General features: G+C 58.6%; 217 protein-coding genes, 3 tRNA genes, 1 pseudogene and 3 CRISPR repeat arrays (2 of these 224 only partly in view). Of the genes and pseudogenes, 97 read left to right on the top strand and 124 right to left on the bottom strand.

Annotated features, from left to right (window positions below):
* The 4 genes in view from D781_RS02825 to D781_RS02810 are tightly spaced (at most 51 nt apart) and all read right to left on the bottom strand, a layout consistent with a single transcriptional unit that may run on beyond the window.
* Positions 1 to 228, bottom strand: partial view of an amidohydrolase family protein gene (locus D781_RS02825; RefSeq protein WP_015670798.1) — the beginning only. It extends 624 nt beyond the left edge of the window; 228 of the gene's 852 nt are visible here — the first part of the coding sequence; the start codon lies at positions 226 to 228; the stop codon falls past the left edge of the window.
* 11 nt (positions 229 to 239) lie between these two features.
* On the bottom strand, positions 240 to 1,517 hold the full coding sequence (locus tag D781_RS02820) for an L-fuconate dehydratase (RefSeq protein ID WP_015670797.1): 1,278 nt from the start codon (positions 1,515 to 1,517) through the stop codon (positions 240 to 242).
* A gap of 12 nt (positions 1,518 to 1,529) precedes the next feature.
* Positions 1,530 to 2,375: a fumarylacetoacetate hydrolase family protein gene (locus tag D781_RS02815; protein WP_015670796.1), complete on the bottom strand. Its 846-nt coding sequence runs from the start codon at positions 2,373 to 2,375 to the stop codon at positions 1,530 to 1,532.
* A gap of 51 nt (positions 2,376 to 2,426) precedes the next feature.
* Positions 2,427 to 3,167: an SDR family oxidoreductase gene (locus D781_RS02810; RefSeq protein WP_015670795.1), complete on the bottom strand. Its 741-nt coding sequence runs from the start codon at positions 3,165 to 3,167 to the stop codon at positions 2,427 to 2,429.
* A gap of 235 nt (positions 3,168 to 3,402) precedes the next feature.
* Here D781_RS02810 and D781_RS02805 point away from each other — a divergent pair, with 235 nt between their 5' ends.
* Positions 3,403 to 4,158: a FadR/GntR family transcriptional regulator gene (locus tag D781_RS02805; RefSeq protein WP_015670794.1), complete on the top strand. Its 756-nt coding sequence runs from the start codon at positions 3,403 to 3,405 to the stop codon at positions 4,156 to 4,158.
* Between the two features lie 150 nt (positions 4,159 to 4,308).
* On the top strand, positions 4,309 to 5,448 hold the full coding sequence (gene ampH / locus D781_RS02800; RefSeq protein ID WP_015670793.1) for a D-alanyl-D-alanine-carboxypeptidase/endopeptidase AmpH: 1,140 nt from the start codon (positions 4,309 to 4,311) through the stop codon (positions 5,446 to 5,448).
* Positions 5,449 to 5,541: 93 nt separating this feature from the next.
* Here the strand turns inward: ampH and D781_RS02795 are convergent, their stop codons facing one another.
* From D781_RS02795 to D781_RS02735, 13 genes are all read right to left on the bottom strand, one after another.
* On the bottom strand, positions 5,542 to 5,982 hold the full coding sequence (locus tag D781_RS02795) for a helix-turn-helix domain-containing protein (RefSeq protein WP_015670792.1): 441 nt from the start codon (positions 5,980 to 5,982) through the stop codon (positions 5,542 to 5,544).
* Between the two features lie 13 nt (positions 5,983 to 5,995).
* Complete coding sequence (locus tag D781_RS02790) at positions 5,996 to 6,337, bottom strand: DUF4258 domain-containing protein (RefSeq protein WP_015670791.1); 342 nt, start codon at positions 6,335 to 6,337, stop codon at positions 5,996 to 5,998.
* Positions 6,338 to 6,476: 139 nt separating this feature from the next.
* A complete protein-coding gene (hpaC, locus tag D781_RS02785) occupies positions 6,477 to 6,992 on the bottom strand; it encodes a 4-hydroxyphenylacetate 3-monooxygenase, reductase component (protein ID WP_015670790.1) in 516 nt (171 codons plus the stop codon).
* Between the two features lie 19 nt (positions 6,993 to 7,011).
* Positions 7,012 to 8,574 (bottom strand): 4-hydroxyphenylacetate 3-monooxygenase, oxygenase component, encoded by a 1,563-nt coding sequence (gene hpaB, locus D781_RS02780; protein WP_015670789.1) that lies wholly within the window; start codon positions 8,572 to 8,574, stop codon positions 7,012 to 7,014.
* Positions 8,575 to 8,764: 190 nt separating this feature from the next.
* Positions 8,765 to 9,661, bottom strand: a complete 897-nt coding sequence (hpaA, locus tag D781_RS02775; RefSeq protein WP_015670788.1) for a 4-hydroxyphenylacetate catabolism regulatory protein HpaA — start codon at positions 9,659 to 9,661, stop codon at positions 8,765 to 8,767.
* A gap of 17 nt (positions 9,662 to 9,678) precedes the next feature.
* Entirely contained in the window at positions 9,679 to 11,040 is a 1,362-nt protein-coding gene (gene hpaX / locus D781_RS02770; protein ID WP_015670787.1) for a 4-hydroxyphenylacetate permease, read from the bottom strand.
* Between the two features lie 11 nt (positions 11,041 to 11,051).
* Positions 11,052 to 11,846: a 4-hydroxy-2-oxoheptanedioate aldolase gene (gene hpaI, locus D781_RS02765; RefSeq protein ID WP_015670786.1), complete on the bottom strand. Its 795-nt coding sequence runs from the start codon at positions 11,844 to 11,846 to the stop codon at positions 11,052 to 11,054.
* A 21-nt stretch (positions 11,847 to 11,867) separates the two neighbouring features.
* A complete protein-coding gene (hpaH, locus tag D781_RS02760) occupies positions 11,868 to 12,671 on the bottom strand; it encodes a 2-oxo-hept-4-ene-1,7-dioate hydratase (protein ID WP_015670785.1) in 804 nt (267 codons plus the stop codon).
* Between the two features lie 10 nt (positions 12,672 to 12,681).
* Positions 12,682 to 13,068 carry a 5-carboxymethyl-2-hydroxymuconate Delta-isomerase gene (locus tag D781_RS02755; RefSeq protein ID WP_015670784.1) on the bottom strand — a complete coding sequence of 129 codons (387 nt, stop codon included), beginning with the start codon at positions 13,066 to 13,068 and terminating at the stop codon, positions 12,682 to 12,684.
* Between the two features lie 9 nt (positions 13,069 to 13,077).
* Positions 13,078 to 13,935, bottom strand: coding sequence for a 3,4-dihydroxyphenylacetate 2,3-dioxygenase (gene hpaD / locus D781_RS02750; protein WP_015670783.1), 858 nt, complete (start codon positions 13,933 to 13,935; stop codon positions 13,078 to 13,080).
* A gap of 77 nt (positions 13,936 to 14,012) precedes the next feature.
* On the bottom strand, positions 14,013 to 15,467 hold the full coding sequence (hpaE, locus tag D781_RS02745; protein WP_015670782.1) for a 5-carboxymethyl-2-hydroxymuconate semialdehyde dehydrogenase: 1,455 nt from the start codon (positions 15,465 to 15,467) through the stop codon (positions 14,013 to 14,015).
* Positions 15,464 to 16,228 (bottom strand): fumarylacetoacetate hydrolase family protein, encoded by a 765-nt coding sequence (locus D781_RS02740; protein ID WP_015670781.1) that lies wholly within the window; start codon positions 16,226 to 16,228, stop codon positions 15,464 to 15,466. The genes hpaE and D781_RS02740 overlap by 4 nt, the downstream gene beginning before the upstream one ends.
* Entirely contained in the window at positions 16,225 to 16,857 is a 633-nt protein-coding gene (locus D781_RS02735) for a fumarylacetoacetate hydrolase family protein (RefSeq protein ID WP_015670780.1), read from the bottom strand. Before D781_RS02735 ends, D781_RS02740 begins: the two co-directional genes overlap by 4 nt.
* A gap of 314 nt (positions 16,858 to 17,171) precedes the next feature.
* Between D781_RS02735 and hpaR the strand changes: the two genes are divergently transcribed.
* Entirely contained in the window at positions 17,172 to 17,624 is a 453-nt protein-coding gene (gene hpaR, locus D781_RS02730; RefSeq protein ID WP_015670779.1) for a homoprotocatechuate degradation operon regulator HpaR, read from the top strand.
* Between the two features lie 5 nt (positions 17,625 to 17,629).
* Here the strand turns inward: hpaR and D781_RS02725 are convergent, their stop codons facing one another.
* The 7 genes from D781_RS02725 to D781_RS02695 form a co-directional block, all read right to left on the bottom strand.
* Positions 17,630 to 18,415: an SDR family oxidoreductase gene (locus D781_RS02725; protein ID WP_015670778.1), complete on the bottom strand. Its 786-nt coding sequence runs from the start codon at positions 18,413 to 18,415 to the stop codon at positions 17,630 to 17,632.
* Positions 18,412 to 19,212 (bottom strand): molybdenum cofactor biosynthesis F family protein, encoded by an 801-nt coding sequence (locus tag D781_RS02720; RefSeq protein WP_015670777.1) that lies wholly within the window; start codon positions 19,210 to 19,212, stop codon positions 18,412 to 18,414. Before D781_RS02720 ends, D781_RS02725 begins: the two co-directional genes overlap by 4 nt.
* Positions 19,213 to 19,222: 10 nt before the next feature.
* Positions 19,223 to 20,005 carry an SDR family oxidoreductase gene (locus D781_RS02715; RefSeq protein WP_015670776.1) on the bottom strand — a complete coding sequence of 261 codons (783 nt, stop codon included), beginning with the start codon at positions 20,003 to 20,005 and terminating at the stop codon, positions 19,223 to 19,225.
* Complete coding sequence (locus D781_RS02710) at positions 19,998 to 20,585, bottom strand: DUF3156 family protein (RefSeq protein ID WP_015670775.1); 588 nt, start codon at positions 20,583 to 20,585, stop codon at positions 19,998 to 20,000. The genes D781_RS02715 and D781_RS02710 overlap by 8 nt, the downstream gene beginning before the upstream one ends.
* Positions 20,560 to 22,053, bottom strand: coding sequence for an APC family permease (locus tag D781_RS02705; RefSeq protein WP_015670774.1), 1,494 nt, complete (start codon positions 22,051 to 22,053; stop codon positions 20,560 to 20,562). Before D781_RS02705 ends, D781_RS02710 begins: the two co-directional genes overlap by 26 nt.
* Before the next feature lie 66 nt (positions 22,054 to 22,119).
* Positions 22,120 to 23,304, bottom strand: coding sequence for an anaerobic sulfatase maturase (locus tag D781_RS02700; protein ID WP_015670773.1), 1,185 nt, complete (start codon positions 23,302 to 23,304; stop codon positions 22,120 to 22,122).
* Entirely contained in the window at positions 23,301 to 25,007 is a 1,707-nt protein-coding gene (locus D781_RS02695) for an arylsulfatase (protein WP_015670772.1), read from the bottom strand. The genes D781_RS02700 and D781_RS02695 overlap by 4 nt, the downstream gene beginning before the upstream one ends.
* A gap of 493 nt (positions 25,008 to 25,500) precedes the next feature.
* On the opposite strand from D781_RS02695, the gene D781_RS02690 reads away from it, so the two are divergent.
* The 4 genes from D781_RS02690 (at position 25,501) to D781_RS02675 (ending at position 29,383) form a co-directional block, all read left to right on the top strand.
* Positions 25,501 to 26,160 carry a LuxR family transcriptional regulator gene (locus D781_RS02690; RefSeq protein WP_015670771.1) on the top strand — a complete coding sequence of 220 codons (660 nt, stop codon included), beginning with the start codon at positions 25,501 to 25,503 and terminating at the stop codon, positions 26,158 to 26,160.
* Between the two features lie 85 nt (positions 26,161 to 26,245).
* Positions 26,246 to 27,439, top strand: coding sequence for an MFS transporter (locus D781_RS02685; RefSeq protein ID WP_015670770.1), 1,194 nt, complete (start codon positions 26,246 to 26,248; stop codon positions 27,437 to 27,439).
* A complete protein-coding gene (locus tag D781_RS02680; RefSeq protein WP_015670769.1) occupies positions 27,436 to 28,548 on the top strand; it encodes a class II histone deacetylase in 1,113 nt (370 codons plus the stop codon). The genes D781_RS02685 and D781_RS02680 overlap by 4 nt, the downstream gene beginning before the upstream one ends.
* Before the next feature lie 28 nt (positions 28,549 to 28,576).
* Positions 28,577 to 29,383: an alpha/beta hydrolase gene (locus D781_RS02675; protein WP_015670768.1), complete on the top strand. Its 807-nt coding sequence runs from the start codon at positions 28,577 to 28,579 to the stop codon at positions 29,381 to 29,383.
* A gap of 32 nt (positions 29,384 to 29,415) precedes the next feature.
* Here D781_RS02675 and D781_RS02670 read toward each other — a convergent pair whose 3' ends face one another.
* From D781_RS02670 to D781_RS02660, 3 genes are all read right to left on the bottom strand, one after another.
* Positions 29,416 to 29,781, bottom strand: a complete 366-nt coding sequence (locus D781_RS02670; RefSeq protein ID WP_015670767.1) for a cupin domain-containing protein — start codon at positions 29,779 to 29,781, stop codon at positions 29,416 to 29,418.
* 27 nt (positions 29,782 to 29,808) lie between these two features.
* Positions 29,809 to 31,110, bottom strand: a complete 1,302-nt coding sequence (locus tag D781_RS02665) for an FAD-binding oxidoreductase (protein ID WP_015670766.1) — start codon at positions 31,108 to 31,110, stop codon at positions 29,809 to 29,811.
* A 98-nt stretch (positions 31,111 to 31,208) separates the two neighbouring features.
* A complete protein-coding gene (locus D781_RS02660) occupies positions 31,209 to 31,970 on the bottom strand; it encodes a LuxR family transcriptional regulator (protein WP_015670765.1) in 762 nt (253 codons plus the stop codon).
* Between the two features lie 347 nt (positions 31,971 to 32,317).
* Between D781_RS02660 and D781_RS02655 the strand changes: the two genes are divergently transcribed.
* A complete protein-coding gene (locus tag D781_RS02655; protein ID WP_015670764.1) occupies positions 32,318 to 33,445 on the top strand; it encodes an iron-containing alcohol dehydrogenase in 1,128 nt (375 codons plus the stop codon).
* 177 nt (positions 33,446 to 33,622) lie between these two features.
* Here D781_RS02655 and D781_RS02650 read toward each other — a convergent pair whose 3' ends face one another.
* Both D781_RS02650 and D781_RS02645 read right to left on the bottom strand, forming a co-directional pair.
* A complete protein-coding gene (locus tag D781_RS02650; protein WP_015670762.1) occupies positions 33,623 to 34,795 on the bottom strand; it encodes a phospholipase D-like domain-containing protein in 1,173 nt (390 codons plus the stop codon).
* 173 nt (positions 34,796 to 34,968) lie between these two features.
* On the bottom strand, positions 34,969 to 35,889 hold the full coding sequence (locus D781_RS02645) for a L,D-transpeptidase family protein (RefSeq protein WP_041411980.1): 921 nt from the start codon (positions 35,887 to 35,889) through the stop codon (positions 34,969 to 34,971).
* A gap of 328 nt (positions 35,890 to 36,217) precedes the next feature.
* Between D781_RS02645 and D781_RS02640 the strand changes: the two genes are divergently transcribed.
* Entirely contained in the window at positions 36,218 to 37,759 is a 1,542-nt protein-coding gene (locus D781_RS02640; RefSeq protein WP_158497475.1) for a glycosyl hydrolase family 28-related protein, read from the top strand.
* A gap of 70 nt (positions 37,760 to 37,829) precedes the next feature.
* Here D781_RS02640 and D781_RS02635 read toward each other — a convergent pair whose 3' ends face one another.
* Entirely contained in the window at positions 37,830 to 38,699 is an 870-nt protein-coding gene (locus D781_RS02635; protein ID WP_015670759.1) for a helix-turn-helix domain-containing protein, read from the bottom strand.
* A 122-nt stretch (positions 38,700 to 38,821) separates the two neighbouring features.
* Between D781_RS02635 and D781_RS02630 the strand changes: the two genes are divergently transcribed.
* On the top strand, positions 38,822 to 39,643 hold the full coding sequence (locus D781_RS02630) for a helix-turn-helix domain-containing protein (protein WP_015670758.1): 822 nt from the start codon (positions 38,822 to 38,824) through the stop codon (positions 39,641 to 39,643).
* Positions 39,644 to 39,647: 4 nt separating this feature from the next.
* Here D781_RS02630 and D781_RS02625 read toward each other — a convergent pair whose 3' ends face one another.
* Together D781_RS02625 and D781_RS24080 are read right to left on the bottom strand one after the other, a co-directional pair.
* Positions 39,648 to 40,784 (bottom strand): porin, encoded by a 1,137-nt coding sequence (locus D781_RS02625; RefSeq protein WP_015670757.1) that lies wholly within the window; start codon positions 40,782 to 40,784, stop codon positions 39,648 to 39,650.
* A gap of 464 nt (positions 40,785 to 41,248) precedes the next feature.
* Positions 41,249 to 41,488: pseudogene (locus D781_RS24080) on the bottom strand (3-hydroxyacyl-CoA dehydrogenase family protein); the annotation flags it as partial.
* A gap of 253 nt (positions 41,489 to 41,741) precedes the next feature.
* On the opposite strand from D781_RS24080, the gene D781_RS22445 reads away from it, so the two are divergent.
* From D781_RS22445 to D781_RS02565, 11 genes are all read left to right on the top strand, one after another.
* A complete protein-coding gene (locus tag D781_RS22445; protein WP_233494114.1) occupies positions 41,742 to 42,167 on the top strand; it encodes a hypothetical protein in 426 nt (141 codons plus the stop codon).
* Between the two features lie 52 nt (positions 42,168 to 42,219).
* A complete protein-coding gene (locus D781_RS24075; RefSeq protein ID WP_233494113.1) occupies positions 42,220 to 42,387 on the top strand; it encodes a hypothetical protein in 168 nt (55 codons plus the stop codon).
* Between the two features lie 443 nt (positions 42,388 to 42,830).
* Positions 42,831 to 43,214 carry a hypothetical protein gene (locus tag D781_RS02605; RefSeq protein ID WP_015670755.1) on the top strand — a complete coding sequence of 128 codons (384 nt, stop codon included), beginning with the start codon at positions 42,831 to 42,833 and terminating at the stop codon, positions 43,212 to 43,214.
* A 17-nt stretch (positions 43,215 to 43,231) separates the two neighbouring features.
* Entirely contained in the window at positions 43,232 to 43,648 is a 417-nt protein-coding gene (locus tag D781_RS02600) for a putative T6SS immunity periplasmic lipoprotein (protein ID WP_124014426.1), read from the top strand.
* A 191-nt stretch (positions 43,649 to 43,839) separates the two neighbouring features.
* Positions 43,840 to 44,916 (top strand): YncE family protein, encoded by a 1,077-nt coding sequence (locus tag D781_RS02595; RefSeq protein ID WP_015670753.1) that lies wholly within the window; start codon positions 43,840 to 43,842, stop codon positions 44,914 to 44,916.
* 269 nt (positions 44,917 to 45,185) lie between these two features.
* Positions 45,186 to 46,568, top strand: coding sequence for a glutamine synthetase family protein (locus D781_RS02590; RefSeq protein WP_015670752.1), 1,383 nt, complete (start codon positions 45,186 to 45,188; stop codon positions 46,566 to 46,568).
* A 34-nt stretch (positions 46,569 to 46,602) separates the two neighbouring features.
* A complete protein-coding gene (locus D781_RS02585; RefSeq protein ID WP_015670751.1) occupies positions 46,603 to 47,313 on the top strand; it encodes a trehalose-6-phosphate synthase in 711 nt (236 codons plus the stop codon).
* A 245-nt stretch (positions 47,314 to 47,558) separates the two neighbouring features.
* Positions 47,559 to 49,730, top strand: a complete 2,172-nt coding sequence (locus D781_RS02580; RefSeq protein WP_015670750.1) for a carbon starvation CstA family protein — start codon at positions 47,559 to 47,561, stop codon at positions 49,728 to 49,730.
* An 80-nt stretch (positions 49,731 to 49,810) separates the two neighbouring features.
* Positions 49,811 to 50,014, top strand: a complete 204-nt coding sequence (locus D781_RS02575) for a YbdD/YjiX family protein (RefSeq protein ID WP_015670749.1) — start codon at positions 49,811 to 49,813, stop codon at positions 50,012 to 50,014.
* 23 nt (positions 50,015 to 50,037) lie between these two features.
* Positions 50,038 to 50,994 (top strand): GTPase, encoded by a 957-nt coding sequence (yjiA, locus tag D781_RS02570; RefSeq protein WP_015670748.1) that lies wholly within the window; start codon positions 50,038 to 50,040, stop codon positions 50,992 to 50,994.
* A gap of 140 nt (positions 50,995 to 51,134) precedes the next feature.
* On the top strand, positions 51,135 to 52,733 hold the full coding sequence (locus tag D781_RS02565; protein ID WP_015670747.1) for an ABC transporter substrate-binding protein: 1,599 nt from the start codon (positions 51,135 to 51,137) through the stop codon (positions 52,731 to 52,733).
* Here D781_RS02565 and D781_RS02560 read toward each other — a convergent pair.
* On the bottom strand, positions 52,730 to 53,902 hold the full coding sequence (locus D781_RS02560) for an MFS transporter (RefSeq protein WP_015670746.1): 1,173 nt from the start codon (positions 53,900 to 53,902) through the stop codon (positions 52,730 to 52,732). The genes D781_RS02565 and D781_RS02560 overlap by 4 nt on opposite strands.
* 101 nt (positions 53,903 to 54,003) lie before the next feature.
* Between D781_RS02560 and D781_RS02555 the strand changes: the two genes are divergently transcribed.
* Entirely contained in the window at positions 54,004 to 54,771 is a 768-nt protein-coding gene (locus D781_RS02555) for a helix-turn-helix transcriptional regulator (RefSeq protein ID WP_015670745.1), read from the top strand.
* A gap of 463 nt (positions 54,772 to 55,234) precedes the next feature.
* The gene (locus D781_RS02550; RefSeq protein WP_015670744.1) at positions 55,235 to 56,203 is read left to right on the top strand and encodes a LysR family transcriptional regulator; all 969 of its coding nucleotides are present in this window, start codon (positions 55,235 to 55,237) and stop codon (positions 56,201 to 56,203) included.
* Here the strand turns inward: D781_RS02550 and argE are convergent.
* From argE to D781_RS02530, 4 genes are read right to left on the bottom strand one after another with little or no spacing between them, the layout of a single operon-like run.
* Complete coding sequence (gene argE, locus D781_RS02545; RefSeq protein ID WP_015670743.1) at positions 56,175 to 57,320, bottom strand: acetylornithine deacetylase; 1,146 nt, start codon at positions 57,318 to 57,320, stop codon at positions 56,175 to 56,177. The two genes, D781_RS02550 and argE, sit on opposite strands and share 29 nt — an antisense overlap.
* Positions 57,313 to 57,987, bottom strand: a complete 675-nt coding sequence (locus D781_RS02540; protein WP_015670742.1) for a DUF1028 domain-containing protein — start codon at positions 57,985 to 57,987, stop codon at positions 57,313 to 57,315. The genes argE and D781_RS02540 overlap by 8 nt, the downstream gene beginning before the upstream one ends.
* A complete protein-coding gene (locus D781_RS02535; RefSeq protein WP_015670741.1) occupies positions 57,984 to 58,424 on the bottom strand; it encodes a RidA family protein in 441 nt (146 codons plus the stop codon). The genes D781_RS02540 and D781_RS02535 overlap by 4 nt, the downstream gene beginning before the upstream one ends.
* A gap of 54 nt (positions 58,425 to 58,478) precedes the next feature.
* A complete protein-coding gene (locus tag D781_RS02530; RefSeq protein WP_015670740.1) occupies positions 58,479 to 59,888 on the bottom strand; it encodes a cytosine permease in 1,410 nt (469 codons plus the stop codon).
* 414 nt (positions 59,889 to 60,302) lie between these two features.
* On the opposite strand from D781_RS02530, the gene D781_RS02525 reads away from it, so the two are divergent.
* Entirely contained in the window at positions 60,303 to 61,571 is a 1,269-nt protein-coding gene (locus tag D781_RS02525) for an NAD(P)/FAD-dependent oxidoreductase (RefSeq protein ID WP_015670739.1), read from the top strand.
* Positions 61,572 to 61,598: 27 nt separating this feature from the next.
* Here D781_RS02525 and D781_RS02520 read toward each other — a convergent pair whose 3' ends face one another.
* The 8 genes from D781_RS02520 to D781_RS02505 all read right to left on the bottom strand — a co-directional run bounded on the left by D781_RS02520 (position 61,599) and on the right by D781_RS02505 (position 69,041).
* On the bottom strand, positions 61,599 to 61,862 hold the full coding sequence (locus tag D781_RS02520) for a hypothetical protein (RefSeq protein ID WP_124014425.1): 264 nt from the start codon (positions 61,860 to 61,862) through the stop codon (positions 61,599 to 61,601).
* 125 nt (positions 61,863 to 61,987) lie between these two features.
* On the bottom strand, positions 61,988 to 62,239 hold the full coding sequence (locus tag D781_RS23530; protein ID WP_071823812.1) for a hypothetical protein: 252 nt from the start codon (positions 62,237 to 62,239) through the stop codon (positions 61,988 to 61,990).
* A gap of 481 nt (positions 62,240 to 62,720) precedes the next feature.
* Positions 62,721 to 63,092, bottom strand: coding sequence for a hypothetical protein (locus tag D781_RS22430; RefSeq protein ID WP_071823811.1), 372 nt, complete (start codon positions 63,090 to 63,092; stop codon positions 62,721 to 62,723).
* 10 nt (positions 63,093 to 63,102) lie between these two features.
* A complete protein-coding gene (locus D781_RS23335; protein WP_233494112.1) occupies positions 63,103 to 63,501 on the bottom strand; it encodes a hypothetical protein in 399 nt (132 codons plus the stop codon).
* Between the two features lie 72 nt (positions 63,502 to 63,573).
* Positions 63,574 to 63,717, bottom strand: a complete 144-nt coding sequence (locus D781_RS24070; protein WP_233494111.1) for an RHS repeat-associated core domain-containing protein — start codon at positions 63,715 to 63,717, stop codon at positions 63,574 to 63,576.
* Between the two features lie 89 nt (positions 63,718 to 63,806).
* Positions 63,807 to 64,250 carry a DUF6386 family protein gene (locus tag D781_RS02515; protein WP_015670738.1) on the bottom strand — a complete coding sequence of 148 codons (444 nt, stop codon included), beginning with the start codon at positions 64,248 to 64,250 and terminating at the stop codon, positions 63,807 to 63,809.
* A 9-nt stretch (positions 64,251 to 64,259) separates the two neighbouring features.
* Positions 64,260 to 68,573, bottom strand: a complete 4,314-nt coding sequence (locus D781_RS02510; RefSeq protein WP_015670737.1) for an RHS repeat-associated core domain-containing protein — start codon at positions 68,571 to 68,573, stop codon at positions 64,260 to 64,262.
* Between the two features lie 15 nt (positions 68,574 to 68,588).
* Positions 68,589 to 69,041: a DUF1795 domain-containing protein gene (locus D781_RS02505; RefSeq protein WP_015670736.1), complete on the bottom strand. Its 453-nt coding sequence runs from the start codon at positions 69,039 to 69,041 to the stop codon at positions 68,589 to 68,591.
* A gap of 461 nt (positions 69,042 to 69,502) precedes the next feature.
* Here D781_RS02505 and D781_RS02500 point away from each other — a divergent pair, with 461 nt between their 5' ends.
* Complete coding sequence (locus D781_RS02500; RefSeq protein WP_015670735.1) at positions 69,503 to 70,267, top strand: HNH endonuclease; 765 nt, start codon at positions 69,503 to 69,505, stop codon at positions 70,265 to 70,267.
* 80 nt (positions 70,268 to 70,347) lie between these two features.
* Complete coding sequence (locus tag D781_RS02495; RefSeq protein WP_015670734.1) at positions 70,348 to 71,142, top strand: APH(3') family aminoglycoside O-phosphotransferase; 795 nt, start codon at positions 70,348 to 70,350, stop codon at positions 71,140 to 71,142.
* Between the two features lie 84 nt (positions 71,143 to 71,226).
* Here the strand turns inward: D781_RS02495 and bglG are convergent, their stop codons facing one another.
* From bglG to D781_RS02480, 3 genes are all read right to left on the bottom strand, one after another.
* Positions 71,227 to 72,075 (bottom strand): transcriptional antiterminator BglG, encoded by an 849-nt coding sequence (gene bglG / locus D781_RS02490; RefSeq protein WP_015670733.1) that lies wholly within the window; start codon positions 72,073 to 72,075, stop codon positions 71,227 to 71,229.
* Between the two features lie 210 nt (positions 72,076 to 72,285).
* A complete protein-coding gene (locus D781_RS02485; RefSeq protein WP_015670732.1) occupies positions 72,286 to 73,629 on the bottom strand; it encodes an OprD family outer membrane porin in 1,344 nt (447 codons plus the stop codon).
* Between the two features lie 91 nt (positions 73,630 to 73,720).
* Positions 73,721 to 74,512, bottom strand: coding sequence for a histidine phosphatase family protein (locus tag D781_RS02480; protein WP_015670731.1), 792 nt, complete (start codon positions 74,510 to 74,512; stop codon positions 73,721 to 73,723).
* 578 nt (positions 74,513 to 75,090) lie between these two features.
* On the opposite strand from D781_RS02480, the gene surE reads away from it, so the two are divergent.
* The 3 genes from surE (at position 75,091) to D781_RS02465 (ending at position 79,373) form a co-directional block, all read left to right on the top strand.
* Entirely contained in the window at positions 75,091 to 75,966 is an 876-nt protein-coding gene (surE, locus tag D781_RS02475) for a 5'/3'-nucleotidase SurE (RefSeq protein WP_015670730.1), read from the top strand.
* 133 nt (positions 75,967 to 76,099) lie between these two features.
* A complete protein-coding gene (gene bglF / locus D781_RS02470) occupies positions 76,100 to 77,983 on the top strand; it encodes a PTS beta-glucoside transporter subunit IIABC (protein ID WP_015670729.1) in 1,884 nt (627 codons plus the stop codon).
* The gene (locus tag D781_RS02465; protein WP_015670728.1) at positions 77,976 to 79,373 is read left to right on the top strand and encodes a family 1 glycosylhydrolase; all 1,398 of its coding nucleotides are present in this window, start codon (positions 77,976 to 77,978) and stop codon (positions 79,371 to 79,373) included. Before bglF ends, D781_RS02465 begins: the two co-directional genes overlap by 8 nt.
* A gap of 55 nt (positions 79,374 to 79,428) precedes the next feature.
* Here D781_RS02465 and D781_RS02460 read toward each other — a convergent pair whose 3' ends face one another.
* From D781_RS02460 to D781_RS02420, 10 genes are all read right to left on the bottom strand, one after another.
* Entirely contained in the window at positions 79,429 to 80,451 is a 1,023-nt protein-coding gene (locus tag D781_RS02460; protein ID WP_015670727.1) for a hypothetical protein, read from the bottom strand.
* Positions 80,452 to 80,496: 45 nt separating this feature from the next.
* Positions 80,497 to 80,907: a putative T6SS immunity periplasmic lipoprotein gene (locus D781_RS02455; protein ID WP_080062373.1), complete on the bottom strand. Its 411-nt coding sequence runs from the start codon at positions 80,905 to 80,907 to the stop codon at positions 80,497 to 80,499.
* A gap of 89 nt (positions 80,908 to 80,996) precedes the next feature.
* Positions 80,997 to 81,389: a putative T6SS immunity periplasmic lipoprotein gene (locus D781_RS02450; RefSeq protein ID WP_015670725.1), complete on the bottom strand. Its 393-nt coding sequence runs from the start codon at positions 81,387 to 81,389 to the stop codon at positions 80,997 to 80,999.
* Between the two features lie 185 nt (positions 81,390 to 81,574).
* Positions 81,575 to 81,988 carry a putative T6SS immunity periplasmic lipoprotein gene (locus D781_RS02445; protein WP_041411705.1) on the bottom strand — a complete coding sequence of 138 codons (414 nt, stop codon included), beginning with the start codon at positions 81,986 to 81,988 and terminating at the stop codon, positions 81,575 to 81,577.
* A gap of 66 nt (positions 81,989 to 82,054) precedes the next feature.
* Positions 82,055 to 82,444, bottom strand: a complete 390-nt coding sequence (locus D781_RS02440) for a putative T6SS immunity periplasmic lipoprotein (RefSeq protein WP_015670723.1) — start codon at positions 82,442 to 82,444, stop codon at positions 82,055 to 82,057.
* 70 nt (positions 82,445 to 82,514) lie between these two features.
* Entirely contained in the window at positions 82,515 to 82,922 is a 408-nt protein-coding gene (locus D781_RS02435; protein WP_015670722.1) for a putative T6SS immunity periplasmic lipoprotein, read from the bottom strand.
* Positions 82,923 to 83,011: 89 nt separating this feature from the next.
* On the bottom strand, positions 83,012 to 83,401 hold the full coding sequence (locus D781_RS02430) for a putative T6SS immunity periplasmic lipoprotein (RefSeq protein WP_015670721.1): 390 nt from the start codon (positions 83,399 to 83,401) through the stop codon (positions 83,012 to 83,014).
* The gene (locus tag D781_RS22420) at positions 83,398 to 83,931 is read right to left on the bottom strand and encodes a hypothetical protein (RefSeq protein WP_015670720.1); all 534 of its coding nucleotides are present in this window, start codon (positions 83,929 to 83,931) and stop codon (positions 83,398 to 83,400) included. Before D781_RS22420 ends, D781_RS02430 begins: the two co-directional genes overlap by 4 nt.
* A 253-nt stretch (positions 83,932 to 84,184) precedes the next feature.
* Complete coding sequence (locus tag D781_RS02425) at positions 84,185 to 85,234, bottom strand: AraC family transcriptional regulator (protein ID WP_199557149.1); 1,050 nt, start codon at positions 85,232 to 85,234, stop codon at positions 84,185 to 84,187.
* 151 nt (positions 85,235 to 85,385) lie between these two features.
* Positions 85,386 to 86,390, bottom strand: coding sequence for a phosphotransferase (locus D781_RS02420; RefSeq protein WP_015670718.1), 1,005 nt, complete (start codon positions 86,388 to 86,390; stop codon positions 85,386 to 85,388).
* 243 nt (positions 86,391 to 86,633) lie between these two features.
* On the opposite strand from D781_RS02420, the gene eat reads away from it, so the two are divergent.
* Together eat and D781_RS02410 are read left to right on the top strand one after the other, a co-directional pair.
* The gene (eat, locus tag D781_RS02415; RefSeq protein ID WP_015670717.1) at positions 86,634 to 87,998 is read left to right on the top strand and encodes an ethanolamine permease; all 1,365 of its coding nucleotides are present in this window, start codon (positions 86,634 to 86,636) and stop codon (positions 87,996 to 87,998) included.
* 32 nt (positions 87,999 to 88,030) lie between these two features.
* Entirely contained in the window at positions 88,031 to 89,371 is a 1,341-nt protein-coding gene (locus D781_RS02410; protein ID WP_015670716.1) for an aspartate aminotransferase family protein, read from the top strand.
* A 125-nt stretch (positions 89,372 to 89,496) separates the two neighbouring features.
* Here the strand turns inward: D781_RS02410 and D781_RS02405 are convergent, their stop codons facing one another.
* Positions 89,497 to 89,898, bottom strand: a complete 402-nt coding sequence (locus tag D781_RS02405; RefSeq protein WP_015670715.1) for a putative T6SS immunity periplasmic lipoprotein — start codon at positions 89,896 to 89,898, stop codon at positions 89,497 to 89,499.
* A gap of 434 nt (positions 89,899 to 90,332) precedes the next feature.
* Here D781_RS02405 and dndB point away from each other — a divergent pair, with 434 nt between their 5' ends.
* From dndB to dndE, 4 genes are read left to right on the top strand one after another with little or no spacing between them, the layout of a single operon-like run.
* The gene (gene dndB, locus D781_RS02400; protein ID WP_015670714.1) at positions 90,333 to 91,418 is read left to right on the top strand and encodes a DNA sulfur modification protein DndB; all 1,086 of its coding nucleotides are present in this window, start codon (positions 90,333 to 90,335) and stop codon (positions 91,416 to 91,418) included.
* Positions 91,415 to 93,037 carry a DNA phosphorothioation system sulfurtransferase DndC gene (dndC, locus tag D781_RS02395; RefSeq protein WP_015670713.1) on the top strand — a complete coding sequence of 541 codons (1,623 nt, stop codon included), beginning with the start codon at positions 91,415 to 91,417 and terminating at the stop codon, positions 93,035 to 93,037. Before dndB ends, dndC begins: the two co-directional genes overlap by 4 nt.
* Position 93,038: 1 nt before the next feature.
* Positions 93,039 to 95,039, top strand: coding sequence for a DNA sulfur modification protein DndD (gene dndD / locus D781_RS02390; RefSeq protein WP_015670712.1), 2,001 nt, complete (start codon positions 93,039 to 93,041; stop codon positions 95,037 to 95,039).
* Positions 95,039 to 95,392, top strand: a complete 354-nt coding sequence (gene dndE, locus D781_RS02385; RefSeq protein ID WP_015670711.1) for a DNA sulfur modification protein DndE — start codon at positions 95,039 to 95,041, stop codon at positions 95,390 to 95,392. The genes dndD and dndE overlap by 1 nt, the downstream gene beginning before the upstream one ends.
* A 52-nt stretch (positions 95,393 to 95,444) precedes the next feature.
* On the opposite strand, the gene D781_RS22415 is transcribed toward dndE, so the two are convergent.
* From D781_RS22415 to D781_RS02350, 8 genes are all read right to left on the bottom strand, one after another.
* On the bottom strand, positions 95,445 to 97,235 hold the full coding sequence (locus tag D781_RS22415; RefSeq protein ID WP_015670710.1) for a DUF262 domain-containing protein: 1,791 nt from the start codon (positions 97,233 to 97,235) through the stop codon (positions 95,445 to 95,447).
* 18 nt (positions 97,236 to 97,253) lie between these two features.
* Positions 97,254 to 102,335, bottom strand: coding sequence for a DNA phosphorothioation-dependent restriction protein DptH (dptH, locus tag D781_RS02380; protein WP_015670709.1), 5,082 nt, complete (start codon positions 102,333 to 102,335; stop codon positions 97,254 to 97,256).
* Positions 102,316 to 103,638, bottom strand: coding sequence for a DNA phosphorothioation-dependent restriction protein DptG (gene dptG / locus D781_RS02375; RefSeq protein ID WP_015670708.1), 1,323 nt, complete (start codon positions 103,636 to 103,638; stop codon positions 102,316 to 102,318). Before dptG ends, dptH begins: the two co-directional genes overlap by 20 nt.
* A gap of 4 nt (positions 103,639 to 103,642) precedes the next feature.
* Positions 103,643 to 105,292: a DNA phosphorothioation-dependent restriction protein DptF gene (dptF, locus tag D781_RS02370; protein ID WP_015670707.1), complete on the bottom strand. Its 1,650-nt coding sequence runs from the start codon at positions 105,290 to 105,292 to the stop codon at positions 103,643 to 103,645.
* A 291-nt stretch (positions 105,293 to 105,583) separates the two neighbouring features.
* On the bottom strand, positions 105,584 to 106,009 hold the full coding sequence (locus D781_RS02365; RefSeq protein WP_015670706.1) for a hypothetical protein: 426 nt from the start codon (positions 106,007 to 106,009) through the stop codon (positions 105,584 to 105,586).
* A gap of 113 nt (positions 106,010 to 106,122) precedes the next feature.
* Positions 106,123 to 106,473, bottom strand: coding sequence for a DUF1493 family protein (locus tag D781_RS02360; protein WP_015670705.1), 351 nt, complete (start codon positions 106,471 to 106,473; stop codon positions 106,123 to 106,125).
* Positions 106,467 to 106,910: an STM2901 family protein gene (locus tag D781_RS02355; RefSeq protein WP_015670704.1), complete on the bottom strand. Its 444-nt coding sequence runs from the start codon at positions 106,908 to 106,910 to the stop codon at positions 106,467 to 106,469. The genes D781_RS02360 and D781_RS02355 overlap by 7 nt, the downstream gene beginning before the upstream one ends.
* A 238-nt stretch (positions 106,911 to 107,148) precedes the next feature.
* Positions 107,149 to 107,233: transfer RNA gene (locus tag D781_RS02350), tRNA-Leu, on the bottom strand.
* A 399-nt stretch (positions 107,234 to 107,632) separates the two neighbouring features.
* Here D781_RS02350 and D781_RS02345 point away from each other — a divergent pair.
* From D781_RS02345 to D781_RS02260, 18 genes are all read left to right on the top strand, one after another.
* Positions 107,633 to 108,400, top strand: coding sequence for a DeoR/GlpR family DNA-binding transcription regulator (locus tag D781_RS02345; RefSeq protein ID WP_015670703.1), 768 nt, complete (start codon positions 107,633 to 107,635; stop codon positions 108,398 to 108,400).
* A gap of 56 nt (positions 108,401 to 108,456) precedes the next feature.
* Positions 108,457 to 109,413: a D-erythronate dehydrogenase gene (gene denD, locus D781_RS02340; RefSeq protein ID WP_015670702.1), complete on the top strand. Its 957-nt coding sequence runs from the start codon at positions 108,457 to 108,459 to the stop codon at positions 109,411 to 109,413.
* A gap of 2 nt (positions 109,414 to 109,415) precedes the next feature.
* On the top strand, positions 109,416 to 110,801 hold the full coding sequence (locus tag D781_RS02335; RefSeq protein ID WP_015670701.1) for a gluconate:H+ symporter: 1,386 nt from the start codon (positions 109,416 to 109,418) through the stop codon (positions 110,799 to 110,801).
* 288 nt (positions 110,802 to 111,089) lie between these two features.
* On the top strand, positions 111,090 to 111,887 hold the full coding sequence (locus D781_RS02330) for a winged helix-turn-helix domain-containing protein (protein WP_015670700.1): 798 nt from the start codon (positions 111,090 to 111,092) through the stop codon (positions 111,885 to 111,887).
* The gene (locus tag D781_RS02325; RefSeq protein WP_015670699.1) at positions 111,884 to 112,402 is read left to right on the top strand and encodes a FidL-like protein; all 519 of its coding nucleotides are present in this window, start codon (positions 111,884 to 111,886) and stop codon (positions 112,400 to 112,402) included. The genes D781_RS02330 and D781_RS02325 overlap by 4 nt, the downstream gene beginning before the upstream one ends.
* Positions 112,403 to 112,903: 501 nt before the next feature.
* On the top strand, positions 112,904 to 113,182 hold the full coding sequence (locus D781_RS02320) for a BMC domain-containing protein (RefSeq protein ID WP_015670698.1): 279 nt from the start codon (positions 112,904 to 112,906) through the stop codon (positions 113,180 to 113,182).
* Between the two features lie 23 nt (positions 113,183 to 113,205).
* Complete coding sequence (locus tag D781_RS02315; RefSeq protein ID WP_015670697.1) at positions 113,206 to 113,490, top strand: BMC domain-containing protein; 285 nt, start codon at positions 113,206 to 113,208, stop codon at positions 113,488 to 113,490.
* A gap of 13 nt (positions 113,491 to 113,503) precedes the next feature.
* Positions 113,504 to 113,782, top strand: coding sequence for a BMC domain-containing protein (locus D781_RS02310; RefSeq protein ID WP_015670696.1), 279 nt, complete (start codon positions 113,504 to 113,506; stop codon positions 113,780 to 113,782).
* Between the two features lie 89 nt (positions 113,783 to 113,871).
* A complete protein-coding gene (locus tag D781_RS02305) occupies positions 113,872 to 115,464 on the top strand; it encodes an acetaldehyde dehydrogenase (acetylating) (protein ID WP_015670695.1) in 1,593 nt (530 codons plus the stop codon).
* Positions 115,465 to 115,487: 23 nt separating this feature from the next.
* Entirely contained in the window at positions 115,488 to 115,745 is a 258-nt protein-coding gene (locus D781_RS02300) for a EutN/CcmL family microcompartment protein (protein ID WP_015670694.1), read from the top strand.
* A gap of 12 nt (positions 115,746 to 115,757) precedes the next feature.
* Positions 115,758 to 116,966 carry a 1-propanol dehydrogenase PduQ gene (locus D781_RS02295; RefSeq protein ID WP_015670693.1) on the top strand — a complete coding sequence of 403 codons (1,209 nt, stop codon included), beginning with the start codon at positions 115,758 to 115,760 and terminating at the stop codon, positions 116,964 to 116,966.
* Between the two features lie 2 nt (positions 116,967 to 116,968).
* Complete coding sequence (cutC, locus tag D781_RS02290; protein WP_015670692.1) at positions 116,969 to 120,373, top strand: choline trimethylamine-lyase; 3,405 nt, start codon at positions 116,969 to 116,971, stop codon at positions 120,371 to 120,373.
* 74 nt (positions 120,374 to 120,447) lie between these two features.
* Positions 120,448 to 121,386, top strand: coding sequence for a choline TMA-lyase-activating enzyme (cutD, locus tag D781_RS02285; protein WP_233494110.1), 939 nt, complete (start codon positions 120,448 to 120,450; stop codon positions 121,384 to 121,386).
* Positions 121,387 to 121,396: 10 nt separating this feature from the next.
* Positions 121,397 to 121,825 carry a BMC domain-containing protein gene (locus tag D781_RS02280; protein ID WP_015670690.1) on the top strand — a complete coding sequence of 143 codons (429 nt, stop codon included), beginning with the start codon at positions 121,397 to 121,399 and terminating at the stop codon, positions 121,823 to 121,825.
* A 102-nt stretch (positions 121,826 to 121,927) separates the two neighbouring features.
* Complete coding sequence (locus tag D781_RS02275; RefSeq protein WP_233494125.1) at positions 121,928 to 122,494, top strand: phosphate propanoyltransferase; 567 nt, start codon at positions 121,928 to 121,930, stop codon at positions 122,492 to 122,494.
* A gap of 9 nt (positions 122,495 to 122,503) precedes the next feature.
* A complete protein-coding gene (locus D781_RS02270; RefSeq protein WP_015670688.1) occupies positions 122,504 to 123,178 on the top strand; it encodes a hypothetical protein in 675 nt (224 codons plus the stop codon).
* Between the two features lie 57 nt (positions 123,179 to 123,235).
* Complete coding sequence (locus D781_RS02265; RefSeq protein ID WP_015670687.1) at positions 123,236 to 123,598, top strand: multidrug efflux SMR transporter; 363 nt, start codon at positions 123,236 to 123,238, stop codon at positions 123,596 to 123,598.
* An 11-nt stretch (positions 123,599 to 123,609) separates the two neighbouring features.
* Positions 123,610 to 123,939: a multidrug efflux SMR transporter gene (locus D781_RS02260; protein ID WP_015670686.1), complete on the top strand. Its 330-nt coding sequence runs from the start codon at positions 123,610 to 123,612 to the stop codon at positions 123,937 to 123,939.
* An 80-nt stretch (positions 123,940 to 124,019) separates the two neighbouring features.
* Here D781_RS02260 and lptG read toward each other — a convergent pair whose 3' ends face one another.
* Positions 124,020 to 125,090, bottom strand: a complete 1,071-nt coding sequence (lptG, locus tag D781_RS02255; protein ID WP_015670685.1) for an LPS export ABC transporter permease LptG — start codon at positions 125,088 to 125,090, stop codon at positions 124,020 to 124,022.
* Positions 125,090 to 126,184: an LPS export ABC transporter permease LptF gene (gene lptF / locus D781_RS02250; protein WP_015670684.1), complete on the bottom strand. Its 1,095-nt coding sequence runs from the start codon at positions 126,182 to 126,184 to the stop codon at positions 125,090 to 125,092. Before lptF ends, lptG begins: the two co-directional genes overlap by 1 nt.
* A gap of 282 nt (positions 126,185 to 126,466) precedes the next feature.
* On the opposite strand from lptF, the gene pepA reads away from it, so the two are divergent.
* From pepA to D781_RS02225, 5 genes are all read left to right on the top strand, one after another.
* A complete protein-coding gene (gene pepA / locus D781_RS02245) occupies positions 126,467 to 127,978 on the top strand; it encodes a leucyl aminopeptidase (protein WP_015670683.1) in 1,512 nt (503 codons plus the stop codon).
* A 164-nt stretch (positions 127,979 to 128,142) separates the two neighbouring features.
* Positions 128,143 to 128,592: a DNA polymerase III subunit chi gene (locus D781_RS02240; protein WP_015670682.1), complete on the top strand. Its 450-nt coding sequence runs from the start codon at positions 128,143 to 128,145 to the stop codon at positions 128,590 to 128,592.
* Positions 128,593 to 128,605: 13 nt separating this feature from the next.
* Entirely contained in the window at positions 128,606 to 131,482 is a 2,877-nt protein-coding gene (locus D781_RS02235) for a valine--tRNA ligase (protein WP_015670681.1), read from the top strand.
* 319 nt (positions 131,483 to 131,801) lie between these two features.
* Complete coding sequence (locus tag D781_RS02230) at positions 131,802 to 132,305, top strand: GNAT family N-acetyltransferase (protein WP_015670680.1); 504 nt, start codon at positions 131,802 to 131,804, stop codon at positions 132,303 to 132,305.
* 231 nt (positions 132,306 to 132,536) lie between these two features.
* The gene (locus D781_RS02225) at positions 132,537 to 134,144 is read left to right on the top strand and encodes a GMC family oxidoreductase N-terminal domain-containing protein (protein WP_015670679.1); all 1,608 of its coding nucleotides are present in this window, start codon (positions 132,537 to 132,539) and stop codon (positions 134,142 to 134,144) included.
* Here the strand turns inward: D781_RS02225 and miaE are convergent.
* On the bottom strand, positions 134,141 to 134,902 hold the full coding sequence (miaE, locus tag D781_RS02220) for a tRNA isopentenyl-2-thiomethyl-A-37 hydroxylase MiaE (RefSeq protein ID WP_015670678.1): 762 nt from the start codon (positions 134,900 to 134,902) through the stop codon (positions 134,141 to 134,143). The two genes, D781_RS02225 and miaE, sit on opposite strands and share 4 nt — an antisense overlap.
* Before the next feature lie 56 nt (positions 134,903 to 134,958).
* The gene (gene rraB / locus D781_RS02215) at positions 134,959 to 135,381 is read right to left on the bottom strand and encodes a ribonuclease E inhibitor RraB (protein ID WP_015670677.1); all 423 of its coding nucleotides are present in this window, start codon (positions 135,379 to 135,381) and stop codon (positions 134,959 to 134,961) included.
* A gap of 163 nt (positions 135,382 to 135,544) precedes the next feature.
* Here rraB and argF point away from each other — a divergent pair, with 163 nt between their 5' ends.
* From argF to D781_RS02190, 5 genes are all read left to right on the top strand, one after another.
* Positions 135,545 to 136,564 carry an ornithine carbamoyltransferase gene (gene argF / locus D781_RS02210; protein ID WP_015670676.1) on the top strand — a complete coding sequence of 340 codons (1,020 nt, stop codon included), beginning with the start codon at positions 135,545 to 135,547 and terminating at the stop codon, positions 136,562 to 136,564.
* 398 nt (positions 136,565 to 136,962) lie between these two features.
* Positions 136,963 to 137,898 carry an aspartate carbamoyltransferase gene (gene pyrB / locus D781_RS02205; RefSeq protein ID WP_015670675.1) on the top strand — a complete coding sequence of 312 codons (936 nt, stop codon included), beginning with the start codon at positions 136,963 to 136,965 and terminating at the stop codon, positions 137,896 to 137,898.
* Between the two features lie 11 nt (positions 137,899 to 137,909).
* Complete coding sequence (gene pyrI, locus D781_RS02200) at positions 137,910 to 138,374, top strand: aspartate carbamoyltransferase regulatory subunit (protein ID WP_015670674.1); 465 nt, start codon at positions 137,910 to 137,912, stop codon at positions 138,372 to 138,374.
* Between the two features lie 133 nt (positions 138,375 to 138,507).
* Positions 138,508 to 138,894 (top strand): 2-iminobutanoate/2-iminopropanoate deaminase, encoded by a 387-nt coding sequence (ridA, locus tag D781_RS02195; protein WP_015670673.1) that lies wholly within the window; start codon positions 138,508 to 138,510, stop codon positions 138,892 to 138,894.
* 211 nt (positions 138,895 to 139,105) lie between these two features.
* The gene (locus D781_RS02190) at positions 139,106 to 142,093 is read left to right on the top strand and encodes an amino acid adenylation domain-containing protein (RefSeq protein WP_015670672.1); all 2,988 of its coding nucleotides are present in this window, start codon (positions 139,106 to 139,108) and stop codon (positions 142,091 to 142,093) included.
* Between the two features lie 35 nt (positions 142,094 to 142,128).
* Here D781_RS02190 and D781_RS02185 read toward each other — a convergent pair whose 3' ends face one another.
* The 7 genes from D781_RS02185 to D781_RS02155 all read right to left on the bottom strand — a co-directional run bounded on the left by D781_RS02185 (position 142,129) and on the right by D781_RS02155 (position 150,565).
* Positions 142,129 to 144,519, bottom strand: coding sequence for a family 20 glycosylhydrolase (locus D781_RS02185; RefSeq protein WP_015670671.1), 2,391 nt, complete (start codon positions 144,517 to 144,519; stop codon positions 142,129 to 142,131).
* Between the two features lie 157 nt (positions 144,520 to 144,676).
* A complete protein-coding gene (locus D781_RS02180; protein WP_015670670.1) occupies positions 144,677 to 145,354 on the bottom strand; it encodes an SDR family oxidoreductase in 678 nt (225 codons plus the stop codon).
* The gene (locus D781_RS02175; RefSeq protein WP_015670669.1) at positions 145,351 to 145,815 is read right to left on the bottom strand and encodes a YhcH/YjgK/YiaL family protein; all 465 of its coding nucleotides are present in this window, start codon (positions 145,813 to 145,815) and stop codon (positions 145,351 to 145,353) included. Before D781_RS02175 ends, D781_RS02180 begins: the two co-directional genes overlap by 4 nt.
* Entirely contained in the window at positions 145,815 to 147,011 is a 1,197-nt protein-coding gene (locus D781_RS02170) for an exo-alpha-sialidase (protein ID WP_015670668.1), read from the bottom strand. The genes D781_RS02175 and D781_RS02170 overlap by 1 nt, the downstream gene beginning before the upstream one ends.
* 1 nt (position 147,012) lies before the next feature.
* On the bottom strand, positions 147,013 to 148,428 hold the full coding sequence (locus tag D781_RS02165) for a sodium:solute symporter family protein (RefSeq protein WP_015670667.1): 1,416 nt from the start codon (positions 148,426 to 148,428) through the stop codon (positions 147,013 to 147,015).
* An 86-nt stretch (positions 148,429 to 148,514) separates the two neighbouring features.
* Entirely contained in the window at positions 148,515 to 149,399 is an 885-nt protein-coding gene (locus tag D781_RS02160; protein WP_015670666.1) for a dihydrodipicolinate synthase family protein, read from the bottom strand.
* Between the two features lie 14 nt (positions 149,400 to 149,413).
* Positions 149,414 to 150,565 carry an iron-containing alcohol dehydrogenase gene (locus D781_RS02155; RefSeq protein WP_015670665.1) on the bottom strand — a complete coding sequence of 384 codons (1,152 nt, stop codon included), beginning with the start codon at positions 150,563 to 150,565 and terminating at the stop codon, positions 149,414 to 149,416.
* Positions 150,566 to 150,928: 363 nt separating this feature from the next.
* On the opposite strand from D781_RS02155, the gene D781_RS02150 reads away from it, so the two are divergent.
* The 6 genes from D781_RS02150 to nrdG all read left to right on the top strand — a co-directional run bounded on the left by D781_RS02150 (position 150,929) and on the right by nrdG (position 159,039).
* The gene (locus D781_RS02150; protein ID WP_015670664.1) at positions 150,929 to 151,717 is read left to right on the top strand and encodes a DeoR/GlpR family DNA-binding transcription regulator; all 789 of its coding nucleotides are present in this window, start codon (positions 150,929 to 150,931) and stop codon (positions 151,715 to 151,717) included.
* Positions 151,718 to 151,800: 83 nt separating this feature from the next.
* Positions 151,801 to 152,748 carry a trehalose operon repressor TreR gene (gene treR, locus D781_RS02145; RefSeq protein ID WP_041411965.1) on the top strand — a complete coding sequence of 316 codons (948 nt, stop codon included), beginning with the start codon at positions 151,801 to 151,803 and terminating at the stop codon, positions 152,746 to 152,748.
* Between the two features lie 224 nt (positions 152,749 to 152,972).
* Positions 152,973 to 154,388, top strand: a complete 1,416-nt coding sequence (treB, locus tag D781_RS02140) for a PTS trehalose transporter subunit IIBC (RefSeq protein ID WP_015670662.1) — start codon at positions 152,973 to 152,975, stop codon at positions 154,386 to 154,388.
* Positions 154,389 to 154,457: 69 nt separating this feature from the next.
* Positions 154,458 to 156,122: an alpha,alpha-phosphotrehalase gene (gene treC / locus D781_RS02135; protein ID WP_015670661.1), complete on the top strand. Its 1,665-nt coding sequence runs from the start codon at positions 154,458 to 154,460 to the stop codon at positions 156,120 to 156,122.
* Positions 156,123 to 156,411: 289 nt separating this feature from the next.
* Positions 156,412 to 158,550 carry an anaerobic ribonucleoside-triphosphate reductase gene (gene nrdD, locus D781_RS02130; protein ID WP_015670660.1) on the top strand — a complete coding sequence of 713 codons (2,139 nt, stop codon included), beginning with the start codon at positions 156,412 to 156,414 and terminating at the stop codon, positions 158,548 to 158,550.
* Between the two features lie 24 nt (positions 158,551 to 158,574).
* Positions 158,575 to 159,039 (top strand): anaerobic ribonucleoside-triphosphate reductase-activating protein, encoded by a 465-nt coding sequence (gene nrdG / locus D781_RS02125; protein ID WP_015670659.1) that lies wholly within the window; start codon positions 158,575 to 158,577, stop codon positions 159,037 to 159,039.
* Between the two features lie 5 nt (positions 159,040 to 159,044).
* Here the strand turns inward: nrdG and D781_RS02120 are convergent, their stop codons facing one another.
* The 3 genes from D781_RS02120 to D781_RS02110 form a co-directional block, all read right to left on the bottom strand.
* Positions 159,045 to 159,320 carry a type II toxin-antitoxin system RelE/ParE family toxin gene (locus D781_RS02120; RefSeq protein WP_015670658.1) on the bottom strand — a complete coding sequence of 92 codons (276 nt, stop codon included), beginning with the start codon at positions 159,318 to 159,320 and terminating at the stop codon, positions 159,045 to 159,047.
* Between the two features lie 12 nt (positions 159,321 to 159,332).
* A complete protein-coding gene (locus D781_RS02115; protein WP_015670657.1) occupies positions 159,333 to 159,548 on the bottom strand; it encodes a hypothetical protein in 216 nt (71 codons plus the stop codon).
* A gap of 104 nt (positions 159,549 to 159,652) precedes the next feature.
* Positions 159,653 to 160,714: a permease gene (locus D781_RS02110; protein ID WP_015670656.1), complete on the bottom strand. Its 1,062-nt coding sequence runs from the start codon at positions 160,712 to 160,714 to the stop codon at positions 159,653 to 159,655.
* Positions 160,715 to 160,922: 208 nt separating this feature from the next.
* Here D781_RS02110 and phnF point away from each other — a divergent pair, with 208 nt between their 5' ends.
* The 10 genes from phnF to phnP are packed head-to-tail and all read left to right on the top strand — an operon-like array spanning position 160,923 to position 168,630.
* Positions 160,923 to 161,651, top strand: a complete 729-nt coding sequence (gene phnF / locus D781_RS02105; protein WP_015670655.1) for a phosphonate metabolism transcriptional regulator PhnF — start codon at positions 160,923 to 160,925, stop codon at positions 161,649 to 161,651.
* Positions 161,652 to 162,095 (top strand): phosphonate C-P lyase system protein PhnG, encoded by a 444-nt coding sequence (phnG, locus tag D781_RS02100; RefSeq protein ID WP_015670654.1) that lies wholly within the window; start codon positions 161,652 to 161,654, stop codon positions 162,093 to 162,095. It abuts the gene before it with no gap.
* A 2-nt stretch (positions 162,096 to 162,097) separates the two neighbouring features.
* Positions 162,098 to 162,679 carry a phosphonate C-P lyase system protein PhnH gene (phnH, locus tag D781_RS02095; RefSeq protein ID WP_015670653.1) on the top strand — a complete coding sequence of 194 codons (582 nt, stop codon included), beginning with the start codon at positions 162,098 to 162,100 and terminating at the stop codon, positions 162,677 to 162,679.
* Positions 162,679 to 163,770 carry a carbon-phosphorus lyase complex subunit PhnI gene (locus tag D781_RS02090; RefSeq protein WP_015670652.1) on the top strand — a complete coding sequence of 364 codons (1,092 nt, stop codon included), beginning with the start codon at positions 162,679 to 162,681 and terminating at the stop codon, positions 163,768 to 163,770. The genes phnH and D781_RS02090 overlap by 1 nt, the downstream gene beginning before the upstream one ends.
* Positions 163,763 to 164,623, top strand: coding sequence for an alpha-D-ribose 1-methylphosphonate 5-phosphate C-P-lyase PhnJ (locus tag D781_RS02085; protein ID WP_015670651.1), 861 nt, complete (start codon positions 163,763 to 163,765; stop codon positions 164,621 to 164,623). The genes D781_RS02090 and D781_RS02085 overlap by 8 nt, the downstream gene beginning before the upstream one ends.
* Entirely contained in the window at positions 164,620 to 165,408 is a 789-nt protein-coding gene (gene phnK, locus D781_RS02080) for a phosphonate C-P lyase system protein PhnK (protein ID WP_015670650.1), read from the top strand. The genes D781_RS02085 and phnK overlap by 4 nt, the downstream gene beginning before the upstream one ends.
* Positions 165,409 to 165,423: 15 nt before the next feature.
* A complete protein-coding gene (gene phnL / locus D781_RS02075) occupies positions 165,424 to 166,128 on the top strand; it encodes a phosphonate C-P lyase system protein PhnL (protein WP_015670649.1) in 705 nt (234 codons plus the stop codon).
* Positions 166,128 to 167,264 carry an alpha-D-ribose 1-methylphosphonate 5-triphosphate diphosphatase gene (gene phnM, locus D781_RS02070; RefSeq protein WP_015670648.1) on the top strand — a complete coding sequence of 379 codons (1,137 nt, stop codon included), beginning with the start codon at positions 166,128 to 166,130 and terminating at the stop codon, positions 167,262 to 167,264. Before phnL ends, phnM begins: the two co-directional genes overlap by 1 nt.
* Positions 167,264 to 167,824: a ribose 1,5-bisphosphokinase gene (phnN, locus tag D781_RS02065; RefSeq protein WP_015670647.1), complete on the top strand. Its 561-nt coding sequence runs from the start codon at positions 167,264 to 167,266 to the stop codon at positions 167,822 to 167,824. The genes phnM and phnN overlap by 1 nt, the downstream gene beginning before the upstream one ends.
* Positions 167,815 to 168,630, top strand: a complete 816-nt coding sequence (gene phnP, locus D781_RS02060; RefSeq protein ID WP_015670646.1) for a phosphonate metabolism protein PhnP — start codon at positions 167,815 to 167,817, stop codon at positions 168,628 to 168,630. The genes phnN and phnP overlap by 10 nt, the downstream gene beginning before the upstream one ends.
* Here the strand turns inward: phnP and D781_RS02055 are convergent.
* The 4 genes from D781_RS02055 to D781_RS02040 all read right to left on the bottom strand — a co-directional run bounded on the left by D781_RS02055 (position 168,560) and on the right by D781_RS02040 (position 172,033).
* Positions 168,560 to 169,201 (bottom strand): NAD(P)H-binding protein, encoded by a 642-nt coding sequence (locus D781_RS02055; protein ID WP_015670645.1) that lies wholly within the window; start codon positions 169,199 to 169,201, stop codon positions 168,560 to 168,562. The genes phnP and D781_RS02055 overlap by 71 nt on opposite strands.
* A gap of 79 nt (positions 169,202 to 169,280) precedes the next feature.
* On the bottom strand, positions 169,281 to 169,715 hold the full coding sequence (locus D781_RS02050; protein ID WP_015670644.1) for a YhbP family protein: 435 nt from the start codon (positions 169,713 to 169,715) through the stop codon (positions 169,281 to 169,283).
* 114 nt (positions 169,716 to 169,829) lie between these two features.
* Entirely contained in the window at positions 169,830 to 170,045 is a 216-nt protein-coding gene (locus tag D781_RS02045; protein WP_015670643.1) for a hypothetical protein, read from the bottom strand.
* A 238-nt stretch (positions 170,046 to 170,283) separates the two neighbouring features.
* Positions 170,284 to 171,211: direct repeats of the CRISPR family, unit length 28 nt; unit sequence TTTCTAAGCTGCCTGTACGGCAGTGAAC.
* 195 nt (positions 171,212 to 171,406) lie between these two features.
* Positions 171,407 to 172,033 (bottom strand): LysE family translocator, encoded by a 627-nt coding sequence (locus tag D781_RS02040; RefSeq protein ID WP_015670642.1) that lies wholly within the window; start codon positions 172,031 to 172,033, stop codon positions 171,407 to 171,409.
* Between the two features lie 516 nt (positions 172,034 to 172,549).
* On the opposite strand from D781_RS02040, the gene D781_RS02035 reads away from it, so the two are divergent.
* From D781_RS02035 to D781_RS02025, 3 genes are all read left to right on the top strand, one after another.
* On the top strand, positions 172,550 to 173,038 hold the full coding sequence (locus D781_RS02035; protein ID WP_015670641.1) for an Lrp/AsnC family transcriptional regulator: 489 nt from the start codon (positions 172,550 to 172,552) through the stop codon (positions 173,036 to 173,038).
* Positions 173,039 to 173,786: 748 nt separating this feature from the next.
* Positions 173,787 to 174,215: a hypothetical protein gene (locus D781_RS02030; protein WP_015670640.1), complete on the top strand. Its 429-nt coding sequence runs from the start codon at positions 173,787 to 173,789 to the stop codon at positions 174,213 to 174,215.
* Between the two features lie 18 nt (positions 174,216 to 174,233).
* The gene (locus D781_RS02025) at positions 174,234 to 174,938 is read left to right on the top strand and encodes a DUF4056 domain-containing protein (protein ID WP_015670639.1); all 705 of its coding nucleotides are present in this window, start codon (positions 174,234 to 174,236) and stop codon (positions 174,936 to 174,938) included.
* Between the two features lie 66 nt (positions 174,939 to 175,004).
* Positions 175,005 to 175,991: direct repeats of the CRISPR family, unit length 28 nt; unit sequence TTTCTAAGCTGCCTGTACGGCAGTGAAC.
* 129 nt (positions 175,992 to 176,120) lie between these two features.
* On the opposite strand, the gene cas6f is transcribed toward D781_RS02025, so the two are convergent.
* From cas6f to cas1f, 6 genes are all read right to left on the bottom strand, one after another.
* Positions 176,121 to 176,675: a type I-F CRISPR-associated endoribonuclease Cas6/Csy4 gene (gene cas6f / locus D781_RS02020; protein ID WP_015670638.1), complete on the bottom strand. Its 555-nt coding sequence runs from the start codon at positions 176,673 to 176,675 to the stop codon at positions 176,121 to 176,123.
* A 9-nt stretch (positions 176,676 to 176,684) separates the two neighbouring features.
* Positions 176,685 to 177,686, bottom strand: a complete 1,002-nt coding sequence (gene csy3, locus D781_RS02015) for a type I-F CRISPR-associated protein Csy3 (protein ID WP_015670637.1) — start codon at positions 177,684 to 177,686, stop codon at positions 176,685 to 176,687.
* Between the two features lie 17 nt (positions 177,687 to 177,703).
* The gene (csy2, locus tag D781_RS02010; protein ID WP_015670636.1) at positions 177,704 to 178,633 is read right to left on the bottom strand and encodes a type I-F CRISPR-associated protein Csy2; all 930 of its coding nucleotides are present in this window, start codon (positions 178,631 to 178,633) and stop codon (positions 177,704 to 177,706) included.
* Positions 178,630 to 179,967: a type I-F CRISPR-associated protein Csy1 gene (gene csy1 / locus D781_RS02005; RefSeq protein ID WP_015670635.1), complete on the bottom strand. Its 1,338-nt coding sequence runs from the start codon at positions 179,965 to 179,967 to the stop codon at positions 178,630 to 178,632. Before csy1 ends, csy2 begins: the two co-directional genes overlap by 4 nt.
* A 426-nt stretch (positions 179,968 to 180,393) precedes the next feature.
* Positions 180,394 to 183,639 carry a type I-F CRISPR-associated helicase Cas3f gene (gene cas3f, locus D781_RS02000; protein WP_015670634.1) on the bottom strand — a complete coding sequence of 1,082 codons (3,246 nt, stop codon included), beginning with the start codon at positions 183,637 to 183,639 and terminating at the stop codon, positions 180,394 to 180,396.
* Positions 183,636 to 184,616, bottom strand: coding sequence for a type I-F CRISPR-associated endonuclease Cas1f (gene cas1f / locus D781_RS01995; RefSeq protein ID WP_015670633.1), 981 nt, complete (start codon positions 184,614 to 184,616; stop codon positions 183,636 to 183,638). The genes cas3f and cas1f overlap by 4 nt, the downstream gene beginning before the upstream one ends.
* Before the next feature lie 314 nt (positions 184,617 to 184,930).
* Between cas1f and D781_RS01990 the strand changes: the two genes are divergently transcribed.
* Positions 184,931 to 185,224 carry a GIY-YIG nuclease family protein gene (locus tag D781_RS01990; protein ID WP_015670632.1) on the top strand — a complete coding sequence of 98 codons (294 nt, stop codon included), beginning with the start codon at positions 184,931 to 184,933 and terminating at the stop codon, positions 185,222 to 185,224.
* Here the strand turns inward: D781_RS01990 and D781_RS01985 are convergent.
* On the bottom strand, positions 185,211 to 185,714 hold the full coding sequence (locus tag D781_RS01985) for an N-acetyltransferase (RefSeq protein WP_015670631.1): 504 nt from the start codon (positions 185,712 to 185,714) through the stop codon (positions 185,211 to 185,213). The two genes, D781_RS01990 and D781_RS01985, sit on opposite strands and share 14 nt — an antisense overlap.
* Positions 185,708 to 186,235 carry an SCP2 domain-containing protein gene (locus tag D781_RS01980; RefSeq protein WP_015670630.1) on the bottom strand — a complete coding sequence of 176 codons (528 nt, stop codon included), beginning with the start codon at positions 186,233 to 186,235 and terminating at the stop codon, positions 185,708 to 185,710. Before D781_RS01980 ends, D781_RS01985 begins: the two co-directional genes overlap by 7 nt.
* A 246-nt stretch (positions 186,236 to 186,481) precedes the next feature.
* Here D781_RS01980 and D781_RS01975 point away from each other — a divergent pair, with 246 nt between their 5' ends.
* Positions 186,482 to 187,477, top strand: coding sequence for a peptidase U32 family protein (locus tag D781_RS01975; RefSeq protein ID WP_015670629.1), 996 nt, complete (start codon positions 186,482 to 186,484; stop codon positions 187,475 to 187,477).
* An 11-nt stretch (positions 187,478 to 187,488) separates the two neighbouring features.
* Positions 187,489 to 188,367 (top strand): U32 family peptidase, encoded by an 879-nt coding sequence (locus tag D781_RS01970; RefSeq protein ID WP_015670628.1) that lies wholly within the window; start codon positions 187,489 to 187,491, stop codon positions 188,365 to 188,367.
* Positions 188,368 to 188,371: 4 nt separating this feature from the next.
* Positions 188,372 to 188,949: direct repeats of the CRISPR family, unit length 29 nt; unit sequence CGGTTTATCCCCGCTCGCGCGGGGAACAC.
* Positions 188,950 to 189,144: 195 nt separating this feature from the next.
* Here D781_RS01970 and D781_RS01965 read toward each other — a convergent pair.
* From D781_RS01965 to D781_RS01955, 3 genes are read right to left on the bottom strand one after another with little or no spacing between them, the layout of a single operon-like run.
* Positions 189,145 to 190,284 carry an ABC transporter permease gene (locus tag D781_RS01965; protein ID WP_015670627.1) on the bottom strand — a complete coding sequence of 380 codons (1,140 nt, stop codon included), beginning with the start codon at positions 190,282 to 190,284 and terminating at the stop codon, positions 189,145 to 189,147.
* The gene (locus D781_RS01960) at positions 190,281 to 191,435 is read right to left on the bottom strand and encodes an ABC transporter permease (protein WP_015670626.1); all 1,155 of its coding nucleotides are present in this window, start codon (positions 191,433 to 191,435) and stop codon (positions 190,281 to 190,283) included. Before D781_RS01960 ends, D781_RS01965 begins: the two co-directional genes overlap by 4 nt.
* The gene (locus D781_RS01955) at positions 191,417 to 192,388 is read right to left on the bottom strand and encodes an efflux RND transporter periplasmic adaptor subunit (protein WP_015670625.1); all 972 of its coding nucleotides are present in this window, start codon (positions 192,386 to 192,388) and stop codon (positions 191,417 to 191,419) included. Before D781_RS01955 ends, D781_RS01960 begins: the two co-directional genes overlap by 19 nt.
* Positions 192,389 to 192,617: 229 nt before the next feature.
* On the opposite strand from D781_RS01955, the gene D781_RS01950 reads away from it, so the two are divergent.
* Positions 192,618 to 193,631, top strand: coding sequence for a luciferase-like monooxygenase (locus D781_RS01950; protein WP_015670624.1), 1,014 nt, complete (start codon positions 192,618 to 192,620; stop codon positions 193,629 to 193,631).
* Between the two features lie 43 nt (positions 193,632 to 193,674).
* Here the strand turns inward: D781_RS01950 and D781_RS01945 are convergent, their stop codons facing one another.
* Positions 193,675 to 195,117, bottom strand: coding sequence for an MFS transporter (locus D781_RS01945; RefSeq protein WP_015670623.1), 1,443 nt, complete (start codon positions 195,115 to 195,117; stop codon positions 193,675 to 193,677).
* A 121-nt stretch (positions 195,118 to 195,238) separates the two neighbouring features.
* Here D781_RS01945 and D781_RS01940 point away from each other — a divergent pair, with 121 nt between their 5' ends.
* On the top strand, positions 195,239 to 196,105 hold the full coding sequence (locus D781_RS01940) for a helix-turn-helix transcriptional regulator (RefSeq protein WP_015670622.1): 867 nt from the start codon (positions 195,239 to 195,241) through the stop codon (positions 196,103 to 196,105).
* Positions 196,106 to 196,127: 22 nt separating this feature from the next.
* Here the strand turns inward: D781_RS01940 and yedF are convergent, their stop codons facing one another.
* From yedF to rlmE, 18 genes are all read right to left on the bottom strand, one after another.
* Positions 196,128 to 196,367: a sulfurtransferase-like selenium metabolism protein YedF gene (gene yedF, locus D781_RS01935; protein WP_015670621.1), complete on the bottom strand. Its 240-nt coding sequence runs from the start codon at positions 196,365 to 196,367 to the stop codon at positions 196,128 to 196,130.
* Positions 196,367 to 197,578, bottom strand: a complete 1,212-nt coding sequence (gene yedE, locus D781_RS01930) for a selenium metabolism membrane protein YedE/FdhT (protein WP_015670620.1) — start codon at positions 197,576 to 197,578, stop codon at positions 196,367 to 196,369. Before yedE ends, yedF begins: the two co-directional genes overlap by 1 nt.
* 131 nt (positions 197,579 to 197,709) lie before the next feature.
* Complete coding sequence (locus D781_RS01925) at positions 197,710 to 199,566, bottom strand: DEAD/DEAH family ATP-dependent RNA helicase (protein ID WP_015670619.1); 1,857 nt, start codon at positions 199,564 to 199,566, stop codon at positions 197,710 to 197,712.
* Between the two features lie 188 nt (positions 199,567 to 199,754).
* Entirely contained in the window at positions 199,755 to 200,639 is an 885-nt protein-coding gene (gene nlpI / locus D781_RS01920; RefSeq protein WP_015670618.1) for a lipoprotein NlpI, read from the bottom strand.
* Between the two features lie 127 nt (positions 200,640 to 200,766).
* Positions 200,767 to 202,887: a polyribonucleotide nucleotidyltransferase gene (gene pnp / locus D781_RS01915; RefSeq protein WP_015670617.1), complete on the bottom strand. Its 2,121-nt coding sequence runs from the start codon at positions 202,885 to 202,887 to the stop codon at positions 200,767 to 200,769.
* Between the two features lie 242 nt (positions 202,888 to 203,129).
* The gene (gene rpsO, locus D781_RS01910; RefSeq protein ID WP_010279698.1) at positions 203,130 to 203,399 is read right to left on the bottom strand and encodes a 30S ribosomal protein S15; all 270 of its coding nucleotides are present in this window, start codon (positions 203,397 to 203,399) and stop codon (positions 203,130 to 203,132) included.
* A 156-nt stretch (positions 203,400 to 203,555) separates the two neighbouring features.
* Positions 203,556 to 204,500: a tRNA pseudouridine(55) synthase TruB gene (truB, locus tag D781_RS01905; protein WP_015670616.1), complete on the bottom strand. Its 945-nt coding sequence runs from the start codon at positions 204,498 to 204,500 to the stop codon at positions 203,556 to 203,558.
* Positions 204,500 to 204,910: a 30S ribosome-binding factor RbfA gene (gene rbfA, locus D781_RS01900; protein WP_015670615.1), complete on the bottom strand. Its 411-nt coding sequence runs from the start codon at positions 204,908 to 204,910 to the stop codon at positions 204,500 to 204,502. The genes truB and rbfA overlap by 1 nt, the downstream gene beginning before the upstream one ends.
* 68 nt (positions 204,911 to 204,978) lie before the next feature.
* Positions 204,979 to 207,666 carry a translation initiation factor IF-2 gene (gene infB, locus D781_RS01895; RefSeq protein ID WP_015670614.1) on the bottom strand — a complete coding sequence of 896 codons (2,688 nt, stop codon included), beginning with the start codon at positions 207,664 to 207,666 and terminating at the stop codon, positions 204,979 to 204,981.
* Between the two features lie 23 nt (positions 207,667 to 207,689).
* The gene (nusA, locus tag D781_RS01890; RefSeq protein WP_015670613.1) at positions 207,690 to 209,195 is read right to left on the bottom strand and encodes a transcription termination factor NusA; all 1,506 of its coding nucleotides are present in this window, start codon (positions 209,193 to 209,195) and stop codon (positions 207,690 to 207,692) included.
* A gap of 21 nt (positions 209,196 to 209,216) precedes the next feature.
* Complete coding sequence (gene rimP / locus D781_RS01885; RefSeq protein WP_071823866.1) at positions 209,217 to 209,669, bottom strand: ribosome maturation factor RimP; 453 nt, start codon at positions 209,667 to 209,669, stop codon at positions 209,217 to 209,219.
* 218 nt (positions 209,670 to 209,887) lie between these two features.
* Positions 209,888 to 209,964, bottom strand: a tRNA-Met gene (locus tag D781_RS01880).
* A gap of 60 nt (positions 209,965 to 210,024) precedes the next feature.
* Positions 210,025 to 210,111, bottom strand: a tRNA-Leu gene (locus D781_RS01875).
* Positions 210,112 to 210,178: 67 nt separating this feature from the next.
* Positions 210,179 to 210,514, bottom strand: a complete 336-nt coding sequence (secG, locus tag D781_RS01870) for a preprotein translocase subunit SecG (protein WP_015670611.1) — start codon at positions 210,512 to 210,514, stop codon at positions 210,179 to 210,181.
* A 237-nt stretch (positions 210,515 to 210,751) separates the two neighbouring features.
* Positions 210,752 to 212,089 (bottom strand): phosphoglucosamine mutase, encoded by a 1,338-nt coding sequence (gene glmM, locus D781_RS01865; RefSeq protein WP_015670610.1) that lies wholly within the window; start codon positions 212,087 to 212,089, stop codon positions 210,752 to 210,754.
* Between the two features lie 4 nt (positions 212,090 to 212,093).
* Entirely contained in the window at positions 212,094 to 212,930 is an 837-nt protein-coding gene (gene folP, locus D781_RS01860) for a dihydropteroate synthase (RefSeq protein ID WP_015670609.1), read from the bottom strand.
* A 166-nt stretch (positions 212,931 to 213,096) separates the two neighbouring features.
* Positions 213,097 to 215,028, bottom strand: a complete 1,932-nt coding sequence (gene ftsH / locus D781_RS01855; protein ID WP_015670608.1) for an ATP-dependent zinc metalloprotease FtsH — start codon at positions 215,026 to 215,028, stop codon at positions 213,097 to 213,099.
* A gap of 56 nt (positions 215,029 to 215,084) precedes the next feature.
* A complete protein-coding gene (rlmE, locus tag D781_RS01850) occupies positions 215,085 to 215,714 on the bottom strand; it encodes a 23S rRNA (uridine(2552)-2'-O)-methyltransferase RlmE (RefSeq protein WP_015670607.1) in 630 nt (209 codons plus the stop codon).
* A gap of 141 nt (positions 215,715 to 215,855) precedes the next feature.
* On the opposite strand from rlmE, the gene yhbY reads away from it, so the two are divergent.
* On the top strand, positions 215,856 to 216,149 hold the full coding sequence (gene yhbY, locus D781_RS01845) for a ribosome assembly RNA-binding protein YhbY (RefSeq protein WP_015670606.1): 294 nt from the start codon (positions 215,856 to 215,858) through the stop codon (positions 216,147 to 216,149).
* Positions 216,150 to 216,263: 114 nt separating this feature from the next.
* Here the strand turns inward: yhbY and greA are convergent, their stop codons facing one another.
* Positions 216,264 to 216,740, bottom strand: coding sequence for a transcription elongation factor GreA (greA, locus tag D781_RS01840; protein ID WP_015670605.1), 477 nt, complete (start codon positions 216,738 to 216,740; stop codon positions 216,264 to 216,266).
* A 256-nt stretch (positions 216,741 to 216,996) separates the two neighbouring features.
* Between greA and dacB the strand changes: the two genes are divergently transcribed.
* Genes dacB through pmrB form a run of 3 tightly spaced genes read left to right on the top strand, consistent with a single transcriptional unit; the run spans position 216,997 to position 220,179 of the window.
* Positions 216,997 to 218,430 (top strand): serine-type D-Ala-D-Ala carboxypeptidase, encoded by a 1,434-nt coding sequence (gene dacB, locus D781_RS01835; RefSeq protein WP_015670604.1) that lies wholly within the window; start codon positions 216,997 to 216,999, stop codon positions 218,428 to 218,430.
* 25 nt (positions 218,431 to 218,455) lie between these two features.
* Positions 218,456 to 219,118, top strand: coding sequence for a two-component system response regulator PmrA (gene pmrA / locus D781_RS01830; protein ID WP_015670603.1), 663 nt, complete (start codon positions 218,456 to 218,458; stop codon positions 219,116 to 219,118).
* Positions 219,115 to 220,179, top strand: coding sequence for a two-component system sensor histidine kinase PmrB (pmrB, locus tag D781_RS01825; RefSeq protein WP_015670602.1), 1,065 nt, complete (start codon positions 219,115 to 219,117; stop codon positions 220,177 to 220,179). The genes pmrA and pmrB overlap by 4 nt, the downstream gene beginning before the upstream one ends.
* Before the next feature lie 49 nt (positions 220,180 to 220,228).
* On the opposite strand, the gene cgtA is transcribed toward pmrB, so the two are convergent.
* The 4 genes from cgtA to rplU all read right to left on the bottom strand — a co-directional run bounded on the left by cgtA (position 220,229) and on the right by rplU (position 223,095).
* Complete coding sequence (gene cgtA, locus D781_RS01820; protein WP_015670601.1) at positions 220,229 to 221,401, bottom strand: Obg family GTPase CgtA; 1,173 nt, start codon at positions 221,399 to 221,401, stop codon at positions 220,229 to 220,231.
* A 16-nt stretch (positions 221,402 to 221,417) separates the two neighbouring features.
* Positions 221,418 to 222,389, bottom strand: coding sequence for a DMT family transporter (locus tag D781_RS01815; protein ID WP_015670600.1), 972 nt, complete (start codon positions 222,387 to 222,389; stop codon positions 221,418 to 221,420).
* Between the two features lie 119 nt (positions 222,390 to 222,508).
* A complete protein-coding gene (gene rpmA, locus D781_RS01810; protein WP_004933559.1) occupies positions 222,509 to 222,766 on the bottom strand; it encodes a 50S ribosomal protein L27 in 258 nt (85 codons plus the stop codon).
* 17 nt (positions 222,767 to 222,783) lie between these two features.
* A complete protein-coding gene (gene rplU, locus D781_RS01805) occupies positions 222,784 to 223,095 on the bottom strand; it encodes a 50S ribosomal protein L21 (RefSeq protein WP_004933561.1) in 312 nt (103 codons plus the stop codon).
* Positions 223,096 to 223,363: 268 nt separating this feature from the next.
* Here rplU and ispB point away from each other — a divergent pair, with 268 nt between their 5' ends.
* Positions 223,364 to 224,335 (top strand): octaprenyl diphosphate synthase, encoded by a 972-nt coding sequence (gene ispB, locus D781_RS01800; RefSeq protein WP_041411703.1) that lies wholly within the window; start codon positions 223,364 to 223,366, stop codon positions 224,333 to 224,335.
* A 40-nt stretch (positions 224,336 to 224,375) separates the two neighbouring features.
* On the opposite strand, the gene D781_RS01795 is transcribed toward ispB, so the two are convergent.
* Entirely contained in the window at positions 224,376 to 224,732 is a 357-nt protein-coding gene (locus D781_RS01795; protein ID WP_015670598.1) for a DNA-binding protein, read from the bottom strand.
* A 243-nt stretch (positions 224,733 to 224,975) separates the two neighbouring features.
* On the bottom strand, positions 224,976 to 225,332 hold the full coding sequence (locus D781_RS01790; protein ID WP_015670597.1) for a DNA-binding protein: 357 nt from the start codon (positions 225,330 to 225,332) through the stop codon (positions 224,976 to 224,978).
* 176 nt (positions 225,333 to 225,508) lie between these two features.
* Between D781_RS01790 and D781_RS22405 the strand changes: the two genes are divergently transcribed.
* On the top strand, positions 225,509 to 225,769 hold the full coding sequence (locus D781_RS22405) for a helix-turn-helix transcriptional regulator (protein WP_015670596.1): 261 nt from the start codon (positions 225,509 to 225,511) through the stop codon (positions 225,767 to 225,769).
* A gap of 64 nt (positions 225,770 to 225,833) precedes the next feature.
* On the opposite strand, the gene mdh is transcribed toward D781_RS22405, so the two are convergent.
* The gene (mdh, locus tag D781_RS01785) at positions 225,834 to 226,772 is read right to left on the bottom strand and encodes a malate dehydrogenase (RefSeq protein WP_015670595.1); all 939 of its coding nucleotides are present in this window, start codon (positions 226,770 to 226,772) and stop codon (positions 225,834 to 225,836) included.
* A 466-nt stretch (positions 226,773 to 227,238) separates the two neighbouring features.
* On the opposite strand from mdh, the gene argR reads away from it, so the two are divergent.
* From argR to yhcN (D781_RS01770), 3 genes are all read left to right on the top strand, one after another.
* The gene (argR, locus tag D781_RS01780; protein ID WP_041411702.1) at positions 227,239 to 227,709 is read left to right on the top strand and encodes a transcriptional regulator ArgR; all 471 of its coding nucleotides are present in this window, start codon (positions 227,239 to 227,241) and stop codon (positions 227,707 to 227,709) included.
* A 405-nt stretch (positions 227,710 to 228,114) separates the two neighbouring features.
* Positions 228,115 to 228,378, top strand: coding sequence for a peroxide/acid stress response protein YhcN (yhcN, locus tag D781_RS01775; RefSeq protein WP_015670593.1), 264 nt, complete (start codon positions 228,115 to 228,117; stop codon positions 228,376 to 228,378).
* A gap of 127 nt (positions 228,379 to 228,505) precedes the next feature.
* Positions 228,506 to 228,769, top strand: a complete 264-nt coding sequence (gene yhcN / locus D781_RS01770) for a peroxide/acid stress response protein YhcN (RefSeq protein WP_015670592.1) — start codon at positions 228,506 to 228,508, stop codon at positions 228,767 to 228,769.
* Positions 228,770 to 228,969: 200 nt separating this feature from the next.
* On the opposite strand, the gene mpl is transcribed toward yhcN (D781_RS01770), so the two are convergent.
* Positions 228,970 to 230,334, bottom strand: a complete 1,365-nt coding sequence (mpl, locus tag D781_RS01765) for a UDP-N-acetylmuramate:L-alanyl-gamma-D-glutamyl-meso-diaminopimelate ligase (protein WP_015670591.1) — start codon at positions 230,332 to 230,334, stop codon at positions 228,970 to 228,972.
* A gap of 170 nt (positions 230,335 to 230,504) precedes the next feature.
* Here mpl and fbp point away from each other — a divergent pair, with 170 nt between their 5' ends.
* Positions 230,505 to 230,686: the beginning of a class 1 fructose-bisphosphatase gene (fbp, locus tag D781_RS01760; RefSeq protein ID WP_015670590.1), read on the top strand. 823 nt of this gene lie beyond the right edge of the window; only the first 182 of its 1,005 coding nucleotides appear in the window; it begins with the start codon at positions 230,505 to 230,507; its stop codon lies beyond the right edge, outside the window.

Here is a 230,686-nt window from a genome sequence, read left to right as displayed (position 1 = left end):
GCCGCATACGCCGCCAAGCTGCGGCGCCAGCGCCAGCAGCCAGTCGGTCTCGCGTTCGCTCTGCCGCGCCTGCACCACCAGCGCGCCGTCCAGCCGGTGCCGGCGTAGCCACGGCCGCAGCTGCGCCGGGCCGTAGTCGCGCTGCAGCACCGTCATGCCGTCGTCAATCCACGGGTAGTCGGCGGGTCGGTAGCGCCAGTAATGCTGATGAGCGTCGATGCGTAACATGCCGCCCGCCCCTACGCACGGAAGCGGTACTGTTCGATCGAGGCCGCTTTCATCTCGATCGAATAGCCCGGCGCGCGCGGCGGCATATAGGCTGCGCCGCGAATCTCGCACGGCGTAACGAAGTGCTGATGCAGATGATCGACATACTCGATCACCCGCCCCTCGTGGGTGCCGGCGATGCACAGGTAGTCGATCATCGACAGGTGCTGCACGTATTCGCACAGCCCGACGCCGCCGGCGTGCGGGCAGACCGGCAGCCGGTATTTCGCCGCCATCAGCATCACCGCCAGCACCTCGTTCACCCCGCCCAGACGGCAGGCGTCAATCTGCACCACGTCCAGCGCGCCGCGCATAATGAACTGTTTGAACACAATGCGGTTCTGGCACATTTCGCCGCCGGCCACCTTCACCGGCCGCACGCCGTCGCGGATGCGCCGGTGCCCCTCCACGTCGTCCGGGCTGGTCGGCTCCTCGATAAACCAGGGCTTGGCGAACGCCAGCTGGTTGACCCAGGCGATCGCCTCCTCCACCTCCCACACCTGATTGGCGTCGATCATCAGCTGACGATCCGGCCCGATCGTTTCGCGCGCAATGCGCACCCGGCGAATGTCATCCTGCAGATCGCGCCCGACCTTCAGCTTGATGTGGGAGAAGCCGGCGTCCACCGCCTGCTGGCACAGCCGCCGCAGCTTGTCGTCCGGGTAGCCCAGCCAGCCGGCCGAGGTGGTGTAGCAGGGGTAGCCGTGCTGCAGCAGCTGCTCCCGCCGCTGCGCCTTGCCCTCCGCCCGCTCGCGCAGCAGCGTCAGCGCTTCCTGCGGCGTGATGCAGTCGGTGATGTAACGAAAATCGATGCAGCGCACCAGCTCTTCCGGCGTCATATCCGCCACCAGCTGCCACAGCGGTTTGCCCTCCGCCTTGGCCCACAGATCCCAGACGGCGTTAACCACCGCGCCGGTCGCCAGGTGGATCGCCCCTTTGTCCGGCCCGATCCAGCGCAGCTGGCTGTCGCCGGTAAACTGGCGCCAGAACGCCCCCATATCGGCGGCAATCTCCGCCAGTTGCCGGCCGACGATCTGCGGTTCCAGCGCGCGGATCGCCGCGCAGCAGATCTCATTGCCGCGGCCGATGGTAAAGGTCAGCCCGTGGCCGCTCAGATCCGGCCGATCGGTATCCAGGATCACATAAGCCGCCGAATAATCCGGGTCGGGATTCATCGCATCGGAGCCGTCCAGCCGCTGTGAGGTCGGAAAGCGGATATCCTCAACCCGCAGCGCGGTAATCGTCGTCATGGCATCCTCCCGTCAGGCCTGTACCGTGGTTTGTTGCTGCTCGCCCAGCCCGTCGATCCCCAGCCGCATCGTCTGGCCGGCGCGCAGGTAAACCGGCTGCGGCCGCTGCCCCATCCCGACGCCCGGCGGCGTGCCGGTGGAGATCACGTCCCCCGGCTGCAGGCTCATAAAACGGCTCAGGTAGCTGATGATATGCGCGACGGAAAAGATCATGGTGCGGGTGCTGCCGTCCTGATAGCGCCGGCCGTCCACCTCCAGCCACAGGCGTAAATTCTGCGGATCCGGCACCTCGTCGGCGGTCACCAGCCACGGACCGGTCGGGCCGAAGGTGTCGCAGCCCTTGCCTTTGTCCCAGGTGCCGCCGCGCTCAATCTGGAACTCGCGCTCGGAGACGTCGTTAATCACGCAGTAGCCGGCGACGTGGTTCAGCGCGTCCTGCTCGGCGATATAGCGCCCGCCCTGGCCGATCACCACCCCCAGCTCCACTTCCCAGTCGGTTTTCTGCGAACCGCGCGGGATCTCCACGTCGTCGTTCGGCCCGACCACCGCGCTGGTCCACTTGCTGAACACCACCGGCTCTGCCGGGATCTGCGCGCCGGTTTCCGCCGCGTGGTCGGCGTAGTTCAGGCCGATGCAGATAAATTTGCCGATGCCGCCGACGCAGGCGCCAAGACGCGGCCGCCCTTCCACCCGCGGCAGCGCCGCGATATCCAGCTGCCGCAGCCGGGCGAGGCCGTCGGGCAGCAGCGCCGCGCCGCCGACGTCGGCAATATGCTGAGAAAGATCGCGAATATCTCCGTGCTCATCCAGCACGCCCGGACGTTCCTGCCCTACGGCGCCATAACGTAACAGTTTCATACAGTCCCCAATGTCAGAGAGAGATCGCACGCCGCAGCGGCGCGCAACGGATCAGTTGCTCCAGCCGCCGTCAATAATCTGCACGGTGCCGGTGGTATAGGCGCTGGCGTCAGAGGCCAGATACAACGCCAACTGGGCGATTTCCTCGCTGCTGCCGATGCGCCCGATCGGCTGGCGCGCCACAAACGCCTGATACACCTCCTCTTCGCTGCGCCCCTGCTCGCGCGCCTGCTCGGCGATGCGCTGATGCAGCGACGGCGACGCCACCGTACCGGGGCAGATAGCGTTGCAGCGGATACCGTCGGCGACGTAATCCGCCGCCACCGATCGCGTCAGGCCGATCACCGCCGCCTTGCTGGCGCTGTAGGCAAAGCGGTTCGGCACCCCTTTCACGCTGGAGGCCACCGACGACATGTTGATAATCGTGCCGCGGCGCTGCGCCAGCATCGCCGGCAGAAACGCACGGATGGTGTGGAACATGGCGCTGACGTTCAGATCGAGGGCCAACTGCCACTGCTGCTCGCTGCACTGCAGAATCGTGCCGCTGTGCACCACCCCGGCGCAGTTAAACAGCACATCGACCGTGCCCAGCGTTTCCGCCGCCGCGGCAATCGCCGCGCTGTCGGTCACGTCCAGCCGCAGCGGGGTAATGCCCGCCAGCCCCTGCAGCGCGTCGGTATTGATATCGCTGGCGATCACCTCCGCCCCCGCCGCAGCGAACAGTTTGGCGGTGCTGAGGCCGATGCCCTGCCCGGCGGCGGTAATCAGCGCGCGTTTCCCGGTGAGATCCATAGCAACTCCTTGGCTTAAAGGTCTAATGGTCAGGCCACTAAGGGTGGTTAAAGGTCAGTCCTTTACCATGACAAAAGACGCTTTACGCGTTATCGTTTGATGAGAAAATGAGTAACGACTTTTTAAAACAACATTTCAATTAACTAATTTTTTACACCTGATTAACCAACACTCAAGCGGATTGAGCAATATTTGTGCGCTGAATCACTTAACGTCAACGTGCCGAAGGTGGAACATGCCGATTACCCGACTGGAAAATCCAAGAATTTACAGACAGATAGCCGACCAGTTGAAGCGTCTGATCGAAAACAATGAATTTCCCCCCGGCAGCCGCCTGCCTTCCGAACGTGATTTGGCGCAGCAGCTGCAGGTCAGCCGCGCCTCGGTGCGCGAGGCGCTGATTGCGCTGGAGGTGATCGGCCTGGTGGATGTGAAGGTGGGCAACGGCGTGATCGTCAAAGCACCGGCGGCGCTGGCGTCGCAGGAGCCGGTGATGCAGCAGGCCGGCCGCGATCAGTGGGCCGATATCGACGACGAACTGAATATCGCGCTGGATTTCAACGCCGAACTGCCGCCCTTCTCGCTGCTGCAGACCCGCCTGCTGATTGAGCCTGAAACCGCCGCGCTGGCGGCCCGGCACGCCAGCGACGACGAGCTGGCGGGCATCCGCGCCGCCTACGAGCAGAACTGCCGCGACAACCGCGCCGGTTCCGCCACCCATCCCGGCGACCGGCTGTTCCATATCCGCATCGCCCAGGCCAGCGGCAACCCGGCCTACGCCTTTATCATCGCCCACCTGCTCGGCCACCGTTACGGCAGCATGTTCCGGGTGTTGCAGCACCACTACACGCCGGAAGATATGCCGCACCGCTCCGAACAGGAACACCGGGCGATTCTCGCCGCCCTCGAAGCGCGTGACGTGCGCGGCGCACGCAAGGCGATGAAGGCCCACCTGGACCAGGTGATCGCCATTTTTGCCCGGGCGCGCTAGGCCGCAGCGGACACAGCGCAAACTTTACGCATCTGTGCACATTTTCCCCATGCGGCGAACGCGCGGGCGCATTACACTAAAGCCTGTCCCATCAGGCCGCCAGGCGCTGATTTCGCTCTTGATGCTCTATTTTGAAATGGATATGGACCGTTGAAGACTCTTTTCTCTGCCGTTTTAGTAACCCTGAGCCTCGGCAGCCTGCCGCTGCTGGCGCAGGCCGAGACGCCGCAGCTGACGTCGCAGATCGTTGACCAATACGCCGAGCATATTTTTTACAACAGCGGCGCCACCGGCATGGCGCTGGTGGCGATCGACGGCAACCAGGTGGTGAACCGCAGCTTCGGCGACACCCGGCCGGGCAACAATCAGCGTCCGCGGCCGGACTCGCTGATCCGCATCGCCTCCATCACCAAGCTGATGACCAGCGAAGTGATGGTGAAACTGGCGGCGGAAGGCAAACTCAAGCTGACCGACCCGCTGCGCAAGTACGCCCCGCCCGGCGCCTACGTGCCCGGCTATAATTCACGCCAGCCAATTACGCTGCTGAACCTGGCGACCCACACCAGCGGCCTGCCGCGCGAGCAGCCGGGTAAAAAGCCGCCGAAGACGCCGGTGTTCACCTGGCCGACCAAGGCGCAGCGCTGGCAGTGGCTGGCCCATGCGCAGGTCACCGTGCCGCCGGGGGTGCATGCCTCCTACTCCAACCTGGCTTACGATCTGCTGGCCGATGCGCTGTCGCGGGCGGCGGGCAAACCCTACACCAAACTGCTGCGTGAGAAGATCACCGGGCCGCTCGGCATGGTCGACACCACGCTGACGCCGAGCGCCGAGCAGTGTTCGCGCCTGATGGTGGCCTCCGTCGGCCCCAGCGCCTGCGGCAATACCGTGGCGGCGGCCGGCAGCGGCGGCATTTACTCCACGCCGCGCGATATTCAGCGCTGGATGCAGCAGTTCCTCGACTCGCAGGCCAGCCCGCGTAAAGCCACCGCCGCCCGCGAGCAGACCATGTACTTCCAGCGCCGCGAACTGGTGTCGCTGAAAGGGATGGACGTCCCCGGCGATGCGGATGCGTTAGGCCTCGGCTGGATATATATGGCGCCGAAAGACGGACTGCCGGCCATTATTCAGAAAACCGGCGGCGGCGGCGGCTTTATCACCTATATGGCGATGTCGCCGCAGAACAATATCGGCGTGTTTGTGGTGGTGACCCGTTCGGACCTGACCCGCTTCACCAATATGAGCGATCCGGTCAATCGGCTGGTGGCCGATCTGGTGGCCAACAAGGGCTGATAATATCGGCAGCGTAGCCGTTTTCGAGGTTGAAAACGGATTCAGCCCTGCCTGAGCATAAACCGAGGGCAACGCCCTCGGCAGGCATCGCGGTTAGCTGCTCCGTCGCCAGGCGTGATTACGCTCTTCAAACACCAGCTTCTCCATCGAGCTGGCGACGCCCGCCTGCGCCAGCATCCGCAGACAGGCGCCGACCCGGCTGCTTTCGTTAACGGATTCCAGATACAGCATGCGCAGCATCACGTCCGTCATGCGCGGTAAACTGCTTTGCGCCTTTTCCCAACGGGCAACCGTTTGCACATCGACCCCCAGCAGCTCCGCCAGCGCCTTCTGCGACATATTCATTTCCACCCGCAAAAAGCGGATTTCATCCGCCTGCAACGGACGCTCGCACGCCACCAGCGCCCGGGCGATGGAACCGTGCAGCCCAGCAATGTCCTCAATGCTGACGTAGCTTTCACCTTCGATCTCCGTCTGATGAAAGCCATTCGCCAGCCAAATCGTGTTCAAACCGCTTTCGATATAGTGATACACCGTTATTTCCTCGCTAATGGATCATCACCGTCACCACCAGGGCGGCGGGATCGTTTGCCACCCGTTTCAACACCACGACCACCTCAATCCGCTCGCCGGCGGCCACGCCGAGCATATTCAGCTTCCAGTCACCTGCCGGCGTAAGATGGGGCTGTTCGGTAAAGCGGCTGTGGCGGCTGCCAAGCACCGACAAAATTTGCCGCAGCGATATCCGCCGCTCCGCCATCCGCTGCCGGACATGGGCGCTGAGAAAAATACGCTCGGTGTGTGACGTCGCCAGTTGCTGCAGCAACGCTCTGGCCGCCGCCGGGCGCAGAGGAAACTCGCTGATGTTGTCAGGGGGTATAAAATCCATTTTATCACCTGTCAATTTGATAGCTATCATTTTGACAGATCGATAAACCACCGGCCAGGGAAGTTTGCGCGATTAATGCGGGGAAAGATCGGAGAGCGGCGCCAACGCGCCGCCCTCGGCGGGCATCATCCGAGAAGGCTTACGCCAGCGCCGCCATCTGGTGCATCACCGGGTGGAAGTTGCGTTTAAAGTAGATCAGGCCGTGGCCGCCGTCGCTGAGCGTAATCTGCTTGATCTCCACCAGGTACATCTGGTGGGTGCCGATGCTCTGCACCTGGGTGACCTCGCCCTCCAGGCTCGCCAGCGAGTGGCGCAGCATCGGCTGGCCGAGCGCGCCGGTCTGCCACTCGTCCAGCAGGAAGCGCTCTTCCATGCTGACGTCGGTCATGCCGGCGAAGTGGCGCGCCATCATCTCTTGCTCATGGTTCAGCACGTTGACGCACAGCCGGCCGTTTTCCTGAAACACCGGGTTCATCGCGCTGTTGCGGTTAATGCACACCATCAGCGACGGCGGCGTATCGGTCACCGAACAGACCGCGGTGGCGGTAATGCCGCAGCGCCCCGCCGGGCCGCTGGTGGTGACGATATTCACCGCCGCGGACAGGCTGGCCATCGCATCGCGAAAACGCAGGCGGTGTTCATTTTCCTGAGACATAGCAACCTCCTCCAAAAAATCACTTCAGCAAATTATTCAGCTGATTAATATCATCATTGTTATGCAGGTGCGGCACCGTCCAACCGTTCTGGTCGTAGTCGGACAGGCACTTGTCGACCATCTGCATCATCTGATCCATGGTGCCGGAACCCTGCGCGTGGCGCAGGCACTGCAGGCGGATCTCATCCTGGCTGCCGGCATAGTTGATCTCATACAGCTCGTGGCGGCCGCCGAACTCGCTGCCGATCGCATCCCACATCAGCTTGAGGATCTTGATGCGCTCAACGTGATCCATACCGTTGGATCCGCGCACGTACTGCGCCAGATATTTGTCGATCGCCGGGTTATTCATATCACGTACGCTGGACGGCAGATAGATCAGGCCGCTGGTGACGTTCTTCTCGATAATATGCTTCACCTTGGTGTAAGCCATCGGCGCCATCACGCGGTAAGTCTGCAGCGCGGCGGAATCCGGCAGATAAGCGCCGTTCTCCCACTGGGTGGCTTCAGCGCACATCGCATCGCTCAGCGACCAGAACAGGTTGCGCCAGGCCACCACTTCCCCCAGATCCGCCTGCACGCCGCGGAACTCCAGCACGCCGGTGCAGCCCAGGCTTTTTTGCAGCAGCGCGGTGATAAAGTCCATCTTCACCGCCAGACGCACGCAGGCCTGCAGCGGGAACAGGCGGGCAAACCCACCCTGGGTGCTCCAGCGGCGACAACGGTCGAAATCGCGATAAATCAGCACGTTCTCCCACGGGATCAGCACATGGTCCATCACCAGAATAGCATCGTTTTCGTCAAAGCGGCTGGAGAGCGGGTAATCAAACGGCGATCCGGTGGCGCCGGCGGCCAGCTCATACGAGGCGCGGGAAATCAGCTTCACCCCTTCGGCGTCCATCGGCGCGACGAACATCAGCGCAAAGTCCGGGTTATCGCCCATCACCTGCGCCGAGCCGAAGCCGATAAAGTTATAGTGGGTCAGCGCCGAGTTGGTGGCGACCACCTTGGCGCCGCTGACGATAATGCCGGCGTCGGTCTCCTTCTCCACCTTGATAAAGACATCCTTCACCTCGTTGACCGGCTTATGGCGGTCGATCGGCGGGTTGACGATGGCGTGGTTGAAGTACAGGCCGGTTTCCTGAATGCGCTGATACCAGTTGCGGGCATTGTCGGCAAACTGGCCGTAAAACTCGGGAAACGCCCCCAGCGCACAGCCGAACGCCGCCTTATAGTCCGGGGTGCGTCCCATCCAGCCGTAGCTCTGGCGCGACCAGTCGGCGATGGCGTCGCGCTGTTGGCGCATCTCTTCCGGGCTGCGGGCATAGCGGAAAAACTTATGGGTATAGCCGCCGTTGCCGGTGTCGGTGCCCCAGCACAGGCGATCATGGCTGGCCGGATCGTGCAGCGCGTCGTACAGCTGGCCGACGGAGGCGGCGGCGTTGCGGAACGCCGGATGGGTGGTGATATCCTTGACCCGCTCGCCGTAAATATAGATTTCACGGCCGTCCTGCAGGCTTTTCAGGTATTCGGCGCCGGTGAACGGGCGTTTGTTGTCAGCGCGGAAGTCTTCTGGTTTCATCGGGTGTCCCTCGTAATCGGTATTTTCACGGCCGCGATGCGGCAGATTGTTAAAATAATGTTTTCTTTTGGTTGCTTAATTGAAGACCCCAACGCCAGTTTCGAGAAGAGACTTTTGCGGCAATCGTCGGTACTTTTCCGAGGGGAGTGCCGCTTTCGCGGCAAACTGTGATCCAGGCGATATTCCGCCGTTATGACAGGGCGTGTTGCGTGGCGCGGTAGCGGGTCGGCGAGCAACCTTCCAGCCGGTTGAAAAAGCGGGCGAAGTAGGCCGGGTCCTTGAAGCCCAGGCTGTAGGCGGTCTCATGCACCGTGCAGGCGCTGAACAGCAGCAGACGCTTGGCCTCGCGCAGCAGGCGATCGAAGATCAGCCGTTTCGGCGAGCGGTTGGCGAAGCGCCGGCACAGGTCATTGAGGCGCGATTCGGTCACCCCCAGCGCCTGGGCGTACTCCGGCACCGGCAGGTGCTCGCGGAAGCGTTCATCCACCATCTTGTTGAAGCGCTGGAACAGCTTCAGCTCGCCGCGTACGCCGGTGGCCGCCGAATCCTCCAGCGCGGTATTGCGCAGCAGCAGGGTGAACACCGCCTGCGCCAGCAGCGCCAGCGTCTGTTCACGCCCCGCCAGCCCGGCGGAAAACTCGCGCCGGATCAACGCCCAGTAGTGGCTGAGCGCCGCCAGCTCCTGCGGCGCGCTCGCCAGCGACATGCAGATGCCGGGCATATCCAGCGCCAGGTTACTGCCGGGGTACAGCCGCTCCAGCAGCGGCCAGATCAGCTCCTGGCGCACCGTCAACACGTGGCCGTCGCTGTCCGGCTCGGTGAAAAAGGCGTGGGGCACCGACGGCGGCGTCAGGATAAACAGCGGCGCCTGCACCGAATAGTGCTGGTCATCCAGCTGCAGCTCTATCTTGCCGGTTTCCAGAAAGTGCAGCTGGAAAAAGCAGTCATGCCAGTGCACCTGCATATCGCGGCCGAAAAACGCCGCCAGCCCGGCAAAGGTTTCATAATGCACATCGTCCGCGGCGTAACGCGCATCGTATTCTTTGCAGATATCGATGTTGGCGATAAAACCGGTACTTTTCTGCACGTCTTTCTCCTGTGTGGTCAGGGGGCCAGCTCATCCCCGGTCATCTTGACGCCGCGCGGCTGCGCCGCCTTCATCGGAATGCGCCATACCAGCAGCGCGCCGACGATCAGCAGCCCGGCGACGAAATAGAGCCCGGAGTTGAAACTGCCGGTCAGATCCTTCAGCCAGCCGATCAGCAGCGGGCTGACCGCCGAGCCGATATTGCCGGTGGCGTTGATCAGCGCGATCCCCACCGCGCGCGCCTCCAGGCTGATGGCGCGATCCGGCGTGGTCCAGAAGATGGCCATCGCGGTAAACGAGCCGACCGACGCCATAACGATCCCCAGCAGCTGGATCAGGCTGTGATGCGTGGCCGAGGCCAGCAGCCAGCCGGCGGCGGCGAACAGATACGGCAAGGCGGTATGGTGCTTACGCTCCTGCAGCCGATCCGATCGTTTGCTCCACCACACCATGCCGGCGATGGTGCAGATCTGCGGGATCGCCGCCAGAATGCCGATCACGATATTGCTGCTGCTCTGGTTAAAGCTCTGCAGGATCTGCGGCGTCCAGATATTGATCGCGCTCAGGGTGTTGGTCAGACAGACATAGGCCAGCGTATACATCAGCACGATCGGCGTGAACACCTCGCGCCACAGGCTGCGCGCTGCTGCCGGCCGCGGCGCGGCGGCCGTCTGCTGCCGTTTATCGGCGTCCATCATCGCCTGCAGGCTGCTTTTCTCCTCGGCGCTCAGCCAGCGGGCCTTGGCCGGGGTATCGTCCAGATAGAACCACACCACCACGCCCAGCAGCACCGACGGAATGCCCTCCAGCAGAAACAGCCACTGCCAGCCCTTCAGGTTCAGCACGCCGTCCAGCGCCAGAATGTAGCCGGACACCAGCGAGCCGATCGCCATGGTGACCGGCATGGCGATCATAAACAGCGCGTTGGCGCGGGCGCGGTAATAGGCCGGGAACCAGTAGGTGAGATACACCAGGATCCCCGGCAGGAAGCCGGCCTCGGTGATGCCGACAATCATGCGCAGCACGTACAGGCTGGTCGGCCCGGTGGCGAACAGCGTGCAGGTGGAGGCGATGCCCCACAGCACCATAATGGTGGCGATCCAGCGCCGCGCGCCGACGATGCTCAGCATGATGTTGCTGGGAATGCCGAAAATCACGTAGGTGACGTAAAACAGCGTCGCCGCCAGGCCGAACATGGTGGAACTGAGGCCCAGATCCTGCCCCATGGTCAGCCCGGCGAAGCCGATGTTGATACGGTCGAGAAACGAAAAGACGAACAGAATAAACAGAAACACGATCAGACGCCGAAACAGCTTATTAATCACCGACTGCTCGGCGGCGCTCTGCGCTTTATGCGGCTGCGAATCGACCTGGTTCATGATGGCTCCGGTTAATAGACGCCCGGGGCTGCGGCCTGCGCCGTCCCCTGCTTAAACTCGGCGGCCAGCTGCTCCGCCGCCCGCGCCAGCAGGGTGGTGTCGACCCCTACCGCCACAAACAACGCGCCGGACGCCAGATAATGGCGCGCCAGATCCGCCCGCGCCATCAGGATGCCCGGCGCTTTGCCGGCGGCGCGGATGCGCGCGATGGCGTCATCAATGGTCTGCTGCACCTCCGGGTGCTGCGGGTTGCCGGCAAAGCCCATATCGGCGCTCAGATCCGCCGGGCCGATAAACACCCCGTCCACCCCCTCGACCTGCAGAATCTCATCCAGATTGCTGACCGCCTCGCGGGTTTCAATTTGCACCAGCACGCACATCTGCGCGTCGGCGTCGTGCAGGTAGTTCGGCACCCGGTTCCAGCGCGAGGCCCGCGCCAGCGCGCTGCCGACCCCGCGTATGCCGTGCGGCGGATAGCGCGTGGCGCGCACCGCTTCGCGCGCCTGCTCGGCGTTCTGGATCATCGGGATCAGCAGCGTCTGCGCCCCCACGTCCAGCAGCTGTTTGATCACCACCGGATCGTTCCACGGCGGGCGCACCACCGGATGGCTCGGGTACGGCGCCGTCGCCTGCAGCTGGCCCAGCACCGTCTGCACGTTGTTGGGCGCATGTTCGCCGTCGATCAGCAGCCAGTCGAAGCCGGCGCCGGCCAGCAGCTCGGCGCTGTAGCTGCTGCACAGCCCGAGCCACAGGCCGATCTGCGGGCGTTTTTCCTGCAGCGCCTGTTTGAAGGTATTGATAAGCATCGCGTTCTCCCCTGGCCGCCGTTACACGAAGCGGCAGCTGATGCAGCCCAGCGGGCCGTAGTCCACGTGGAAGGTATCGCCGCGCCGCGCCGCCACCGGGCGGGTGAACGAGCCGCCGAGGATAATCTGCCCGGCCTCCAGCTCGACGTCGTGCGGAAACAGTTTATTCGCCAGCCAGGCCACGCCGTTGGCCGGGTGGTTCAGCACCGCGGCGGCGACGCCGGACTCCTCAATCACCCCGTTGCGATACAGCAGCGCGCTGACCCAGCGCAGATCCAGCGCGTCCGGCTTGATCGGCCGCCCGCCCATCACCACGCCGGCGTTGGCGGCGTTGTCGGAAATGGTGTCGAACACTTTGCGCGGCCGCTGGGTTTCCGGATCGACGTTGTGGCAGCGCGCGTCGATAATCTCCAGCGCCGGGATCACGTAGTCGGTGGCGTTATACACGTCAAACAGCGTGCAGTTCGGCCCGCGCAGCGGTTTGGCCAGCACAAACGCCAGCTCCACCTCCACCCGCGGCACGATAAAGCGGTCGATGGGAATATCGCTGCCCTCGTTAAAGAACATATCGTCCAGCAGCGCGCCGTAGTCCGGCTCGCTGATCTGCGAGCTGACCTGCATGGCGCGCGAGGTCAGGCCGATCTTGTGCCCTTTCAGCGTCCGCCCTTCGGCGATCTTCAGCGCCACCCACTGGCGCTGAATGGCGTAGGCGTCCTCAATGGTGATCTCCGGGTGCTCGATCGACAGCGCGCGGATCTGCTCCCGGTTTTGCTCCGCCTGATGCAAGCGTTGTACCGCACGGCTCAACAGGTTTTTGTCCAGCATTTACCACCTCTCAGGATTGACGGAACAGCGCGTGAACATTGTTCTGTTTGTAATTCAGTACCGGATCCAGCTCTTCCATGGTGAAAGAGAGCGCCAGATAGCGACTGGCCGCCAGCGCGGCAAAGTGTTCCTTAATCAGCGCAAACAGCATTTCGCCCACCTGCTGCCGGCTCTCCAGGCTGCGGCCGTGGCCGATTTTCAGCGTCATATGCACAAAGGCGTAATCCTGCTTGCCGTCGGCCATCTGCCAGGTGTCCAGCCAGATGGCGCGGCTGCGCACGCCGCCAAGCGGAAAGATGCCGGTATCCGCCAGCGCCTGATTCACCCTAGCGAACAGCGCGGGCAGCTGCGCCTCTTCGCGGATATTGTCGGTACATTCAGCGTAAAAATGGGGCATGGTTTTTCCTCAGGCTTCTGCGGGGAGCGGGAACACGGCGTTGACCTGGCCGGTGCCGGAACTGGCGAACAGCGGGGTGATAAACTCCACCTTGCCGTCGTACTTATCCCAGCCGAGCAGCCCCAGCAGCATCACGGTGTCGTGCATATTGCCCTCGCCGTAGCAGTAATCGGCGTACTCCGGCAGCATCTCGCAAAACTCGCGGAAGCGCCCCTCGGCCCACAGCTTCACCACCCGTTCGTCCATCTGCTGGTCAAACTGGCGGGTGTAGCTGTTCATGCCCTCTTCGGCGCGCTGGTCGTCGATAAAGCGGTGCGACAGCGAGCCGCTGGCGAGCACCGCCACGGTGCCGTCATATTTTTCGATGGCGGTGCCGATCGCCTCGCCCAGCCGGCGGCTGTCGGCAAAGTCGTGCACGGTGCAGAAGGCGGAGATCGACACCACCTTGAAGTGGCGGTCGCCGTTCATATAGCGCATCGGCACCAGCGTGCCGTACTCCAGCTTCAGGCTGGGAATATTGTGCGCCTTGGCGCGCACGCCGAGCTTGCAGGCCTCATCGGCGATCAGCTGCCCCAGCTGCGGGTTGCCGTCGTACTCGTAGCTCATATCGCGGATAAAGTGCGGCAGTTCGTTGCTGGTGTAGACGCCGGCAAAATGGTCGCTGCAGTTGATGTGGTAGGCGCTGTTCACCAGCCAGTGGGTATCGAACACGATAATGGTGTCGACGCCCATTTCCCGGCAGCGCGCGCTGATCTCTTTGTGGCCGTCGATCGCCCCCTGACGGCAGCCGTGGTTTTTACCCGGCAGTTCGGACAGATACATCGATGGAACATGCGTAATCTTTGCGGCTAACGCTAACTTACCCATAAGTCCTCCTATCCCCGTCTGGCCGCCATCCGCCAGCTATCGGGTATAGTCCTGTTTTTAATTCAAAAACATCAGGCTCAGACGCCCCAGCGCGGGATCGGATGGTCGCCCATTGAGATACAGACGTTCTTCATCTCGGCGAACACTTCAAAGCTGTACTCGCCGCCTTCGCGGCCGGTGCCGGAGGCCTTCACCCCGCCGAACGGCTGGCGCAGATCGCGCACGTTCTGCGTATTGACGAACACCATGCCGGCTTCGATATTGCGCGCCAGGCGCATCACCTTGCTGACATCCTGGGTCCAGATATAGGACGCCAAGCCGTATTCCACGTCGTTGGCCATCCGCAGGCCGTCTTCTTCCGACTTGAACGGCAGCAGGCAGGCCACCGGGCCGAAAATCTCCTCCTGCGCCACGCGCATGCGGTTGTCGACGTCCGCCAGCACCGTCGGCCGCAGGAAGTTACCGTACTCCAACCCCTGCGGCTTGTCCGGCCCGCCGGCCAGCAGCGTAGCGCCCTCTTCCACGCCCAGGCGGATATAGCCGGACACCTTTTCCCAGTGCTGCTGGCTGATTAACGCGCCGACCTGGGTCTGCGGATCGGTCGGGTCGCCCACCCGCAGGCGGTTGGCGCGCTCGGCGAAACGTTTGACGAATTCCGGGTAGATGCTTTCCTGGATGAAGATGCGCGAACCGGCGGTGCAGCGTTCGCCGTTGATGGAGAAGATGGTGAACAGCGCGGCGTCCAACGCGCGCTCGATGTCGGCGTCCTCAAACACCAGCACCGGCGACTTGCCGCCCAGTTCCATCGAATATTTCTTCAGCCCGGCGCTCTGCATAATGCGACGGCCGGTGGCGGTGCCGCCGGTAAAGGAGACTGCCCGCACGTCCGGGTGGCGCACCAGCGCGTCGCCGGCGGTGGCGCCGTAGCCCTGCACCACGTTCAGCACCCCGGCCGGAATGCCGGCCTCCAACGCCAGCTCCCCCAGACGGTCGGCGGACAGCGGCGACAGCTCGGACATTTTCAGCACCGCGGTATTGCCCAGCGCCAGGCAGGGCGCGGTCTTCCAGGTGGCGGTCATAAACGGCACGTTCCACGGCGACACCAGCGCGCACACCCCGACCGGCTGCACCAGGGTGTAGTTGAGCATCTTGTCGTCCACCGGGTAGGTTTTGCCGTTCATCTGCTGGCACACCTCGGCGAAGAACTCAAAGTTGTGCGAGGCGCGCGGGATCAGCACGTTTTTGGTCTGGTGGATCGGCAGGCCGGTGTCGGCGGTTTCCATCTCGGCAATCTGCGGCACGTTCTCATCGATCAGCTCGCCCAGCCGGCGCATCAGGCGCGCGCGCTCCTTCATCGGCGTATTGGCCCACTTCGGAAACGCCGCCTTGGCCGCCGCCACCGCCTGCGCGATCTCCGCCTGCCCGCCGGAAGCCACCTCCGCCAACACCTCGCCGTTGGCCGGGTTGGTAGTGGTGAAGTACTCGCTGCTGGCGACGTTTTTGCCGTCGATCCAATGGTTGATGGTTTTCATCGCAGGCTCTCCTGATAATCGTGTTCGCTGATAATGTGGTTGACCAGGCGGCCGATGCCCTCAATCTCCACCACCACTTCGTCCCCCGGCTGCACGTCGGCCAGCCCTTTCGGCGTGCCGGTGGCGATCATGTCGCCCGGCTGCAGCGTCATAAATTCGCTGAGGTAGCTGATGAGATACGGGATATCGAAAATCATGTCGGCGGTGGTGCCGCGCTGGCGCAGCTCGCCGTTGATATAGGTGCTGAGCTGCAGGCAGTGCGGGTCGCCGATATCGTCGCGGTCGACGATATACGGGCCGATCGGCGTCAGCCCGTCGCGGCTTTTCACCCGCAGGTTCGGCCGGTAGTAGTTTTCCAGGTAGTCGCGGATGGCGTAGTCGTTGCACAGGGTGTAGCCGGCGACGTACTCCATCGCCTGTTCGCGGCTGACGTGACGGGCGGTTTTACCGATCACCGCCACCAGCTCGGCCTCGTAGTGCATATAGTCGACGCCGGCCGGACGCACCGAGACCTGGCGGTGGCCGGTCAGGGTATTGGCCGCCTTCAGAAACACCAGCGGCTCTTCCGGCGCTTTAAATTCCAGTTCGCTGGCGTGGTCGGCATAGTTCAGCCCCAGCGCGAACACCGTGCCCTGCGCCGGCGGCAGCCATTCGACGTCGGTTTCGTTGAGCTGCGTGCCGTCCGGCAGCGTCACCCGCAGCTGCTGGTCGACGCTGACGTTAAAGATCTGGCCGTGATGGCGAATGCGCGCGTGCTTCATGCTTGCCCTCCTTCCAAAACCGCAACATTGCTGAGCGCCGGCAGGCCGGCGGCGCGGATCGTCACCTCATCGCCCGGGTTAATCGCCACGCGCTGATGCGGCGTACCGATCAGCAGCGCGTCGCCCGGCCGCAGGGTAATAAAGTCGCTGATGGCGGCCAGCAGTTCGGCGCCGGAGCGCACCAGATCCGCCGTTGACCAGCGGTCCTGCTCCACGCCGTTAATCTCGGTGACGATCTGCAGCCGGTCGATGTTATCCAGCTGCGCCATCTCCCCCAGCGGGCAGAAACCGTCGCGGCACTTGGCCTTGATCGCCGGGCGGTAAAAGCTGCTCTCCGCCAGGCTGACGTCGTTGGCCAGCGCGTAGCCGGCGATATGCGCCGCCGCCTGCGCCGCCGGCACCTGGCGGGCGGTATCGCCGATCACCAGCGCCAGCGTGCCGCCGCTGTAAACTTTTTCTGCCGCCGGCAGCGGGATCCGACCGCCGTGGCTCAGGTAGGTATTACGCGGTTTGATAAACCATACTGGGGTCTTCGGCGGGGTCTTATAGGGCGCGTCGCGGAACGTCTGGTCCCAGGCGTCCATCTGGCTGCGGTGGTTGAGCGCCACCGAAAATACGGTTCCTTTCATGCAAACTCCTATCGTCACAAATCAGGACATCCGGCATTCGTTAATATATTAATGATCACTTTTAACCGCTGCTCAGCATTTACGCAACGCCGTTAATTTGATTTGTGATCGCGATAACAAAATATTCACAACCTCAAAACATATTGGCGATAATTCAAAGAATTAGTGCTTTTCAGCGCTATTTTTCACCTCGGTAGGCATTTTCCCTTTATCCACGGCGCCAAATATGGCTACTATTAAGTTATTAATAAAAGACAAGCGGCCGGCGCCAGCACGCCGGATGCGCCAACACCTTGATAGCAAAGGCCAGACATATGCATGAATCCCTTACCATTGCCCTGTTGCAGGCGCGCGAAACCGCCATGGGCTTCTTCCGCCCGATTCTGAAAAGCCACAACCTGACCGAGCAGCAGTGGCGCATCATCCGCGTGCTGGCCGACCAGCGCTCCATCGAATTCCATGAGCTGGCGGCGCAGACCTGCATCCTGCGCCCCAGCCTGACCGGCATTCTGTCGCGCATGGAACGTGACAAGCTGATCTTCCGCCTGAAGCCGGTTAACGATCAGCGCAAGCTGTACGTCTCGCTGACTCAGCAGGGCCAGGAGCTGTACGAAGTGGCGCGCCACCAGGTCGAACAGGGCTACGGTGAGATTGAAGCGGCGTTCTCGCCAGAGAAAATGCAGCAGCTGATGACGCTGCTGGATGAGCTGATCACCCTCGGCGAGCAGCAGCCCGTCAGCCTGACTGCGCAGCCCGCCAAGAAGTAACGGCCTCAGGAGGCGGGCAGTTGGGCCTCCGGCAGCAGCGCGCCGCCGTCCACCACCAGCGTCTGGCCGGTGATATACCCCGCCGCCGCCGAGGCGAGAAACACCATCGCCGCGGCGATATCTTCCGGCTCCCCCAGCCGGCCGAGCGGCACCGCGCCGCCGATCGCCTGATTGAGTGAAGCATCCCCCAGGTTCGCCATCGCCGGCGTGCGGATCATGCCCGGCTCCACGCCGTTGACCGTAATGCCGTACGGTGCCAGCTCCAGCGCGGCGGCGCGGATAAAGCCATTCACCCCGGCCTTGGAGGCGGCATAGTGCGCCAGCCCGGGATAGGCCACCTTCGGCCCGGTCACCGACGAGGTCACCAGAATGCGCCCGCCGCCCTGGCGGCGCATCCACGGCAGCGCCGCCTGCGCCAGATGAAACGGCGCCATCAGGTTGACGCTGAGGGTGCGCTGCAGCAGCGCGCGGTCAATCTCGGCAAACGGCGTCAGCGGAAAATAGGCGGCGTTGTGCACCACCACGTCCAGCCGCCCGCAGCGCTGCGTCACCTGCTCCACCAGCAGCGCAATCTGCGCCGCGTCGGACAGATCGCACGCCAGCGCCTGCGCCGAACCGCCCTGCGCCGTCAGCTGCTCCGCCGCCTGGCGCGCCTTATCATGCTGGAGATCGGCCAGCACCACCGTGGCCCCCAGCCGGGCAAAGGCGCCGGCGATCGCCAGCCCGATGCCCTGCGCGCCGCCGGTCACCAGCACCACCTGGCCGCGGAACGCCTCCGCGGCGAAGGTCATGCCCCGCTCCGCGGATGACGGGTGGTGTTCAGCACCTGCGCGTGCGCGCCCACGGCGAAATTACTCAGCGCGCTGAAGTCGCTGCCCTGATAGCCGAGGATCTTGCCGTCGGTGCGCAGGGCCTGCAGATCGATCATCACCACGCCGAGGGTCGGAATGATCTTCTCGCGCCAGACAAACAGGTACAGCTGCTCCGCCACCTTGACGTAGTGGCAGCGGTCAACGTCCGCCAGCCCTTTTTCCACCCCGTCCAGGCACTGCCAGGCGTAGAAATTGTCGTTCAGGTAGATATGTTCGTAGCGCTCGGTGGGGCTGTAGGTGTACATATTGCGCATGCCGATCAGCTCGTCGGTAAACGCCGGCAGCGGCGCAGCGTTATCCGCCAGCCGGCCAAAGCGGAACTCGGCCGTCACCGCGGTCAGCGGCAGCCCCTGCTCCACCCGGCTGAAGGCGTCCAGCCGCGCCTGCGCCTCATCCGGCAGTTGGCCGTACACCGCGGTAAAATTGCCCTGCGCCTGGTTACAGACCAGCGTAATGCTGGCGTTGGCGCGCTGCGGATCGAGGAAATCGACAAACAGCACGCCGGGGCGCAGCGCGGTGGCGCGATAGTCCGCCGGCTGTCCGCGCCAGTGCAGCGTCTGCCCGTCGACAAAGCACACCTCAAGGCGCTCGCCGTCGCTGAAGTACAGGCTCAGCGTCTGCCCGACCAAATCGTCCTGCCCGCGCAGGGTATGGCTGTCGGGGGCAAAGCCCTCCGCCAGCGCGCCAACCTGAATAAACACCGCTTCTGAACTCATAGGTCGCTCCTTATAGGGAAGTAAAAGCCAGGGTTGGAACATCCACCGCGCCGGCGCCGCCGTCGGCCACCAGCGTAGCGCCGGTGATGATCGACGCCTGCGGTGAACAGAGAAACCGGCACGCCTCGGCGATCTCTGCCGGGCTGGCCGGCCGCCGCAGCGGCACGTCGCGGCAGACCTCGCGGTAGGCCTGCTCCAGCGTCCAGCCATGCGCCGCCATCAGCGGCTGCATCTCGTCATCGGCCATCGGCGTGGTCACCCAGCCGGGGCAGATGGCGTTGGCGCGCACCCCGAGCGGGCCGTAATCACGCGCGACGGAGCGCATCAGGCCGATCAGCCCGTGCTTGGCGGTCACGTAGCCGCACGCCGCCGGGCCGGCGGCCAGCGAGGCGATCGACGCCACCAGCAGCAGGTTGCCGCCGCTGTTCACCAACGCCGGCAGGCAGGCGCGCACGCTGGCGAAGGCGCTGTTGAGGTTGCTGTCCAGCGCCTGCCGCCACTCGGCGTCCGTCATATCGCCCAGCGCCCCCAGCCCCATGCCGCCGGCGCTGGCAATCAGGCAGTCGATGCGCCCGGCCTGGCGCATAATCTGCGGCAACAGCGCGTCGCGCCAGCTGTCGCCGCTGGCGGCATCGCCCACCAGCGGCGTTGCGCCTGTCTCCGCCGCCAGCGCCTGCAGCGGCGCGGCGCGACGGCCGATAATAAACACCCGATCGCCCTGCCCGGCCAGCAGCCGGGCGCAGGCGGCGCCGATGCCGGTGCCGCCGCCGGTAATCACCACGCTTCTAGTCATTCATTTTCTCCATCAGTTGCGCCACCATCAGACAGGCGCTGAGCAGCAGACAGCGCTGCGCCGCGGTCAGGCGCAGATAGCGCCGCCCCGGCGGCAGGCGGCTGACCACCTCGCAGGCGGCAAAATGTTCGATGCTGAACTGCCAGCGCCCTGCCGCCAGCGTCAGCTGCGCATGGCGGAAATCCAGCTGCGCCAGCGTTGCGCCAATCTGCGGATAACGCGCCAGCCAGTCCGTGATCCGCCGCGCGGCGGCCTTATCGCCCACGGTGCGGTAGCGCACGCCGCGGCGCCGCAGCCAGCCGGCGCCGCGCACCGTCAGCCGGACGCTGCCGGTCAGCGAGGTGTCGCCGCCCAGGCAGAAGCAGTGGCTGACGATATGCGCCAGAAACAGCGCCTGCGGCCGCTCGCTGACCTCCAGCACCGGCCCCTGCGGCAGCGTCAGGCGTAAACGCCCGGCGGACAGCCGCTCGCAGTCATACGGGCGCAGGTCCGCCTGTAGCCGCTCAAGCGCGCCGCCGGCGCGATAGCCGGCCGGCTCATGTCGCCAGAGGCGCTCAGCCGAGGGAGGTAAGGCGATCAAACGGCACCTCCTCGCGCTCGGATTTGTCCAGCGCCTGCGTCAGCACCTGCTCCACCGGCACCGGCTTAAACGGGTTGACCCGCTGCACGCACAGCGTCCAGAACAGGGCGTAGGCGGCGGTCAGGCCGATCATGATGCCGAACGGGATATACACCGCGCTGCGCGGCATGCCCGGCGGCGTGATATAGATAATCGCCAGCACGATGCCGATGCTGGACACAATCTGCGGCAGCGGGAACAGCGGCGACTTATAGGCGCGCGGCAGATCCGGCCGCCGGATGCGCAGCAGCACCACGGACAGCGTTACCAGCAGGTAGGCCACGCCCCAGGCGCACACCGCCGCCAGCACCATCGGGATGATGCGATCGAGATCGCCCTGAATGGCGAAGGCGTGCACGCAGGGGATCAGCACCGCCACGGCAATGCCGACCACCGGCGTTTTAAAGCGCGGGTGCAGGTAGGAGAAGGCCTTCGGCAGTGCGCCGTCCAGCACCATGCCGTACAGAATGCGCGGCACCGCGGCCATCAGCGTATTGATGGTCGCCGCGCCGGCCAGCAGCAGGCCGATGCCCAGCCAGTATTTGCCGAACTCGCCCATCACCTGGCCGGCGAACGCCGGGATCGCCATCGGCGTATCCAGCAGGCGTACATGATGCTCGGCGTCGACCACCACGTTCTCCACCTGGTGGCTGAGCGCCGCGCCGTACAGCGCCATGCAGGCGGCGACGCCGCACAGCCCCAGCGCCATGGCGCGCGGGATCACCCAGGCCGAGCGTTTGATCTCCGGTGCCATCGGCGTTACCAGTTCACAGCCGACAAACATAAACATCGCCATCCCCACCAGGCTGAACACCGCAAAGGGATCGCTGACGTCCAGCGCGCTGCCGAACCAGCCGGGCAGCGCCACCGCCGGCGGCGACAGCAGGCCGGCGATGCCGAAAATCACCAGCGTGCTCCACATGCCGAAGGTCAGTACGATCTCCGCCTTGCCGAACGCCTCAATGCCGAACGCGTTCAGCAGGCCGAAAATCACCACCAGCCCGACGCCGACCATCCACGAGGCGTTGTGGCTGGCGGCCAGGGTATTGAGATGCTCAAAGTTCACCAGCGCCATAATACCGGCCAGAATGGTCTCCGCCGTGCCGGCGAAGATATGCACGATCAGATAGGCGGACAGCGCGCCGGTGATGGCGAAGAAGCGCCCCATGCCGCAGGAGATGTAGTCATACACCGAACCGGTGGTCGGCAATATCGCCGCCGCCTCGGCAAAGGTGGTGAGCTGCGCCTGCATCATCACAAAGGCGATCAGCATCGCCAGCGCAAAGGTATCGCCGCCGATGCCGAAACCGCTGGTTACGGTCAGGATCACCGGGCTGGCCATAATCACGCCGACCGAACTGGCCAGCGTGGTGGGGAAGCCCACCTTGCCTCGTTCAAGGTGGGCGGAAAGGCGCGACGACAGGTTCATCGGAATCTCCTCTGCGGGTTGGCTTAACGCACTATAGAGAGGAAAGGAAAACGCTGACTATCGTCCTTATGGATGAGATGACGCAGGCTGTGCGCTGCGCCACAGCGCCAGGCCGCCGGCGTCGCGCGGATAGCGCCGCAGCGGGGCCAGCACCTCGGAGAAAAAGGCGTAGTAGCCGGCGCACAGCCGGTTGTAGCCGTCCCGCCCCAGATGCGCCGGACAGCCGCCCTGACAGACCATCTTCACGCTGCAGCGCTGACACTCGCGCCGGACGCTTTTCCGGCGGCCGAAAGGCAGCGCGCGGGCGGCGTCGGCCAGCGCCGCCAGTTCGTCGCCGGCGTTAAAGCGCCCCAGACGGTGGGCGTCATCGATCAGATGATCGCAGGCGTAGACGCCGCCGTCCTGCTCCATCACCAGATTGCCGCCACAGCGCGCCGCATGCACGCAGTCGGGGCTGACCTGGGTGAAATACTGGGCGTAGACGTGCTCGATATTCATGACAAAGACCCGCCCCAGGTCGCCGCGCTGCCGCCAGCGGCGGTAGATATCGCGCATAAAGCGCCCCCAGTTGGCCGCGCTGAGGCGGTAGCCGCCCGCCGGCGCGTCGCCCTCCAGCATCAGCGGCTGAAACTGCAGAAAGCGCGCGCCCAGCGCCGTCAGCTGGTCATACAGCGCCGCGGCGCCGTCGGCGACGCCGTCATGCACCACCACCAGCAGATTAAACGCGACCCGGTGCTGCTGCAGCAGCGTGATGCCGCGCAGCGCGGCGTCATAGCTACCGTTGCCGCGTCGGTCCGGGCGATGGGCGTCCTGCGTCTGGCGATCGCCGTCCAGGCTGACGCCGATAATAAAATCATGCTCGCTGAACAGCCGGCACCAGGCGTCGGTCAGCAGCGTGCCGTTAGTCTGCAGGCTGTTGCTGATGGTCACGCCCGGCGGCGCATAGCGGCGCTGCAGCGCCAGCGCCCGCTTGTAGAAGCCGATGCCCGCCAGCAGCGGTTCGCCCCCCTGCCAGACAAAGTTGATCTCCCGGCTGTAGCGCGGCTGGGCGGCGATATAGCGACGAATAAACGCCTCCAGCAGCGCATCGTCCATCGGCCTTGGCCGCTCGCCGCGCTGCGGGTAGTAGCAGTAGCGGCAGGCCAGGTTGCAGCCGGCGCCGACCGGTTTAACCAGCAGATGGAACGGCGCCGCGGCGCGGGCCGGGTCGCTGAGCGGAATTTGTCGCGCCCGCAGCGCGTCGATATTCATTGCGCCTCCGCCAGCGGTCGGCGGGTAGCCGGGTCGATGCCGATATAATGGCCGTCCGCATCCACCCCGAGGTAATCCACCATCTTCCCGTGCGCCTCAATCACCATCCCCTGACGGGCAAAGCGCTGATAGGCCGCGCTGAGACGCTTGACGATCTCCGGGTGCGCGGCGGCCAGGTCGCGGGTTTCCAGCGGGTCATCGCGCAGGTTGAACAGCCCCCAGGGGGCATCGGCGGCCTGCGGGCCGTTTTTCACCAACCGGCGCAGTTTCCAGTCGCCGTCGACGTAGGCCGCCTGATTATGCAGCTCCACCGCGTAGCTGAATCGCGGCGCCGCCTTGGCCTCTCCGCTGAAATAGCGTTTGAAGCTGACGCCGACCATCGGCAGTGGCTTCTGCGCCCGCAGCGGTTTGGCGGCGTCAATGCCGGCAAACTCGTACAGCGTCGGCGCTATGTCGTATATCGCCATCGGCGTGCGGTCGATGGCGCCATGCTGCCTGAGCTGCGGGGCGGCGATAATAAAGTCGGTATTGATGCCGCCCTGCCCGCTGGTGGTTTTATGGTAGTTGGCGTACGGCGCGTTGCTGACGTTGGCCCAGTGCGGGCCATACGCCACAAACGAGCCTTTACGGCCGATATTGGCGTAGCCGTTGTCAAACTGACGCCAATAGTCATCCTGCGAGCCGTAATAGAACCCCTGCGCCGGATTGGCGCCATTATCGGTCAGGAACAGCACGATGGTGTTCTTATCGCGCCCGGTCTGCTTCAGGGTCTGCATCACTTTGCCGATCTGCGCGTCCATATTGGCGATCATCGCCGCATACACCTGCATGGTTTTCGCCGCGTACTTCTGTTGCTGCGGCGTCATCGCCTGCCATTCCTTCTCCAGCGCCAGCGACGGCAGCGGCGTGTTGTCGCCGATGATGCCCAGCGCTTTCAGCCGCTTGATGCGCTGCTGGTAAATCGCCTGATAGCCAGCGTCGTATTTGCCGTCAAACCGGGCGATCCAGTCATCCGGCGCCTGCAGCGGATCGTGCGGCGCGGTGAATGCCAGGTAGGCGAAAATGGGCTGCTCCTGCGGCGTCTCGTCGATCCACTGCGTCAGCTGACGCGCATAGGCCTCGCTGGAGTAGAAATCCGCCGGCAGCGCCACCCGTTTGCCGTTCAGGGTATAGAAGGTGTGGAACGCCTCCACGGTGCCGAGCGGCTTCGCATCGTTAAAATGGCTGGCCCCGCCGCCCATAAAGGCGAAGGCGCGTTCAAAGCCGCGATCGGTCGGCCGCGCGCCGTCGGTGTAGCCCAGGTGCCACTTCCCCGCCATCATGGTGGCATAGCCGGCATCGCGGAAACGCTCCGGCAGGGTGACGACCCGGTCGGTCAGGCGCATCTCATAGCCCGGACGCGCAATGGTGTTCTCATACCACCACATGCCGCCCATGCCCGCCTGCTGGTTGGTGTTGCCGGTCATCAGCATCGAACGCGCCGGCGCCGACATCGGCGAGGTATAAAACTGGCTCATGCGTACGCCCTGCTCGGCCAGCGCCTGCAGATTGGGCGTCGGGATCTCGCCGCCAAACGGCGTGATATCGGAATAGCCCATATCGTCCGCCACAATAATCAACACGTTGGGCCGCTCGCCCGGCGCGCCGTGCGCCAGGCCGGACACCACGCTGCCCAGCGCCACCGCCACCACGTTTCTTTTCATCGCTATCCCCTTCTGAGCCATCATCATTTTTTCTTCTTAACGGCCTGCGGCACATAGCCGGTATACTTTTTCATCAACCGTAATTTTCGAGTGTAGAAAGCAAAAGAAATTTTTGGCTATCGTTCTTAAGGATGAGGGCAATGCGGCGCTGTCGGCCGCGGCGACGTCACGCGGCTCGTCGCGCACCGGCGGGCGGCCAGGGGAAAATCAGATGAAAATTCAGAGAACAAGCGGCAGAAAGCTTTATTAATGTTTTAATAAAAAGCCAGAAAAACCGCGCAAAAAAAGTGACAAATATCGCTCTGGCGCGTTGTTATTTATGTAGTTTATTGCAAGCCACCTCACGTTGTTAATATGTTTTTATTGTGTTGCGTAATTGCGACAACTATGCTGTTATCGTTCATATATTAAGCTATTCCCAACACGCACAACAGTGCCCGCAGCCCGGCCAGCGCGCCGGTGACCGAGGGCGATAAAGGGAGGGCAGGACATTATGCAGACACCATCAGGGCCCGCGGCTAACCATGCCTTTATTGCCAGCTGCCTGAACACCATCGCGCATCTTATTCCCGTTTCCGCCGGCGTGTTTTATTTGGTGAATAACCAGTTAAAACCCGAACATTATATTTTGCAGGGTATTTCCGCCAATACGCACCGGCAATATCTGGCGGACTTCCAGGATATTGATCCGATGAAACCCGCCAACTTTCATCAGCAGGATATTACCATGGTAAATATGACGCCGGCGGCAATCGCCAATAACCGCCAGTATTACCATGATTTTATGCTGCCGAATAATATGCGCGATATGACCGAGATCTTTATTCGCCAGCGCAGGCGCATCGTCGCCGGGGTATCGCTGATCCGCGATACGCCGTTTACCGCGCTGGAGCGCGGCCGGCTGCACGCGGTGCTGCCGCTGATTGAGCTGGCGACGCGCGACCTGCTGCCGGAGGGGGAAGCGCAGCTGCTGACTGCCAAAGAGCAGGAAATCGTCAATCTGGTGCGCGAAGGCGCCAGCAATAAACGTATTGCCTTAAAGCTGGGTATTTCCCTCTCCACGGTAAAAACCCATATGCGCAATATATTTTCTAAAACCGCAGTGGTAAACCGCACCGAATTGGTTTCCAGCGGATTTATCGCCCAGGGATAATCGTTCCTGCCGCCGCTCATGCGGCGGAATATATAGTCGTTAAGCACGTCAGTCATTATTAATCGCCAGCCAGAAGGATATATTGATGTCCAGCGATGCCTTTTCCGCGCCTGCCCAGCGGGCGGCACAGCCCTGCCCGCCGCTGCTGCTGACCGCCATTATCGTTTTCGCCGCCATTGCGCCCGGCGTGCTGATGACCGCGCCGGCGATCGCCGCGCAGCTGGCCGGCGAGTGGCGCCTGACGCCGACGCAGATCGGCCGGCTGTTCGCCGGTGAACTGGGGGCGATGAGCCTCGCCACGCTGCCGGCCTGGTGGTGGATGAGCCGCATCAGCTGGCGGCGGGTCGCCTGGCTGGCGGCCGGCGTCTTTATGCTGGGCAATCTGGCCTCGGCGCTGGTCAGCGACTTCGGCCAGCTGCTGGCGCTGCGCATTGTCGCCTCGCTGGCGGGCGGCACGCTGATGATCCTGTGCATCACCTGCGCCGCCGGCGTCAGCAACGCCAGCCGGGTTTACGCCTGCTGGGTGCTCGGCCAGCTGGCGCTGGGGGCGATCGGCCTGCTGGCGCTGCCGCCGCTGTTCGCCCACTACGGCCTGATGGCGGTCTACCTGCTGCTGGCGGCGCTGATGCTGTGCTGTCTGCCGCTGATCGCCGCCTTCCCCGACGGCTACCGGCCGGCGCCGCAGCACACCGCGCAGCGCCCGCCCGCCTCCCTGACGCGTAAGCTGTGCGCCGCGCTGGCGGTGCTGTGTTTTTATATCAGCCTGAGCGCGGTCTGGACCTTTATCGGCAATATCGGCGCCGCCGCCGGGCTGTCGGCAGTGCACGGCGGCCAGGTGCTGGCGATCGCCACGCTGTTCGGCATCGTCGGCGCCAGCGTTGCGGCGCTGACCGGCGCCCGCCGTCACCGGCAGCGGCTGATGGTCTTCGGCTACCTGCTGCTGTTGACCAGCATTGCGCTGCTGTACGCCACGCCGCAGCTGGCGCGCTTTGCCGCCGCGGCGCTGCTGTTCAAATTCACCTGGACCTTCGTGCTGCCGTTTGTGCTGGCGGCCGTCGCCGGGCTGGATAACGACGGCAAACTGATGAACAGCATCAACCTGACCATCGGCGGCGGTATGGCCATCGGCCCGCTGCTGGCCGGCTATCTGCTGCAATTTTTCGGCGGCTTCGGCGCGCTGCTCGGCGGTGCGCTAGGCTGCGCGCTGCTGTCGCTGCTGCTGATTTCGCTGGCATCCCCCGCGCCGCGCGCGCCATTTAACCAGGAGTCTGCAACGTGAAAAGAAACACCGGCTTTTTCTTCGATGAACGCTGTTTCTGGCACAGCACCGGGCTGCACGCCACCACGCTGCCGGTCGGCGGCTGGGTGCAGCCGCCCGCCGGCGCCAGCCATGCCGAATCGCCGGAAACCAAAAGGCGGATGAAAAACCTGATGGACGTCTCCGGCCTGTCGCGCCGGCTGCAGCTGCGCAGCGCCGAACTGGCGGACGAGCAGGATCTGCAGCGCATTCACCCGCCCCACTACCTGCAGCGCTTCAAGCAGCTGAGCGACAACGGCGGCGGCCTGCTGGGCGAGGAAGCGCCGCTCGGCCCGGGCAGCTATGAAATCGCCAAACTGTCCGCCGGCCTGGCCTGCAGCGCGCTGGAGGCGGTGCTGCGCGGCGAACTCGACAACGCCTATTCGCTGTCGCGCCCGCCGGGCCACCACTGCCTGCCGGAGCAGTCGATGGGCTTTTGCTTTCTGGCCAATATTCCCATCGCCATTGAACGCGCCAAACAGCGCTGCGGCCTCGGCCGGGTGGCGGTGATTGACTGGGACGTGCACCACGGCAACGGCACCCAGCATATCTACTGGCGGCGCGACGACGTGCTGACCATTTCACTGCATCAGGACGGCTGTTTCCCCGCCGGCTATGCCGGTGAGCAGGACCGCGGCGCCGACGCCGGGCTGGGCTATAACATCAATATTCCGCTGCTGGCCGGGGCCGGCGACGACAGCTATCTGTACGCCATGCAGCGCATCGTCCTGCCGGCGCTGGCGCAGTTCCGCCCGGAGGCGATCGTTATCGCCTGCGGCTACGACGCCAACGCGATGGATCCGCTGGCGCGCATGCAGCTGCACAGCGACAGCTTCCGCGCCATGACCGCGCTGGTGCAGGAGGCCGCCGATCGGCTGTGCGGCGGTAAACTGCTGCTGGTGCATGAGGGCGGCTACGCCGAATCCTACGTGCCGTTTTGCGGGCTGGCGGTGATGGAACAGCTGAGCGGCATTCGCACCGAGGTGCAGGACCCGCTGCTGGCCTTTATCCGCCAGCAGCAGCCGCGCGCGGCGTTCAACCGCTTCCAGCGTGAGGCCCTCGACCAGCTGGCGCGACAGTTCGACCTATAATCAGGGGGAATGCTAACGAGGGGATGATATGTCGCAACAACAGATCAGCATTATCACAGGGCAGCGCGGCGATATCGCGCTGCACGACTGGCATCATGACGCACCGCGCTTTCTGGCGCTGCTGGTGCACGGCTACGGCGAGCATCTGGGGCGTTACCAGCACGTCGCGCGCACCCTGCAGGATCTGGGCGCCCGCGTCTTCGGCCCGGACCATCTCGGTCACGGGCGGTCGCAGGGCGAACGGGTGCTGATTGAGGACTATGAGGCGGTGGTCGACGACGTACAGCTGGCCGTCGCGCAGATCCGCCGTCAGCATCCCGACCTGCCGCTGGTGGTGATCGGCCACTCGATGGGCGGCATGATCGCCACGCGCTACGTGCAGCGCTTCGGCGACGGGGTGCGGGCGCTGGTGCTGTCCGGCCCGCTGCTGGGGGAACACACCGCCATCGGCGATCTGCAGGATCTGGAGACCATTCCCGACACGCCGCTGGACGTCAGCACCCTGTCGCGCGACCCGGCGGTCGGCGCCGCCTATCAGGCCGACCCGCTGGTGTGGCACGGGCCGTTTAAACGCCCGACGCTGCAGGCGATCCGACGGATACTGGCAACCATCGACGCCGGGCCGGGCTTCGGCGCGCTGCCGACGCTGTGGCTGCACGGCGGAGACGATCGGCTGGTGTTAAGCGAGGAGAGCCGCACCACCCTCGAACGGCTGCGCGGCAGCGATTTTCACGCCGAGATCCTGCCCGGCGCCCGCCATGAGATTTTTAATGAGATCGATAAAGATCGGACCTTGCAGCACGTCAGCGCGTTTATCGAACGCGTCCTGCGCTAGAAAAGCAGCCGGCCCCGCAAGGGGCCGGTCTGTCAGCCGTTCACCACCGCCAGGTAGTGCTTCACAAAGCGGTCGGAGGTGATGTCCCAGCGCACCCTGGCGCCCTTGGGGGCAAACCAGGCGTCGCCGGCCTGATACTGTACCGCCTCGCCGCTGGCTTCATCGGTCAGCGTCACCGTGCCTTCCCACACCGTCGCATGTTCGGCAAACGGATACTCCATCACAAAGCTGCCGCGGGTGCAGCTGAACACGCCGCAGCTCAGGTTGTCGTCCGGCGCGCCGTGGATCATCGCCACGCTGACCGTCGGTTCGCCGGCAATCACCGTCGCCCCCAGGTTGCTGACGCTGCCGATCGCCGTCAGCGCCGGTAATGGCTGTTTAAGCAGGAGTGGTTTCATCTTGGTTTCCTCTGGTTAAGTTAACGGTTAACGGCGTCCCTTCCAGTAGCCGGACGTCTGGTGCCACACTTTGCCGGCGGTGGTCATCACCCGCCGCAGTTTGTCCTTGCCGAAGATATTCACGTGCGGAATTGAGCTCATCAGCTCATAGCGCTCGGAACCTTCCGCCATGCCCTCCGCCAGTACCTTGCAGACGATATGGCTGGGGGTGACGCCGAAGCCGGAATAGCCCTGCACGTAAAACACGTTGTCATGCGCCGGCAGCGTGCCGATCTGCGGGAACAGATTGGCGCTGCAGCACAGCGGCCCGCCCCACGCCAGATCGATCTTCACATCATGCAGGTACGGGAACACCTTCAGCATCAGGTTGCGGTTCCAGGCTTTCAGATCGGCGGGAATATACTCCAGCAGCCGCGTGGCGCTGCCGAACAGCAGGCGGTTCTCATTGGTCACCCGGTAGTAGTCGATCACCGGGCGGATATCGCTGTAAGCGCCGCGGATCGGGCTAATCCGACGGATCAGCGCCTCCGGCAGTGGTTCGGTCGCCAGCTGAAACGCGTAGGTATTGATGGTTTTGCGGTGGATGGCCGGCTCCAGGCCGTTGAGAAAGCCGTTGCAGGCCCACAGCATTTTGTTGGCGCGCACCGAACCCATCGCGGTGCGCACCCGGATGCGCGGACCGTACTCCACCTCCAGCACGCTGCTGTTTTCAAAGATCTTCACGCCGTAGTCGCCCAGCGCCTTGGCCTCTCCCAGCAGCAGGTTCAGCGAATGCACATGGCCGCCGCCCATATGTTTGAGCGCGCAGGTGTAGCTGTCGGAACCGACCACCTGTTTCACCTCCGCGCCGGTGTACAGCTCAATCTCTTCGTCCGGCGCCACCGCCTGAAACTCCTTCAGCCAGGCGCGCAGCGTTTTCTCCTGGCGCGCATTGCTGCCCAGGTAGCCGTAGCCGAAGCAGAAGTCGGCGTCGATGGCGTATTTGCTGATGCGTTCGCGGATGATGCCGGCGCCCAGATTGCTGATACGGAAAATGGTTTCCAGCCCCTGCGGGCCGACGTGGCGTTTGATCTTCTCCAGATCGTGGCCGATGCCGGCCATCACCTGCCCGCCGTTGCGGCCGGTGCCGCCGTAGCCGAGGTGGCGCCCTTCCAGAATGGCGATATTGGTGATGCCTTTTTCCGCCAGCTCCAGCGCGGTGTTGATGCCGGAAAAGCCGCCGCCGACGATCACCACGTCAACGTCCAGATCCTCTTCCAGCGCCGGATAGCGCAGATCGTATTTTTTGGTCGCCGCGTAGTAGGTTAACGATTCAATATTGCTGTTCACTGCCGCTCTCCCCAGATCCAGACTCTGACTGCGGATTATCCGCAGGCGGCGGCGGAGCGGCCATGTCCCTTTAGGGATATTTTAACTATTTTTTAACATCATGCGCTGCGCGGCAGCGCGTGACCGAGCAGCAGGCTGAACAACTCCGCCTGCGAGCCGATCCCCAGTTTGCCGTAGATGTTTTTACGGTGGTTTTTCACCGTGCCAAGGCTGATAAACAGCCCGGCGGCAATCTGTGGCGATCCCTGCCCGGCCAGAATCAAATCGACAATTTCACGCTCGCGTGGGGTCAGCATGGCGCGCGCCGCCGCACCGCGGTCGCACGGCGCGGCCGGGGCGGCGTCCGCTTCCCCTGCCGCGTCGCAGTGCAGTCGCGCCACGCTGCGCACCAGCATCAGCGCATCGTGCAGCGTCTCCTGCTGCGGCTGACGCAGCGCCACCGTACGCTGCGAAGCGCCGAAAAACACCCCCAGCCGGCGCTGCGGCGTCAGCTGCAGCACCACGCCTGCCTCGTCGCGCCAGCCGGTTTTACGGTAAAAATTGCGGTAGTAGTCGCTGTGATAGAAGCCGCGCGGGGCCAGCTGGCGCAGGGTAAAAACATCTCCCTGCCGCCCGTCGTTCAGCGCGTGATAAAACGGGTCCTGCAGATAGGCGCCCTGCTGATACAGCGCGTTTACCCGGTCGCTGTTCTCCTTTTCCGCCTTCAGCAGACAGCGCGGCGGCCGATCCTGTTCAAAGGCGTATACGATGGCGTTATCAAAGGCGAAGAAGCGCTCCAGGTAGGCCAGCAGGTGCGGATAGAAGTGGCGGGTCGCCACGGCGTCAATCACCGTCGTCAGTCTGGCAAGCTGAATATCCATCCGGGCCTCCGAGCATTAACAGGTTAACAATCTGCGCCGGGCGCGGCCCGCAGATCGGCGGGCGGCCGGAAAGTAATAAAAAGCATCTCACTGTCTGAAATGCAAGCCGGCAAGCGCCGGCGTGTTAAATCAGTCACAACTTGTCCGCCCGGCAAAACGAAATGTTTATTAATATATAAATGTTTTGACGGCCACGCGCCAAAGGTCAACACCCGAATCAGCCATTAACGGGCAAATTGACGATGGCGTTTACGGTTAAAAAACTCGCCGCTACCCGGCAAGAAATCGTGGTTCACGCCGCTGGGCTGCATTATGCTGGCGTTTTGCCGTTCGCCAAGGAGCCTTGCATGACCCTCAGCCTCACGATCGCCAACCGCCAGACCTGGTTCGGCCAGGGCGCCATTTCCCAGCTTATCCCGCTGCTGACGCAGGATGCGCAGCCTACGCTGCTGTTCAGCTGCCGCTCGTTTCTCAACGGCCCGACCTACGCCGCGCTGGCGCCGCAGCTCGATCCGCTGCTGATCGGCCGGGAGATCGTCAGCCATGAGGCGTCGCCGCAGGAACTGGACCAGTGGGTCGCGCGCTGGCGCGGTCAGCCGACGCGGGTGGTGGCGATCGGCGGCGGCAGCGTGCTCGACGCCGCCAAGGCGTTTGCAGCGCTGCTGGCACACCCGCTGCCGACGCTGCGCTATATGGAAAAGGTCGGCGATACGGCGATCGGCGGCGACACGCTGCCGTTGATCGCCGTCCCTACCACCGCCGGCACCGGCAGCGAGGTCACGCAGAACGCGGTGATTACCGATACCCGCGTCAGTCAGGTGAAGGCCTCGCTGCGCCATGCCAATTTTGTGCCGCAGACGGCGATCCTCGATCCGCTGCTGCTGCAGGGCGCGCCCGACCACGTGCTGGCCTACTGCGCCATTGACGCCTTCACCCACCTGTTCGAAGCTTACCTGTCAAAAACCGCCAGCAGCCTGACGCGCGAGCAGTCGCTGACCGGCCTGCGCCTGTTCCTTGCGGCCTGGCCGGCGCTCAATAGCAGCGACGACGCGCGCGCGGCCATCATGCAGGCTTCCTATCTCGGCGGACTGACGCTGAGCAGCGCCGGTCTGGGGGTGATCCACGGCATCGCCGGTGAAGTAGGCGCGCTGCGCGACTATCATCACGGCCAGGTGTGCGGCCGCCTGCTGCTGCCGTTCCTGCAATTGCTGGCGGAGAGCCGGCAGCCGCAGCAGCGCAGGCTGATGCAGGAACTGGCCGAACGGCTGTTCCCGCAGCATCAGGGCAGCCCCGAGCGCTACCTGAGCGACTTCATCACCGAGCACGCCATCGCGCCGTTCTGGCAGGAGCCGCTGGCCCTGACGGCGGATGAGCTGCGCATCAGCGTGGAGAAATCCAACAGCAAAAACTCGCTGCTCGACTACTCCGCCCCACAACGGCAGCAGATGATAGAGGCGGCATTCCATATCGAATGAATATATAATTCGATCAAGGAAATAGCGGAGAAGTAACATGAGCATTATCGACTGGATTTTAACCGGCATCGCCGTGGGGCTGATTGTCGGCGCACTGATCAAAGTCTTCGGCAAGAAGAAAGATCGGTAACCCTGAGGCAGGGCCGGACGCGCCGGCCCTGCTTCCCCGTCAATGCCTCAGCCGCCCGGCCGCGGCGCCGGGTAATCTTCCTCAATGCGCAGCGCCGCCGCATACGGGCTGTCCCACAGCTGCTGATACAGCCGGTCCAACCGCGCGGCCAACGCCTCGTTATTCAGCACCAGCTCCAGATTGCGTGAATTATCCAGATAGCCGCCGCTCCAGTTGCTGGTGCCGACCCAGGCAAGCCGCTCATCAATGGTCATGATCTTGCTGTGGATCACCCGGGCGTAGGGAATAAAGCCGCCGTCGGCGACGGGAATGGTCACCACTTTCAGCTGCACGTTCGGCAGCAGCGCCAGGCTCTTCAGATAGTCGATCTCCGGCTTTTTGGTGTTCCAGTCCGCCACCATCAGCTCCACCTGCACGCCGCGTGCCGCCGCGCTGCGCAGCGCGTTGTCGATCACGGCGTAATAGGGCCGGCTGCGCCCCGGCCCGAAGGAGAGCGGCGCATACTCCATCACCTGCACCCGCACCCGCCGCTGCGCCGCCGCCAGCAGCCGCGGCAGTTCGCTCTGCGTATCCGTCACCCCCGGCGGCAGGTAAGCGCGCGGGCTGGCGAGCAGATAGCCGGCCGCCGGCGTCGCCGGCCGGTAGGTGAGCGGCGGCACCGGCTGCTGCGCCGCCAGCAGCGCCTGCGCCCGCCAGTCCTGCTCAAATACCGCCTGTATCTGGCGCACCACGCCGGCGTCGCTGACGCGCAGCCCAACCTCATGAATATGCTCCAGCGCCCGCCAGTCAAAGTTCTGGCTGCCGACAAACGCCTGTTCGCCGTCCACCAGCAGGTATTTGGCGTGCATAATGCCGCCGCTCAGCTGCTGATAGTCGAGCACGCGCAGTTCCAGCTGCGGGATCGTCGCCAGCTGCTCCAGCGTATCCGCCGCCGAATTACGCAGCCCTTTGCGCTCCAGCAGCAGGCGGATTTGCACCCCGCGCTCGCCGGCGCGGCGCAGCTCCGCCAGTACCGCGTCCAGCCGGCTGCCGGCTCGATTCATCACATAAAACTGGGCGATATCGATGCGCTGCCGCGCCTGGGCGAACATCTGCCGCCAGACCTCGGCGCTGTCGCGCAGGTCATCATTCTGTAACTGGGTTTCCAACGGCGCGCTGTACACCAGCTCATAGCCGGGCACCTCAAAACGCGCGTTGGCAACATCGTGGCTAATGTTCAACGGGTCACTCCATCACGACAAACACAGGTATCACCAGACCGCGATCGTTGACGGCCAGCGACGCGATCAACCTCAGCGATATCTTAAACCAGATGCAACACCACGCCGCACACGAACAAAAAAGCCGGCCCATAACAACGGGCCGGCCAATTAGTGCAATCAGGGGATATCGATCAGTTCACTTTCACCGGCATGCCGGAACGCGCCTTGATCGCCGCGTCGACTTCACTCTGGTTGACGCCGCTGTCCATCAGCACCTTGCCCACCGCCGGCGACAGCATCACCGGCACCGGATCTTTCGACTTCAGCTGCTCTTCGTTGGCGGAAAGCGGGTTGTGCACTTCCAGATAGCGGCTGCCGTCCGGCTCGACCGAGGCTTTCACCGGCTCATTGATAAACTGTACGCGCGTGCCGACCGGCACGTTATCGAACAGGTATTTGATATCGTCGGCGCGCAGGCGCACGCAGCCGTGGCTGACGCGCAGGCCGATGCCGAAGTTGGCATTGGTGCCGTGGATTGCGTACAGACGGCCGATATACAGCGCATACAGCCCCATCGGGTTATCCGGTCCGGCCGGGAACACCGCCGGCAGGATTTCCCCTTCCGCCGCGTACTCTTCACGCATTTTGGCGGTCGGCGTCCAGGTCGGGCCGTCCTTCTTGCGCTGTACGCTGGTGATCCAGTTCATCGGCGTGTCTTTACCCAGCTGACCAATGCCGATCGGCAGCACCACCACGCTGTTGGTGCCCTTCGGGTAGTAGTACAGACGCATTTCCGCGCTGTTGATAATGATGCCCTGGCGCGGCGCATCCGGCAGAATCAGCTGCTGCGGGATGGTCAGCGTGCTGCCGGCCTTCGGCAGGAAGGGATCGACGCCCGGATTGGCTTCCAGCATATTACTCAGACCCATCTGGTACTGCGCCGCAAAGCTTTCCAGCGGCAGCTTGCTGTCCTCAGGGACCTGGATCTGGATATTCTCCCCCACCAGACGGCTGTCTTTGGCCGGCAGAGGGTAAACAACGGCGAGGGCGGTCTGGCTGAACGCAACCAGGGCCGTAAACAGGGTTAATAACGCGCGAATGCTCATGTTTATCTTCGTGTTGGTTTGGTGGGCCACACTGGCAGTATTTGTCTAAATTATCTTCGGCCTGCAAGAGCCGGATGCACATTATATGTTCACTAGGGCAAAAGTGTGAAATTTTCCCGCCGATGGGTACGCATTTTTCCATCGCGTTCGGCCGCATAATCCCCGCTATCCCCCGCCGGACGCCGTTTACACGCCGCAGCTCCATTCCTCGGAAATCACCGCCTTGTTTGGTCAGCCTTCACCCAACAGGCATCCCATGCCGACAACGTTATCCGTTTATACCATTATCCCGAGCCGATGTTCCGCTCACCTGCAAATCACTAACGGAGAGATAATGATGAGTACAGCCCTTGAAGAAAATACCGGTTACTTCTTGTCACCGGAAATGTTCGGCGCCGTGGGCGACGGCGTGCACGATGACAGCGATGCCATACAGACAGCCATCGACCATGCGCGCGTGAATAAATATCGTAAAGTTGTCGGCAAAGGCAATTACCTGATTAATAAAACGCTGTTAATCAGTTCTGATGGCAACGGTTTTGCGCTGCACCTGCAATCGCTGCTCGTCGGCGAGCAGTTCCCCGCGCTGCCGGAAAAATGGTGGGACGCCGCACCGGCGATCGCCCCCCATAAATCCGCCGGCAGTCAAAACAACATCGACCTGCGCGTCGAATATTTCAATGGCGCCAATAAGGCGACCTGGTTCAGAAACTGGGGGAACGGCATCACCGCCTCCAAACTGTACTGCGGCAGCATGAAAAACTACATTATCGGCTACCGCTGCTACCGAGACACCCAGCGGGTAACGGGCATGAACGACCTCGCCGGCTGCAGCTGGCAGGGCGGCTACCTGGGAGCGCTGATCGGCACCGGTGAAAGAGTGCCGGGCTTTACCACCGTCGCGGAGTGCCACTCATTTGATATTCAATGGTTCGCCTCCAACAAATATGGCGGGGTGATTCTGCTCTCCGGCGCGCAGTATGCCAATATCTACAAGGGTACCTACGACTACAACGGCAAGTTCTCGGTCTGGATGAACCTGGGCGCCAACAACCCGGATACGGAAAATAACGGCAAGGTTATCGGCTTCGGCGACACCATCAGCGACGGTGTGGTTACCGGCACGGTACTGACCGAACCCTCCTATCATCAGGGCAACTATTACATTCTGGTTACCGATACGCAGAATGCCCTGGACGGCAACAGCACCTGGACGGCGGGCAAGCCGCTGAGCACGCCGGACGGCAGCTGGAAGGCCAGCGCGGAGAAAATCATTACCTGCACCACCACCGAAGCCCGCTACTTTGACGTAGTCGCAAATATCCGCACCGGCGGTTTCGGCAAATGCATTATTGAGCCTGAATATATCGGCGGCCTGGTCGGGCATAATCTTTTCACCAGCCAGTACCGGGCGGCCAGCGCCACGTCCATCAACGATACCTCCAACTATCGCGGCCTGGGCGTAGCCAGCACGGCGGATCGCCTGGAGATGACGGCAACCAGCCACAGCAATACGCCGTTTATCAGCGCTTATAAGGACGAAACGCAGGTCAGAACCCACTTGCGCCTTTTCAATCAGAGCAAACTGCTGGGGTTAAATAAATCGGTTAACGTGCCCAATAACAGCCCGACCTGGATCTTCTCGCTGGGCGCGAACTCTTCAGCCACCATCGCCATGTGGAAGGTATACGTCACCTCCACCACGACGGGCATTTCAGGGGAAGCGAACGTCACCGTCCGGGGCAATGAAGCGTTTATCACCAACGTGGTGTATGCCGCCAATATGCAGTTCAAGGTCGACGGCCTGAAACTGCTGGTGCATCAAAGCACCGGCGCCAGCAGAAATATCTTTATGAACGCCATTCGCGTCGCCTGATCCGCAGCTTCAGATCGCGACATCATCCCACACCGCCGGCGCATCACGCGCCGGTTTTCATTGGCTGCGCTCAGCGCGGCGTCGGCAAACGGCGGATGGGTATCAGATACTCACAGTGGATCGCCGCGTCGGCCTGATGGTAGAAGCCACCCTGCGCAGGGTAAAAACGCTCAATGTCGCTGCCCGGCCGGCGCACCACATTCAGCGCCGGCATCACGCTGTCGTAGACCCGGGCGATAAAGTTCTGGAACTCATCCGCCTGCCCCTGATAGACAAAGCTGGCGTACTCCCCCGGCTCAATCTGCACCACGTCCCCCGCCGTCTGCTCATCGTCCAGCGCAACGGTGTACGCCATGCATTGCCGATCCTGCTGGCGGCTGTCGACGTCCAGCCGGGTCAGCCCGTAGGCCACCGCCGGCGGCCCGGACAGCGGACACAGCAGCGCGCTCCAGGCGCTCTGGCGCAGCTCCTTTTTCCGCCGGCTCAGCTCGTTCAGCGTCAGCGTGCGGCGCTGTGTGCGCCCCACCAACCGCATCGCCGGCAGTTCGACAAAATCCGCCGCCGGCAGCGGCGGCGCGCACAGACGCAGCGGCGGCTGCATGCCATAGCCCGGCCACTCCGCGCTGCGGCGGTAGGCGGCCGGCGGCAGGCCGAACTGCTGGCGGAAACCGCGGGTGAAGGTCTGCTGGGAATCAAACTGGTACTTATCCGCAATAATCGCCACGCTGGTGCCCGTCAGCCGCAGCTCGCGCGCCGCGGCAGTCAGCCGTCTGCGGCGCACGTAGGTGCCCAGCACGTGGCCGGTCTGACGTTTGAACATCCGCTGCAGATGCCACTTGGAGTAGCCGGCTTTCGTCGCAATCTCGTCCAGCGTCAGCGTCTGTTCCAGATTCTGTTCGATCCACGCCAGCAGCTGATTAATCACCGCTCGTTGATGCATATTGCCCCCTGTCAGGTTCAGCAAAACCAAATTGCCGCCTACTTTATCGACAACGGCGCTAGACCACATTGCACAATCAGGACATACTATTTTTCATTTACGCCAAAATGAGAGTTATTCTCATGACTTTTGTGACCAAGAAGCCCTGTCTGGATATCGATAACGTGCCGCGCCCGGTGTTCGCCGTACAGGGCGCGACGATTAATGAGAATTGGGAAGTGGAGCCACACCGCCACCACAAGGCGCAGCTGATCTACACCGCGCGCGGCATGCTGCGCTGCGAGGTAGAAAACGGATTGTGGCTGGTGCCGCCGCAGTGCGCGCTGTGGATGCCCGGCAACGTGCTGCACAGCGCGCGCGGCACCGGCGCTACCGAGTGTTATGCGCTGTTTGTCGACGCCGCCGCCGCCGGCGATCTGCCCGACAGCTGCTGCACCCTGACCATTTCACCGCTGCTGCGCGAACTGCTGCTGGCGGCCAGCCGCTTTACGCCGCTGTACGATCAGCAAGGGGCCGAAGGCCGGCTGGCGACGGTGCTGCTGGATCAGCTGGCAGCGGCGCCGGTGGAAAACCTGCACCTGCCGGTCTCCCAGGACGCACGTATCCGCCAACTGATGGAGCAGATGCTGGCGGAGCCGGCAAATAAGCGCACGCAGGCGCAATGGGCGCAGCATATCGGCATGAGCACCCGCTCGCTGAGCCGTACGCTGCAGCAACAGCTGGGGATGAGCTTCGGCCACTGGCGGCGTCAGCTGCACGTGATGCTGGCGCTGCAGCGCCTGACGCAGGGCGTCAGCGTGCAGAGCGTGGCGCTGGATCTGGGCTATGAGAGCGCTAGCGGCTTTGTCACCATGTTCAGGAAAGCGGTCGGCAAACCGCCGGCGCGCTATCTGGCGGAAAAGGCGGCGGACGGCCCGCTGCCGTCCGCCCCCATTGCCATGTAGGCGGTCAGAAGTCGTAGAACACCGTCACCCAGGTGGAATCCGGCTCGTTGTCGCTGCTGTTGGCCAGCGTGCGTTCAACATATACCGACAGGCCGTAACCGATGGTGGTGCCCGCCCCCAGATAGACGTGATTGGCGTGATAATCCTCCTGCCCCTTCAGCCGCAGCGAGTCCGCCGCCACATAAGGCTGGATGGATTTCAGGAACGGTTTGTCGATATTGAAGGTATAGCCGACAAAACCCTCCAGCCCGTAACCGTCGCCGGCAAAGAAATGCGACAGGCTGCGCTCGCGGGTGCTGGGCACATAATCTTTATAATAGCTGGCGGTGCCGACGATATACCAGTTGGTCGGCTGCCAGGTCAGCGCGGCGCCCGACAGCTGCTGATGGTATTGCTGTTCGTTATAACGATCATCCTTCACCTTCGCGTCGGTGTAGCTGTACGCCGCGCTCAGCGTCAATGTCGGATCGATTTTATAATCGAACCCCAGCCCGCCGCCGCCGGAACGCCGGTAGCTGAGATTATTGGCGGTATGCAGATCGTCTTCCGGCAGCAAATAGTTGGCGTACAGGGTCAGCGGACCAAAATCATTGGTGTATTTCAGGCTATTCTTCGGCTTATTACCGCCGTCATAGTCGCCGGAAATACCAATGCCGGTGCCGCCGGCGTGACCATCGTTATCCCAGACGTCGCTTTTAATCCCGACCACGGAATAATAGATGCCATACTGATGACCATAGGTGAGCGTGCCGTAACGGTCGTCTTTAAAACCGCCATACAGCTGGCGCTGGTAATCGCGTTTGCCGTCTTCGTCGTAGTGCCCGTCCCAGCTCAGCGCGTGCGCCAGATCCACACCCCACTCGTAATAACCGATGGCTGAGGTATGCTGGCTCAGGGCGTAATCGGCGCTGAAACGAAAGCGCGTGCCGCCGTCATGGCCGTTTTTATCATAGCCCGGCTCCGGGCCATTATTAAAAATCCATTCCGGCCGAATGCTGCCGCCGACCTGTAAACTCAGCGGCGCCAGCAACACATTGCTCTGCGGGTTTTTCTCCAAGATGGTAATTTCCGCCTGCGCGGCGCCGGATAACGCCGACAGCAGGACGCCGCCAATAATAATTGGCGTTTTTATCATTTCCATTACTACCCCTGTCTGAAATAAGTTTTTCTTATTATTAACTGCCATGGCTCTTGGCCATAAATTAATAATTACCCGATATAACAAAACGGCGCAAGAGATAAAATCTCATGACCTAATGCCTAAAAAGGTAAATGGCGGCGGCGAAGAAATAAAAACGTATCAGAATGCTACCAACGGCAACAAAACAATAAATCGCGTACAAATAATCAGCATACGAGTCACTCTTTAACCGATAATAAAGACGGTCGTTAATATTTCATAACAAATCAGAAAAAAAATAAAACCGGCACAACAAAAGTTGCAATGAGTGATAATTACTCAAAGAAAATATCAACCAGCGGATACCACCGCAGCGGCATCCGCCGAAGCGTTATTTATTGCGCCAGCCAGCCGCCGTCCATATTCCATGCCGCTAACGCGACCCATACATTCATGGCTGGCTCGATCTGATGATCGCCGGTGATTTAAGTCTTCAGCGCAAAGCGCAGCTGATGGGTACGCCGCTGCGCAATGCGCGTCCTGCGCGCGTCGTCCCAGCGATAAAAGCCGTCGCCGCTGCGCAGGCCGGTCTGCCCTTGCTCCACCTTTTCCTACACCAGCGTCATCATCCCGTCGCCGGCGGCCAGCGTCGGCAACAGATGGCGGGCGATATCCGCCACGGTGTCCAGCCCGGTCATATCGGCCGCCTCCAGCGGCCCGACCATCGTGTTCATCTGCTGCATCTCATGCTCCTCTGCTCAGGGGGCGCCACGTCCGGCGCGCGTTCGCGCAGTACAACTGCGTCGTCTTCTCCTTCAAGATAGGCCAGATCGGTCAACACCCGCCATCCATCGCCGGTGGGAGTAGCACGGTCAGTTTTTAGGAATATTTACCGTCCGCCGCGTGATCGGTCGCCGGGTATTGACCCTTTGAAAATGCTAGTTTTTCTGCGTCAACTACAGGGAGGTAGATACGAAGATGGCGACGCCAAACCGTAATATTGCACCGGGTTACTGTATTGCCCAACAGCCAGGCTCATTGACTTATCATGCACATACGCTATTTGGCGGCAAACCTACAGAGGCGGCACGTTTCTTTATGAAAATCAATGCCGACACGCCGCAGGTATTGCCCGGCCAGATGCTTATTATCGCGGATCCTGCCAACCCTTATCAGGCAGTGCAGCTAACCGCATTAAAACAGGCCAAGGCACGTACCCATCAGGCCGTACGCGCCGGCGATGGTAACTTTTCCCAGTTTTTACACCGTCACTATGCAGCCATTGCGGCATTCACCCAGTACGGCGATACCGTCACCGGTCTGGTTACCGACGCTGGCGAACGCTACTACAGTCAGATCCGCACTATTTTGTTGGAAGCAGGAATGCAGCAAAATCGCGATTAAAGGCTACAGCAACTTTACAGCCAGCACTTACTTTGGGATACAAGGAGGGACGATGGGAGGGGCTGCATTGCCTTTATTATGCGGGATCGTATTAGGCATAACCGGTGGAGCAGGTATACTGGTTTGCGGTATCGCGGGGGCTGCCATGGGCGGTGCAGCAGGCGGCTGGATTGGCGGAAAAGCTGCCGATCTGGCTACCGGATTTATTTTTGGTGAGTAATCGATGAAAATTGCAGCATTAATTGGCGTTATTGTCTGGGCGATATGCTCTTTGGTCAAATATTTTCATTACCGTTCGGGTAAAAAAAACTTTGACGCCTTCTATCAAGATTACTTACGGCACGGTTACCCGATCCCTCCTCATATCGCTTTTGTCGACAACCTGGGGTATCTGGGAAATTCATTGAAAACACAATGGTTCAAGTGGATCCTTCTCAATAAAAAGATCACAATAACCAAGAACGTCCGACTGCAGCCCGCAGCCTACCTTTTTGTGCAAGATAAAATACCATATAACGTAAGATCATGGATTCATAGAGATATTAAGCTCCTTATTACGGAGGTTTTTCTTTTTTCGATCGCTTTTATTTTGATGTTGATAAGCGCCAACTAGCCAGTAAATATGAAAATATTCAACAGCGGCGTATAGATACGGAGGTGGCGATGCTAACCGTTGCTTTTCTGCTAGTCATTTGCGGGTTACTCAAATATCTATATTCGCGCCAATATAAAAAAGAATTAGAATCTCTGTACCAAAATTATATCGAACATGGGCATTTCATTCCTCCCCATGTCGTTATTGCCGACCATTTTGGTAGCTTGGGTACCTCAATCAAAGCACAATGGTTCAGGTGGATCCTGAAAAATAAAAAAATAAAGATAACGCAAGGAAACTATCTGCCGCAAAAAAGTTATGACTTTTTGCAGTATGCGGCTTCGGAAAAATTAAAGTCATGGTTAATTAACGACGGTCGGTTTCTGCTGCTCGAAGGAATTTTATTTATCGTGGCGCTGATTTTAGCCGTGCTCGTTGATAAGTCATCATGACTCTGCCGGCAAGCTGCGTGAAAAACCTTATACAACGTACAGCCACCGCATTACTTACCCTAAGCACGCTAAGCGGCTGCCAGCTGGAAAAACAGTGGTATTACCCGCTGCAGGTTTCGCTGCAAGATAACCAGCCCTGCTTCGCCGTACCTGCCGACAGCGTCGGCCCTCACGATAGCCTGCAAAACCGCGGCATCATCGTCTCCCGGCAGTCATCGCAGCAATGGGATATTGTCTGGACCTCGCCTGACAGTCATCCGCTGCCGGCACTGCTGCCCGGCCAGTGCGTCACATACCCGCAGGCCGCCTGGCAGGCTGGCAACGATGCGGTGATGATGGGCGTCTCGCTTAATCACGACCAGGAACGACGTAAATATAGCCACGAATTCTCCCTTGCCAATACTCCCGACGGCCGGCTGATTCTGCGCCCCTGAGCGCTGCCGATACGGCCCATCGGCGGACCGGCGGCAATAAAACCGCTCCCCTTTCGCATGAATAATGATTATTATTCTCAAATAATAACCGGCGCACGACGATGCGCCCGGCAGGCTGCTGTCTTTGAAGCCAATGTTGAGCCGTTCCGGCCGCTGCGCGGCAATAATAATTTTAACCATATGGAGATGTTATGAACGCTGTAATGACAACCGGCCGTCGCCTTGGCGGGCGCGCGGTTTTCCCTCTGGTGCTGCTGACCACCCTGCTGTTTGCCGGCGCGTCTCAGGCGCAGGCCGAATCCGAGCTGCTGCGCAAGCCGGTCGGTAAAGGCGCCTATGAGATGGCGTACAGCCAAAGCGCAAACGCGCTGTATCTGGCGACTTCGCAAAGCCGCAAGCTGGACAAAGGCGGCGTGGTGTATCGCCTGGATCCGACCACGTTGGACGTGACCCAGATTATTCACAACGATATCAAGCCGTTCGGCGCCGCCATCAATAACAAAACCAACACGCTGTTCTTCGGCAACACCGTCAACGGTTCCGTCACCGCCATCGATGCCGCCACCGGCGAGGTAAAAGGCCGGCTGGTGCTGGATGCGCGCAAGCGTGCCGAGGGCGTGAAACCGCTGGCGCCGCGCGAACTGGTGGCGGATGAAAGCAGCGATACCGTCTATATTACCGGCCTCGGCGAGTCCAGCGTGGTCTGGGTGGTGGACGGCAAGGATCTGACCCTCCGCGCCACCATTAAAGGCACCGGCAAATTCGGCACCGGCCTGGCGCTGGACGCCGCCGCCAAGCGCCTGTACGTCACCAACAGCGAAGGCGAGCTGGTCACCATCAACACCGCCGCCAATAAGGTGCTGACGCGCAAGAAGCTGGATGCGGCCAACGAGCACTTCTTCCTGAATATCAGCCTGGATACGGCAAACCACCGCGCCTTTATCACGGACTCCAAACAGCCGCAGGTGCTGGTGGTGGATACCCGCAACGGCGAGATCCTGCATAAAATCGACGCGCCGGAATCGCTGGCCGTGCTGTTTAACCCGGTGCGCAACGAGGTGTACGTCACCCACCGCAAGGCCGGCGCCGTCAGCGTGATTGACGCCAATACCTATCAGGTGCGGGAAACCCTGAAAACGCCAACCCACCCGAACAGCCTGGCGCTGTCGCCGGACGGCAAAACGCTGTACGTCAGCGTGAAGCAGGCTTCCAGCCGCGATAAAGAGGCCACCGCGCCCGACGATGTTATTCGCGTCAGCCTGAAATAACCCTGCGCCCCTGCAGCGCAGCTTGCATCATGGGCATTGCCGTTTACGGCAATGCCCTTATACCGTCGCCACACACACTCCCCCGCTATTTACGCCATTTTTATCTCCCCGCCCGCAATCGTTACGGCGTTTTTACAGACGGTTTTACGCCCGCCGGATAACATCATCATGTCGCCGCTATGGCCTGATGAGAGCACTATCCATGCGTTTATCTCCGCACGTTACCACCGCCTTTTTCCGCGGCATCCCGCTGCATAACGGGGGCTGCCATGTACGCTAATATCATCGATTTTCATCCACTGTTAACGACGCACGCGCCGGCGTCACGGGCGCCGTTCACCGCCGAGGTCGAGAGCTACCTGCGCCATTATCCCGACACCGAATTCGTCGATATCTATCTGCACGATCTGAACGCGCGTATCCGCGGCAAGCGCATCGCCGTCTCTGAGCTGTTCGCCCTGGAGCAGGGCTGCTACTTCCCGCAGTCGGTGTATGCGATGGACCTTAACGGCCAAGTGGTGGAACAGCACGGTCTGGGTCAGCAGGCCGGCGAACCCGACAGGCTGTGCCTGCCGGTGAGCGGCACGCTGCGCCCCTGCGCCAAAGACCCGCAGCATATTGCGCAGCTGCTGCTGACCATGTGCGAGGCGGACGGCGCGCCCTGCCCGCTGGAGCCGCGCGTGGTGCTGGCGCAGCTGCTTGAGCGTCTGCATCGCCTCGGCTATTACCCGGTGATCGCCGCCGAGCTGGAGTTTTATCTCCACGCGCCGCAGCAGCGCCCCGGGCAGCCAGAAGAAGAAACGTTATCGCAGAACTTTGCCGTCGATGCCCCGGCATGCCACGGCGCGCTGCTGGAGGATATCGCCCGCCACGCCAGGCTGCAGGCGCTGCCGCTGACCGGCGTGGTGGCCGAAGCGGCCGCGGGCCAGTACGAGCTGAACCTGCGCCACAGCGCCGAGGTGCTGACCAGCTGCGACCAGTTACTGGCGCTGAAGCGGCTGGTGCGTCAGGTGGCGCAGCAGCACCGGCAGCACGCCTGCTTTATGGCCAAGCCGGGCGCGCAGGCGGCCGGCAGCGGTCTGCACTTCCACATCAGTCTGCAGGATGCGCAGGGGCGCAACCGGCTGAGCGCGCAGGACGGCGCCCCCGGCGAGGTGATGCGCCAGGTGCTCGGCGGCATGCTGGCGCTGATGCCGGCCTCGATGGCGCTGCTGGCACCCAACGTCAATGCGTTCCGCCGCTTCCGCCCCGAGATGCATGTGCCGCTGCGCGCCTCCTGGGGCTACAACAACCGCACCGTGGCGCTGCGGCTGCCCTGCGCCGATCGGGCCAACCAGCGCATCGAGTACCGGCTGGCCGGCGCCGACGCCAACCCCTATCTGGCCGTCGCCGCCATCCTCGCCGGCATGCTGTTCGGGCTGGAGCAGAACCTGCCGCTGCCGCCGTCCAGCTGCGGCAACGGCTATGACGACCCGCAGGCGACGCCGCTGCCGCTCAGCCAGCCGCAGGCATTGGCGCTATTTCAGCATTGCGCGGCGCTGCGCCGACTGCTCGGCCCGGCGTTCTGCGAGCTGTGGCACGGCTGTAAAAGCGCGGAGCTGGCGCAGTTTGAGCAGCTGATCACCGACGCCGAACGCGCCTGGCTGCTGTAACCCCGAATGATGACCGAAAATAAGGAGCCCTTTGATGTCTCGTCTGGTTCTGCTTTCCAATAAACACTGCGACGCCAGCGATATTATCGCCGCCGTGCAGGACTACGCGCTGGACGCCCTGACCGATGCCGGACAGGGCCTGTGGCTGGGTTGGGACAGCAACGTGGAAAACTTCGCCGACGCGGCCGGCCGGCCGGTACAGGTGCAGCACAGCAACGGCTATGAACTGGTGACCTTCCCCTTTTCCACCCGCGAATTTCACTACCACTATCAGGGCTACTATCACGACGGACTGTGGCCGGTGTTCCACAACCGCCCCGAGCTGGCCCACTTCACGCCGGAAAACTATCAGGCCTACCGCCAGGTCAACCGGCAGATCGCCGCCATCGCCAGCGAATATATCTGCCCGAGCGATTTAATCTGCATCGACGACTATCAGCTGCTGCCCTGCGGCGCGGCGCTGAAGGAGCAGGGGCTGCTTAACCCGTGCGGCTTCTTCTTCGCGCTGCCGTTCCCCGCCGTGCCGCTGCTGAAAAACATTCCCCAGCACCGCGAGCTGGTGGAGTCGCTGCTCTATTACGATCTGATTGGTTTTCGCAGCCTCAGCGACGCCAATAATTTCCACAACTATCTGGCGAACGAATACCAGGTCGAACCACTGCCCGACAATCAGTATCAGGTCGACGGCCATATCTTCAGCACCGCCATCTTTCCCGACGCGCAGCACGCCAGCCGGCTGTGCTGACGCCCCCACCCGCCGCGCATCCGGCGCGGCGGATCCGCTCAGCCGACAATTTCAACCGCTCGGCGGGCTATCGCACCGCTTAACCCATTTCATCTGTCATCGCTTTACGCCGCGCGCGATGATGAGCTGTTCCTAAACCTGCCCCTTGTTACCGGGGAAGTACCTGAGCACGCCATCCGCAGCCTAAAAATCTATAAGCGGATGCTTTTACACATTATTTTGCAGACTGGAATAAGGAATATCTCATGAAACAAACGGGGATTCTCAAACATCTCCCATGGATGCTGCTGGGGGTGATCGGCGCATCCTGCCTCGGCGTGGTGGCGCTGCGGCGCGGCGAACATATCAGCGCGCTGTGGATTATCGTTGCTTCGATCGCGGTGTATCTGGTGGCCTACCGCTACTACAGCCTGTATATCGCCACTAAGGTGATGAAGCTGGACGCCGGCCGCGCCACCCCGGCGGTGGTGAATAACGACGGCCTGAACTATGTGCCGACCAACAGAAACGTGCTGTTCGGCCACCACTTTGCCGCCATCGCCGGCGCCGGTCCGCTGGTGGGCCCGGTGCTGGCGGCGCAGGTCGGCTATCTGCCGGGCACGCTGTGGCTGCTCGGCGGCGTGGTGCTGGCGGGGGCGGTGCAGGACTTTATGGTGCTGTTTATCTCCTCCCGCCGCAACGGCGCGTCGCTCGGCGAGATCATCAAGAAGGAGATGGGCCCGGTGCCGGGCACCATCGCGCTGTTCGGCTGCTTCCTGATTATGATCATCATTCTGGCGGTGCTGGCGCTGATCGTGGTGAAAGCGCTGGCGGAAAGCCCGTGGGGCGTATTCACCGTCTGCTCCACCGTGCCGATCGCGCTGTTTATGGGCATCTATATGCGCTTCCTGCGCCCCGGCCGCGTGGGCGAGGTGTCGGTGATCGGCATCGTACTGCTGCTGGCCTCCATCTGGTTCGGCGGCGTGATCGCCCATGACCCGTACTGGGGCCCGGCGCTGACCTTTAAAGACACCACCATTACCTACACCCTGATCGGCTACGCGTTTATCTCCGCCCTGCTGCCGGTGTGGCTGATCCTGGCGCCGCGCGACTACCTGGCCACTTTCCTGAAAATCGGCGTGATCGTCGGGCTGGCGATCGGCATCGTGATCCTGAACCCGGATCTGAAAATGCCGGCGGTCACCCAGTTCGTCGACGGCAGCGGCCCGGTGTGGAAAGGTTCGCTGTTCCCGTTCCTGTTCATCACCATCGCCTGCGGCGCGGTCTCCGGCTTCCACGCGCTGATCGCCTCCGGCACCACGCCGAAGCTGCTGGCCTGTGAAACCGACGCGCGCTTTATCGGCTACGGCGCGATGCTGATGGAGTCCTTCGTGGCGATCATGGCGCTAGTGGCGGCGTCGATTATCGAGCCGGGCCTGTATTTCGCCATGAACACCCCGCCGGCGGCGCTGGGCATCACTATGCCGAACCTGCACGAGCTGGGGGGCGATAACGCGCCGCTGATTATGGCGCAGCTGAAGGATGTGACGGTGCATGCCGCCGCCACCGTCAGTTCCTGGGGCTTTGTCATCAGTCCGGAACAGATCCTGCAGACCGCAAAAGACATCGGCGAACCGTCGGTGCTGAACCGCGCCGGCGGCGCGCCGACGCTGGCGGTGGGCATCGCGCACGTGTTCCACAAGATTATGCCGGCGGCGGATATGGGCTTCTGGTACCACTTCGGCATTCTGTTTGAGGCGCTGTTTATCCTCACCGCGCTGGACGCCGGCACCCGCTCCGGCCGCTTTATGCTGCAGGATCTGCTGGGCAACTTCGTGCCGTTCCTGAAAAAAACCGACTCGCTGGTGGCCGGCATTATCGGCACCGCCGGCTGCGTCGGCCTGTGGGGCTACCTGCTGTATCAGGGGGTGGTCGATCCGCTCGGCGGCGTGAAAAGCCTGTGGCCGCTGTTCGGCATCTCCAACCAGATGCTGGCCGCGGTGGCGCTGGTGCTCGGCAGCGTGGTGCTGATCAAGATGAAGCGCACCCGCTACATCTGGGTGACGGTGCTGCCGGCGGTGTGGCTGCTGATCTGCACCACCTATGCGCTGGGTCTGAAGCTGCTGAGCGATAATCCGCAGCTGGAAGGCTTCTTCTTCCTGGCCAACGAGTACAAGCAGAAAATCGCCGCCGGCGGCGACCTGAGCCCGCAGCAGATCGCCAATATGCAGCATATCGTGGTGAACAACTACACCAACGCCGGCCTGAGCATTCTGTTCCTGCTGGTGGTGTACGCCATTATCTTCTACGGGATTAAAACCGCGCTAGCAGCGCGCAAAAACCCGCAGCGTAGTGATCGGGAGACGCCTTACGTGCCGGTGCCGGCGCAGACGACGTCCAACTCTGAGAGCGAGGTCAACGTTTCACCCCAGCATTAACGGCAATTTGCCTGCATAATAGAATGAGTCACGGGCGCTGCATGCGGCGCCCGTTATCCACGTTTTCCGGGAGTACAATCATGTTCGGCAATCTTGGTCAGGCGGGAAAATATCTGGGACAGGCGGCGCGGATGCTGGTCGGCGTGCCGGACTACGACACCTACGTCCAGCATATGCAGGACAACCATCCGGACAAACCGGTAATGAGCTACAAAGAATTCTTCCGCGAGCGCCAGCAAGCGCGCTACGGCGGCGACGGCAAAGGCGGCATGCGCTGCTGCTAGGCCCCGAGCATTAAGGACCCGCAATGAAACCCATCGCAGTCACCATTCTGACCGGCTTTCTGGGCGCCGGTAAAACCACCCTGTTACGCCATATCCTGCAGGCCGACCACGGCCACCGCATCGCGGTGATTGAAAACGAGTTCGGCGAAGTGCCGATCGACAACGCGCTGATCGGCGATCGCGCCAGCCGCATCACCACGCTGAGCAACGGCTGCATCTGCTGCAGCCGCGCCAACGAGCTGGAGGACGCGCTGCTCGACCTGCTGGACGGCCTCGACCGCGGCGAGCTGGCCTTCGACCGGCTGATTATCGAATGCACCGGCATGGCGGACCCCGGCCCGATCGCCCAGACCTTCTTCGCCCACCCGACAATCTGCGAACGCTTTCTGCTGGACGGCATCATCACGCTGGTGGATGCGGTGCACGCCGGGCAGCAGCTGGATCAGTACAGCATCGCGCAGTCGCAGGTAGGCTATGCCGACCGCATTCTGCTGAGCAAAACCGACGTCGCCGGCGACAGTGAGGCGCTGATCCAGCGTCTGCAGCGCATCAACGCCCGCGCGCCGGTGCACCTGGCGCTGCACGGCGATATCGATCTCACGCTGCTGTTCGATATTGAAGGCTTCGTGCTGAACGATCGGCTGAATCTGAGCAAGCCGGTGTTCCGCCGCATCGCCGAGCCGCAGAACAGCATTCACTCGATCGTGCTCTACCACCAGCCGCCGCTGGAGCTGGCGCAGATCTCCGCGGTGATGGAGGAGCTGCTGCTGCAGTTCGCCGACAACCTGCTGCGCTACAAGGGCATTTTATCGATCAAGGACGAACCGCGCCGCCTGCTGTTCCAGGGCGTACAGCGGCTGTATAACGCCGACTGGGACCGCGACTGGCAGCCGGACGAGACGCGCCAGAGCACGCTGGTGTTTATCGGCATTGACCTGCCGGAAGCGGAGATCCGCGCACGCTTTGCCGCCCTGAGCTGAGCGCTGGCAGCGTCGTCGCCGCAAACAGGCTTTGACGAATCCCCGATCTGAGTACTTTAATCATGGAGTGGCGCGCTGACGCGCCACCCCTATTTTGCGGCCGACGCACGGCCGCCATCACTCAGAGGATCATCATCGGTATGCGATTAACACCAACCACCCTGGGCCTGTTGCTGGCGGGCGCCGGCCTGCTGTCGGCCAATAACGCGCTGGCCGCCTCTGATACGCTGATTTACTGCACCGTCGCCTCGCCGGAGTCCTTCAACCCGCAGCTGTCCACCTCCGGCCCGACCTTTATCGCCACCTCGCAGATGCTGTACAACCGCCTGGTGACGCTGCGCGGCAGCGACAAAACGCCCGCCCCTTCGCTGGCGACCGACTGGACCATCAGCCCGGACGGCAAAACCTACACCTTCACGCTGCGTAAAGGGGTGAAGTTCAACAGCAATAAATTCTTTACCCCCAGCCGCGACTTTAACGCCGAAGACGTGGTGTTTACGGTGATGCGCCAGAAAGATCCCAACCACCCGTATCACAAGGTGTCCGGCGGCAGCTATGAGTACTTCACCGACCTGGGGCTGGACAAGCTGATCGCCAAGGTGGAAGCGCTGGACGACAACCACGTGCGCTTTACCCTGACCCAGCCCAACGCGGCGTTCCTCGCTGACTGGACGATGGACTTCGCCTCAATCCTGTCGGCGGAATACGCCGACGCGATGATGAAGAAAGGCACGCCGGAGAACGTCGACAACTGGCCGATCGGCACCGGTCCTTACGCGCTGCAGCAGTACAAGCAGGACTCGCTGATCCGCTATATCGCCAACCCGCACTACTGGCAGGGCAAGGTGGCCAGCAAGCATCTGATCTTCTCCATCACCCCGGACGCGCAAACCCGGCTGTCGAAGCTGAAAACCAACGAGTGCCAGATTATCCCGGCGCCGCTGCCCGAGCAGTTCGCAGCGATTAAGCGCGACAAGAACCTGCAGCTGCACAGCATCGACGGGCTGAACGTCGGCTATCTGGCATTTAACACCGCCAAAAAGCCGTTTGATAACCTGCTGGTGCGCCAGGCGCTGAGCTATGCGGTGGATAAAAAAGCCATCGTCGCCGCGGTATTTAAAGAGAGCGGCACGCCGGCCAGTTCGCTGCTGCCGCCGGGCATGCTGGGCTATAACGACAAGCTGCCGGGCTACGAGTACAACCCGCAAAAGGCGCGCGAGCTGCTGAAACAGGCCGGGCTGGAAAAAGGTTTCACCACCGATATCTGGTCGATGCCGGTTGCCCGCCCGTATAACCCCAATTCGCGCCGCATCGCCGAGATGATTCAGAGCGACTGGGCGCAGGTGGGCGTCAAAGCCAACATCGTCACCTGGGAGTGGGGGCAGTATCTGGCCGGGCTGCGCAAGGGCGAGCAGCACAGCGCGCTGTACGGCTGGGTCTCGGATAACGGCGACCCGGACAACTTCGCCACCCTGCTGGGCTGCGACGGCGTGCAGAGCGGCGCCAACGTCGCCCGCTGGTGCGATAAGTCGTACGATGCGCTGATCAAGCAGGCGATTGCGGTCAATACCCCGGCCGAGCGCGGCAAACTCTACCAGCAGGCGCAGGAAGTGTTCGCCAAACAGGCGCCCTGGCTGCCGCTGGCAAACGGCAAGGTGTTTTACGCCACCCGCAACAACCTCAGCGGCTACGTGGTGGACGTCAACGGCAGCGATTTCTCCAAAGCGAAGCTGAATTAATCGCACCGTTCAGGGCGAGGCGTACCCTCGCCCTGCTTCCTGCCCGCCGGCCACGGCCGCCACGCCAGCCCCAGCGCGCACAGGCTGCTCAGCGTCAGCACCGCGCCGGGCCGCTGCACCAGCCCGGTCAGCGCCAGCCCCGCCCCCAGCATCAGGTAATACATCAGGCCGAACAGCGCGCCGGCGGTGCCCATGCACGCCTTATAGTGACGCAGCGCGCGCGCCAGAATATTGGGAATGGCGATGCCGTACGCCATCACCACCAGCAGCATCGGCAGCGCAAAGCCGCGCGTCGCCTCCAGCAGCCATACCAGCACGCCGCCGCCCAGCGATAGCGCGCACGCCAGCGTCAGCAGCGCGTCAAAGCGCCAGCCGACGGCCAGCAGCCGCTTATTGCATGCCGCGCCGACCCCCGCTCCCGCTGCCAGCATCAGGCCGCTGTAGCCGAACCACTGCGCCGGCAGCCCCAGCGCCGCAAAGCGGAACGGCGCCAGCTGGTAATAACTGAACATGCAGAGATTGAACAGCGCCACCAGCAGCGCGCTGCGCCAGATATCGGCATCCTGCACCATGCGCCCCAGCGTGGCGCAAAACGCACGTTGCGCCACCTGCGGCGGCCGGGTTTCAGGCAGCCGCCAGGCCGCATAGGCCAGCAACAGCGCCGCCAGCAGCGCCAGCGCGCCGAACACACCCTGATAGCCGCAGTAGTGCGTCAACAGCGAACCGCTCAGTACGCCGATTGCCGGGCTAAGCGCCATGGCGATCCCCATCAACGAGAACACCCGCGCCAGCTGTCCGCCGTCGAAACGGTCGCGGATGACGGTCTGAGCGCCGACCGAACCCACCGCCGCGCCAAAGGCCGCGACGATACGCGCCGCCAGCAGCGTGCTGAAGCTGGCGCTGAACAGCGCCGCCAGCGACGCCAGCAGATACAGCGTCAGTCCCACCAGCATTGTGGGGCGACGCCCAATCAGGTCGCACAAATATCCCCACACCACCACGCCGACGGCAAAGGCAAAGAAATAGCACGACAGGGTTTGCGCCGCCACTTCCGCGCTCACCCGGAACCCGGCGGCGATATGCGTCAGCGCCGGGCTGTAAATCGTTTCCGCCAGTTGGGGAAACATCATCATCACGGTCGCCAGCGTCAGCGTCAGTTTGCGTTGCATCACCTCTTCCCCCTTATCAAAAACCGGGGGACAAACTAGCATCTTCACGCCGCTGCCGATTACACTATAAAAGACAAAAAACTGATAAAATCGGACAGATTATGACGTGGCTCAGCGCCCAGGACAGTTTTGACCCGGATACGCTCGACAATAGCGTACTGGGCATCGCCGCCGAACTGGCGCGGCACGACTCCGGCCCGCACCAGCACGGTATGGGGCAGCTGCTGTTCAGCCAGCAGGGCAGCATGCGCATCACGCTGCATAACAGCATCTGCCTGCTGCCGCCGGCGCGCATCGCCTGGATCCCGCCGCGGGTAGAGCACCGCGTGCAGGTCAGCGGCGTCGTCGGCTACCGCTCGGTGTATCTCGATGAGGCGCGCTATCCCGGTCTGCCGTCGGGGCTGACGGTGCTGGCGGCAACGCCGCTGCTGCGCGCCGCTCTGGAGCGTATCGCCCTCGCCGACTTCGACACCGACTGGCGGCAGGGCGCCGCCGCCAATATTCTGGCGGTCTGTCTGGATGAGATTGCACAGGCGCCGCGGGAGCTGACCCTGCTGCCGCTGCCCGCCGACCGGCGTCTGCGTCATCTGGCCGGGTTGGAAACCCTGCCGCCGCTGCACCAACTGGCGCGCTGCGTCGGCGCCTCGGAAAAGACCATCAGCCGCATTTTCCGCCGGGAAACCGGGCTGAGCTATCAGCAATGGCGACAGCAGTGGCGGCTGATTAGCGCCATCGAACTGCTGGCCGCCGGCCATCGCCAGTGCGAGGTCGCCGCCCGGCTGGCCTTCGCCAGCGACAGCGCCTTTATCACCTTCTTCAGAAATATGACCGGCAGCCCGCCGCGCACCTATATGGCGCTGCGGTGCTGACGCCCACGCCGGTATTTACGTTGAAAATACGCCAAAATAAAATGAATGTCGTATTAACTCAGCGCAGGAATAACAGCACCGTCGGTCACGCGCCATGCAGGCAAGGTGAATCTGCGGGCTAAGGGGAAAAGACAGTAAAAATATCGTACATGGCGATAAAAAAACTGGGTAAGAATCCTTAGCCAAAACGATGCGTTATGGCTTAATAAAATAACGCTGGGGTCGCCTATCCCCCCGCCAAGCGGAAATGCCGCGTGCCTGTTCTTACCTTAGCCGCCGGCTTTCCTTCCGGGTTGAAGCACTTTTTGGCAGCATCTCCTGATAAAAACACAGGGGGATACCTATGCCGGCCAGGAAATTTAATATAAGTAAAACATATAGTTAAAATTCACTTTCAACCGTACTATCACTCACTCACGGAGGAGTACCCCAGCGTCCATATCATTCTTTACGGGAATTAACGATGGCTAATTACACCCTGCGTCAGCTTAAATATTTTGTCACCACCGCCAAATGCCGCAGCGTCGCTGAGGCTTCACGTAAACTGTACATTGCACAACCCTCTATCTCGACCGCCATCAAAAGTCTGGAAGACAGTTTTGGCATGCAGCTGTTGATACGCCACCATGCGCAGGGCGTATCACTGACCCCTTCCGGCGCGCGCTTTTATCGCAAGGCGCAAAAATTATTGAGGATGGCGCATATTTTTGAACAGGATGCGCTGGCGGATAACGATCTGGTGGCGGGGAAAATCAATATCGGCTGTTTTGAAACGGTCGCGCCGCTTATTTTACCCAAGCTGATCCGGGGCTTTAAAACGCTGTATCCGGGGATAGAAACCATTATCCGCGACGGCGAGCAGCATGAGCTGGTGCAAAAGCTGACCGCCGGCAATCTGGATGTCGCCCTGCTCTATCATCACGAGCTGAACCCCAACATCGTCACCGAGGCGCTGGCGGAGCCGCAAAAACCTTATGTACTGCTCGCCGCCGGCCATCCGCTGGCCCAGCGCGAGCGGATTACCCTGCGGGATCTGGCGGCGGAGCCGATGGTGCTGCTGGACGTGCTGCCCAGCCGCAACTATTTCCTCAACCTGTTCACCCGGGTGGGTATTACGCCCAATATCGTGTTTAGCTCACCCTCCATTGAGATGGTGCGCGGCATGGTCGGCCAGGGATTAGGCTTCGCCATTCTGGTCACTCGGCCGCACGGCCGGCACAGCTATGACGGCCAGCCGCTGGTGACGGTCGAACTGCAGGACGAGGTGGAAGGCTCCGCACTGGTGGCGGCCTGGCTGAGCCGCAACCCGCTGACCAAACCGGCGCAGCTGTTCGTCGAATTTTGCAAAAACGAACTGGCGACGCTGAGCCGCGCCGGCGGCGTGCCACTGACGCCGGCGCGGCTCAGTGCTGCATCCAGCAGCGTAAGTTAGCCAGCATCTGCATACAGCGCTCCAGCTGCTCCACGCTGACATATTCATCGGGTTTGTGGCCCTGTTCCATACTGCCAGGGCCGCAAATCAGCGTCGCCACGTCGGCTTCGGCAAACAGACCGCCCTCCGTCCCAAAGGCCACCGTCGACAACGTCTCACTGCTGCTCCACAGCGCCAGCCAGCGGACAAAGTCGCACTGCGGATCGGTCAGCAAACCCGGATACTGGCTGAGCGTCTGCAAGGTGATGCCGCAGCCTGCCGCCACCTGGCGCATGGCCGGCAGCAGCTCATCGGCGTAGCGCCGCAGTTCATCAATCACGCTGGCGACCGACACTTCCGGCAGATGGCGGATTTCGAAATCGAACCGGCAATCCTGCGGCACAATATTCAGCGCCGCTCCGCCCTGAATGGTACCGACCTGCAGCGTGCTGTAGGGCGGATCAAAGCACGGGTTCTGCGTCGCGGCCAGCTGGCCGCCAAGCTCGGTTAACCTGGCGATCAATTTGGCCGCATACTCGATGGCGTTCACCCCCTGCGGCGTATAGGCGGAATGGCAGGCGTGCCCGCGCACGCTGCAGCGCATCGCCAGCTTGCCTTTATGGCCGTATACCGGCTTCATCTCCGTCGGCTCGCCGATGATGCACAGCGCCGGCTTATCCGCCGCCTGCTGTAAATGCGCCACCAGGCTGCGCACGCCCAGACAGCCGACCTCTTCATCATAGGAAAACGCCAGATGCAGCGGCATGCGTAGCGGCTGCGCCACAAAGTCCGGCAATGCGGCCAGCACGCACGCCAGAAAGCCCTTCATATCCGCGCTACCGCGGCCATAGTAACGCCCGTCACGCTGCGTCAGCGCAAACGGCGGCACCGTCCACGGCTGCCCGTCAACCGGCACCACGTCGGTATGGCCGGACAGCATCACACCACCGCCTCCCGCCGGGCCGAGGCGGGCGTACAGATTGGCCTTGCGGCCGCTGTCGTCCGGAAAACGCCGGCTCTCGATGCCGCAATCGGCCAGATAGTGCTGAATAAAATCGATCAGCGCCAGATTGGACTCCCGGCTGGTGGTATCAAACGCCAGTAGCCGCGCCAAAAGATCGCGCACCCGCTCACTCATCACCCGGTACGCCGTAGCTTGGCGCCTCCCGGGGGTCGATCGCCCGCGTAATATAGTCCTGCATCTGGGGCTGATAGGACCGCCACAGCGCCGCCAGCTCGCCGATGGGATCCTGCTGCGCCCAGTCCACCCGCAGATCGACCAGCGGCCAGCTATGTTCACCCACCACCTTCAGCGCCGCGGAGTGCACCGCGCCGGCCTCGCCGCCGCGCTCAAGCCCCGCCAGCAGCGCCGCCATCAGGCGATCCGCCAGCTGACCGGCGGCGTTTTCAAACGTCGTCGTCATCGCCTCAACTACCGCTTTATCCGCCAGCATATTGCCTGCCGCAACGCACGCTTTCCCCTGCACGCCGTGGTAAACCCCTAACGATTTTTCGCCGCTGAACAGCGCGCTGTTTCCCTGATGGTCGATGGCGATCAACTGACGGTAGTCGCTGAACGCATCCTCGCTCAGCGCACGGTCTAACGCGCCCTGCGGCGACATTCCTTGTTCAAGCCGCTGCAGCGTCTGGCTGCCCAGCCGCGGCAGCGTGATATTCTGGCTGGATACTGCGCCTACGCCGGCCTGCAGCCAGGGGCAGCGGGCACCGACCGCAATGCTGGAAGAGCTGATGGCAATGCCCAACTGACCGGTTTTGTCGCAGCGCGCGGCGATTGAAAACGTCATACCGGCCCCTCCTTATGCCACCCTTCCGGGATCACGGCGATGATGTCGATCTCCATCAGCCACTGCGGCTGCGCCAGCGCCGAGACCACGATTCCAGTTGAAATCGGGAACACTCCTTTCAGCCATTTCCCCACTTCACGGTACACCGGCTCACGGTATCTTGGGTCGATAATATAGGTGGTGGTTTTCACGATATGCGAGAGGTCGCTGCCCGCTTCCTCCAGCAGCTGCTTGACGTTTTTCATCGCCTGCTGCGCCTGCGCCGCCGGGTCGCCCAGGCCGACCAGGTTGCCGTCAAAATCGGTGCCGACCTGGCCGCGCAGATACACGGTATTGCCCGCGCGCACCGCCTGGCACAGATCGTTATCCAGCGATTGATTGGGATAGGTAACTTTGGTGTTGAACATACGGATTCGGGTATGGGTGACGTTACTCATATGATTTTCCTGTTTAACGATAGCGTCAAAGTAAGCAAAACGCCGGCGGGCGGCTTACGCCTCCCCCGCACGCCCCGCATGGACGTTCTGGCTCCGGCGGCCGGTGCGGGTTGCCAGCCAGTAATAGAGCGGCGAGGTGACCAGCAGCCCCACCAGCCAGGAGAGATCGGCACCGTGAATATGCGCCGAGATCGGCCCGACGTATAACGGGGTGTTCATAAACGGAATTTGCACCACGATGCCGATGGCGTAGGCCAGCAGCGCCTGCGGGTTGTAATAACCGTAGATGCCGCCATCCGCGCGAAAAATCGAATCAATGTCGTACTGCCCTTTATGAATGGCGTAAAAGTCGATCAGATTGATCGCCGTCCAGGGCACCAGCACCACCAACAGCGCCAACACCAGATCCACAAAGTGGCCAATAAAGTCCGCCGAGCTGTAAACAGCGGCAATGCAACAGGCCAGCAGCACCAGCACTGACAACACCGCCCGGCTTCTGCCGGTAGGGATCCAGCGCCAGGAGAAGGTCTGCACCAGCGTAATCATCGAAATTACCGCCCCGTACAGGTTCAGCGCGTTATGGCTGATCACGCTCAGCAGAAACAGCACCAGCATCAGCGGGCCGATAGAGCCGGTGGCCAGCTTGACGGCGTCCATGGTTTCCATCCCTGCCGGCGTCGCCAGCACCGCCACCGCGCCAAAGATAAAGGAGAGGCTGGAGCCGAGCGCCGAGCCGAGATAGGTGGTCCAGAACGTGGCCGCCACCGATACGTCCGCCGGCAGGTAGCGCGAGTAGTCAGACACGTAGGGAGCAAAGGCGATTTGCCACAGCGCCCCCAACGACACCGTCGCCAGCCAGCCGTAAAGATTGAAACCGCCGCGGGTGAAAAAATCTGCGCTGTGTATATGACTGAAGATATAGCCAAAGCCCAACAGGATACCGATCCCCAGCACCCAGGTGCCGATCCGGTTTAACAGATGAATAAAACGGTAGCCGATAATGCCGATCGCACAGGATCCCACCGCGCCGATGACAATGCCCATCGGCACCGAGACGCTGTCCGTGACGCCATGCAGCGATTTGCCCGCCAGCACAATGTTGGAGGTGAAAAAACCGAGATACATCACTCCGGCGATCACCACCACCAACAGCGAGCCCCAGGAGCCGAACTGCGCGCGGCTCTGGATCATCTGCGGAATGCCCATCTGCGGGCCCTGGGCCGAGTGCAGCGCCATCAGCACTCCGCCGATCAGCTGGCCGACCAGAATGGCGACCACGCCCCAAAGCAGATTGAGATGAAACAGCTGGACACCGAGCGCGCCGGTAACGATCGGTAACGGCGCGATATTGCCGCCGAACCAGAGCGTAAACAGATCTCTGACCTTCCCATGGCGCTCTTGCGGCGGGATGTAGCCAATGGTGTGCTTCTCGATAAGCGGTGGCGATGATTCAGTCGCAGGCATGGTGAACTCCCGGTTGCATAGACGTTGTGTGGGTGTTTTTTAATTAACCGCCGAAAGCTGCGGAATTTTATTATTTGCCTGATAATGCGCACCGTCAGAGGGAGAGATAAAATATTAAAATCATTCCCCCAAAGAATAAAAAAACTATCTCAATGTTCCCCGCCAATCGCCGGATGGCCGCGCCGGCGCGCAGCGGTGCCGCTCCGCCCCGATGGGTCCGCCGGCCCTGAGCCGTCGACAGCATGGCTACCCCCTTGCCGAAATAAAGACGGCGTCCTGCATCATTAATTTATCGTCAGTCATTAGGTTAATAATATTTTACCCATTCAGCGGCATTCCCTAGTCTGCGAAATTCATCGCGGTGGACGGCGGCTTAGCCGGCTCAACACCGATAACCGTTCTAAGGATGCAAACATGACGTTAAATAACAGCGAGACTGATACGTTAGTGGTGGGGGCCGGTCAGGCGGGCGTGGCAATGAGCGAACACCTGACCAGGCTCGGCGTGCCGCATATGGTGCTGGAGAAGAGCCGCATCGCCGAAGCCTGGCGCACCGGCCGTTGGGATTCGCTGGTGGCTAACGGCCCGGCCTGGCATGACCGCTTCCCCGGCATGGAGTTTGACGATATCAATCCCGACGGTTTTGTCGCCAAAGAACGGATCGCCGATTACTTTGCCGCCTACGCGGATAAATTCAACGCGCCGATTCACACCGGCGTCGAAGTCAAACGCGTGCAGCGCAACCTTGGCCGCCCCGGTTTCAGCGTGGAGACGTCGGCAGGGCGCATTGAGGCCCAGCGTATTGTCGCCGCCACCGGGCCATTTCAGCGGCCGGTAATCCCGGCGATCGCCCCGCAGGATAGCGGACTGACCCAGCTTCACTCGGCGCAATACCGCAACCCGCAACAGCTGCCCGCCGGCGCGGTGCTGGTGGTCGGGGCCGGCTCCTCCGGAGTACAGATCGCCGATGAGCTGCGCCGGGCGGGAAAACAGGTGTACCTCTCCGTGGGAGCGCACGATCGCCCGCCCCGCGCTTACCGGAACCGGGATTTTTGCTGGTGGCTGGGGGTGTTGGGCTTATGGGACGCGGCGGCGACGCAGCCGGGGAAAGAGCACGTGACGATTGCCGTCAGCGGGGCGCACGGGGGGCATACGGTCGATTTTCGCAAACTGGCTTACGAGGGCGTGCAGTTGGTGGGCCTGACGCACTCCTTCCAGAACGGCGGCGTCACGTTCGCCAATAACCTGAAAGAGAATATCGCCCGCGGCGATGAAAATTATCTGGAGCTGCTGGACGCGGCGGACGCCTATATCGCCCGCAACGGCCTGGATCTGCCGGAAGAGCCGGCCGCGCGCCATATTCTTCCCGATCCGGAATGCATGGTGAACCCTATACTGACGCTTGACCTGGCCGAGGCCGGCATCACCACCATCATCTGGGCCACCGGCTATAGCGCCGACTACGGCTGGCTGGAGGTGGGCGCCTTCGACAGCGCCGGTAAACCGCAGCACCAGCGCGGTGTGTCACGCGAGTCCGGCGTCTATTTCCTCGGCCTGCCCTGGCTGTCGCGCCGCGGCTCCACCTTTATCTGGGGCGTCTGGCACGATGCAAAATATATTGCCGATCATATCGCTACGCAGCGCAGTTACCTGAGCTACCAGGACGCCGGCCAGCGTCGATAACAACATGCGTCTGAGCGCTATACCGGCTTACACACCGCCTTCATTGAGGGCGGTTTTGACCGGTGATAACGGCACGGTTTGTTTAATCGTCCGGATGCCACGCAGCAGCCGGTAGCCCTGCCACAGGAAACGCGTGCTCTGCGCCGCCTTGTCCTTGTAGCTTACCTGCTTGCGCGTGCGCCTGCCCAGCGCATCGTAGTGATACTGCGCCCGGAACTCGCCCTGCGGGCCGCGGCCGTGCGCCGCCGTCAACCGGTTGTCCGCATCGTAGACATAGTGCTGCTCGTACAGCCCGTAGACCGGATGTCCGGTGACGGTAAAGACCTAAGTGGGCTGCCTGATCCTGACGACGGAGCAGGCAACGGACGGCTAAAAAAAAGCCGGAAAGATCGGAGAATCTCTCCGGCTTAATGCGATCAGGAGCGGTTTAATTCAATTATCCATTCTTTAAAATCCTCCTCAGTATATAAATAATTTCTATCTGAGGATGGTAAATCTACCGCGCCTAATATCTCCAAGTAGTTAGAGATCACTGGATCATATATTCTTAAAGAATCATCATTATAAATATCAAACGCCCACTCAGATACAGCCTTCCTCTCTTCAAGTCCTGATAGTAAATTTTGTATCTTTTTGATTAAGTCACTTTTTCTTGGGATTTCTCTCATATTTACCTTCGCCCCATATATTCACCATTCGAATAAAATATGTGGTGATTCTTTTCATACATTACAGGCTTTGGTGCAACGCTTCTTACACGGCCTGAATGATCTACGGTTTCATACTGCCCTAAAAACCGTATTGAGCAATCCGGTATTACATCATCATTGGCAATATGGTGTGGGAAGAATGACATATTACCCTAAACGTCAGTTTGTGCTGCCCATTTCAGATTACCTTTTTCATCAAATATCTCTCTTGGCGTGCCTATCTGATCAGTGACAACATAATGGAGAGTGCCCCGTTCATAACGAGCAAAGGGTTGTAGTTCATCATTTTTATATAGCCATTGCACCGACTCATTAAACGCAGGCGTACCATCGGCATAGACAGGGATTTCTTCGACTAAACGATCGCCCTGCTAGAAGTAATCATAACCAATAAAAGAATAAATTAGCTGGTCACCAATCATTTCATTTTAAAAGAGAGTTAACCAATACTCTCTCTTTTAACTAATCTTCCATCATCAAGTGTCAAATAGTCTTTCTTATCCCCATGTGTAATTTCCACATATTCATTAACCTCAACTAAATCAATAATCCCGCAAAGATAGTACCAAAAAGTTTTCTTGACATTATCGTAATGAATTACACCCCACTCACAAGGAATTAAATAGCGTTCATCAGGAAGATGAATAACATCATATACAATACCGCCAAGTCGTGATATTTCAGAACGAGCTTCTTCTGTAAAAGTAATCACCCCATCATCTATTTCACCTTGAGATGCCTTACAGTCAGGACATCTCTCTAGTTCTGATTCATAGTTAGAGTAACAATTTTGACATGTAATATATTTCATTAATCACCCCTTATTTTATTGGAATACTAGATGTAATAATACCTGGACCAGTGCCACCAATATGCGGATCTGTATGGTCTGTAATGACCCGTATTTTCTGTGTCACCCCATTTTGGGTCGATGTACCTTCAAATACCTTACCAAAAAAGCCTTCTCTATTAGAAATAACTTGGTTTGAAGGATTATTCGCAACTTCTACAGTAGCATTAGCTATATCTCGATTACTCCACTCTGATGAAAATAAAGAACCTTTTTGACTTCTAGGCTTCATTGATGCATACGGTTCTTGCTTTGGCGGACCGACATGAGGCGAGTGCCTTCTCAAGATATGGCGAAGTGAGCCAAAAGAGAACTTATAACCATCATCATTAGGATTTCCTTTTACTGAAGAACAACTAGCCAGCCCCAACGGGTCCACCCACCCATACGGGTTCGGCGCATACTGGTACAGGTTCAGCCCGCCGCGCAGCCCTATCGGATCCTAGGTAGTAAAGCGACCTACTTCCGGCTCATAGTAGCGGAACAGATTATAGTGTAGTCCGCTCTCGCTATCCTGGTACTGTCCGGCGTAGCGCAGCGGCTGCAGATATCGTGTGCTCTGCCACTCCGCTGCGCTGGCCAACACCTGACTCTACAGTTTGGCAAAGGTATCATACTACCCTCTTAAAAATACGAGAGTAACATTGCTGACATGTTGAAAATTTTCAACAAAAATCATATCCTAATTAATTCATTCTTTTCGTTTTTATTTTTACTACTTTTTATAAATGAAATTACTATATCGGAAGATTCTCTTTTAAACTTCACTTCATAACTGCCTATATCTAACATAAAAAACATCCCTGACATATAGTCAGAACCATCAGGCTCAAGGTCCCCACCACTGGTATCTTCCCCTGAACCAATAAAAACCTTTCCTGATGGTACATTTAAAAATAACGACGCATAGCTTTCTCTTATATTATCAACGACCCTGACCGTATACTGACCATCTTCCCCAAGGTTCAAAAATAACACATTACCTTTATTTATCTCATCCAGTTCATCTTCTGGAACGCTCCACCAATCAGCATCGTCATTAACCCTATGTTTTAAAGAAACCAAGTCAAAAATTGACAAAGTCGCCGTACCTGTTGTAAAAGTGAAACTCTTATCCATCCTCCCTCCTTATTGAAATATTATTTCACTAATTCGGTCTCCTGGTTGAAGACCGGCTTTTCTACCTGCATTTTTTAAGGAACTACCAACGCTTTTGTTTATTGATTCATTGAGCATTTGTAATCTCTGCGTTGGGGAACCACCAACAATCAAGTCAACTGGATGATCTGCGTTCAGCTTTGTTAAATCTGGCGCTTGACCAAACATTCTCTCATAACGAGCCGCTACTGCCTGCCGATATGAACTTTGTACTGAGGAAATTCTAACATCATGAGTCCCAGGAGACCAAACCAACTCACCACGCTGTGCCGCCCGATTAAGTGCATTTTGTTTTTTTGTAAACTGTCTTTCCAGATAGCTTCTTTCCGCATTAGTTAAATTCGAGCTACTCAAAATTTTAGGTTTATTTACGGTTAAAGAAGAACCTGACGAACAAGCAGTCAACCCCAACGGATCCACCCACCCATACGGGTTCGGCGCATACTGATACAGGTTCAGTCCGCCCTGCAGCCCTATCGGATCCTGGGTAGTAAAGCGACCTACCTCCGGCTCGTAGTAGCGGAACAGATTATAGTGTAGTCCGCTCTCGCTATCCTGGTACTGTCCGGCGTAGCGCAGCGGCTGCTCATAGGCCGCGCCCCGGCGCTGCAGGATGCCCGCCGCCGTCTGCCCCTTCAGCCTGCCGAAGGTGTCGTAATCCCCCGACCAGCGCAGCCCGCCTTCACCGTCCGTCACCTCCAGCGGCGCGCCGTTCTGCTCGCTGTGCAGCCAGAAGATATCCGCCTGCCGGCTCTCCCCCGCCTGCTCAATGGCCGCCAGCGGCGTCCACGGGCTGTCCGGCTCATAGCTCCAGCTGCGGCGCGTGCCATCGTCCCGCTGCTCCTGCAACAGCCGGTAGCCCTGCCACAGGAAACGCGCGCTCTGCGCCGCCTTGCCCTTGTAGTCCACCTGCTTGCGCGTGCGCCTGCCCAGCGCATCGTAGTGATACTGCGCCCGGAACTCGCCCTGCGGGCCGCGACCGTGCGCTGCCGTCAGCCGGTTGTCCGCATCGTAGACATAGTGCTGCTCGTACAGCCCGTTGCGCCGGCTTATCAGGTTGCCCCAGCCGTCGTAACGGTAGAACAGCTGCTGCCAGTGCGTCAGCCGGTTATCCCCCAGCGGCGCCGGCGGCAGCTGCTCCTCCAGCGCGCGGCTGGCGCTCTGCGCGCCCAGCAGGTTGTCCGCCATGTCGTACTGCAGGCGGTGGCCCGGCTTGCCCTGCTGCGCCTCGCGGTGCTGCAGCAGGCGTCCTTCCGCATCGTAGCCGTAGCGGACTTCTCCGCGCAGCGCGTCGTCGACGCCGGCTATCTCGCCGCGGCCGCTGTAGTGGTACACCCGACACAGCACGCCGTCTTCCGGCTTCGTCAGTTGCCCGTGGCTGAAGCCGCTGCTCTGCCAGCTGCGGCGGCCCAGCGCATCGTACTGCCGCCGCTGGTGCAGCGCCCCCTGCGTACGTCCGGTCTCCCGGTGCAGCCGGTCGCGGCTGAACTCGCTCACCAGCTGCTGATTGAACCTGATGGCGCTGGCGTGGCCGGAGCCGTAATAGAGCCACTGCAGCCGGTCGCCCTGCGGCAGCGTCAGCGCCTGCAGGTTGCCCAGCGCATCCCACTGATACTGCAGCTCGCCGTTGACGCCTTGCTCGCTCAGCAGGTTACCGGCGCGGTCGTAGCGCAGCCGGATGCTGTCCGGCTCGATGCCCAGCGCCGCACCGGCGGCGGTCGGCGTGCGCGTCAGCGTCGTCAGCCGCCCGTCGGCGTCATAGTCGTAGCGCCATTCGGCGCTGTCGGTGGTGCGCGCCGTCAGCTGACCCGCCTCATCAAAGCGGAAGTGCTGCCGCCGCTCTGCCATGGTGCCATCAGCGGCCGGTGCGCCGGTTTCCAGCAGCGTCGTCGGCAGCCCGTCGGCGCCGTAATGGTAGTAACGGCGCTGCCCGTCCGGCCGCTGTTCCACCTGCAGGCGGCCTGCCGCGTCGTAGCTGAACTGGTAGTCGGCGCCGTTGCCGTTCTCCAGCCGCATCAGCCAGCCGCGCGGGCCGTAGTGATAACGACGCGTGCGGTTGATGCGGTCGGTGATGCTGTCCGGCAGGCCCAGCGGGGTGTACTGCCAGCGCGTCTCGCTGCCGAGCGGGTCCCGGTGCGCGGCCAGCTGGCCCTGCGCGTTCCAGTCAAACTGCTCGTCGCTGCCGTCCGGATGGCGCAGCTGCTGCAGCCGGCCGGCGGCGTCCCAGCGGTAACGGGTCAGGTGGCCTTCCGCATCGGTGCGGTGCGTCAGCTGTCCCAGCGCGTCATAGGTGTAGGCGGTGACGCTGCCGGAACAGTCGGTATGGCGCGTCAGCTGCCCCTGTGCGTTCCAGACCATCTGCACTTCACCGCCCAGCGCGTCGGTGATGCGCTCCGGCAGGCTCTCTTCCGGGTCCGGGTAGTGGTAATGCGTGCTCTGCCCCTGCGCGTCCGTCTGTCTGACCAGACGCCCCTGCTCGTCCCAGTGCTGGAACGCCTGGCTGCCGTCAGGCCCGGTGACCGAGAACAGGCGGCCGCTGTTGCGGGAATATTGGTAGGTGGTGGTGCGGCCCAGCGGGTCGGTCTCGCTCAGCATGCGGCCGTACGGGTCCCACTCGCTCTGTCGCTGCGCACCGCCCGGCAGCACCACGCTGCACAGTTCGCCGCGCGCGTAGATAAGGCCGTAGCGACGGCTGTCATAGTCGGTGAACTGCGCGACGTTGTCGTCATCGTCCAGCTGCCACAGCGCCTGTTTGCCGTCGTCACGCACCGCCCGGCGCGTCCCGTTGGCGAAATCATAATAGACGGACAGCTGCTCGCCGGCGCTGTTGCGGTAGGCCACCACCCGCGGCAGGCCGTCAATCTCCTGCCAGCGGTATTCGTTCAGCAGGCCGTTCTGGTCCTGATGGCTAACCATCAGCCCGTCCTGCCAGCCAAAACGCCGCGTCACCTCGCCGGCGCGGTTGCGGACGGTGACCAGTTGCCCCGCGTCGTCGTAGCCGTAGCTCGCCAGCACCTGCTCATCCTGGCCGTTTTGCCACGCTACCGCCGCCAGCCGCAACGCACCGTTGGCCGTCGTCAGGTAGCGGCAGACCAGACGCTGCCCGGCGCTGTCCACCAGCTCACTCAGTTGCCCCGCATCGTTATAGAACAGCGAGGTGGCGTTGCCGACGGCGTCGGTCATCATACTCAGCCGGCTCGGCTGCTGCGCCTCCAGCCGCGGATAGTGCCACGCCTGTTCGCTGACGTCGAACACCTGCCAGCTGCCGTCGGCGTTGTGCATCAGCCAGCATTTTTCCGCTTCGCAGTAGGTCTTGTGGCCGCGCGGCACCATCGGGAAGGAGACATAATCGCCGGACGGCGCGCGCCACACCAGCCCCTCCTGCCAGATTTGCAGGCTGCTCTCCCAGAACAGGCTCCAGCCACGCCCCAGCACGCCCTCCGCCGGGTTGCCGCTGCGCCAGTAGCGCTGCCACGCCACCGGCAGGCGCGACGGCAGCACAAAGTCCAGCTCGTCATCGCCGTCGAGAAACTTCTGGCCGCTGACCACGTCCAGCGGACGGGCGATAATGCCCGTCGCCGCGGTGGCGGTCATCAATGCACCGGCGCGGCAGGCCACGCGGCCAAGCTTGTTGATGCCCGGCGCCTTGCTGAGCATGCGCCCGAGCGCCCCCAGCTTGCTGGCCGCGCCGCCGACGCCGCCTATCAGGCCGGCGAACAGCAGCGTCAGGTCAGAGATTTTATACAGCCAGTCGGGCACTTCCGGTTTGATGGGCAGCGTGGTGACGGTGCCGCCGCCGATGCGCACATCGGGCGAGCCGGCCATCACCTGCGCGTCGCAGTTGGTCTTGTCGCCGCTGCGCACCGCCGGGTAACCGTTGATAAACACCTTGTCCGAGCCCTGCGCCATCTGCATGCTCGGGCCGTCATCCTCGCAGACCACGCGGCTGACGGTGGCGATGGCCGCCGGTTTGCCGTTGATAAACACGTTGCCGGAGCCGGTCAGTATCGTGCCCTTGGGCGACAGACTGCCGGCGCCGGCGGCGGCAATGCCGTCGCGCGCCTGGGTGGCCAGCTCGCCGGAGAGGTAGCCCACCGCCAGGCTGGCGCCAATCAGCAGCACGCCGACGCCCACGCAGGAGGCCGCCAGCCCGGCGACAAACAGGGCGCCCGCCGCCACCGCACCGGCGGCGGCAATCAGGCCGCCGATAAACGTGCCGCCAATCATCCCTGCCAGCGCATGGGAATGGCCGATGCTGTCCCCGACGCGCGCTGCTTCACCCATGTTCCTGCTCCTTTATTACGCCTGTGAGGCGGCGTCCGCCGCCGGCTGATAGCTGGCTAATACCTGTTGCAACAGCGCTTCATCCTGCGCCGTCAGCTTGCGCGGCTGCGCCAGCGTAAAGACCAAAACCTGTCCCTGCGGCAGGGCAAACACCGCCTGACGCTGCCAGATGCGTTTGCCGTCGCGCATATAGCTGGCGTGCACGCATTCACCACTCAGCATGCCATTGCCCAGCGTCGCCGGCTCACGGCTTTTTTGCACCCAGCCCTTCAGGCCGTCGGCCAGCGTCGCCAGCTGACGCGTTACATAGTCCGCCAGCGTTTCTTCCGCCAGCAGGGCATCACGGGAAATATTCAGAGAGGGGGAAATATCATCCCCGGCCAGCAGCACGTTAACGCTGCGATCGCGGTAACCGTCAGGCAGCTTGACGCTGCCTTCGGTAAAGGCGCAACGGGAGAAATCAGGCATTACGCAAGGTCCTTTTACTTAACAGGGCGCCAAGGATGACATAAGCCGCCGCAGATGGAAATATTGGTTAGGCGTTCTGATTGTTTGCATAAGAAATAACCGACAGCAAATGCATTTCCAATGTCTCTGAAATGCGCTAAAAAAAAGATAAAACAAGAAAAAACAAAAGAATAATCCCAGTTAAAATTTCATGCTCCCGGCTAGGTAAAAGCCGTGATGAGGAGCGTGGGAACGGTAGTTAATACAGCGATCGGACGTAAGAAAAACGTTCATTGAGGCTAAATAAATTGCAATTAAATCACCTTGAACGCTATTTGTTCTAATAAATTAACAACCTGTATCAAAAGTAAAAGCATCGATGATTGATATTGGCAAAACATTCGCAAGAGTAGTCATATTCAACTCACGATGGCATAGTTAAAAGATTCGCTAACTCGATGAATTAACTACTGGACTGCTGTATGACTGCAACACGCCGTTGGACTCGGGAGGAACTACTCCTCGCTTTTACCCTGTACAGCCAGATTCCCTTTGGCAAACTGCACTCCAAAAACCCTGAAATTATTCATTATGCCAAACAGATTGGGCGTACACCGTCAGCATTGGCAATGAAGCTGGTTAACCTTGCCAGTTTGGATCCGTTCATTACAGAGTCTGGACGCAGCGGCCTAAAGGGCGCCTCTAATGCCGACCGCGAATTATGGCAAGAGATGCGTCAAGATCCCGAAGCCTTCAATCAACACTGTCACCAAGCCACAGCACACCTAGCAGGGCTAAACACAACGGCTGCTGATACAGACATTAAAGATTTTACGGGTAATGAGCGCCTCGCAATGGTTAGAACACGCATTGACCAGAACTTATTCCGTAAAAACGTCCTGGCCGTTTATGAATATCGCTGTTGCCTTACGGGACTTGAAGAACCAGCCCTACTGATTGCCAGCCATATCCGCCCCTGGAAAGATGCCGTTGAACATCGACTCAACCCCAATAACGGTCTTTGCCTCTCTAACCTACATGATAAGGCCTTTGATCGCGGGTTTATCACCTTTAACGAACACCTGGAATTGATGTTATCGCCACAACTAAAGAAACTGAAAAGTTCTGCCTATCGGGATAATTTTGAAAAGTATGAGGGTCAAGCAATTCGAACGCCCACCAGCTCACCGCCTGATGCAGAACATATGGCATACCATAGAAAAAATATTTTTCTTGGTGTCGCTTAACACAAATCTCTCATTTGCAGCCCTCAAAGTTTGGGATGATTTATGGGCGCTATCATAAAGACACGCTATGCGAGGCTCCCATGACCATCAACGATAACCCCCCGCTCTTCCCCCCGACCTGGCAACCGCTGCTGGAACAGGGCCGCCTTGAGCGGCAGCATATCGGCCGCTCCGATGCGGACGTTTTCCGCCTGCGGCGGCACGCTGGGGATCTGTTTTTAAAATCAGAACGGGCCAATGCGTTCAGCGAGCTGCCGGCCGAGGTGGAAAAGCTGAAGTGGATGCGCCGGCAGGGGCTGGCGGTGCCGGAGGTGGTGGAGTTTACCCGCCACGCCGGGCATCACTGGCTGCTGATGAGCGCCCTGCCGGGACGAGACCTGGCCTCAGAACCGACGCTGCCGCCTGAACGGGTGGTCGCCATTATGGCGCAGGCGCTGCGCCGGCTGCATACCCTGCCTTACCACGGCTGCCCGTTCGACCAGCGCCTGAGCGTGCAAATCCCGCTGGCACAGCAGCACCTGCAGGCCGGCCTGGTGGACGAGTCGGACTTCGACGCCAGCCGGCTGGGTAAATCCGCCGCCGAACTGTTCGCCACGCTGCTGGCCGAGCGCCCCGCGCCGGAGACGGAAGATTGGGTGGTGGCCCACGGCGACCCGTGCCTGCCTAACCTGATGGCGGACGGCGATCGCTTCAGCGGCTTTATCGACTGCGGCCGGCTGGGCTGTGCCGACCGCTATCAGGATCTGGCCCTGGCGTCACGCAGCATTGGCTACAACCTGGGCAGCGACTGGGTGGCGCCGTTTTTCCGGGCGTACGGCATCGTGCCGGATGAGGCGCGGCTGGAGTATTACCGGCTGCTGGATGAGTTTTTCTAAGACAGCGGCGCGTGCGGCTGCCGACATGCCATATCAAGGCGGGGGCGTTAAAAACCGGGGAAAACGGGTAAAGTATCAGCAGGATCAGTTACCCGTTCTCTTATTGCCCTCTTTCCGCACCCGCTCGATATGGATGGTTAAAAACATAATCTCCTCCGTCGTCAGCTCGCGCTGATAACCGGCGCGCAGATGGCGCGCAATTTTCTCTGCGCACTTCCAGGCCTTGGCGTAGTTGTCCTTCACCGCGCCGTGCAGCGTGACGTCGTCGTCCGGCACCACGGTGCGCGTCAGCATACGCTGGGCAAAAAACTTCAGGTGGGTAACAAAGCGCTGGTAGCTGAGGGAATCCTCATCGTACTCCAGCCGCAGCTGATACTTCACCAGCTGCAGGATCTCCTGCATCACCCGGGTAACGTGCATCACCTCCGGCATGGCGCTGTTCAGCTGCGCGGTGACCAGATGCAGGGCGATGAACCCGGCCTCGTCCTCGTCCAGCTCCACGCCGAGCCGCCGGGCGATGATCGCCCGCGCCTCCTGCCCCAGCTCAAACTCCTTCGGATAGAGACGCCGGGTTTCCCACAGCAGCGCGTTCTTGATCGCCAGCCCGCTCTTCTGCCGCTCAATGGCGTAGTGGCAGTGGTCAGTCAGGGTGATATACAGGCTCTCCTGCAGCTTACCCAGCCGCGCGCGCGCCAGCTCGATAATACGGTCGCAGGCGGTCATCACCTCCAGCGGGATCTGGCTGAGCAGCTCGCCCAGCCGGCTGACCAGTTCGTCGCTCTGCAGCGCAAACACCTTTTCAATCTGAGCCGTATCCAGCACATCGCCCACGCGCTTCTGAAACGCCAGCCCGCGCCCCATCACCACCTGTTCACGCTGATGCTCACCCAGAACCACCACCACATTATTATTGAGTATTTTGGCGATTTTCATCTGAACCCCGGAAACAAAAAAACCTGACCCCGGCGAACGCCAGGAAATCAGGTTTTGCCTGCGTTTAGCAGTAACAATCCACGCCTGCAATTTACCATTTTCCGCCGCGCACTGACGTTTGCAGCGGGAGAAACGTGAGCAGGATCGCGAATAAAAAGCGCGCCGGAAGGTGGGGAAAAACTGACACCTCCCGACGCTGCTCCGTTCGCATCAGAACAGTTTGAATTTGTACTCGATAATCACCTCAGACGAGAGGGTATGGGAACGCATATAGCGGCCGTCCTCGTTCAGCTGCGGCGTTTTACCGCGGGCCTTATACGACCAGCCCGGGCCGAACATGGTCCACACGGTCAGGTTGTTGAGTTTGCCATGGGCAGGCGCCCAGCGGGTAAAGGCGCTGACCTCGCCGCTGCGCACGTGGTTGCCCCGGTAGCTGAACTGACCAGCGATAGCGGCCAACCCCACCGCCAGCTCCGGCGTCAGCTTATAGTCCGAGATATTCGCCAGCATCACCTCGCCGTCGCGCATATAGTCATCGCCGGCGAACGCCATCGAACCGAAGGTGCCGCGGGAGTTTTTACTCATATGGCGCGGATAGAACCCGACCTCGTGCTCTTTTCTGGCCTGGGTGTAGCCCAGCCCCCACTTGCTGCTCCAATTGTCCGCCCGCCAGCTGCCCTCCAGCGTGTAGTGCCAGGCGTTGCGATCGAAGTCGCGCTTACCGGCCGGCATCGCTTTGTACGCTTCCAGCGCGCGGGTGCCGTAAACCTGTGCGCCGACTTTCAGCCGTTTGTTCGGCATCATCTGCGCTATCAGCAGCTGGCGGCGCAGGTAGTTATCGCTTTCACCGTAGCCATACTGCAGGCTCAGCCCATCGCTTTTCCACAGCAGGTCGCCGCTGGCGATGTGGTTGATATAGTTGCCGCTATTGGTCTGAAAACGCTTTTTATCCGGCGAGTTACGGTCCATGGAGCTTTCGATATAGGCACCGCGCAGGGTCAGCGCATCATAGTTGACCGAACCCAGCCAGCCCAGATAGGTGATGGGCGACAGGCGCGTGGAGTTGGAGATTACGCCGACGTTTTTCATCGTCTGCCAGCCCCATCGGGCGTGCAGCTGTGCGCCGGCCAGCGAGGATTTCAGCTTCAGGTTACGCTGGCCGAATTTGCTGTAGCCCTCGGCGTTATTTTTATCATTACCGCTGCCGTTGTTATACAGCACGCCGCGGGTGTTGAAATAATCACTGGCCCCCAGCTTGACTGCGCCATAATAGGTGACGTCCACGCCAAAGATATCGGCAAAATAGCCGGACTGATAATCCACGGCCACACCCTGCCCCCAGGCGTTATGCACCTTTTTCGGATCGATGCTGTCTTCCTTGAGATATTTCCAATAATTTTTCAGCGACAGTGTCATCTGCGACTGGTTAAAAAAAGGATCCGCCAGCGCCCGATCAATAACCCCTTTCTCCTGCATACGCGCATCAACTGACGACCAGCCGCAGACGGGAATAACCCATACCGCTAACGCGACGGCCAATAAATTAATTTTCATTATTAATCCCCAGAATATAATCGTAGCAATCCCGGCCAGGGGTTATTCACCCTGGCCTACTCATCCTTGAAATGTTTAATTGTATTTATAATTACTTGTTATTATCGAACGCCTGCTTACCGGCCTCGACATATTTCATGGATCCAATTTCCGGCACCGTATATTTACCGTTTTGATAAACCACTTTGACCACCGCGGCGTTGGACAGCGGCTTGTTTCTGGCTGGATCCGTGGTCAGGTCGGAAATCATAATCTGCATGGAGGTGCCGGAGGAGATCGCCAGTACATTCTTCTCGCCGCGCGCCTTGGCGTTATCTACGATGGTGTGCAGCGCCGCCTGCGTGCGCTGCTTCACCTGCTGGTAGTTTTCCGCCAGCCCTTTCGGGTCCGCCGCGGCCAGCGCGTTCTGACTCTGGTCCTGCATCAGTTCGCCCGCCTTCATTTTATTGAACATCTCGCCGCCGTCTTTCATCCCCAACTGCCGCGCGCCGGCGTCCGCCATATCTTTATTCCAGCCGCCCTCAAAGCCGCCGAAGAAGGCCTCACGCAGGCCGGGCAGCTCGGTCAACTGATAATCCTTGACGCCCGCCTGGTGTAAAATCACCGCCATGGTTTCACGCTGGCGGCCGGCGTCGCTGGAGTAATAGCTGTCGAACTTGATGCCCTTCAGTCCCTCGCCCAGATAGCGCGCCACGCGAATGCCGTCTTCGGTCAGCGGCGAGTCCGCCCAACCCTGAACGCGATCGAAGGTGTTAAACAGCGTTTTGCCATGACGGGCGAAATAGATGGCGATCGCCTCGTCAGTCTGCGGCGGCGTATTTTCCGCCGCTGCGCCAGCCGCCATACCGCTACACATCACGAATACTGCCAACCATTTTTTCATTTTTATGCCATCCATTAATAGAATTCCCTGGTGCTGGAAACAAAAAAACCTACGCCGGATAATACGGACATTGCATAAAACAATGACGCGATTGGCCGACGTAGGTTTTGCCTGTAAGAACAGTAACAATCCAACTCAATGGAATATTAACACCGGGTCTGCAGAGTAATACAAGCCTTTTCTCTGGCTAAAAACGGAACTGTGATCTTTCTCATATAACAATGCCAGCAAGTTTACTCTATTGCATCATAATAAATGAAAAATTAAATAAATCAGAACCATTAGACCAAACCACCAGAATTATCTTCACAACATAGAATCAATTTAAAAGAGTAAACAAAACGTTTACTCTTAAGAGTTTCTGTTACTCATCCTGATAAAATTGTTTATTGATCCCTGTCACAGATTAAATATCCTCCCACTGGACTATTTGTCGGGCAGGGAGTAATTTCCCCTTCGATCTAGGATTGTTACTGTACACGGGCAAAACCTAAGAGACTTGTCGCAACGCGTTGCGCACAGGTTTCTTAGGTTTTTTTTTGCGCTGCATTCAGGCCACAGCCTACCAAGGAGACCCCATGAAAAGAAAAATCCTAACGGCAACCTTGCTTGCCCTACTGACATCCCCCGCGCTGGCGGCTGAAAAGCCAATGAAAATTCTGCTTATCAACGACGACGGTTGCAAATCCGTCGGCACCACCTCGCTGCAGGACAAGCTGGCCGCCAAAGGCTATGACGTCTGGCTGGTGGCGCCATCCACCAACCAGAGCGGCATTGGCTCTGCCATCACCTTTAAGCCCGGTAAGGTGTTTGATGTCCACAAGATCGCCGACAAACGCTACTGCTTCCCCGGCACGCCTGCCGACGCGGTGGACTTCGGCCTATGGGGCGTACTCAAAGACGCACCGCCCGATCTGGTGATCTCCGGCGTCAACGACGGCCCAAACACAGGCATGGCGCAGGTTAACTCCGGCACCGTCAATGCGGCGGTTCGCGCACTGCGCTACGGCTTTCCGGCCATCGCCGCCAGCATCGGCTACCGCCTGACCGAAGAGGAAAGCAAAAACCACTGGCCCAGCACGCAAAAATACTGGCCGGACTCCGTGGACTACGTAGTCAACCTGGTGGATAAACTCAACGCCGCGCGGCAAGCCGGCCAGCCCGTATTGCCGCAAGGTTCCGGGCTGAGCATCAACTATCCGGCGCTGCCGGCCGCGGAGATCAAAGGCGTGCGCTATGTCGACAATGAACGGCATCCGATGCCACAAATTGGCTACCAGCTGCAGGCAGACGGTACGGCGAAACAGTTGATCACGGCCGAATCGCTGGCCCCTTCCACCGCCGATACCGACAGCGGCTGGCTGAATAAAGGCTATATCACCTACACCTTGTTTGACGGCGTCTGGAACGCCCCACACTACCAGTTGAAGTATGAAGCGTTACTGAACAAGTAATGCCCGCCCCTCCCGACGCCCAGACCGTCAGGAGGCGCACACCTGCCGAAGCTATGGATGCTCAGTGCGCTTGCAGGCAAAGCCCGGCGTGGCCGCCGGCTGTTACACCTCAGAGAAACAATTAGGAAGAACTATGAACTATCAGGAGTTGGCCGGCGACATTCTGCAAGGCGTCGGCGGGCGGGAAAACATCATCAGCCTGGTACACTGCGCAACCCGGCTGCGCTTTAAACTCAGCGACCCGGCGCAGGCGGACGCCACAGGGCTAAAAAACCACCCCGGAGTGATTATGGTGGTTGAAAGCGGCGGGCAGTTTCAGGTGGTGATCGGCAACCATGTGCACGAGGTGTATCAGGCGGTCTGCCGCGCCGCGGGGCTGAACGACGAGTCGGCCGCCGCACCGCCGCCGCCGCAGGAAAAATCCGGGCTACTGGCGCGCTTTATCGATGTGGTATCCGGCATTTTCACCCCGTTCCTCGGCGTGATGGCGGCCTCCGGCATTCTAAAAGGCTGCCTGGCGCTCAGCCTGGCGACCGGCGTGCTGAACGAGAGCAGCGGCGCCTACCGCATGCTGTTCGCCGCCAGTGACGCACTGTTCTACTTTCTGCCGATTGTGCTGGGCTACACCGCCGGGAAAAAGTTCGGCGGCAACCCGTTCCTGACCATGGTGGTCGGCGGCGCGCTGGTGCACCCGCTGATGCTGGAAGCCTTTCAGGCGACCGCCAGCGGCGAATCCCTCAGCTTCTTTGGCATCCCGGTGGTGCTGATTAACTACGCCTCGTCGGTGATCCCGATTATCGCCTCCGCCTGGTTCTGCTGCTGGCTGGAACGCCAGTGCAACAAGGTGATGCCATCGGCGGTAAAAAACTTCTTCACGCCGCTGATCTGCCTGGCGGTGGTGGTGCCGCTGACGTTTCTGGCCATCGGCCCGCTGGCCACCGGGCTGGGCGAGCTGCTGGCCGCCGGCTTCCAGCGAGTCTACCACTTTGCGCCGTGGCTGGCGGGCGGCATTCTCGGTGCGCTGTGGCAGGTATGCGTGATCTTCGGCCTGCACTGGGGGCTGGTGCCACTGATGATGAACAACGTGGCGGTGCTGGGCTATGACCCGATGATGGCGATCCTGTTGCCGGCGGTGTTTGGCCAGGTGGGCGCCGCGCTCGGCGTGTTCCTGAAAACCCGCGACCCACGTCTGAAGGCGCTGGCTGGCTCCGGTGCCATCGCCGGCGTGTTCGGCATTACCGAGCCGGCGGTGTACGGCGTCACCCTGCCGAACCGCCGCCCGTTTATTTTCGGCTGCGTCGGCGGGGCGCTGGGCGGGGCGATCGTCGCCTTCAGCCAGAGCAAGGTGTACTCCCTCGGCCTGGCCAGCATCTTTGCGCTGGCGCAGATGATCCCGCCGACCGGCCTGGACGCCACGGTATGGGGCGCAATGGCCGGCGTGGCGCTGTCGTTTACCCTCGCCGCGCTGCTGACGCTGTTTGCCGGCCTGCCGATGCAGCCCGCCGCCGCAGAAGCAACGCCGACGGCGCTGGCCGACGCGGACGCAGTTCTGGCGCCGCTGACCGGCGTCGCCGTCGCGCTGGATACGGTGCCGGACCCGACCTTCGCCAGCGGCCTGATGGGCCAGGGCGCAGCGATCATTCCCGCCGAAGGGCGGGTGGTGGCGCCGTTCCATGGCGAGGTGGCATCGCTGTTTTCCACCAAACACGCCCTCGGCCTGTTGAGCGACAGCGGCATCGAGGTACTGATCCACGTCGGCATCGACACGGTAAAACTGAACGGCGAACACTTTACCGCCCATATCAAAGAGGGCGACAAAATCGCCCCCGGCGATCTGCTGGTGGAATTTGACCGCGAGGCGATCCTGCGCGCCGGCTACGACCTCAGCACCCCGGTGATTATCAGCAACAGCGAGGACTACGCCGGCGTGGAAAGCGTCAGCCCGACCCCTGATGTACGAGCGGGTTCGGCATTCCTGCACGTTACGCGCAACAACAAAGGAGATAACCATGACTAAGACATTCCCGGACGATTTTTTATGGGGCGGCGCGCTGGCAGCCAACCAGGTTGAAGGCGCCTATCTGGAGGACGGCAAAGGGCTGTCGACCTCGGACATGATGCCGAACGGTGTATTCGGCCCGGTGCGCGAACGCACGCCCGGCGACTTCAGCATTAAGGACGTCGCCATCGATTTTTATCACCGCTATCCGCAAGATATCGCCCTGTTCGCCGAGATGGGCTTTAGCTGCCTGCGGGTCTCCATCGCCTGGTCGCGTATTTTCCCGCAGGGCGACGAGCAGGAACCGAACGAAGCCGGCTTAGCCTGGTACGACAAGCTGTTCGATGAGCTGGCGCGCCACAATATTCAGCCGATGGTGACGCTGTCGCACTACGAGATGCCCTGGGGGCTGGTGGAGAACTATGGCGGCTGGGGCAACCGTAAAGTCATCGCCTTCTTTGAGCATTACGCCCGCACGGTGTTCAGCCGCTACCGCGACAAGGTCAAGCTGTGGCTGACCTTTAATGAGATTAATATGTCGCTGCACGCACCGATGACCGGCGTCGGCCTGCCGGAAGGCAGCAGCCGCGCGGCGGTGTATCAGGCCATTCATCACCAACTGGTGGCCAGCGGCCTGGCGGTGAAGGCCTGCCACGAGCTGATTCCGGACGCGCGCATCGGCAACATGCTGCTGGGCGGCCTGACCTATCCACTCTCCTGCAAGCCGGAGGACGTATTCGCCACGCTGCAGGACAACCGCAGCTGGCTGTTCTTTGGCGACGTGCAGTGCCGCGGCGCCTACCCCGGCTATATGCAGCGTTACTTCCGCGAGCAGGACATCAGCCTGCAGATTACGCCGGAAGATCTGGCGGCACTGCGCCACACCGTCGATTTTATCTCTTTCAGCTACTATATGACCGGCTGCGTCACCGCCGATCCGACGCTGGTGGAGAAACTACGCGGCAATATTCTGGATATGGTGCCCAACCCGCATCTGGCAAGCTCCGAATGGGGCTGGCAAATTGACCCGCTCGGCCTGCGCACGCTGCTCAATACGCTGTGGGATCGCTACCAGAAGCCGCTGTTTATCGTGGAGAACGGCCTGGGCGCCAATGACCAGCCGGCCGCCGACGGCCAGATCCACGACGACTACCGCATCAGCTACCTGAACGACCATCTGGTGCAGGTGCGCGAGGCAATCGACGACGGCGTGGCGCTGATGGGCTATACCTCATGGGGACCGATAGATTTGATCAGCGCCTCCAAGGCGGAGGTCGGCAAACGCTACGGCTTTATCCACGTTGACCTGAACCAGGACGGCTCCGGCACGCTGAACCGCAGCCGTAAGGACAGCTTCTGCTGGTATCAGCAGGTGATCAAAACCCACGGCGCATCACTGAAGGGGTAGGACCAGCATGACGGGCGCAGCCTGGGGCTGCGCCTGATGAATGCTGAAGGCATGTCTAATCGTTAACCCGGTTAAGAATATTGTCCAGATCGCCGCCAAGCTGATGGCGCAGCAGATAGGCGCTGACCTCCTGCTCCCATCGCTCACCATTACCGAGAACGGCGCGGCTGTGGGTGGCGGCGTACAGATAGCGGGTATCGTACAGATTGATTAATGATTGGTTGACGCTGTCTATGCTGCATTTGGGATTCTTACGCAGCTGCTGCTCCAACGCTCCGGCAACCCGGGCCCGATGCTCCGGATCCGGAGCCAATGCCTGTTCCTTCAGCTCGCTGAGCACCAAAAACTGCGGCGGTATTCCCTCTTCTATCGCCGCCTGCAGGCGGTAGTGACCGTCCAGAACCACAAACGACGCCAGACCGGCGATGTACCAGACCAGTATCGGCGGCAACGTACCTTCGCGGCACTTTTTGCGCCACCATTTCAGTCGCCCGGCCTCTGCCTGCACCGGATAACGGCCAAGCAGTAAATTACCGCCCCACCACCAATCAACCAGACGCACCTTCACCGGTTCAGCCAGATCGGGAAAGTCTTCGCCGTACAGGCACCAGTCACACCCCATATCCATACTGCTGGCCGGCGCATCAAAACGCCAGCTTGCCAAAGGCGTGCCCTGCGCCTGAGATGAGAACATCGGCCTTAGCAACCAGCGGCCCGGGGCTAACAGCGGCGTGGAAACGTCCAGCAGCCGACGGGCGAAATAGCGGCACCACTCGCCCGTCCATTGCGTCTGTCCCTTGTTTCTGACCGACTCCACGTCGTGCGAGGTTACCGGCGGCAGAAGACCTTGCTGCCCGGGATGCTCAACGTTCATCACCAGCCAGACGCCGGAGTGATCTTTCAGCATCGACGCCCAGAACAGATTATCTCCCCGTACCTGCAGCGCCATGCGCCCATGGTGGCCGCTGAGCATCTCCATCGTCTGCCCCGCGCCCTCGGATTTTCGGACTATCAGCTCCAGCCCTTGCCAGATCTTGTTACGATCCAGCAGATCTTGCCACCAGTATGCTGCCGCCATCTTTCCCTTTCCTTCACTCGACGTAATCGGTTAAAGCCGTGCCCGCTATTGCAGCACATTTGCCTCCAGTTGGCCGTTATTTTCCCACAGGCTAAAGCTGACGCCGTAGATGCGCGCTGCGGGTTGAACGCCTCGTTTGAGTTTGGCCGGCGACTCCAGGATCGCCGAGAAGCCGTAGGCCTTGCCCACCTTAAACGGGTAGTCGAACGTGGGAACACACTTATTCACTGAGGCGGGAAGATTCAGGTCATATTTTTCCAAGACATGACGATCGTCTCCGACTTCACGGATACTCACCGTCACAATTTGCTCGTCCCCTTTCGGTTGCACCATCATGCACACCTTATTCGCGACCGTCAGCACTTTGGCCCGCATCAAGGGAGGCCGCGGGTCACCAAAATGAAAACAGCCGGAGAGTAAAAATACCAACGGCGTAAGACAAAAAATCCTTTTCATCGTTATTATTACCCCCACATGGAAAACATATAGCTCCCCGCGCCGTACACAGCGTCAACAGAGGAACACTTAAGGCGCTTAGCTGGAATTTATCTCTTCTTAAGCGCTATCTCTTCGCCCTGCCTAGATACCACAAAGTTAGCGATATAGGCGTTGTGCGCGGTATTTACCGTCACGCTATACCCCTGTTCCGGGACAAAATTATACTCCGCTATTCCCGGCTGGCACTGGCCAGGCGTTAAACTGAGTTTGTTCAGCTTATCGCCATAGGCTTTTTCATACACATAAGCGCCGCTGGCGTTGTGCCAAATGGTAATCCTGCGTACATCTTCCCCTTTGGCGGCGATATCATCCTGATTAACAAAGACGCACACCCGGCTGTTAACCACGCTGGCCTGCGCTGGATACAGCGGGAATTTGTCCCCCATCCAGCAGCCGGAAAGGAGCAATGGTAGCGTCAGTAAAAGTGCCTTCCTTGCCATAAATTTTATCCTGTAGCGTTACCACACTTGAACTCAAAACCAAGGGCGGGAAGGCGTTCTCCCTTGACTGCCTTGAACTGCTTATCCACATAACCAAACATTTTATACCTCTCCGCAGCCAGACTAGACAGTGGCCATTGAAGAGCATAAATCCAGCATTCACCTTGGTTTACCCTTTTCTACTGCTACAGCGTATTAGCTTCCAACTGACCGTTGTTTTCCCTCAGGCTAAAGCTGACGCCGTAGACCCTCGAAGCGGGTTGAATGCCCCGTTTTCTTTTCGCCTGCGACTCCAGGATTACCGAGAAGCCGTAGGTTTTCCCGGCTTTAAACAGGTAACCAAAAGTGGGCACGCACGTATCGGCCGGGATCGTTAGCGCGTCATCATAGTAAACCTTGCTGAGTTGGTTTTTATCATTGCCGACCTCGTTAATCGTCAGGCTAATCAGCTTCTCATCACCTTCCGGCTGCACCATCATGCAAACCTGGTTAGCAACGGTGGTGACAGATGCCCGGAAATGTTTTGGTCTGGGATCGTTCAGGTGCATACAACCGGTCAGGAAGATGCTGCATGCGCTAACAACCAGTAATTTTTTCATTATCGCAGCCATGATTTAAAAGTGGTTGCGCCCCATCAAGCACGTGATGACGGTAATCATATGCAATCAATCGCCAACGCTAATCTTGCCACTGAGATCGGAGGAAACAGAAAATTCAGCGACAATCAAATGCGACTCAGCCTGATTCAAGGCTGCTACGTCATAGGCGACAACGTAATTTTTCCCGGGAAGAAATGCATAGCCAAATAGTGGCAGACAGCCGTCTTGTGGGACATAGACAGGGGCATCATCCAGCAGCTTAATCAACTTATCACCCGCATCGCTGTAGATTTGCAGCGCGGTTATCTGCTCGCCCGCCCGCATGGGCGACAGTGGGCAAATGCTGTTGTCCTTCACAACGACGGTGGCGGGGATACGGGGTACGGCTCTGTCCGCAGGGCCGGGACAGCCTGTCAGCAAAAAGAGCATGCCCGCTACAGGTAGGATTCTTTGCATACGTCTGCACTCCCTGAAGTTGATGCCGTTACAGATAGGCGCCAAGTATTCGCTTTCCCCTTTCCTGCCGCTACAACTCGTTGGCCTCCAACTGGCCGTTATTTTCCCACAGGCTGAAGCTGACGCCATAAATACGCGCAGCAGGCTGAACACCTCGTTTGAGTTTGGCTGGCGACTCAAGGATCACCGAGAAGCCGTAGGCCTTGCCCACCTTAAACGGGTAGTCGAACGTGGGAACACACTTATTCACTGATGCGGGAAGATTCAGGTCATATTTTTCCAAGCCATGACGATCGTCTCCGACTTCACGGATACTCACCGTCACAATTTGCTCGTCCCCTTTCGGTTGCACCATCATGCACACCTTATTCGCGACCGTCAGCACTTTGGCCCGCATCAAGGGAGGGCGCGGGTCACCCAAATGGAAACAGCCAGAGAGTAAAAATACCAACGGCGTAAGACAAAAAATCCTTTTCATCGTTATTATTATCCCCACATGGAAAACATATAGCTCCCCGCGCCGTACACAGCGTCAACAGGGGAACACTTAAAGCGCTTAGCTGGAATTTATCTCTTCTTAAGCGTTATCTCTTCGCCCTGCCTAGATACCACAAAGTTAGCGATATAGGCGTTGTGCGCGGTATTCACCGTCACGCTGTACCCCTGTTCCGGGACAAAATTATACTCCGCTATTCCCGGCAGGCACTGGCCAGGCGTTAAACTGAGTTTGTTCAGCTTATCGCCATAGGCTTTTTCATACACATAAGCGCCGCTGGCGTTGTGCCAAATGGCAATCCTGCGTACATCTTCCCCTTTGGCGGCGATATCATCCTGATTAACAAAGACGCACACCCGGCTGTTAACCACGCTGGCCTGCGCTGGATACAGCGGGAATTTGTCCCCCATCCAGCAGCCGGAAAGGAGCAATGGTAGCGTCAGTAGAAAAGCTTTTTTCATACGGATAATCCTGCATGATGCATCATTGACTTATATATGGGTAGGATACTCTTATCTATACGTCCTATGTAACACCTACCATAAAAACCATGAAATTTTCCCAACCCATAGTTTTTTATATAAAAGAAATCTGCAATGATAGATGCCTGTTGTTCCATCGGGTAATCACCGAGTCTAGATTTATTTAGCTTATAATTATAACTAACCGCCCAACTAAAGAAACCTCTCGCCCTAACCCACATGCCTTTTTGGCATTGCCAAACATGGGCCATTTCATGAATGAATACATATTGTTCATCTGGTGGCCTTGTAGAAAAATCTTCTTTATAGAGGTGCTTTCTAAAATAAATCTCGCCATTAGGTGCCATCGCGACGTTAGACTTTTGTAATCCAAAGGGTAAATAGCTATCACAATGTATCCAAACTTTGTGATAGGCAATCGCAATACCAAAAACGGTTATTGCTAGAGCTATTTCACCTAAAGTCAGACGCCGCAGTGAACCTTCCTTATTTACATGTCCATTTTCCATATAAAAAACCCCTGTCGTCCTGAACAGGATTTAATAAGATCATTTTTAGCCAAGCCAGTCAATCGGTGAGCTCTTACGCATAACCCGTAATATTTTTAAGCAACGAACTTTCTTATATAACAAGCTAACCCTATTTTTAATTGCTCCCACAATGATTGAACTTCCCCGTATTGCAAATATGAACGCTATAATCCGCCACCTCTAACGTTTCTTTCCGGCCTCAGAGCTACACGTATGCGCCGCATTAAAACCGCTAACCCGCCCTGGACTGGCGGTAGTGGCGGGGGCTACAGCCAAACCAGCGGCGAAATGCCCGCGAAAAGGCGCTCACCTCGGAATACCCCAGCAACAGCGCCATTTCCGACACGGAAAGATGCTGCTGCCGCAGGTAGTGGATCGCCATCTCTTTACGCACCTGATCAACCTGCGCGCTGAAGCTGGTATTTTCCTCACGCAGGCGCCGCTGCAAAGACCAGGCGGAAAGCCCCTGCTTTTCAGCAACCGCCTCAAGCGACGGTTCGCCATTGACCAGCTGCAGCTGGATGCCGGTCCGGGTCAGGTGAACGCAGCACTGGCTCACCGGATCCACGCTCAGACGCCGGATCGCATCCTGCATGACCAGCAGCAGCATCGGATCGTGATCGGGCATTTTGCGCGCAACGTCGGCTTTATTAATGATCATGGAGTTAAACGGCTGCTCAAAATAAACCGGCGCGTCAAATACCTTACAGTGCTCGTGCCACTGTTCCGGGCGCGGATGTTCAAAATGCACTTCTCTGGGCGCCCAGTGCTTGCCCGCCGCGCGGCGGATAAGGTTCAGAAACATGCCCAACGTCAGCTCTGCATCCTGACGCCGGGAGAGGATCGCCCCGTGGCGCACCTGATAGTCCAGCTGCCAGCTGTCATGGCGTTCGGTCAGTTGGATCAGCGTGTTGTGCTGATGAAACGGAAAGGCGCTGACCAGATTGCGCAGCGCCTGCTCGAGAGTGGCCGAGCACAGGCCGATATAGCCGATAAGCCCTAATGACTGCGGCCGGAACTGCTGGCCGTAATACAGCCCGAAATTATCGCAAACGGCCAGGTGGGCCGCCTCCTCCATCACCCGGCAATAGCTCACCAGATCCAGACTCAGGGTCGGGCAGGAGAGATTCTCGGGATCAATACCGCTGATACCGAAAATTCGGTCAACGTCCCCTCCCTGGGAACCGATGAAATCACTGAGTCCCGTTGCGGCTGCCGACAACACACCGCGGTTCCCACTCGTTGCGCCGGAGAGCGCAGACAACGCACTGTCTGATTGCATCATGGCCATGATTGATTCCACTGAAGGCTACGCATAAGCAGTTCTCCAGCAAGAAATATACCAACCATAATTTTCTTATAATCAGTAGATTATGAAAGCAGCCACCGATGATTTGCACCATGGTCACCCCGGATGCGCCAGGAGTGTGCGTTCATACGCCGACCGGTAACGCCGCGCCGGCCAGATAGCGTTGACACAAACGCACGGTATCGCTGCTCCAGGCATCCCCCAGGCTGCGCGCCATCTCCGTTTCCCGGTGCGAGCCCACCCAGGCGGTCAGCTGGATGCGCCGCTGGATCAATATCGCCGGAACGATCGCCAGTTCCCGATCGCTGATATGCGCAACCTGCTCATATCCGCGCAACCAGTTTTCGATCCACTGCGGCGCGCTGGCGTGGTGCTCCACAAAACTGATGGCCGCGGCTAAATCATGCAGATACCACCCCATACCGCAGTCATCAAAATCAATCACCCGGGTTTCCCCACGATGTAACAGCAGATTGGTTAAGCGCAGATCCGCATGGATCAGCCCATAGTGCTGCGGCGACTGACCAAATTCCGCCATCTGCCGGCCCACGTGCCGGATAACCTCCTCTATCGGCTGATGTGCCTGCGGATCGAGGCCGGGCGCGTCGCGCCAGTCTCCCCAGTGGCTGGCCGCCGACACCATGCTCTGGTGATCCCAGATAATGCGGCGAAAACCCGCAGGCTTTTGCCAGCTGCGGCTGTGCTGGTGTAGCTGCGCGGTGATATTTCCCAGCTGACGGAAGGCCGCCGGGTCGATGCCGGTTGTCGGCATTTCCCCGTCGATCCAGTGAAACAATACGCTGTAGCGCTGGCCGCCGTCGGCCAGGGGTAAGCGCTGGATCCGCTCGCCACGGCCATCCCTGATCGCCTGCGGCACCGCAATGCCGGCGTCGCGCAGGGCATCCAGCCAGAGCAGCTCACTTTCAATATCCTGCCGATCGTGATAATCGCCACGGTGAATGCGCAGCGCAAACCGGCTGCCGCCATGGGTGACCTGAAGGGTGGCATTTTCCGAACGGCACAGCAGCCGGACCGCGGCGCCCGCGTATTGCGGATAGTTGGCCAGCGCCCGATCGGCCAGCCGGAGGATCGTCTCGTTACTCAGGGTGTCGTACTGTTTCGCGCTCATGTCCAGCTCCGTTGTTTCTGAAGGTGGCTTCAGAATGGCGCTGAACCTTTTTGGCTGGCTTGACGCGGCGACAGAGAAAGTTGACCGCAGCCGACGCTTCCCCCCGTTCACTCCCTGAATTGACCTTAGCCGGCGGCCATCTGTCTTCTGCGGTCAAGTTTTTCCCGGTTCGGCGGGCCATTATCAACGTGCCAGCGTTAATGGCATCACATTTCTTCTATGACACCGACGGGGAATGCAGTGATGAAAAAGACACTTAAACCTACTCTCGGCACCCTGCAGCTGTGGGGAATTGCCGTCGGGCTGGTGATTTCCGGGGAGTATTTCGGCTGGAGTTACGGCTGGGGAACGGCAGGCACGCTGGGCTTCCTGGTCACCACCTTATTTATTGCCCTGATGTATACCTGCTTTATTTTTAGCTTTACTGAACTGACCACCGCGATCCCGCAAGCCGGCGGCCCCTTTGCCTATAGCCGCCGTGCATTTGGCGACACCGGCGGTCTGATTGCCGGTATCGCCACGCTGGTGGAATTTGTCTTCGCTCCGCCGGCTATCGCCATGGCGATTGGCGCTTACCTGAATGTCCAGTACCCGGAACTGAACCCCAAGCTGGTCGCGGTCAGCGCCTATCTGATCTTTATGGGGCTGAATATTGTCGGCGTCAGCATCGCCGCCACCTTCGAACTGCTGGTCACGCTGCTGGCGGTCATTGAACTACTGGTCTTTATGGGGGTGGTCGCGCCCGGCTTCAGCCTGGCTAACTTTGTCGCCCACGGCTGGGCCGGCAGCGACAGTTTCTCTGCGGCGTCCATATCCGGTATTTTTGCCGCGATCCCTTACGCTATCTGGTTTTTCCTCGCGATCGAGGGGGCGGCAATGGCCGCCGAAGAGGCCAAGGACCCGCGCCGGACCATCCCCAGAGCCTATATCAGCGGCATCATCACGCTGGTTGTTCTGGCGGTGGGCGTGATGGTGCTGGCCGGCGGCGCCGGCGACTGGCGCACCCTGTCTGATATTAACGATCCGCTGCCGCAGGCGATGAAAATGCTGGTCGGCAGCGATTCCCGCTGGATGCACATGCTGGTGTGGATCGGCCTGTTTGGCCTGATTGCCAGCTTCCACGGCATTATCATGGGCTATTCCCGCCAGTTCTATGCGCTGGCCCGCTCCGGTTATCTGCCCCCTGCGCTGGCCAAGCTGTCGCGCTTTCACACCCCGCACCGGGCGATACTTGCCGGCGGCGTCATTGGCATTGCGGCCATCTTCTCCGATGGCATCAGCCTGCAGGGCATGAGCCTGACCGCCGCGATGATCACCATGGCGGTGTTCGGCGCCATCGTGATGTACATCATGAGCATGCTGAGCCTGTTCAAGCTGCGCCGCAGTGAACCCGGCCTACTCCGCAGCTACATGGCCCCCGGCTACCCGTTAGTCCCCGCGATCGCCCTGTGCTGCGCCGTCGTTTGTCTGGCCGCCATGCTGTGGTTTAACCCGCAGATTGGCGCGCTATTCCTGGCGTTTATGGTTGCGGGTTATCTCTATTTTCTGACCACGCATGCCCGGAGAAACGCGCTTGCCCGCACTCCGGTTGCCGCAACCAACGAATAAGTCCGCCTCTGCGCCTGAATCAAGGAGTCATTATGACCGTACAATCCACCATCATGGACACCAACAGCTTTCGTGCCGAGCATGCCGACAGTCTGCCCCCGGAGATCCGCCGCTTAACCGATAAACGCAGCAAAGTCCTCGGCGAGTCCTACCGGCTGTTTTACCGTAATCCGGTGCATCTGGTGCGCGGACAGGGCCAGTATCTGTGGGATAAACAGGGTAATAAATACCTGGATGTTTACAACAACGTCGCCAGTATCGGCCACTGCCACCCGGCGGTAATCGACGCCGTTCACCAGCAGATGACGCAGTTAAATACCCATACCCGCTATCTGCATGAACATATTCTTGATTACAGCGAGTCGCTGCTTGCCACCCTGCCCGCAGAAATCAACCGGGCGATGTATATGTGCACCGGCTCGGAGGCCAACGATCTGGCGATTCGCATTGCCCACGCCTGGAGCGGCGGCACCGGCATTATCGTCTCCCGCGAGGCCTATCACGGCACCAGTTCGCTCACCTCCGGCGTATCGCCTGCGCTGGGCAGCGGCCAGCCTCTGGCCCCTGAAACCCGCTTAGTGGCCGCGCCGGATTTTTACCGCAACCAAACCGCCGACCCCGGAGCCTGGTTTGCGGCGGAGATACAAAAGCAGATTGATGATATGGCGGCCCACGGCATTAAGTTTGCCGGCTTCCTGGCCGACTCGATTTTCTCTTCCGACGGCGTGTTGCCCGACCCACGCGGCTTTCTGCAGCCGGCGATCGACGTCGTCCATAAAAACGGCGGGATTTTTATTGCCGATGAAGTCCAGCCCGGCTTTGCCCGCACCGGTGAAGCATTCTGGGGATTTGCCCGCCACGATGTGGTGCCGGATGTCGTGACCACCGGCAAGCCGATGGGCAACGGTTTCCCGGTCTCGGGACTGATGGCCAAGGCGGAGGTGCTGGCGGCGTTCAGCGATGCGCTTCCCTATTTTAATACCTTTGGCGGCAACCCCGTAGCCATGGCGGCGGCCCAGGCGGTGTTGAACGTGATTCAGCAGGAAGAGCTGCAGACCCGCAGCCGGCATACCGGCCAACAGCTGCTGGCGGCGCTGCGCACCTTGCAGGATAAGCATGAATGCGTCGGCGACGTACGCGGCGCAGGGCTGTTTATTGGCTTCGAGCTGGTCACCGATCGGGAAAGTAAGCAGCCGGATAAAGCTTTGGCGCTGAATCTTATCGAAGCACTGCGCGAGGAGTTTGTGCTGACCTCCGTCGCCGGGCCTTACGGCAACGTCCTTAAGCTGCGCCCGCCGTTATGCTTCCAGGAGGCAGATATCGACTGGCTGGTGAGCGCACTTGACCGCTGCCTGACCCGCTTACGTGGGTAAGATCAACGCCCCTAGGGCGGCATAACGCCAGCTTCAGGAGGCTGCACGAACTGAGTCAGGGAGAGAGCCTGGCTCAGTTGGTGTTGGGGATAAGATAAGGTAGCGGCGCCGGACATCGCTAAAGATCATCGTTGGTACTGCACTATTTGCAGCCTGCCGTTGTTATCTTGCGTCAGGGAGAAGCTCGCCGCAAACAGCCGCCCTTTTTCCCTGGCACTCTTTTCCAGACGGTAGTAAACGGCATAGGTATTATCAGGCTGGAACGCAAAACCAAAGGTGGGCAGGCATGCGCCCTTTATCGCCTTGAGCTGCGTATCCGCATCACCAAAGGTTTTATACATCTCCTGCCCCGCATCGCTGCCAAACTGGGCGGAGAACACCTTCTCCCCCTCTTCGGCCGGAACGGTGATGCAGACCCGGTTATCCACCACCGCAGCCTGCGCCGGCAGCGTAAGCGTTACCGGAACCATCGGGCCGGGGCACCCTGTCAGCGAGAGTATTGCCCCTGATAATATCCATTTGTTCATGACTTACCCTGTCCGTTTTCCATATGAAAATCCTGCCATCCTGAGCCAGATGAGATAAGAGCACTTTCTCAGCTGAACCGTCAATCGGTGGGGTCTAAGATATATCGGGTAAATGGTTTGAGTAAACTAAAGGTAATTAATTAGTTACTTTTACTCTGTGGCTTTTAAAATAAATGGAGTGATTCTCGTATTGAATAAATATATTCACACATAATGATAACAACCAAGCCAAAACCCACAAAAATTAAAAGGTCAAAGTGTGATCTAGAATTTGGAATCAGTATCACACCACATGGTTAAACCATGCTCTCTTTCAGGTTGTTTTCTCAAAAAACTTCGCACAACAACATTTTTTACGTGAAAGTTGAATTTTAATTACGTAAAATATGACGTAAATGATTTTACATGGATAGTTTAGAAGGAAGGTTACCGCAATGGCTAATATTGATGTAGATTACTGCTACTCATTCCCCGCAATACGTGGCATTCAGGCGGGAAAACCCTTTTATGTCGCAATGTGCCCAATGCGTGTCATCCCTAAAATTTTCAGCTTTGATGAAAACGAAGTGCCGCCTGAGCTCAGGGCACAAAGGAGCCTAAACAAGTCAAGAATCCCTGAAATGGCTAGGTATTTACTTGAAAATCCAAAAGATTACATATTTTCTGCCTTGACGGCATCAATAGCTATTGATGTACAGTTTGACGAATTTTCCGGCTCAAACAACCTCGGTATGTTACGTGTACCTATGGAAGCACAAATACTAATCAATGATGGCCAACATCGCCGTAAGGCTATTGAGGATGCCTTAGAACAAAAGCCGGAGCTTGGCCAGGATAACATCCCTGTATTGTTCTTTGTCGATGAAGGTCTCAAACGTAGTCAGCAAATGTTTGCTGATTTGAATAAGTATGCAATTCGCCCTAGTCCTTCTCTTTCAGCACTATACGACCATCGCGATGTTAGCTCAAACCTAGCTCGATACTTAGCAATGTCTGTAGAACCGTTTGTGGGGCTAACAGAGTTAGAGAAATCCAGCATTAGTACGTTATCCAACAAATTATTCACCTTAAGTAGTATCAAACAGTCTACCCGTGCGCTTCTAGGCAAAGACCCAAAAGAAGAAGATTTCGAAGAAAGCACAAAGATTGCAACAACATACTGGCAAGCTATTTTTCAAGTTATGCCAGACTGGCAACTCGCAGCTCGCAAAGAGGTCTCCCCAGCACAGTTGCGTCAAGATTACGTACATGCGCACGGTATTGGTCTCCAAGCATTAGGGTTGCTGGGACGTAGCTTGTTGACAACGTATCCTGAACAATGGCAACAAAAAATCATTGAACTCAAAACCTTTGACTGGCGTAAAAGTAATCCCGACCTGATTAAGCGAGCTATGCAACACGGAAAACTGAGTAAAACCAGTATAGCTATTCAACTGACTTATAATGCTCTAAAAAATGCATTGTCGCTTCCCCTCACCCTTGAAGAACAAGAGCTTGAAGCTCAAATGGTTGTCTTATGAGTAAACTAGTCCAGGCCTTTGATCTGGCCGAATATGAAGATTTTATTAATCAGGAGCAGTTTGCCGGACGCCCTCTGGCCGAATATGTTGCCGAAGTACAAAGAATTTATTGTGCGGACAAGCGTCCGTGGGTCATTGGCTACAGTGGAGGGAAAGACTCTTCCGCCGTGATCACATTGGTGTATTTGGCATTGCTCGGTCTGCCTCCGGAAATGCGCAGCAAAGATGTTTTTTTGGTGTCATCCGATACGCTAGTGGAAACGCCAGTAGTTGTGGATTTGATTAAGAAAACGATGTTGCAGATTGAGGCAGGCGCAAAGCGTAACGGTCTGCCAATCACTCAACATGCGGTAACGCCTAAGACTAATGAAACCTTCTGGGTCAATTTACTGGGGAAAGGTTATCCGGCCCCAACCCGTAGTTTTCGCTGGTGTACCGAGCGTATGAAGATCAACCCGGTCAGTGACTTTATTAAAGATAAAGTCAGCCAATTTGATGAGGTGATTGTTGTCCTCGGCTCACGTAGCAGCGAGAGTGCCTCCCGTGCTCAGGTAATCGCAAAGCACAAAATTGATGGCTCACGCCTAGCCCGGCATACCACTCTGGCAAATGCGTTTATCTATACCCCTATTGATACCTGGGATGTAGAAGATGTCTGGAAGTTGCTGCGCGGCGCGTTTCGCTATGCCCCTGAAGATATCGACGAGTGGGAAAGTCCATGGGGCGGTAATAATCGCCCACTCTGGACGCTGTATATGGACTCTTCCTCACAGGGAGAATGTCCGTTGGTCATCGATGATAGTACCCCGTCTTGCGGAAACTCTCGCTTTGGCTGCTGGACCTGTACCGTAGTCACCAAAGATAAAGCTATGGAAAGCCTGATAAAAAATGGTGAAGAATGGATGTCTCCACTACTGAAATATCGCGATCTGCTGGCATTTACCACCGATCCGGCGAATAAAGGCACATTTCGAAACTATAAGCGTCGTACTGGTAAGGTGAGCTATCAATACGCTAAAGAAAGTGATGAACCAGGTGCTGAACGTAAGCATGTCCCAGGCCCTTACTGGCTAAAATATCGTCAGAAATGGCTAAAAGAATTGCTGGAAATTGAGCGCGATTTAAATGCTCAGGGCCATACCATTACGTTAATTACCAAACCAGAGATACATGCTATTCGCCAAGAGTGGTTGAAGGATCCTAATGAGCCAGACTGGTATGACACACTGCCTGGTATTTACCGTGAAGTTTATCAGAAGGATTTAGACTGGGTAGTCGACGACCAGTCGCGCTTTAATGCCAGTGATGCAGATCTGTTGGTACAGATAGCACAGGGGTTTGACGTTGTACCTGAAATGGTGATGAAACTCATTGAGCTGGAAGTTTCAATGGAAGGGTTAAGCCGTCGTCAGGGCATTTTTGATAAACTCGGCACAATTTTGAAGCAGGACTGGGGCACTCTCGAAGAAATTGAGCAACAACAGATCACTCTGCAAAAACGTGTTGAACGGGATATTCATCAGGAAGAGCTTACAAAACTGGAAGCGGAACTTCAGGTTCTACAGCGCAGAATTGTTGATATAAGCGAATCCTCGGTACTAATTGGGGAGGAAAAATAACGTGCTCATTAAACAGCTGGTATTACATAATTTCCGGGTATTTAACGGTACGCATACCATTGATTTGGCCCCCAGAAAGCGCCCACACGATTTGAATCCTCGACCTATTGTACTGTTTGGTGGTTTAAATGGTGCAGGGAAAACATCTATCTTATCGGCGATCCGCTTAGCTTTGTATGGCAGACTAGCATTTGGTCTTGCGACACAACAACAAGACTATATTGAACAGCTAAGTTCCTTAATTCACAACGGGGCCTACTATATCGAGCAACCGGAAGAAGCTTCTATTGAACTAACCTTTACCTACAACAAGGGCGGCCATGAAGCGGAGTTTACAGTTACTCGAACCTGGAAAAAGGGGAAGAAAGACCGCCTTTCTCTGCAACAAGATGGACAGCAGCTCAGTGAGTTGGATTACGATCAGTGCCAGGGGTTTCTGAATGAGTTAATTCCGCATGGTATCGCCGATCTGTTCTTTTTCGATGGCGAGAAAATCGCAGAGCTGGCTGAGGACGACTCCGGAAATATTTTGCGTACTGCCGTGCGCCGCTTATTGGGGCTGGATCTGATATCCAAACTGCGTAATGATTTAATGATTTTCGTTAAGCGTCAGCAATCCTATCAGCTAGCAAGTTCTCAGCAGCAACAAATTGCAGAGCTTGAAAAACAAAGTAAAAAATTAGCCTGCCAGACAGAAGAACTGCTAGAAAGCGCCGATTTTGCCAAAACACGGATGGAGTTTCTCTCTAAAGATATTATCCGTTATGAAGGCTTGCTAAATGCCCAGGGGGGCGCGTTTGCCCAGACTAAAGCTCAGGAAAAACAGAAGGTTGAAACACTCCTAAAAGATAAAGAACATCTTGAAAAAGCATTGAGACACGAATGTGATGGCTCGTTACCTTATTCGCTTGCGCCCAATGTTTTATCTCGTTTGTTGCAACAAATTTCGGATGAAACACAGATTAAACAGACAAAAAGCTTTGAAAAGGAACTGAGTCAGTTTTTAACACAGCTCAGAAATGATATTGCATTCCGTTCTGAAGGGACTGGAAAAATAGCAGCTGAAGCGATTACCGATAATCTAAAAGATTATATGGCAACTAAACCAAAAGGCGATTTGCTCTTTGATATCTCTGAGCGTGAAGCTGGTATGCTTCAACAGTCTATTGAAATAGACAGTAAGAGAGCATGGCAGCGTTTTGAGCTTTATCGCACACAGTTATCTGAGATTGAACAACAGTTAGAACAAGCTGCTGCTAATATTGCCCGTGCTCCTGAAGATGATCAGCTAATGGATCTCTTTGAGAAATTACGTGACCTAGATAGGCAGCGCGAAGCTCAATTGCAGAAATATCGGTCATTGTTGGAAGAGGCTAAACGCACAAAACAGCAGCAGCTGGATTGTGTTCGCCAGATTCAAAAAGAGCATGACGCCACTCGTTATCAGCATAGTTATAGTAGTGCGTTTAAGAATGCTCAGGAAACGATAAATTTACTCGATCGTTACAGTGATGTATTAACCCAGGCACGAGTGAAAACGTTGTCTACAAATTTTGAGTTGGCTTATAGAAAATTGGCCCGTAAAGAGGATTTACAACTTAGCGCACATATCAACTCTCAAACATTTGATGTGGAGTTAATTGATGAGAATGGCTCAGTAATTAATCGTAAGTTGCTTTCTGCTGGTGAAAAGCAGATTTATGCGATCGCTATTCTTGAGGCGCTGGCTAAAACATCTGGCCGCGATCTGCCAGTAATTATTGATACACCATTAGGTCGTCTAGACTCTCAGCACCGCGATAAATTAATTAACTACTATTTCCCAGACGCCAGTCATCAGGTTGTGCTGCTTTCTACCGATACTGAAGTAGATGAACGTTATTTTGTTGATCAGTTGCGTGATGATATCTCTCATGCTTATGAGATTGTGTTTAATTCCCACACTAAATCATCTACGTTGAAACCTGGTTATTTCTGGGAATTAACTAAGGAGGCTATCTGATGCTCCCGAATCGAATGGCGCTTAGCCGTCAAACTGAAGAACAACTTAAAAAGCTAAAAGGGTATACAGGAATCACCCCCAATATTGCAGCCCGACTGGCATTTTTTCGCTCGGTAGAGAGTGAGTTTCGTTATTCTCCTGAACAGGAGAATAAAAAACTGGATGGTTCGCTGGTGTTAGATAAAATTACGTGGTTAGGAGAAACATTACAAGCTACAGAACTGGTGTTGAAGATGCTTTATCCACAATTAGAGCAGAAGGCGATGATTAAAGCGTGGGCGGCGCATGTTGAGGATGGAATTTCTGCATTAAGGAATTATCGAAATTTAAAAGATTTATCTAAAAACATATAGAATAAAGCATGGCGCTAATAATATAATAGCGCCATGTCCCATATATTCTCACCTAAGAAAAAGAAAATACTTTAATGGCATCATGAACATACATCTCAGTAAGTTGTTTAACGGTCTCTTCTGTCCATTCTTTTTGTTCATAAATCCATGAATGAATACCAATTCCTGTATTTTCAAATGAGCCCTTCTTTTTTGAAAAAGGTTTATTGTCATTTTTATTATTCCTAGATGGATCTAATAGAACAATATTTCCAATATTATTTTTTAACTTCTCCATATCTACATCTTTATTTTCTTGATGTGCTGAGTATGGATATATATGCTCTAGAGTCATACTGTTAAAATCAAAAATAACAGTTTGGTCCTCTCTCTTCAATCTGTTTAGACTATTACCTTGACAAGGTTGCCTCAACCAATCCCAATTTTCTTGAACTGTCATTAATAAGCATTTAATTGGCTTATTATCTCCTTTTTTTTGATAAATCAAACTCCTAACGCCGGTGCTAAATTTCACATCTTCAGGATCTTTATCTAATAGAGTATTATTAAATTCATCATGTAGATTACGAATGTCAAACCTATCGCGCTCTGTATGTATTCTTAATGCCAGAGACGCATATAATTTTGAAAAAATACTCGCATGTAAGTCACTAATCATTTTACATCGAATAAAGAACTTACTTGTTTCATTTACAATATGTTTAAAGTTATTCTCAGATGAAAAACTTGCAGCTAATAATAAAGGCATTGCATGCAAATGCTTTAATTTATTGATAAGAAGGTCTAGTTTACTTTTATGCCATTTATTATCAGTGTCATTTTCAAAGGGCCACTCACCACTGTAAATATATTCAAGACGTTCAACACAATCTCTAATATAAGCAACTGTTTTAGCTATTTCTGATTTGCTAATTGATTCATTAAAGACTGTTTTTTTATATTCTTCCAAAACAGAGGATGCTGTAACATTAGTTCCAGTCAACATAATTAAAATCCATCTCAAATAGTCAGTAACTTTCTTTGATGGGTGTTTGAGTATAGCATCCCAATTATCTGAAATAGTTCTCTGATACGAAGTATTATCACTGCATATACCTATTGTATGTGCTTTAAGCAATTCACCTTCAGTTAAATTAATCCCTCTATCATTTAGCACAGTAAATAATTTATAGGCATCATCGATACTATTGGTTACTATGTGAATTACTAAAAAAGACTCTTCAAACAACTTGACTATATCATCAATAATTTCTAGACACTCTGAAACTTTTCTATTTTTAAATAAATTATCCTTAATAAAGTAATTAAAGTTTTTCCGAGCCCTTAGCATTAACTCATGAGAATTTCTAGTGACTTTTAATGGATGATCGTCAATTAGTGATTGATAGAATTCGTTATCGGCATTACCTATTGTAATTCTTACATGTTTCTTAATTTCACGATTCTCTCTTTCATCAAGATAAAAATACTTATAAATATCCTTTAAAATCATAAATCTATATTCTGAATCCTTATCCTCTTCACAATTAATAGAATTAATAACGTTACGAATAACAGAAAAGAAAAGTACAATAGTTGATAGTCTTTGCTGTCCATCAACTAATAAATTTTCTATCCTTCGATGTCCCCCAAAGGTCTTTTCTTGCGCACAGACAACTCCTCCGAAGAAATGTTCACAACTTTTATTTGATTTCCTTTTTACCAATGCATCTTGTATATCATTACAAAATTGTTCTATCTGCTCATCTTCCCATGAATAATCCCTTTGATATGTAGGGGTATAAAAAATATTGCTATTCTTAAATAACTCACCAAAGGACATATACTCAGGTTTAACGTTCATTTTACATCTCCAGTAAATTTATTTTTCCAATTCCCAAAAAGCCTTATCGCGTAACTTCGAAACTGTTTTTGAACCATCAACATAAAGGCTAAAATGCTTCTCAAGCTGCCGAATCTGCCCCATCAAAGACTCCTGCTCACCTTTATCATCAACGTTAAACACCGCCTTGATATCTGCATTCCTAATCTCAGAAACACGATGGATCACCCAAGTTAAAATATAGGAAGCATAATTGTTTTCCCCGGTCTTAAAGTGAGTGATCTCCTGCGTTGACAGGATCGCACCAACACCATACTCACGGCCTTCTTTTAGGATCTTACGCAGGCTGGCAAAATCCTGACGCATAAAGTTATCGGCTTCATCCACCAAAATCATTTTGGTGAGCTGACGGTAATCCCCACGTACAACCGGTTTACCGCGCTTTTGCATCTGCGCATAAAACAGATCCAGCGTGAGCGCGACCACCAGATTTTGCACTTCTGGCGGGTAGCCAGCCAGTTCAATCACTGTGACGCCGTCAATCAATTCGTACAAGCTGGTCATCTTCTCTGGGATGGTCTCGAATATCTTGTAACGCGCCAGTTTAGAAAGTGCGGCGTAAAGCGAATCCTCTTCAACCTTTTCCTGATCGAGGAAGCGCTGCCATACATCTTCAATCGTCGGCGCAGTCCTTGACCATGTTGTCGGATCTTCCGGTGAAATGCCTGCAGCTTCGTAGCATTCTAAGATCAGATTTTCTAATTTGAGCTGCTGCTTATGGCCCAATCCATAGGCTTTTGCCATCGTTTCTGATAGCCCACCAGCGGTATGGATTGGTAGCATTGGCGTGTCGCCAAACAAAGATAAGGGGTTGTAAGGCAGCTTAAATAATTTGTACTTTTTGGCTCCCGTAGCATCAAGAAAAGCCTCATCTACATAGTCTGATTTGTAGTCGAAGATCAGCAAACCGATAGGTTTACCATCAACGTTACAGGACTGATTACGCATCAACTGTGTGACCAGCGATTTAGTAAACTGGGTTTTACCAGTGCCCATCGTTCCAATAATGCCGGTATTGGTATTCATGAACTTGGCGGTGTTGGTTGGCTCCCAATGTAACGGGCTCTGACGCACTGCATCATGACCAAACAGGATCTGTAATGGAGTATCGCTAATATCAGGTGTCACCACCGGAACAGCAGGCTGTAACGACTCCGGTTCCGAAACGGGTTGTACAGTAGTCGGCGTGGTGACTTCTACCACGGCTTCGGGTTGCGACGGAGTGGCATCGCACCCAGACTTAAGCCGATATTTTTCCGGCACCCGGTAACGTTCGGCAAGAGATAGTTCATCCCCCTGTGCGGCAATCAGCGAAGGCAGCAGTGAATAAGGGATTTCGATCTGTAAGATATTCTCCGCTGTCTTTTTATAAGAGAGGTCGAAGCAGGCTGCGTTGTCCACATGCGCCACGACGAAACCGTCAGCATAGTCGGCCAACTCACCTAACTGATAGTCACCCGTTAACCACCATTCGCGTCGTTCTAGCAAGGGAGCCAGTTTGTTGCTGTCCAGCACACCGTACAGACGCAGTTTCTCCACCTGCATCAACACCTGACGAATAAAGAGCGCCCGGTACAGCTGTGATGCCAACGTTTGTGGTTCCAGAATATCCTGCTGTAAATAGCGTTTCAGTTCATGAGCCTGCTTGCCTGCATAGCTGTAGTCCGGTCGCGCCCCGGTTTTAACTTCCAGCGGTAACATATAGAGGCGGTTTTCTTTGAATCCAACAAAGAGCACATCATCAGAGATCGCACCTTTACGATACCCTTGTAAATTTCTCGATAAATCGCTCTCTTTCATTTTCAGCCCGACGTTGCCAGACACGCGGATCATTTCGGCCACCGATAGCGGAATCCAGCAAATATCGGACTGATGCAGCATGGATTGTATAAATTTATACGCGCCAATAATGCCGTGCTTCTCTTTACGTTCCTTTTCACTGGAGCGCAGCATTTTCAAAAGCCATTCGCCGTTAAAGGCATTAAATTCAGCCAACAGATGCTGACTGTCCATAGCTGATTGCCCTGACAGGCTTCCGGTCTGGAGCAGGCGCAGGAACAAATCAACCTGCTTCGTGACCGTGACGGCATCATAGCCTGCACAACTAGTGTACTGGTCAGAATAGTGGATAAGCACCACATCTTTCTGGCTGGTGAAAAAGTCGAGGGTGACTTTGGGATCGATAATGGTGGTCCAGAGCGCACTATTGTAGGAGTAATTGAGTAGCTGTTTAAAATTGCCGCTTACAGCTAGGCCAACCCCTTGCCCATGATACTGGCTGTTGCTTTGACGCGCGGGTTGCCACAAGCAGCCGACTAATCGTGCAAGACGCAGGGCGCAGTAGGACTCAGTATCCACATCCCGCAGACCAAATGCCGTAAAGTAGGCATCCCCCTGCGTTTCAGCACCTTCCCCTGCGATTAGCCCATGACACAGTACCCCGCTGGACGCATCTTCAATGCGAATCTGACGACAATCCACCGGTGCCGTATTGGTGAAAAATGCCAGGTGCGCATAAGCCAGCTTGTCGCTTTCTGACGGCAGGACAAACTTGCTGAACGTTAACTGGCTGCGGAGCAGGTCAATCAGCATATCGGCTTCCGCCCGCCATACACCGCTGTTCAGATCGAGATCGTTTTTAAGCTGCTCGTAGCTACCACTTTCGGCAAAGTGATCGAACATATTGGGTAGCAGGCGTTCATCATAGCAGTTCACATGTACCGAAATAGCGTGCTCTTTTTCCTGCTTAAAATACTCTACTAATCCCAGAAACAGCTCTTTGGCGTTCCCCTGATTGATGGCATTGATAATCAACGCATTGTTTCCAGCACTCTGGAACAATCGGGCGTAGGCGTCCGTAAACTCATTGAGTTTGTCTTTTACCAGACGTTTAACGTAGTCATGACTGACCTGCCTCTGAGGAATCACATCAATCCAGAAGCGGTTTTCCTCCACCGGCTGTAGTTGCGCATATTCATGTTCACTGTGGTAAACAAACGGCATTAAGCCGGAAACCATCAGGCGATCGAGAGTAATCGGCGGTAGTGTGGCAAATGAAGCCGAATCATTCTGTTCCAATTCCGCAACAATAGTTTCTGCCAGTTGTAAATGGTAGGCCAGTACTAGCGGATGCAGTGGAGAGAGGCGCTCATGGCTATCATTGCGGCAAATCCCCAGATGCAGAAGACGTTTCTCCTGCGCTGTCAGCGCTCTGCTCAGGCCGATTTGCTGGAGTGCCTGTTCAAACGTAGTAACCATGTAGCTAACCAGTGTGCGATATTCCGCTGACCACGACACCAGACTCGGCAAGGTGTTACGACGCTGATAGTAGACAAATAACTGCTCATAGGCGTTATGGAGATCGGGGTAACTGGCAAGAAGTTCATCCAGCGCAAACTCGCTATCGTCACTTCCCGTACCCAACAGACGTCGCTCAATTAATGAGGCTTCCAGCATCAACAACTGCTGACGAACACCGACAACCTTGTGCTCGGTGTTATCAAGAATGATACGCCCTTTCAGCCGGTTCCAGGTCGCATTGCCCTCTTCTTTGAACAACTTATTGAAACGACTCTGGTCAAAAAGCAACGGCAAAGTTAGCCCTTCTTCTGCTCCCGGCCCCTCGATGTTAAACGACAGACGGGAATCACCGGAAACGAGCGCAAACTGAACTAAGTCACTTTGATTTGCCAGCGTCTCAAAATTCACCAGAGCATAATGCTGGCAGTCGATGTCTTCGCTCTCGTCATCCAACGTACAGATCAGGTTGCCAGACTCGGCAATACGCAGCGTGTTATCTTCCAGTTGCAGGGTTATTTGATCTTTACCTGGCTCAACACGGTAGCAGTGCTGAATATCGTTTAGCCAGAATTGCCCTTGCTCGACCAACAACAGGCGAAATTTATACTCTTCGGCTGAATTATTGCGGTTGGTCAGTTCGAGACTAAAGAAACAGGGACGTCCATCAAAAGGCACCGACGCCATAATACGGGAAGTCTTGCCTCCCGCCCGGCTGGTGCGCCAGAAAGGCGTGTTCTTTAACTGGCGATGATGGGCAATCTTTATCTGGTTATCCTGAAGATCGTTCCCTTGAAAGCTGAACTCCAGCTCAACTTTTGATTGTCCTGGCTGCACCTGCACCAGCAGGCTGATATCACGTTTGCCTGCCTTACTGGCGCTTTTCGCCCGTTGCCAAACCTCGCCGTTTTCGACGGAGACGTTCTCCAGCACCAGTTTTTGTTCACTATTCTGTTCTTTCTCTTTCCTATAATCGGAGAAATCGAGCTCACGCCAGTCATCTTTATCGTAAAAATGCTCCTGAATGAATTTTGTACTAAACTCAGGCAGCACATTCTCCAGCTGTCCACTGTAGCGTTCAACACTGTCTTCTATCTGGCGATATAATTTCCGGTTTTCATTCAGTCGGGTGCGTAACTGTTTCTGGCTATAGTTCAGTAGTTCATCATCTTTAAATAGATGAAGCTCGGAGAAATCAAGATTGCCATCATCCAGCAAGCGATACAGCGACGAGAAACCAAATACGGTCGCGCCCTCATCCAGTACCGTCGCCAGTTGATCATCGAGCAAACAGCGAGATAATTCCGAACTGTTACTGTCGGTGATAATAAGTTTTTCCAGATGACGACTGAAGGTTTGTGGATACCAGATAGCATCCGAGGCCGCCACATCTTTCGTGCTGTTAATCAGGGTATCGAGCATACTGTTATGAATAATCAACAGTGCCGTTTGGGCGAAAACGCCGCTGCGCCCAGCCACTTTATCGCGCAGATGAGAAATATAGTTTTCTGTGAATGCTGGAGCCTCAGCACCGTGTAGTACCGGAATAAGCTGAATACCATTGCAAGAGAGGCAATTAATATGTTGCCCTGGCGAAATTTCCAGCTGATTACCGTCCGACAGAGAGACGAATGCTTCCCAGAGTTTTAAAGCATTATCGGGATCGGGAGATTTAAATTGGTAGCGCTCACCCGGCTGGATGATACCACCAACCCATTCAATAAAGGTTTTCGCCAGATAGGTTTCATACTGTTTTACGGACATACACGGCGTCTCCACTGTCACTCATTCGTTCTACATTTCCCATACGTTCATAAAACGCCACCAGCGTTTGCGCCGACTGGTTATCCAGATAAAAACCGCGCTGTTCAAAACCACTCAGCAGTTCATGCAGGCGGAGTTTGTCATTTTTGCCTACAGTGAGATTGGTTAGTAACAGCAGACGATCCTGATTCAGCACTAACACTTTCCCCGCACGGCCGCGCACCTGAATGAAGTCAGTGCAAATCTGATTTTCTAATTCATTAACGTATTTACGATTTACCGTAGCACGGTCAGTTTTTTTACCCTGAAACTGCTCTACGGCAACGAATAATAGCTGTTTGAATGCACTTTCCAGGTTTGTTGCGCGGTCACGAATCGGAAGACCGCGGTCCATAACAAAGTCCTGCAAATAATCGTTCAGATCATTTAATACCTGAAAAGATGAGTCTGAATCATTCAGGGCGTCTTGATAAATCTGCCATAACGGACGTTTTTTTTGCCCTTTTCCCCATTGTAAAACCTCCAGCGCAGAGAGAACCGGGAAAAGTTTTTCGCTCTGGCTAGCAAACAGCTTATAGCCATAACGCTTCACCTTTTCTCGCTCGGAGCTGGCTTTTTCACTGTCAAGAATAAAAAATAGTGATTTGCTTTGTGGTTCACCGTCTTGCCAATTGTCCAGATTGAGCGCCAATTGTGCACACCAGCTAAAGGCATACAAGCGCAGGGTGTTGGTCAATTCCTGTAAAAGGTACTGTGGATGTTCCGCCAGAAACGCCAAATCGGACTGAAAACACGTTACCATATACGGAAGATAAGGTTGCTCTTCGGTAAACGGCCCTTTCCCTAGTGGCTTTATTTTTTCATTGAGCTTATTCAGCATTTGCTGCTCAATGAAGTTCAGTCTATCCCGTATGGGATAACGAAGACTGAAATCGCCCATCAAATTGGCAAACAACGTACCAAGGCGTTTATCTGCTGTTGAGCCTGCATTTATTTTTTCACCCACAAACTGAGCGTGAAACAATAAAAAAAGTGGGGATACACGGAAAATATCCTGACTGGAAAAATACATTCTTTCCAACACGGACCAGAATACAGGTTCATCAAGCAGCTCCTGCATATATGTTTTACAATCTGCACGGAATTGATCAGGATCGTAGGCTTCTATTTTGCGTTTCAGAGCATAGCTAAGGACTAGGCCGGTGACAAATTGCCAGTTAACATCATTGTTTTTATTGCGAACTGGTAGGTAACTATCCACTTGATTGTTACCCACTTTTAACGCGGTTGAGATAGGATACATTATTCTAGCCCTCCATACCGCTAATAGTGATCATGTCGTCATCCGCCTTTGCGCGATAAACCCGCTTTCCGCCATCATAAAATTTAATTTCATTGCTAGATTTAGCCTGCTCTGCAATCAAATCAACAATTTCATCTAGCAATACAATGGCATTTTTATCGTATTTATTCGGACGATACCCATTATTTATCTTGTCCAATAGTTCAAAAAGATTAAGCCCGACATGGATATGTGGCAGTGGATTCACCCCAACTTTTAAATAAACATCGAAGCCAGTTGGGTGGGCCGTCTGTTTATTGCGGATGGCATCCCAATCAGGTTTAACCTCTACCGGTGCGGTTATCTTAACCCCACCGAACTCCCCCAAAAAGAACTCTTCTTTTTGCATACTTAATTCAGGCGCTTTGCGGTTCGCATAGCGCTGGATACCCGCGATAAGTTCGAAAATATAGAAGCGATTCAGTGACCTTTTTTGCTCCGGATCTGCTGTGTAATTTTTATGCAGATGCCAGATTTCTGAGTAACGTTCAAACAACGATTCGTTAAAGAACACGGAAAATCTCCGATGATAATCATTCCCCAGCGATTCGTGTTGTAGCAGCCAAAAAAGACGGACCAATGAGGTTGCGTCACCAGGTTTAACACACTGGCGGTCCAACTTTATGTGCAACGTCTCAAGTGCGACTAAAAAATCGTCAAGATCTGCATCGGCCAGCCCAAGCTCATAGCGTAAAATAAACTGATCAAGTTCATAAGTATGCAATCTGGCGGGATCGAAATCAGAAACCTTTTTAATCAGATCATTTTCTACACCAGTGAAAAGGTTATCAAATAAGTAACCAGGCCCCATCAGCAGATGATGCAAAAAATCCAGTAACGTTCTGGTTGTTACAAACTGATCTTTAATTAACCGAGCTTTAAATAACTGCGTAATTAAAACATTCTGTACGCCAGGCAAGCAAAGTAGTTTAAAGTTCGCGACCTCTTTCAGGTCAGGGCTCACAGATTCATCACGTCGGAAAATAAAATAGAATAAATTACCCTCATCATCACGAGTTAAATTATCTAATAGTTCTTTAATAAATGATGAGTATTGTTTATTTTCGTCAAATTTGAATTTAGGATAATGTTCAAAATCAAAAAAAGTACAATTTTCGTTACGATAAGGACGGTTTGCGTTCTGCTGAATAGATAAAAAAGAGTCAATTGCAGACCGGAGCTCATAGTGGCATTCAGCACCTTCTCTGCCAAAATTTGCGAGCATACCGGTGTTGATGCCGATGAGAAGCGGAGATGATTGCTGATGGTGATTCGAAAATAAATCATTCAATGCATCAATAGCTGATTGTCGAGGTGCAAAGCTATGCGTGGCATCCATATAGAAACTAAATCGCTGCTGATAACGAGGATCAGACTGGCAACGGGTTAAAATTTCGGACTTTCCATCCCCACTACTTCCGCACAAAAAAATGATTTCACCGGGCTTAGCAACATCCAAATGACGTTGCAAATCAACTTCAATCTCTTGTTTTACAAATAGTTTTTCCTTTAACTCATCGAGTTCATCCTTTTTTCTATTTGTCACCGTGGTAACGGAGAAAGAGGATGACTTCGCAAGTACACTCAATGCTTGACGTAATGTGATCGCACTCATAACCGCAGGGTCCCTAAGGAAGAATAATACCCATTCTATATAATTATGTATGTTCTCTCCACCGAGCATTTAACCACTTCTGTGAAGTAATATAATCACTCGTGGTAATAATACTCAGACTATATTATTTCGATAGACAATCCTAGTCTGACTCCACGATAGGGCTTCCACTGCCGGAGTCTGTAGGAATAGCAGAGCATGTCCTAGCAGAGAATGTTATATCTTCACTCGAAAACGCTCAATAAAACATCACAACAAATTGGTTATACACATAAAAAATACATTATCAATTCAATTACTCACCTCAAACCGAAGATGTGGCATTTGTGTTTCCCCATTCCCCTCATAAACCACAGAGTTACTAAAAGAAAACACCCGGCCACTGTACTTGATATTGATGGTATCGCCATCGGCACTGACATTTGCAGCGCTGCCCGCTGCAACCAGAAATGGAACCTGCTTTGCAAGGCTGGCGTTCACATTTCCCTCCAGCTTCCCGGATAAATAGTAGCGGTAAGAGTTTGCTACGGTGGCTCCACCGCCTGAATATTCCGTGATATAGAGCCAGGTGCTGTCGCTAAGCTGTTGCGAACTCATCAACCGGGTACCTGCCAGCTCATCCCCATCAGCATTGAGCATCACAAAGCCAATAACAACGATCAGCAAGACGGCGGTCAGGGCATAATGAAACCACTTAATAACCGTTTTCAACGGCATATTTGGCGTCTTCCTTTATCCAATACTGTTCCATGAGGTCGACCACATAGGGAGATCTTTACACCATATTCCCCATGCCAATATTGATACCTGCTATCACGGCATGATTAATATTAATCATAAATCCACCGCCCAGCCCTCGCCGACTCCACCAGCATTTGAATCGTCAGAGGTTTCGGCTCTACATCAGGCACTTTTTGAGATTTAGGACGCAGAAAATTAGGCCACAATCCTTTCTCATAAGGCCAATACGTCAGGAAGTTAAAGTCACGGCTATCCACTTTAAACCGCTCAAAATAATCCTGCATAATTTCATCCCCGGTCTCCCGCGCCCAGGGATATTTACCGGTAGAAAGGCTGGTTTCCAACGTTAGAACGGGCTTGCTTTTAGCAAAGAGCGGCTTGGTATTATAGGTGCTTTCATACCATTCCAGCACCGCCTCTTCTATCGAGTCCTTCACCATAGCTTGTCACCCTCCCTCGCTATCAGGTTGAAGTTGCGAGTGGCTTTCCATGCAATCTGCATAACATCATTCATAATGAAAACAATCCCAAGAATAGGGATCCAGCGACCGACAAAAGCGCCAAGATTATTCACATAAGAGAACTTCAAACGTTTGATGCTCTCGGTTGTCAGCGTAGGCCATCGTGACACACGAATTTTTAACCATCCCCTAAGGTTTTCACTCAAAATAGAGGTCCCCTTGGTTGTGTTGGCTGGCTTTCCCCGCGTGTTTTGTGTCGGCTGCCCTAAAATAATCAAGGCGAGGACTGCAACGTCTTTAACATCAAGCTGTTTTTGAGCCTCTTCCAAAAAGATAAAGAAAAATAACTCTCCAGCGGTAAGGTTGAACATCCCTTTGTAAAAGTAGGTATTGCCCAGCTCTTCAACAGTATCCATGTTGTTAATGCCTCCTGCACACAGTGTATCCATACCTTATCTGGTGAATTAATGTTCGTCCAGCGTCAAGATCCCATTGTATTCAAATAGAAACATCTGCATCTGTAGGCGGGAGTTTGTTGGGAGAAAGCGGAGGGAGGAGAGGAACTAACACCGCAGAAAAACAGCAGCAACACCAAACTCCAGGCACAAAAAAACCACCTCTCGGTGGCTTCTTGTTGCACTGCTACTTGCTAGATGGTGCCGAAGGCCGGACTCGAACCGGCACGTATCTCTACGGTTGATTTTGAATCAACTGCGTCTACCGATTTCGCCACTTCGGCACTGAAGTAGAATGCGGAAAACGGGTGCATTATACCTGCCAGCTACTAGGGCGCAACAGTTATCGCCGATTCAACGCGTTAAGTGCCGAAAAAATCAGCGTAGCCCGGCGGCGCGCCGATCGCGCCCTTCTCTGCCACTTGTCCCCCCTCCCCGCCGCTGACAAAAGATGTTAGCCGTCACATTATTTATCACAGCGTTTTGTGCACGCCTTTTTATCAGCGATATTTAATTAAATAACCTATTTTCAACCAATTAACCACCTACCCGCCATCCATCACCTGCGCGTTATTTGTGACAAGTATCGCTTACTTGTTAAACCAGATCGTCAACTATCTTCGCTGATAACAAAAAATAACAGCCGCGCGTTCTGCAGGCGTCAGCGGCCAACAGGAGAGAGCATGATCCCATCCGAACGCCGCGATTTTATCTATCGCTACGTGCATGAATATCAGCTGGTGCCCATCGCCGCGCTGACGGAGCTGATGAGCGTGTCCCATATGACGGTGCGGCGCGATATCCGCGTGCTGGAGGAAGAGGGCAAGGTGGTCAGCGTCAGCGGCGGCGTGCGCCTGAGCGACGCGCTGCGGCAGGAGCTGGCCTACAACGAAAAAATGCAGCTGCACCACCGCCATAAGCGCGCCATCGGCAAATACGCCGCCAGCCTGGTGGAGGATGGCCAGGTGGTCTATCTGGACGCCGGCACCACCACCTTTGAAATCGCCCGCAACCTGGCGGAGCGCTTCAACCTGACGGTGGTCACCAACGACTTCTCCATTATCCAGCACCTGATGAACCGCCCGCAGCTCAGCCTGTTTCACACCGGCGGCCAGGTGGACCAGCGCAACTACTCCTGCGTCGGCAACAGCGCCGCCATGCTGCTGCGTACGCTGAATATCGACGTGGCGTTTATCAGCACCAGCTCCTGGGATCTGGAGCACGGGCTGTCGACGCCGCATGAAGAAAAAGTGCTGGTGAAACAGGCACTGCTGGAGGTGGCGCGCCGGCGGGTGCTGGTCTCCGACAGCAGCAAGTTCGGCAAATACGGCATGTTCCGCGTCTGCCCGCTGGAAGCGCTGGACGACATCCTGTGCGACGCCGCGCTGGCGGCGGAAACCCAGCAGCAACTTAACGATCGCGGGCTGCGCCTGCACTGCGTCAACCTCTGAGACACGTCACACAAGACACAGCAACCATAACAACACTAGGGAACAGGAGTATCACCATGAACATTATTATTACCGGCGCCGCCGGCTTCCTCGGCCAGCGTCTGGCCGCCGCGCTGCTGCAAAACAACGTCCTACCGTTCGAACGGCTGATCCTGGCGGACATAAACACCCCGCGCCCGCCGGTGGAGGATGCGCGCGTACGCTGCGTGGCGCTCGATCTCAGCCAGCCGCAGGCGGCGGAATCGCTGATCGACGCCGACTGCGGCGTGCTGTTCCATCTGGCCGCCATCGTCAGCAGCCACGCCGAAAGCGACTTTGACCTCGGTATGCAGGTCAACTTCGACGCCACGCGCCAGCTGCTGGAGGTCGCGCGCCGCAAAGCGCCGGCGATGAAGTTTATCTTCACCAGCTCGCTGGCGGTGTTCGGCGGCGAGCTGCCAGCGCTGATCGACGACGGTTGCGCGGTAACGCCGCAGTCCTCCTACGGCACGCAAAAGGCGATGTGCGAACTGCTGATCAACGACTACGCGCGCAAAGGCTTTGTCGACGGCCGCGTGCTGCGCCTGCCGACCATCAGCGTGCGGCCGGGCAAGCCGAACAAGGCGGCCTCGTCGTTCGCCAGCGGCATTATCCGCGAACCGCTGCACGGCGAAGCGGCGGTGTGCCCGGTATCGCCGGACCTGACGCTGTGGCTCTCCAGCCCCGGCCGCGTGGTGCAGAACTTTATCCACGCCGCCACCCTGCCCGCCAGCGCCTTCGGCATCTCGCGCACCGTCAACCTGCCCGGCATCAGCGTCAGCGTGCGCCAGATGCTGGCGGCGCTGCGCGAGGTCGCCGGCGAACAGGTCAGCAATCTGGTGCGCTTTGAGCCGGACGAGGCGATCAACCGCATCGTCGCCAGCTGGCCGGGCAACTTCGACGTGCGCCGCGCACTGACGATGGGCTTTGGCGCCGATGAAGATTTTCAGCAGGCGATCCGCGCTTTCCTGCGCGATGAGCAGGGCGAGGGCTGAGCATGGAATTATATATTCCGATTATCGGTCTGGCGGTGGCAGTGTTCGTGCTGGTATTTCTGGTGCTGCGCACCCGGGTACATGCGCTGATCGCCATGCTGATCGCCGCCTCCATCGCCGGCATTTCCGGCGGGCTCAGCGCGGTGCAGACGGTGGATACCATCACCAAGGGTTTCGGCTCCACCCTCGGCAGCATCGGCATTGTGATCGGGCTGGGGGTGATGATGGGCCGGGTGCTGGAAGTCTCCGGCGCGGCGGAGCAGATCGCCTACAGCTTTATCAAATGGCTGGGTAAAAAGCGCGAAGAGTGGGCGCTGGCGATCACCGGCTATATCGTCAGCATTCCCATCTTTGTCGATTCGGCGTTCGTTATCCTCTATCCGCTGGTGAAGGCGCTGGCCAAAAAGGGCCAGCGTAACCTGCTGACGCTGGGCGTCGCGCTGGCCGGCGGGCTGATCATCACCCACCACGCGGTGCCGCCGACGCCGGGGCCATTGGGAGTGGCCGGCATCTTCGGCGTCGATATCGGCGCGATGATGCTGGCTGGCCTGACGCTGGCGGTGCCCTGCGTGATCGGCATCGTGCTCTATGCCCGCTGGCTGGGTAAGAAGTACCCGGATTTTCAGCCGGCGATGGAGGACGAAGCGCCGCAGGATCTGCGCGCCGCCCACGATAACTACCTGGCGGAAAAAGGCGCCAAGGCGCTGCCGGGGCTGACGCTGTCGCTGCTGCCAATCGTCACGCCGATCGCGCTGATCTTTATCAACGCGGTCAACGGCATGCTGGCGAAGCTCGACGGCTTCAGCGGGCTGACGGACAGCCTGTGGGGACAGACCTTCGCCTTCCTTGGTTCGCCGGTGATTGCGCTGGCGATCAGCGTACTGCTGGCGGTCAGCTCCCTGATGCCGAAGGTCGATAAACAGCAAACGCTGGAGCGGCTGGAAGAAGGGCTGCAGTCGGCGGGGATCATCCTGCTGGTGACCGGTGCCGGCGGCGCGCTGGGCGCGGTGCTGCGTGAAAGCGGCACCGGCAACCTGCTGGCGCAGCACGTCGCCAGCCTGCCGCTGTCGCCGGTGCTGATCCCGTTCTTTATCGCCACGCTGGTGCGGCTTATCCAGGGATCCGGCACCGTGGCGATGATCACCGCCGCGTCCATCTCCGCCCCCATCGTCAGCCAGCTGCCGGGCATCAACATGCTGGCGGCGGCGCAGGCGGCGACCATGGGCGCGCTGTTCTTCAGCTACTTTAACGACAGCATGTTCTGGGTGGTGAACCGCATGATGGGCATCAAGGACGTGAAGCAGCAGATCATGGTGTGGTCAGTGCCCACCACCATCGCCTGGGCGATCAGCCTGGTAGGGGTCGTACTGCTCGACTGGCTGCTGTAACACATCAGGGTGGGCGTTACGTTTAACGCCCACCCTGGCTTTAAGAAAAATCTTTACTATCAGATTGTTATACCGAAAATGTGAACCAGCAGGCATAATCGCCGCTTGTCACGCCCCCGCCGGGAAGGGGCTTGACCTCGATCAAGTCCCCCCCGCTGGCCGCTGGCTATGATTCGCAGCATCATAGTTAACAAACCGATAAATCGCCCTATATCGCGCTGAACACCATGGCCGGCAATACCGGCTGTAGCGGGTCAATGGCGAGCTATCAACAGCCAAGGGGCGATAATGAAATACAGAATCAATGCCTTTCTTGATTATGACGCCACCGAAGGTTCACTGCGCCTGAACGACGACGGCAAGTCCGATACCCAACTCACCATCACCGCCAACGCCCTGCTGTACTTTATTATCCAGCATCCCGGCATTATCAGCCGCGACGACGTCATGAAGCGCGTCTGGGACGATAACGGCCTGGTCTCTTCCAACAGCAACCTCAACCAGTACCTGAGCATGCTGCGCAAGGCGTTCCGCCGCTACGGCATCGACAACGTGATCGTCACCGTGTCGCGCGGCCGGCTGGAGCTGAACCCCGAACTGCAGATAGAGGTGATTGACGACGCGCCGCTGCACCCCGCCGTGCTGGCTGCAGAGCCAGCGCCGCCGACCGCAGAGCAGCCGGTAAGCACGCCGCCCGCCGTCGCCGGTGAACATGACCACTACTGGGGCTACAGCGGCGCGGCGCTGGTGCTGCTTGCCCTGGCGCTGTTCTGCTGGTCATGGGCCAACGGCCGCAACTTGACGCCGCTGCGCTTTTCACAGGTGGCACAGGAACCGTTCGAGGTGTTCTCCACCGATGCCATGCTGGATCCGCGCATGCGCGAAAATTACCGGAAAAACTTTATCGCGGTGAAGGAGAAAAAGGGTATCAGGCAGCATAACGGCGAGCAGTTCCTGTTCTTTTACGGCGATAAGCTGCAGTCCAACGGATTAGGACGCACTTTTCTCGCGCATTGCGTCAAGCATCAGGATAATTCGTTCAGCTACTGCGATAACTATTTTTATTACTCATGGAAGGCAGTATGAAAAAATTAGTCTGGGGAAAATGTTTTTTCTTCGGCTCTGTGCTGTTGCTGCTGCTGGCAATATTTGTCGCCGCCCGGCACGAAGCCATCTGGCGTAACGATCTATTAAACTGCTCCACCAAAGCGATTATGCATTTTGAAGATACCGAGACCGAATCCGTCAACGTTAATATTCATTTCAGCTTTAACGCCGATAATAAAGGTTCGATCGTGGTAGAAGGCTATTCCAACTCCGCAGCCGGCTGGCTCTATTTACAGCGCTATGTGCTGTTTGATTACACCAGCAAACACGTCTCACCCGGCACCCGCTATTACCGCATCCACCGCTGGGAGGCCAGCAAGTCCTCCATCGACCAGTCGCCAGACGTAATTTTCGACTACTTTATGCGGGAAATGTCAGACAGTCACGACGGTCTGCTGCTGGCGGTGGAGCAAATCAACCCGCGTACCGTCCTGCTCAGTTCGATCAACTCGCCGCTGTATATCTGCACGCTGAAGCCCGGCGCGGCCCGCTGATCCTCTCCCCTTTTTCCCTTTAACAGCGGCGGTGCTTACCCGGGTAGCACCGCCGTTTTTCGGTTGTACCGCAACCGCTTCCCCTTGCTCCGCCGCGCCCTCCCCGCAGCCAACGCCCGCCGATCCACTCCGGGCCGGCACTGCGGCCGGGCAAAAACTTGCGCTGGACCACACTCTTCGCCCCACCCGATGACCGAAAAAATCCTTCTGATAACAACTTTATTAACAAGCTTACAGCGGCGAAATATGAAACAGCGCAGCCGTGGTTTTTCACCAGTAAGCACAGCTATTACCCACATTAAAATCAGCATCAAAAAATAAATTAACGGCCAAACAAGCGTGAAACTCAGAACTTAAAACTAAATATAAGGCGCATATTGAATTTATATTTTGCACTATTACTTAAGGGGTATAGTGCCTGTGACTGGCCGTTCAGGGGCTGCTGGCCCGCGGCGCAGTCGGGTGATGACCCCATCAACTGACTTTGTGGAGGAAACAATCATGGGTGATGCATTAGGTCTGATCGAAACCAAAGGCCTGGTGGCCTGTGTGGAAGCAGCGGACGCCATGTGTAAGGCAGCCAACGTGGAATTGATTGGTTATGAGAACGTCGGTTCCGGCCTGGTAACCGCCATGGTGAAAGGCGACGTCGGCGCGGTGAAGGCGGCGGTCGACTCCGGGGTGGAATCGGCGCAGCGCGTCGGTGAAGTGGTGACTTCGCTGGTGATTGCCCGTCCGCACAACGACATCAACAAAATCGTCATTAAGCACAAAGCATAACGACCTGAATCGGGAGAACGATCATGGGTGACGCATTAGGATTGATTGAAACCAAAGGGCTGGTGGCCTGCATAGAAGCCGCCGACGCCATGTGTAAAGCGGCCAACGTCGAGCTGATCGGCTATGAGAACGTCGGTTCCGGCCTGGTGACCGCCATGGTGAAAGGCGACGTCGGCGCGGTGAAGGCGGCGGTTGATTCCGGCGTGGAATCGGCGCAGCGCGTGGGTGAAGTGGTGACCTCGCTGGTTATCGCCCGTCCGCACAACGACATTCAGAAAATCGTCGCGCAGTACAAAGTCGCCGAATAACCAGGAGCCGTAGATGAAAGACGCACTCGGATTGATCGAGACCAAAGGGCTGGTGCCGGCAATTGAAGCCGCCGATGCCATGTGCAAGGCCGCCAATATCGCGCTGATCGGCTATGAGAACGTCGGTTCCGGCCTGGTGACCGTGATGGTAAGAGGCGACGTCGGCGCGGTAAACGCCGCGGTGGAATCGGGCATTGAGGCCGCCGGGCGTATCGGCTGCGTGGTCTCTTCGCGGGTGATCGCCCGTCCGCATAACGATATTGAAAAAATCGCCGCCAAACATAAAACCTGAAAATAACCGAGAACACATTAAAACAAGATAGGCATTATTACCTTACCGCCGAGAACACCTATTAATTTCCTATTCAGGGGAATAGACTAATGACGACATTAGATCCGGATTTACAATCCATTCAGCAGGCGAGAAATTTAATTCATAACGCCAAACAGGCGCAGAAAATATTTGCCGCCTACTCGCAGGAAAAGATCGACGAAATTATTAAACAGATTGCGCAGTATGCCGCACAGCATGCGGAAGAGTTGGCCAAGCTGGCGCATGAAGAAACCGGCTTCGGTAATTGGCAGGATAAAGTATTAAAAAATATCTTCGCCTCCGAGAAAGTTTATTCGCACATCAAAGCGATTAAAACCGTCGGTATTCTGCACGACGATCAGGAAAGCAAGGTGATGGACGTCGGCGTACCGCTGGGCGTTATCACGGCGCTGGTACCTTCCACCAACCCGACCTCCACTATTTTCTACAAAACGCTGATTGCCCTGAAGGCCGGCAACGCGATTATCTTCTCTCCGCATCCGAACGCCCGCCAGTGCAGCCAACGGGCGATTGAGATCGTCAAGCAGGCCGCCCTGCAGGCCGGCGCACCGGCCGGCATCGTCGACGGGCTGACCCAGCTGACGCTGGACGCGACCAAAACCCTGATGCACAGCAAAGACGTGGCGCTGATCCTGGCGACCGGCGGCGAAGGCATGGTGCGCGCCGCCTACAGCTCCGGCACGCCGACCATCAGCGGCGGCCCGGGCAACGGCCCGGCGTTTATCGAGCGCAGTGCCGATATCAAGCAGGCGGTCTGCGACATCATTACCAGCAAAACCTTCGATAACGGCGTGATCTGCGCTTCTGAACAGTCGATCATCGTAGAAAAATGCATCTATCAGGATGTGCACCGCGAGCTGCTGGCGCAGGGCGCCTACTTCCTGAATGACGACGAGGCCCGCCGCCTGGCCAATATCCTGCTGCGGCCGAACGGCATGATCAACCCGGAAATCGTCGGCAAAACCGCGATCTACCTCAGCGAGCGCGCCGGCTTCAACGTGCCGCCGGACACCCGGGTGCTGGTTGCCCTGCAGGACAGCGTGTCGCGCAGCAACCCGTACGCCCGCGAAAAACTCTGCCCGGTGCTGGGGCTGTATATCGAAGAGGACTGGATGCGCGCCTGCGACCGCGTGGTTGAGCTGCTCACCAACGAAGGTCTGGGGCATACGCTGGTGATCCACACGCAGAACCAGCAGGTGATCCGCGAGTTTGCGCTGCAAAAACCGGTGCACCGCATCCTGATCAACACCCCTGCCGCGCTGGGCGGCATCGGCGCCACCACCAACCTGATACCGGCGCTCACCCTCGGCTGCGGCGCCATCGGCGGCGGCTCCACCTCCGACAACGTCGGGCCACTGAACCTGATCAACATCCGCAAGGTCGGCTACGGCGTGCGCAGCATCGACGATCTGCGTCATCCCACACGGCCAAGCCGCGGCCAGGATCACAGCACCAGCATTTTTGCCGACTCGCGCTTCCAGCAGGGATCGCAGGCCACCGCACCGCAGCCGCCGAGCGCTCAGGCCGATGACCGTTTCGGTGCCGTAAGCCCAGCAGCAGCGTCGCAGGCAGCCAACGACATCAACGAAGAAAACGTCGAGCACATTATCAAAGCGGTACTTGGCCGTATGTCCCGGTAACACATCAATAAAGGGTGATAACCATGATTCTCGCAAGGGTGACCGGACACGTGGTGGCCACACAAAAAAGCGACGAACTGCGCGGCAGCAATCTGCTGTTGGTAACGGCGTTGGGGGATGACCTACAGGCCATCAAGGACCGGACCTATGTGGCGGTCGACAGCGTCGGCGCCGGGGAGGATGACCTGGTGCTGGTAGAAGAGTATTTCGCGCTGAATAAAGACCGCTACAAGGCCATGTCGATCGTCGCCATTGTCGAGAAGGTTCACCGGGAGCGTTAAGAGGAAGCAGGCATGAATGAATTTCTGATTAAGCCAAAAATCCATTTCGGCGCGGATGCCCTGAACGCGCTGCGGGATCTGCCCGGCCGTTCGGCGTTTTTGGTGACGGATCAGGCGATGGTGAAGCTGGGGATGGCGCAGCAGGTGACGCGTCTGCTCCAGCAGCAGCAGGTGCGCTGCCGCCAGTATGACAGCGTCGCCTCCGATCCGGATATCGCCGCCATCGTCAGCGGGATGAAGATGATGGACGACGACTACCCCGAGCTGATTATCGCTCTGGGCGGCGGTTCGGTGATCGATGCGGCCAAGGCGGTGATGTACACGCTGTGGCACTGTCGCCAGGAGCGTCCACGCCCCTGCTTCGTTGCAATCCCCACCACCAGCGGCACCGGTTCCGAGGTCACCAGCTTTTCCGTCATCAAATCGCGCAGTGAAAAACTGGTGCTGGTGGACGAGTTTATGCTGCCCGACGTCGCCATTCTTGACCCGCAACTGGTGGCATCGGTGCCGCCGGTGATTACCGCCGACACCGGCATGGACGTACTGTGCCATGCGCTGGAGGCCTATGTCTCACGACGCGCCAGCGACTTCAGCGATGCACTGGCCGAAAAGGTGGTGCAGCTGGTGTTCCATCATCTGCTGCCCTGCTACCAGCAAGGCAGCGACATGCTGGCGCGCGAGAAAATGCATAACGCCTCCTGCATGGCCGGCATGGCGTTCACCAACGCCTCGCTCGGGGTGACCCACAGCATGGCGCACGCCCTCGGCGGCATGTTCGGTGTGCCGCACGGGCGGGCCAATGCGCTGCTGATGCAGGAAGCCATTGCCTTTAACGCCGAGCTGGACGGCGAGTGCGCCACCCCCGCCGCCCAGAAATACGCCGCGCTGGCGCGCCTGCTGGCGCTGCCGGCCGCCAATACGCGTGAAGGGGTTAACAGCCTGCTGGTGGCGATCGCCACGCTGAAACAGGAAATGAACATGCCGGCTAGTCTGTACGCCGCCGGGCTGGACGAGCACCGCTTCCAGGTCTGCCTGAACGAAATGGCGCACCAGGCGCTGCATGACAACTGCACGCCGACCAACCCGCGGGCGGTCAGCCTCGCCGACCTGGAGAGCATGCTGCGCCGCGCCTATCGCGGCGGCGGTAACGGCAACGACCCATCATCAAGCTTACGGACTTTGCGCGACAACGTGCAAGGCGAAGGAATCAGGAGAGATTGAACATGGCACACTATGCACTGACGCCGCGCGTACAGCAGCTGGCGGAACGCTTTTTATCTCAGAACAGCACCATCAGCACCGAACGCGCCAGCCTGCTGGAGACGCTGAACGACGACGTAGCCGGCCAGCCGGCTCAGGTTCGCCATGCCCGGCGTTTCAATGAGCTGGTGAAAAAACTGCCCGGCTATATCGGCCCGGATGAGCTGATTGTCGGCAGCCAGTCCTCCGTGCCGCGCGCCGCTATTTTCCACAGCGAAAGCGAGCTGCGCACCCCTTCCGCCTTTACCACGCCGGGCCAGAAATCGCCTGACTATCTGGCGGTGATCACCAAAGGCCTGAACGCCATCGGCGCCGAAATGGAAGACCGCGCCAGAAGCATCGGCAGCGCGGTCAGCCGCGGCGCGCTGGATGAGGCCAACCAGTGCCGCGCCATGATCTACGCCTGCAACGCCGTTATTCATCTGGCGCAGAAGCTGGCCGATAAGGCGGAGAACCTGGCCGCGGTGGAAAACCATCCTTACCGCCAGGCCGAACTGCGCGAAACCGCCGCCATCCTGAGAAAAGTGCCGGCGCAGGGCGCAGGCAGCTTTAAAGAGGCGTGCCAGGCGTTTTATCTGTTCCAGCTGGCGCTGCATCTGGAAAACGGCAGCTACGCGGTCAGCCCGGGCGGCTTCGACAAGCTACTGTACGGCTTCTACCAGCACGATATTACCCATGGCGTTCTGACCCCGGCGCAGGCCTATGAGATCGTCGAATGCCTGTGGTTAAAACTGAGCGAACTGTCAGAAGTGCGCGCCCCTTGCGAGCAGGACGGCTACCCGATGTTCGACGCCATGCTGCACGGCGTAAGCATTGACGACCCGGCGCTGGTGATTAACGAACTGTCTGCCATGCTGCTGGCCGCGCGCCGCAACCTGGAAAGCATCAACCCGGCGCTGCGCATCCGGCTGTTTGGCGGCCAGTCCGTCTCCCATGCCCAGCGCTACGCCGCCGCCAGCTCGCAGCCGACGCCGGCCGCCGGCCAGCTGATGCCGGGCCTGACGCCGCGCCTGCAGCGCCTGCGCGACAACTACCTGGACGCCCGTCCGAGCGTCTCCATCTACCGCGCTCTGGCCTTTACCGAAGTAGCGAAGAACAACCCGGGCCTGCCGACCATTCTGCTGCGCGCCAAGTCGTTCCGCGCCGCCTGTGAAAGCGCGCCGATCCTGATCCAACCTGACGAACTGATCGTCGGCCACCCGTGCGGTAAACCGCGCGCCGGCGCCTTCTCGCCGGATATCGCCTGGCGCTGGGTGAAGGACGAGCTGGATACCATGAGCACCCGTCCGCAGGATCCGTTCGAGATCGCCGAAGAAGACAAGCAGATCATCCGCGAACAGATCGTGCCGTTCTGGGAAGGCCGCTCGCTGGATGAGATCTGCGAGGCGCAGTACCGCGAGGCCGGCGTCTGGTCGTTCAGCGGCGAAACCTTCGTCAGCGATCTCTCCTACCACCAGATCAACGGCGGCGGCGATACCTGCCCGGGCTACGACATCCTGCTGTTCACCAAGGGCATGAACGGCATCAAAGCCGACGCCCAACAGCGCCTCAACGCGCTGAGCATGGAAAACCCGGAAGATATCGACAAGATCTACTTCTACAAGGCGGCGATCGAAACCTGCGACGGCGTGATGAACTATGCCAAACGCATCGCCGACAGGGCGCGCGAGCTGGCGTCGCAGGAGCACGATCCGGCGCGCCGCGCCGAATTGCTGACCATTGCGGAAACCAACGACAACGTGCCGGCCAACCCGCCACAGACCCTGCAGGAAGCGCTGCAGAGCATCTGGACGATAGAGTCGCTGTTTGAGGTGGAAGAGAACCAAACCGGCCTGTCGCTGGGGCGTCTCGACCAGTACTGCTACCCGATGTATCAGGCGGATATCGCCTCCGGCCGTCTGACGCAGGAGCAGGCGCTGGAGCTGATGCAGGCATTTATCATCAAGTGCGCCGAGCTGATGTGGATGTCCAGCGAGCAGGGCGCCAAGTACTTCGCCGGCTACCAGCCGTTTATCAACCTGACCGTGGGCGGCCAGAAGCGCAGCGGCGGCGACGCCTGTAACGAACTGACCTACCTGATTATGGATGCGGTGCGCTTTGTCAAAGTGTATCAGCCGTCGCTGGCCTGCCGTATTCACAACCAGTCGCCGCAGCAGTATATGGAAAAAATCGTCGAGGTGGTGAAAGCCGGCATGGGCTTCCCGGCCTGTCACTTTGATGATTCCCACATCAAGATGATGCTGCGCAAGGGATTCGATTTTGAAGACGCGCGCGACTACTGCCTGATGGGCTGCGTGGAGCCGCAAAAGTCGGGCCGCATCTACCAGTGGACCTCTACCGGCTACACCCAGTGGCCGATCGCCATCGAGTTCGTGCTCAACCGCGGCCGCATGGTGCTGTTCGACAGCTATCAGGGCCTGGATACCGGCGAGCTGCATACGCTGAAAACCTATGAAGACTTCGACCGCGCGGTGAAGGAGCAGGTGGCGCATATCGTCAAACTCTCCGCCATCGGCACCGTAATCAGCCAGCGCGTACACCGCGACGTGGCGCCGAAACCGCTGATGTCGCTGCTGGTGGAAGGCTGTATGGAGAAAGGTCTCGACGTCGCCGCCGGCGGCGCGGTGATCAACCATGGCCCTGGCCTGATCTTCTCGGGTCTGGCGACCTATGTCGACTCGATGGCCGCCATCCGCAAGCTGGTGTATCAGGACCGTAAATACACCCTGGAGCAGATCCGCGATGCGCTGCTGGCCAACTTCGAAGGTTACGAACAGCTGCGCCGCGACTGTCTGAACGCGCCGAAGTACGGCAACGACGACGACAGCGTGGATCAGTTCGCCCTCGACATCACCGAGTGGACGGAGCGCGAGTGCCGTCAGTACAAGATGCTCTACTCGCGCCTGAGCCACGGCACCCTGTCCATCTCCAACAACACGCCGATCGGCGAGCTGACGGCGGCGACGCCGAACGGCCGTCTGGCCTGGATGCCGCTGTCCGACGGCATCAGCCCGACCCAGGGCGCGGACAAGCAGGGGCCGACCGCCATCATCAAGTCCGTCAGCAAGATGAACGTGGAGACCATGAACATCGGCATGGTGCACAACTTCAAGTTCCTCAAGGGGCTGCTGGATACCCCGGAAGGCAAGAACGGGCTGATCACCCTGCTGCGCACCGCCTCGATTCTCGGCAACGGCCAGATGCAGTTCAGCTATGTCGATAACGAGGTGCTGAAAAAGGCTCAGTTGGAGCCGGAGAAATACCGCGACCTGATCGTGCGCGTTGCGGGCTACAGCGCCTACTTCGTGGAGCTGTGCAAAGAGGTTCAGGACGAAATCATCAGCCGTACGGTGATTGAGAAGTTCTGATATTGCGCCGGGGATAACGCAGGGAAGCGTTATCCCACCGCCCTACAGATGAGGTAACGATAACCATGGATAACATGGAAAAAAAGGGTCGCATTTTCAACATCCAGAAATACTCGATCTATGACGGAAACGGTATCCGCACCCTGATTTTTTTCAAAGGCTGCAACATCCGCTGCGCCTGGTGCGCCAACCCTGAAGGGTTGAGCAGCCAGTTCCAGGTGATGTACTCCCGCGACAAATGCGTTGACTGCGGCCAGTGCGTCGATGTCTGCCCGGTAGGCATCCATTCGATGATTAAAACCCCGCATGGCGACCCGCAGCACCGGGTAGACCGCCAGATCGACTGCATCGGCTGCCGCAAGTGTGAAGAAGTGTGCGTCAGCGACGCGCTGGACATTATGGGCAAAGACGTCACGGTGCGGGAGCTGTTGGACATCATCATGCAGGACATCGACTTTTACCACGCTTCCAGCGGCGGCGTAACGCTGGGCGGCGGCGAGCTGAGCATGCAGACGGATTTTGCCGTCGCGCTGCTGACCGAATGCAAAAAAATGATGATCAACACCGCCATTGAGACCAACGGCACCACGCCGCTGGCCAATTACGAAAAGCTGGCGACCTGCACCGATATGTTCCTGTTCGACATCAAACATATCGACACCGAACGCCACCGTGAACTGTTCGGCATCGGCAACGAAGGCGTGAAGCGCAATCTGGAGCGCCTGGTGGAGCTTGGTGCGCATGTCGTGGTACGCATGCCGCTGGTGCGCGGCTACAACGACTCCTACGACGCCATCACCGGCGCGATTGAGTATGTCACCGCGCTGGCACGCCGCGGCAATATCAGCCGCATCGACGTGCTGCCCTACCACCAGTTGGGTTCAACCAAATACGACCGGCTCGACATGATTTATCCCGTTCAGCACGACCCCAGCTACAGCGAGCAGGAATTAGATCAACTGGCGGCGTTTTTCCAACGCTTCGATTTCGACATCAGACTGGTAAGGCACTAAGGAGAATCACATGAAGTTAAGCCTGGGAGTCATTGAAACCTACGGCCTCACCGCCGCCATTCAAGCGGCCGACGCGGCCTGCAAATCCGCCTCGGTCACGCTGCTGGGTTACAAGAAGATCGGCGCCGGTTTGGTCAACGTGTTCCTCGGCGGCGAAATCAGCGCGGTGAAGAGCGCCGTTGACAGCGGCGTTGCCGCCGTCGGCCAGCCGACGTTTATCCGCGGCCGGCTGGTTATCGCCCGTCCGGGCGAACAGGTGGTGGCACAGCTGAACGATCTTGCTGGCAATGCCCTGACGCCGTCTGCCGACAACGATACCGGCAAGGCGTCCGCCACCGCCGCCCCTGCCGCCAAACAGGAAGAAGCCCCGCCGCCGGCCGCCGAGGCGAAGCCCGAGCGCGCCGAGAACCGCGCAGGCGGCAAAAAGGATCAGAAATAACGGCAGCGTCTCTTAACTGTTAGGAACAACCCTATGTTTAAAGCATCGTTACTGGAAAAGGTGCGGCACAACCTAGCGCAGGCACAGCCGCTGTCGTCGGCGATGACGATCCCGATTGGCGTCTCCAACCGCCATGTCCACCTGTCACAGCCGGATATCGAGGCGCTGTTCGGCCCCGGTTACCGGTTGACGCCGCTGAAGGAACTGCGTCAGCCGGGGCAGTTCGCCGCCAAAGAGTGCGTAACCATCGTCGGGCCGAAAGGCGCGATCGGCAAGGTGCGGGTGCTGGGGCCGGCGCGGGAGGTTTCTCAGCTGGAAATCTCCAAGGCCGACTGTTTTACCCTCGGGGTGAAAGCGCCGGTGCGCGAGTCCGGCCAGCTGCAGGAATCAGGCGACGCGATGCTGGCCGGCCCGGCGGGCTATGTCGCGCTGCGTTCGCAGGTGATTTGCGCCCAGCGGCATATCCATATGTCGCCGCTTGACGCCGCCCGGCTGGGGGTCAGCAACGGGCAGGCGGTACGGGTCAAAACGGCGGGCCAGCGTGCGCTGGTCTTTGATCAGGTGGTGGTGCGCGTGAAAGAGAGCTTTGCGCTGGAGCTGCACATCGACACCGATGAGGCCAACGCCGCCGGGCTGGCCTCCGGCGACAGCGTCACGCTGGCCGACTAAGGAGAGACGATGATGCAGGACGAAACCATCGAACGGATTGTGGACGCGGTACTGATGCGCATGCGGCCGCGGCTGTTGCTGCTGCTCAACGCCGCGGACGGCTATCACGACATTATCCTGGCGCGTCTGCAGCACTGTCGTCACTTCGCGCCGCAGGTGCTGTTTGCCGACGGCGCGCAGGCTGTCCATCCGGCGGACGTCTGGCGGCAGCTCGGCCCCGTCGTCACGCTGGCGGAGATAGAGCAGGTCGGCGTGCTGGACAATATCGACCGCGTCATCGCGCCCTTCCTGGATTTTTCCACCGCGGCGGAAGTCGCTCATGACCTGTTTCAGTCCGACGGTGCACGCTGCATTCAGCTGGCGCGGCTGCACAACACGCCGGTGCTGGCGCTGGATTATAACTGCAATCCGCACAGCGAGTTAAACCGGCTAAAAGGGCTGGGCGGCAATCAGGACGCGCACTCGCTGGCGGACAATCTGCCCCGGCTGGCGCAGCGCGGCATTCAGTTCTGCAGTCTGGAACAGATGCTGTCGCCGACGCCGCTGCCCGTAACCTCCGCCGACGCCGTGGCTGAAACCGGCGGCTATATCACCCTCAGCGAGCTTAAGCAGCGCAACGGCCATTGCCCGCCGGGTGCCAGGCTGACCGATCTGGCGCTGGAATACCAACGAGGAAACCAATAACCAAAAAAATTATTCCCCAACTTTATGGAAATCATCATTTATCAGGAGAAGCAGAGTATGTCATCGAAAGCGAAGTCCTGGCTGTGGATGTTGTTGGTGATAGCATCCGAGACCTCAGCCACCTCAACCTTAAAGATGTTCGATAACAGCGAGGGCACCACCAAAACCTTACTGCTGGGCCTTATCGTCGTGCTGTATTGCGCCTGTTACTACGCCCTGTCCAACGCGGTGAAACACATCCCCGTCGGCCTGGCCTACGCTACCTGGTCAGGCACCGGTATTTTGCTGGTATCGACGCTGGGGATGGTGTTCTACGGCCAACACCCCGATGTCCCGGCGATGATCAGCATGGCGATTATCGCCAGCGGCATCGTGATTATGAACCTGTTTTCTAAAATGGGCTCGTCAGAGTCAGAGTAAGGGAGCGGCACATGTTTAATATTGGCTTTCTGTGGCTGGCATTGTCGATCGGCGCCGAAATCACCGGCACCTCGATGATTAAAAAAACCAACAGCTTTAAGAAGTTCGGTCCCTCGCTGCTGGTGATCTGCGCGTACTGCCTGTGCTACTTCGCGCTGACCCGGGCGATGGGCTATATGCCGGTAGGGGTCGCCTACTCGCTGTGGTGCGGCTTTGGCATTGTCGGCGTGACCGCAGTGTCGATGCTGCTCTATAAGCAAAAGCCCGACCTGCCGGCCATCTTCGCCATGGCGCTGATCATCGGCGGCGGCATCATCATGAACACCTTCTCGCAGATGTAATCCCCGCCGGTTTCTGCCGGCCGCCGGGATCAAAAAAGGGTCGAAGCTCGCTTCGACCCTTTTGTGTTATCAGACGTACGTTATTTGCGTTTGAGCAGCATATACACGCTGACCGACAGGAACAACAGGCTCGGCAGCAGCGCGCCCAGTACCGGCGGCATGCTGTACACCAGGCTCAGCGGACCGAATATCTGGTCCAGCACGTAGAACAGAAAGCCGCAGCTGATGCCGGTCACCACGCGTACCCCCATCGGCACGCTGCGCAGCGGGCCGAAGATAAACGACAGCGCCATCAGCATCATCACCGCCACCGACAGCGGCGAGAAGATTTTGCTCCACATGTTCAGCTGATAGCGGCTGGCTTCCTGACCGCTCTGCTTGAGATATTTGGAGTAGTTGTGCAGCCCGCTGATGGAGAGCGAATCCGGATCCAACGCCACCACGCCCAGCTTATCCGGCGTCAGGTTGGTCTTCCATTCCCCGCTCAGCGTCTGGGTGCCGGTGACCTGTTTGGCGTTGGTCAGATCCGAGGTATCCACCTGCGACAGTTTCCACACGCCGTCTTCAAAGCTGGCGGTGGCGGCGTAGCGCACCGTTTCCAGCCGGCGCTGGTCGTTAAAGTGGTAGATATTGACGCCGGACAGCTCGTTTTTACCGGAGACCCGCTCGATATAGATAAAGTCGGTGCCGTCCTTCGCCCACAGGCCGCTCTTGGTAGACAGCAGCGAACCGCCGTACATCTGCTGCGCCCGGTAGTTACGCGCCATCTGCTCGCCCTGCGGCGCCACCCACTCGCCGATCGCCATGGTCAGCAGCATCAGCGGAATGGCGGTTTTCATCACCGAGCCGGCGATTTGCAGCCGCGTAAAGCCGGAGGCCTGCATGACCACCAGTTCGCTGCGCGTCGCCAGTTGCCCCAGCCCCAGCAGCGCGCCCAACAGCGCCGCCATCGGGAAGAAGGTTTCAATGTCCTTCGGCACGCTCAGCAGGGTATAGACTCCCGCCCCCAGCGCCGAATACTCCCCTTGCCCGACTTTGCGCAGCTGGTCGACAAACTTGATGATGCCGGACAGCGACACCAGCATGAACAGCGTCATGATAATGGTGTTGAAGATGGTTTTACCGATATAGCGGTCTAATACGCCAAACATCAGGCTGCTCCTCTCAGACGTCCGCGCAGCTTACGCATCGGCACGGTATCCCACAGGTTGAGCGCCAGCGCGATCGCAAAGTACACCGCATTCACCAGCCAGATCCACAGCATCGGGTCCAGCTTGCCCTTGCCGGCGTTGGAGCGCAGCGACGTCTGCAGCAGGAAGAAGATCAGATACAGCAGAATGGCCGGCAGCATGCTCAGCACGCGCCCCTGACGCGGGTTCACCACGCTGAGCGGCACCACCAGCAGCGCCATCAGCACTACGGAGACCACCAGCGTCAGACGCCAGTGGAACTCGGCGCGCGCTTCCTGCTCGTCGGACTGCCACAGCATGCTCATCGGCATCTGCTCGGCCTCGGTGTTGTCCATGGTCACAGCGCGGTGGCCAATCACCGCCTTGTAGTCGCTGAAGTCGGTAATGCGGAAATCACGCAGCAGCGCGGTGCCCTCAAAGCGGGTGCCCTTATCCAGCGTCACCACCTGCGAACCGTCTTTCGCCTGATTGATCCGGCCATGTTCTGCCACCACCACCGACGGGCGCTGGTTGCCGTTCGGCCGCAGCTGCGCCAGGAACACGTCATTGAAGGTGTTGCCCTTGACGTTGCCGATAAACAGCACTGAGTTGCCGTCCTGCGACGGCTTGAACTGTCCTTCCGCCAACCCGGCCACGCTCGGGTTGGCCTTGGCTTCGGCAATCACCTCATCCTGATGGCTGGAAGCCCACGGGCCGATCCAGAACACGTTGGCGGCGGCGGCGGCGGCGGTGAACAGCGCCAGCACCATCGCGGCGATAATCAGGGTGCGTTTGCCCAGGCCGCAGGCGTGCATCACCGTAATTTCACTTTCGGTGTACAGCCGTCCAAGCGTCATCAACAAGCCAAGAAACAGGCTTAACGGAAGAATGAGCTGCGCCATTTTCGGCACGCCCAGAGCGAGCAGGGATAATACTAAATTTGTCGGGACATCGCCGTCCACCGCGTCGCCTAACACCCTGACCAGGTTCTGACAAAAGAAGATCAGCAGCAGGATGAACAGGATCGCGATTTGGCTCTTGAGCGTTTCCCGTACCAGATATCTAATGATAATCACGCTTATTACGCCTGTGAAAACTTGTCTTTTTGCAGGAAAATCGATAGTTTCTTCGCTAATCCGCCATTTATTCTCATCATATGGCAACCTTCACAGCTAAAATAGTATTACAACATCAAGCCGTTTGGGTGCCCTATAGGAACATACCTATAGTCGCCAAAACAGAACAATTTACGCCGTTCAGGTTAACATACTTTGGTTAACTCAACGGCGGGAGATCGTTACGGAGCTGGTCATTCTAGCCGTACCTCCCGCCTTTGTCTTTAAGATTCAGGAGAGTGCATGGAGTTCAGTGTAAAAAGCGGTAGCCCGGAAAAACAGCGCAGTGCCTGTATTGTAGTCGGCGTTTTCGAACCGCGCCGCCTGTCGCCTATCGCAGAACAACTCGACAAAATCAGTGATGGTTATATCAGCGCCCTGTTGCGCCGTGGTGAACTGGAAGGCAAGGTCGGCCAGACATTGCTGCTGCACCACGTGCCTAACATCCTCTCCGAACGTATCCTGCTTATCGGCTGCGGTAAAGAGCGCGAGCTGGATGAACGCCAGTACAAGCAGGTGATTCAGAAAACCATCAATACCCTTAACGACACCGGCTCGATGGAGGCGGTCTGCTTCCTGACCGAGCTGCACGTCAAAGGCCGCAACACCTACTGGAAGGTACGTCAGGCGGTGGAAACCGCCAAAGAGACGCTGTACACCTTCGACCAGCTGAAAAGCAACAAGGTGGAACCGCGCCGTCCGCTGCGCAAAATGGTGTTCAACGTGCCGACCCGCCGTGAACTGACCAGCGGCGAACGCGCCATTCAGCACGGCCTGGCGATCGCCTCCGGCATCAAGGCGGCGAAAGATCTCGGCAATATGCCGCCGAACATCTGTAACGCCGGCTATCTGGCCTCGCAGGCGCGCCAACTGGCGGACGCCTTCAGCACCAACGTCACCACCCGCGTGATCGGCGAGCAGCAGATGAAAGAGCTGGGCATGAACGCCTATCTGGCGGTCGGCGCCGGTTCGCAGAACGAATCATTGATGTCGGTGATGGAATATAAGGGCAATCCGAACCCGGACGCTAAGCCTATCGTGCTGGTCGGCAAGGGCCTGACCTTTGACTCCGGCGGCATCTCGCTCAAGCCGGGCGAAGGCATGGACGAGATGAAATACGACATGTGCGGCGCGGCGACGGTGTACGGCGTGATGCGCGTGGTGGCGGAGCTGAAGCTGCCGCTGAACGTGATCGGCGTGCTGGCGGGCTGTGAAAACATGCCGGGCGGGCGCGCCTATCGTCCGGGCGACGTGCTGACCACCATGTCCGGCCAGACGGTGGAAGTGCTGAACACCGACGCCGAGGGCCGTCTGGTGCTGTGCGACACCCTGACCTACGTTGAGCGCTTCGAACCGGAGCTGGTGATTGATATCGCCACCCTGACCGGCGCCTGCGTGATCGCGCTCGGCCACCATATCACCGGGCTGATGTCGAACCACAACCCGCTGGCGCACGAGCTGATCGGCGCGTCCGAGCAGGCCGGCGACCGCGCGTGGCGTCTGCCGATGGCCGACGAGTACTACGAGCAGATGGACTCCAACTTCGCCGATATGGCGAATATCGGCGGCCGTCCGGGCGGCGCCATCACCGCCGCCTGCTTCCTGTCGCGCTTTACCCGCAAGTACAGCTGGGCGCACCTGGATATCGCCGGCACCGCCTGGCGCTCCGGCAAGGCCAAAGGCGCGACCGGCCGACCGGTGGCGCTGCTGTCGCAGTTCCTGCTCAACCGCTCCGGGCTGAACGGCGACGAATAACAGCCCTTCACTTTCAAGCCGCAGCCGTTGTTGGCTGCAACTTGAAATCTATTGGGTATATAATTCTCTCAGCAGCGAAGGGGCAGCGTTATCTGCCCCGTTCCCTAAAAGGGCGCAACCGACACGTTGTGCCCTGTTTTTTTATCGGCAGCGGTGGATCCATCATGAAACAGGCGACGTTTTACTTGCTCGACAATGCCGACCCGGCGGGCGCGCTGAGCGCGCACGAGGCCGTGGCCTGCGCCGTAGCCGCCGACGCCTTCCGCGCCGGCAAGCGGGTGCTGGTCGCCTGTGAAAGTCAGGAACAGGCCATCCGGCTGGATGAAGCGCTGTGGCAGCGCGACCCGCACCAGTTTGTGCCGCACAACCTGGCCGGCGAAGGGCCGCACTACGGCGCGCCGGTGGAGCTGTGCTGGCCCGGCAAGCGCGGCAACGCCCCGCGCGATCTGCTGATCGCCCTGCTGCCGCAGTTTGCGGACTTTGCCACCGCTTTCCATGAAGTGGTAGACTTTGTCCCTTATGAAGAAACCTTAAAACAGTTGGCGCGCGACCGATACAAAGCCTATCGCAGCGTCGGCTTCCACTTGACCACGGCAACGCCGCCAACTCACTGAATTACGAAATAAAATGGAAAAGACAAACAGTCAGCTCGATACCGCCTATAACCCGACCCAGATCGAACAGAAACTGTACGACCATTGGGAAGAGCAAGGTTACTTCAAGCCCAATGGCGACACCAGCCAGGAAAGCTTCTGCATCATGATCCCGCCGCCGAACGTCACCGGCAGCCTGCACATGGGTCACGCTTTCCAGCAGACCATCATGGACACCATGATCCGCTATCAGCGCATGCAGGGTAAAAACACCCTGTGGCAGGCGGGCACCGACCACGCCGGCATCGCCACCCAGATGGTGGTGGAGCGCAAAATCGCCGCGGAAGAAGGTAAAACCCGCCACGACTACGGCCGCGACGCGTTTATCGACAAAATCTGGCAGTGGAAGGCGGAATCCGGCGGCACCATCACCCGTCAGATGCGCCGCCTCGGCAACTCGGTAGACTGGGAGCGCGAGCGCTTCACCATGGATGAGGGCCTGTCCAACGCGGTGAAGGAAGTGTTTGTCCGCCTGTACAATGAAGACCTGATCTACCGCGGCAAGCGCCTGGTGAACTGGGATCCGAAACTGCGCACCGCCATCTCCGATCTGGAAGTGGAAAACCGCGAATCCAAAGGTTCCATGTGGCACCTGCGCTATCCGCTGGCCGACGGCGCGAAAACCGCCGAAGGGAAAGACTACCTGATCGTCGCCACCACCCGTCCGGAAACCATGCTGGGCGACACCGGCGTGGCGGTAAACCCGGAAGACCCGCGCTACAAGGATCTGATCGGCAAAGAGATCGAGTTGCCGCTGGTAGGCCGCCGCATCCGCATCGTCGGCGATGAACACGCCGATATGGAAAAAGGCACCGGCTGCGTGAAAATCACCCCGGCGCACGACTTCAACGACTATGAAGTGGGCAAGCGCCACGGCCTGCCGATGATCAACATTCTGACTTTCGACGGCGATATCCGTCAGGAAGCGGAAGTGTTCGATACCCTGGGCGAAGCCAGCGACGTTTACAGCAGCGATATCCCGGTACAGTTCCGCGGCCTGGAGCGCTTCGCGGCGCGTAAAGCCGTGGTGGCCGCCTTTGAAGAGCTTGGCCTGCTGGACGAAATCAAACCGCACGACCTGACCGTGCCTTACGGCGACCGCGGCGGCGTGGTCATCGAACCAATGCTGACCGACCAATGGTACGTACGCACCGCGCCGCTGGCGAAAGTGGCGGTGGAAGCGGTTGAGCAAGGCGATATCCAGTTCGTACCGAAGCAGTACGAAAACATGTACTTCAGCTGGATGCGCGACATTCAGGACTGGTGTATCTCCCGTCAGCTGTGGTGGGGCCACCGCATTCCGGCCTGGTACGACGCCAACGGCAAAGTGTACGTCGGCCGCAACGAGGAAGAAGTGCGCCGCGACAACAACCTGGCGGCGGACGTGGCGCTCAGCCAGGACGAAGACGTGCTGGACACCTGGTTCTCTTCCGGCCTGTGGACCTTCTCCACCCTGGGCTGGCCGGAGCAGACCGACGCGCTGAAAACCTTCCACCCGACCAGCGTGATGGTCAGCGGCTTCGACATCATCTTCTTCTGGATCGCCCGCATGATCATGCTGACCATGCACTTTATCAAAGATGAAAACGGCAAGCCGCAGGTGCCGTTCCACACCGTTTACATGACCGGCCTGATCCGCGACGACGAAGGGCAGAAGATGTCCAAGTCCAAGGGCAACGTCATTGACCCGCTGGATATGGTCGACGGCATTTCGCTGGAAGATCTGCTGGAAAAACGCACCGGCAACATGATGCAGCCGCAGCTGGCGGAGAAAATCCGCAAGCGCACCGAGAAGCAGTTCCCGAACGGCATCGAGCCGCACGGCACCGACGCCCTGCGCTTTACCCTGGCGGCGCTGGCCTCCACCGGCCGCGACATCAACTGGGATATGAAGCGCCTGGAAGGCTACCGCAACTTCTGTAACAAGCTGTGGAATGCCAGCCGCTTTGTGCTGATGAACACCGAAGAGCACGACTGCGGCTTCAACGGTGGCGACATGCAGCTGTCGCTGGCGGACCGCTGGATCCTGGCGGAATTCAACCGTACGGTGAAAGCTTACCGCGACGCGCTGGACAGCTACCGCTTCGACATCGCCGCCGGCATTCTGTACGAGTTCACCTGGAACCAGTTCTGCGACTGGTACCTGGAGCTGACCAAGCCGGTTATCAGCAACGGCAGCGAAGCGGAACAGCGCGGCACGCGCAACACGCTGATCACCGTGCTGGAAGCGCTGCTGCGCCTGGCGCACCCGATCATTCCGTTTATCACCGAAACCATCTGGCAGCGCGTCAAGCTGCTGAAGGGCATCAGCGCCGATACCATCATGCTGCAGCCGTTCCCGGCCTACGACAGCGCGCTGGAAGATGAGCAGGCGCTGGCGGATCTGGAGTGGATCAAGCAGGCCATCATCGCGGTGCGTAACATCCGCGCCGAGATGAACATCGCGCCAAGCAAAACGCTGGAAGTGCTGCTGCGCAACGCGAACGGCGACGCCCAGCGCCGCGTGCAGGAGAACCAGAACTTTATCGCCCGTCTGGCGCGTCTGGAATCCATCGCGCTGCTGCCTGCCGGCGAGAAAGGCCCGGTTTCCGTCACCAAGCTGGTGGACGGCGCCGAACTGCTGATCCCGATGGCCGGCTTTATCGACAAGGACGCGGAAATTGCGCGCCTGGCGAAAGAGATGGCCAAGCTGGACGGCGAGATCGCCGCGATTGAAGGCAAGCTGTCGAACGAAGGCTTTGTCTCGCGCGCGCCGGAAGCGGTTGTCGCCAAAGAGCGCGATCGCCTGGCGGCCTGCAAGGAAGGCAAGGTGAAACTGCAAGAGCAGCAGGCGACCATCGCCGCGCTGTAATCCCGCGGGCGCCGCTGCGTGCGCCCGTCAGTCAGATAACCGGTAAAGCTGATTATTAGGGAGAGCGTGCCGATGGGGTCGTAGCGGCGCAAGCCGCCGAAGCGCCCCTCGGTGCGCTAGGCCCGAGTATCTCGAACTATCAGACGACTTTGCACAGCGGGTTAACCCCCGCTGTTTTTTTTCGCCGTTGCATCAGCCCCGGCTTCAGTGTTATTACAGACTATCAATCGCGCACGGACGCTTCACCGGGAAATATCCCCGGTGCGCTTGCTGCTGGAATAAAAACAACGACGATCTCTTTTGGATGGCAAAAGTAAACATGACAACCGCAACTCCCGTGCGCCTGCGGGTGCGCCCCATCGCGGCGGCCGATAACGCCGCCATCGCCCAGGTGATCCGCGAGGTGTCCGCCGAGCACGGCCTCACCGCGGACAAGGGCTACACCGTTTCCGACCCGGATCTGGATGCGCTGTACCAGCTGTACAGCCGGCCGCGCAGCGCCTACTGGGTGGTGGAGCTTAACGGTCAGGTGGCCGGCGGCGGCGGCGTCGCTCCGCTGCCGGGCGGCGAAGCGGACGTGTGCGAACTGCAGAAAATGTACTTCCTGCCGGCGCTGCGCGGACAGGGGCTGGCGAAGCGGCTGGCGCTGCAGGCGTTGGCGTTCGCCCGCGAGCAGGGCTTCCTGCGCTGCTATCTGGAAACCACCGCCAGCCTGACGCAGGCCGTCGGCCTGTATCAGCACCTCGGCTTTGTCCATATCGACCACGCCATGGGCCACACCGGCCACGGCGACTGCGAAGTCACCATGCTGAAAACGCTGTAATCCCCGCCCGACGCCGCCGCGGACGCCCTGCCCGCGGCGAAGCTATTAATATCAAAGTCATTGATATTTTCAGAAAGAATACGGTGCTATTCAATCAGTTAAATTCATCTAAAATCATTAGCCATCGATTTATTGTGACATTCATTAATAAATTAATGAATGCATGTTTGAGCATCCTGCCGGCTGGACTACGCTGCTATCAGCGATTCGTTCAGCCAACAGGGAGTGTCTATGTCAGACAACCGTTTTGATTACATCATCGTCGGCGCCGGCTCGGCCGGCTGCGTGCTGGCGGCGCAGTTGATCCGCCGCACCCAGGCGCGGGTGCTGCTGCTGGAGGCCGGCGGCGACGACAATAACCTGTTTATCAAAATGCCCGCCGGGGTGGCGAAGATCATCGCCAAAAAAAGCTGGCCCTATGAAACCGAGCCGGAACCGCACGCCAACGGCCGCCGTATGCAGATCGCCCAGGGGAAAGTGCTGGGCGGCAGCAGCTCGATCAACGGCATGATCTACATCCGCGGCCAGCGGCAGGATTACGACGACTGGGAGCAGCAGTACGGCTGCCACGGCTGGGGCTACCGCGACGTGCTGCCCTACTTCCGGCGCGCCGAGGCCAACGAAAGTCTGTCCGACGCCTATCACGGCGACGAGGGGCTGCTGCCGGTCAGTGAGAACCGCTATCGCCATCCGCTCAGCATGGCGTTTATCCGCGCCGGGCAGGAGCTGAACCTGCCCTACCGCAACGACTTCAACGGCGACAGCCAGCACGGCGTCGGCTTCTATCAGACCACCACCCGCAACGGCGAGCGCGCCAGCACCGCGCGCACCTACCTGCAGGCGGTGCGCGACCAGCAGCGGCTGGTGGTAAAACTCAACGCGCTGGCGCACCGGGTGATTATTGAAGACAACGTCGCCCGCGGCGTGGCCTACAGCCAGAACGGCGGCGCCGAAGTGAGCGCCTTCGCCGAACAGGAAGTGATTATCTGCGCCGGCGCGGTCGGCTCGCCCAAGCTGCTGATGCTGTCGGGCATCGGCCCGCATGCGCATCTGACATCGCTGGGCATCACGCCGCTGGCCGACCTGCCGGTGGGCAAAAACTTCCACGACCATCTGCATATGTCGATTAACGCCAGCACCCGTCAGCCGGTCAGCCTGTTCGGCGCCGACCGCGGCCTGCAGGCGCTGCGCCACGGCGCGCAGTGGCTGGCGTTCCGCAGCGGCGTGCTGACCTCCAATATTCTGGAAGGCGCGGCCTTCGCCGACAGCCGCGGCGGCGATCGCCCCGACGTGCAGGTGCACTTCCTGCCGTTGCTCGACGGCTGGGACAACGTGCCGGGCGAACCGCTGCCCGAGGTCCACGGCGTGACGCTGAAGGTCGGCTATCTGCAGCCGAAGGCGCGCGGCGAGGTGCTGCTGCGCAGCCGCAACCCGGCCGACGCGGTGAAGCTGCACGCCAACTACCTCGGCCACCCGGAAGACCTGGCCGGCTGCGTGCGCGCGGTGAAATTCGGCCTGCGTTTTCTGCAGACCGCGGCGCTGAAGCCGTTAATCAAAGAGGTGCTGATGCCGCTGCCGGCGTGGCAGCAGGATGACGCGCAGCTGGAGGAGTTCGTGCGCAACTTCTGTAAAACGGTGTATCACCCGGTGGGCAGCTGCCGCATGGGGCAGCACGCCGCGGAGTCGGTCACCGATCTGCAGCTGCGGGTGCACGGTTTTGCGCGGCTGCGGGTGGTCGACGGTTCGGTGATGCCGCAGGTGCCCAGCGGCAATACCAACGCGCCGACCATTATGCTGGCCGAGAAGGCCGCCGATCTGATCCTCGGCGCGGCGGACTAGGCCGGCAGGCCGCTGTGGAAGCGGAACTCATCGTCCGGCGACAGGATCAGCTCCGCCTCGATACGGCCAAAGTGGGCGACGCGTGCGCTGATATCCTCGCTGCCGGCGATCTGCTGCGCCAGCGTCAGGTAATCCTGATAGTGGCGCGCCTCCGAGCGCAGCAGCGACAGGTAGAAGCGGTGCAGCTCGTCGTCCAGATGCGGCGCCAGCCTGGCGAAGCGCTCGCAGGAGCGGGCCTCGATATAGGCGCCGCAGATCAGTTTATCGATCAGCGTCGCCGGATCGTGAGTGCGCACCTCGCGGATCATCCGCTTGGCGTAGCGGCTGGCGGTGATTTTCTTATAGGCAATGCCGCGCGACTGCATAATCGACAGCACCTGAGAAAAGTGGTGCAGTTCCTCTTTAATCAGCAGCACCATTTTATCCACCAGATCCTGGCCGTAGGCGGACCCCTGCTTCGGCAGCAGTTTGCGGGTGAACTGGCTCTGGTTGAACAGCGCCTCCGGCACGCCCTGCGCCTCATGCACAAACGTCTCATACGGCTTCAGCAGCGCCAACAGCGCATCGCCGCTCTCCTTGTCCACCACGTAGCGACGGATCAGCCACATGCCGGTCTGGGCGGCTTTCAGCTCGCACACCAGATGGTCGGTCAGCAGCAGCGACAGGTTTTCCGGCCGGCGCGCGGCGTCGATCCAGCCGTCCGGGGTTTCACAGTGCAGAAAAGAGAGGATCGGGGCAAGTAACGATGGGTAATTCATAAAGTCTTCAAAGGCCGGCGGGAGCCGGCCCTACAGAGTGGTTAAACAGGGAACGATCAGTGGCGCTTGCCGTCGTCGTCTTCGTCGATAAATTCACCGTCTTCGTCGTCGCCGTCTTCACCGTCCGGGTCTTCAAAATAGGTGCCCCAGCCGTCGTAGCTGACGCCGCATTTTTCCGCCAGCGCCACCAGCTGCTCGACCTGTGCGTCGATCACTTCCGGGTTCAGGCCCACTTCGCTGATCACGTCGCAGCACATCAGCAGCTGGCCGTCTTCCACTTCCAGCTCTTCGGCGTCGGTGACTTCATAACCCAGTTTGAAGGCTTCCACCGCGGCCTTCTCCAGGACTTCAAACTTTTCGGCAGAGAAATGGTGCTCGATGGTGTAGAGCGCATCCGGATCGCTGCCGTCTTCCAGCAGTTCTTCGATGATCAGACGCGTCTCTTCCCGTTGTTCTTCCAGCAATTCGCGGTTTGCCATGACTCTATCCTCAATAAATGGCTTTTACTCCTTCTATTTTCACACAGCGCCGTCGCGGCTGCCACGTTAATCACGAAAGATTTCCTGCTCGGGGTTGAATTTGAATATTCATACATATAAAGTGAATTTTAATTCAAAAATAGACGATAAAGGATACCTGGCGATGAGCAGCACAAACCCCTTTTACCAGCGGCATTTTTTACGCTTGATGGATTTCACCCCGGCGGAGCTGCAGGCGCTGCTGCAGCTGGCTGCCGATCTGAAGCTGGCGAAAAAACAGGGCCGTGAAGCCCGCCGCCTGCAGGGGAAAAATATTGCGCTCATCTTTGAGAAGGATTCCACCCGCACCCGCTGCGCGTTTGAAGTCGCCGCGTTCGACCAAGGGGCACAGGTCACCTATCTCGGGTCGAGCGGCAGCCAGATCGGCCACAAAGAGTCGATGAAAGACACCGCCCGGGTGCTGGGGCGCATGTACGACGGCATTCAGTACCGCGGCTACGGCCAGCCGCTGGTGGAAACGCTGGCGCACTACGCCGGCGTGCCGGTCTGGAACGGCCTGACCGATGAGTTCCACCCCACCCAGCTGCTCGCCGATCTGCTGACGGTGCAGGAACACCTGCCGGGCAAACCGCTGTCGGCGGTGAAGTTCGCCTATATCGGCGATGCGCGCAACAACATGGGCAACACGCTGCTGGAAGCGGCGGCGCTGACGGGCATGGATCTGCGTCTGGTGGCGCCCAAGGCCTGCTGGCCGCAGGCGGAGCTGGTGGCGGAGTGCCAGGCGCAGACCGAACGTCTGGGCGGCAAGATTACCCTGACCGAAGATATCGCCGCCGGGGTGCAGGACGCCGACTTCCTGTATACCGACGTCTGGGTGTCGATGGGCGAAGCAAAAGAGGTGTGGCAGGAGCGTATCGCGCTGCTCAAGCCTTATCAGGTCAATATGGCGATGCTGCGCCAGACCGGCAACCCGCAGGTTAAGTTCCTGCACTGTCTGCCGGCGTTCCACGACGACCAGACCACCCTTGGTAAGCAGATGGCCGAACAGTACGGCCTGTACGGCGGCATGGAGGTCACCGACGAAGTGTTTGAGTCGTCGCACAGCATCGTGTTCGATCAGGCGGAGAACCGTCTGCACACCATCAAGGCGGTGATGGTCGCCACGCTGAGCCAGGAAGGGTAAGAAAACGATCCCTTTCGCCTGATTTAGGCTAAGCTCAACAGCATATTGCCGGGGCGCGTCACGCACAGGCAATGGGAAAGCGGGTTACGGCCCGCTTTCCCTTTTCCGTTTTTCCTCCGGCCAATCGATTGCGAAAATCCCTTTTTAACGTTTGCAGCGGCGTCCGTCGCGGGTATAATGCGCGGCAATTTGCCAGGAGAAAGCATGAACAACAGCACCACTTTTGCACCGCAAAACCGGCTGCCAATCGGCGGTCAGCTGGCGTTATTTCTCCTGTTGCCGGACCGATCTTATTAAAAAGGCCCCTCGTTGAGGGGCTTTTTTTTGCCTGCAAGGCAGAGCGTCACCGCGTTTGTTAACCGCCCCGCGCCACGGGCATGCGTCGAGGAGAGTGAAAAATGGCCAACCCGCTGTATCACAAAAACATCATCTCTATTAACGATCTCAGCCGTGAAGATCTGGAACTGGTGCTGCGCACCGCCGCCAGTCTGAAGGCGCAGCCGCAGCCGGAACTGCTGAAGCACAAGGTCATCGCCAGCTGTTTCTTCGAGGCTTCAACCCGCACCCGTCTGTCGTTTGAAACCGCCATTCAGCGCCTGGGCGCCTCGGTGGTCGGCTTTTCCGACAGCAGCAACACCTCCCTCGGCAAGAAAGGCGAAACGCTGTCCGACACCATTTCCGTTATCAGCACCTACGTTGACGCGATTGTGATGCGCCACCCGCAGGAGGGCGCGGCGCGCCTGGCCTCCGACTTTTCCGGCGACATTCCGGTGCTTAACGCCGGCGACGGCGCCAACCAGCACCCGACGCAAACGCTGCTGGATCTGTTCACCATTCAGGAAACGCAGGGGCGACTGAGCAATATCAACATCGCCATGGTCGGCGACCTGAAGTACGGCCGTACCGTGCACTCTCTGACCCAGGCCCTGGCCAAGTTTGAAGGCAACCGCTTCTATTTCATCGCTCCGGACGCGCTGGCGATGCCGGGTTACATCCTGAAGATGCTGGAAGAGAAAGGCATTCCGTACAGCCTGCACAACAGCATTGAAGAAGTGGTGCCGCAGCTGGATATTCTGTATATGACGCGCGTACAGAAAGAGCGCCTCGACCCGTCGGAATACGCCAACGTGAAGGCGCAGTTCGTGCTGCGCGCCGCCGATCTGGCCGGGGCGCGCGACAACATGAAGGTGCTGCACCCGCTGCCGCGCATCGATGAAATCACCATCGACGTCGATAAAACGCCGTACGCCTACTACTTCCAGCAGGCGGGCAACGGCATTTTCGCCCGGCAGGCGCTGCTGGCGCTGGTATTAACCGCAGAACTGGACTTTTAAGGGGAACCATCATGACGCACGATAATAAACTGCAGGTTGAAGCCATCAAATGCGGCACGGTGATCGACCACATTCCGGCGCAGGTCGGCTTTAAACTGCTGACCCTGTTCAAGCTGACCGCCACCGACCAGCGCATCACCATCGGCCTGAATCTGCCCTCGAAAGAGCTGGGGCATAAAGATCTGATCAAGATTGAGAACACCTTCCTGACCGAGCAGCAGGCCAACCAGCTGGCGATGTACGCGCCGAAGGCCACGGTCAACCGCATCGACAATTATGAGGTGGTGCACAAGCTGACCCCCAGCCTGCCGGACCATATCGACGGCGTGCTGACCTGCCCGAACGGCAACTGCATCAGCCGCAGCGAGCCGGTGCCCTCCAGCTTCAGCGTTAAATCCCGCGCCGACGCGGTGCATCTGCAGTGCCGCTACTGCGAAAAAGAGTTCGAGCATCAGGTGGTGCTGCAGGCCGGATAAAATTGCCGGGCGCGCCTGTTCATCTGCCGGCGACGCCCTATAATGGGATTTCCGAAGCTCACTACCCACGTTGATACCTGACGGATTTACGCCGCGGCGCGGCCTGAACCCGCAGGGAAAATCAGGAGAAAACATGTCACGTAACATCAGCACTGAACTCGCACCGGCAGCCATTGGTCCTTATGTGCAGGGCGTTGACCTGGGCAGCATGATCATCACCTCCGGCCAGATCCCGGTCGATCCGAAAACCGGCGCCGTGGCCGACGACGTCGCCGCTCAGGCGCGCCAGTCGCTGGAAAACGTGCAGGCCATCGTCGAAGCCGCCGGCCTGAAGGTCGCCGACATCGTTAAAACCACGGTGTTCGTCAAAGATCTCAACGATTTCGCCACCGTTAACGCCACCTACGAAGCCTTCTTCAGCGAACACAACGCGCCGTTCCCGGCCCGCTCCTGCGTGGAAGTGGCGCGTCTGCCAAAAGACGTGAAAATTGAAATCGAAGCGATTGCCGTACGTCGTTAATTCCAGCGTCAAGCTAGATTGACAGCGGTCGGCTTATGCCGGCCGTTTTATGTTTAGATAATATTATTATTTCCCCTAAAACAAGCAGTAATAATAATCCCACTCCATTTTAATTCCACCCCACCAAATCTGGCTATAATTAATTTTCGTCCGGCCGGGCAAACCTTACCTCATATCTCTTTATACCAATATTTGCTATTAGGAGAGAACCATGGCCAATCACGTATTGGATGCTTTTATCCAACAGGTTTCCACGTCCCCTGCTCACCCGGCAATTATCGATAAAGACAATAATACAATGAGTTATCAAAAGCTTGATACGTTGAGCGATCGTCTGTGCGCCTTGCTGCAACAGAAAGGTGTCGGCCCCGGTGATTATATTCCGCTGTTGGCACAGCGTACGCCGCAGCTGGTTATCGGCATGCTGGCAATTGCCAAGTCTGGCGCCGCGTATATTCCGCTGGACAGCAGCTACCCTGAGCAACGCATAAAATACATTATCGAACAAAGCCGTTCGTCGATTATATTATCAGACCATGAAAATAATAATGAAATAAATCAAGACAACAGAGGAGGAATAATTAATATTAATACTATTACAGACGAAATAGTATTAACGCGTCAACCGGTCGATATTCCTCAGCAGGCGCTGGCGTATGTTATTTTTACCTCCGGCACCACCGGCACGCCCAAAGGCGTCATGGTCGAACACCTGCCGCTGTGGAATATCGTCCGCTGGCACAACCGGCAATTTGCCATGGACGCCGACTGCCGCACCACGCTGAACGCCGGCATCGGCTTTGACGTCGCGCAGTGGGAAATCTGGTCGGCGCTGACCAGCGGCGCCGCACTGTGCCTGCCAGCGGAAGAGCAGCGATTGCAGCCCACCGCGCTGCTGCAGTTTTTTGCCGACCGGCGGCTGACTCACGCCTTCGTGCCGACGGTGCTGGTGCCGGACGTGGTGCGCGCCGACAAGCCGGCGCAGCTGGCGCTGCGCTATCTGTTCACCGCCGGCGAAAAGCTGACCCCGCTCGACCCGACGCCGCTCGGCTGTCCGCTGATTGACTACTACGGCCCGACCGAAGCGACAATTTTCGCCACCTGTAATCCGCTCACCTGTGCCGCCGATGCGGCCACCGCCAGCATCGGCCGCCCGGTGACCGACACGGAAATCTTTATTCTGGATGAGCAGCTGCAGCCGGTCAGCGGCGACGCGCCCGGCGAACTGTTTATCAGCGGCAGCTGTCTGGCGCGCGGCTATCTGCATAACCCGCAGCTCAGCGCCGAAAAATTCCTGCAGCCCGTCGGGTTTAACGGCAAACGGCTGTACCGCAGCGGCGACCGCGCCCGTTGGCTGGCGGACGGCCGCATTCAGTACCTCGGCCGACTGGACGATCAGGTCAAGATCCGCGGCAACCGTATTGAACTGGGTGAGATTGAGAGCGTCATCATGCAGACGCCCGGCGTGAGCGCGGCGGTCGCCGTGGTGGCCGAGCCTGAGCACGCCGCCGATAAAAAGATCGTCGCCTGCCTGGTGGCCGACGCTGCGCAGCCTGACCTGCTCGACGCCGTCAAAGCACGCCTAAAAAAGACACTTCCGTCTTATTTTCTGCCGGCCGATTACCTACTGCTGCCGCGTTTGCCGCTGAACGCCAACGGCAAAACCGACAAGGCGGCGCTGCTGGCGCACTATGCCGCCAGCCGCACCACGGCGGGCAATGCGCTGCCGGACGCCGCGCAGGAACAGGTCGCCGCCGTCTGGCGTGAACTGCTGGCGCTGAACGCGATCGGCGCCGATGATAATTTCTTCGATATCGGCGGCCATTCGCTGCTGGCGGCCCGGCTGGCGGAAGCCATCGGCCAGCGACTCGGGGTGAAAACCTACGTGCGCGATATTTACGAATTCCCCACCGTCGCCGCGCTGACCCGCGCGCTGGCGCAACGCAGTGGGCAGGCGCAGCCGGAGCTGGACAGCGAGCCGGTGCGCGCACTGCAGGAAGATGCGAAATTGCCGCCGGACGTACAGATCAACCCACACTTTGAACCGCAGCAGCTGATGCAGCCGCGCGCCATTCTGCTGACCGGCGCCAGCGGCTTTGTCGGTTCGCACCTGCTGGCGGATCTGCTCGCCACGCGCCAGGCGGATATCTATTGCCTGGTACGCGGCGACAGCGCCGAACAGGCCGACCAACGCCTGGATGCGGTGCTGCAAAAACACCATATCGTCCTGAGCACCGAACAGCGCAGCCGGGTATATGTCGTGCCCGGTAATCTGGCGGAACCCCGCTTCGCGCTGCCCGATGAGCAGTACCAGCGACTGTGCCGGCAGGTGGATATGATTTATCACTCCGCCAGCGCGGTGAACTTTATCCAGCCTTACTCCTACATGAAGCGCGACAACGTGCAGGGCCTGAACGAAATTATCCGCTTCGCCGCCCACCTGCGCACCAAGCCGCTGATGCTGCTGTCCACCATCTCCGTTTACAGCTGGGGGCATCTGCACACCGGTAAACGGGTGATGCTGGAAAGCGACGACATCGACCAGAACCTGCCGGCGGTGCTCAGCGATCTTGGCTACGTACGCAGCAAATGGGTAATGGAAAAAATCGCCGATCTGGCGGCGCTGCAGGGACTGCCGCTGATGACCTTCCGGCTGGGCTACGCCACCAGCCATAGCCGAAGCGGCGTCAGCGCCGACTACCAGTGGTGGGGACGGCTGGTGCAAACCTGCCTGAGCAGCGGCACGCTGCCCGACCTGCGCGATCTGCGTGAAGGCCTGACCACGGTGGATTATATGACGCGCGCCATTGCGCATATCAGCCGTAACCCGCAGGCGCTGGGGCTGAAGTTCAATCTGATCCACGAGGACAGCAACAACCTGACGCTGCAGCAGTTCTTCCAGCGGCTGGCGGACTATTTCGGCTACCGCTTCCGCTCGATGCCTTACCACGACTGGCTGGCGCAGTGGCAGCATGATGAAAACGCGCCGCTGTATCCGCTGCTCAGCCTGTTCCGCGACAACATGTCGCACGGCCAGGCGGCGGTGCAGCTGTATCAGGATACCTACCAGTGGGACTGCAGCAACGTGAAGCGCTTTCTGGCCGGCAGCGGCATTGAGGAGCCGCGCTTTACCCGGCAGGAGCTGGAAAACTATCTGTATCGGCTCACCGGCAAGGCGCCGGTTTCGCTGACGGCATAGGCAAACGGCGGGCCGGAGACGGCCCGCCCGGTTGCTCAGCGCACCGTCAGGCCGCGCAGCAGGGTTTCCAGCGGATAGACCGCGGCGATGGTCAACTCATCGCGCACCTGCGCCGCCGCGTCCAGCTGCTGCTGGATCTGCTCCGCTTCACGCTTGCCCAGCGGCTTGCCCTGCCGCCAGCGATCCAGCAACGTCAGCCCCAGCTCCGCCAGCGCGTTGACGTCCTGCGCCACCGGCGCCAACTCTTTCATCAGCACGTTGCCGCCAATCAGCCGCTTCACCGGCGTCGCATTCTGCTGCCAGCGCAGCAGGCGGCTGCGCAGCGCCTCGGCGGCCACGCGGTTATCGCGATCGCGCAGCAGCGCCTCCACCTGCTGATGCATCTCGCGCACCGCCCGACTCTCCGGCGGCAGCGCGTCCACCAGCCGGTTCAGCGGCTCAAACTGATGGTAGTTGCCCGCCCGGAACTTGAGATGCTGACGCGTGTAATACTGCGCCGGCTCCAGCGCTTCGGCCAGCGTTTGCAGCGGCATAATCTCGACGCTGTTGGCCAGGCGGGTGAACTCCCGCGCGGTTTCCGCATGCTGCTGCAGACCGACGGACACCACCGACCAGGCGTCCACCGCCGCCAGACGGCGGTACATGTTGTTCTCATCGGTAACGTCCTGCGCCGACCACAGCCGCTCCGCTACCGCAAAGGCGCGCGGCCACAGCTTCAGATCCAGCAGCGGCGCACGCACGTTCTCCGCCCACAGCGCCGCCTCGCCGCCGAGAATATTGGCCTGCTGCTTGACGCCCGGCACCACCGGCATTTTGCCCTCCGGTGCCGCATCCAGCCGGCTGCCGCTGGTGGGGTAACGCACGTTGCCCAGCAACGTATAGCCGCTGAGCTTGTCCCCCTGCAGGGTGACGACCGGACGGGTGTCACCCATCCAGGTATCCAGCCGGAAGCTCACCTGCTGCGGCGTACGCCAGATAATATCGTGCAGCGCGCGGCGGGTTTTGCCGTCGAAGTCGATAAAGCCGCGCCAGCCCTGCCGGCCCTTAATCAGGGTAAAGCTGCCCGCCACCGCGCTGCCCTTCAGCCGCGGGATCTCAAAACGCCAGCTTTGCGCCTGCTCGCCGGCCGCGATCTGAGTCTCAACCCCGAGCGGCTGCGGCAGCACTTCATTGCGATAGTGGTAGGCGGTGCTCTGCGGCTGATCGAGATAGAAGCCGGTGGACAGAATGCCCTGATAACCGTCCTGCGCGCTGGCCCCCAGCGAGTCCGGCCCCTGCCAGGACTGGATCAGGATGGTGCGCGGCAACGACGGGTGGTAGATCTCGTCCCAGCCCACCATGCGTCGCTGATGGCGCTCGAGGATCTTTTCCAGCCGCTGATTAAACCAGGCCTGCAGCGCATGGGCGTCCGCCAGCTGATGCTCACGCATCAGCGCCTGCAGCGTTTTCGACTGCTGCCACTGGCTGGGATCGACCTCATCGCCGCCGATGTGTAGATAGGGATCGGGGAAGATCGTCGTCAGCTCGCCGACGATCGCGTCAATAAACTGATAAACCTGCTCGTTGCCGGGATCCAGCGTCGGCGCATGCACGCCCCACTCGCGCTCCATCTGGTACGGCCCCGGCGCGCTGATCAGCTCCGGGTAGGCCACCGCGATGCTGGAGGCATGACCCGGCAGATCGACTTCCGGCACCACGCGGATGCCGCGCGCCGCGGCGTAGGCCACCACCTGCTGCATCTGCTCGCGGGTATAGAACTGGCCGTCGCTGGCCAGTTGCTGCAGCTTGGGATAGCGCGCGGAGGCGAAGCGCCAGCCCTGATCGTCGGTCAAATGCCAGTGGAAGACGTTTAGCTTGGCCGCCGCCATGCCGTCCAGCTGGCGCAGAATATCGCTGACCGGCAGGAAATGGCGCGCCGAATCCAGCAGCACGCCACGCCAGGCAAAGCGCGGTTTGTCATGGATGCTGACCAGCGGCAGGAAGGTGTTGTGACTATCGGTCTGCACCAGCTGCAGCAGGGTTTCCATGCCGCGCAGCGCGCCGAAGCGGGTGGCGGCGTTCAGCGTCGCCCCCTGCGGCGTCACCGACAGCCGGTAACTTTCATCGCTGTCCGGCAGCGGCTGGGCCGAGACCTGGCGCTGGATCTTCACCGTAATGGTGCTGGCCTGCTGCGTCGTACCCGGCACCAGCGTCCAGCCGGTCTGTAGTTCAAGACGCTGGCGCCAGCGCGCCGGCGCGTCCCCCAGATTATCGCCCTCCACCTGTAGATTGATGCGAGGCGTCAGCACCAGTTTGCCCTGCGGCTGGGCGATCTCCACCTGCTGCGGCCACGGCATTAGCGGCAGCTTGCCCGCCGGTTGCGCCAGCGTACCCAGAGGGCAGAGTAACGACGTCGCAAGCAATGTATAACGAAGCGGTTTATGCATCAGAAATTCCTCAGAGGTGCCAGTAATCAACGAAGTACAGCAAAAAATAAGACAAAACCTGAGCATAATGGAGAGCACGCCGCCACCGGCAAACCGGAGGGCGAAAAGGAGGGGTGGATCACAACATCAACGCGGGCGCCTGCCGCCCGCGGTCAGATTACAAAGATGCGCCGCCGCATATCACCATCTCCTGTCCGGTGATGGCGGCGGCGGGTTCCGCAAGCAAAAAAGCCACCAGCGCCGCGACTTCCTGCGGCTGAATATAGCGCCCGATGGGCGGCAGTTTCGGCGGTGAGCTTTGCCGGCCGGGCTGCTCTAGCATCGGGGTCTGCGTCGCGCCCGGCGCTACCACGTTGGCGGTAATACCGCGCGGTGCCAGTTCCGCCGCCCAGCTGCGCACCATCCCCACCATTGCCGCCTTGGTCGCCGCATACTGACTGCGGCCGGCGGCGCCGCGGGACGTCCGGCTGCCGAGCAGCACGATACGGCCGCCGGCGGACATACTCGGCGCCAGCGTCGTAACCAGCGTTTCCGCCGCCAGTACGTGCAGCTGCCACAGCCGCCGGCTCGCCGCTTCATCCAGCTCGCCGACGGGGGCCGCATGCATCATCCCCGCCGCATGCACCACCGCCTGCGGCGGCGGTAAATCGGACAGCGCCGCCGCCAGCGCATCACTGTCGCACAGATCGACCTGAAGTGAACGATAGCCGGCCTGCTCCCGCGCCACGTCCCGCCGGCTGAGGCCGGTCACCCGCCAGCCCTCATCCAGCAGCCGCTGGACAATAGCGGCGCCGATCCCGGAGCTGGCGCCGGTTACTAACGCATGCCGGGTCATACTTCAGCCTCCAGCAGATGAAGAGCGACTTTAAACACCGCTTTGCGCACCCGCGCTGGCGACCCGACCGCGCACAGCGCCTGATGTGCCTCACCGGGATAAAACACGGCAAAATCCCCCTGCCGCAGGTGCAGACGATGCGGCAACTCCGGCTGCGGCACAATAAACAGATCCGGTTTTTTCTCGCTGCCGCCCGCCGAGCGCCGGGGAGAAAAATGAATGATTTCCTCCCCCTCCAGCACCAGCTGAATATCCAGATACTGCCGGTGATATTCCGTGTGGCGGCTCTCTGACGGGGCGGTTTGCGCCGCGCCGATATGACAGAACCAGCCTTCGCCCTCCAGCCGGCCGTCCGCGGTGGCCAGCAGCGCCGGCAGGCTGTGGGCGGGCTGATTCAGGATGCGCTGCAGGCTGGCCGGCAAACCGGGCAGCTGCAGATCGTGCAGATTACCGGCGATCATCACGGCGCTCCTTCGCCGGTGACCCAGCGCTCATCCACACACACATACTTAATTGCCTGACGGAAATAGGTATAGGCAATATGCAGCCGTCCGTCGTCGCCCTGCTTGATGGTCGGGTAGGAGAACTCCCGGTTCAGCTTTTCGCGCGAGTTGTTGGTCATGCAATAGCCGTCGCCTTCGTCAAGATTACGTTGATACGGCCAGCTACGGCCACCGTCACGCGAGATCGCCAGCGTCATCGGCGCACGCGGCGCGCCCCAGAATGCGCTGCGGCCGTCGCCCGGCGCCGGAATCGCCGCTTCTGCGCCGCCGTCATCATCTTCGTCCTCAATTTCGTCATACAGCGACGTCCGGCGCTCCAGCGCGCCGCTGGCGCTCATGGCGTTAAACACCAGCGCCAAATCGCCATTACGCAACGTGGTCAATTGAATCGAGGAGTTATTGTTGGGTAGCGCGGTCGGCTGCGGCGCGGACCAGCTGCGACCGCCGTCCACCGAACGGCTTTGATAGATAAAATCGGCCCAGCGGCTGCGGTACAGCGCCAGCAGCGAACCGTCCTGCAGCAGGGTGATATTCATATGGACGCAGCCGGTGCTGTCCGGCACCGCCACATCATGCCAGCTTCGTCCCCGGTCGCTGGAGATTTTCACCGCGCTGTCGTCGTGGTTTCCCACCCATTTCTCACCCGGCGCGGTGCGGCAGTAGAAGACCGGCAGCAGCCAGTCGCCGTTGTCCAGCACCACGATCGGCTGGCGGATAAAGGTGCCCGGCTGTTCCAGCAGCGTGGCGATCTCTCCCCAACTGGCGCCCAAATCGCGCGACTGGCGATAGCGCACAAAGGCCGTATCCTGATTGCCCGACTTCTGCGCCGTCCACAGCAGCCAGAGCACGTTGTCCGGATCGAGGAACAGCACCGGATTTTGCTCCGATCGGGACTCATCGTCCGACAGTTTTACCGCCGGCGTCCACTGCTGCTGCCCCTGCGGCAGGCGCGAACTGTAAATCGAAATATCGGCGATGCCTTCCTGCGTGCCGGCAAACCAGACGCACAGCAGATCGCCATTAGGCAACGGCAGCAGGTTGGCGGCATGGTTCTGCGGACACGCCGAAGGCAGCATCGCGCTCTGACGTCCGGTATCGCCCACGACGGGGCTGACCCGCCCGGTACGTTCAACGGTGAGGGTTTCCTGACTCATATTAGGCTCCATCGTTTTGAATATTTTGTTTAACTTTCGCCCCTGCCGCCTTGCCAGGCAGCAGCATATCAATGCCCATGATCGCCGCCGGCGTAATCAGCGCGATATACATGTTATTAATGCCGAAAGGATCGCCCAGCAAATACCAGACGGAGGTCATCACGCAGGCGCCAATCAGTCCGGCATTGGCGCCGCGCGCGCTTTTGAAGAACGGCAGATAGAAAGCCACCACCGCCACCACCGAAATCGACAGGCGGATAGCGCGGGTAAAGAAGGAGAGCTTCAGCACTTCCGGCACCAGCAGCACAAAGATCAGCGGCAGGAAACCGATCAGCAGCGACAGCCAGCGCGTCATTTTAAATTCACGCTCCGGCGTCGGATTGCGGTAAGGCACATAGAAATCCTTCACGATCAGCGAGGCGATCGCCAGCGCCACGGTGCTGACGCTGACAAAGATCGACGCCACCAGCGAGGTCGTCACCACCCCGGCCAGCCACGGGCTCATGTCCTGCAAGAATACCGGCAGGGCATACAGGCTATCGATATCCGGGTGCAGGTATTTAGCGGCCACGCCGATAATCGCGATGGCGATGGCGATCGGCAAACAGAACAGGAAGGCCACCCAGGTGGCGCGCTTGGCCGACGCGGCGCTTTTGGTCGAAGAAATGGCCTGAATAACAAACTGGGTGCAGAAAATCGAGCCAATGGTGCCAATCAGCCAGGCCACAATGGTGCTGGCGCCAATATTACCGTCCCAGGTCCAGTAGAAGTCCGGCATCTGCTCCACCATCGGCGTAATACCGCCGGTCATATGCAACGCCACCCCGAGAATAACCAGAATGCCGAAGTATTTGATGGCGCTGTGCAGCAGGGTGACCCAGGCCATACCCTTCATACCGCCGAAAGCGAAATAGAAGGTGCTGACCACTGCGGTAATCAACGCCGCAACCGGCAGATTCACCTTCAGTACCGTGGAGATCGCCGCCGCGCCGCTGACATAGTTGCCGACGTTCACCAGCAACAGCGCGTAAATCATGATCAGCGAGATAATATTTTTGGTGGAGTTGCCGTATTTCTCGGCGATCGCGCCGGAAATCGTGATTTTCCCCGTGTTATAGATGCGTTTGACCAACAGCAGGCCGAACAGCGGGAAACCGATCGCCGCGCCGATCACGGACCATGAGGCGGCAAAGCCGCCCTCAAACGCCGCCTGCGCGGTGCCGATGGTCGATTTGGCGCCGATATATTCGGACATCAGCAGCACGCCGACGATAAAGGCCGGCATAGCGCGCGAGCCTTCCATAAAGTCGCCGGAACTTTTACTACGCAGCCGGTAGGTCAGCCAGGTGGTAAACAGGATGTAGACCACGACGATACCGACGATGATCAGAGTACCTTCAGCCGTAAACTCTTTCATTTTTGCCTCTCTCGGGACATGGCTCCCCCTGAGCGATGCGAGCATCGCCCAAAGATGGCCTAATCGGTCAGAAACAGCGTGATGGGTTAGCGCAAGTAGGTATCCAGAATCTGGCGGATGCGCCGTTCATCATCGGCAGTAAAACGCACCGCGTAGCGGCTTTCGCCCACCGCATAGCCCAGCAGCGTCAGCGCCTTTTTCACCGCCGCCGGCGAGAAGGCCACGCTGTACAGCTCGGTGCGCAGCCCGGTGACGCTTTCCTGCGCCTGGCGCGAGCCGTCAATATCGCCGGTCTGGAAACGACGCCAGATGGCGTTGATTTCCGCCGGCGCGACGTTCGCCAACCCGGAAATACAGGCTGAACAGCCATCGACAAAGCCCTGATGAATCAGCGAGTCCGGCCCGTTGAGCACATCGAAACCTGTCATGCCCTCGGCGGCCTGCAGGAAGCCCCGCAGGCTGTCGTAGCTGCCGGCGCTGTCTTTGATGCCGATGATGTTCGGATGCTGCGCCAGACGGCGCACCGTCTCCGGCTGCAGAGTATTGCCGGTGCGCGCGGGAATGTTGTAGAGGAAAATCGGCGTCTCCAGCGCATCGGCGACCTGCCGATAGTGATCGGCCAGTTCATCCTGCGTCAGCGGAATAAAATAGGGCGTAATTACCGAGACCGCGTCCACGCCAAGCGCCGCCACCTGCTTACCCAACCGGATGGTGTCGCGCGTCGAAATTTCGCCAATATGGCCCACCACCGGCGCTGCGCCGTTGACCTCATCCACGCAGGTTTGGGTCAGCGCCAGTTTCTCCCGTTCATTCAGCACAAAAAACTCGCCGTTGGTGCCGCCGCAAAAGATACCGTTGCCCGCCGTCAGCTGCCGCCGGATCTGTACGCGCATCGCCGCCGGGTCAAAATCGCCCTGCGCGTCAAAAGGCGTGACAATCGCCGTCAGCACCCCGTCAATTTTTCTTGTCATGACAATCCCCACTCTTATTCAGCCTGTAATGCCGGGAACAACGTCAGGTAGACATCGCGCACGTCGGCGGCGCTGACTGACATCGGCACGTTCTTCATCAGACGCTGCACGTTCAGCGCCCCCTCAACCAGATGCGGCAGATGCTCGGCGCTGATGCCCAGCTCATCCAGGCTGGCAGGCAGCCGCAAACGTTTAACCAGATCGGAAAAATACGCCACCAGCGCATGCGATTTCTCTTCCTCGCTCAGCGTACGATCCGCCTGCGGCAGCAGGTCATAAGCCTGGGCAAACTTGCTCACCGCCGCCGGGCGCACCATGCGCATGCACGGCACCAGCAGGATGGCGTTGGCCACGCCGTGCGGAATGTGGTACTTGCCGCCCAGCGGGTACGACATGGCATGCACCAGATGCGTGCCGGCATGGGCGATGGCGGCACCGCCGTAATAGGACGCCCACAGCATATCGAGCTTGGCCGCCAGGTTATCCGGCGTCTCGACCGAGGTTTCTAAACTGGCGAACAGCTTTTTCAGCCCGATCAGGGCGTAGTTATCGCTGACCGGGTTGGCGACGGTAGCGGTAAAGCACTCAATCAGATGGCACAGAGCGTCAATACCGGTGGAGGCGGCAATGTGCGCCGGCATGCTGGTGGTCAATTCCGGGATCAGCGCCACATAGTCGGGCAGCATAACCGGGGAAATAATACCGACCTTGGTCTGCTGTTCCGGAATGGCCAGGATGGCGTTGGGCGTCGCCTCCGAACCGGTGCCGGCGGTGGTAGGAATCAACAGCGACGTGACGCGCCGCTGCGGTTTCTCCCCGGCCAGCAGCGCTTCCAGCGTCGGCGCCTCGTCAACACACAGCACGGAGAGCAGCTTGGCAACATCCAGCACGCTGCCGCCGCCCAGGCCAATCACCAGATCGACATCCCGCGCGCCGAGCGACTGCAGAACCGCAGCAACGTCGTGCTGGCTGGGCTCCGGCGGAATCTCATCCACAACGGTCAATGCGCAGTCGCCGGCGTGCAGCTGCGCCATCAACTGCTGCGACGTTGCGATACGCGCGATGTTTTTATCCGTAACCAGCAGAACGCGGCGTTTGCCCGTCAACAGGTAGCCGATGTCATTGAGTGCCTGATAGCCGCTTATAAGGGTGCTGTTGATGTTCATGGCTCTTACCTATTCTCCTGTTTCCTGCCGACCCGGGTGGGGAGTGATGATTGCAATTGCTCAACATTGTTCGATAAGCATCACGCTATTGATGTAATTTATACGTTAATATTTGGTTAATTTATTTGAACTTGCTCACACATAATCAAATGTGATTAAATTCAATCATTACTCAGGAAAAACCAGGGGACGCACATGGTCAGGAAAACAGCGATGCCGAAAACGGCCACGGCATCTACCGGCGCAGAGCGCGCCAATAACGCCGCCGCAGCGACGCCTTTGCTCGCATCTGGACAGCTAAAGAGAAGTCTGAGAGCATGACGATCTCCATCCGAATCGCCGCACAACTCGCCTAGGGATAGTATGAAGGGACAAAGTCGCCTCGATCAGATTATGGATTATCTGAAAAGCCATAATCTGGTTACCGTTGATCAGTTGGTGGCCGCAATTTCCGCTTCGCCGGCCACCATTCGCCGCGACCTGATAAAGCTCGACCGCGAGGGCGTCATCAGCCGCAGCCACGGCGGTGTGACCCTGAATCGGTTTATTCCCGCTCAGCCCACCACGCTGGAAAAACAGCAGCGCAACCAGCGGGAAAAGCAGGCCATCGCCCAGGCGGCGGCGCAGTGGGTCAACGCCGGCGACAGTCTGGTGCTGGACGCCGGCACCACCATGCTGGAGCTGGCGCGCCAGCTGACGCACCTGCCGCTGCGGGTGATCACCGCCGATCTGCGCATCGCGCTGTTTTTATCTGAGTTCAAGCAGATTGAGGTCACCATTATCGGCGGACGCATCGATGAAAGCAGTCAGTCCTGCATCGGTGAACACGGTCGCCGCCTGCTGCGCGGCATCAACCCGGATATCGCCTTTATCAGCTGCAACTCCTGGTGCCTGGAAAAAGGCATCACCGCGCCCACTGAAGAAAAGGCCGGTCTGAAGCAAGATCTGCTGGCCAACGCCTCACGCCGTATTCTGCTGGCGGACAGCAGCAAATATGGCGCCTGGTCGCTGTTTTGCGCCTCACCGCTGGCGTCGTTAACCCATATCATCACCGATAGCCGGCTATCGCCGGAGCTGCAACAGACGCTACACGGCCAGAATTTTACGCTCACCCTGGCGGAGTCACCCACCGGCGACCGCATACCCGGTTAGTATCCGTGCGGGAAAATGCGCTATTCTGACCGGCAGAACCAATGATGACGTTTACGCCTCTCAACCCTAACGATAAACAGATCATGCAAAACCGGCTGACCATTAAGGACATCGCCCGCCTCAGCGGGGTAGGAAAATCCACCGTTTCACGCGTGCTGAACAACGAAGGCAGCGTGAGCCAGCAAACCCGCGAACGGGTGGAGGCGGTGATCCGCCAGCAGGGCTTCACCCCGTCCAAATCCGCGCGCGCCATGCGCGGCCAGAGCGACAAGGTGGTCGGCATCCTGGTGTCGCGGCTGGACTCGCCGTCGGAGAATCAGGCGGTGCGCACTATGCTGCCGCTGCTGTATCAGCACGGCTACGACCCGATCGTGATGGAGAGCCAGTTCGACAGCCGGCTGGTGCAAGAGCATCTGCACGTGCTGGCGCAGCGTAACGTCGACGGAGTGATCCTGTTCGGCTTTACCGGCCTTGAGACCGAGATGCTGCAGCCGTGGCAGGAAAAAATGGTAGTGATGGTGCGCGAGTATCAGGGCTTCTCCTCGGTCTGCTACGATGACGCCGGCGCGGTCAATCTGCTGATGGATCGGCTGCGTCAGCAGGGACACCGCCATATCAGCTACCTCGGCGTCCAACAGTCGGACGCCACCACCGGCGCGCGCCGCTACCAGGCCTATCTGGACGCCTGCCAACGCCACGGCCTGACCCCGCACGCGGCGCTGGGCGAACTCAGCTATCAAAGCGGCTTCCAACTGGCGGCGAAGGCGATCGCCCCGCAGACCCGCGCGCTGATCTGCGCCTCTGACAGCATCGCCCTGGGCGCCATCAAATATCTGCAGCAGCAGCAGATCGCCGATATCCAGGTGTGCGCCATCGGCAATACCCCGCTGCTCAGCTTCCTGTTCCCGGACACCCTGTCGGTGGAGTTCGGCTACGGCAGCGCCGGCGTACAGGCGGCGCTGCAGCTGCTGGCCCAGCTCAGCGGTGACGCGCCGATCCGCCGTATCGTGGTGCCGAGCAAACTCTCTTAACCGCGCCTGCCGCGCCGAATCGTCAGCACGACGCTCACCCCGCTCTGTGCCGCTATTTTGTGATCTTCATCTGGTTACGGGAACGTTCCCATTTTCTAACCGCGGCGAAATGACTAAGCTTTGATCGGCTTCACCCTACTTACCTCTGCGTGCCGTGCCGGCCCCGCTCGCCGGCGCGGCATACGCATAACAACGCCAGATATACCCATAGAAAGGTATTCATAATGAGCAAAGTAAAACAGCAGGATATCGATCGCCTGATTGCGCTGGTCGGCGGTCGCGAGAATATCGCCACCGTCAGCCACTGCATTACCCGGTTGCGCTTCGTGCTTAACGACCCGGCCAAGGCCAGCCCGAAAGAGATCGAAACCTTACCCATGGTGAAAGGCTGCTTCACCAACGCCGGGCAGTTCCAGGTGGTGATCGGCCCGGAGGTCGGCGACTACTATCAGGCGCTGATCGCCAGCGCCGGCGTCAACGAGGCGGACAAAGAGCAGGCTAAAACCGCCGCGCGCCAGAATATGACCTGGTCCGAGCGCGCCATCTCCCACTTCGCCGAGATCTTTTTCCCGCTGCTGCCGGCGCTGATCAGCGGCGGTCTGATCCTCGGCTTCCGCAACGTGATCGGCGATATTCCGCTGTCCGACGGCCAGACGCTGGCGCAGTCCAGCGCCGGCTGGAAAACCGCCTATGACTTCCTGTGGCTGCTGGGCGAGGCGATCTTTATGTTCCTGCCGGTCGCCATCTGCTGGTCGACGGTGAAAAAAATGGGTGGCACGCCGGTGCTAGGCATCGTGCTGGGCGTAACGCTGGTGTCGCCGCAGCTGATGAACTCCTATCTGCTCGGCCAGCAGGTGCCTGAGCTGTGGAACTTCGGCTGGTTTACCGTGGAGAAGGTCGGCTATCAGGCACAGGTGATCCCGTCGATCCTCGCCGGCATGGCGCTCGGCTGGATTGAAACCCGGCTGAAAAAGTGGGTGCCGGATTACCTCTATCTGGTAGTGGTGCCGGTGCTGTCGCTGCTGCTGGCCACCTTCCTGGCCCATACCCTGATCGGGCCGTTCGGCCGCATGATCGGCGACGGCGTCGCCTGGGCGGTCAAGGCGGTGATGACCGGCAGCTTCGCGCCAATCGGCGCCGCGCTGTTCGGCTTCCTGTATGCGCCGCTGGTGATCACCGGCGTGCACCAAACCACGCTGGCGATCGATATGCAGATGGTGCAGAGCATGGGCGGCACGCCGGTCTGGCCGATTATCGCCCTGTCCAACATTGCGCAGGCCTCGGCGGTGCTGGCGATCATTATCGTCAGCCGCAAGGCCAATGAGCGCGAGATTTCGGTGCCGGCGGCGATCTCCGCCTACCTCGGCGTCACCGAGCCGGCGATGTACGGTATCAATCTGAAATACCGCTTCCCGATGCTGTGCGCGATGATCGGCTCCGCCTGCGCCGGCCTGATCTGCGGCCTGGCCGGGGTGATGGCCAACGGTATCGGCGTCGGTGGCCTGCCGGGCATTTTGTCGATCAAACCGCAGTTCTGGCTGGTGTTCGCGCTGGCGATGCTGGTGGCCGTGGTGGTGCCGCTGGTGCTGACCATGCTGGTGTACCGGCGCAAGGCGCGCCGCGGCGAACTGCCGGTATAGCGCGTCATTTATGATGAATGTAGGGGCCAGGCGCGCCTGGCCCGCTGTCACAGTCAAAAGGTATTCTTTATGAGCAACCCCATCCCCTGGTGGCAAAACGGCGTCATCTACCAAATTTACCCGAAGAGCTTTCAGGACAGCAGCGGCAACGGCTACGGCGATCTGGCCGGCGTCATTCAGCGGCTGGACTATCTGCAGGCGCTGGGCGTGGACGCCATCTGGCTGACGCCGGTCTACCTCTCCCCGCAGGTGGACAACGGCTATGACGTCGCCGACTACTGCGCCATCGACCCGGCCTACGGCAGCATGGAGACCTTTGAACAGCTGGTGAAAGCCGCGCACCAACGCGATATCCGCATCGTGATGGATATGGTATTCAACCATACGTCGACCGAGCATCCGTGGTTCCGGGCGGCGCAGGATCGCCACAGCCCGCTGCGCCAGTTCTATATCTGGCGCGACGGTGTCGAAGGAGCGCCGCCGAACAACTGGCGCTCCAAGTTCGGCGGTTCGGCCTGGCAGTGGCACGCCGACAGCGGCCAGTATTACCTGCACCTGTTCGCCGCCGAGCAGGCCGACCTGAACTGGGAGCACCCGCCGGTGCGCGAGGAGCTGAAAAAAATCTGTCAGTTCTGGGCGGATAAAGGCGTCGACGGCCTGCGGCTGGACGTGATTAACCTGGTGTCCAAGCAGCAGGACTTCCCGGACGACGCGCACGGCGACGGCCGGCGCTTCTACACCGACGGCCCGCGCATTCATAAATTTCTGCAGGAAATGAGCCGCGAGGTATTCCGGCCGCGCGGCCTGATGACGGTCGGCGAAATGTCGTCCACCAGCCTGGAGCACTGCCGGCAATATGCGGCCAACGGCGGCGAAGAGCTGTCGATGACCTTTAATTTCCACCACCTGAAGGTCGATTACGCCAACGGCGAGAAATGGACGCTGGCGGCGCCGGACTACGTGGCGCTGAAGCAGATTTTCCGCCACTGGCAGCAGGGCATGCACAACCACGCCTGGAACGCGCTGTTCTGGTGCAACCACGACCAACCGCGCATCGTCTCGCGCTTCGGCGACGACCATGCGCTGCGCGTACCGGCGGCGAAGATGCTGGCGATGGTGCTGCACGGCATGCAGGGTACGCCCTATATCTATCAGGGCGAAGAGATCGGCATGACCAACCCGGGCTTCGACAGTATCGAACAATACCGCGACGTTGAAAGCCTGAACATGTACGCCGAACTGCGCGCCGCAGGGCGCAGCGACACCGAGCTGCTGGCGATTCTGGCCAGCAAGTCGCGCGATAACGGCCGCACGCCGATGCAGTGGAGTGCCGGCCCCAACGCCGGCTTCAGCAGCGGTACGCCGTGGATCCCCTGCGCCGGCAACTATCGCCAGGTCAACGTCGAGGCGGCGCTGGCCGACCAGGAGTCGGTGTTTTACACCTACCGTCACCTGATCGCCCTGCGTAAGCAGTACCCGCTGCTGACCCACGGCGACTATCAGGATTTGGCACCGGCGCATCCGGCGCTATGGTGCTATCAGCGCAGCTGGAACGGCCAGCGGCTGCTGGTGGCGGCCAACCTGAGCGCCCAGCCGCTGGCGTGGGACGCGGCCGGCGTTGAAGCGTCTGACCTGTGGCGCGTGGCGATCGGCAACTACGGCGATGCGCCGCCGCAGCCGCAGCCGCTGACCCTGCGGCCGTTCGAAGCGGTGTGGTGGCTGCTGGAGGCGTGATGCTTCCGCACCCGCCTGCGTAGACCCATATCCCGGGCCAGACGGCCCGTTTCCCGCCGGCGCGATAACGATCTGTACAGCGATCGCCCCGCCGTCGGCTTTCTTTGTTCTGCATCAAGAAAATCCCGCCAACACCCATATATAGTGCATTCACAAGCATCAATATCTATATATAGTAGTTATCCACAAAATCATCCACACCGCCCCGCAGCCCAGACGCGCTGCGGCATTGCCCTGTGGATAAGCTGAAACGGCTATCTGTTCCCGAGCACGGAACAAGGAGAACGACGTGAAACCAGTAGTGATTAAACGGGACGGCTGTCAGGTTCCCTTTGACGAAGCACGCATCAAACAGGCCATCGAACGCGCCGCCCGCGCCGCCGAGGTGAACGACAGTGAGTATTGCGCCGCCGTCGCCCGTGAAGTCGCTCAACAGATGTCCCGTCAGCCGCGGCTGGATATCCATGATATTCAGCAGGCGGTGGAAAACCGGCTGATGGCCGGCGAATACAAGCAGCTGGCGCGCGCCTATATCGAATACCGCCACGACCGCGACGTCGCCCGCGAACTGCGCGGCCGGCTGAACCAGGAGATCCGCGGCCTGGTCGAACAGAGCAACGCCGCGCTGCTGAATGAAAACGCCAACAAAGACAGCAAGGTCATCCCCACCCAGCGCGATCTGCTGGCCGGCATCGTCGCCAAGCACTATGCCAAGCAGCACATCCTGCCGCGCGACGTGGTGCTGGCCCACGAGCGCGGTGAAATTCACTATCACGATCTGGACTACGCGCCGTTCTTCCCGATGTTCAACTGCATGCTGATCGACCTGCAGGGCATGCTGACCAACGGCTTTAAAATGGGCAACGCCGAGATCGAAACGCCGAAATCGATCTCCACCGCCACCGCGGTCACCGCGCAGATCATCGCGCAGGTCGCCAGCCATATCTACGGCGGCACCACCATCAACCGCATCGATGAGATTCTGGCGCCGTACGTCAGCGCCAGCTTCAGCAAGCACCGCCAGGTGGCGGAAGAGTGGCAGATCCCGGACGCGGCGGGCTACGCCATGGCGCGCACCGAAAAAGAGTGTTACGACGCCTTCCAGTCGCTGGAGTATGAGGTCAACACGCTGCATACCGCCAACGGCCAGACGCCGTTCGTCACCTTTGGCTTCGGCCTCGGCACCAGCTGGCAGTCGCGGCTGATCCAGCAGTCGATCCTGAAAAACCGCATCGCCGGGCTGGGCAAAAACCGTAAAACGGCGGTGTTTCCGAAGCTGGTGTTCGCCATCCGCGACGGCCTCAACCACCGCTACGGCGAACCGAACTACGACATCAAACAGTTGGCGCTGGAGTGCGCCAGCAAACGCATGTACCCCGATATCCTCAATTACGATCGGGTGGTGCAGGTGACCGGCTCGTTTAAAACGCCGATGGGCTGCCGCAGCTTCCTCAGCGAGTATCAGGAAAACGGTAAGCCGGTGCACGACGGCCGCAACAACCTCGGCGTGATCAGCCTGAACCTGCCGCGCATTGCGCTGGAGTCGCAGGGCAATGAGGAGCGCTTCTGGCAGTTGCTGGACCGCCGCCTGCTGCTGGCGAAGAAGGCGCTGATGACGCGCATCGCGCGCCTGCAGGGCATTAAGGCGCGCGTGGCGCCGATTCTGTATATGGAAGGGGCCTGCGGCGTGCGGCTGAACGCCGACGATGATATCGCCGAGATCTTCAAAAACGGCCGCGCGTCGATCTCCCTCGGCTATATCGGCATCCATGAAACCATCAATGCGCTGTTCGGCAACGACGGCCACCTGTATGACGACCAGGCGCTGCGCGCCAAGGCCATCGCCATCGTCGAGCGCCTGCGCGCCGCCACCGACAGCTGGAAAGAAGAAACCGGCTACGGCTTCAGCCTGTACAGCACGCCGAGCGAGAACCTGTGCGACCGCTTCTGCCGGCTGGACACCGCCGATTTCGGCGTGGTGGCGGGGGTGACCGACAAAGGCTACTACACCAACAGCTTCCACCTCGACGTTGAGAAAAAGGTCAATCCATACGACAAGCTGGACTTCGAAGCGCCCTACCCGCCGTTGGCTAACGGCGGCTTTATCTGTTACGGCGAATACCCCAACCTGCAGCATAACCTGAAGGCGCTGGAAGACGTGTGGGACTACAGCTACAGCCGCGTGCCCTATTACGGCACCAATACGCCGATCGACGAATGCTACGCGTGCGGCTACACCGGCGAGTTCTCCTGCACCAGCAAAGGGTTTACCTGCCCGAAATGCGGCAATCACGACGCCGCCAAGGTGTCGGTCACCCGCCGCGTCTGCGGCTATCTCGGCAGCCCGGACGCGCGGCCGTTCAACGCCGGCAAGCAGGAAGAGGTGAAGCGCCGGGTGAAACACCTGGATAACGGGCAGCTGGGCTGACGGCCGGTTACGGAGAGTGCGGCGATGAATTATCACCAGTATTATCCCGTCGATGTGGTCAACGGCCCCGGCACCCGCTGTACGCTGTTTGTCGCCGGCTGCGTGCACCAGTGCCGCGGCTGCTACAACCAGAGCACCTGGCGGCCCGATTCCGGCCGGCCGTTCACCGCGGCGCTGGCGGATAAGATTATCGCCGACCTCAACGACCCGCGCATCGCGCGCCAGGGGCTGTCGCTGTCCGGCGGCGATCCGCTGCACCCGGCCAACGTGGCGGAGGTGTTACGGCTGGTGCAGCGGGTGCGCGCCGAATGTCCCGGCAAGGATATCTGGCTGTGGACCGGCTACCGGCTGGCGGAGCTGGACGCGGCGCAGCAGCAGGTGACAGCGCTGATCAACGTGCTGATTGACGGTAAGTTCGAGCAGGCGTTGCGCGATCCGGCGCTGATTTGGCGCGGCAGCAGCAATCAGGTGGTGCATAAGCTGCGCTGAGGGGATTAATTCGGAAATTTCTCGCGCTGATGGGCCACGGCTAAAATCTTTATCGCTTCACCATCGATCAGGTAGACCACCAACAGCGACGCCTTATCGATCAGCAGCCTACGCGCCTGCTGATACCAGACTTTGCCAAGCCGCGGGTTATCGATTAAACGCGCCACGGCTTTTTCCAGTTCAGCGTCCGCCTGCTCCGCCGCCCGCGGATTAACGGGATAGAGAAATTCAAACAGACGTTCCCTGTCCTGTAACGCAACGTCGTCCCATTCGATGCGCATAACAATCCTTGGTTATTCAGCCGGGTATTTTGCCCTTACTTTGGCTTTAAAATCGTTCATCCGCTCCGTGGCCTGCGATTCATCCAGGTAGACCGCCTGCTCTTCATGTAGGCGGGCAAAGGCGTCATCCACCTTCTGTTTCAGCCAGGCCTCATGCTCGTCGGCGCTGTGCTGCTCGTCCGCCATCTGCGCCAACAAGCTGGCGTCATTTTCAATGAGAAACTGCATACGCTCCTTCCTCTTCATGCTGCCACATCCCACGCAACAACGGCTTAAACGTTAGCACAGAGGTGATAACGACAGAATCGGTTTAAGACTATTTTTTAACCAAATTATATCAGCCATATCCCGACGATGCCGGTCAGGATGCCGCACAGCGCCACCAGCGCCGCAGTCAGACACAGCGCCTTGGCGGAGAAGGCTTTCTTCAGCATCAGCAGCGACGGCAGGCTGACCGCCGGCAGCGTCATCAGCAGCGCCAGCGCCGGGCCGGGACCCATGCCCGCCAGCATCATCGCCTGCACGATCGGGATTTCCGCCGCGGTGGGGATCACAAACAGGCAGCCGGCCAGCGCCAGACCGATAATCCACAGCAGGCCGTTATCCACCACGCCCTCGGCGTGCGGGAACAGCCAGACCCGCGCCGCCCCCAGCAGCAGCACCGCCAGAATATAGACCGGGATGGTTGACCAGAACAGCGCCCACAGCGCCGCCAGCCAGCGGCGCAGGAACGGCTGGGATGCGCTCTCGCACGCCGGCAGCGCCGTCGCCGCATCGCTACTGACCGGCGGCGCGTCGTTCACCGTCAGGCGCTGCACCAGCCAGGCCACGCCCAGCACCATAACGGCGCCGGCCACCAGACGGATGGCGGCAAACTGCCAGCCCAGCACAAAGCCCATAAAAATCAGCGTGGCCGGGTTCAGCACCGGGTTGCTGAGCCAAAATGCCAGCGCCGCGCCGCTGGATACCGACTGGCGGCGCAAACCGGCCGCCACCGGCGCCGCGCAGCAGGTGCACATCATACCCGGCAGCGCAATCAGCGACCCCAGCAGCGTGCCGGAAAAGCGCTGATGCCCCAGCGTGCGCGCCAGCCAGTCGCGCGGGATCAGCACCTGCACCAGCGAGCCAACCAGCACCCCCAGCAGCGCCGCCTTCCACACCGCCGCAAAATAGGTCAGCGCGTACTGCCACGCCGCCATCCACGGGGTAAGCGCGCCATCGGCCAGGATCGAACCGCCGATGGAGTGACTTTCCGCCGCGACAAACGCCTTGCCGTAATAAGGCTGCCATTTGACGTAATACAGGCCGACGGCGACCACCAATAAAAACAGCACGGGCTTCCACAGCGGCCATGAACGCGCCTGGCCGCCAGAGGCAGGTAAAGGTTGAGACATGAGAGTGACCAGCAAGAATCAGACAATGGCGCTAGCTTAGCGCGATAGCGCGCCGCGCGCACCCGGCTGTCGAAAATAGTTCATCTGTTCGCCACGTCGCCGTCACCTCAGCGTCATCTGCACCCGGCAGGATAAGCCTCATCACCGACCGCCCCCCGAGCGCCGCACCGGCGCGGTTACCGGCGGCCGGCCCACGGAGGTGTTCACTATGACGCAGATATCTAGACATCCTACCAGTCACCCCACCCGCTACCAGCAGATCGCGGCGCAGCTGGAAGAGGAGCTGCGCAGCCGCTACCGCGGCGGCGACTACCTGCCTTCGGAGCAGCAGCTGGCGGACCATTATCAGGTCAACCGCCACACGCTGCGCCGGGCGGTGGATCAGCTGGTGGAGCGCGGCTGGCTGCAGCGCCGCCACGGCGTCGGCATTTTGGTGCTGATGCGCCCTTACGACTACCCGCTGCACGCCAAAACCCGCTTTACCCAGAACCTGCTGGAGCAGGGCAACCACCCCACCAGTGAGTGCTTACTCGCGGTATTGCGGCCGTGCAACGGCCACATCGCCAGCGCGCTGGGCGGCGAGGAGGGTCAGCAGGTGATTCACCTGCGCACCCTGCGCCGGGTGAACGGCGTGCCGATGAGCGTGATCGACCACTACCTGCCCGACCTCGACTGGTGGCCGGCCCTGCAGTCGTTCCGCCAGGGGTCGCTGCATGAATTTATTGAACAGCATATCCACCAGTCGCTCAGCCGTCGCCAGACGCGCATCAGCGCCCGCCGTGCGCAGGCGAAAGAGCAACAGCTGCTGGAGCTGGCCGCCGACGCGCCGCTGCTGTGCGTGCGCACCCTCAACGTCTGCAGCGGCAGCGACCGGCTGGCGGAATACTCCGTCAGCCTGGCGCGCGCCGATATGATCGAACTGACCATGGAGCACTGAATGTCTTCTCTCGCATCACGACAACGCTGGATGTCGGTGCTGGCGCACAGCCAGCCGGCCCAGCTGCGCAGCCACTGGCAGGCGCTGAACCTGAACCCCGAGTACCGGCTGCTGCGCGCGCCGGAGATCGGCCTGACGCAGCTGCTGGGGCGCATGGGCGCCACCGGCCGCCGCTTTGTGCTGGGCGATATGACCGTCACCCGCGCGGTGGTGGCGCTGGCAGACGGCGGCCATGGCTACAGCTACGTCGCCGGGCGCGACAAGGCGCATGCCGAACTGTGCGCGCTGGCGGACGCCCTGCTGCAGCAACCGGCGCACCATGAGCAGCTGCAGCAACGGCTGATCGCCCCGCTGGCGGCGGCGCAGCAGGAGCGACGCCAGCAGCGTGCCCGCGAGGTGGCCGCCAGCCGGGTCGATTTCTTTACGCTGGTGCGGGGAGAGTAGCCATGAGTTTACTGAATGGTTTCGCCAGCCCGGTGGCGCAGGCGCAGCAGACGTTCCGCCTGATCCTGAAAGCGCTGAGCGAGCCGGGCGTCACGGTGCGGCTGACGGACGCGCCGCAGTGGCCGCCGCTTGATGCCGCCACCACCGCCACCCTGCTGACGCTGGCCGACGGCGAAACGCCACTCTTGCTCAGCCCGGCGCTGAGCAGTGAGCAGGTGCTGACTAACCTTCGTTTCCACACCGGCGCGCCGCAGGCCTCCTCGGCGGCGGACGCGATATTCGCCGTGACCGACCACCACCTGCAGCCGGCGGATTTGCAGACACTGCCGCACGGCGATGAGCTGGCGCCGGAGCAAGGCGCAACGCTGATCGTCCAGCTCGCCGATCTGCAGAGCGGCGCGCCGCTGCGGCTGAGCGGCCCCGGCATTGCCCATAGCCGCACCATCGCGCCGCCGCTGCCGGAGGCGCTGCGCCACTATCTGCTGGCGCGGCCGCAGCCCTTCCCGCTCGGGCTGGACGTGATTCTGACCTGCGGCGACGCGCTGCTGGCCATCCCGCGCACCACTCATCTGGAGGAATGCTGATGTACGTAGCCGTAAAAGGGGGCGAAAAAGCCATTGAGGCCGCGCACCGGCTGCAGGAGCAGCTGCGCCGCGGCGACCCGACGCTGCCGGCGCTGACGGCCGCACAGCTGGAGCAGCAGCTCGGGCTGGCGGTGGATCGGGTTATGACCGAAGGCGGCGTGTACGACCGCGAACTGGCGGCGCTGGCGATTAAGCAGGCCAGCGGCGATCTGGTGGAGGCGATTTTCCTGCTGCGCGCCTACCGCACCACGCTGCCACGCCTGGCCGTCAGTGAGCCGTTACTCACCGAGCAGATGCGGCCGGAACGCCGCATCTCGGCGATTTATAAGGATTTACCCGGCGGCCAGCTGCTCGGCCCGACCTATGACTACACCCACCGGCTGCTGGACTTTACGCTGCTGGCGAACGGCGACGCGCCCGATGCCGCGCCGCAGAGCGCCGACGCCGCGCCGGAAGAACCCTGCCCGCACGTGTTCAGCCTGCTGAGCCGGCAGCAGCTGGCGCAGGCGGAACAGGACGACGGCAGCACGCCGGCGGATATCACCCGCACGCCGCCGGTCTACCCCTGCCCGCGCTCGGCGCGTCTGCAGCAGCTGGTGCGCGGCGATGAAGGCTTTCTGCTGGCGCTCGGCTACTCCACCCAGCGCGGCTACGGCCGCAACCACCCGTTCGCCGGCGAGATCCGCAGCGGCTACGTCACGGTGGAGATCGTGCCGGAGGAGCTGGGCTTCGCCATCGATATCGGCGAAATCCTGCTGACCGAATGCGAGATGGTGAACGGCTTTGTCGCCCCGGAAGCGCAGCCGCCGCACTTTACCCGCGGCTACGGCCTGGTGTTCGGCCGCGCCGAGCGCAAAGCGATGGCAATGGCGCTGGTGGATCGCGCCCTGCAGAAAGACGAGTACGCGGAAGACGGCGACAGCCCGGCGCAGGATGAAGAGTTTGTGCTCTCCCACGCCGATAACGTCGAGGCCGCCGGCTTCGTTTCCCACCTTAAACTGCCGCACTATGTGGACTTCCAGGCGGAACTGGAACTGCTGCAGCGCCTGCGGCAGCGCGGCGAATCAGCACAGGAGACGCCCCATGAGTGACGTTCTGAGCGGCTACAACCCCGGCTATCTGGATGAGCAGACCAAACGCATGATCCGCCGCGCCATCCTGAAGGGCGTGGCGATCCCCGGCTATCAGGTGCCGTTCGGCGGCCGCGAGATGCCGATGCCCTACGGCTGGGGCACCGGCGGCATCCAGCTGACCGCCAGCGTCATCGGCGACGCCGACGTGCTGAAAGTGATCGACCAGGGCGCGGACGACACCACCAACGCGGTCTCGATTCGCCGCTTCTTCCGCCGCGTAGCCGGCGTCGCCACCACCGAGCGCACCCGCGAGGCGACGCTGATCCAGACCCGCCACCGCATCCCGGAAACGCCGCTGCGGGAAGACCAGATCCTGATCTATCAGGTGCCGATCCCGGAGCCGCTGCGCTTTATCGAACCGCGCGAAACCGAAACGCGCAAGATGCACGCGCTGGAGGAGTACGGCGTGATGCAGGTGAAGCTGTACGAGGATATCGCCCGCTACGGCCATATCGCCACCACCTACGCCTACCCGGTGAAGGTCAACGACCGCTACGTGATGGACCCGTCGCCGATCCCGAAATTCGATAACCCGAAGATGCATATGATGCCGGCGCTGCAGCTGTTCGGCGCCGGGCGGGAGAAGCGCATCTACGCCCTGCCGCCGTACACCCGGGTCGTCAGCCTGGACTTTGACGATCACCCGTTCAGCGTCCAGCAGTGGGAGCAGCCCTGCGCACTGTGCGGCTCCCGCAGCAGCTATCTGGACGAAGTGGTGCTCGATGACCAGGGCAACCGCATGTTCGTCTGCTCGGATACCGACTACTGCCAGCAGCGGCTGGCGTCACCCACGGAGACACCGCACTCATGAGCACCACACCGTTACACGAGGCTCCGCTGCTGTCGGTCGAGCGCCTGACCCATCTGTACGCACCGGGCAAAGGCTTCAGCAACGTCTCCTTTGATCTCTACCCCGGCGAGGTGCTGGGCATCGTCGGCGAATCCGGCTCCGGCAAAACCACCCTGCTGAAAAGCGTCTCGGCGCGCCTGCCGCCGCAGCAGGGACGCATTCTCTACCGCCCGCAGGCCGGGCAGCAGCAGGATCTGTACGCCATGGCGGAGAGCGCGCGCCGCCGCCTGCTGCGCACCGAGTGGGGCGTGGTGCACCAGCACCCGCTGGACGGGCTGCGGCCGCAGGTGTCCGCCGGCGGCAATATCGGCGAACGGCTGATGGCCGTCGGCCAGCGCCACTACGGTGAGATCCGCCGTCAGGCCGGCCAGTGGCTGGAGGACGTCGAAATCCCGCTGTCGCGCCTCGACGACCTACCCACCACCTTTTCCGGCGGTATGCAGCAGCGGCTGCAGATCGCCCGCAATCTGGTCACCCATCCCAAACTGGTGTTTATGGATGAGCCGACCGGCGGGCTGGACGTGTCGGTGCAGGCACGGCTGCTGGATCTGCTGCGCACGCTGGTGGTGGAGATGCGGCTGGCGGCGGTGATCGTCACCCACGATCTGGGGGTCGCGCGCCTGCTGGCGCACCGGCTGCTGGTGATGAAACAGGGGGAAGTGGTGGAAAGCGGCCTGACCGACCGGGTGCTGGACGACCCACACCATCCCTATACCCAACTGCTGGTGTCTTCCGTGCTGTCGTAACTGAATGGGGAATCTATGACGATCAAAATTCGCGTCGAACATCTGAGCAAGACCTTTGTGCTGCACCAGCAGCACGGTACGCGACTGCCGGTGCTGCACGACGCCAGCCTGACGGTCAGCGCCGGCGAATGCGTGGTGCTGCACGGCCACTCCGGCAGCGGTAAATCCACCCTGCTGCGCTCGCTGTACGCCAACTACCTGCCGGACAGCGGCCATATCTGGCTGGAGCATCAGGACGAGTGGATCGATATGGCGCAGGCGGAAGCGCGGCAGATCCTGGCGGTGCGCCGCCGGACGCTCGGCTGGGTCAGCCAGTTTCTGCGGGTGATCCCGCGCATCAGCGCGCTGGAGGTGGTGATGCAGCCGCTGCTGGAGCTGGGCGTGGCGCATGACGAGTGCCGCGAGCGCGCCAGCGCGCTACTCAGCCGGCTGAACGTGCCGCAACGGCTGTGGGGGCTGGCGCCGTCCACCTTCTCCGGCGGCGAGCAGCAGCGGGTCAATATCGCCCGCGGCTTTATCGTCGACTACCCGATTCTGCTGCTGGATGAGCCGACCGCCTCGCTGGACGCGCGCAACAGCGCGGCGGTGGTGGCGCTGGTTGAACAGGCGCGACAGCGCGGCGCCGCCATCATCGGCATTTTTCATGACGACCAGGTGCGCGCGCAGGTCGCCGACCGGCTGCATATTATGCAGGCACCGCAGACGCTGGAGACGCCGTGATGATTATTAATAACGTACGGCTGGTGCTGGAAGACCAGGTGGTGCACGGCTCGCTGGAGGTGGCGGACGGCGTGATCCGCAGCTTCGCCGACGGCAACAGCCGTCTGCCGCAGGCGCTGGACGGCGAAGGTGGCTGGCTGCTGCCGGGGCTGATCGAGCTGCACACCGATAATCTGGACAAATTCTTTATGCCGCGCCCCAAGGTGGACTGGCCGGCCCATTCGGCCATGAGCAGCCACGACGCGCTGATGGTGGCCTGCGGCATCACCACGGTGCTGGACGCGGTGGCGATTGGCGACGTGCGCGACGGCGGCCACCGGCTGGAGAACCTGCAAAAGATGATTGACGCGGTGATCCACAGCCAGCGCGCCGGGCTGAACCGCGCCGAACACCGGCTGCACCTGCGCTGCGAGCTGCCCAACGCCGGCACGCTGTCGCTGTTTGAGCAGTTGATGGATAAGCCGGGCGTGTCGCTGGTGTCGCTGATGGACCACTCGCCGGGCCAGCGCCAGTTCGTCTCGCGCGCCAAATACCGTGAATACCATCAGGGCAAATATAACCTAAGCGACGCCGCGATGGACGAGTATGAGCAGCAGCAGGTCGCGCTGTCCGCCCGCTGGGCGACGCCGAACCGTCAGGCCATCGCCGCCCGCTGCCGCGAGCGGGGCATCGCGCTCGCCAGCCACGACGACGCCACCGCCGCCCACGTCGCCGAGTCCTGTGCGTTGGGCAGCGCGATCGCCGAGTTCCCCACCACCGAGGAGGCGGCCCGCGCCTCGCACCGGCAGGGGCTACAGGTGCTGATGGGCGCGCCGAATATCGTGCGCGGCGGCTCGCACTCCGGCAACGTGGCGGCGCACCAGCTAGCGGCCATCGGGACGCTGGATATCCTCTCCTCCGACTACTACCCCGCCAGCCTGCTTGACGCGGCGTTCCGCCTGGCCGCCGACGCGCGCAACGGCTATGACCTGCCACAGTCGGTGGCGATGGTCACCCGCAACCCGGCGCGAGCGCTGGGGTTAACCGATCGCGGCGCGATTGCCGAGGGGCTGCGCGGCGATCTGGTGCTGGCGCGCGCACACGGCGAGCACGTTTACGTGCAGCAGGTGTGGCGTCAGGGACGGCAGGTGTTCTGATGGCGCAGCTTATCTATCTGATGGGCGCCTCCGGCGCCGGCAAGGACAGCCTGCTGGCGGCGCTGCGCAATGCGGCGGACGCCGCACCGCTGGTGGCGCACCGCTATATCACCCGCCCGGCGCAGGCCGGCTGTGAGAACCACGTGGCGCTGAGCGAGCGTGAGTTTCTGCGCCGGCGCGCCAACGGCCTGTTCGCGCTGGACTGGCAGGCGCACCACACCCGCTACGCGCTGGGGATCGAGGTCGATCTGTGGCTGCTGCAGGGGATCGACGTGGTGGTCAACGGCTCGCGCGCCTATCTGCCCTACGCCCGCCAGCGCTACGGCGCGCAGCTGCTGCCGCTGTGCCTGCAGGTCGAGCCGGCGGTGCTGCGCCGGCGTCTGGAACAGCGCGGGCGCGAAGACAGCGGGCAGATTGAACAGCGGCTGGCGCGCGCGGCGGCCTACAGCGTGCCTTCCGACTGCCTGCGACTGGATAATAACGGCGCGCTGAGCGACACGCTGGCGGCGCTGCTGCAACTGCTGACGGCGCTGCGGCGCGAGGAGAACCCATGCAACTGACCTTTCTCGGCACCGGCGGCGCCCAGCAGGTGCCGGCGTTCGGCTGCGAATGCGCCATCTGCCGGCGGGCGCGGAACGATCCGGCCTTTCGTCGGCGCGCATGCAGCGCCATGCTGTATTTTCAGGGGGAAACTACGTTAATTGATGCGGGATTGACGTCATTGGAGAGGCGGTTTTCGGCGGGGCAAATTCAGCGTTTTTTACTAACACATTACCACATGGATCACGTTCAGGGGCTATTTCATTTGCGCTGGGGGTGCGGAAATTCCATTCCGGTGTATGGCCCGGCCGATGAACAGGGCTGCGACGACCTGTTCAAACACCCCGGCATTCTGGACTTTCAACCGCCGCTGACGCCGTTTGTCAGCGTGACGCTGGGCGGGCTGCGCATCACTCCGCTGCCGCTGAACCACTCTAAAATCACCCACGGCTACCTGATCCAGAGCGCCGACGGCGCGCTGGCCTACCTGACCGACACCGTCGGCCTGCCGGCGGAGACCCAGCGCTTTCTGCAGGGCGTCCGCCTGGATCTGCTGGTGCTGGACTGCAGCCTGCCGCCGCAGCCGCAGGCGCCGCGCAACCATAACGACCTCACCCGCGCGCTGGAGATTCAGCAGCGTCTGCGGCCGCCGCGCACCCTGCTGACGCATATCAGCCACCGGCTCGACGCCTGGCTGCTGGAACATCCGCTGCCGCCGGGCGTGGAACTGGCGTACGACGGCCTGCGCATCGATCTCAGTGCGCCAGAGGCTCCCGCTGCTGCAGCCGGTCAGATTCCAACACCCGAACGCCGTCGCCGGGGCTGAACGCCTGTTCCAGCATCGCCTGCGCCACATCGCGGGCGGCGACCGATTTCCACCTGCCGGGCAGCATCTTAAACAGCGGCTGGGCCACGCGCTCCAACAGGCGCGGCTCGGCGCGATCCCCCACCAGCATCGACGGCCGCACCAGCGTCAGACGTTGCCAGCCCTGCTCGCGCAGCGCCTGCTCCATCTCACCTTTGATGCGGTTGTACAGGAAGGTGGATTGCGGGTCGGCCCCCATCGCGCTCACCGCCAGGCAGTGCTGCGCGCCGAGCCGGCGACCGGTCAGCGCGCTTTCCACCACCAGCGTATAGTCGACGTAGTGAAAATTGCCGTCGCTGCCGGCCTGCTGCCGCGTGGTGCCAAGGCAGCAGAACACCGCGTCCACCGGCTGATCCAGCTCCGTCAGCAGGGCGAACAGATCGTCGCCCACCGGGTTCGTCAGTTTGTCATGCGGCGGCAGCGGCCGGCGGCTGGGAGCGGTAATCGCCGTCACCCGCCGGTCCGACAACAGCAGGCGCAGCAGCTCGCCGCCCACCAGTCCGGTCGCGCCCGTTATCAATACCCGTGCCATGATGCCTCCCGTGCCGTTGTCACGTTCCACAATAAGTATAAGACAGGGAACGCCCCTCGGATCAGACGAAAAATTCGCGCTAACTACGGGCCCAAAACAATTTAGTACCAAAGCCAAGAACATTGTCGGTCATTTTCACCTCCTGCAGGCTCAGCTGCCACAGGGTGGCCGGCATCGCTTTCGCCACCGGGAAACGCCTGCAGTAGCGGGCGCGCGCCTGCTGCTCGTCATCCCCGCTGAGGATGCGCGCCGTCGCGCGGTACTGGACGCCTTTAATCAGCGCGATGCTTTTGGGCTTTGGTGCAATGGTGCCGACCACTTCGGCATGCTGCTGCATCAGCTGCCCGTGGCGGGTGCGTGGTTCGGTCATCAGCCACAACGCCATGCGCTCGGCGTCAAATACGTAGAAACAGTTGGCGCACCACATGTCCAGACCGTTGCCGGCGCAGAGCGTCAGCACGTGCTGTTTACTGAGGAAGCGGATGATATGCTGCTGTTGTTCGCTCTGTTCCACCGGGGTTCTCCTTTAGGCTGTTAACAGCATCTTACCACCGGATTGTGTCCAGGCTGCCCGTGCGGCAGTGAATGAATATAAGCCTACTGAATACTTAACGCATTGTTTATGGTGCTATCCCTTAGTCAAACGGGAATAGGCCAGGCCGCCGGCCAGACCACCAACGACGCACCCTATCCCCAGCCCGGCAAGCAGCAGAACAAAGTTCGCGGACATTTGGTCTTCACCATGAACCGGTCCCACCAGCCAATCTGAAATATAAGGATACGCCAACCATATAAGCACAATGCCCATTACCGCCCCAACGATAATAGCGAGAACCCTTTTCATACCGCTCTCCAAAACCATATCTCTTTCGATTTAAAGAAATCACTAAAACGTCCCGCTAACGATATTCCCCACTGAATACGGAAATAACTCGTTTTAGTCGTCAAACGATCACCGTTCCACAAGTCAATATGATCGCCCGAACGGTTACGAAAGCTTTCACCTCCACGCTGCCAATAATCTTTGAAGAAAATAATGCCTGTTTGCCCTCGCAATATGTTAGCAAAGTTCCTTGGTGTAACTTCTGAGCTGCCTGTACGGCAGTGAACTGTTCGGTGATGGCACCGGTGCTCATCTGGAATTTCTAAGCTGCCTGTACGGCAGTGAACGATGATCCGGCCAGCGCCGCCGGCCTGACGTTTTTCTAAGCTGCCTGTACGGCAGTGAACGTTGTCACTGAATTACCGATGCAAATATGCCGTTTCTAAGCTGCCTGTACGGCAGTGAACTCCCCGCCAGGGTGGGGAACGGGAGACTGAATTTTCTAAGCTGCCTGTACGGCAGTGAACAGGTCGATTAATACCCTGGTCGGGTCACCGGTTTTCTAAGCTGCCTGTACGGCAGTGAACCAGCTGACCTCTATACAGGTTGAAATGTGGAATTTCTAAGCTGCCTGTACGGCAGTGAACACTGGCGCCATGCCTTCGGCCACTCGCTCAGCTTTCTAAGCTGCCTGTACGGCAGTGAACCGCGGTGCATCTGGCACATCCCCGATTAACGATTTCTAAGCTGCCTGTACGGCAGTGAACGCTCTGCGTTGAACGGGCTGTTCCCGTAGCTCTTTCTAAGCTGCCTGTACGGCAGTGAACTAAATGACCTGCCTATTAGTGCCAACGGCATTTTTCTAAGCTGCCTGTACGGCAGTGAACCTGAGCAGTTAGAAGCCCGCGCTACGGCGCTGTTTCTAAGCTGCCTGTACGGCAGTGAACAATACAGATAGATACTAGAGAAGCACTATAGATTTCTAAGCTGCCTGTACGGCAGTGAACGGTAGCCTGCCTAGTAACTCGTAGTATTGCTATTTCTAAGCTGCCTGTACGGCAGTGAACGTCGGTCACGTTCCGTGAAATCGCTGAGGAATTTTCTAAGCTGCCTGTACGGCAGTGAACAAAAAGCGCGCTGGTGCTGCTGATGGTGGGCGTTTCTAAGCTGCCTGTACGGCAGTGAACTGTTGCAGTATATCGCTAATCGCTTGTTTAAACAGCACAATCACTATAATTTCGTCCAAAACCCTTTTTTTAGACATCCGATACACACTATTAAAAATCAATAAGTTAACGTTACTCATAAAAAAAGGGTCAGAACTTGGGTATGGCGCTCAGACCATAAAGCCCTATAAAACGCCGGCGGTATTTGCCCTCGCCCTACAAAGATTTCAACACCATACCAAACGCTGCCAGCGCCATAATGACGCCCGTGGTGCGAAAGAGTATGCGCTGGGAAGATGCGCTGGTAAGAAAACGGCGTATTTTTAGTGCCGCCAGAATAAATATGGCGCCGACAAGCAAGAGGACAAACATGGTCAGCGGCACCAGCATCGTTCCCCACACCTGCAGGGAGACATGATCCAACGAGATGACCAGCGGCAGAATAGCCAGGTAAAAGGCGATGGTTTTGGGGTTGCCGAGCGTGATCGTCAGTCCGGACAGCCATGCGGACGTCAGCTCGCGTCGGGTGGCCTTCTGGTCGATATTTACCGCCTGGGGCTGATAACGCCAGAATTGCCAGGCGAGAAAGAACAGGTAGCAGGCGGCGGCCCAATTTATCAGGGTAAACAGTGAGGTATAGGTATGCGCAATCACCGCCAAACCAAATACCGCAGTAGAAAGATAGATTAAGTCCCCGAGTATCAACCCGGTCAGCATGGTAAAACCCGTCACTGCGCCGCCGCTGACGCTGCGGGCAACCAGCGCGGCCATACCCGGCCCCGGTACGGCAGCCGCCAGGCCCAACGCCGCAGCGTAAGAGATGATTTGAGCGGTCGTTAACATAAGAATTCCTGTTGTAATTGATCGTCAATGATTTTAGAGATAGTTGCCTGGCAGCCGTTTGAGCGAGAGCCAAATTCAGAACTGTAAATCCGCAGCGTTAGTCACCTATCCTTTGCGGCCCCTGCACTGTGCGGCGATTTTTTTGTGTCGATACCTCACCAATCCCCCTACTTAAATTTCTCTGCATGTCTTTATTTTTCCTTTTAGTTACTTTCTCTTACCAACATTCCTACGCCCTCTTTTATCTTTCCTTCTTACCGCCATGAGTGAGCCGTAAAAGTAGCGGATAATGTTTTTAATACGGAGCGCGAGTCGCCGTGTAGCAAACAATCACTCTCTGGAACGGTATCAATCACACGCCGTTTCAAGATTTGCTCCCGAACATAAACACATTAATTTTCCGAATTTATTATGCAGCAGGCTATGAGGAATTTGTGACCTATATTGCTTGCTTAAACGTGAATTATTGGAAAGAATTACCGATTACAAACCAAAAACAGAAAGGAATGTTCCGCTATGCCGCTTGATATGACAGAGATGAAGATCCTCCGGCTGTTGCAGGACGATGCCCGGGTAACCAATCAGGCATTAGCGGAAAAAATAGGCATGTCGGCTTCTCCGTGTTGGCGCAAAGTCCGTAAGCTTGAGGAAGAGGAAGTTATCCAGGGCTACCGTGCCGTGTTGGATCGTAAAAAAATCGGCCTGGGCGTGATGGTATTTATCCGTGTCGCTATCGACAGTCACAGTGAAACGGAAGCCAAGAAATTTGAGGAAGAGGTGACGGCACTGGAAGATGTGGTGGCCTGCTACAGCATCGGCGGCGATGCTGATTTCTTGCTGCAGGTCGTAGCTTCCGATCTGGATTCGTATGCAGATTTTGCCATGTCGGTAGTCCGCAGATTGCCCAGCATTAAAGAGATGCAGAGCATGTTCGTCTTAAAAGAGATCAAACCACTGGTGTCTTATCCGATAAAGAAAGCTGCCCAGACTAAAAACGGACAGTGAAGAAGGGATGCTTCTACCGTTTACCCTGGAGTGATAGTTCCGACTATTCATAAACTTTGGGTAGAGAGAATTTGTTTTAAGCTGCCTGTACGGCAGTGAACACTCACCGGCTGTCGGCATGGTTAGCAAATGACTGACATTGATTAATAATGAAAAATATAACTCTTCTATTCATAAGTATTTCCTGGTCCCAGTTAAATAAATCAATAAAAACTTTTGATATTTATCTTGTCAATATAAACAATTAAAACTCAATGATAATCACATAATTAAACCTTTCAGTAAATACATTTCTTATACAATACCTTTAATTTGCATTTTACATTCCTAGACACATAAACCTTGAAATTAACTTACATGCTCAAGTGCACACTTCACACATATCACACCAACCATTTGTTGAATGTATAAAAGTTCTTAGGTATGTTATTTTCATACTATTAAATGGGGAGCAATGGATGGATTATGTTCTGGTGTTAACATTTAGCAGCGAGGAGTTGGTATCTAACTTGGGCGGCCTATCGTGTGATGTCTATTAAAAATCTATTCTCTATGTTAAGTGCCCCGTTAACAAAAGGGCCACTACGGGAAAAAACATGTGTTACATGCCCATTCTACTCCCGCCTCTGCCAGGGAATTACTACCCTTTATAAAAAACCATGCCTTATAATGGTTTCAGTTCTGGCAATATCGCTATTGCTTATCAGAATAGTTATTTCGTTCAGGGTGGAAAAGGAAAGTCAGTAATATGAATAATTTTCTAAAAATCACCATATTTATCATTGCCGTTTTCGCCGCTGTACTGGCTTACTTTTGGCCGATGATAAAAATGAATTTTGCTGGGAGTGCGCATTATACCGAACAGGATCGGCGAGAGTATGAATTTTATACCCCGGAAATATTGCGGGACATGCCGCGGATATCTCAGCGATATGATTTCAACTTTGCGAATGTTACAGGCCCGGCCATGCATGTAAATGCTGTCAGGTTTTATGACACGCGCGACACAAGAAAAATTGATAGCTATCTGATCTCAAAGGATTACAAGAAGCAGGAGACCTGTGATCTGGAGGCCACATGCTGGAAAGCCTCTGATCCACAGGAGACAATTTATGTTGGAACATTGACGGCAGAGGACACCGTACTGGTGCAGGTGGCTTACAGCTTTTACAAGTAAGGAAAGGGAGCTTCAAGGATGAGTAAACGCAGTGATATTATTGATGGTCGCGATGCTGGCTATCAGAGGACAGGCCTGATCTATACGAAAGTCCTAGGCTGGATAGACCTTGGCCATGCCCGTGGCGACGATATCAAAACGTTACTTCGAGATATCGATGCCGGAGAGTCATCCGGTCAGGAACGCTATGACGTGGCATACTCGCAGTCTATGTCCGACCCCGCCATGACACTAAAAATGGGCAAGTTCATTAAGTGGCGTATTAAACGCGGTCGCACTTATGCAGAGCGACAGAGTATCGCCCTAGCGATGATGATGTCACTAGCGGTAAAGTTTGAGAGACTGCAGGCGTCATTCCCAATAAATTTGGTGACAGACAGTGGGTTTAGTGGTGAAGACCTGGTGTCGAATTTACTGGGCTTCTACCGCGTGGTAACAATACAAAACCCGTTCCCGTTCCTGCAACCAGTTAGCAAAGAAGAAGCTCTGATGCGATGGGATTTCTACGGGAAGATTGGCTCTTGGAAAAGCGAGGGCTTTACCCCGCTTTTATTCCCGGATCCTGAGCGATTCCGTTACGCTCAACCTCGGAAAGGGATACTGCCGGCGTTTATGCGTACAGTCGCCCCGTGGACCGATTTTAGGTCCGGTATCGTTGGGGTAGTGAGCGCAAACGGCAATTATATGGATAGAGCGAAGGGGGGAGTATTACCGTATGCGTAATAATAAGCTTGGAATCATCGAGCGAGAACGTCAGTACATGCAGAAAACCACGATAGGTATGAACTGTTTCTAAGCTGCCTGTACGGCAGTGAACGCGAACCTTGTCATTAAGCCATGTAGACGACCTTTCTAAGCTGCCTGTACGGCAGTGAACGGCATTTCTACGTCATCAACGGGCAGGACTTTTTTCTAAGCTGCCTGTACGGCAGTGAACGTGTTAATTCTCGAATGGTTCAGCAAGCTACATTTCTAAGCTGCCTGTACGGCAGTGAACTTCCTGCGCGGACTAAACCCGCACTGGCCTATTTTCTAAGCTGCCTGTACGGCAGTGAACTGGTAGTTGTCGGAGAAATAGCGCTCCAAATTTTTCTAAGCTGCCTGTACGGCAGTGAACATTACTACATCAGCAGGACGCTGAAACGGGAATTTCTAAGCTGCCTGTACGGCAGTGAACGGCCGGCATTGGCCCTCATTCGTCAGGGGTTATTTCTAAGCTGCCTGTACGGCAGTGAACCACCGCGTGGTTGTCGGCGACGCGAATGGTGTTTTCTAAGCTGCCTGTACGGCAGTGAACTGAAAAAAATCGGCGGCAGCGAGTGGATTAAATTTCTAAGCTGCCTGTACGGCAGTGAACGTTAGCAGGCCGAGCACCAGCGCGACGATTGCTTTCTAAGCTGCCTGTACGGCAGTGAACCCGGCGTTCGTGGCACGTGGTCTATCAATTCCTTTCTAAGCTGCCTGTACGGCAGTGAACCGCGACGGTACAGAATCGCTATATCGCTACCATTTCTAAGCTGCCTGTACGGCAGTGAACCACACTGATCCGCAAAGACGGCTTCCGGTTTTTTTCTAAGCTGCCTGTACGGCAGTGAACGAGTTCGACAACTATGCGCGTCTGCCGGGTATTTTCTAAGCTGCCTGTACGGCAGTGAACGTACATAGATAAGATACTAAGGGTACGACTAATTTCTAAGCTGCCTGTACGGCAGTGAACACGCTGCTGCCCAGCAGCGAGTCGGCGGCATTTTCTAAGCTGCCTGTACGGCAGTGAACTGTTGCAGTTTACCGCTAATCAACTGTTTTAACAGCCAAACCCTCATTATTCCACTAAAAACCCTTTTTTCAGACGCTTCAATCCTAACCTGCAAAATCAACAGGTTAGGATTACATGCAAAAAAAGGGTCAGAACCAGGGGATGGTGGCTGTCGCGCTCAGACCGTAGGCGCTGAACTCACCGGCGGTCGGCGTGGTGCGCAGAGTACCCTGCTCGATAAACAGTAAAAACGACTGGCCGTTGGAAAGGCTTTTCAGGCGGATAAACGGCAACGTGCTGCGTTGCTCTTTCACCGCTGAAATACGTTCCTGCGCCTGCTCCATCGTCAGCCAGCCTTTGGCCACCGAACGGCGCTGCAGCCGCTCGGCGCTGCTTTTCACCTGCACGCGACGCACCGTACGATACGCCGCATCTGCCGGCACCGGCAATATTGCGCTGCTTTCGGTATAGTCACGCAAGCCCTTACGCCAGCCGTGCTGCTCCAGCTCGGTCAACGCCTCCTGCGAACCATGCAGACGCAGCCGTTCCCCCAGCGTTTTACCCGCATCGGGAAAACTGACGCCGATGCGTCCCTTACCAACCGCGCCCAACGTCCGGTGCAGCTTGGCGAACAATGCTTCCAGCAGCATCGGCGCGCTAAATTCCGGATCGGGCAGTACGCGGAGTTCGATATAGTGATCCATAGGCTCCCCTTATTCGCCCTTCTCGCCGAACACGCCGCCGCGTACCAGAATCGCCATCACGTAATGCTGCTGCTCCACTTCCGGCACCTGCCCTTTGGTCACCCAGTTATCCAGCAGAGTATAGAAATCCATTTTCTGCTTCGGCTGGCGATAAGCCTTACCGCGGCTGGTGACCGAACCGTAAGGCTCTACGGCGATCGGCCCCAGGTCTAGCTCAACGGCGTCCGGATACCAGGTATCAATCGTGCGCAGGGCGTTGCCCACCTTCTGTGAGTGCAGTGCGGCAACCTCATTGACCTGATAGAGGATTTTGCTTTTCTTGCTGTTGCTGTCCAACACCAGCTCCTGAGACGGGAACACTTCCTGCCCCTGCCCCAGACGCACATAGGCATCCACGCGGAAGAAGGCGAAGCTGTCGCCAGACAGGCCGCGCTCGATCGCCTGCGCCAGCTCGGTCAATGCGCCCTCCGGCTGGCTGAAAGCGCGCAGGCTGTAGTCTTCACCATTAAATTCCCAACGCTTGTCGTTGCTGCTGACACAGATTTTAATCGCCTCGGCGCCCACCCGGTTGCGCCACAGGAAGCGGCCATTAGCCAGGTTTTCCGCATAGCGCGCCGCCAATGCGGCACAGCCGTGCTCGGCAATATAGCCGTTGATACTCTGCGCCAGCGCAGCCTGATAATCCTGATCGTTGCACACCGACGGCGTCGCCAAGTTACCCATCACCCGCAGCGTAAAGCTGACCTTCAGCGTATCGGTATTGAACGGCAGCGCCGCTACATCTACCCGCTGCAGGTTGGCTTTTTGAATCTCGGCGTCCAGCTTGGCCGGATCGCTGGTCAGCGCGTTCTTCAAACGGTTGGAGATAGTGCCGCGCACCGCCTTTTCCTGAATTTTTACCGGCTGCCACTCGTCCTGCTGCCATTGGCCGGCGTACATCATCGCGTCAGAGTTCGCCAGTTTGCGTTCAAAAGCCAGTACGGATGCCGTTTTAATCGTTGCTTTAGCCATGTCATTAATCCTTTAAATTATTCTTCATTAAATTCTGCGTACTCTTCCTGCGCCAACATCACGCCGCGGCACAGGTAGCAGTCATCTTCATGCTGGTATTGCCATAACATCTGCGGCAGATCGCTGATGCGGTGCAAGCTGCGCCATTCGCCGACGCCATATAGCGCTTCGGCAAAACGGAACGGCGTAGCCGCATCCCGGGTATTTTTGACCTCGCCCGGGGCATACAACGGTGAAATCGCCCGGTAACCGGTTTGCAGCGGCACCAGATAGCCGGCAGCCGGCTTCGGCAGGTAACGCCACTCAACGCGCTCGCTCTGCTCATCGCCTTCCGCCTGCTGTTTCAGCGCAGCGAAGTCTAACCAGGCATCCAGCATCTCCGCCTGCGGATTACCCGCACGTAGCGTCTGATAGTGGCTGTACAGCAGTTCGGAGCGATCCAGCAGCGTGAACCCCGGCAATAGCCGACGAGTAATGCGCCGCAGCGCCGCCGGCGTGCTGGGGTAAGCCAAAACGCTGACGCTGCCGATATCGACGATAGTGCCGCCAGCCAGACGCTGAGTCAGACTCAGACGCTGTAGCTCATCCGCCAGTGCCTGCGCGCCGGCTTCTCCACCGTCAATAATGCCGTTGCACTCCATGACCAGTGACACGGTAAGATGCATGCGCCCTTCTTCATTGAACGCCGCCGTTTTGGCCTCTTTGGTTAACGGATTACGCGTCAGGGCAAACACTTTGTCGTAACCGGAAGAGTACGCCTGCAGCTGTTGCTGATGGCACACCACGCCGCAGTTATCCAGCGTCAGGCCACGGCTGTGCTGCAGCTTGCGCGACAGCGCATGCGTAAAGCCAAGAAAATGGCTGATAGCCGGAAAACCATAGGTCAGGCCCGCGATGGCGTTGGCGTTCTCCACGCGAACATGACGCAAAACGATTAACGAACTCATAGCGCCGCCTCCGCCCACTCGGCCTCAAACTCACGCAACCGCTGCTTAAATAGCGGTGCCGTTGACCATTCCCTGCGTTCCACTTCGCTAAACAGCATCTGTTCATGCTCCAGCTGTCTGTTAAGCCAGACGCCAAAGTCCAGCGCGATCTCTCGCTGCCAGTCGCCGGCCTCACGTTCCGCGCGGAAATCCGGATCGTCGCGCCCTCTTAACGGATCCAGCCACAGCTGCTGGGATCGCTTCAGGCGGCATTCGGCCCCCGCGCTCCAGCCGGCCTGTGCTTCCAGGTTCTGGATGCCGGCGGCGTAGCTGAACAGCATATCAATCACCTCATCAACGCCGGCCGCGCGTCGCTGACGGATCTCCCGAGTTTTTTCCCGTGGCTGGACGCTGAGCAGATAGGCACGCAGCTGCCGTACGGCATCGCGCGCCATCGCACTGAACTCGCTGCTGCGGTAAAAAATGGAGGTATGCTTTAACGGCGGTTTGCTCTGCGTCACCCACTGCGGTGCGGCGCAGTTCAACAGCCAGTTACGGCCGCCGCGCGTGCTGTTAAGGTAAGAAATATTCTGCGGTTTGGTACCACCCATGCTTTGCACCGCCAGATTGGGGTACATCACCCGCGCTTCCGCATGCCATTTTCCCGCTCTCACCGCGGCGGAAATCTCCTTTGCCTGCTCGCTAAAACGCGCCTGTGCCAGACGCTGATGCAACGCCTGCGCCAGTGAGGAGGAGAACAGTGGACTCAGCAGGTGATACTGGTTATCGCCGATCGGGAAATAGAGCTGTTTTGCTAACGCATGGGAAGCGGGCTGTTTGTTGGTCAGAACCTGTTTAAAGCCACTGACCCACAGCTCTAACTGCTGCTCACTCTCCGCCAGCACCGCCAGTGCGCTATGGTCACCGCGGTTAAGCTGGGCGATCAGCGTGTCGCCCTGATATTCCATTTGCAGCAGCTTGGCGACGTCCAGCGCGGCGGCGTTGCCGACGGCATCGATCGCCGGCTGGCGCAGCGTTGCGGTGCCTAAGTAACGGGCATCGTTATCCTCCTGCGCTGCAAAAATGCTGCTGCCTTTGGCATCGCTGTGAGTAAACTTCAGCGCATGAGTCACCAGACCGATCTGCCCGGCGCGACTCGCCGCATCCGTCAGCCAGTTACGAACCTCATAACGCTGTTCCAGCTCGCGCCGCTGCTCAACCGCCGCTTGCCTGACAGCGGCAATTTCCGCCGCGTCACTTAACCCGGCCAGCTTTTTCTCCGTGTCTTTATCGAAGGCTTCCAGTTTCGGCTGCTTTCGGCTTTCGATGAAAGCAACAATTCCTTGATTGGACATGCTAACCCCTTTTCAAAAACCAAGACTGATCAATGATTAAAAGTGATTGAAAAAATTGAGAAAGATTGCTGCTTGCCTAATGAGGCCGAATCATCATTCACAATCATATTACTAACGTTTGACTTTGAAAGTATTATGCCTACAGCCAAGACCAGCAGCACAAAAGCAAGTCTCTGATACATTAATATTCACCTAGATAATTTGTTTTCATCTATATTCAAAGAAAATCAAATCTGGATGAATTGTATACTCATAACCAGACACTCTACAAGGATAAAAACACTCGATACTTGTTCTTCGAACTTCTCTCTCAAGTAAATATATTTATGTATAATAAAGTGACTATCGAACAGATAGCTTAGAAATAGATGATTTTATCTCAGCTAATTCAATCAGTTAATCACTGCCGTACAGGCAGCGGCGCACTCATGCGAGTGCGCCAAACACGCCCAACAGCGGGTGGTAATGCCATAACGCATCCCCTTCCTTGCGGCGTAAGCAGACTTCGCCAAACTGCTGGCTGATGTCGCTCAGCTCCTTGTTCAACTGCTCCGCCAGGCGTTGATACACATCGAAATAGTCCAACCTAAACCACGCACTGACGCCGTCGGCCAGGGTCAACGGCACCGCGCGGAATCCGGCGCTCTCCCGCCACTGCCCCGGTTGCAGATCGGGAAACTTGAAGCACGGCGTATCTCCTTCTTCCGCAATCCACAGGCAGTGACGCTCATCGGGCGCAGAGTATCGGAACGGCGTCAGCCGTTGCTGCTCGCCGCTCCAGGTCGCCTGTTCACGCCACCACTGCGCGGCGTAATAGGTTTTTTGCCCTTTCAGCCCCTGTAGTTTGACCCGCAGGCTGTAATGCTCCAGATCGACAAAGTTCTCTTTATAAGACAGCGGTCTGCGCTCCTGAATGCGCGGGATGGCGCTGACGGCCTGATACTGCTCAGGGCGCAGGATATCGTTGAGATCGTGGCTGTTCAGCACCAAGGCGGCGGACTCAAAACCCGGTCGCGTATAGGCAGGTTCTGCCCCGCGCAGCGCCCGGATGTTTTGCCGCAGCACCCATAGATTCGCCGTCTCACCAGGCTGCCGGCGGTGACGCTGAATACGCCCCGCCAGCTGAATCAGTGAACGCATTGAGCTTGGCTCGGCCAGCGCCCAGTCGTAATCATGATCGCGACCGACTTCAGCCACCGAGGTTGCCAGCACCACAAACAGCTGGTTTTGTTCAGGATAACGGCGCAGCGCCTGCGCAATCTCCGGAATTTGCCATAGCGCCTGCGGATCGTAACGCGTCAGCGTCTGATCCAGACGCTGCTCGATATGTGAACGCATCATCAGCGGATGCTGACTGTGATAGACGCAGTAGTGCACCCGCGTATCCGCCGGTGACGGCGTATTCATCAGGCGCTGAGCTACCGCCACCAGCGGATCGATATTCGCCATACGCACAACGCCCAGTGATACGCGTTGTCCGGATGGATGGCATTGATGATGATCGTGATGAAGGCGTTGCATCGCCGTTGAAAACGCCGCAGCCACGCTGTCCAACACGTCACCGGGGCGCTGGCTGAGGGACTCAACGGGCATCAACGCCATCTGACGCAATACCGGCGTGACGCCCAGCCGCTCAACGCGACGCGCGACAAAAGCACCGTGCGCCAGCTTAAAGCCGCCGGCGTCGACGATATCCTGCTGCATGGCTTCATGCTCATCAAACCAGGCGCAGCAGACATTCAGCTGCGTGTCGGGCTGACCGCACACCTGCTGATAATCCTGCCGGCCGGCGCGGTAGGCGTTAAACAACGCTTCAATCAGCGCCGGCGGCAAAGTGGCGGAAGAGAGCAGCACCCGGCTGCCCAGCATGCCGGCCCAGTTGACCAACCGGCACAGCGCCGGCAGATCGTTAAGATCAAAATCATCCGGTTCATCCAACACCAGATCGGCGGTCAACAGGCGCAGCATCGGCGCGATCTGCTGCCCGCCGCGCACGCCTTCCGTCGCACCAATCAGGTGGTCGATAGTGGTCACCAGCACCGGTGCGCTAAGCAATTTATTTAACGGCGTGCGGTTCTGCAGCCAACGGCTCAGTCGCCCGTCGTCCAGACTGCCCTCATAACTGACATAGTGATGCTCCGCCAGCAACGCTTCGGTCGATGCGCTGCCGCCCGGCACGGCGTCTTCCTGCCGTAGCTGATGAAGCTGGCTGACCGCCGCAGAGCCAATCAGCACCGCCAGATCGTCATCCTGCAGATGCAATTTATCCCGCAGCGCATCGCCAGTTTGTAAAGTCAGCGTACGCAGCCCCAGCGCTACCGAGAAACGGCAGCCCAGCGCCTCATCAGCCAGGGCATACATAATGCGCGCATTAGCAAAGGTCTTGCCGCAGCCGGTCGATGCCATATTGACGCCGAAAAAGCCCTGTCGCGCGCTGCGCTCCCGCAGTGCGCTGGCCACGTCGAACGCCTTATCCTGCCAACGAAAGCGCTCCTGCGTGCTGCGGCGCTGGAAGCCTTTATGGCGGGTTATCGCCGGCAATGTCCGGCGAATCTTCGACAAACTACGCCCCAGCAGCAGCGCATTGTGTCCAACGCCGATGGTGTGCTCATCCAGCTTCTGTTTTAGCCGGCCGCTCTGCCGGTCACTGTTGGCGTAGGCGCCGTAGCTGTCATCCTGCCAGGCGGCAGTCGCCGTCGGTAATGATGAATAGTGATGATCCGCCAGCATCAGCGTCAGGCGGGCCATATGGCTGGTAAAGCGCTGTTGCAGTACGCCGTATTGTAATAACGCCGGCTGCAACAGGGCGCGCCGGGCAAATTTATGCGCCGATACGCGCCAGTGCCGGCTGCGTATCGGCGTACCGTCGGGAAATGTCCACACCGCTTCCCTGTCCGCCCGGCTCCAGTCGTTAAGCTGATGGTGGGTGGCGTTCCACACCGCATCCAACTGCCGGGTGAGCCAGATATCCATCTGCATCGGATCCGGCGCATATTCAACACCAAGATAGGTCGGCAGGCGGTGATGGGAAACGATCAGCCAAGCCACGGTGGTTGCCAGCGGCGGCAATGCGGCAAAAGGAGAACAGTCCGGCATGAAATCGTCAGCGGCCAACGCGTTCAGTATGCGCGCATCATCGTCGGCATCGATTTCGCTCAACGCCGCCAGCCACTCCCGATCGCCGCGCTCCCCCACCCAGACGCAAAACAGTCGCAGCGACACCCACTCGTGCCGGTAGGGCTGATAGCCTTTGGCCTGGCCGCGCAGCCCCTGCTGGAACAGGGCATTGGCCTTGCCAAAGTCGTGAAACAGGCCGGCGATGGCGGCCAGCAGGCTGATGCACTCCGCGCTGCGCCACTGGTCTTCGTCCTGGCGGCGTAAAATATCGCGCTGCGTGGCGTTGGTCGGCACCGCACCCTGACGGTTAAAACAGCGCTGGTTGCCGACAATCCACAGTAATTCGGTCTGGTTGGCGCTTTTGATCCAGTGGCAGGCCACCGCCGTGTTGCGCCGCGCAGTTTTGCGCAGCAGCCGGCGCAACGTGTTCAAGCCTTCCAGCGTGATTGCCGTTTGCCATGTTCGATCGCCACGGCGTTCGGCAAACTGATCGAGAATACGCCGCGTTTCCACCAGCGCCCGTTTGCTGCACTGCGCCACCAGCATGATATTCATTGCGCCACCTGGCTCAGTTGCTGCGCCGTATCCTGCAGGGCATCGATCATGACGTCCAGCGCCTGTGCCTTCTGGAAACCGTTCAGGCAGCGCTGACGAAAGGTCTGTTCGTCCTCCCCCGCCATGGCGGCGATAAACGCCTGCGGCAGGATCAGCGCGTCTTTAATCAGGTCGGCCACGTCAAACACCAGGCCGCCGCGCCGGGTTTTGCCGTGCAGCACCGCCAACCCGTGGGGTAAGCCGATAACCCAGGTCGCCACCGCCGCCAGTCCGTAAGCCAGATAATTACCGTGGTCGAGAAAGCGGTTGGCGACATCCGCCCCGCCGCCGCGCTTGGCGCGGGTAAAATCGCCGTAGCTCACCGACTGCGCCGCCAATTTATATAATGCTTTGGTCATCACCGCTTCCTGCGTTAATAAATCGGTGCCGTTGCGACAGTCGGCGAGGTTATTTTCATAGCGGGATAATAATTGCAGCAATCGCTCCTGGGATAAATTAAACCCGTCTTCACGCTGCATGGCCGGCCCCAGCCAGTGCTGTTTTATCTGTGCGATACGCACGCGCTGAAAAGCAATGGCCGCCGCCAGGCGGGATTGTTCGTCAAACCAGAAGCTCACCCAATGCTGTAAATATTCAGTGGGACGGTATTCGCTCTGCGAGGTCAGCCAGGATACGTCAACTTCAACCTCATTGGCCGCATACAGCGGCGTACCGCCGCCCCCACAGAATCCAACCAGCACGCCAGCTTTGGCGAATTCACGCATCGCGGCCTGGGTAACCGACGTGCCGGTGCCCAGCATCACCACCGTGGTATTAGCGATGGGGATATTCCAATACAACGACTGCCGGCCTTCATCCGTGACATATTCCACCCGGCCGCCGTTTACCAGCACCCGGCAGTATTGCAGATAATATAAATTGGCACGCTTGGAGTGCAGGATAGTTTTTAATTCTGACGGCGCAATAACATTGCCCACGGTTATTATTCCTTTCCTATAAAATTAGAAAAATCCATTTTTATGGCGCAATTTTTATGACGTAGCGATAAGCATGCGGCAATGAACCGTTTACCCTCACAGGGGGAAATATAAAGTTCTATTATCTATTTTACTATTGCCGATCTCTTATTTTTGCTAAAAAGTCGCCCCGGCGATAATAATCGCCTGATTGCATATATTTTTACCGGTACAATCGTCCGGTTAGACAGGAAAAGACGAAACGGGGATACTGGGCGCCGTATACCGCCCGGGACGAACCCGCGCGATGATAACTCGCTCAAAGGTAGGAATGAATGGCGGAAAGCACCACCTGGCACCTGTACATGCTGCGCCTGCCAAGCGGCATGCTGTATACCGGCATCACCACCGATGTGCTGCGGCGGCTGGCTCAGCATCAGGCGGGCAAAGGCGCCAAGGCGCTGCGCGGCAAAGGCGAGCTGCAGCTGGCCTTTCACTGCGCGGTCGGCGACCGTTCGCTGGCGCTGCGGCTGGAATACCGCGTCAAGCAGCTGAGTAAAACGCAAAAAGAGAGGCTGGTGTCACACCCGCCTCTGTCTTTGGATTATCTGCTGGTTAAAAACGGTTAAATGGCGCGGCGTAGTCCACGGCACCGCTGACGCCGTCCAGCGCGTCCGGCGCCAGCGGGTAGACCTGGAACGCCTGCTCGCAGCCCGGCCAGCGGCAGCTCAGCCCGTACTCCGCCGCCGGCTTAAAGCCAAAGCGCGCGTAGTAATCCGGCTCGCCCAGCACCACCACCGCCGCGTAGCTGAACTCGTTTAGCGCATCCAGCCCTTCGTAAACCAGCTTCTCCCCCAGCCCCTGACGACGCAGGCTCTCTTCCACCGCCAACGGCGCCAGACCGACCCACTGGCGGTCCTCCCCGGCGACGTCAACCGGGCTGAAGGCGGCATAGCCCACCACGCCGCCTTCGTCATCGGTGGCGACCACGCCCAGCGTCAGCTGGCCGTCTTCACGCAGCTGACGCACCAGGTCGGCTTCATCATCACGCCCGAAGGCGCGGCGCAGCAGAGCGTCGATGCCTGCGGCGTCTACCGGAATCTCGACGCGAATCAGCATGGCGCCACCACTTGGGAAGACGGTTCTGCGCCCTCTTGTAAACCTGCTTCAACAAATTCCGCCAGCTGCAGCAACCCAATGCGCAGCGGTGCCGGCATGGCTTCCAGTTCAATCGCATCCATCAGATTTTTTACATACAGGCCCAATTCGGTATCCCCTTCAATCTGTAGCCGACGCTGGAAAAACAGCGTGTCAGGATCCTGCTTGCGCGCCGCGATCAGGATCAGATCGTTGGCGTCGCCGCTGAAGCTGACGTCGGCTTGTGCATGCTGGCGAACCACCAGCCGATCGTTTTCTACCGTCATAAACCATTGTAGCGCCAGATCCCGCACTTCGATCTTCAGCCACCGTGATTCAAGAAATTCCAGATCGCCATCCGCGAGCGCCTGACGGAACTGCCAGCCCAACACCTGTTCCAGCAGTTGACGCTGCAGGGCGAAAGGGGTGAGTTTGAGCGGCACGCGCAGCAGCGACGGCCCCTGGCGCACAATGCGCGATCGTAGTTTTTCCAACACGGTCATCCACTCCTTCATTACTTAATTAGCGCTATTTTGCCATATTGCAGCCGGGCTTCCGCGGTCTATATCAACAAATCATGCGATTGCGGCTAACGCCCCTTTGTTTATCAATACGCCAGAAACTGCCCCAAATCAAAATCTGTTGCGTATGACTTCACTAAAATTATTCCCCCCGTTAAACATCGCCGCGGCCGTATTGCCCGCGGCGACAACCGTCACAGCGCCTCGTCGCTGGACCAGGATCACAGTATGGAGCTGCTTTGTCCCGCCGGGAATTTACCGGCGCTGAAGGCCGCAGTCGATAACGGCGCCGACGCCGTGTATATCGGTCTGAAGGACGACACCAACGCGCGCCACTTCGCCGGGCTCAACTTCAGCGAAAAAAAACTGCAGGAAGCGGTGGAGTATGTGCATCGTCACGGCCGTAAGCTGCATATCGCCATCAACACCTTCGCCCACCCCGACGGCTATGCCCGCTGGCAGCGCGCGGTGGATATGGCGGCGCAGCTGGGCGCCGACGCGCTGATTCTGGCGGATCTGGCGATGCTGGAGTACGCCGCCAAGCGCTATCCGCATATTGAGCGCCACGTCTCGGTACAGGCCTCCGCCACCAATGAGGAGGCGATTCGCTTCTATCAACGCCACTTTGCCGTGCACCGCGTGGTGCTGCCGCGCGTGTTGTCGATGCATCAGGTGAAACAACTGGCGCGCACCAGCCCGGTGCCGCTGGAGGTGTTCGCCTTCGGCAGCCTGTGCATCATGGCGGAAGGCCGCTGCTATCTCTCTTCTTACCTGACCGGCGAGTCCCCCAATACCGTCGGCGCCTGTTCGCCGGCGCGCTTTGTCCGCTGGCAGCAGACGCCGCAGGGCATGGAATCACGCCTCAACGACGTGCTGATTGACCGCTACCAGGAAGGCGAAAACGCCGGTTACCCGACGCTGTGCAAAGGGCGCTATCTGGTTGACGACGTGCGCTACCACGCGCTGGAAGAACCCACCAGCCTGAACACGCTGGCGCTGCTGCCGGAGCTGCTGGCCGCCAATATCGCTTCGGTAAAAATTGAGGGTCGCCAGCGCAGCCCGGCCTATGTCAGCCAGGTGGCGCGCGTCTGGCGTCAGGCGATCGATCGCTGCATCGCCGACCCCGCCGGCTACCAACCCGACGCCAGTTGGATGACGGCGCTCGGCGCCATGTCTGAAGGCACTCAGACCACGCTCGGCGCCTATCACCGTAAATGGCAATAGCAGGAGGCTGCATGAAATACGCATTGGGGCCGGTGCTCTACTACTGGCCGAAAACCGAGACCGAGAGCTTTTACCAGCAGGCGATGCACAGCAGCGCCGATATTATTTATCTCGGCGAAAGCGTCTGCACCAAGCGGCGCGAGATGAAGGTCGGCGACTGGCTGGCGCTGGCCAAAGAGGTAGCACAGTCCGGCAAGCAGGTGGTGCTTTCCACGCTGGCATTGCTGCAGGCGCCTTCCGAATTAAACGAGCTGAAGCGCTACGTAGAGAACGGCGAGTTTCTGATTGAGGCTAACGATCTCGGTACGGTGAATATGGCGGCGGAGCGCGGCCTGCCGTTCGTCGCCGGCCACGCGCTGAACTGCTACAACGCCTATACCCTGCGGCTGCTGCACAAGCAGGGCATGACGCGCTGGTGCATGCCGGTGGAGCTGTCCCGCGACTGGCTGGGAAAAGTGCTGGAGCAGTGCGCCGAGCTGGGCTTCCGCCGCGGTTTTGAGGTAGAGGTGCTGGGCTACGGTCACCTGCCGCTGGCCTACTCCGCCCGCTGCTTTACCGCCCGCTCGGAAAACCGCGGCAAGGATGAGTGCGAAACCTGCTGCATCAAATACCCGCAGGGGCGCGCCATGCGCTCACAGGAAAATCAGCAGGTGTTCGTGCTCAACGGCATCCAGACCATGAGCGGCTACTGCTACAACCTGGGGAATGAGCTAAACGGCATGCAGGAGTTGGTCGATATCGTGCGGCTGTCGCCGCAGGGCGTGGAAACGCTGACAATACTCGAACAGTTCCGCGCCAATGAAAATGCCGGGCAGCCGCTGGCGCTGACTAACGATAGCGACTGCAACGGCTACTGGCGACGCGTCGCCGGGCTAGAGCTGGTGCGGTAACTGCCGGTTTATCCCCGCTCGCGCGGGGAACACCCACAATCATTGCGCTATTAATATCAAATTTTCGGTTTATCCCCGCTCGCGCGGGGAACACCACTGTTCATGCCTCCAAATCGAGTGAGTCTGCGGTTTATCCCCGCTCGCGCGGGGAACACTCAGGCGTCACGTCCTCAACTTGCGACTGCTCCGGTTTATCCCCGCTCGCGCGGGGAACACTTTTGTCAGCCGGACGACGCCCTCGTAGACCTCGGTTTATCCCCGCTCGCGCGGGGAACACTTCCTCTGCTCGCGTGGTGACGTCAGAAAAACCGGTTTATCCCCGCTCGCGCGGGGAACACATTAAAGGTGACTATCACCGCGTATATTTTAACGGTTTATCCCCGCTCGCGCGGGGAACACTCTGCTGTGCTGGGCTTGCTGACCCGGATCGGCGGTTTATCCCCGCTCGCGCGGGGAACACCAGGAATGCGCCGCTGCCGTTCGCGCCGCGGGCGGTTTATCCCCGCTCGCGCGGGGAACACGGTGCTGATCACGCTGGCCAACGACGGCCAGGCGGTTTATCCCCGCTCGCGCGGGGAACACACTAAATATATCCAATTGAATTATATTGATTTTTTACCACTTAAAAAAGCCACCGACTTTCTACGATAATCTGAAAAATATAACCGATTGAAAAAAAATAACTTTATTTTCACTTCGCCACAGAATAGCCGCGGCACCAAACAGATAATCACTCACCTTCTGCCGCACGTACCGAACAGACTTTATCCTGCAACACTACACCCGCCGTTTCCGGAACAGGTTGCGCAGCGCTACGCTGTTATGCGCCAGCCCCACCCCGATGCCGATCACGGTATACACCGCACCAAGCAGCAGCAGCATCAGCACGTCGTTCCCCACTTCATTCAGCGACATCCCCATCTGGTTCACCCCGGCGATCGCTTTGGTGGCCCAGGTGGAAGGGATGCAGTATGAAATGGCGCGCACCCAGCCCGGCATCGCCTGCAGCGGCCAGATGGTGCCGGAAAGGTAGAAAATCGGCGTGGTGATAAACGCCAGCGTCAGGTAAATCATCTCCACGCTGCGCAAGCATTCGGTCACCAGCTTCCCTAACCCCAGCACCGCCAACAGGAACGGGAAGGTCAGCAGCAGCACCTCCGCAATATTCGCCGTCTGCCGGTAGCCCAGCACCCACGGCCACAGCACAAACAGCACGATGGACAAAAACAGCCAGATCGGCAGCAGCGCCGACAGGCCGCCAAGGTACACCGGGATCGAAGGTTTGCCGCTCGGCGCACTTTTCAACGCGATGCTGACCCGCACGCTGGCGATCAGCAGCGAGTGCTGCAGCAGCATGACCAGCAGGCCGGGGAACACGATCGCCGCAAAGCTGATGCCGGGGTTAAACACGTCCAGCGTCTGCCCCTGAATCGGCGTCATGATGATCTGCGCCTGCCGTTCGCTAAAGCCGCTGCGTAGCAGCAGCGAGGTATTGTATTGACTCAGCAGCTGCTGATAGGCGGCCACCACGTCCTGCTGGATCTGGCCGTTGGCCAGCCGGTTGGTCGCGTCGCCGTACACCGGCACCACGATGTTCTCGCCGTGCAGGATCTTCTTCTCCAGATCCACCGGCATAATGATCACCGCAAACAGCTCGCGCCAGCCCAGATCGCGCTGGGCCTGCTCCAGGCTGTCGTAAGTTTTGATGGCGACTTTCGAGGTGGCGTCCAACTGGCGGATCAACTCACGACTGGCGCTGCTGTAATCCTGGTCGATCACCCCCACCGGCAGATCCCACACCGAACGGTTGGCGTACACCAGGCTCATCACGCACAGCGACAGGATCAACATCAACCACATCGGCCGCTCCAGCATGCCGATCAGCACCCGGCTAAAGGTTTGCCAGTAGCTCTTCATTGCGTTCCTCCGTCCTTAGCCAACCGCTTCAGCAGCCGGTTGCGCACCAGAAACGCGGTCACCAGCGGATAAACCAGCAGCAGCGCGCACACGCCGAAAATCGCCCGCGCCGGCACCTGGCGCAAGAAGACGTCAAACATCGCGTACAGCGCATGGGTCAACGGTTCAATATTGGAAATAATCCGCGCCGGCAGCGGCATCGACAGCTCCGGCACCGCCATGCCGGAGTAGGTCATCGCGATACTGACCAGAATACCGATCAGGCTGTAGGCGGTGATCGCGCTGCCGGTAAAGGTAAATAGCAGCAGGCCGATGCTCTGCGCCGCCGCCACGTAGAAAAAGCCAATCAGCAGCATAAACAGCGGGTTGCCGCTGACGCGCGCGTCGAAAATCCCCACCAGCGCGGCAATCTCAATCATCAGCAGCGTGGTAAAGCAGATGGTATACGGCGCCAGCTTGCCCAGCAGCGCCAGGCTGAACGGCCGCGCGCTCAGCAGTGACTTGCTGCGCGCCATCACATAGATCATGCAGGTGACGACAAACAGCTGCAGCAGGTGAATGGTCGCGGCGAACTGCTGATAATAGATATAGCTGCCGCTGGCGTTAAATAAGCTGCCGTAGTTGAGCGTCACGTCCGCCAGCTGCGGCAGCGTTTTCCCCATGCTGGCGGCGATAATCGAGCGGTAGCTGGCGTTGGTTTCCGTCATCAGCCCGCTGAAATCCTGGGTGGAATAGAGCCCGGCGCCATAGAACAGGGCGTTGTAATACAGCACGATGCTCGGCTGCTTGCCCGCCAGGGCGTTCGCCTCCAGATCCGGCGGCACATACAGCAGCGCATAGTCCTGCGCGCTGCGCAGCCGGCGCAGCGACTCGCTCAGCCCGCCGTCATGGGCCTCGACGTGGGCATGGGAGCCGGCGTCCAGTTTGCGGATCAGCGACTTCGACAGCGGACTGTGATCGTTATCCACCACCGAAACCGGCAGGTTCAGCAGCGTGCCCTCCGAGAAGTTGCTGCTGATCAGGCCGAACAGCATCAGCGGAAACAGCCAGCCCAGCCAGTGGATCACCGGGCTGCGAAAGGCAACCCGGCACTCCCGGCTAAACGCGTGGCTGAAGCAGCGCCATCCGGCCCTTACTCTTTCCATTGCCATAAGCTGCTCATCCCTGGGCGCAGACCTTCAATCGGCTGAGCCGGGTACAGGCGTACTTCAAAGGTTTTCAGGTCGAAGTCGCCGGTGGCGCGCGTGGCGCGTTTGGTGGCGTAATCCCCCAGCGGCGCGATATAACGCACTTCGGCGTCGATGAGCTTATCCTTCAGCGCCGGTACGCGCAGCTTCACCTTATCGCCCTTGCGTATATTCGCCAGAATGTCTTCCCGCAGGTTAAACACAAAGTAGGCGTCCGGCAGGCGGATCAGCGTCACCAGCGGGCTGGAGGCGTTCAGCAGTTCGCCGACCTCGGCCGGAATCGGCCCCACTTCGCCGTCCACCGGCGCTTTCACCTGCAGGTCGTCGGCCTGCGCCTGCACTTCCAGCAGGTTCTCTTCCGCTGCGCGCAGCGCCGCGGCGTATTGCTGACGCAGCTCAATACGGTCGCCGTTGATGCCTTCATCCAGCTTGGCCTTCGCGTCCTGCACCTGTTGATAGGCGGTATCGCGCGAACGGCGCGAGCTGTCCAGCTCGGACTTGGAGATATAGCCTTTAGCCGCCACGCTGCGGTTGCGGTCGTAATCATGCTGCGCGTTGCGCAGTTCGGCCTGCGCCTGCGCCAGGCTGGCGCGCAGGCTGCGGATGTTCTCTTCGCGCGTGCCGTGCAGCGACTGATCGAGCTGCGCCTTGGCCTCATCGCGCGTCGCCTGCGCCGAACGCAGCTGGGCCAGCAGTTCCGGGCTGTCCAGTTTAATCATCACCTGGCCGGACTTGACGTCATCGCCGCGTTCAATCAGGCGTTCCACCACCCGTCCCTTGGCTTTTGACGCCACGATCACTTCCGGCGCGTCTACTTCGCCCTGCAGCAACAGATCCTGATTATGCGAGCGGAACAATACCGCCATCGCAATGGCGATCACCACCAGCAACAGGGTCAATAAGGTCTTTTTATTCATGCATCAAAGCTCCCTGAGCGTAAGCGGCTGGCGAAAATATGACGGTCCATACAAATATGACGGTCCATACAATGTCGGTCTCTCCCAAAAGGCCGTATCTGCGACAAGGATATCACAAGCACGTATATCCTCTTTTATAACCGCAATTTGCATTATGCTTTTAACGTGAAATTGCAGATCCCTGCACTCGCCCTTTAAGCGATGAAACTTGCAACAATGGACGAATGATATGACACAACACGCATCGGTCCCGCTTTCGGTACTGGATCTCTCCCCCATTCCTCAGGGAGCAAAGGCGCGCGACGCGTTTCACTGCTCTTTAGATTTAGCACAACATGCTGAAAAGTGGGGGTTCCAACGCTATTGGTTGGCGGAACATCACAATATGACCGGTATCGGCAGCGCGGCGACCTCGGTGCTGCTCGGCTATCTGGCCGCCGGCACCGACAGCATCCGCCTAGGCTCCGGCGGTGTGATGCTGCCCAACCATGCCCCGCTGGTGATCGCCGAACAGTTCGGCACGCTGGAGTCGCTGTACCCCGGCCGTATCGATCTGGGGCTGGGCCGCGCGCCCGGCACCGACCAACGCACCATGATGGCGCTGCGCCGCCACCTGTCCGGCGAGGTGGATAACTTCCCGCGCGACGTACAGGAACTGCAGCACTACTTTGCCGAGACGCAGCCCGGACAGCCGGTACAGGCGGTGCCGGGGCAAGGGCTGCACGTGCCGATCTGGCTGCTGGGCTCCAGCCTGTACAGCGCGCAGCTGGCCGCCAAGCTGGGCCTGCCGTTCGCCTTCGCCTCCCACTTCGCGCCGGATATGCTGTTCCAGGCGCTGCGACTGTATCGGGAAAACTATCAGCCTTCCGAACGCTGGCCGCAGCCGCATGCGATGGTGTGCGTCAACGTGATTGCCGCCGACAGCGAGCGCGATGCGCGCTTCCTGTTCAGCTCTATGCAGCAGCAGTTTATCAACCTGCGCCGCGGCGAACCGGGGCCGCTGCCGCCGCCGGTAGACAATATTCATGCGCTGTGGAGCGCTGGCGAGCAGTATGGCGTCGAGCAGGCGCTACGGATGTCGATCGTCGGTGATGAAAATAGCGTGCGTGAAGGGCTGCAGGCGCTGCTGCAAGAAACCGAGGCCGATGAAATCATGGTTAACGGCCAGATCTTTGACCATCAGGCGCGGCTGCGTTCGTTTGAGATCGTCGCGCAGGTGAAGGATGGGTTAACGCGCGGCTAAACGCCGCGCGCCGCGGCGGGGGAATTCTTCCCCCGCCCTTGTTTCAGCTGCGTGAAGGCTGCCCGGCCGCCGCCAGCCGCCGATCGGCGCGCAGCGCCAGCCCGGTGCGCAGCAGCAGCGCCAACATCAGCAGCAGTTCCAGCGCCAGTGCCGCCAGCAAAGCATGCAGGTAGTCGCCCGGCGACACGTGCAGCACCTGCACCAGCACCGTCCCCAACAGAATCGGCCCCAGCCCCAGCGACGTCTGTTGCACCGTCGCCAGCAGGGCGCTGCCGGAACCGGCATGCTCGACCGGCACGTCCGCCAGGCCAATACGGAAGAAGCCGCTGACGATCAGCGCCTGACCGGCGCCAATCAGCAGCGTCGCCGGGATCAAATTGAGAATGCCCGGCTGCGGCCACACCAGCAGCATGGTCAGCATCAGCGCCAACAGCCCGCCGATCTGGATCAGGCAGCCAAGCAGCAGCGCGCGCACCTTGCCGATATGCTCGATCACCATGCTGCTCAGCAGCGAGGAGATAAAATAGGCCACCCCAAGCGCAATAAACGCATTGCCCGACTGGAAGGCGTTCAGCTGCGCGCCCGCCTGCAGCGTCAGCGCCATCACAAACATAAAGCCGCTCCAGCAGGAGAAGAACAAAATAGCGATGGTCAGCCCGAATCTGACGCTCGCCAGCCGCAGCAGCGCCGGCGGCAGCAGCGGGAAGTTATTGCGCCGTTCCTGCCGCAGCTCCACGCGCCACAGCTGCAGCAACAGCGGTCCGCTGAGCGCCAGCAGCGCCAGACACGGCCACGGCCAATGCCACACCGGCCCCAGCGCCAGCGGAAACAGCAGGCAGACGATGGTCAGCGCCAGCAGTAAAGTGCCGGGCCAGTCGATATTGACCGGCCGCTCCGCGCGCGTGTCTGGCACCCAGCGATGGGCGCAGGCCAGCACCAGCGCGCACAGCGGAATATTGATCAAAAAGACGCTGCGCCAGCCGTAGCCGGCGATATTCAGTGAAATCAGCAACCCGCCCAGCACCTGGCCGATGATAAACGCCAGCCCGCCGATGCCGCCGTACAGGGCCATCGCCCGGGCGTGCTCGCGTCCGCGCAGGCAAACGTGAATGGTCGCCATAATCTGCGGCACAATCATCGCCGCGCCGACCCCCTGCAGCGTACGCGCCACCAGCAGCAGCCAGACCGAGTTCGCCAGGCCGCACATCAGCGAGGCCACGGCGAACAGCCGCACGCCCCATAAAAACAGGCGTCTGCGCCCCAGGTTATCCCCCATGCGGCTACCCATCGCCAGACAAACGGCAAACGCCACGCCGTAAACCGCGACGATCAGCTCCAGCTGCGTCGGGCTGGCGTGCAGCGACTGCGCCATCGCATCCAGCCCGACGTTGACGATGGAAAAGTCAATCATCGGCAACAGCTGCCCCGCCAATAAAATTATCAACCCCGCACGGCCCAGACCGGCCGCAGATGATGGTGTGCTCATCGTGTCTTACCCTTGTATCAAACCAGGAATGTGACTAGCATCACCATTAAATTAAACGGGTACCAGTTCTTGATTATCATGGTATAAAAACTACCGGTCTTATTGCGCAGGGAAACTATTTATGTCTGAAACCATATCCCCGTTCGACGCCGGACAGACAGATAACCGCAAGCAGCTGGGCGCCTTTTTGCGCGCTCGCCGCGAAAGCCTGGACCCGAACCGGCTGGGCCTGCCGCGTATGCGCCAGCGCCGCACGCCCGGCCTGCGCCGGGAGGAAGTGGCGCAGCTAGCCGACGTCGGCATTACCTGGTACACCTGGCTGGAACAGGGCCGGGCGATCCAGGCCTCGGCGAAAACGCTGAGCGCCATCGCCCACGCGCTGCAGTGCAATGAGGCGGAAACCCACCACCTGTTCAGGCTGGCGGGGCAAAGCCTGCCGGCCGGCGCCCGCCACGACGGCTGTGAAAAGCTGTCGCCCTACGGGCAGCGGCTGCTGGATCAGCTCGATCCGCTACCGGCGATCATCTCTAACGCACGTTTTGATATTCTCGGCTTTAACCGCGCCTACTGTCTGCTGATGGGCGTCGATCTGGCTACGCTGCCGCCGGAGGATCGTAACTGTATCTATCTGGCGTTCACCCACGAGCAGTGGCGCGCCAGCCAGCTGGACTGGGACGATATCATGCCGAAAATGGTGGCGCTGTTCCGCGCGCAGATGGCGGAGCATCTGGGCGATCCGGTCTGGGAGCAGCAGTTGGCGCGCTATCTGTCGGTCTCGGAGGATTTTCGCGCGCTGTGGGAGCGGCATGAGGTACGCAGCATCGATAACAACGTCAAACGCTTCCTCCACCCGCAGGTCGGGGAAATGAGTCTGCGGCAGAATAACTGGTGGTCGGCGCCGCGCAACGGCGACCGGATGCTGGTGTATATACCGGCGGATGAGCAGAGCGAGCGCCGCCTGCAACTGCTGACCGGCGGCGCGGAGTAACGGCGGGCACAGGCCCGCGCGGTTAACGCTGGATCAGATAGCGGATAGTCGGCCCGTCCTGCTGGATATCCAGCACCGTGTAGCCGTGGTTGCGCGCATCGAGCGGGATGTTATTGATCGACTGTGGGCAATCGCTGATCACCTCCAGGATTTCGCCGGCTTTCAGCTGCGGCATCGCTTCCAGCGTCGCCACCGCCGGGTAAGGGCACGGCTCGCCCAGCATATCCAGACGGTAATCCGGCACTATCGTTTGTTGCGTCATCACATACTCCTCGCACTAACCTGTTCTGTCCGCGCCCTGGCGCGGAAAAAGCGTTTCTCCCACCACAGCATAGCGACCAACGCCAACGCCAACAGCAGGTAAGTCACCAGCAGCCCGCCCGTCGGGCCGAATACCTCCAGCAGGTTGACCTTGTCATAGTCGGTGGCCAACGACGGCGCCAGCGCATCCCAGTAGTAGGCCAGCAGCGTCGCGCCGATGATATTGCCCAGCCCGACCCACCAGTAGTGCACCTGCCCTTCCACCGCACGGTACATCCAGCCGGTCTCGCAGCCGCCGGCCAGCACGATGCCGAAACCGAACAGCAGACCGCCAATCAGCGCGTTCGGCCCGGCCCACATGATTTTGGGCGCCACGCCCAGCTGCACATAGCTGAAGATGCCGATGGCGCTGACCGCCATGCCTAAAATAATCGCCCGCGCCATATGGGTGCGGCCGGTGATCCACAGATCGCGAAACGCCGAGGTGAAGCAAATCTGCGCCCGTTCAATCAGCAGGCCGAAGGCGATGCCGAATAGCATGGCGATGCCCAGCTTCGGCGCATCAAACAGCGTCCACAGCGACCAGGCCGTCATCAACAGGAAGATAACCATCCCCAGACGGAAACGGCGGCGCGCCTGCTGCGGCAGCTGGGTCAGCGGCGCGGCGGCCTGCACTTTCTGCAGTTTTACCGGTACGCGGAACAGCGGCAGCAGGGTAAATTTGGCGCCAAAGTAAGAGCCGACGGCGGTCGCCAGCGCAAACAGCCAGGCGTGCAGCGAAAACTGCGGAATACCGGTAAAAAATGCCGCCAGGTTGCAGCCCATCGCCAGACGCGCGCCAAAACCGGCGATAATGCCGCCCAGCAGCGCCTGCACAATGCGAATGCGGTGCTGCGGCCGGCGCAGCTTGATGTTGTTGGCCCACAGCGCGGCGGCGATGCAGCCGGCGAACATGCCGATAATCATCCGGCCGTCGATGCGCGTCAGCGGCGTGCCTTCCAGACCAATCACTTTGAAATACGCCCACTGCTCGGGATGCAGTCCCAGCCATTGCAGAACGTGGCCGCCCCAGCGGGTAAATTCCCCGGTAACAGCCCAGAAGGTACCGGTCAGGCCAAAGTAGTAAGTGGCCAGCAGACCGGCGGCGATCACCGCCGGCAGCGGCGCCCAGAAACGCACCAGATAGTCAGTTTTAAATTGTTGCCAGTTCACGGCATCCCCTGTCCGTTAAATCATTAAGAAAAACCTTGTAAATGATACGCCATCTGGCGCGGAAAGGCAGATTGCAGGCATAAAAAAACCAGCCCGCAGGCTGGTTTGGTCATGGATTGGCTAATCCTTACTTATGCATCGCCGAAACGACGACGTGGTGCGCGCTCGCGGCTGGCGTTGCCGCCACGACGCTCGCCGTTGCCGGCTGCGTTGCCGCCTTCACGACGTTCACCGAAAGAACGACGTGGGCCGCCTTCACGGCGCTCACCGTTGAACGGACGACGGTTGCCGCCGTCGCGACGTTCGCGGCGCTCGTGCGGCTGTGCATCGCCCAGCAGCTGCATGTTCATCGGCTTGTTCAGAATGCGGGTGCGAGTGAAGTGATTCAGGATCTCGCCCGGCATGCCTTTTGGCAGCTCGATGGTGGAGTGGGAGCCAAACAGCTTGATATTACCGATGTAACGGCTGCTGATGTCGCCTTCGTTGGCGATAGCGCCCACGATATGACGCACTTCCACGCCGTCATCACGGCCCACTTCAATGCGGTACAGCTGCATTTCACCAACGTCACGACGTTCACGACGCGGACGGTCGCCGTCACGACGGTCGCCGCGGCGGTCGTCACGATCGTTGAACTCACGTGGTTTACGCGGCTTGAAGACCGGATCCGGCGGCAGGATCAGCGGACGTTCGCCCTGCGCCATTTTCAGCAGCGCGGCGGCCAGCGTTTCCATGTCCAGCTCTTCTTCCGGCTGCAGTTTAGCCAGCAGTGCACGGTACATATCCAGATCGCTGCTTTCCAGCTGCTGCTGAACTTTAGCGGCGAATTTTTCCAGACGGCGTTTGCCCAGCAGTTCTGCGTTCGGCAGTTCTACTTCCGGAATGGTCAGCTTCATGGTGCGCTCGATGTTGCGCAGCAGGCGGCGTTCGCGGTTTTCCACGAACAGCAGCGCGCGACCGGCACGGCCGGCGCGGCCGGTACGACCGATACGGTGAACGTAAGATTCTGCGTCCATCGGGATGTCGTAGTTAACCACCAGGCTGATACGCTCAACGTCCAGACCACGCGCCGCCACGTCGGTGGCGATCAGGATGTCCAGGCGGCCGTCTTTCAGGCGCTCCAGGGTCTGCTCACGCAGCGCCTGGTTCATGTCGCCGTTCAGCGCGGCGCTGCTGTAGCCGTTACGCTCCAGCGCTTCCGCCACTTCCAGCGTGGCGTTTTTGGTGCGCACGAAGATAATCGCCGCATCAAAGTCTTCCGCTTCCAGGAAACGCACCAGCGCTTCGTTTTTACGCATGCCGTACGCTGTCCAGTAGCTCTGGCTGATGTCCGGACGGGTGTTGATGCTGGACTGAATGCGCACTTCCTGCGGCTCTTTCATAAAGCGGCGGGTGATGCGGCGAATCGCTTCCGGCATGGTGGCGGAGAACAGCGCGGTCTGATGTTCAGCCGGGATTTCCGCCATGATGGTTTCAACGTCTTCGATAAAGCCCATACGCAGCATTTCGTCGGCTTCATCCAGTACCAGACCGCTCAGGTTGGAGAGGTTCAGGGTGCCGCGTTTCAGGTGATCCAGCAGACGGCCTGGCGTACCCACCACGATTTGCGGGCCTTGACGCAGGGCGCGCAGCTGTACGTCGTAACGCTGGCCGCCGTACAGGGCCACAACGTTTACGCCGTTCATGTGTTTGGAGAAATCGGTCATCGCTTCAGCAACCTGCACCGCCAGTTCGCGGGTTGGCGCCAACACCAGGATTTGTGGCGCCTTCAGGGAAGCGTCGATATTGTGCAGCAGCGGCAGCGAGAACGCCGCAGTCTTGCCGCTGCCGGTTTGTGCCATACCCAGCACATCGCGGCCGTTCAACAGGTGAGGAATACACTCAGCCTGAATAGGTGATGGCTTAACATAGCCCAGGTCGTTCAGAGCAGAAATGATCGGAGCAGACAGCCCCAGGTCAGCAAAAGAGGTTTCAAGCTCAACAGTCATGTACACGTGCCTCATTAATAATGGCTGCCAGTCTACATAACTCATCGCGAAAATTTTCAGTCATTTTCATTGAAAAGTGTGAACCGGCTCAAATTAGATTATAAAACGAACAAAAAAGCCCTCACCCGTTAAGGCGATAGCGATGGCAAAACGCCATGGTCTATCCGGCTGATATAAGTGTTCGTCAGCTATTGCTGGTCCGATTCCGATAGGTCGTCTTGTTCTTGGCCCAAAAGCGCCAATTCCAACAATGCATAGCGGTGCTCAACAAAGTTATGAACGTTGTTAGCGACCGTCAGTTTGAACAACGCCGAAGCGGAGTTCTTGTCCCCCAGACTCAGGTAGTGTTTACCCAAATAGAAGTCAGTTTCACTGAGATGCTCAGCGAGCGAAGTGTTATCCGTTGCATCTGCCTTGAGGCGTTCCATCAGCGTGTTTTCGCTGATATCGCCCAGGTAGAATTCGACAATATTCCATCCCCATTGCCCTCTGTCCGCTTTGTCATAACGCTGCTGGAGCGCGCTGACGGCCATCTTGGGATCGATTTCTCTTTCCACCAGGTACAGCCATAACGAACGGAAGGGATCGTTTGGGTCGTCTTGATAAAACGCCTGCAGATCATCCTGCGCCAACGGGAAGCGGCCGCCATAGTACAGTGCGATGCCCCGGTTTAAACGCGCGTAATTGTAAGTTGGATCAAGCTCTAGTACAGAATCAAACGCTTCATAGGCAGCATCAAAATTGCCTGCCTGCGTTAAGTAAATGCCCAGGTAGTTGAAAACTTCCGGCATATCAGGACGTATCGCCAGCGCTTGTGAAAAATCATTGCGCGCCAGTGCACGTAGCCCGAGGCTATCATACAGCACACCGCGCTCATATAAAAGCTGTGCGCGTTCATCGTCCGTCAGTGCCCGGCTGGCAAGAATTTGTTCCATGCGCGCCAGGATCACTTCCTGCTGCAGCGTTGGCTGCAACGGGATCGCCAAAACTTCGTCTTTACGCCAATCATTGTTGCTGCATCCTGCCAGCATGAGCGCTGTCGCAACGTAACACCAGCGTAAGAAAAGCTTCATTTCCCACTCCCGCAGACAAACATTGGATAACGTCCTGTCCTCCGCTTGCTAAAACGCGGATATCCTACCCGCGCGTATACGGACAGCCCCCGCCCTGCGGCGGGGAACTGTCAAAGCTGTGTTACAGTTATTCTGCTTCAGGCGCAGCAGGAGCCGCCTCTTCAGAGGCAGTGGCTTCCTTGATGCTCAGGCGCACACGGCCCTGGCGATCAACTTCCAGCACCTTAACCGGCACTTCCTGGCCCATCTGCAGATAGTCGGTCACTTTCTCAACGCGCTTGTCAGCGATCTGAGAAATGTGTACCAGACCTTCTTTACCGCCGCCGATGGCCACGAAGGCGCCGAAGTCAACGATACGGGTCACTTTACCCTGGTAGATACGGCCAACTTCGATCTCTGCGGTGATCTCTTCAATACGACGAATGGCGTATTTCGCTTTCTCACCGTCGGTCGCTGCGATTTTCACTGTACCATCATCTTCGATTTCAATGGTAGTGCCAGTCTCTTCGGTCAGCGCACGGATCACGGAGCCGCCTTTACCGATCACATCCTTAATCTTGTCCGGATTGATCTTCATGGTATGGATACGCGGTGCGAACTGAGAGATATCGCCGCGCGGCGTGCTGATCGCCTGTTCCATCACGCCCAGAATGTGCAGACGCGCACCCTTGGCCTGGTTCAGAGCCACCTGCATGATTTCGCGGGTGATGCCTTCAATTTTAATATCCATCTGCAGCGCGGTGATACCGTCACGGCTACCGGCCACTTTGAAGTCCATGTCGCCCAGGTGGTCTTCGTCACCCAGAATGTCTGACAGTACCACAAAGTTGTCGTCTTCTTTTACCAGACCCATGGCGATGCCCGCAACCGCTGCCTTGATCGGCACGCCTGCGTCCATCAGCGCCAGAGAGGCGCCACAGACGGAAGCCATGGAAGAAGAACCGTTGGATTCAGTGATCTCGGACACCACGCGAACGGTGTACGGGAAATCTTCCGGTTTAGGCATCATAGCCAATACGCCACGTTTCGCCAGGCGACCGTGACCAATTTCACGACGCTTCGGTGAACCGACCATGCCGGTTTCGCCCACGGAGTACGGAGGGAAGTTGTAGTGGAACAGGAAGCTGTCGGTCTTTTCGCCCATCAGCTCGTCCAGGTTCTGCGCGTCGCGTGCGGTGCCCAGGGTAGCGGTAACCAGCGCCTGCGTTTCGCCACGGGTGAACAGCGCGGAGCCGTGGGTACGCGGCAGTACGCCGGTGCGCACGTCCAGACCACGGATCATGTCTTTTTCACGGCCGTCGATACGCGGCTCGCCACGCAGTACGCGGCTACGCACCACGTTTTTCTCCAGATCGCTCAGCGCGTCCTGGATATCTGCTGCGTCCAGCGTCTCGTCCTGCTCCAGCAGCGCGGCGGTGACGTCTTCTTTGATGGCGTCAACCTGTGCGTAACGATCCTGCTTCTCAGTGATCTGGTAAGCATCGCCCAGACGGCTCTGCGCCAGCTCGGCCACGCGCGCCTGCAGCGCTTCGTTAACCGGAGTCGGCTGCCAGTCCCACTTAGGTTTGCCCACTTCGGCAACCAGTGAGTTGATGTTGTCGATAACCACCTGCTGCTGCTCGTGGCCGAACACCACGGCGCCCAGCATCTGGTCTTCGCTCAGCACTTCGGCTTCAGACTCAACCATCAGCACTGCGCCGGCGGTACCGGCAACCACCAGGTCCAGACGGCTCTCTTTCAGCTCGTCAACGGTCGGGTTCAGCACGTACTGGTCATTGACATAACCCACGCGCGCCGCGCCGATTGGGCCGTTGAACGGAATGCCGGACAGGCTCAGCGCGGCGGAGGCGCCGATCATCGCCACGATATCTGGGTTAACCTGCGGGTTAACGGAAACCACGGTCGCGATCACCTGCACTTCGTTCAGGAAGTGGTCCGGGAACAGTGGGCGGATTGGACGGTCAATCAGACGGGAGGTCAGGGTTTCGCCTTCGCTCGGACGGCCTTCACGACGGAAGAAGCTGCCCGGGATACGACCGGCGGCGTAGGTACGCTCCTGATAGTTAACGGTCAGCGGGAAGAAGCTCTGGCCTGGTTTGGCTTTTTTCTGGCCCACGACGGTAACGAATACGGCGGTGTCGTCCATGCTTACCATGACGGCGGCCGTCGCCTGACGCGCCATCATACCGGTCTCAATGGTGACGGTATGCTGGCCATACTGGAATTTGCGAATAGTCGGTGTCAGCAAAATTTTATCCTTAGATGTGGCGCGCAATCACCTCGACGGCTCGGCGCGCCAGTGAATCACTGACCTTCTCACTACATCCTCGCGACTAATGACAACCCTTATTCACCTGGCGGAATAAAGTCTCTCATTAGCCGCGCGAACCTCTGTAACGGAAGATCCTCGTTAGTACATTAACCTGATTTACTTATGCTTCCTAGAAGAAAGGGGCCAAAATAGGCCCCTTTCCACTGAAACTGGTTCGATTAGCGACGCAGGCCCAGACGCTCGATCAGGCTGGTGTAACGTGCTACATCTTTACGCTTCAGGTAGTCCAGCAGCTTACGACGCTGAGAAACCATACGCAGCAGACCACGACGGCTGTGGTGATCTTTTTTGTGCTCGGAGAAGTGGCCTTGCAGATGGTTAATCTGCGCGGTCAGCAGGGCAACCTGAACTTCGGTAGAACCGCTGTCGTTAGTACCACGACCGAAATCAGCTACGATTTTAGCTTTAGCTTCAACACTTAGAGACATTGTAATACTCCAAATTATAGATAAAAAATGCAGGCGCCGATCTCTAATTCAGCAGCCCGATAATTGGGCCATGCCCCTCAAGCGAGAGTCATGGCCCAAGCTGCGTCATTCTACTCTTAGCGCAGAACGATCGCAAGATGAGGCGTTTTTCGCCGATCAGTCGAAATGCTCGACAACCAGACGCTTAGGCGCCACACGACCGTCGTCGGCAATCTCGCCGACGCCGATAAACTTATGCGCGTCGCCTTCGGTGATGCGCACCATGCCGGAATCCGGCGCGCCGGCGGCCTGCACCGGCTGGCCCTGCTTGACGTAACCGGCCACCGCCGGCAGCAGGTTCACTTCCGGGAAGTCGGCGCACGGGCTGTCCATCGGCATCAGCAGCGGATCGAGCAGCTCGCCCGGCGCTACGCCTTCGGCCTGCGCCTGTTCCAGCAGCGCGTTCAGCTGCTCCAGCGTCACCATCCGTTCGATCGGGTACTTCGCCACCTGCAGACGGCGCAGATAAATCACGTGCGCGCCGCAGCCCAGCAGTTCGCCTAGGTCGTCGGTAATGGTGCGGATATAGGTGCCTTTGGAGCAGTGAACTTCCAGCTCCAGCTCATCGCCTTCCCAGCGGATAAACTTCAGCTCGTAGACCGTAATGCTGCGCGCTTCGCGCGGCACTTCAATGCCCTGGCGCGCATATTCGTACAGTTTTTTACCCTGATACTTCAGCGCGGAGTACATCGACGGCACCTGCTGGATATCACCGCGGAAGGTCTCCAGCGCCGCATCAAGCTGCTGTTGGGTGATATTCACCGGGCGTTCCTGCACGATCTGACCGTCCGCGTCCGAGGTGTCGGTACGCTGCCCCAGGCGGGCAATCACCCGATAGCGCTTGTCGGAATCCAGCAGGAACTGGGAAAACTTGGTGGCTTCCCCCAGGCAGATCGGCAGCATGCCGGTCGCCAGCGGGTCGAGCGCGCCGGTATGGCCCGCACGGTTGGCGTTATAGCAACGCTTTACTTTTTGCAGCGCGTCGTTGGAGGACAGGCCCTGCGGCTTGTCCAGCAACAGTACGCCGTGGATATCGCGGCCGCGGCGACGAGGGCGACTCATTAAGCCTCCTCGTCATCGCCTGATGCGGAGCGACGCTCGGCATCATTTTTCACCACGTTGCTCACCAGGTTGGACATACGCATGCCTTCAACCAGCGAGTTGTCGTACGCGAAGGTCAGCTCCGGCACCACACGCAGGCGCATCGCCTTGCCCAGCAGCGTGCGGATATAGCCGGACGCGTCCTGCAACGCCTTAACGCCCTTATTCACCAGATCGGGATCGTGGTTTTCCGTCAGCACATTGAGGAAGGTAACGTAAACTTTGGCGTACGCCAGATCGCGGGAAATTTCAACGCCGGAAACGGTCGCCATGCCTACGCGTGGATCTTTGATTTCACGCTGCAGAATGATCGCAATCTCTTTCTGCATCTCTTGCGCGACGCGCTGGCCGCGGCTGAATTCTTTTGCCATGTTATTTTCTCCAGACAAATCGGGGGGCACAAAGGCCCCCCAGAACAGATTAAGCAGATGTGCAACCGTTAATCGATGGTGCGCTGGATCTCGATGATTTCGAAGACTTCGATCATGTCGCCAACGCGCACGTCGTTGTAGTTCTTCACGCCGATACCACATTCCATGCCGTTACGGACTTCGTTAACGTCATCTTTGAAGCGACGCAGGGATTCCAGCTCGCCTTCATAGATAACCACGTTGTCGCGCAGGACGCGGATTGGGTTGTGACGCTTGATGTTGCCTTCGGTAACCATACAGCCGGCGATAGCGCCAAATTTCGGTGATTTGAACACGTCACGCACTTCGGCCAGGCCGATAATCTGCTGTTTGTACTCAGGTGCCAGCATGCCGCTCATCGCCTGCTTCACTTCGTCAATCAGGCTATAGATGACGGAGTAGTAACGCAGATCCAGGCTTTCTGCTTCGATCACGCGGCGCGCAGAAGCGTCGGCACGCACGTTGAAGCCCAGGATGATGGCGTTGGATGCCGCAGCCAGCGTCGCGTCGGTTTCGGTGATGCCACCTACGCCGGAGCCGACAATCTTCACCTTCACTTCGTCGGTGGACAGCTTCATCAACGCATCGCTGATCGCTTCGCAAGAGCCCTGTACGTCGGACTTCAGCACGATGTTCAGCTCGGAAACCTCACCGTCGGTCATGTTGGAGAACATGTTTTCCAGTTTGGATTTCTGCTGACGCGCCAGTTTGACTTCGCGGAATTTGCCCTGACGATACAGCGCCACTTCACGCGCTTTCTTCTCGTCACGCACCACGGTCGCTTCATCACCCGCCGCCGGAACGCTGGACAGACCCAGAATTTCCACCGGGATGGATGGGCCGGCTGAGGTCACTTCACGACCCAGCTCGTCGCGCATCGCACGCACGCGGCCGTATTCGAAGCCACACAGGACGATATCGCCTTTGTTCAGCGTACCTTCCTGTACCAGCACGGTCGCTACCGGACCGCGGCCTTTATCCAGGAAGGATTCGATGACCACGCCGCTCGCCATACCGGTGCGCACCGCTTTCAGTTCAAGAACTTCAGCCTGCAGCAGGATAGCGTCCAGCAGCTCATCGATGCCGGTGCCTGCTTTCGCAGATACGTGGACGAACTGCGCTTCACCGCCCCACTCTTCCGGCATGACGCCGTACTGGGACAGTTCGTTCTTCACGCGCTCAGGATCGGCTTCCGGCTTGTCAATCTTGTTGACCGCCACCACCAGTGGCACCTTGGCCGCTTTCGCGTGCTGGATAGCCTCGATGGTCTGCGGCATTACGCCGTCGTCCGCCGCCACCACCAGAACCACGATATCGGTCGCCTGAGCACCGCGGGCACGCATGGAGGTAAACGCGGCGTGGCCCGGGGTATCCAGGAAGGTGATCATGCCGTTATCGGTTTCAACGTGGTAAGCACCGATATGCTGGGTAATGCCGCCCGCTTCGCCCGATGCCACCTTGGTGGAACGGATATAGTCCAGCAGAGAGGTTTTACCGTGGTCAACGTGGCCCATGATGGTCACGACCGGCGCACGCGGTTCAGCAGCGGCTGCACCGGTGTCGCGATCGCTCATCAGCGCTTCTTCCAGCTCGTTCTCACGACGCAGGATAACTTTGTGGCCCATCTCTTCGGCAACCAGCTGTGCGGTTTCCTGATCGATAACCTGGTTGATGGTCGCCATCGCGCCCAGCTTCATCATGGTTTTGATAACCTGGGAGCCTTTCACCGCCATTTTGTTGGCCAGTTCGGCCACGGTGATGGTTTCGCCAATCACCACGTCGCGGTTAACCACCTGAGCCGGCTTGTTGAAGCCCTGCTGCAGGGTGCTTGGCTTACGGCGGCCTTTACCACCACGGGTAACGGCGCGCGCTTCTTCGCGATCCGCTTTGGATTCGGACAGCTTGCTGCCTTTCTTCTGCTTGGCGGATTTGCCGCCGCGGCTGCGGCTGCGGCGATCGCCTTCAACCTTGGCATCGTTCTCATCTTCCGCGGCACGCGCGTGCTGGGAGGTGGTCACGTGGTAGTCTGCAGTCTCAGACTCGGAGGTTTTTTCAGCGGCTGCCCACTTCTCGCCGTTTTCTTCCGCCATGCGGCGCGCTTCTTCAGCAACGCGCTTGGCTTCTTCTTCCACCTTGCGGCGCACTTCTTCTTCGGCTTTACGCTTCAGTTCTGCGGCTTCGGCTTCGCGGCGCGCTTTTTCAGCCTGAGCTGGCTTGGTCATTTCGTCGGTTTGTTGATTGGTCACTTTTTCTTTTTCCGCTGCATCACGCTTAGCAATTTCTGCGGCCTCACGTTTGGCTTGCTCTTCGGCTGCGCGCTTCGCTTCTGCTTCGCGTTTGGCGAGCTCTTCCGCTTCGCGCCGTGCCTGCTCTTCCGCTTCACGCTGTGCCTGCTCTGCCGCTTCCGCCTGTTGAGCTTCTTGCGTATCGCGATTTACATAAGTGCGTTTCTTGCGGACCTCAATTTGCACCGATTTACTCTTACCGCCGGTGCTCGGGATATTCAAGGTGCTGCGCGTTTTACGCTGCAGCGTCAGTTTACTCGGCGCGCTGCCGTGCTCACGGTTCAGGTGCGCCAGTAAGGTTTCTTTCTCTTGCTGGGTAACAGAGTCGGTTTCAGACTTGTTGATCCCTGCATCAGCAAACTGCTGTACCAGGCGATCAACCGGAGTCTGAATCTCTGCTGCCAGCGATTTTACGGTTACATCTGTCGTCATGCTGTTCCTTCCTGCTACAGTTATTACGCGTTGTCGCCAAACCAACAGATATTACGGGCGGCCATGATCAGCTCGCCGGCTTGCTCATCGTCAAGCCCTTCAATATCAGCCAGATCGTCAACACCCTGCTCGGCAAGATCTTCCAGCGTACAAACCCCACGCGCGGCCAGTTTAAAGGCCATGCTGCGCTCAAGCCCTGGCAGGCTGAGCAGGTCTTCAGCAGGCTTCTGGTCACCCAGGCTTTCTTCCTGAGCCAGTGCCAGCGTGGTCAATGCAGCTTTGGCGCGATCGCGCAACGCTTCAACCGTATCTTCATCCAGACCGTCGATTTCCAGCAGCTCATTGATTGGCACATACGCCAACTCTTCAAGCGTTGAGAAGCCTTCTTCGACCAGTACGGTGGCGAACTCTTCGTCGATATCAAGATACTTGGTGAAGGTATCAATGGCGGCATGAGCCTCGGCCTGGTGTTTGGCCTGCAGATCGTCCGCCGTCATCACGTTCAGTTCCCAGCCGCTGAGCTGAGAAGCCAAACGCACGTTTTGGCCGTTACGGCCGATCGCCTGTGCCAGATTGCTGGCTTCAACGGCAATATCCATAGTGTGCTTGTCTTCGTCCACCACGATAGAGGCGACGTCTGCCGGCGCCATGGCGTTGATCACGAACTGCGCAGGATTGTCGTCCCACAGCACAATATCAATACGCTCGCCGCCCAGTTCGCTCGATACGGCCTGAACGCGAGCCCCGCGCATCCCCACGCAGGCGCCGACCGGGTCGATACGCTTGTCGTTGGTTTTCACGGCAATTTTCGCACGGGAACCCGGATCGCGGGCTGCCGCTTTAATTTCGAGCACTTCTTCGCCGATTTCCGGCACTTCGATGCGGAACAGCTCAATCAACATTTCCGGACGGGAACGGCTGACGAACAGCTGCGCGCCGCGCGCTTCAGGACGCACCGCATACAGTACGCCGCGGATGCGGTCGCCCGGACGGAAGTTCTCACGCGGCAGCATGTCCTCACGCAGGATCACGGCTTCCGCACTGGTGCCGCTGCCGTCAGAGGCTTTGATATCCAGGGAGATGTTGTCGCGGTTTACTTTTTTCACCACGCCGGTGATGATTTCGCCTTCGTGACCGCGGAATGCGTCGACCACCATCGCACGCTCGGCTTCACGCACCTTCTGGACGATAACCTGCTTCGCGGTTTGGGTGGTGATGCGGTCGAAGGTCACGGATTCGATCTGATCTTCGATAAAACCGCCCAGCTCGATGCTCGGGTCTTCAAACTGCGCGGCTTCCAGCGTGATTTCACGCGTTGGCTGGGTCACTTCGTCTACGGCAACCCAACGGCGGAAGGTGTCGAAGTCGCCGGTTCTGCGATCGATGCTAACGCGAACGTCGATTTCCTGCTCGTATTTTTTCTTGGTTGCGGTGGCTAATGCGGTTTCCAACGCTTCAAAAATCTTCTCACGCGGAAGGGATTTCTCATTGGAAACTGCTTCAACAACAGCCAGAATCTCTTTATTCATCCTAGTTGCCTCATCCAAACTTTAAAAGTGGGGTACCAGATTCGCTTTCTGAATATTGCTCAGCGCGAACACTTCATCTTTCCCATCCACAGTAACCGTGATCATTTCGCCATCGACGGACTTGATGATGCCCTGCCATTTGCGACGGTTCTGTACCGCCATGCGCAGCACCATACTGACTTCTTCACCGAGGAAACGCGTGTAGTGTTCTGCGGTGAACATCGGGCGATCAAGGCCAGGAGAGGAGACTTCCAAGTTGTAAGCGACGGTGATCGGATCTTCAACGTCCAGCACCGCGCTGACCTGGTGGCTGACATCAGCACAATCATCAACATTGATGCCGTCATCACTATCAATATAGATGCGGAGCGTAGATTGGCGCGCACGAATAAATTCGATGCCTACAAGCTCAAAGCCCAACGCCTCTACCGGTGCCGACAGCATCTCTGTTAATTTTTGCTCTAACGTGGACAAGCCCACCCCCAAGACATAAAAAAAGGGCTAAATAGCCCAGTGATTCTGTTGCCAAATAACAAAAAACCCCGAAAAATCGGGGCTTTATGCAACTGGACCCTGTTTGCCGCGCTGCGGCTTCGGTACAACTTTCTGACAAGTGTCATTTTCAAATGTTGTTCGAGAAAAGCGGATTCAATCGAAATAGTGTATTTGAAAATAAACACTTCAAAGGAAAGTGGTTGCGGGGGCCGGATTTGAACCGACGACCTTCGGGTTATGAGCCCGACGAGCTACCAGGCTGCTCCACCCCGCGTCCGAAATCGTGGCAAATACTACGCTGATAATCGCAAAATTGCAAGTTATCTCTGGGATTTGGTACCGAGGATGGGACTCGAACCCACAAGCCCGTTAGGGCACTACCACCTCAAGGTAGCGTGTCTACCAATTCCACCACCTCGGTACTGATTCTTTTACTGCTACGGCCGTTGATGCCTGACACCAACCACCGTTTAAAACTTTTTTGCTGCTTACTGCGGGATATCGCTGCTCGGCTTGGCTGGTGCCGCCGGCGCGGTAGTCTGCTCGGTTTTCACCGGCTGACCGAGGTTTTCCCACTCGCTGCCTTTTTTGCTCTGGTTGCTGCTCAGGTTGCCCAGAATCAGGCTGATGACGAAGAACAGCGTCGCCAGCACGGCCGTCATGCGGGTCATGAAGTTACCGGAACCACTCGAACCGAACAATGTGCCAGATGCACCTGCTCCGAATGAGGCTCCCATATCAGCGCCTTTACCTTGCTGCAGCATGATCATAGCAACAAGCCCGATCGAAACCAGCAGGAAAATTACCAGAAGAGCTTCGTACATAGTCGTACCCGTATCCTTGCGGCATCACCGCGTGCCAAATGCTTCTCGCCCCATAAGCTTCTAGTCAGAAGTCGCAGACGTTATGTAAAACCGCCTATTGGAGCGGGTGTGAATACTAACCAAAGGCGTCACAGCGCGCAAGGGCAATTTACCGCCACCGGCGCGATTGCGGAAAAAAACAGCAACCCGCGGCCATTTACCCGCCCAAACGCACGGTTTGGGCGTTAACCGCCTGTTTTAACCTGCAGATTTCACCGCGTCGGCGATGCGGTTCGCCAGCTCGGTCACCTGTTTTTCGTCTTCGCCTTCCACCATCACGCGGATCAGCGGTTCCGTACCGGATTTACGCAGCAGTACGCGACCGCGGCCGTTCAGTTCGGCCTCCACGCTTTTGGTGACGCTGACGACGGCGTCCGACTCCAGCGGATTATGCTCGCCGGCAAAGCGCACGTTCACCAGCACCTGCGGCAGCAGCTGCATGCCGCTGCACAGGTCGTGCAGGCTCATGCTGTTGCGCACCATGGCGGTCAGCACCTGCAGGCCGGCCACAATGCCGTCGCCGGTGGTGGTTTTATCCAGCAGGATCACATGGCCGGAGTTCTCTGCGCCGATGCGCCAGCCCAGCTCCTGCAGTTTTTCCAGCACGTAGCGGTCGCCGACTTTGGCGCGGGCAAACGGAATGCCCAACTGCTTCAGCGCCAGCTCCAATCCCATATTGCTCATCAGCGTGCCGACCGCACCGCCGCGCAGCTGGCCCTGGCGCAGCCCTTCGCGCGCGATGATGTACAGGATCTGATCGCCGTCCACCTTATTGCCCAGGTGATCCACCATCATCACCCGGTCGCCGTCGCCGTCAAACGCCAGGCCGACGTGGGCTTTTTCCGCCAGTACGCGCTCTTGCAGCTGACGCACGTCGGTCGCGCCGCACTTCTCGTTGATGTTCATGCCGTCCGGCTCGCAGCCGATGGCGATCACGTTGGCGCCCAGCTCGCGCAACACGCTCGGCGCGATGTGGTAGGTCGCCCCGTTGGCGCAGTCAACGACGATCTTCAAGCCTTTCAGGCTCAGTTCACTGGGGAAGGTGCCCTTGCAAAATTCGATGTAGCGCCCTGCGGCGTCGATAATGCGGCTGGCTTTGCCCAGCTCGGCCGACTCTACGCAGGTCAGCGGCTTTTCCATCTCGGCTTCAATCGCCTCCTCCACGTGGTCCGGCAGTTTGGCGCCGTCGATGGAGAAGAACTTGATACCGTTGTCGTAATACGGGTTATGCGACGCGGAAATCACGATGCCGGCCTCGGCGCGGAAGGTGCGCGTCAGGTAGGCAACCGCCGGCGTCGGCATCGGGCCGGTGAAGGACGCGGACAGGCCTGCGGCGGCCAGGCCGGCCTCCAGCGCCGACTCCAGCATATAGCCGGAAATGCGGGTGTCCTTGCCGATGATGATTTTGCGTGAGCCATGGCGCGCCAGCACTTTACCCGCAGCCCAGCCGAGCTTAAGGACAAAATCCGGAGTAATCGGGCTGTCGCCGACCTTCCCACGAATGCCGTCGGTACCAAAATATTTACGCTCGCTCATGTCTCTACTGTCCCTTAGCTGAAAGTGTTGCCTCGACGACGCGCATCGCCTCGACGGTTTCTTTAACATCATGCACTCTGACAATCTGCGCGCCCTGCATCGCGGCAATCACCGCGCAGGCGACGCTACCGATCGTCCGCTGTTCCGGCGGTACGTTCAGCAGTTGTCCAATCATCGATTTACGCGACATACCGACCAGCAGCGGCAGGCCGAAATGATGAAATTCCGACAGTCGGGCCAGAAGCTGATAATTATGCGCTAAATTCTTACCGAAACCGAAGCCCGGGTCGAGCAACAATTTCTGTTTTGCTATGCCCGCCGCAGTACAGCGTGCAATATGCTGCTGGAAAAAGGCGTTCACCTCCCCCATCAGATCGTCATAATGCGGCGCCTGCTGCATGGTGCGCGGCTCACCCTGCATATGCATCAGGCATACCGGCAGCCCGCTGTCCACCGCCGCCTCCAGTGCGCCAGGTTCCTGCAGCGAGCGCACATCGTTGATCAGATGCGCGCCGGCGCTGGCCGACTCGCGGATCACGCCTGGTTTGGAGGTGTCGACGGAAATAAAGACCTCAAAACGCCGGGCGATGGCCTCCACCACCGGCACCACCCGCTCGATCTCCTCTTCCTCGCTCACCTCCGCCGCACCGGGACGGGTTGACTCGCCGCCAACGTCAATCATGGTGGCGCCGGCGGAAATCAGCGCGTGAGCATGCAACAGAGCGTCGTTCAGCGAATTGTGGCGACCTCCGTCGGAGAACGAGTCTGGAGTCACATTGAGGATGCCCATCACCCGAGGATGGGAGAGATCAAAAGTCATATCGCGCACGGTTAATTGCATGAAGATTTCACCTTACTGTCTGTTGCTGATTCACTGCCGGGCGGGCAAAAGGGCCGGGCCGTCTGATACGGCGGCCTGGCGGTGGCCGATTATACGGCCGCGCCGCAGATGACGGGCGAAAAAAAACCCCGGCATGCCGGGGTTTGATGTTATTACACAGTCGATGTTACTTGTCGAGCTGTTCAGACAGAGGATTGCCTGGATTCGGCGTCCGCGGCTCATCAACCGGCGTCGGGGCTTTCGGGGTGCCGCCGTTGTCGGAGTTGTTGCCTTTGTTCGGATCGTCCCAGCCTGCCGGCGGACGGACGTCCTTGCGGTTCATCAAATCGTCAATCTGCGGCGCGTCGATGGTTTCATACTTCATCAGGGCATCTTTCATTGAATGCAGGATGTCCATGTTTTCCATCAACAGCGTGCGAGCACGCACGTAGTTGCGTTCGATCAGGGATTTCACTTCCTGGTCGATAATGCGCGCCGTTTCGTCCGACATGTGTTTCGCCTTGGCCACGGAGCGGCCCAGGAACACTTCTCCCTCTTCTTCCGCGTACAGCAGCGGCCCCAGCTTCTCGGAGAAGCCCCATTGGGTCACCATGTTGCGGGCGATGGAGGTCGCCACTTTAATGTCGTTCGATGCGCCGGTAGAGACGTGCTCTGCACCGTAAATAATCTCTTCCGCCAGACGACCGCCGTACAGGGTGGAGATTTGGCTCTCCAGCTTCTGACGGCTGGCGCTGATGGCATCGCCTTCAGGCAGGAAGAAGGTCACGCCGAGCGCACGGCCGCGCGGAATAATCGTCACTTTGTGCACCGGATCGTGTTCCGGCACCAGACGGCCGATAATGGCGTGGCCGGCTTCGTGGTACGCGGTCGACTCTTTCTGCGCTTCGGTCATCACCATGGAGCGACGTTCCGCACCCATCATGATTTTGTCTTTGGCCTTTTCGAACTCAACCATCGACACCACACGCTTGTTGCCGCGGGCGGCAAACAGCGCCGCTTCGTTGACCAGGTTGGCCAGATCCGCACCGGAGAAGCCCGGCGTACCGCGCGCAATCACGGAGGCGTCGATATCCGCCGCCAGCGGGACGCGGCGCATGTGCACCTTCAGAATCTGCTCACGACCACGCACATCCGGCAGACCGACCACCACCTGGCGGTCGAAACGGCCCGGACGCAGCAGCGCAGGGTCAAGCACGTCCGGACGGTTGGTCGCCGCGATGACGATGATGCCTTCGTTGCCTTCAAAGCCGTCCATCTCAACCAGCATTTGGTTCAGCGTCTGCTCACGTTCATCGTGACCGCCGCCCAGACCGGCGCCACGCTGGCGGCCGACGGCGTCGATTTCATCGATAAAGATGATGCAAGGCGCGGCTTTTTTCGCCTGTTCGAACATATCACGTACGCGGGATGCACCCACGCCGACAAACATTTCCACGAAGTCGGAACCGGAGATGGTAAAGAACGGCACTTTCGCCTCGCCGGCGATGGCTTTCGCCAGCAACGTTTTACCGGTACCCGGCGGGCCAACCATCAGCACGCCTTTCGGAATCTTACCGCCCAGTTTCTGGAAACGGCTCGGTTCGCGCAGGTATTCAACCAGCTCGCTTACTTCTTCTTTTGCTTCGTCGCAGCCGGCGACATCCGCAAAGGTGGTTTTGATCTGATCTTCAGTCAGCATACGGGCCTTGCTCTTGCCGAAGGACATCGCGCCCTTACCGCCGCCGCCCTGCATTTGCCGCATAAAGAAGATCCAGACCCCGATCAGCAACAGCATCGGGAACCATGAAATAAAGATAGAAGCCAGCAAACTCGGCTCTTCCGGCGGTTCACCGACAACTTTCACATTCTTCGTCAGTAACGTATCCAACAGCTTGGGATCGTTGACGGGGATATAAGTCGTGTATCGGTTACTATCTTTCTTGGTAACGTTGATCTCACGTCCGTTAATTCGCGCTTCGCGAACCTGATCCTGGGTCAGTTCGGACATGAAGGTAGAGTAATCCACCCTACGGCCATTCGACTCGCTGGGCCCAAAGCTCTGGAATACGGACATCAGCACAACTGCGATGACCAGCCAGAGAATTAGGTTTTTCGCCATGTCACTCAAGGGATTAACCTCATATTACAACTGTGTTAACAAACAGCGTTAGGGTACTACAGTTTGCGCCCTGTCGCTACAATGTACACTTCACGCGAACGAGCGCGCGAAGCGTCTGGCTTACGAATCTTAACCTTCGTAAACAGGGAGCGAATTTCCCGTAGGTACTCGTCAAAGCCATCTCCCTGGAACACCTTCACCAGGAAACTTCCGCCTGGTGCGAGGACATCACGACACATTTCCAGTGCTAATTCCACCAGATACATCGATCTTGGAATATCGACCGCCGGGTTGCCACTCATATTCGGGGCCATATCGGACATGACCACCTGAACCTTCTTTTCACCTACGCGATCCAGCAGTGCCTTCAGCACCAGTTCATCACGAAAATCTCCTTGGAGGAAATCGACGCCAACGATAGGATCCATCGGTAAAATATCACAGGCGATAATTCGCCCAGAACCGCCGATCTGGGTAACGACATACTGCGACCAGCCGCCCGGCGCCGCCCCCAAATCAACCACCGTCATACCCGGTTTAAACAGCTTGTCACTCTGCTGTATTTCATCCAGTTTAAACCAGGCGCGCGAGCGCAGCCCTTTTTTCTGCGCCTGCTGCACATATTTGTCGCTAAAGTGTTCCTGAAGCCAGCGGCTAGAACTGGCCGAACGCTTTTTACCTGTCATCGAGTTTCCAACTATCCTAAAAAGAGACTTATGCCAAGTTCGCTGCTCATATTGCCATCACGGTGCAAGACCGATTTGGTGATACCCATGAGATGGCGGTAGAATGTACCGTTTTCAATCCCAACTTAAGCAAAAAAGACAATGAATCTGAATAATAAACAAAAACAGCACCTGAAAGGCCTGGCGCATCCGTTAAAACCGGTCGTGATGCTGGGCAATAACGGTCTCACCGAAGGGGTGCTGGCTGAAATTGAGCAGGCGCTGACGCATCATGAGCTGATCAAAGTGAAAATCGCGACGGAAGATCGCGAAACCAAAGCTTTGATCGCTGACGCCATCGTGCGTGAAACAAAAGCCTGCAACGTACAGATTATCGGTAATACCCTTATTCTTTACCGCCCTTCTGAAGAGCGCAAGATCAGTCTACCGCGTTAAGTGTCGTCACTTTAACGAAAAGGTGCCATGCACCTGCACCTGATAAAAGGCCGCCACGCGGCCTTTTTCCTTTCTTTACAAAACCCTGCTTAACTTCTGAACAACCGCGGTCAATCAGAGGTATTCCACCTTCAGGATTTCGTATTCCACATCGCCGCCCGGCGTTTTAATCACCACCACGTCGTCTTGTTCTTTACCGATTAAACCACGCGCCATCGGAGAGTTTACCGAAATCAGATTTTTCTTGAAGTCGGCTTCGTCGTCACCCACGATGCGGTAGGTCACTTCGTCTTCGGTATCCAGGTTCAGCACCGATACCGTCGCGCCGAAAATTACCCGGCCGTTGTTCGGCATTTTTGTGACATCGATCACCTGCGCGTTCGACAGCTTGGCTTCAATTTCCTGAATTCGTCCTTCGCAGAACCCCTGCTGCTCACGCGCCGCATGGTACTCCGCGTTTTCTTTCAGATCGCCGTGTTCACGCGCTTCCGCGATGTCCGCAATGATTTTCGGACGGCGAACGCCTTTTAAATATTCCAGTTCTTCGCGCAATTTTTCTGCGCCAAACAGGGTCATCGGAATCTGTTGCATAATTTCACTACCTCTAAATCTTTCCTGTTCAAATAGCCGTCATCCTGACGTATTCGTATGAAAACACGGATGGCTATCGCCAGCCGCCTCCAGGCGACAAACAAAAGAACCCTAACCCGGAAAATTCTTCCAAGTCAGGATCGATTTTGCATTTTGATACGCATTTTAGCGTAGAGTTCCTTAAGGGTCATCGTTTACTTTTTCCCTGAATGCGCCGTAGTATGACGGCACGTTACCCAGCAGTTAGCCAGAGATTATGCGTTTTTCACGAATTGTCAGTGCATTGGCGTGCGCATTCGTTTTGAATGTCAACGCCGCCCCGGTTGAAGATTACACACAATATTTGCCTGATGGAGCCAACCTTGCCCTGATGGTTCAAAAAGTCGGCGCTACTTCGCCGACGATTGATTACCATGCCCAGCAGATGGCGCTGCCCGCGAGTACACAGAAAGTACTGACCGCGCTGGCGGCCCTGTTGCAGCTCGGCCCTGACTATCGCTTTACCACCACGTTGGAAAGCCAGGGCAAAATTGACAATGGCGTACTGCGCGGCAATCTGATCGCCCGCTTCGGCGGCGACCCGACCTTTAAACGCCAGAGCCTGCGCAATATGGTCGCCGAGCTGAAAAAACAGGGCGTCAAACAAATCAGCGGCGACGTGCTGGTCGATACCTCGGTATTCGCCAGCCATGACAAAGCGCCCGGCTGGCCGTGGAACGATATGACGCAGTGCTTCAGCGCCCCGCCGGCGGCGGCGATCGTCGACCGCAACTGCTTCTCGGTATCGCTGTACAGCGCGGCCAAACCGGGCGATATCGCCTTTATCCGCGTCGCCTCTTATTACCCGGTCAATATGTTCAGCCAGGTGCGTACGCTGGCCAAAGGCTCGCCGGACGCCCAATACTGCGAGCTGGACGTGGTGCCGGGCGAACTGAACCGCTTTACCCTGACCGGCTGCCTGACGCAGCGCAGCGATCCGCTGCCGCTGGCGTTCGCCATTCAGGACGGGGCCAGCTACGCCGGCGCCATTCTGAAAGATGAGCTGACCCAGGCCGGCATCCAGATTGACGGCCATCTGAAGCGTCAGACCCAGCCGGGTATGAGCGGCACGGTGATTGCCCGCACCCAGTCGGCGCCGCTGCACGACCTGCTGAAGGTGATGCTGAAAAAATCTGACAATATGATCGCCGATACCGTATTCCGCACTATCGGCCACGAACGCTTCGGCGTACCGGGCACCTGGCGCGCCGGCGCCGACGCGGTGCGTCAGGTGCTGCGTCAGAAAGCCGGGGTCGATCTGGGTAACAGCATCGTGGTGGACGGCTCCGGCCTGTCGCGCCATAACCTGCTGGCGCCGGCGACCATGATGCAGGCGCTGCAATATATCGCCCAGCATGACAACGAGCTGGACTTTATCTCAATGCTGCCGCTGGCCGGCTACGACGGCACGCTGCGCTACCGCGGCGGCCTGCATGAGGCCGGCGTGGATGGTAAAGTCTCGGCGAAAACCGGCGCGCTGCAGGGGGTCTATAATCTGGCAGGCTTTATCACCACCGCCAGCGGCCAGCGTATGGCGTTTGTACAGTATCTGTCGGGCTACGCCGTACCGCCGGAAGATCAGCGTCAGCGCCGGATCCCGCTGGTGCGCTTTGAAAGCCGGCTGTATCGGGATATTTATCAAAATAACTGAGTAACCAACCCATGGGAGCCCCAACGTGAAGCTATTGATTGTCGAAGACGATGAGCTGTTGCAACAGGGGCTGGCCATGGCGCTGGCCGCCGAGGGTTACGCCTGCGACTGCGCGCTGACGGCGGCGCAGGCCAACGCGCTGATCGACACCAGCCAGTACAGCATGGTTATTCTCGATCTCGGCCTGCCCGACGTCGACGGCAGCGCCCTGCTGCGGCAATGGCGGCGCCGGCAGATCGATTTGCCGGTATTGATTCTCACCGCCCGCGACGCACTGGAAGATCGCGTTGACGGGCTGGACGCCGGCGCCGATGATTACCTGGTTAAGCCCTTCGCGCTGGTTGAACTACAGGCCCGCGTCAGGGCGCTGATACGCCGCTACCAGGGGCACAGCGATAACCTACTGCAACAAGACGATCTGACGCTCAATCTCTCCAGCCAACAGGTTTACCTGCAACAGCAGCCCGTCGACGTTACGCCGAAGGAGTTCGCCATTTTATCGCGGCTGATCATGCGCGCCGGCCAGACGGTCAACCGCGAGCTGCTGCAGCAGGATTTATATGCCTGGAACGACGACCTCGGCTCCAATGCTCTCGAAGTACATGTCCATAATCTGCGCCGCAAGCTGGGCAAAGACCGCATCCGCACGGTGCGCGGCATCGGTTACCGCCTGGAGCCGCTGCCATGATCAGCATGCGTCGCCGCCTGCTGCTGATGCTGGCGCTGATTCTGCTGGTCACCCAGTTGATCAGCGCGCTGTGGCTATGGCATGAAAGCCGGGAACAGATCGGTTTTCTGGTAGATGAAACCCTGTCGGCCAAGGTGCGCACCGAAAAGGTCGATGGTGAAATCGCCGAGGCGATCGCCTCCCTGCTGGCGCCGTCGCTGATTATGATGATGGTCACGCTGATCGCTTCGTTCTGGGCCATCAGCTGGATCATCCGCCCGCTTAACCAGCTGCAAAACCGGCTGGAGAAACGTTCCGCCGATAATCTGTCGCCGCTGCCGGTCAGCAACGACAGCCGGGAAGTGGTGGCGGTCACTACCGCGCTCAACCAGCTGTTCTCGCGGCTCGATAACACCATTCAACAGGAGCGGCTGTTTACCGCCGACGCCGCCCACGAGCTGCGTACCCCGCTGGCCGGCATCCGGCTGCATCTGGAGCTGATGGAACAACAGGGCGTACGGGAAAGCACGCCGCTGATCGCCCGCATCGACCAGCTGATGCATACCGTCGAGCAGTTGCTGATGCTGTCACGCGCCGGGCAGAATTTTGCCGGCGGCCACTATCAACGTTTCGACTGGGTGGCGGACGTCATCACGCCGCTGCGCGAAGAGCTGGAAGAGCTGGCACAACGGCGCAATCAGCGGCTGGCGTGGCAACTGCCGGCAGAGGCCGTCACCCATGGCGATCCGGTGCTGCTGCGCCTGCTGCTGCGTAACCTGGTGGAGAACGCCCACCGCTACGGCCCGCCGGGCAGCGCTATCCTCATCCGCCTCGGTGCGCTAAACGGCGGCCATCAGCTGCAGGTCATCGATGAAGGGCCGGGCATTAAGCCGGAGATGGCCGGCGAGCTGACACAGGCCTTCAGAAGAATGGACCAGCGCTATGGCGGCAGCGGACTGGGGCTAAACATCGTCATCCGCATTATCCAGCTGCACCAGGGGCGCCTGGCGCTGGAAAATCGCCATGACGCCAGCGGCCTTAACGCTTGCTGCTGGCTACCCGTCAACCCGCTGCAGCCGTAAACCGCAGGCAAAAAAAAGCCCCGCGCTGCGGGGCCTTGTGATGGGATACTTATTTCTGGTAGATGATTTCGACGCCTTCGTCGTCATCTTCATCCCAGTCATCATCCCAGTCGTCGTCGGCTTCGGCTTCTACTTCCGCCAGCTGTTGGCGGTGGTAATCGTCCCACATAAACTCGACTTTTTCCGGTGCGCTCTCTTCGAGCGCCATCGTTTTCGGCTGGCTGTTGATAAAGTTCATCACGTCCCAGCACAGCTCTTTAACGCCAAGATGGCTGGCGGCAGAGATCATGTAGTACTTATCTTCCCAGCCCAGTGCGTCGACAATCGCCTTGGCGCGTTCAGCGGCTTCTTCTTCACCCAGCAGGTCAACTTTGTTGAACACCAGCCAGCGCGGCTTCTGCGCCAGATTTTCACTGTACTGATTCAGCTCGTTGATAATCACACGGGCGTTTTCTACCGGGTCGGTCTGGTCAATCGGATCGATATCCACCAGGTGCAGCAGCACGCGGCAACGCTCCAGGTGCTTCAGGAAGCGAATGCCCAGACCGGCGCCTTCAGACGCGCCTTCAATCAGCCCCGGAATATCCGCCACCACGAAGCTCTGCTCGCTGTCCATGCGCACCACGCCGAGGCTTGGCACCAACGTGGTGAACGGGTAGTCCGCCACTTTCGGCTTGGCGGCCGATACCGCGCGGATAAAGGTGGATTTGCCGGCGTTCGGCAGGCCGAGCATGCCGACGTCCGCCAGCAGCATCAGCTCCAGCAGGATATCACGCGCTTCACCCGGCGTACCGTTGGTCTTCTGGCGCGGAGCGCGGTTGACCGAGGACTTGAAACGGGTGTTGCCCAGGCCGTGCCAGCCGCCCTTCGCCACCATCAGTCGCTGCTGATGACGCGTCATATCGCCGAGGATCTCGCCGGTGCCCTGATCTTTCACTCGGGTGCCGACCGGCACTTTGATCACGATGTCTTTACCGCGTTTGCCGGTACAGTCACGGCTCTGGCCGTTCTGACCGCGCTCGGCGCGGAAGGACTTCTCAAAGCGATAGTCGATCAGCGTGTTCAGGTTTTCGTCCGCCAGCAGGTAGACATCGCCGCCGTCGCCGCCGTCGCCGCCGTCCGGGCCACCGTTGGGGATATATTTTTCGCGACGGAAGCTGACGCAACCATTACCACCGTCACCTGCAACGACTAATATCGCTGCTTCATCTACAAACTTCATTTTCCGTCTCCGTAAATCATTCACCGGGCTGCTTGATAGGAGCAACCAGGAGGTTTTCTGCCCGTCGCGGCCACCACCGGTGACCAATTGCGGAAAACATTGCGCCCGCAACCACCACAAACGCGCCCACGTAACCGACGACATTCAACGTCGGGGCGGCAAACATCTGCGGCCATGCCAACGCCAATAAATCTGAAAACAGCAGGGTAAACAGCGGCGTCAACGTCACTAACGCGCTCACCTGCGCCGCCTGCCAACGCGCCATCGCCTCTGCCAACGCGCCATAACCAATCAGCGTATTCGCACCGCAAAACAGCAGGCAGGCCAGTTGCCAGCCGCTCAGCTGAAAAATCATCCCCGGCTGCGCCAGGGGAAACAATGCAATTGCACATAAAGCGTACAACATTACCAGGATCTGCGGCGACGCCAGTCGGCGCAGCAGAACCTTTTGCGCCAGGCCGTAGGTGACCCACACCGTCGCGGCGCAGACGCCCAACAACACCCCCAGAGTGTAATCCGTCAGGCGGGTAAAAATCTCAACCAGGCTGACGTTGAAAAACAGCATCAGCCCGCAAATCAGCATCAGCGCGCCAATCACCTGGGTAATGCGCATCCGCTCTTTCAGGATCAGCACGCTGGCGAACATCATGCCCACCGGCGACAGCTGGCCAATCACCTGCGAGGCCGTCGGGCTGAGATACTGCAGCGAGGAGCTGAAAAACACAAAGTTCCCCAGCAGCCCGGCGGTGGCGATCGCCAGCAGCAGCAGCCAGCGCGGCTGGCGAAAAATTTTCACCGGCGGCAAACGGCCGCGCAGCGCCAGAATAATGCCAAGCCCAACCGCCGCAATGGTAAAGCGATACCAGACGATGGTAAACGGCGTCATCACCTGTAGAACTTCTTTCATGGCTATCGGCAGCGCGCCCCAGCAAACCGCCGTGGTTAACGCCAGAGAAATACCGACCCCGACCTGCTGTTTTGTTTCCATGCGTCATCTGCCTGCGCTGTCGTTCCCGAATAGCCAAGGTGTAAAATGGGTTGGCTATAAATGTAAAAAGCCCCGCAACGAATTGCAGGGCTTACATCTATTTATTAAGGCTCGAAAAATTATTCAGCTTCGATGCTGATGAATTTACGATTGCTCGGGCCTTTAACTTCGAATTTGACTTTACCGTCTTTCAAAGCAAACAGAGTGTGGTCTTTGCCGCAACCTACGTTGGTGCCCGCGTGGAACTTGGTGCCACGTTGACGAACGATGATGCTGCCTGCCAGTACTGCTTCGCCGCCAAAGCGTTTTACGCCCAGACGTTTAGCTTCTGAATCGCGACCGTTACGAGTCGAGCCGCCAGCCTTTTTGTGTGCCATTAATCCGCTCTCCTAACTTAAGCGCTGATGCCGGTGATTTTAACGTCAGTGAACCACTGACGGTGGCCCTGCTGCTTACGGTGGTGCTTACGACGACGAAACTTAACGATTTTAATTTTCTCGCCACGACCGTGTGCAACGACTTCAGCTTTGATCTTGCCGCCATCGACGAAAGGAACGCCGATTTTGATATCTTCGCCATTAGCGATCATCAGAATCTGGTCAAACTCAACCGCTTCACCAGTTGCGATGTCCAGCTTTTCCAAGCGAACGGTCTGACCTTCGCTTACTCGGTGTTGTTTACCACCACTTTGGAAAACCGCGTACATATAAAACTCCGCTTTCCGCGTGCTCGATGATTAGTACAGAGCGCGCTATAAATATTCACAATAGGGCGCGAATTCTACGCAAAAATACAGCGCATGACAAGAGCAGAATCTCGACTGAAGTAGAAAAAAGAAGAAAAAAAGCACAGTTTCTTTCGTGGCGTTTATCTACGCCGTTTTTCAAGTACAATCATAGGCACAGTTACCGCCATGTACCGATGTGAGCAGCGTTCTCATCGCGGTGAAGAGAAACACAGCTGAAAACAATACAATGAACCTAGATCAAATTATTGAATTAACCGCACAAGATATGGCGGCAGTGAATGCAACAATTCTCGAACAGTTGAATTCCGACGTCACGCTCATCAATCAGCTTGGCTATTACATTATCAGCGGTGGCGGTAAACGCATCCGGCCGATGATCGCCGTTCTGGCAGCCCGGGCGCTGCATTCAGAGGGCGACAAGCACATTACCATCGCCGCACTGATTGAGTTTATTCACACCGCGACCCTGCTGCATGACGATGTGGTCGATGAATCCGATATGCGCCGCGGCAAGGCGACCGCCAACGCCGCATTCGGCAATGCCGCCAGCGTGCTGGTCGGCGATTTCATTTATACCCGCGCCTTCCAGATGATGACCAGCCTGGAATCACTGCGCGTGCTGGCGCTGATGTCGGAAGCGGTCAACGTGATCGCCGAAGGCGAAGTACTACAGCTGATGAACGTCAACGATCCGGATATCAGCGAAGAGAGCTATATGCGGGTGATCTACAGCAAGACGGCGCGCCTGTTTGAAGCGGCCGCGCAATCTTCCGCCATTTTGTCTGGCGCCACGCCGGAGCAGGAACAGGCGCTGCAGGATTATGGCCGCTATCTCGGCACCGCGTTCCAACTGATTGACGATCTGTTGGATTACAGCGCCGACGGCAGCACGCTGGGTAAAAACACCGGCGATGACTTGAATGAAGGCAAACCCACGCTGCCGTTGCTGCACGCCATGCATAACGGCAACCCGGAGCAGGCGGCAATGATCCGCGGCGCCATTGAACAGGGCAACGGCCGCCATCTGCTGGAGCCGGTGCTGGCGGCGATGGAACAGTGCGGCTCGCTGGCCTATACTCGCCAGCGGGCGGAAGAAGAAGCCGACAAAGCCATCAGCGCGCTGGAGGCCCTGCCGCCGTCAGAATACCGCACTGCGCTGGAAGGGCTGGCGCACCTGGCGGTGCAGCGCGAGTTTTGAGAAATTATTTCCTAATAGTTTCCGGGCGCTTTACCGGTGCTTATTGCTGACGCCCCTCGGCGATAAGCACCAGCAGCCCGCCAATGCCCTCACGCAGCAGAAACGCCAGTACCTGCTCCCTTTCATCGTCGGACAGGTGATAAAAATAGGCGTTCCATACCGCCAGCGGATCCTGTCTCTCGGCGGTGTAACCTGCAGCATCGTCCTTCATCATCAAGGCATTGCGCACGCCCGGAGGCAGACTGTCGATATGATATTCCACCGCTTTGCCCTGCACGCCTTTCCGACGCTGACTGACCCATTTTTCCCGACGCGCCATTTGGTTAATTCCCTGTGGCGAGTAAGGTAGTCCCGCAATGCCCGTCAATTCCTTGGCAGAAAACCACTCACTTTTCATAGCCATCGTCCCTGAAGATTATGCGTCACCATTATTTTCGAAAATAACAATGGCGCTCTTTTTTCCGTATAACCGATTCACGTTGTGCGAACAATTAATACGGATGCGTTAGTTATACCACCAACGACACTTTGGCTAATCACGAAAGGAAGATCAACATGAATGCACCACACTGTAAGGATTGGCGCATCGGGCTGTGCAGCGCGAGTTTTAAGAAACTATTTCCTGATGTTCTCCAGGTGCTTATCGCTGATGCCCCTCGGCGATAAGCGCCAGCAGCCCGCCAATGCCCTCACGCAGTAGAAACGCCAGTATCCGCTCCCTTTCATCGTCCGACAGGTGATAAAAATAGGCGTTCCATACCGCCAGCGGATCCTGTCTTTCGGCGGTATAGCCTGCAGAGTCTTCTTTCATTATCAATGCATTGCGCACCATAGGGGGCAGGCTGTCGATATGATATTCCACCGCTTTGCCCTGCACGCCTTTCCGACGCTGACTGACCCATTTTTCCCGACGCGCCATTTGGTTAATTCCCTGTGGCGAGGAAGGTAGCCCCGCAATGCCCGTCAATTCCTTGGCAGAAAACCACTCACTTTTCATAGCCATCGTCTCTGAAGATTATGCGTCACCATTATTTTTAGAAAACAAAGATTGTTTTTGGAAAAATAATGGTATTCTTGTTTCTGTATAACCGATTACGTTGTACAAACGATTAATACGAACGCGTTAGTTATACCACTAACGTCACTTTGGCTAATCACAAAAGGAAGATCAACATGAATTCAAGGAGTGAAGATTGGCATCCTGCCGATGTCATCGCAGCATTACGTAAGAGGGGCACCACGCTGGCGGCGGTATCACGCCGCGCCGGACTCAGTTCATCAACTCTGGCTAACGCCCTGTCCCGCCCCTGGCCGAAAGGCGAGTGGCTGATCGCCGAGGCGCTGAACGTCCACCCTTCGGAGATCTGGCCAAGCCGTTATTTCGATCCCGAAACCCAGCGCCTGCTGGACCGCAAGAGTCGGATAAAATCCTGACGTCAGGGCATAAAAAAACCGCCGGGATAGCGCCGGCGGCCTTTGTATCACGCTACGGGGTCAATCAGTTATTGATAAACTTCTCGCCCAGTTCGATATCTTTATGCAGAACGTCCAGCATATCGTTCAACGCTTTTTGCTCAAACGCGCTCAGCGTGCCGATGTCTTTACGCTCTTCCACGCCGTTTTTGCCCAGCAGCAGCGGCTGTGCAAAGAAGCGCGCATATTTGCCGTCGCCTTCCACATAGGCACACTCGACAACGCCTTGCTCACCCTGCAGCGCACGCACCAGAGACAGACCGAAACGTGCAGCCGCTTGGCCCATGGACAGCGTCGCCGATCCGCCACCCGCTTTGGCTTCAACGACTTCGGTGCCCGCGTTCTGAATACGCTTGGTCAGATCGGCCACTTCCTGATCGGTAAAGCTCACGCCTGGGATCTGGGACAGCAGAGGCAGAATGGTCACGCCTGAGTGACCGCCGATAACCGGCACGTTCAGCTCTTCCGGCTTTTTGCCTTTCAGCTCGGCCACGAAGGTGTTGGAACGGATAATGTCCAGCGAGGTCACGCCGAACAGTTTGTTTTTATCGTACACGCCCGCTTTTTTCAGCACTTCCGCCGCGATGGCGACGGTGGTGTTCACCGGGTTGGTGATAATACCGATGCACGCTTTCGGACAGGTTGCCGCCACTTGTTCAATCAGGTTACGCACGATGCCGGCGTTAACGTTGAACAGGTCAGAACGGTCCATACCCGGCTTGCGCGCTACGCCGGCGGAAATCAGCACCACATCGGCGCCCTGCAGCGCAGGTTTGGCGTCTTCACCGCTAAAGCCCTTGATGCTAACAGCGGTTGGGATGTGGCTTAAGTCAACGGCAACGCCTGGCGTAACGGGGGCAATGTCGTAGAGGGAGAGTTCAGAACCTGCAGGTAGCTGGGTCTTGAGTAGAAGGGCAAGGGCCTGGCCAATACCGCCAGCTGCACCGAGAACTGCAACTTTCATCCTATACTCCTTGTATTATCTTAAATATAAAAGCGCCGTGAATTCAGGGTTACGGAACTTATGTTATCACGCCTTTAAAAACAATCACTTAACCGCATGATTGCAAACTGACGCAATAAAATAGCCGTGATCGCGGACATTTTAGATTAAATAACCTGTGCATGAAGGGCATAGCGCACAGTAATCGAAAATTGTGCGAGGTTATTCACGCGCAAGTTAACCGGCCGTTACATTACACCCTTACGCAACATCAGAACAACATCATTTTAATAACATTTTATTCACTCTTTTCCGCCGATGAATCCTGTGAGAAAGGGCATATTCATGACCCGCGTATTTTGCTAGAATAACGCCCTTTCCCTGCCGTTCCGGCCATTTTTTTGCTGGTCGGCCCCCGCTTTTATTGCATAAAAATTCATCTATATGCATAATAATGACCTCTATTGGCAACATTCCACGGTGCAAAATGCGTAATCCCGCAAAGCAGGAAGATCTGATCAAAGCGTTCAAGGCGTTATTGAAAGAAGAAAAATTCAGTTCGCAAGGCGAGATCGTTTTGGCGCTGCAAGAAGAAGGCTTCGAAAACATTAACCAATCCAAAGTATCGCGCATGCTGACCAAGTTCGGCGCGGTACGCACGCGCAATGCCAAAATGGAGATGGTGTATTGCCTTCCCGCCGAGCTGGGGGTACCGACCACCACCAGCCCGCTGAAGAACCTGGTGCTCGACGTCGACCACAATGATGCCGTGGTGGTGATCCACACCAGCCCTGGCGCTGCGCAGCTGATCGCCCGCCTGCTCGACTCGCTGGGCAAGTCGGAAGGCATCCTCGGCACCATCGCCGGTGATGACACCATCTTCGTTACGCCGGCCAGTGCCTTCACCGCCCGCCAGCTGTATGAAGCTATCCTGGCGCTGTTTGAACAGGAACTGTAATCATCACTTCCCGTCACGACGCGGTCCACGGCCGCGTCGTGAGCATGCTCCCCGCCTTCCTCACGCCTGTGCATAGTTTTCCATTGTCACGCTGATCGCGACGATCGCACCGACAACGTCATCATTCGCACTATTTCATCGCGGTGTTTTGCCGCAGATACCCAATTCCGCACTTTTCGACAAAGTTGCTCACCTGCTTGATATTACAGAAATTTAACACCAAAAGACCATTTTATAACCACTTTTTATTCCCGCCGGTTATAAGAAATGGTAAGCATAATGATAAAGTTTCATAGGGAACTGTTAGCAAACTATTAATTTTTCGGGTTACTAGCGGTATACTCATTTCCGTGACATGAATCACAGTTCACAGGAACTGATAAAAGAATTCTACGAGGTCAAATCATGAAAGTTAAAACTACTGTTGTGACTCTTGGCGTGCTGTCTATGCTTTCATTCGGTGCTTTTGCAGCACAATCCATTAACGCAGAACAGGCGGCAAATCTGCAGCCGGCGGGCACCATTACCGTCAGCGGCGTTGCTGCGGCGCCTTCTGATATCCGTCAGGCGCTGTCTGATAAAGCCGATGCCAAAGGCGCCACCGCTTTTCGCGTGATCGAAGCGCGTAACGAAGGCAACTTCCACGCCACGGCGGAAATTTACAAGTAAGCACTTAAATACGCTCCGGCAACGGACGATAAAATCTCTGGCAACATTGCACCTATAACGGTCTTCAAGAATAAAAAATAATCCGTCCTTCCAGGCCGTTACTGAGTAGCATCAAGGACTCACCATCATGAACATGAAATTTACGATCGCAGCGATGGCGCTGCTGTCAGCCGTCTCTTTTGGCGCCTCAGCCGCCACGCTGGTGAGCACTCAACAGGCCAGCACCCTGCAGTCTATCGGTACCGTTAGCGCCAGCGGCGTCGCCGGTTCACCGTCGGATATTCGCCAGGCGCTGTCCGATAAGGCTGACCAACAGGGCGCCAAAGCCTACCGCATCATTGAAGCCCGTGAGAACGGCAACTGGCACGCCACGGCTGAAATCTATAAATAACCATTCAGGGACGCGTTTACCGAGCTGATTATCCTCGTCAATGCCACTGCCGAGTTCTGACGTTAACGCGAATTCCCTGAAGAACCCCTCGTCGTCCTATCCGACGAAACCCCATTGCCCCCGCTTGCGGGGGCTTTTTTTATCGGCAAGAAAAAAGCCGCAGAGCGGCTTTTTATCATCAGCATGGCATACCGGCAGCGTTACTTCTCCCGCTGCGCCAGCGACGCCAGCAGCTTGTCGTGAATGCCGCCGAAACCGCCGTTGCTCATCACCAGAATGTGATCGCCCGGCTGTGCGGTTTTCACCACCATCTCCGCCAGCGTATCCACGTCGGCGCTCCAATGGGCCGGCTGGACACAGGCTTCCGCCACTTCCGCCACCTGCCACGGGTTATGGTCCGGCTGATACAGGAACACTTCATCGGCGCGGCCAAGGGCAGGCGCCAGATCGTTTTTGCTGATGCCCATCTTCATGGTGTTGGAACGCGGTTCCAACACCGCCAGAATGCGCGCGGTACCGCCGACCTTGCTGCGCAGCGCCGCCAGGGTGGCCAGAATCGCCGTCGGGTGGTGGGCAAAGTCGTCATAAACCGTCACGCCGTTGGCTTCGCCGCGCAGCTCCAGACGGCGACGGGCGTTGATAAAGTCGCCCAGCGCACGACAGGCATCGGCCGGCGCAACGCCGACATGGCGAGTCGCCGCAATCGCCATCAGGCCATTGTGCATATTGTGTTCCCCCACCAGCGTCCAGTTGACCTCGCCCACTTTCTCGCCGTTCAGCCAGACAGCATAATGGCTGGCGTCGGTGGTCAGCTTCTCGGCGCGCCAGGCGCCGTCCTCACCCACCAGTTCCTGCTCGCTCCAGCAGCCCATCGCCATCACCTGCTTCAGGTTGGCGTCGTTGTCCGGCAGAATGATTTTGCCCTGACCCGGCACGATGCGCACCAGATGGTGGAACTGCTTCTGAATGGCCTTCAGGTCGTCAAAGATATCCGCGTGGTCAAACTCCAGGTTGTTCATGATCAGCGTACGCGGGCTGTAGTGCACAAACTTGGAGCGCTTGTCGAAGAAGGCGCTATCATACTCATCGGCCTCAATCACAAAGAACGGGCTACCGCCCAGACGCGCGGAAACGTCAAAGTTGCCGGGCACGCCGCCGATCACAAAGCCGGGTTGATAGCCGCAGTCTTCCAGGATCCAGGCCGCCATACCGGCGGTGGTGGTTTTCCCGTGGGTACCGGCCACCGCCAGAACCCAACGATCGCGCAGCACATAATCGTGCAACCACTGCGGGCCGGACACATAGGGGATCCCCTGTTCCAGCACCGCCTCAACGCACGGGTTACCGCGCGTCATGGCATTGCCGATGATCACCAGATCCGGCGCCGGATCCAGCTGTGCCGGATCGTACCCCTGGATCAGCGCGATCCCCTGGTTTTCCAACAGCGTGCTCATCGGCGGATAGACGTTAGCGTCAGAACCCGTGACCTCATGTCCAAGCGAGCGAGCCAGTACCGCCAGCCCGCCCATAAAGGTGCCACAGATGCCAAGAATGTGAATGCGCATAGGTTTCTCATTGTTGAGTACGTCGAATGTGCGCTTATTCTAACGCTCAGAATCGTCCAGAAGAAATGGATTTGCCTATGAATAGCGCGACGCTTTGGGCTACACTGCTGGCGCAAACGTTGGCGGTTTGTTAAAAACTGCTATCCATCCGTAGATTCAGGGATTGTGTCATGAAAACGTTAGGCGAATTTATCGTCGAGAAACAACACGACTTCTCTCACGCCACCGGCGAATTGACCGCACTGCTGTCGGCCATCAAACTGGGCGCAAAAATCATCCACCGCGACATCAACAAAGCAGGTCTGGTGGATATCCTGGGCGCCAGCGGCGTTTCCAACGTACAGGGCGAAGT

The organism is Serratia sp. FGI94 (assembly GCF_000330865.1).
GTDB classification, from domain to species: domain Bacteria; phylum Pseudomonadota; class Gammaproteobacteria; order Enterobacterales; family Enterobacteriaceae; genus Serratia_B; species Serratia_B rubidaea.
Note: the sequence above shows the minus strand (reverse complement) of the source record. Positions and strands in the feature narration are given on the sequence as shown.

Coding starts and splice junctions, on each gene's coding strand:
- D781_RS02820 (WP_015670797.1), bottom strand. CDS start 1,517: ATGACGACGATTACCGCGCTGCGGGTTGAGGATATCCGCTTTCCGACC.
- D781_RS02815 (WP_015670796.1), bottom strand. CDS start 2,375: ATGAAACTGTTACGTTATGGCGCCGTAGGGCAGGAACGTCCGGGCGTG.
- D781_RS02810 (WP_015670795.1), bottom strand. CDS start 3,167: ATGGATCTCACCGGGAAACGCGCGCTGATTACCGCCGCCGGGCAGGGC.
- D781_RS02805 (WP_015670794.1), top strand. CDS start 3,403: ATGCCGATTACCCGACTGGAAAATCCAAGAATTTACAGACAGATAGCC.
- D781_RS02790 (WP_015670791.1), bottom strand. CDS start 6,337: ATGGATTTTATACCCCCTGACAACATCAGCGAGTTTCCTCTGCGCCCG.
- hpaC (WP_015670790.1), bottom strand. CDS start 6,992: ATGTCTCAGGAAAATGAACACCGCCTGCGTTTTCGCGATGCGATGGCC.
- hpaB (WP_015670789.1), bottom strand. CDS start 8,574: ATGAAACCAGAAGACTTCCGCGCTGACAACAAACGCCCGTTCACCGGC.
- hpaX (WP_015670787.1), bottom strand. CDS start 11,040: ATGAACCAGGTCGATTCGCAGCCGCATAAAGCGCAGAGCGCCGCCGAG.
- hpaI (WP_015670786.1), bottom strand. CDS start 11,846: ATGCTTATCAATACCTTCAAACAGGCGCTGCAGGAAAAACGCCCGCAG.
- hpaH (WP_015670785.1), bottom strand. CDS start 12,671: ATGCTGGACAAAAACCTGTTGAGCCGTGCGGTACAACGCTTGCATCAG.
- D781_RS02755 (WP_015670784.1), bottom strand. CDS start 13,068: ATGCCCCATTTTTACGCTGAATGTACCGACAATATCCGCGAAGAGGCG.
- hpaD (WP_015670783.1), bottom strand. CDS start 13,935: ATGGGTAAGTTAGCGTTAGCCGCAAAGATTACGCATGTTCCATCGATG.
- hpaE (WP_015670782.1), bottom strand. CDS start 15,467: ATGAAAACCATCAACCATTGGATCGACGGCAAAAACGTCGCCAGCAGC.
- D781_RS02740 (WP_015670781.1), bottom strand. CDS start 16,228: ATGAAGCACGCGCGCATTCGCCATCACGGCCAGATCTTTAACGTCAGC.
- D781_RS02735 (WP_015670780.1), bottom strand. CDS start 16,857: ATGAAAGGAACCGTATTTTCGGTGGCGCTCAACCACCGCAGCCAGATG.
- hpaR (WP_015670779.1), top strand. CDS start 17,172: ATGCATGAATCCCTTACCATTGCCCTGTTGCAGGCGCGCGAAACCGCC.
- D781_RS02725 (WP_015670778.1), bottom strand. CDS start 18,415: ATGACCTTCGCCGCGGAGGCGTTCCGCGGCCAGGTGGTGCTGGTGACC.
- D781_RS02720 (WP_015670777.1), bottom strand. CDS start 19,212: ATGAGTTCAGAAGCGGTGTTTATTCAGGTTGGCGCGCTGGCGGAGGGC.
- D781_RS02715 (WP_015670776.1), bottom strand. CDS start 20,005: ATGACTAGAAGCGTGGTGATTACCGGCGGCGGCACCGGCATCGGCGCC.
- D781_RS02705 (WP_015670774.1), bottom strand. CDS start 22,053: ATGAACCTGTCGTCGCGCCTTTCCGCCCACCTTGAACGAGGCAAGGTG.
- D781_RS02700 (WP_015670773.1), bottom strand. CDS start 23,304: ATGAATATCGACGCGCTGCGGGCGCGACAAATTCCGCTCAGCGACCCG.
- D781_RS02695 (WP_015670772.1), bottom strand. CDS start 25,007: ATGAAAAGAAACGTGGTGGCGGTGGCGCTGGGCAGCGTGGTGTCCGGC.
- D781_RS02690 (WP_015670771.1), top strand. CDS start 25,501: ATGCAGACACCATCAGGGCCCGCGGCTAACCATGCCTTTATTGCCAGC.
- D781_RS02685 (WP_015670770.1), top strand. CDS start 26,246: ATGTCCAGCGATGCCTTTTCCGCGCCTGCCCAGCGGGCGGCACAGCCC.
- D781_RS02675 (WP_015670768.1), top strand. CDS start 28,577: ATGTCGCAACAACAGATCAGCATTATCACAGGGCAGCGCGGCGATATC.
- D781_RS02670 (WP_015670767.1), bottom strand. CDS start 29,781: ATGAAACCACTCCTGCTTAAACAGCCATTACCGGCGCTGACGGCGATC.
- D781_RS02660 (WP_015670765.1), bottom strand. CDS start 31,970: ATGGATATTCAGCTTGCCAGACTGACGACGGTGATTGACGCCGTGGCG.
- D781_RS02655 (WP_015670764.1), top strand. CDS start 32,318: ATGACCCTCAGCCTCACGATCGCCAACCGCCAGACCTGGTTCGGCCAG.
- D781_RS02640 (WP_158497475.1), top strand. CDS start 36,218: ATGATGAGTACAGCCCTTGAAGAAAATACCGGTTACTTCTTGTCACCG.
- D781_RS02635 (WP_015670759.1), bottom strand. CDS start 38,699: ATGCATCAACGAGCGGTGATTAATCAGCTGCTGGCGTGGATCGAACAG.
- D781_RS02630 (WP_015670758.1), top strand. CDS start 38,822: ATGACTTTTGTGACCAAGAAGCCCTGTCTGGATATCGATAACGTGCCG.
- D781_RS02625 (WP_015670757.1), bottom strand. CDS start 40,784: ATGGAAATGATAAAAACGCCAATTATTATTGGCGGCGTCCTGCTGTCG.
- D781_RS22445 (WP_233494114.1), top strand. CDS start 41,742: ATGGCGACGCCAAACCGTAATATTGCACCGGGTTACTGTATTGCCCAA.
- D781_RS24075 (WP_233494113.1), top strand. CDS start 42,220: ATGGGAGGGGCTGCATTGCCTTTATTATGCGGGATCGTATTAGGCATA.
- D781_RS02605 (WP_015670755.1), top strand. CDS start 42,831: ATGCTAACCGTTGCTTTTCTGCTAGTCATTTGCGGGTTACTCAAATAT.
- D781_RS02595 (WP_015670753.1), top strand. CDS start 43,840: ATGAACGCTGTAATGACAACCGGCCGTCGCCTTGGCGGGCGCGCGGTT.
- D781_RS02590 (WP_015670752.1), top strand. CDS start 45,186: ATGTACGCTAATATCATCGATTTTCATCCACTGTTAACGACGCACGCG.
- D781_RS02585 (WP_015670751.1), top strand. CDS start 46,603: ATGTCTCGTCTGGTTCTGCTTTCCAATAAACACTGCGACGCCAGCGAT.
- D781_RS02580 (WP_015670750.1), top strand. CDS start 47,559: ATGAAACAAACGGGGATTCTCAAACATCTCCCATGGATGCTGCTGGGG.
- D781_RS02575 (WP_015670749.1), top strand. CDS start 49,811: ATGTTCGGCAATCTTGGTCAGGCGGGAAAATATCTGGGACAGGCGGCG.
- yjiA (WP_015670748.1), top strand. CDS start 50,038: ATGAAACCCATCGCAGTCACCATTCTGACCGGCTTTCTGGGCGCCGGT.
- D781_RS02565 (WP_015670747.1), top strand. CDS start 51,135: ATGCGATTAACACCAACCACCCTGGGCCTGTTGCTGGCGGGCGCCGGC.
- D781_RS02560 (WP_015670746.1), bottom strand. CDS start 53,902: ATGCAACGCAAACTGACGCTGACGCTGGCGACCGTGATGATGATGTTT.
- D781_RS02555 (WP_015670745.1), top strand. CDS start 54,004: ATGACGTGGCTCAGCGCCCAGGACAGTTTTGACCCGGATACGCTCGAC.
- D781_RS02550 (WP_015670744.1), top strand. CDS start 55,235: ATGGCTAATTACACCCTGCGTCAGCTTAAATATTTTGTCACCACCGCC.
- argE (WP_015670743.1), bottom strand. CDS start 57,320: ATGAGTGAGCGGGTGCGCGATCTTTTGGCGCGGCTACTGGCGTTTGAT.
- D781_RS02540 (WP_015670742.1), bottom strand. CDS start 57,987: ATGACGTTTTCAATCGCCGCGCGCTGCGACAAAACCGGTCAGTTGGGC.
- D781_RS02535 (WP_015670741.1), bottom strand. CDS start 58,424: ATGAGTAACGTCACCCATACCCGAATCCGTATGTTCAACACCAAAGTT.
- D781_RS02530 (WP_015670740.1), bottom strand. CDS start 59,888: ATGCCTGCGACTGAATCATCGCCACCGCTTATCGAGAAGCACACCATT.
- D781_RS02525 (WP_015670739.1), top strand. CDS start 60,303: ATGACGTTAAATAACAGCGAGACTGATACGTTAGTGGTGGGGGCCGGT.
- D781_RS23530 (WP_071823812.1), bottom strand. CDS start 62,239: ATGAGAGAAATCCCAAGAAAAAGTGACTTAATCAAAAAGATACAAAAT.
- D781_RS22430 (WP_071823811.1), bottom strand. CDS start 63,092: ATGAAATATATTACATGTCAAAATTGTTACTCTAACTATGAATCAGAA.
- D781_RS02515 (WP_015670738.1), bottom strand. CDS start 64,250: ATGGATAAGAGTTTCACTTTTACAACAGGTACGGCGACTTTGTCAATT.
- D781_RS02510 (WP_015670737.1), bottom strand. CDS start 68,573: ATGGGTGAAGCAGCGCGCGTCGGGGACAGCATCGGCCATTCCCATGCG.
- D781_RS02505 (WP_015670736.1), bottom strand. CDS start 69,041: ATGCCTGATTTCTCCCGTTGCGCCTTTACCGAAGGCAGCGTCAAGCTG.
- D781_RS02500 (WP_015670735.1), top strand. CDS start 69,503: ATGACTGCAACACGCCGTTGGACTCGGGAGGAACTACTCCTCGCTTTT.
- D781_RS02495 (WP_015670734.1), top strand. CDS start 70,348: ATGACCATCAACGATAACCCCCCGCTCTTCCCCCCGACCTGGCAACCG.
- bglG (WP_015670733.1), bottom strand. CDS start 72,075: ATGAAAATCGCCAAAATACTCAATAATAATGTGGTGGTGGTTCTGGGT.
- D781_RS02485 (WP_015670732.1), bottom strand. CDS start 73,629: ATGAAAATTAATTTATTGGCCGTCGCGTTAGCGGTATGGGTTATTCCC.
- D781_RS02480 (WP_015670731.1), bottom strand. CDS start 74,512: ATGAAAAAATGGTTGGCAGTATTCGTGATGTGTAGCGGTATGGCGGCT.
- surE (WP_015670730.1), top strand. CDS start 75,091: ATGAAAAGAAAAATCCTAACGGCAACCTTGCTTGCCCTACTGACATCC.
- bglF (WP_015670729.1), top strand. CDS start 76,100: ATGAACTATCAGGAGTTGGCCGGCGACATTCTGCAAGGCGTCGGCGGG.
- D781_RS02465 (WP_015670728.1), top strand. CDS start 77,976: ATGACTAAGACATTCCCGGACGATTTTTTATGGGGCGGCGCGCTGGCA.
- D781_RS02460 (WP_015670727.1), bottom strand. CDS start 80,451: ATGGCGGCAGCATACTGGTGGCAAGATCTGCTGGATCGTAACAAGATC.
- D781_RS02455 (WP_080062373.1), bottom strand. CDS start 80,907: ATGAAAAGGATTTTTTGTCTTACGCCGTTGGTATTTTTACTCTCCGGC.
- D781_RS02450 (WP_015670725.1), bottom strand. CDS start 81,389: ATGGCAAGGAAGGCACTTTTACTGACGCTACCATTGCTCCTTTCCGGC.
- D781_RS02445 (WP_041411705.1), bottom strand. CDS start 81,988: ATGAAAAAATTACTGGTTGTTAGCGCATGCAGCATCTTCCTGACCGGT.
- D781_RS02440 (WP_015670723.1), bottom strand. CDS start 82,444: ATGCAAAGAATCCTACCTGTAGCGGGCATGCTCTTTTTGCTGACAGGC.
- D781_RS02435 (WP_015670722.1), bottom strand. CDS start 82,922: ATGAAAAGGATTTTTTGTCTTACGCCGTTGGTATTTTTACTCTCTGGC.
- D781_RS02430 (WP_015670721.1), bottom strand. CDS start 83,401: ATGAAAAAAGCTTTTCTACTGACGCTACCATTGCTCCTTTCCGGCTGC.
- D781_RS22420 (WP_015670720.1), bottom strand. CDS start 83,931: ATGGAAAATGGACATGTAAATAAGGAAGGTTCACTGCGGCGTCTGACT.
- D781_RS02425 (WP_199557149.1), bottom strand. CDS start 85,234: ATGCAATCAGACAGTGCGTTGTCTGCGCTCTCCGGCGCAACGAGTGGG.
- D781_RS02420 (WP_015670718.1), bottom strand. CDS start 86,390: ATGAGCGCGAAACAGTACGACACCCTGAGTAACGAGACGATCCTCCGG.
- eat (WP_015670717.1), top strand. CDS start 86,634: ATGAAAAAGACACTTAAACCTACTCTCGGCACCCTGCAGCTGTGGGGA.
- D781_RS02410 (WP_015670716.1), top strand. CDS start 88,031: ATGACCGTACAATCCACCATCATGGACACCAACAGCTTTCGTGCCGAG.
- D781_RS02405 (WP_015670715.1), bottom strand. CDS start 89,898: ATGAACAAATGGATATTATCAGGGGCAATACTCTCGCTGACAGGGTGC.
- dndB (WP_015670714.1), top strand. CDS start 90,333: ATGGCTAATATTGATGTAGATTACTGCTACTCATTCCCCGCAATACGT.
- dndC (WP_015670713.1), top strand. CDS start 91,415: ATGAGTAAACTAGTCCAGGCCTTTGATCTGGCCGAATATGAAGATTTT.
- dndE (WP_015670711.1), top strand. CDS start 95,039: ATGCTCCCGAATCGAATGGCGCTTAGCCGTCAAACTGAAGAACAACTT.
- D781_RS22415 (WP_015670710.1), bottom strand. CDS start 97,235: ATGAACGTTAAACCTGAGTATATGTCCTTTGGTGAGTTATTTAAGAAT.
- dptH (WP_015670709.1), bottom strand. CDS start 102,335: ATGTCCGTAAAACAGTATGAAACCTATCTGGCGAAAACCTTTATTGAA.
- dptG (WP_015670708.1), bottom strand. CDS start 103,638: ATGTATCCTATCTCAACCGCGTTAAAAGTGGGTAACAATCAAGTGGAT.
- dptF (WP_015670707.1), bottom strand. CDS start 105,292: ATGAGTGCGATCACATTACGTCAAGCATTGAGTGTACTTGCGAAGTCA.
- D781_RS02365 (WP_015670706.1), bottom strand. CDS start 106,009: ATGCCGTTGAAAACGGTTATTAAGTGGTTTCATTATGCCCTGACCGCC.
- D781_RS02360 (WP_015670705.1), bottom strand. CDS start 106,473: ATGGTGAAGGACTCGATAGAAGAGGCGGTGCTGGAATGGTATGAAAGC.
- D781_RS02355 (WP_015670704.1), bottom strand. CDS start 106,910: ATGGATACTGTTGAAGAGCTGGGCAATACCTACTTTTACAAAGGGATG.
- D781_RS02345 (WP_015670703.1), top strand. CDS start 107,633: ATGATCCCATCCGAACGCCGCGATTTTATCTATCGCTACGTGCATGAA.
- denD (WP_015670702.1), top strand. CDS start 108,457: ATGAACATTATTATTACCGGCGCCGCCGGCTTCCTCGGCCAGCGTCTG.
- D781_RS02335 (WP_015670701.1), top strand. CDS start 109,416: ATGGAATTATATATTCCGATTATCGGTCTGGCGGTGGCAGTGTTCGTG.
- D781_RS02330 (WP_015670700.1), top strand. CDS start 111,090: ATGAAATACAGAATCAATGCCTTTCTTGATTATGACGCCACCGAAGGT.
- D781_RS02325 (WP_015670699.1), top strand. CDS start 111,884: ATGAAAAAATTAGTCTGGGGAAAATGTTTTTTCTTCGGCTCTGTGCTG.
- D781_RS02320 (WP_015670698.1), top strand. CDS start 112,904: ATGGGTGATGCATTAGGTCTGATCGAAACCAAAGGCCTGGTGGCCTGT.
- D781_RS02315 (WP_015670697.1), top strand. CDS start 113,206: ATGGGTGACGCATTAGGATTGATTGAAACCAAAGGGCTGGTGGCCTGC.
- D781_RS02310 (WP_015670696.1), top strand. CDS start 113,504: ATGAAAGACGCACTCGGATTGATCGAGACCAAAGGGCTGGTGCCGGCA.
- D781_RS02305 (WP_015670695.1), top strand. CDS start 113,872: ATGACGACATTAGATCCGGATTTACAATCCATTCAGCAGGCGAGAAAT.
- D781_RS02300 (WP_015670694.1), top strand. CDS start 115,488: ATGATTCTCGCAAGGGTGACCGGACACGTGGTGGCCACACAAAAAAGC.
- D781_RS02295 (WP_015670693.1), top strand. CDS start 115,758: ATGAATGAATTTCTGATTAAGCCAAAAATCCATTTCGGCGCGGATGCC.
- cutC (WP_015670692.1), top strand. CDS start 116,969: ATGGCACACTATGCACTGACGCCGCGCGTACAGCAGCTGGCGGAACGC.
- cutD (WP_233494110.1), top strand. CDS start 120,448: ATGGAAAAAAAGGGTCGCATTTTCAACATCCAGAAATACTCGATCTAT.
- D781_RS02280 (WP_015670690.1), top strand. CDS start 121,397: ATGAAGTTAAGCCTGGGAGTCATTGAAACCTACGGCCTCACCGCCGCC.
- D781_RS02275 (WP_233494125.1), top strand. CDS start 121,928: ATGACGATCCCGATTGGCGTCTCCAACCGCCATGTCCACCTGTCACAG.
- D781_RS02270 (WP_015670688.1), top strand. CDS start 122,504: ATGATGCAGGACGAAACCATCGAACGGATTGTGGACGCGGTACTGATG.
- D781_RS02265 (WP_015670687.1), top strand. CDS start 123,236: ATGTCATCGAAAGCGAAGTCCTGGCTGTGGATGTTGTTGGTGATAGCA.
- D781_RS02260 (WP_015670686.1), top strand. CDS start 123,610: ATGTTTAATATTGGCTTTCTGTGGCTGGCATTGTCGATCGGCGCCGAA.
- lptG (WP_015670685.1), bottom strand. CDS start 125,090: ATGTTTGGCGTATTAGACCGCTATATCGGTAAAACCATCTTCAACACC.
- pepA (WP_015670683.1), top strand. CDS start 126,467: ATGGAGTTCAGTGTAAAAAGCGGTAGCCCGGAAAAACAGCGCAGTGCC.
- D781_RS02240 (WP_015670682.1), top strand. CDS start 128,143: ATGAAACAGGCGACGTTTTACTTGCTCGACAATGCCGACCCGGCGGGC.
- D781_RS02235 (WP_015670681.1), top strand. CDS start 128,606: ATGGAAAAGACAAACAGTCAGCTCGATACCGCCTATAACCCGACCCAG.
- D781_RS02230 (WP_015670680.1), top strand. CDS start 131,802: ATGACAACCGCAACTCCCGTGCGCCTGCGGGTGCGCCCCATCGCGGCG.
- D781_RS02225 (WP_015670679.1), top strand. CDS start 132,537: ATGTCAGACAACCGTTTTGATTACATCATCGTCGGCGCCGGCTCGGCC.
- miaE (WP_015670678.1), bottom strand. CDS start 134,902: ATGAATTACCCATCGTTACTTGCCCCGATCCTCTCTTTTCTGCACTGT.
- rraB (WP_015670677.1), bottom strand. CDS start 135,381: ATGGCAAACCGCGAATTGCTGGAAGAACAACGGGAAGAGACGCGTCTG.
- argF (WP_015670676.1), top strand. CDS start 135,545: ATGAGCAGCACAAACCCCTTTTACCAGCGGCATTTTTTACGCTTGATG.
- pyrB (WP_015670675.1), top strand. CDS start 136,963: ATGGCCAACCCGCTGTATCACAAAAACATCATCTCTATTAACGATCTC.
- pyrI (WP_015670674.1), top strand. CDS start 137,910: ATGACGCACGATAATAAACTGCAGGTTGAAGCCATCAAATGCGGCACG.
- ridA (WP_015670673.1), top strand. CDS start 138,508: ATGTCACGTAACATCAGCACTGAACTCGCACCGGCAGCCATTGGTCCT.
- D781_RS02190 (WP_015670672.1), top strand. CDS start 139,106: ATGGCCAATCACGTATTGGATGCTTTTATCCAACAGGTTTCCACGTCC.
- D781_RS02185 (WP_015670671.1), bottom strand. CDS start 144,519: ATGCATAAACCGCTTCGTTATACATTGCTTGCGACGTCGTTACTCTGC.
- D781_RS02180 (WP_015670670.1), bottom strand. CDS start 145,354: ATGACCCGGCATGCGTTAGTAACCGGCGCCAGCTCCGGGATCGGCGCC.
- D781_RS02175 (WP_015670669.1), bottom strand. CDS start 145,815: ATGATCGCCGGTAATCTGCACGATCTGCAGCTGCCCGGTTTGCCGGCC.
- D781_RS02170 (WP_015670668.1), bottom strand. CDS start 147,011: ATGAGTCAGGAAACCCTCACCGTTGAACGTACCGGGCGGGTCAGCCCC.
- D781_RS02165 (WP_015670667.1), bottom strand. CDS start 148,428: ATGAAAGAGTTTACGGCTGAAGGTACTCTGATCATCGTCGGTATCGTC.
- D781_RS02160 (WP_015670666.1), bottom strand. CDS start 149,399: ATGACAAGAAAAATTGACGGGGTGCTGACGGCGATTGTCACGCCTTTT.
- D781_RS02155 (WP_015670665.1), bottom strand. CDS start 150,565: ATGAACATCAACAGCACCCTTATAAGCGGCTATCAGGCACTCAATGAC.
- D781_RS02150 (WP_015670664.1), top strand. CDS start 150,929: ATGAAGGGACAAAGTCGCCTCGATCAGATTATGGATTATCTGAAAAGC.
- treR (WP_041411965.1), top strand. CDS start 151,801: ATGCAAAACCGGCTGACCATTAAGGACATCGCCCGCCTCAGCGGGGTA.
- treB (WP_015670662.1), top strand. CDS start 152,973: ATGAGCAAAGTAAAACAGCAGGATATCGATCGCCTGATTGCGCTGGTC.
- treC (WP_015670661.1), top strand. CDS start 154,458: ATGAGCAACCCCATCCCCTGGTGGCAAAACGGCGTCATCTACCAAATT.
- nrdG (WP_015670659.1), top strand. CDS start 158,575: ATGAATTATCACCAGTATTATCCCGTCGATGTGGTCAACGGCCCCGGC.
- D781_RS02120 (WP_015670658.1), bottom strand. CDS start 159,320: ATGCGCATCGAATGGGACGACGTTGCGTTACAGGACAGGGAACGTCTG.
- D781_RS02115 (WP_015670657.1), bottom strand. CDS start 159,548: ATGCAGTTTCTCATTGAAAATGACGCCAGCTTGTTGGCGCAGATGGCG.
- D781_RS02110 (WP_015670656.1), bottom strand. CDS start 160,714: ATGTCTCAACCTTTACCTGCCTCTGGCGGCCAGGCGCGTTCATGGCCG.
- phnF (WP_015670655.1), top strand. CDS start 160,923: ATGACGCAGATATCTAGACATCCTACCAGTCACCCCACCCGCTACCAG.
- phnG (WP_015670654.1), top strand. CDS start 161,652: ATGTCTTCTCTCGCATCACGACAACGCTGGATGTCGGTGCTGGCGCAC.
- phnH (WP_015670653.1), top strand. CDS start 162,098: ATGAGTTTACTGAATGGTTTCGCCAGCCCGGTGGCGCAGGCGCAGCAG.
- D781_RS02090 (WP_015670652.1), top strand. CDS start 162,679: ATGTACGTAGCCGTAAAAGGGGGCGAAAAAGCCATTGAGGCCGCGCAC.
- D781_RS02085 (WP_015670651.1), top strand. CDS start 163,763: ATGAGTGACGTTCTGAGCGGCTACAACCCCGGCTATCTGGATGAGCAG.
- phnK (WP_015670650.1), top strand. CDS start 164,620: ATGAGCACCACACCGTTACACGAGGCTCCGCTGCTGTCGGTCGAGCGC.
- phnL (WP_015670649.1), top strand. CDS start 165,424: ATGACGATCAAAATTCGCGTCGAACATCTGAGCAAGACCTTTGTGCTG.
- phnM (WP_015670648.1), top strand. CDS start 166,128: ATGATTATTAATAACGTACGGCTGGTGCTGGAAGACCAGGTGGTGCAC.
- phnN (WP_015670647.1), top strand. CDS start 167,264: ATGGCGCAGCTTATCTATCTGATGGGCGCCTCCGGCGCCGGCAAGGAC.
- phnP (WP_015670646.1), top strand. CDS start 167,815: ATGCAACTGACCTTTCTCGGCACCGGCGGCGCCCAGCAGGTGCCGGCG.
- D781_RS02055 (WP_015670645.1), bottom strand. CDS start 169,201: ATGGCACGGGTATTGATAACGGGCGCGACCGGACTGGTGGGCGGCGAG.
- D781_RS02045 (WP_015670643.1), bottom strand. CDS start 170,045: ATGAAAAGGGTTCTCGCTATTATCGTTGGGGCGGTAATGGGCATTGTG.
- D781_RS02040 (WP_015670642.1), bottom strand. CDS start 172,033: ATGTTAACGACCGCTCAAATCATCTCTTACGCTGCGGCGTTGGGCCTG.
- D781_RS02035 (WP_015670641.1), top strand. CDS start 172,550: ATGCCGCTTGATATGACAGAGATGAAGATCCTCCGGCTGTTGCAGGAC.
- D781_RS02030 (WP_015670640.1), top strand. CDS start 173,787: ATGAATAATTTTCTAAAAATCACCATATTTATCATTGCCGTTTTCGCC.
- D781_RS02025 (WP_015670639.1), top strand. CDS start 174,234: ATGAGTAAACGCAGTGATATTATTGATGGTCGCGATGCTGGCTATCAG.
- cas6f (WP_015670638.1), bottom strand. CDS start 176,675: ATGGATCACTATATCGAACTCCGCGTACTGCCCGATCCGGAATTTAGC.
- csy3 (WP_015670637.1), bottom strand. CDS start 177,686: ATGGCTAAAGCAACGATTAAAACGGCATCCGTACTGGCTTTTGAACGC.
- csy2 (WP_015670636.1), bottom strand. CDS start 178,633: ATGAGTTCGTTAATCGTTTTGCGTCATGTTCGCGTGGAGAACGCCAAC.
- csy1 (WP_015670635.1), bottom strand. CDS start 179,967: ATGTCCAATCAAGGAATTGTTGCTTTCATCGAAAGCCGAAAGCAGCCG.
- cas3f (WP_015670634.1), bottom strand. CDS start 183,639: ATGAATATCATGCTGGTGGCGCAGTGCAGCAAACGGGCGCTGGTGGAA.
- D781_RS01990 (WP_015670632.1), top strand. CDS start 184,931: ATGGCGGAAAGCACCACCTGGCACCTGTACATGCTGCGCCTGCCAAGC.
- D781_RS01985 (WP_015670631.1), bottom strand. CDS start 185,714: ATGCTGATTCGCGTCGAGATTCCGGTAGACGCCGCAGGCATCGACGCT.
- D781_RS01980 (WP_015670630.1), bottom strand. CDS start 186,235: ATGACCGTGTTGGAAAAACTACGATCGCGCATTGTGCGCCAGGGGCCG.
- D781_RS01975 (WP_015670629.1), top strand. CDS start 186,482: ATGGAGCTGCTTTGTCCCGCCGGGAATTTACCGGCGCTGAAGGCCGCA.
- D781_RS01970 (WP_015670628.1), top strand. CDS start 187,489: ATGAAATACGCATTGGGGCCGGTGCTCTACTACTGGCCGAAAACCGAG.
- D781_RS01965 (WP_015670627.1), bottom strand. CDS start 190,284: ATGAAGAGCTACTGGCAAACCTTTAGCCGGGTGCTGATCGGCATGCTG.
- D781_RS01960 (WP_015670626.1), bottom strand. CDS start 191,435: ATGGCAATGGAAAGAGTAAGGGCCGGATGGCGCTGCTTCAGCCACGCG.
- D781_RS01955 (WP_015670625.1), bottom strand. CDS start 192,388: ATGAATAAAAAGACCTTATTGACCCTGTTGCTGGTGGTGATCGCCATT.
- D781_RS01950 (WP_015670624.1), top strand. CDS start 192,618: ATGACACAACACGCATCGGTCCCGCTTTCGGTACTGGATCTCTCCCCC.
- D781_RS01945 (WP_015670623.1), bottom strand. CDS start 195,117: ATGAGCACACCATCATCTGCGGCCGGTCTGGGCCGTGCGGGGTTGATA.
- D781_RS01940 (WP_015670622.1), top strand. CDS start 195,239: ATGTCTGAAACCATATCCCCGTTCGACGCCGGACAGACAGATAACCGC.
- yedF (WP_015670621.1), bottom strand. CDS start 196,367: ATGACGCAACAAACGATAGTGCCGGATTACCGTCTGGATATGCTGGGC.
- D781_RS01925 (WP_015670619.1), bottom strand. CDS start 199,566: ATGACTGTTGAGCTTGAAACCTCTTTTGCTGACCTGGGGCTGTCTGCT.
- nlpI (WP_015670618.1), bottom strand. CDS start 200,639: ATGAAGCTTTTCTTACGCTGGTGTTACGTTGCGACAGCGCTCATGCTG.
- rpsO (WP_010279698.1), bottom strand. CDS start 203,399: ATGTCTCTAAGTGTTGAAGCTAAAGCTAAAATCGTAGCTGATTTCGGT.
- truB (WP_015670616.1), bottom strand. CDS start 204,500: ATGAGTCGCCCTCGTCGCCGCGGCCGCGATATCCACGGCGTACTGTTG.
- rbfA (WP_015670615.1), bottom strand. CDS start 204,910: ATGGCAAAAGAATTCAGCCGCGGCCAGCGCGTCGCGCAAGAGATGCAG.
- infB (WP_015670614.1), bottom strand. CDS start 207,666: ATGACGACAGATGTAACCGTAAAATCGCTGGCAGCAGAGATTCAGACT.
- nusA (WP_015670613.1), bottom strand. CDS start 209,195: ATGAATAAAGAGATTCTGGCTGTTGTTGAAGCAGTTTCCAATGAGAAA.
- secG (WP_015670611.1), bottom strand. CDS start 210,514: ATGTACGAAGCTCTTCTGGTAATTTTCCTGCTGGTTTCGATCGGGCTT.
- glmM (WP_015670610.1), bottom strand. CDS start 212,089: ATGAGCGAGCGTAAATATTTTGGTACCGACGGCATTCGTGGGAAGGTC.
- folP (WP_015670609.1), bottom strand. CDS start 212,930: ATGCAATTAACCGTGCGCGATATGACTTTTGATCTCTCCCATCCTCGG.
- ftsH (WP_015670608.1), bottom strand. CDS start 215,028: ATGGCGAAAAACCTAATTCTCTGGCTGGTCATCGCAGTTGTGCTGATG.
- rlmE (WP_015670607.1), bottom strand. CDS start 215,714: ATGACAGGTAAAAAGCGTTCGGCCAGTTCTAGCCGCTGGCTTCAGGAA.
- yhbY (WP_015670606.1), top strand. CDS start 215,856: ATGAATCTGAATAATAAACAAAAACAGCACCTGAAAGGCCTGGCGCAT.
- greA (WP_015670605.1), bottom strand. CDS start 216,740: ATGCAACAGATTCCGATGACCCTGTTTGGCGCAGAAAAATTGCGCGAA.
- dacB (WP_015670604.1), top strand. CDS start 216,997: ATGCGTTTTTCACGAATTGTCAGTGCATTGGCGTGCGCATTCGTTTTG.
- pmrB (WP_015670602.1), top strand. CDS start 219,115: ATGATCAGCATGCGTCGCCGCCTGCTGCTGATGCTGGCGCTGATTCTG.
- cgtA (WP_015670601.1), bottom strand. CDS start 221,401: ATGAAGTTTGTAGATGAAGCAGCGATATTAGTCGTTGCAGGTGACGGT.
- D781_RS01815 (WP_015670600.1), bottom strand. CDS start 222,389: ATGGAAACAAAACAGCAGGTCGGGGTCGGTATTTCTCTGGCGTTAACC.
- rpmA (WP_004933559.1), bottom strand. CDS start 222,766: ATGGCACACAAAAAGGCTGGCGGCTCGACTCGTAACGGTCGCGATTCA.
- rplU (WP_004933561.1), bottom strand. CDS start 223,095: ATGTACGCGGTTTTCCAAAGTGGTGGTAAACAACACCGAGTAAGCGAA.
- ispB (WP_041411703.1), top strand. CDS start 223,364: ATGAACCTAGATCAAATTATTGAATTAACCGCACAAGATATGGCGGCA.
- D781_RS01795 (WP_015670598.1), bottom strand. CDS start 224,732: ATGAAAAGTGAGTGGTTTTCTGCCAAGGAATTGACGGGCATTGCGGGA.
- D781_RS01790 (WP_015670597.1), bottom strand. CDS start 225,332: ATGAAAAGTGAGTGGTTTTCTGCCAAGGAATTGACGGGCATTGCGGGG.
- D781_RS22405 (WP_015670596.1), top strand. CDS start 225,509: ATGAATTCAAGGAGTGAAGATTGGCATCCTGCCGATGTCATCGCAGCA.
- mdh (WP_015670595.1), bottom strand. CDS start 226,772: ATGAAAGTTGCAGTTCTCGGTGCAGCTGGCGGTATTGGCCAGGCCCTT.
- argR (WP_041411702.1), top strand. CDS start 227,239: ATGCGTAATCCCGCAAAGCAGGAAGATCTGATCAAAGCGTTCAAGGCG.
- yhcN (WP_015670593.1), top strand. CDS start 228,115: ATGAAAGTTAAAACTACTGTTGTGACTCTTGGCGTGCTGTCTATGCTT.
- yhcN (WP_015670592.1), top strand. CDS start 228,506: ATGAACATGAAATTTACGATCGCAGCGATGGCGCTGCTGTCAGCCGTC.
- mpl (WP_015670591.1), bottom strand. CDS start 230,334: ATGCGCATTCACATTCTTGGCATCTGTGGCACCTTTATGGGCGGGCTG.